We start from the raw sequence: 230,686 nt of genomic DNA, 5'->3' as shown, positions 1-230,686 counted from the left end.
TGCCGGTGTGGACATCAACCGCAAAATGCTGGCCGATCTGGCTGTAAACGACGTGAACGCGTTCAATTCTTTGGCTACTGTAGCTAAAGAAAAAGTGAATGCTTAATTTTATACTGCAGCAAGAACCGTCCGATTGGTTTCGGGCGGTTCTTTTTTTTTGCAGAATTACTTTCGCCCTTTGCAGCGGGAAAGTACTTTTTTTTGGCTGCCCGTGCCCTTATTGTTTTTGCAGGGCGATAAAACAAGCATCCCCCCGCTTATGCGAATATTCTGGTTTTATACTGCTAAGGAGGGAATAATATGCATAAGCCTGTAAGTAAAGCGCAAGTAAAGCAATATATCGGCAAACAAATCGCGGCTTACAAGAAAGACGGAAGCGTCGTAACGGGCAAGCTGGTTCGGATGTCGGGGAACCGTCTCATCCTCGAAGCGAATGCCGGAAAAAAGGTGAAAACCAAAGCGGTGATCCCTCTTGTGCTGTTTGATCTGCTGGCCATTGGAACAGCCCCGTATGCTTACGGCCCGTTTGGAGGGGGATATGGAAGTTACGGCGGTTATTCTGCACCCGGAGCGGGATATGGCGGTTACGGTTATCCGCCCGGCGGATTTTTCTGGTAGGCTCTATCACAAGGATTTTTCCAGCTCGTAACATTGACTTAGCGAAATGACCCGCACCATGCGATACCCGAGCTTTAGATAAAAAGACAGTCCTTTATCGTTTCCCAGATCAACCATCACTTTGGCCCGCTTGCATCCGCGCGACCGGGCGAAGCCCTCGGCTTGCCGCATAAGGGATACCCCCCAGCGTTTTCGCTGAGCATCGGGTGCAACGGCCAACATGTCGATATACAGCAGCTCGCCGTGCATCATAAAATGGACAAAAGCGACCACCCGATCTTCCGTACCGGAGGATGCGACGAACGTGACTCCCCGGCGAAGCCTGACCGGTATTTCCCTGCGGACATTGTCCAGTTCTTTCGGGCTCAAGTGGGATAACGGGACCAGCTGGGATTCAATTAACTGGTAAATTGCCGGGTCGTCGTGTTCGGGACTTCGATAGCGAATCATGCATCTTTGTCCTCCCTTCGCTGCCGTTTTAACATGGTTAGTTTTATCGTATGTAGCAAGGGCTGGAAGGGTGTTTGGAGGGACATCAGGGAGGTTTGGGGTCAGGCGGGGAATGAAAAGCTGACGTACAAAGTAAAATAAATGTGTTGACTTCTGGAATCATTGAATCATATAATGTTTCTAAACATTTTAACGAACATATTCCATCGGCAATGATGAGGACGAAGTTTAAAGGGCTCTTTTGCTCAGAGAGTGGAAGGATCAGCTGCAACCTCCACCAAAATCCCTTTTATACGAGCTCACCTCGGAGCTGTTTTCCTGAAAAACGCTAATCTGACACTTCAATGCATTAATGGGTCAGCGTCTATTAGGGAGAATCGTCTGGTTCTCGTTACGAACCGCAGATATTGAAGTTCAAGCCTTGTTAGAGGCCGTCTTCATACCTGCTGAGGCTTCGCATTGCGAAATGTGAAGCAAACATGGGTGGTACCACGGAAGCTAAACCTTTCGTCCCTCACGCGGAGAGATCCGGCGTGGAGGACGAAAGGTTTTTTTTGTTGCTAACAAAGATGAGAAGCAGCCAATTTTTGAGAGGAGGATGACTGATGAGCGCGCAAACTCCAGAAGTGCGGTCTACAGAACAATTACGAGAGAAATGGATGAAGCCCGAAGTGATTACCGGATCGGAAATTTTGCTTCGGAGCCTACTTTTGGAAGGTGTCGAGTGCGTGTTCGGCTATCCGGGAGGAGCCGTGCTGTACATTTACGATGCCATGTATGGATTTGAAGATTTCAAACATGTATTGACGCGTCACGAGCAGGGTGCGATCCATGCGGCTGACGGATATGCCCGGGCAAGCGGCAAGGTCGGCGTTTGCATTGCAACGTCGGGCCCGGGGGCGACCAACCTGGTAACCGGCATTGCCACCGCTTATATGGACTCGGTTCCCATGGTAGTCATTACCGGCAACGTAGCCACGACCCTGATCGGTACGGATGCGTTCCAGGAAGCCGATATTACCGGCATCACGATGCCGATCACCAAGCACAGTTACCTAGTCCGCGATGTAGAGGATCTGCCGCGGGTCATCCACGAAGCCTTTCACATCGCATCGACCGGCCGCAAAGGTCCCGTCCTGATCGATATTCCGAAAGACGTATCCGCGGCGAAGGCGTTGTTCCAGCCGGGAGAGAGCGTTCACCTTAGAGGATACAATCCCCGGACGGTGCCGAACCGGATGCAGCTTGATAAGCTGTGCCGGGCCATCGAAGATGCCGAGCGTCCGATGATCCTTGCGGGCGGCGGCGTGATCTACTCGGGAGCGCACGAAGCGTTGTACGAATTCGTGAACCGGACGCAAATCCCGATCACAACGACGCTTCTCGGACTCGGCGCATTCCCGAGCGGCCATGATCTGTGGACGGGGATGCCGGGCATGCACGGAACGTATACTTCGAACAACGCCATCCAACAAAGCGACTTGCTGATCAATATCGGCGCCAGATTCGATGACCGGGTAACCGGCAACCTTAACGGTTTTGCGCCGAACGCCAAAATCGTCCACATCGATATCGATCCGGCCGAAATCGGCAAAAACGTTCCAACCGACATTCCGATTGTCGGAGATGTGAAGACGGTGCTGGAAATGATAAACCCGGATGTCCCCGCAGCAGCGAGAGCGGATGCGTGGAGAGATCAGATTCGGAAGTGGAAAGCGGAATATCCGTACAAGTACAACGATTCGAATGAAGTTTTGAAGCCTCAATGGGTCATCGAAATGCTGAACGAAACGACGGAAGGCGAAGCGATCGTAACCACGGACGTCGGTCAGCACCAAATGTGGGCGGCCCAGTATTACAAGTTCAACCAGCCGCGGTCTTGGATCACCTCCGGCGGTCTGGGAACGATGGGTTTCGGATTCCCGTCGGCGATCGGTGCCCAAATGGCGCACCCGGACCGATTAGTTATCTCGATAAACGGCGACGGGGGCATGCAGATGTGCTCGCAGGAGCTTGCGATCTGCGCCATAAACAACATTCCGGTCAAAATCGTTGTCATTAACAACCAGGTGCTTGGCATGGTTCGCCAGTGGCAGGAGCTAATCTATGATAACCGCTACAGCCATATCGACCTGGCGGGAAGCCCGGACTTCGTAAAACTTGCTGAAGCATACGGCGTCAAGGGATTGCGGGCGACAACGAAAGAAGAAGCGCGCCGCGCTTGGGCCGAGGCGCTGGAAACCCCCGGTCCTGTGCTCATCGATTTCGTGGTTGAAAAAGGCGAAAACGTATATCCGATGGTCACTCAAGGATCCACAATCGACCAAATGCTGATGGGAGATGCGTAAGATGACGAGTTTAAAACACAATACCATTGCTGTACTCGTAAACGATCAGCCTGGCGTACTCCAGCGGGTCGCCGGTCTGTTCGGCCGGAGAGGATTTAACATTGAGAGCATCACCGTGGGGCAATCCGAGGAAGCCGGATTGTCCCGGATGGTCATCGTAACGACGGGAGATGACACAACCTTGGAGCAAATCGAGAAGCAGCTTTACAAGCTGATCGATGTCATCAAAGTCATCAACCTGAGCTCCAAGCCGATGGTGGCGAGAGAGCTCGCCCTGATCAAGGTGAAGGCCGAACCTTCGGCCCGCCCGGAAATCCTGGGCGTTGTCGAAACGTTCCGCGCTTCGGTCGTGGACATCGGGGCATCAAGCATGATGGTTCAAGTCGTCGGCGACACGGGGAAAATCGATGCCATGATCGAACTGCTCAAGCCATACGGCATCCAAGAGCTTACCCGAACCGGCGTCACCGCAATGATTCGAGGCAATGCTTAACATTTCATTCTATTCCTAACGACCAAAATGAGACACCTGCTTCCGGATTTCAATGAGCGGGTGTTTCAGGAGACCGGGCGATAACCGGGTCGGTTGAAATACCCGCTCATTCATGAAGGGGCTTAAATTAAAGGAGGATTTTTAAAATGGCAGTTACTACTTACTATGAGCAAGATGCAGAACTTAGCGTACTGAAAGGCAAAACGATCGCCATCATCGGTTACGGCAGCCAGGGACATGCCCAAGCGCAAAACCTGCGCGACAGCGGCCTTCGGGTCGTTATCGGTCTTCGTGAAGGCAGATCCTTCGACAATGCGAAGAACGACGGTTTTGAAGTGTACTCCGTAGCCGAAGCGGTAAAGCAGGCGGACGTGGTGCAAATCCTGATGCCGGACGAAACGCAGGCAGCCGTGTACAAAAACGACATCGAGCCAAACCTGAAAAAAGGCGCAGCGCTGATGTTCTCCCATGGATTTAACGTGCATTTCGGGCAAATCGTTGCTCCAAAAGAAAACGACGTTCTGCTCGTAGCTCCTAAATCCCCGGGCCACATGGTCCGCCGTACGTACGTTGAAGGCTTCGGCGTTCCAGGATTGATCGCCATCGAGAAGGATGCAACCGGACAAGCCAAAGAAATCGGATTGGCTTATGCGAAGGGCATCGGCTGCACGCGTGCGGGCGTTATCGAAACCTCGTTCCGCGAAGAAACCGAAACCGACCTGTTCGGTGAGCAAGCCGTACTTTGCGGCGGCGTATCCGCGTTGATCAAAGCCGGTTTCGAAACCTTGACCGAAGCCGGATATGCTCCGGAAATGGCGTACTTCGAATGTCTGCATGAACTGAAGCTGATCGTTGACATGATTTATGAAGGCGGACTTGCCTCCATGCGCGACTCCATCAGCAACACGGCCGAGTACGGCGACTACGTAACCGGTCCTCGCATCGTTACCGAAGAAACGAAAAAAGCGATGAAGGCCGTTCTCTCCGACATCCAGCAGGGCAAATTCGCCCGCGACTTTATCCTGGAGAACCAATCCAACCGCGCGTTCCTGACGGCTACCCGCCGCAACGAAGCTGAGCATCCGGTAGAAGTCGTCGGTGCGCAACTGCGTGAAATGATGCATTGGATCAAGAAATAATCACGTATAATGGATAAATAACAATCTGCCGGCGGTATGGGACAGATCTGCGGACGCGGTGAACCAGCTGATCGAGAAACGCAAGACATTCGGGCGCCGTGACCGCGTCGGTCTGTAAATACAATAACGGTTTTATAAAAACAGGCCCTGTTAGGAGTTAGGAACAGGCGCCTGTTTTTTGCCTATATTGCCCCCTGGCCCCAAGGCGAGCTTTAGGCGTTCCGGAACATCGGTTTTTTTTTGAACAACCTCTTATAGGTGAAACTTATTAAGTCCATAGATTCTATATCTTGGTCAACTTACCTGATGTATGTTACAACAGTAATTAGGATTATACGGACGACGCACATAAAAAATAAGGAGTGGATAACCATGGCAGAAACTAAGAAAATCGCGGTCATCGCGGGGGGACGGAATCGGACCGGAGGTAGTGGCCGAGGCGGAAAAAAATCATCAAACGGACGGAAGAGGTATTCGGCTATTCCTTTACGACGGAACATGCGCTCTTCGGGGGGATTGCCATAGACGAGAAAGGCACGCCGCTTCCGCAGGAAACGCTGAACGTGTGCAAAAATGCGGATGCCGTCCTGCTTGGTGCGGTAGGCGGCCCGAAGTGGGATAACAATCCCAAGGAGCTTCGGCCGGAAACCGGGCTGCTTGGCATCCGTAAAGAGCTCGGGCTGTTCTCCAACCTTCGTCCGGCCGTCATTTTCGATTGTCTGAAGGATGCTTCCACGTTGAAGCCGGAGGTTCTGGAAGGAACGGATTTGATGGTTGTGCGCGAGCTGACCGGCGGCATTTACTTCGGAGAGAAGTTCAGACGCGAAGGGGCAGGCGGCGAGGAAGCGGTTGACACCTGTGTATACAACACTTCGGAAGTCGAGCGCATCGTGCGCCAAGCCTTCGAAATCGCCCAAAAGCGCCGTAAAAAACTGGCCTCCGTCGACAAAGCCAACGTGCTCGAAACCTCCCGCCTGTGGCGCGAAACGGTAAACCGGATCGCTCCTGAATATCCGGATGTCGAGCTTGAGCATGTGCTTGTGGACAACTGTGCGATGCAGCTGCTTCGCCGCCCGTCAAGCTTTGATGTTATCGTGACGGAAAACATGTTCGGCGATATTTTGAGCGATGAGGCGGCCATGCTGACCGGTTCCATCGGAATGCTTGCCTCGGCGTCGATGGGCGAAGGAAGCTACGGGCTGTACGAGCCGGTTCACGGCTCCGCTCCCGATATTGCGGGACAGGGATTGGCGAATCCGATCGCGACGATCCTGTCCGTCGCTCTGATGTACCGCTTGACGTTCGGCTATGCCGAAGCGGCCGACGCCATTGAACGGGCAGTGGCCGAGGTACTGGATGCCGGCCATCGTACCGCTGACATTGCGGTGGATAAAAGCAAGGCGCTGAACACTTCCCAAATGGGGGATTTGATCGCCAAAGCCATCCGGAAATAGATTCTAGGAACGAGAAAATTCAAATAATCTTCTTATTTAGAATTATTATAATAAAATAACTTATATAATCTTGACTTTGCCAAGCCTCAATGATAACATCATTTTAGAAAATGTTCACCGGAACATTTATTCTGCATTCTATAAGAAAATATTTAAATTTTCTTACATAATGAAGGAGGATATTAATCATGGCAGAACGTTTGGTTGGTAAAGCAGCTCCGGATTTCACGATGGAAATGGTATCCGGCGACGGTAATGATTTCGGCAAAGTCAGCCTGTCCGACTACCGCGGAAAATGGCTTGTATTTTTCTTCTATCCGCTTGATTTCACGTTTGTATGCCCTACCGAAATTACGGCATTAAGCGATGCATATGACCAATTCAAAGCATTGGACACCGAAGTGCTTGGCGTGAGCATCGATTCCGTGCACAGCCACAAAGCTTGGATCAACGCTTCCAAGGAAGCTAACGGACTGGGAACTTTGAATTTCCCGCTGGCTTCCGACATTACGAAAAACGTGGCAAGAGACTACGGCGTACTGATCGAAGAAGAGGGCGTGGCTCTGCGCGGCCTGTTCATTATCGATCCGGAAGGCGAACTGAAATATCAAGTTGTAAACCACAATGACGTTGGTCGCAGCGTGGAAGAAACACTTCGTGTTCTTCAAGCTCTGCAATCCGGCGGATTGTGCCCGATGAACTGGAAACCGGGTGACAAAAACCTGTAAGGTATCCAGGACAATTTAGAGTATTTGAAGTAGCCCCCATTTCCTGTCGCATTCTTCACAGGTGTGGGGGTTTTTTCAAAATACTAGAATAAACTTCCTTGAAACGGGACATGTTGTGAGAGATGCCGTTAGGCATTTTCAGTTTTATCGACGTTTAAGGATGCTTATAGAGGTTGATATATAGCATATAAACGTAGGGCTTAATGACTTTGCTCGGGACGTATGACCCAATTTCCCGAAAACTATTAAAAACTTGAAGGAATCAGGGCCCGTGAAAGCGAATACAATGACAAGAAGCGATGGGAAATCAGGGGAGGGTGAACGATATGAGTTTTTGCTGCGGGGCAAGTATGCTGGGAACAAAAGGTACATTGAAGCATTATCGAACTCAGGTGCATAATGTTCCCCTGTTGTTTTGTCCGGTTTGCCATCGGGTGGAAGTTCATCATCGGGTTGAGAACGAATATGAAATTTTGGCGGAATACGCTCACGGCGACGGTGCATCGCATGTGGATTTTCAGGATTACGTGATGGAAGATGAAGAAACCATCTTTGAAAATGTCGTGAACCGAGAGTCCGAGGACGCGCTGGAGGTCGTTCAGAGCCAGATCGATATGTCGCTCGATCTGTTGGCTGTAGCCAAATGGATGAACGATGAAAAATGGCAGAGCGAATTAAAAAGGAGACTCGCAGTGATGAGTCAGCGTCGACTCCGGCTGCAGCAAAAAGCGTAACATCATGATAAGCCTCCTTACGGGGGCTTTTTATGTAATCAGCTCTATGGGGTATGCTCTACGGATGATGCAACCATTTTCATAAGATGCCATGCTGAACGCGTTTTTTTTGCTGCCTAAAAGTCAACGTTGATTACGCATATGCGAAGATCTGATCTATTTCGACAGTATCTCTGATTGACGTTTCTCTACCAAGCTGACTATCATGGAGAAAACAGTAAATTCTGGAATGGGAGACCACTAAGGACGCGAATCGGTCTGTCTGTTGTCTGCATGAGGCTTGTTTGGCAAGTTCATCTTATGGAGAAAAGGGGGAGCCATCTTGTTGAGTGAAATCCGAGAAACCGAGCTGCAGGAAATGCAGTCGTTTCATTCCAATCAACTTGTAAAAAACAAGTACGAGAATATTTTGGAGAATCTCGACAGCGGGATCATCCTTTTTGATAGTGACGGAGTGTTGGCGTTTGTTAATGTACAGATGGCCAAGCTGTTGGGCGTACCCAGAAAATCGCTTGCAGGCTGTACGTTGACCCAGTTGCTGCGTCATCCCCAGCTCACCCGGTTCAAGAAAAAGAAAATACTGCGCATATTTCGGGAAACGATCTTTCACCGTAAAAGATTCCATGAACTGCTGGACGAATACGGACGTTCATGGTTGGTTACGATGACGTACGGGGATCAAATGGAAGGCGATTTCCTGATCAGCGTGAAAGATGTTTCGGATTTCAAACAAATCGAGCAGACGGCTTATCAGAATGACAAGCTGGCCATGCTGGGCAAAATTTCTGCTTCCATCGCCCATGAAATCCGAAATCCGCTCACTTCCATCCGGGGATTTATCCAGCTTCTCCGGCCGCATCTCATGAGCCTTGGAAAGGATGAGTATGCGCGTATTATTTTGACGGAAATCGACCGGGCGAACGATATCATATATGAGTTTTTGAATTCCTCCAAGCCGTCAGCGCCGCAGACCACGGTGATACCGGTGAATTCCCTGTTGAAGGAAGTTGCGCTTCTGACGGAGAGCGAAGCGTTAATGAAAGGCTGCCAGATTTTGCTGCATGAAGATGAGCGGATGCAGACTTACATTTCAGTGGACGTTAAGCAGATCAAACAGGTTATCCTGAACCTGATCAAAAAACGCGTTGGATGCGATCGATCAAAAACAGGGTGACCAAGGTACGGGGTTGATCGAGATCAGCTCCAAACGCAATGAAAAGCATGTAAGCATTATAATTTCGGATAACGGCGGCGGCATGGACCAGCATACAATGAATCACCTGTTCAATCCGTTTTTTACGACCAAAGAAGGCGGGACGGGTCTGGGTCTGTCGGTCAGCTACCGGATTATCAAAAATCACGGGGGCGTAATTGCGGTGGAGAGCCAGGCAGGGGCCGGGACAGAGTTTATGATAACGCTTCCAATCGTGGATGGATAGTCTTTAACGATGAAAATTCAAGGAAAGGCCGTTCGGGGGGGACCAGGCTTTTCCTTTTTGGTTTGTGATACAATATTTGAAAGCTATGATATGGATACAGCCAAACATTATTCATAACGGATGACAGGATGGAGGATCAGCTATGCAATGGACTTTGAAAAGCGGAATCACGCATGATCAGGCGGACAGCGACGCACATGTAGTGCTCGTGACAAAGCAGCAGATGAAAGAAGGAGGCGCATCTCCGCAGTGGGATGTGTTTTTGAAGGAATTGAATGAAAAAGGTTTGTTCCAGGGTGCCCCGGAGCGTACATATACGCTTCCCGTTCCAACGGACGGTGGCTTCCGGATGCTGATTTTGACTGGACGCACCGAAGGCCCCATGACCTCGGAACAGCTGCGGCTCGCGGCCGCCCATTCGGCAAAAGCGGCTGTCAAAATCGGCGCGAAAAGCGTTTCGCTGGAGGTCCCGGTAACGATGATGCAGTTTACCGTGGAGCAGGATGTTGAAGAAGCGGCTCAGGCGCTGGCCGAAGGCTTTCTTCTTGGAAGCTATCGGGCAAAGCAGTACAAGAGGGAGCAGACGGAAAAGAACGGTCTTCAAGAGGTTCGCTTCTTCGTGGAGGAAGAGCTCAAGGATAACGAATTTAACGAGGCATGGGAGCGCGGTATCGCCCGGGGGCAAGCCGTAGCGGAGGCGACCTGCCTTGCACGAGATCTGACCAATCTGCCGGGGAACTTGCTCGTTCCCGATGACCTGGCCCAAGCGGCTATGTCTGTTGCCGAACGTCACGGCATGGAAGGTTATGTCCTGAATGAGGAACAAATCGCGGAACAGGGAATGGGCGGGCTTCTTGCCGTCGGCAAAGGGAGCGTCAATCCTCCCCGGATGATCGTGATTAAATACCAGGGAACCGACCATTGGGACCATGTAATCGGCTTGGTCGGCAAAGGCATAACGTTTGATACCGGCGGAATATCCTTGAAAAAAGCGGCAGGGATGGAGGAAATGATCAGCGACATGGGCGGTGCCGCCACCGTTCTTGGCGTAATGGAAGCCCTGGGACGGCTTCGTCCCAAATTGAATGTGGTCATGGTCATTCCGGCGGCTGAAAACATGCCGAACGGCAATGCCGTCAAACCCGGCGACGTGATCACGACTTTAAGCGGCCGCACGATTGAAATCCTGAACACCGACGCGGAAGGCCGGGTTGTTTTGGCTGACGGGGTAACTTACGCCAAAGAGCTTGGGGCTTCGCGGATTATTGATGTCGCCACGCTGACGGGAGCGGTATTGGTCGCGCTGGGGAATGTTGCGACGGGAGCCGTGACGAACGACGAAACTTTCCTGCAGGAACTGGTTTCCTCTTCGCGGCGGGCAGGCGAGAAGGTATGGCCTCTTCCTTCGTATCCGGAGTTTTGGGATATGCTGAAAAGCGATGTGGCCGATGTAAAAAACTCCACCGGACGTTTGGGGGGCTCCATCACTGCGGGATTATTCATCGGCACGTTTGCCGACGGCCTGCCATGGGTGCATTTTGATATCGCCGGAACTGCGTTTTTGCCGAAAGAGAGAGGCGTCGATCCCAAAGGAGCGACGGGGGTTATGGTCCGCACCATCGCCGATTGGATTCTGACCCAGGAATAAAACGTTCGAATGATCTGACAAAGTCCGCATTTGCGGACTTTTTTTCTTTACTTTTCGGCAGGTGCTAAAGTATGATGAAGAGAAAAACTTGAGTGAAGGGAGTTTGCTTGGATGAAAAGCAGTCGAACCAAAATCGTGGATTGCACGATCCGCGACGGCGGGTTAGTCAACAATTGGGATTTTAGCGTGGAGTTTGTGCAGAATTTATATGCCGGCCTGAATGAGGCGGGCGTGGACTATATGGAAATCGGCTATAAAAACTCCCCCAAACTGCTGAAAGGGGCAGACCAGGCGGGTCCATGGCGCTTCCTGAACGACGACTTCCTGCGCGAAGTCATTCCGCAAAAAGGAAAAACCAAACTGTCGGCCCTTGTCGATATCGGCCGCGTCGATGAAGAAGACATTTTGCCGCGCGAGGAAAGTTTGTTGGACTTGATCCGCGTTGCCTGCTATATCAAGGATGTAGATAAAGCGTTGGAGCTTGTTCAAACCTTCCATAACCGTGGGTACGAGACGACGATCAATATTATGGCTTTGTCCAACGTGATGGAGCACGAGCTGCTCGAGGCGTTCGAGATGATCAAGGAGAGCGTCGTCGACGTGGTGTATATCGTGGATTCCTACGGAAGTTTGGATCATAAAGACATCCTCTACCTGGTCGATAAATTCAAAACGCACCTACCGAACAAGCGTCTTGGCGTCCATACGCATAACAACATGCAGCTGGCATTTTCGAATACGCTGGTGGCTGCCGAGAATGGCGTAGAACTGCTGGATGCCTCCGTTTACGGGATGGGACGCGCTGCCGGGAACTGTCCGACGGAATTGCTGGTTACCCATTTGAAAGGCACAAAATACGAGCTTCGTCCCGTACTGGACATTATTGAACGTTTTATGATCCCGCTGCGTGAAAAAGAAGAATGGGGCTACCTCATTCCATATATGATCACGGGAACCCTGGATGAGCATCCTCGTTCCGCGATGGCGCTGCGCGCCTCGGAGGATAAGGACAAAGCCGTTGATTTTTATGACAAGCTGACCACGCCGGAAGTATCATTCAATAAGAAATAATCTGCTGATACGTACCAAAAAAGCACTTTTCTTTGGAAGAGAAAAGTGCTTTTTTTTTCGTTTAGGAATTTATATAGGTCCGTCAAAAAACCGATAGTAAGTAAGGGATAAAATAGACAGGGGTAACGTATCAATGCGCACCAGGCAGGGTGAAAAACAATGACAATGTGTCGAAGGATGTCATATAAAAGACATTTTGCGCAAAAATGCAGCAGGAAAATTACTTTTGGCGTGGAATCCAATATTTAGTAGTCATTATGCTGCTTGCAGATATGATGGAGGTACAGCTTACATGCTAAATAACGTAGAAGAGAGAAAGACCGTGAGAACGGGTACCACAGCTGTCTTTGCAGTCCTCCTGATTCATATGTTTCGTGATTCGGCATACCGGTTTCAAGGATGGAACGAATTTGCTTCCCTGTATTTGCTCGCGGGTGTTGCCAGTGCTTCGATCGGCTTTTCGATTTTTACGCAAGGGTGGATTTACTTCTCCAGCCAGCTTTCGCGTCAAAGGCTGTATACAGGCATGCTGTTCTTAAGCATGCTCGTATTCGATCTGCTGCATATGATGGGAGCGGTCGGCTTTCCGCTTTTTTGGAATACCCTGTCACTGAACGAATCTTTATGGTTGCTCGTGCTGTCCAAAATCCTAGCTTCCGGCGGTATTCTGCTGATATTCGGTTTTCGGGACGGGGCGGTGGACAGACGGTTTAAAACCGTTTTGCTGGCTGCAGGAGTGACGATTACCGTTTCCGTCCTGACGCTGTTTTTTTCAGGCGGCCAAGAACTGCCGGTGCTGTCGGATGAAAATGGCCTGACTCCCATGAAGTCGGGAATCGATATCGGGATCATGGCCGTTTTTCTGGTTGCCGCCGCGACAATCCTATATAAAGGAAGAATCGAGAAGCCGCCAGCCTTGCTGATCATCGTACGGGGGCTGCTGTTTTTTGCCGTGGGCCAGTTCCTGTTTGCCGAATCGTCATATGTAACTGACTCGTACCACCTCTTAGGGCTTGCCTTCGGCTGTATCGGGTCTTATTTCGTTCTCCGGGGAAGCTATCGGCTGACGATACAGGATCCTTTGGAAGAACGGCGCCAAGCTGAAGCCCAGATCAGTTATTTAGCCTATCACGATGACTTGACGGGCCTTCCGAATCTAAGGAAACTTGTACAGCGCCTGGAGGACTTGCTTCAATCGGACGGTCCGGAAGCGGAACCGGCTGTTATTGTGCTGAATTTTAACCGCTTTAAGATGATTAATGAATCATTGGGGCGCCATGCGGGCGACCGGATTTTAAAACTTGCGTCCGAGCGGATAACCCGGGAAGCCGCCGATAAAGGAGAAGAGGTATTCAGCATGGGAGGCGACGAGTTCGCGATTATCCTTCCGGACAAACTGGAGCTTGAAGAAATCCGTAGCCGAATCGGCCGCTATATCGATTTATTTCAAGAACCGCTGGCTTTCGGTACGCGGGAATACCATTTGTCTCTGTCGGCGGGATTTGCCGTTTATCCGGAGGATGGATTGACGGCGGATCGGCTTGTCCAAAATGCGGATACTGCGGTGCATGATGCGAAAGGCCAACAGAGCAGCATCCAGCGATACCTGCCATCCATGCAGCAGAAGGCCCAAAATCGGCTTGTTCTGGAGTCCGAAATGCGGCGCGGTCTGGAGCGGAATGAATTTTTTCTCGAATACCAGCCTCTGGTCCATTTGGATAGCGGGCAGACGGTAGGGATGGAAGCGCTCGTGCGCTGGAACCATCCGGAGCGGGGAATCGTTTACCCGGGAGAATTCATTCCGGTTGCCGAAGAGAGCGGCTTTATCGTCCAACTGGGGGAATGGGTGCTGCGTCAGGCCTGCAAGCAGAACAAGCAGTGGCAGAAGGCGGGATACCGGCCCATCTGTGTTTCCGTTAACCTTTCCATGGGCCAGTTTATCCAGACGAATCTGCCGGATCGGGTGGAGGCCGTATTGAATGAGATCGGACTTGAACCGAAATATGTGGAGCTTGAGATTACGGAATCCATGACGTTGGATAAGGAGGCTGCCCTTGGCCAGCTCCACAGCCTGAAACGGCTTGGAGTCAACATCAGCATCGATGATTTTGGGACAGGGTACAGTTCCCTGCATTATTTGAAAAACTTGCCGATCGACAGGCTCAAAATCGACAGAGCGTTCATCAACGAAGTTTTGCAGGATAACAACAATGCGGCAATCGTTTCTACCATTGCCACGATGGCCCATCATCTGAAGCTGAAAGTTACGGCCGAAGGGGTCGAAACGGAAGACCAGTTGAGCTTCCTGCGCAAACAGCAGTGCCATGAAGGGCAAGGATATTATTTCAGCCGGCCCGTTCGGGCACTCGATTTTGAAAGAACGTTTTTGGTCTGCTAGCTGAGGGGCTCCTTGTCCCCTCAGGCGGACTATTGTATGAAAATACCAGTTGCATTTGTCGATGCTCCGTGGTATATTTATTTTTGTCGTTAAGACAGCAAGTTTTTGACGGGACGTAGCTCAGCTTGGTAGAGCACCTGGTTTGGGACCAGGGGGTCGCATGTTCAAATCGTGTCGTCCCGATTGTCAAATTTGCGGGTGTAGTTCAATGGTAGAACTCCAGCCTTCCAAGCTGGTAGCGTGGGTTCGATTCCCATCACCCGCTCCATTAACCACAGTTTAAGGGGAAGCGAACCCCAGGGTTCGACCGTCCGTGCGTACATCGTAGCGATGGAAATCAGGACGCGCGTCAACATTAACCTCCAGACCTGCCGCAGGCAGTTCAGAATAGAGAATGTTGAGTATTCCCATCACCCGCTCCATACATAAGTTAACCGCCGTAAGGCGGTTTTTTTGCGTTTGCTGGACAGAGAAAAAGCCCGTTTCAACGTTTTGATCGAATCGGGCAAGTTTTTTCAGAGCAACCGAACCCAATAGAAAAAAGATAACGATCAGCCGCCATCAGTCTTTTACCTGAGGGAGCCTCTCTTCGCCTTGGTGCATTTTAGACGATACCGTCTTCCGTAAGCTTTGCCGTAGGCCACGATGGTGCGAATGGCCCTTGGATTCGGCAGCAGGGTAAACGGACATGGATCGGGATAAAAGTTGACCTCCAAAATCCATGGTTTGAGCCTCCGGTCCAAGCCGATATCCAAACCGAGCTCGTTCAATTGAGGAAAAGTCCGGCTTAATCTGGCGGCAGTCCAATGGGCGAGTTTATTCATGCCTCGCCGCACAGTCGAAACCTCTCCGGTGGCGGCATGGGGTGCGAGCAGGACGGAAGGCTCGTAGATCGAGCCCCCTTGGCTTCCGTTCGTAACGGCTTTGCGGGGGTGGGCCAGGCGTCCGAACGTACCGGTACACTCCCACTGCCTTTTCGGATTGCGCTGAATCATGACGCGAAAATCGAATGGACGCCCGTTGTACCTGAGCAGATGAACGCCTTTTTGAACCAGATACCGCTTATGGCGAATGTGTCTGCGGAGGGAAGCGTACATCGATCCGAAGTCGGCGAAGGCGGGTACATTCATACCGTGTTGGTAACGGTAGCCTTGTTTTGTTTTCTCTACCCGGATAACGCCCTTTCCCTGAGCGCCTTCATCGGGCTTTACATAGACCATGCCATATTGATTGAGCATGCGAGACAAAAGTTGACGGTTCAACCGTCGGGTGAGAGGAATATGTTCCGTCAGCTTTGGGCTGGCGGCCATGATTTTTGTTTTCAGGATTTTGCTTCTTGGAGGCTTTTTTGCCATGTCTCTCGTCCTTCCTTTCAAGAATGGGCTGGTAGCTTAGCAATCTATTATATGGCCAAAGGAACGGCAGGGTGTGGTTAAGCCGCCTATGCTGTGCGGATCCTTCCGCAATAATAGGCCTGCATTGACGTTTTATCCCGGGCAGCCCTACGTTTTGAAGGTGGGGCCAAGAACATGACCAAGCACGCATTGCATAAAGTGGATTGAAGGAACAGGCACATTAGGTCCAACTGAGAGGAGGCCCGTTTTATGATCTCGTCTGCAATTCTTCAGGAGGTTATTGAACGGATTGGCAAGTACTGTCCCTGGTATGTTCATAGGCTTGGTGCTCTTCAGATAGACGAATCTTATCGATTGGAACAACTGCCGCTGATCACCTCATCCGTTCTGGAGAAGCATTATTATTCAGACGATAATCCGCTTCAAGGCTCAGAAGGACTTTACAAATACCGCACGTCCGGCACCAGCTCGGGCAGACGCAAAATCATATATTATTCCGAGGCCGATGAAGCGGAATATATGCGGATTAAGCTGAATGTTTTCCGTACCGTTTTAGGCACGTCCGGCTATCGAACCGCCTTGGCGGATATGGGAACGGGCCATGCGGAAGCGACGGCCGTCCAGGTGTTCAGGGAACTGGGAATGGAGGTTGAATCGATTCCCTACACGCTGCCGATCGAACAGCATTTGGATCGATTGCAAAGCTTTCGGCCTGAGGTGCTCTACACGATGCCGTCAATTTTGGAGCGTATACTGCTTGCTTCCGAGCATCCCGAGGCATATGGCATCCGCCATGTTATTCTCGTGGGGGAGATGGCCCCTGCCGGTTGGATCCGGCGTGCCGCCGAACGTCTTGGCATTGATGAGGAACGGATTACGGATACGTACGGCTCCATTGAAATGGGTACGATAGCCTATCATTCGCCGCAGCACGGACGTTATTTGCTGGCCGAGGGGTTGAGTGCTGAAGGGGTCGGGGCAGAAGATCTCGGCGAAGGGATAGAACCGCTTCCCGGGAAGGAACAGGTGCTTGTTCTGACTTCGACGGTACGGGAGGCATTTCCTGCGATACGTTATGTAACGTATGACGTGGTTCGAGATTTACGCCCCATTACCGTAGACGGGGTGGAGCGGATGAGTTTTCAGAGCATCGTCAAACGAATCGGGCCGGACCTCAAGCATGGCGAGAAGATTAGCATTTACGATATCGAGGATGTCGTGAACCGGCACCTCTCGCGGGTAAGCGTTCGCGTCCATATGGATAGAGAGGGACTAAAGGTATTTGTATACGGTACCGATAACGATGGGCTGAATCGTGCGGACAACGCCGTGACGCCGGAAATGCTGGAAGCCATCCGGCAGGATTTGGAGGAACGCATACCGGAGATCGGGGCGATGATCCGGTCGGGAATCATCGGCCGTATTCGGGTGGCGGGCGGCAGCTTTCAAGATGAGGAACAGCGCCGGTCGGTAAAGCACAAGAAAATTTACTATGACAAAAATGAGGGATCGTAATGAAGCTCGAGGGAGGTATTGTCGATACCATCGGCGACACGCCGCTTATTCGCCTGTCGCAGCTGTTTCAAGATGCTCCGTTTGATGCTTATGCCAAGCTGGAGGGCATGAATCCCGGAGGAAGCGGGAAGGACCGGCCTGCGCTTTATTTACTGAAGGAAGCAATCCGCCGCGGGGATATTACGGAGCGCAGCGTCGTAGTAGAGTCCAGTTCAGGGAATCTGGCCATCAGTCTGGCCCAGTTGTGCCGCTATCTGGGGCTGCGTTTTATATGCGTGGTTGACCCCCGAACGACCGAGCAGCATAAGAGCATCATCCGCGGCTTTGGAGGAGAAATCGATCTCGTATCCGAGCCTGACGAGGAAACGGGCGAGTTTTTGCCGGCGCGAATACGGCGGGTAAAGGAATTGGTTCGCCAAATTCCGCATGCTTATTGGACGAATCAGTATGGGAACCTGGACAACAGTTTGTCCCACACCGAGATGACGATGAAGGAAATTTGCGATGAGCTGGGGCCCATCGATTATTTGTTCTGCGGCGTCAGCTCCTGCGGCACGATTCGCGGCTGCTCGGACTATATAAGGTCCAAAGGTCAGCATACCAAAATTGTGGCCGTCGACGCTGCCGGAAGCGTGATTTTCGGCGGAAAGAAAAGCTCCCGCCGCTTTCCGGGCCTAGGGGCGGGCATCGTTCCGGGGCTGTATCATCCGGAGGTAGCGGATGAGGTGTTGTATGTGTCCGACCGGGATTGCGTGGAAGGCTGCCGTCTGCTTGTAAGGAGAGAGTCCATTATGGCGGGCGCATCATCGGGCGGCGTCATTTCAGCGATGCTTCGCATGAAAGCACGCATTCCCAAAGGAGCCGTATGCGCAGCGATCCTGCCCGACAGGGGGGAACGGTACATGGATACCGTATATAACGATGATTGGGTGCGGCGGGAGCTTGGTTTCGATCCCCGTTTGCCGTAAGGAGGGGGAGCATGCTTTATCTGAACGATAGCCATATCCAGGAACTGGGAATCGACTGGCAAGTTTTGATCGGTATCATAAAGGATGTTATCCGGGTCGAGGATGCGGGCGACTGCGTGTTTCCGCTTAAGCCCTATTTGAGATTCGGAGACCCCGGGAACCGGATCATTGCGATGCCGGCTTATGTGGGAGGAAGCTTCGACCTGGCCGGAATCAAATGGATTGCCAGCTTTCCGCAAAACCATCTCCACGGACTGCCGCGCGCGCACAACACCGTCATATTAAACGATACGGAGACGGGAGAACCGCTGGCCTTTCTGAACAGCGGAATGCTGAGCGGACTCCGGACGGCGGCGGTCAGCGGCGTGATGCTTCAAGCTTATGTTGAGGCCAGGCAGCCCCCTGGATTGAAAATGGGCATTATCGGCTGGGGGCCGATCGGTCGTCTTCACTTGGATATGTGCGCCGCGGTTCTCGGCGGGAAGCTGGAGCAGGTTATTTTGCATGACCTTCGAGGAATTGATCCCGAAACCGTACCCGCCGAATTGCGGGACATTACGGTTATAACGGATGATTGGCGCACCGCATACCGTCAAGCCGACGTCATCGCTACCTGTACGGTTTCGGCGAATCGGTACATTGACGAGGCCCCGGAGGAGGGAAAGCTGCTGCTGGGTGTTTCCCTTCGCGATTACATTCCCGAAAGCGTTGCCCATATCAATACGATCGTGGTCGACGATTGGAATGAAGTTTGCCGGGAAAATACCGATGTGGAGCAGCTGCATCTCCGGTACGGTTTGCAATCGTCGGACGTCCGTACGCTGGCCGATGTGGTTTGCCGCGGCGCCCTCTTCCGCAGGGAAGCAGCGGGCACGGTCTATTTTAACCCGATGGGTTTGGCTATTTTCGATATTGGGATCGCTGGACATTACTGGCGCAAGGCGGTTAAGCTTGGCAAGGGAGTAAAGCTCCCGTAAGGCGGGAACTAGACGGAGCAGGAATATATTTGTTATAATGTAAACAATTCATTCCAAGAAATGCGAGGTAACGCGATCCGATGAAGTAAGACACCCTTTCTTTTCCGACAACTGCAAGTTTAATGCAGGCGTTTTCTCTACGGCGGTAGGGGGAAAGATTTGGTGTGTCTGAAAACAAGGATACGTTGCCCTTCAATTTATCGGGTAAGCATAAGCTCATGGAATCTCTCTTTGCTGCTTTTGCAAAGAAGGTGCTGGAAGTGGAATGGACAGCCGGGATGGAAGTCCGCGGAGCTTTTATGCGTATACTGAATTCAGATAACTTATTCTTTTCCGGTCATCCGCCGCAGACAATCGTCTGCGGTTTTTTCGTGAGTTTTCACATGGAAAGGATGAAGGAAAATGACAACGATTTTAAAAGCGACAGATCTCAGCATCGAGCTGCAAGGAAATATTTTATTTGAAAATGTTCAATTGGAGATAGCGGAAGGAGAAAGGCTGGCGTTGTTTGGACGCAACGGCTCCGGGAAATCCACTCTCTTGTCCATATTGACGGGCGTAAGGGAGCCTTCGTCCGGCAGGTTGGAAATGATCCTTCCGCGCCACAAATGGGGATGGATGAAGCAGCAGGATCAGCATGATGACGATCTATCGGCTCTTGATGCCGTAAGGCGCGGCAGCAGCGAAAATTTATGGAAGCTAAAGCAAGGGCTTGCCGAAGCCGAACGCCTCATGGAAACGGTTGAGACAGAGCAAAATCCGGAGGTGCTGGAGAAGTACGGCCACATGCTTGGCGAGTATGAGACGCTCGGCGGGTTCCAGTGGGAAACGGAAGTGGAAAAATCCATGACGATGCTGGGCCTTGGAGCCGAGCTGTGGCCGGTTTCCTTTCACCAACTGAGCGGCGGGCAAAAAACGAGGGCCATGCTTTCGTCACTTCTCGTTTCGGAGCCGCAGTTTCTGCTGCTGGATGAACCGACCAACCATCTGGACGGGGAAAGTTTGCGTTGGCTTGAACAGTGGCTCGCTTCCTATAAGGGTACCGTATTATTTGTGTCCCATGACCGGGAGTTTATCGATAGGACGGCGACCGCTGTCTGCGAGCTGACGTCGGAAGGGCTAAAGCGTTATAAGGGAGGCTATTCCGATTACCGGAGGGAGAAGGAGAGGGAACTGCGGGAGCATGAGGCTCTTCACCGGAAGCAGGAGCTCGAACGGAAAGCCCTTGAGGAATCGATCCGCAATTACCAGGAATGGTTTCATCAGGCGCATGATTCCGCCGCCGCACAGAATGAGGTCAAGATCACGGCAAGCTTTTATAAAGCGAAGGCGAAGAAAAATGTTTCCCGCTACCATGCCAAACAGAAGGCGCTGGAACGCCTGAAAGCGGAGGCCGTGGGCAAACCGCGGCAGGATCCGAAACTGCACATGAAGCTCGGGGCGGAGGAATTCGGCGCCCGGACTCTGATCCGCGTCGAAGAAGTTTCCTTCGGATACGGAAGCGGACTTCTGTTTGACAAGCTGCGCTTCCAATTGTCGAGAGGTGACCGTCTGGCTGTCCGGGGGCCGAACGGCAGCGGCAAGACGACGCTGCTGAAGCTGCTGCTGGGAGAACTGGAACCCGTAGAGGGGCGGATCATTCGGCATCCGGCGCTGAAGATCGGCTACTTCTCTCAGGAGTTGGAAGGTCTTAATCTGAGTGCGACCCTGCTTGACAGCCTGCTCGGCCTGCCGGATATGACGCAAAGCAGGGCACGGACGCTGCTGGGCTGCTTTTTGTTCAGCAGGGATGACGTATTCAAAACCATCGGGGATCTCAGCATGGGGGAAAAGTGCAGAGCCGCCTTCCTGAAGCTCTATTTCAGCGGCGCCCATTTGCTCGTTCTGGATGAACCGACCAACTATCTGGACGTGGACACAAGGGAAGTGATCGAAGACGTGCTTCAATCCTACCCGGGAGCGATCGCGCTTGTTTCGCACGACAGGTATCTCGTCCGCAAGATCGCTAACCGGCTGCTTACGCTGAATGGGGACGGGAAGCCGGTCTGGTTCGAAGGAAGCGTACAGGAGGAGGAAGAGCAGGCATCGCGCACCCATGTAATCCGGGGAGACAGCGGGAAGGAGAACCGGCGGATGGAGCTGGAATACCGGATTCAGGAGCTTCTGCTTGGAATATCCGGCGACGCTACGGAAGAAGAGGGACAGATGAGGGAAATCCGGGCGCTGCGCCTGGAACTGGAACAGCTCCGCGACAGCTAACGTTCATGCGTTCAAACACAGGTTCAGCTGTTCATTAAGTTATAAGCTTCTTGAATGCGCGAAGTATTCTGACCGAGGATTAATGATAGGAGATGAAAAAGATGACGGCAGACGAAATCGTGAAGTTCATCAGCAAGGAGCTGGAAGGAGTTCCGGGAATCGCAGGAGTCGTGCTGGGCGGGTCCAGGGCCAGAGGCAATGCCGGGCCCGCCTCGGATATCGATATCGGCATATATTATGACGAGTCAGACGGTTTCAGCGTCGGTGATTTGAGCCGGATCGCTGGCCAGTTTGACGACGAGCACCGGGAAAACCTGGTTTCCCCGCTTGGCGGATGGGGTCCGTGGGTGAATGCGGGCGGCTGGCTGGTGGTCCAAGGCCTGCACGTCGACCTTATACTGCGCGATATTAACCGGGTGTCGCGGGTGATCGACGATTGCTTGTCGGGAAACGTTTCGACGCATTACCATGCCGGACACCCGCATGCGTTTTTGAATGTAATGTACATGGGAGAAGTGTCCGTCTGCAAAGTCTTATCTGATCCTAACGGGAAAATAGCGGCATTAAAAGCCAAGACGAATCCTTATCCTTCCGAGCTGCAAAAGGCCTTGATCGGCTATTTCAGGTTCGAGGCCTCCTTTTCTTCAATCCATGCGGACAGCAGCGCGAGCAGAGACGATATTTCTTTTGTCGCCGGTTGTTGCTTCCGGACGATAGCCTGCATGAATCAAGCCCTGTTCGCCAAGAATAAGGAGTACTGCATCAACGAGAAAAAGGCGGCGGCCTTGGTTAACGGTTTTTCGGTCAAACCCAAGGATTACAAGGAGCGCGTCGACAGGATCTTTACCCTTCTTTCAACGGATGAGACCCAAACAAGAGAAGGCGTTGACCTGCTAAAGGAGCTTGTCCGGGAAACCGATATGCTGCTTGATCAATAGAAGTTTTTTCGACAACCGGCCACAAGAACAAGCATATTAACTTGTCATTCGAGAGATAATTGAATATAATAATGGCTATATATGCTGATATATTGAAATGCGTTGAAGGAGAAGAGTAAGCAGTGCCTCTGTACAGGGAGGAGACACCGGAGATTGAGAGTGTCTCTATGGAAACAGGCTGCCGAAGTTCGCTCCGGAGCAGTTCCCTGAACCCGGCGCTTTGCCGTTCAGTAGGGGATATCGGGTTCCGATCCGTTACGTCGGTCAAAGTGAGTTCGAGGTATTGAAGCACGGAATAACTTGGTTATTTTAGCCTTTAAATCCGGACTAACAAGGGTGGTACCACGGTCTTTTCGTCCCTTTCGGGAGAAAAGGCCTTTTTGTTTTGGTTGACCTGTCTAGACATCTTGAGACCATGAAGGGGGCATGAAAGGCCATGAAGGAAAAATTGTTGGCATTAAAACAGGAGGCTCTCGGCCTGCTGCGGGAGATCGCGGATCCGAACAGCCTGAACGATCTGCGGGTTAAATATTTGGGCAAAAAAGGGGCCTTGACCGAAATTTTGAGAGGAATGGGATCCCTCAGCGCGGAAGAGCGTCCGGTTATCGGCCAGGTGGCCAATGACGTGCGCGGCGCGATTGAAGCAGTGATATCGGGCAAACAGGAGGAATTCCAGCGGAAGGAAACCGAAGAGCGCCTGCGCGCAGAAAAGGTTGACGTTACCCTGCCGGGACGGAAGCTCCCTCAAGGGTCCGTGCATCCTCTTAGCAAAGTGATTCAGGATATCGAAGATATTTTTATCGGAATGGGTTACCGCGTGGCGGAAGGCCCGGAGGTGGAGACGGATTATTTTAACTTTGAAGCCTTGAATCTTCCGAAGAACCACCCGGCCCGCGATATGCAGGATTCCTTCTATTTGACCGAGGATCTGCTGATGCGTACGCAAACCTCGCCGGTGCAGGCCCGGACGATGCTGGAGATGAAAGGGGAAACCCCCGTCAAAATCATTTGTCCCGGCCGCGTGTTCCGTCGGGACGATGATGATGCGACTCACTCCTTCCAATTCCATCAAATCGAGGGGCTGGTGATCGGAAGCGGCATCCGGATGAGCGATTTGAAAGGCACGCTGCTTCAGTTCGTTCGCGAAATGTTCGGGGAGAACACGCAAATCCGGCTTCGTCCGAGCTTTTTCCCGTTCACCGAACCAAGCGCCGAAGTTGACGTATCCTGCGTGAAATGCGGCGGCAGCGGCTGCCGGGTATGCAAGCAGACGGGCTGGCTGGAAATTTTGGGCTGCGGCATGGTGCATCCGAAAGTACTTGAGATGGGCGGATACGATCCGGAGAAGTACAGCGGTTTCGCTTTCGGGATGGGCGTGGAACGGATTGCGATGCTGAAATACGGCGTGGACGACATCCGGCATTTCTATAATAACGATATGTCGTTCCTGAAACAGTTTGCTCGGATCTAACTTAATCAAAAGAAGGAAGTGAACGGACATGAGAGTATCAACGGAATGGTTGTCCCAATATATTTCCCTGGACGGCGTCACGGCTGAAGACCTGGCTGGCCGAATCACCTCGGCGGGGATCGAAATTGATATTATCGAGGACCGGAACCAAGGCATCAACAAGGTTGTCGTGGGATACGTAAAGAGCAAGGAAAAGCACCCCGATGCGGATAAGCTAAACGTCTGTGTCGTTGATGCGGGACAAGGCGAGGACCTTCAGATCGTCTGCGGAGCCAAAAACGTCGACGCCGGCCAGAAAGTGCCGGTCGCGCAGGTCGGCGCGAAGCTCCCGGGCGGCCTCGATATAAAAAAAGCGAAGCTCCGCGGCGTCGTTTCCCAAGGCATGATCTGCTCCGCGAAAGAGCTGGGCATGAACGACAAGCTGCTTCCGAAGGAGCTGCAGGAAGGCATTCTGGTTCTGCCGGAGAGCACGGAAATCGGTACGCCGATCCTAAAAGTGCTCGGACTGGACGATAAGGTTTTGGAGCTGGATCTGACCCCGAACCGGTCGGACTGCCTGAGCATGCTGGGTACGGCTTATGAGGTCAGCGCGATTTTGGGACGCGAGCTGTCGCTTCCGAAGCCCGAAAAGGACCTTGTAGAGGTCAGCGACGCGGCCGAGCGGCATATTTCGGTATCCATCGAAGCCAAGGGAGAGTGCTCCCATTATGCGGCCCGCTATATTACGGGCGTTACGATCGGGTCATCGCCGCTCTGGATGCAGAATCGGCTGATGGCCGCAGGCGTACGCCCTATCAACAATATCGTGGATATTACAAACTACGTCATGCTGGAATACGGTCAGCCGCTGCATGCGTTTGATGCGGACCGTCTGGAGGGCGGATCGGTGCTGGTTCGGATGGCCAGCGCCGGAGAAACGATGGTGACGCTGGACGGCCAAGAGCGTCGTCTGGAGCCTCATATGCTCGTGATTACGGCGGGAGACAAACCGGTGGCACTGGCAGGTGTCATGGGCGGCCTTACTTCCGAAGTGACGGACGGCACGGTCAACATTTTCCTGGAGTCGGCCAAGTTCGACGGAGGAACGGTTCGAAAAAACGTCCCGTCAGCTCGGCCTTCGTTCCGAGGCCAGCTCCCGTTTCGAAAAAGAAGTGGATCCGGCGGCAGTCATCCCGGCTTTGAACCGTGCGGCAGCTCTCATGGCCGAATATGCCGGAGGAACCGTTCATCAGGGGATCGTCGAAGCCGGGGCCGCAGCGGTCGAACCTAAGGTCATCACGCTTTCCCTGGAAAAACTGAACCGTCATCTGGGCACGGACCTGTCCATGCTTGAGGTGAAAACGCTGTTTGCCCGCCTTCATTTCGATTGCGGCGATGCCGGAACGGGCCTGATCGAGGTAGAGGTTCCGACCCGCCGCGGGGATATTTCGCTTGACGTGGATTTGATGGAAGAGGTTGCCCGTCTCTACGGCTACGATAATATCCCGACGACAGCCATCGAAGGAGCGACGACTCCTGGCGGATTGACGAAACCTCAGGCCGTACGCCGTGCCATCCGCCGTCTGCTTACCCATGGCGGATGGCAGGAGGTGCTCGGATATTCCTTCATTCATCCGGAGCAAGCCGAGACGTTTACTTTGCTCGGAAACGGCGGCAAGGCTGTGAAGCTGGCCATGCCAATGAGCGAGGATCGCAGCGTGCTGCGCACAAGCGTGATTCCGCAGCTTCTCGACATCGCTGCGTACAATGCCAATCGGAAGCAGCCGGATCTGGCGCTGTTTGAAATCGGAAACTTGTTTCATACGGAAGAGGAAACGCTGACGAAGCAGCCGCAGGAACGCCCTGCGCTCGGGCTTCTGCTATGCGGCCGTCGCGGGAACAAGCAGTGGAACGTGCAGCCTGAAGCGGTCGATTTCTTCGATCTGAAGGGTGCGCTTGAAACGGTTATCCAATATTTAGGTATTCCATCCGAAGAGGTCGTGTTTGCGGCGGACCGTCCGGCGGATTATCACCCGGGCCGCTCCGCTTCCATTTACGTTCAGGATGGCGAAAGCAGAGTGCTGCTGGGAACGCTCGGCCAGATTCACCCCGAGCTGCAGCAGGCAAAAGATCTTCAAGATACGTACGTCGCGGAAATATTGCTCGAACCGCTCTATGAGCTTGCGAGCAGCGAAATCGTCTACCGCGATCTGCCGCGGTTCCCGGCCATGGAGAGGGATCTTGCCATCGTGGTGGATGAATCGGTCGAAGCCGGTGCCCTGATGAGCACCATCCGCGAACACGCGGGAGAGCTGCTTCAAAACGTGCAGGTATTTGACGTATTCACCGGCAGCAAGCTCGGCGAAGGCAAGAAGAGTGTGGCGATCGCTTTGACCTACCGCCACCAGGAACGGACGCTGACCGACGATGAAGTGACGGGAGCCACCGATAAAGCGATTCAAGCGCTGACGGAAACTTTTGGCGCCGAATTAAGAAAATAGCAGGAATTGGGGGAAGCCGCATCGAATTACACCATTCGATGCGGTTTTTTGAAATATAAGAAGGCATAGGATTTCAATTTCGCTTCGGATTTATATGACTCTCGGAACACATCGCCTTCTTAAAAGGATGAATGGCTTTCGTTTCTACTTGCACCGGATGATAAGCCATGGAGGCGTAACGCTTCCTCACCGATAAATGAATCTGGGAAAATACGGTCTGGCTGACACGAGGTTCGTCTAGAAGAGCTTTCTCATATATAATGTAGAAAGGTGATAGACCGTAAAGACATCTTAGATCAACAGACAATCGAAGGAGGGCACAACTGTGACTACACCTGACCGTACACGCGTTACCGTGGAAATCTACGGAACTTCCTATAAACTTGTGGGCAGCAGCAGCGAATATATGAAACAAGTTGCCAATTATGTGGACGAGCGGATGCGCTCGATTTCCAAGGCACACTCCCGTTTGGATACGCCGAGAATTGCCGTTCTTGCGGCAGTACATATGGCCGAGGAAGCTGTGCAGATGCAGCAGTTTCAGAACGAGGTCAAGTTGCTGACGGCTGAGCGGAGCGAGCTCCGTTCGGAGCTGGCCCGGATCCAGGGCATTCTTCAGGAACAGCAGCAGCATTTCAAGCAGCACACCGAGGATTTGGAACGTCGGCTTAACGAGCAGACAGCCCTTGCGAAAGAACTGGGTACCGCCAAAGATGCTTTGAATGCCGAATCGGAGCGAACCAAAGAGCTGCTGCAGAAGGAATCCCGGCGTGTGTCCGAGCTGCTGAAGGAAAAGCAAAATCTGGAGAATACGCTTTCCCAGCGGACGTCCGAGTGGGAAAAGAAGCATAAGCAGACGATCGACGATTTAAAAAACCAGCATGCGGCGCAGTTGGAGCAGCTGCAGAAAAGCCATAAACAATCGGCGGAGCAGCACGAGTCCAATCATAAGCGCCTGCTTCAGCAGGCAGAACAGAAACATGCGCAGGCCTTGGAGGAGTTGAAGCAAAGCCACAGCCAGACCGTCCAGGGGTTGGAACAAAAATATAAGCAGTCTGCCTCCGAGCAGGAATCCCTGCTCAAATCGTCCATTCAAAATTTGGAGAAAAAACTGGCCGAGCAGCAAAATGCGGGCCGTACGCTGCAAACTCGATTTGAAGGAAGCGAGAAAGAGCTGGCTGCCGTTAAGGGCGAGTCTTCCAAGCTTAAGGAGATGCTGCAGCAAACGCGGAGTCAGCTTGAAATTTCGGCGAAAGAGCTTCAATCGGCCAAGGAGAAAACGGATCAGCTTACTCAGGAGCGGGATGGATTGAAGCAGGAGGCCGTAAAGTCGGAGGAAGAACGCCGCCGTCTTCAAAAGCTTGTGGTGGATGCAAATCAGAACTCGAGAAAGCTGCATGACGATATCCAGCGTTTGAATACCGATGTCGAATCCTGGAAGAAACTTGCCGAGCAGCGCAAAGAGGAGATCGGAGATCTGGAAATGCGCATGGTTGAAGCGCTCGAGGTCACGGAAACCCTGGAAGAGGGCATGAAAAACCTTCAGGAGGAACTGCAGGTTCTTAAGGGCGAGGCTGAGCGCGAGGCTTCGCGCCGTCATACCGCCGAACAGGAGCTGAACGAGCTTCAGCTTCAAATGGAAGAGATGGAAAAAGCAAGCCGTGAGGCAGCGGACAGGGAAGAAGAAACGCGAAAGTTGTACGAAATGCTGGAGGAAGAATACGATTCCGTATCTTCCCAGTTGGAGCATCTTCGTAAATCGGCAGCCGAGCGCGACGGACGCGATCATGAGCTGAGCGCCATGCTTAAATCTGCAGAAGAAGAGCTTCATGTATGGCGTACGAAGTATGAGGGTCTTTCGGAAGAACGCCGGGATTGGGAGAAAACGGAGGAAACGCTCAGACGGGAGCTCGATGCCTGGCAGCAGCAGATCGCGGCCTCTAGCGAGACCTGCGAACAACTGGAAGAGGAGAAGAAAGAGGCGGCCGAGGAGCTGTCCCAGCTCGGTGAAAAATATGAGCTCGTCATGCACCAATACCGACTGCTTCAAGCCGAACGGGAGCTTCAGCTTGAGAATTCCGCCAAGCTGGAGGAGGAGCATCGCAAGCTTCAGGAGAGTATTCCAAACTTCAGGTGGAGTACAACGAATGGATTGAACTGATTGAGCAGGACCAAAGCTGACAAGAATGTACGGAAAGACGGGAATATGCTCCACGTATTCATCATATCGACATAGAAAACCTCCAGATTCGCAAGAGTTCTTGGAATGCTGGAGGTTATTGTTTTTGTCTCCCTGGTTATAGAGGGAAGCTTATTCTGGCCTACTCCTCGATAATCAGTTTGGAGATCATCTTCGTATGTCCGGGTCCGCACATGATGGAGCAGGAGATATCGAACTCGCCTGTTTTGTCCGGAGTAACGACCGCGGAGTCGTTTTTGCTGTCCAACTGCAGATTGAGGGCCGGGATCAACACGCCGTGGTTGCCTTCCTCGTTCTTGAAGGTAATCTTAACGGGCACGCCTTTTTTTAGGGTGTATTCCTGTTTATCGAATTGGTAGTTGGTGGCGCTAATGACCAGCTCGGCTTCCGGGGCTACCCCTGTATCCGTAACGCCGGTTTCGTTCGGCGAAGCTGAGTCTTTATCCCCGCCGCAAGCCGCCAAAACAAACAGCAACATGCAGGAAACTATCAATGCAAGCGTTTTTTTCATAAAATTCTCCCCTAACTTTATATATTGTGTGAAAATTTCTTCTATAATGATAACGTAAAAATTTGGTTTGTGCGCTGAATTGAATATGAATAATTGGTGAACTTCCTTTGGGATTTTTTTCATGAAAAAAAGCAAGTCCCTGCATTTAAACAGGAACTTGCTTTTCCGAACCGGCTTCGGATTTTACTTATTCTCGTTTTTATTCTTGTCGAATGGCGTTGCCAGCGGAATGAACAAATCGATAATTCCGATGACAAGGGCAGCCAGCAGTGCTCCGAGAACGGTCACTCTTACGTCGGCAATGAGGAATTGAGCGACGTAAATGACAAGAGCGCTAACCAGAAATCCGACAATGCCCCGCCCGAACGGGGTAACCCGTGTTCCAAATACGCTTTCGATGATCCATCCCAGAACGGCGATGACCAGAGCAAGCAGCAGGGCGCTTCCGAATCCCCCTACGCTGAACAGCGGAACGATCCAGCCCACAATCATCAGAATAAGCGCAGAAACGATGAAACGTATGACATGCCCGAGAAATTGCATCGAACGGCCTCCTTATTAAGCTGCAAATTTACGCAAACTTATTTTGTTCCGATTTCAAGTGAGTTATGTGTGGAAGGATTTATCGGCCAAAATCCTGAAAATAGCGAAAATGGATGGTCTTCGATATAATAAAGGCAATGATTGAGAGGAGTTGTGAACTTCTTGGACGACAAGATTTTACAGACGTTAGAATACCGAAAAATTTTAAATACGCTGTCTAAATATACCCAAACTTCCATGGGCGGAACGATCGTTGACCAACTGAAGCCTTCGGTGCAGCTTGAGGACGTCAAACAGCTGCTGGCGGCCACGGACCAGGCTTATACCGTAGACCGTTTGAAGGGCAGCCCGTCTTTCGGGGGAATTACGGACATTACCGAACCGCTTAAGCGTGCGCGTATCGGCGGAACGCTGAACCCGCACGAGCTTCTTGCCGTTGCCAACACGATTATGGGTTCGCGCCGGCTCAAGCGCTTCCTTGCCCAGATTCACGAGGACGAGCCCATCGAGATTCTGTACAATCTAAGCGAACTCATTTCAGAGCAAAAACCGCTTGAGGACGCCATAAAAGCCTGCATTGACGAAAGCGCTGAAGTGATGGATTCCGCAAGTCCGGAGCTGGCCCAAATCCGGCGTGAGCTCCGGAACGGAGAGGTGAGGATCCGCGAGAAGCTGGATGGCATGATCCGTTCCCAGTCCGTGGCCAAAATGCTGCAGGACCAACTTATTACGATCCGGGGCGACCGGTTTGTCATTCCGGTAAAAGCGGAATACCGCTCGTATTTTGGCGGGATCGTTCATGACCAGTCCGGCTCGGGCGCAACTTTATTCATTGAACCCGAGTCCATTGTTGCGATGAATAACAAACTTCGGGAAACGCGGCTTAAGGAAGAGCGGGAGATTGAGGTCATTCTGCAGAAATTGACCGCTCTGGTCGGAGACCAGGCGGATCTGCTTGCCATAGATGTGGATCTGACCGGCCAGCTAGATTTTATTTTTGCCAAAGCGCGTCTGGCTCATGTGATGAAAGCCTCGCTTCCCCGAATGAACGACCGAGGTTACCTCAAACTGAAAAAAGGGCGGCACCCGCTTATTCCCCTAGATCAGGTTGTACCGATTGATGTGGATCTTGGCAACTCTTACACGTCCATCATCGTCACGGGGCCGAACACCGGCGGCAAGACGGTGACGCTGAAAACGATTGGCCTCCTGAATTTGATGGCGATGTCGGGTTTGTTCATCCCGGCCGAGGAAGGAAGCCAGATGTGCGTGTTCGATGCCATTTACGCCGATATCGGGGATGAACAGAGCATAGAGCAAAGCTTGAGTACGTTCTCAAGCCATATGACCAATATAATAAGAATTCTGAAAAACATGACGCCGAAAAGTCTTGTGCTTCTTGATGAAGTCGGCGCCGGTACGGACCCCGCGGAAGGCTCGGCTTTGGCCATTGCGATTCTGGAGCACATCCACGCCATGGGCTGCCGAATGATTGCGACCACGCACTATTCCGAGTTGAAGGCTTACGCCTATGAGCGAAACGGCGTGATTAACGCCAGCATGGAGTTCGATATCAATACGCTCAGCCCGACCTATCGTCTTCTTGTCGGGGTACCGGGACGAAGCAACGCATTTGCTATTGCGGAGCGTCTGGGCCTCCCCGGCGCCATTTTGGATTTTGCCCGGGGAGAGGTTAAGGAAGAGGATCAGCGCGTAGAGCACATGATCGCCTCCCTGGAAGAAAACCGGCACGAAGCCGAAGTGGAACGCGGGAAGGCGGAGGCTCTCCGGAAGGAACTGGAGGAGCTGAAGGCACGGCACAGCCGCGAACTGGCCAAACTTGAGGAGCAGCGGGACAAGTATGTGGACAAAGCTCGGCTGGAAGCGAAAAAGCTCGTGGACAAGGCCCGCAGCGAAGCGGAGGAGATTATCGCGGATCTGCGCAAGCTTGCCCAGGAGGAAGGGGCATCCGTCAAGGAGCATAAGCTGATTGCAGCCCGGAAACGGCTGGATGAAGCAGAGCCGGAGCAGAAAAGGAAATCGTCCGTGCAGCGGAACCCCAAGGAGAAACGGAAGATCGAGCCCGGAGACGAGGTTATGGTATACAGCTTGAACCAGAAGGGGCATGTCGTTGAAATGGCCGGAGCGAAGGAAGCTTTGGTTCAGCTTGGCATCATGAAGATGAAGGTGTCCCTGGACGATCTGGAACTGCTGTCGGCGGCGCCGAGCAAGAAGCCGCAGGCTCAGCGGACGGCAACGGTTCTGAAGCGGACGAGGGACGAAAGTACCCGGAGCGAGCTGGATTTGCGGGGCGAGAACCTGGAGGAGGCTTTGATCGAAGTCGATCGGTTCATCGACGAAGCATTCTTGAGCAACTTGGGTCAGGTCTACATTATCCACGGCAAGGGTACGGGAATTTTGCGGACCGGAATTCAGGAATATCTGCGGAAGCATAAGCATGTCAAAAGCTATCGTCTTGGAAACTATGGGGAAGGCGGCACCGGCGTAACGATCGCGGAGCTGAAATAATATGCGCGCCATGGTTTTCGGAACCGAAAGTTCTCTGACTCGTATACAATTAAAAGTATGTGTGAAGACCGGCGGACTGCCGCGCAGCCGCCGATTTTACGGGGAGGAACGCGGGGAAAATGACGGAAAGCATTGATCAGCTGCTGGCTCATCCTGTGGGTGTGATGGTCGGCTATTTCTCGGTTGCGATTCTAGCGCTCATTGTGTACTTATCCTGCTTTGAGCTCGTTACCAAATATAACTGCTGGGACGAAATCCGAAAAGGCAACGTCGCTGCGGCGATGGCTACCGGAGGGAAAATATTCGGCATATGCAATGTGATGCGTTTCAGCATTCAGTTGAATACATCGGTCTATGATATGATTATATGGTCGTTTATCGGGTTCGTATTGCTGCTTGGGGCATATCTCCTGCTCGAGTTTTTGACGCCTGTTTTTTCCGTGGATGAAGAGATCGGTAAAGATAACCGGGCGGTCGGGTTGATCGTATTGATCATCACCGTTTCCTTGTCTTACGTTATAGGCGCAAGCATCATTTAAATGAAGGAGCGAGGGCGATGAAATATTTACCGCGGGTATTATTCGCGGCAGCCTTGATCTTTTTTGTATCCGGTATTGTATTTTTAATGTGGAAATAAATTGAAGATTCAAGGAAAGGGATGAATAAGGGATGGAACCGACTGTGTGTCCTTGGTGCCAGACAGAAATTGTATGGGACGAGGAAATCGGACCGGAAGAGAACTGTCCGCATTGCGACAATGAATTGAAAGGCTATCGTACGCTGAACATCGAGCTTGAGGGTGAGAATGGGGAGCTTGACAATGAAGAACATGCTCCCGAAGAGGATGACGAGTATGAAAGCGGCGATATTTTGAATAAACCCTTCTGGGGAATCGGGGATGGCACGGTTCCGGCGATTCGGGTATTGGATAAATACGGCGATGACCATGATCTAATGGCATATGAGGAATCCGTCGAGAGCGTGCTTGATGATCAGGATGAAACGCCCGAATGCTTCCATTGCCGGGAATATATGATGCTTGCCGGAACGCAGAAGGTGAGCGGTGAAGCTTTTGAGCCTGCCTTGCCGGCTTCGCTTCAGGCGCCCCTGCTGAAGCCTCCGTTCCATCTGAACGTCTATATCTGTTCGGGATGCTTTCAGGTCCAATATACGCTATCGGAAGATGACCGTTTGCGATTGATCAAAGGATTAACGGGAGACCCGGCACAATAAAATAATGAAAAAATGAGCGGCGATGGTGCTGCTCATTTTTTTGTGCGGAAGCCCTTCCCCAAAGCCTGCGCTGAGGTGTCAGCATTTTTGGTTTTTTAAGGTTATGAACTTATTATCCTTGGGGCAACTTAACTTTGGAATACAACTCGGCTGCTGAAGGGGGGCGGTTACGCATGAAGCGGCACAGAGACCGCCAAACGGTGCTGCTGCTGGCGGTAAACGGTTTGTTTGTGCTTGCCGGGGCATTGTCCGGCACTTTTCTGAATGTGTACCTATGGAAGAGCAGGCAGGATTATTTGATGATCGCCTGGTTTACGATGGCGCAGCAGATTGCGCTCGGGCTGACGTTTTGGATTGCGGGCAAATGGGTGAAGCAGGGCAATAAAATGAACGCGCTGCGGCTGGGCATCGCCGTTTCCGGTTTGTTTTATTTGTTTGTCCTGGGAGCCGGAAAGAATGCCATTGATTACATTTGGCCGCTCGGTCTGCTGCTTGGATTGTCGCTTGGTTTATTTTGGCTTGCGTTTAATGTAGTTTATTTTGAAATTACCGATGCGGAGAACCGGGACTGGTTTAACGGATGGGTCGGTCTGCTTGGCTCCATAACCGGCATTGTAGGTCCCTGGGCGTCCGGCTTGATCATCACTTGGCTGCAGGGAGATCGGGGGTACAGGCTGATTTTTACCATTTCGATGGTTATTTTCGGATGTACCGCGGTCCTCAGCTTTTTTTCTGAAAAAAAAGACCTGCCAGCGGTCATTATGAATGGCTTGAAGGGATCCGGCGGCTGAGAGATAAGGACGGGACATGGCGCTCGGCCATAGCCGGCTTAGCCATGCAAGGCATACGGGAAGGGGTTTTTTCCTTCTTGATCGCACTTCTTGTCTATACGGCAACGAATCAGGAATCGCGGCTTGGGCAGTTTTTTGCTAATTACGTCGGCGGTTTCCCTGGTAAGCTACTGGGCGGCCGGGAAGTGGCTGAAGCCGGCATACCGAAGCGCAGGAATGATTGCGGGAGCCGTTATTATGGTCCTTGTGGTCGTTCCGCTTTTGTGGGACGTGAATTACATGACCTTGCTTGTTCTCGGGATAGGAACCTCATTGTTCATGCCGTTGTTCATGCTTCCCGCGGTCTCCGTCAGTTTTGATTTGATGGGGACGAGCCGTAAGAATGCGGAAAAAAAGGTAGAGCTTGTCGTCGTCCGGGAAATCAGCCTGATGACCGGAAGAATCGCAGGCCTGCTTATTTTCATCGCCGTCTTGTCTTTTCGGAAGGACCCGTGGATCTTGACTTTGCTGCTGTTGGTTTTGGGAGCTTCCCCCATCGGAACATGGTTGTTTTTGCGGAAAATCCTGAACATTCGTCAAACGGCAGCATAAATAAAGCCTCCGCCTTAACCGAAGGCGGGAGGCTTTATTGTCTTTAGGCCCTAAATCCGGGTTGCATGTTAAAGGAACGGGTTAAAGAAAACCATGAAAGTTCCTCGGGCTCGCTTCCTGAAACGGCCTGAGCCAGCAAATCCGCTGCGATCATGCTATAAACCGTCCCGCTTCCTCCGTAACCCTCAATAAAATAGCTGTGGGGAAACCGCGGATGCCGGCCGATCAATGGAATTCCGTCCCTGGTAAATCCGAACAGGCCGCTCCAGCTGTATTCCGCTCTCAGGTTGACCAAACCGGGAAAATGATCGCGAATTTCATTGATGAGCCTTTGACTGTAACCGGCCAGCCGGTCCTTCGGACGCCCGTTTTTCGGTACAGGCTCGTCCAGGCCGCCTGCGATAATGCGGTTATCCGGCGTCGTGCGCATGTACAGGTAAGGTCTGTTGCTTTCCCAAACCAAGGCCCTCTCATGCCAGAATGACAAGTCCGCAACCGGCTCGGTCATGATGGCGTAGGTACATTCGAGTGAGGCGGATTTATCCGGCTTCCATTCCTGCGTTTCGTACCCGAGTGCCCAGATCAACGTATCGGCCCTTACGGAGCCGTGCACCGTCTGAACGCTGACTCCCTTTTCCGAATACTTCACCTGTTTCGCGCAGCTGTGTTCAAACACCTTAAGCCCTTTGGCTGCAGCGGAGGATAAGAGTGCCAGAGCCAATTTGTACGGATTAACCTCGGCATCGTTTTTCGTATATAAAGCTGCCGCACGCGAAAAAGGGAACTTGGATTTAATATGGTCGCGGTCCCAATATTCCACCTCGAAACCGTGGCGGATTAGCGTGTCGTATTCATTGCGGATCATTCCCGCATCCTCATCGATCGTCGCGTAGTACAGGCTGCTCCGGCGACGGAAATCCACATCCGAAGGGAGTTCTTCCGCTATGCCGGCCAGCCGGTTGACCGCATTCGCGCACATGCGGTAAAAGCCGGTGCCTTTTCGTTCCCCGAACCTTCCGATGAGTTCGTTCAAACTGTCGTCGTTCATGAATTGAAGCAGCCCCGAATTGGCGGAAGTGCTGCCGCAGCCGACCCGTTTTTTTTCCAAAACGGCAACGTCGGCACCTTGCATGGTCAGCACATAGGCTGCAAGAGCTCCGCTGATGCCGCTTCCGATCACGACAACGTCGCAGCAAATGTCCGCTTCCAATCGGGGGTATTGCGGAATCGTTCCGGCATACAGCGCCTCCCATGGAGTATGGCCTCCGGTCAGCTTCATAAATGAAACCACCTTCCTGTTAAAAAACGTTGCCCAAGCGATGAAAGGCTGCGTTTTATGAAATCGAAATCGGACTCTTTTCAGTATGATCCATCTCACGACATTTATTGCGCCACATACAATTCGTCGATCTAGCCATACTATAAAGGCCGTTCGAAGGCCGAGTTACCCGGCCGCAGATTTTTGAACACCATTTTATGCAGCTAAACCGGAAAGGGGTTGACGAACAATGCCTTCAGATCAGCAAATGAAGCCTTTAACTTCGAAGGAACTGGATTACATCGTCGATTGCGTATCCAACGAAAGCGCGCTTGCCAAGCATTGCGCCGCAGCGGCCGCGTCCATCCAAAATCTGTCCGTACAGCAGGCGCTCCTCGGGTTCATGCAAAAGCATGAGAGCCATATGGACATGCTCGTTCAATCGCTTCAAAGCCATCAAAACATCGCGCCGACGCAATCCCATTAAGCATAAAGGAGGAAGCTTATGATGCCAGCCCAAAACGGGAACACCTTCCTGCCGGAAGAGGATATGCTGAATACGATCCTGAACGAATTAAAACGTACCGTGCGTGAATATACGACAGCGACAACCGAATCCTCCTGCCCGGACGTGCGAAGCATGTTTACGACTCTAACCTCGGAAACTCTGAAAATGCAGGGCGAAATGTATCAGCTGATTGAGCAAAATAAACAATATCCTTCCGCCGTGCCCCATGCCATGAAGAGTGACGTGCAGAAGCAGCTGCAGGAAATACAAAAAAAACAATCAAAAAACCCGTGAATTCACCGGTCAAAAAACAGCGGGACTCGGAGCTTATTCGCACGCCCCAAACGTGCCCGAGCATCGTCCGAATGTTCCCGCACAATAATATTAACCACGGGTGAGCCCGCTCTGAAACGATCAATCCAAAAACCGAAGGCTTTTCCCGCCAAATGCCGCGAAAAGCCTTCGGTTTTTTTCTTTGCACAGAGTGCATGAATTATTGTAATATAGGTATTAATCTCTTTACAGGAACCCGGCTTTGGCCGTCTGCCTGAATTAAGCGCTGGAGGAAAACCCATGGAAGAGCTAAGCGAACTGAAATTGAAAGTGCTTGACCTGTTGAAAGAGGATGCGAGAAGATCTCCGGCTCTTTTGTCTACACTGCTCGGTGTAGAGGAAGCCGAAGTGAAAACCGCGATTTCGGAGCTGGAAAACGACCATGTTATCGTGAAGTATGCAACGGTCGTGAACTGGGGAAAAGTGGAAGAAGACAAGGTTACCGCACTGATCGAGGTGCAGATCACTCCGGAACGGGGAAGAGGATTTGAGGGAATTGCCGAAAGAATCTATCTTTTCCCGCAGGTGAAATCGGTATACCTGATGTCTGGCGCCTATGATCTGCTTGTGGAAGTGGAAGGCCGTACTTTAAGAGAGGTCGCGAATTTCGTGTCGGAGAAGCTGTCCCCGATTGATTCGGTATTGTCAACCAAAACCAACTTTATTTTGAAAAAATATAAACAAGACGGGATTATTTATGAAGAACGCGAAGAAGACAATCGTCTCCTGATCTCGCCGTAAAGGAAGAGTGTGTATGATTGTGAAACAAGAACAACTAACAGAAAACAACAGGAAACCGATGAGTTCCTATCTGGCACCTTTGGTCAGGGATATACAGCCATCCGGAATTCGGAAGTTTTTCGATCTGGTCAGTGCGAATAAAGATATTATTACCTTGGGCGTGGGCGAGCCTGATTTTGTGACTCCTTGGCATATTCGCGAAGCTTGCGTATATTCCCTTGAGCGCGGTTTTACGCGGTACACGTCGAATGCCGGGATGCCGGAGCTGCGGGAAGCCATTGCCCGTTATCTCCATGACAGCTTTCATCTATCCTATGACCCGAAGGATGAAATCATGGTGACCGTAGGAGGCAGCGAAGCGATCGACCTGGCTCTCCGGGCCTTGATCGTTCCGGGGGATGAGATTTTGGTTCCCGAACCGAGTTATATATCCTATACCCCTATCACCTCCATTAGCGGAGGCGTGGCTGTTGGAATCGAGACCACGGCCGAGAATCAATTCAAGCTGACGGCGGAAGCGCTGGAAGCCAGCATCACCCCAAGATCCAAAGTATTGATTCTTTGCTACCCGAGCAATCCGACCGGGGCCATCATGACTTACGAGGACTGGCTTCCGATTGCCAAGGTTGTGGAGAAACACGATCTGATCGTGATTTCCGACGAAATTTACGCTGAATTAACCTATGAAGGAAAGCACGTAAGCTTTGCGTCCGTTCCCGGCATGAAGGACCGCACGATATTGGTAAGCGGCTTTTCCAAAGCTTTTTCGATGACCGGCTGGAGAATGGGATATACGTGTGCCCATCCGGAACTGCTCAGCGCCATGCTTAAGATCCATCAGTACACCGTGATGTGTGCCCCGGCTATGGGTCAGGTCGCCGCGCTTGAGGCGCTCACAAACGGCATGGAGGAGAAAGACCGCATGATGGAGTCGTACAACCAGCGCCGCCGCCTTATCGTACAGGGACTGTGCGATATCGGGCTGGAATGCCATGAACCGCATGGAGCGTTTTACGCCTTTCCAAGCATCAAGCGCACCGGTTTGACTTCGGATGAGTTTGCCCAGCGGCTGCTCACGGAGGCGAAGGTTGCAGCCGTTCCGGGATCGGTATTCGGTCTTGGCGGCGAAGGCTTTATCCGCTGCTCCTACGCCACTTCGATTTCCCAGCTTAATGAAGCTTTGGATCGGATGGGCAATTTTGTTCGGAAATTAACTTAAAAAGAAGATAGTTGATCCATTTCCTTAATTAACAAAAAATTTACTTTTCATTACAAAGAACTGTGTTATAATTTTATTTTGGGAGCATTAATATGTCTAATCCAAGGAGGGATGGCAGTGTTTTGCGATTATGAATTGTCGCCATATCGCGGTGATATTTCAGCTGAAACCGATGATCACGATAAATGGTCTATTAATTCTGCCAGAACCACTCCGGAAGACATTTCCTTGGAAGAGGAAATTCACATGCTCCGTCGCAAGATGGAACAAATATTTTTGCAAGAGCAGTCTTTCACTTCCGAGATCGTCATTGAAATCAGCAGCCTGCTGGATTTAAAGATCAATGAATATATGAAGGCACATCCCAAAAAGAAATTATAACACGTCCATTCAGGAGACCCGGTGCGGGTCTCTTTTTTGTTTCCGGTGCCCGCAGATTAAGAAGTTTCCGTGAATGAGTTCGCATGAAAGCGGGCATGCTGTCCGATGCATCCGGGCAGCGAGTTATGTTATCATGGGACATGATTCATAATAAGTCCGACTCCGGTGTACGGGGGAGGACTGTGAAGTGGAGGAATGGAAATGAAGGTCTATACGAAGACCGGGGATGCCGGGAAAACGTCGATTATCGGGGGCAGGGTGCCCAAAGACGATGACCGTATCGAAGCCTACGGTACGATAGATGAACTGAACAGCTTTACGGGACAGGCTGTTTATTTGGCCGAGCAGAGCGGATTTGACGAACTGGCGGAACAGCTGATTCAGATCCAGCACGAATTGTTCGATTGCGGTTCCGACCTTGCCTATGCAAGACATAAAGAAGATAAGTATAAGACAAGCGCCGAGTTGGTTGAACGGCTTGAGTCATGGATGGATGCCTTTGAAGCGGAGAACCCGCCGCTGGAGCGGTTTATTCTGCCTGGAGGCAGTCCGCTGTCATGCGCCCTCCATGTGTGCCGGACCGTTTGCAGACGCGCCGAACGGCTGACGGTTACGCTTGGACGCGATCGGGAGATCAACTTGGAGGTTCTGCGGTACTTAAACCGGCTTTCGGATTATTTCTTCGTGACGGCAAGAGCGGCTAATGTCCGGACCGGCGTGCCGGATGTGGAATATGTGCGCAGCGGAAAGGTGTTTCGGTAATTCATGACACGGTATTACCCGCCCATTACGTACCGGGTCCAGGAAAATGAGGACGGGATGCTGTTAAAGACCGTTTTGCAAAAAAGGATGGGGATATCCCGGAAGCTCCTGTCCCGGCTCAAGCTGACCGAGCATGGAATTATGCTCAACGGCGAGAGGGTCTACATCAGCGTAAACGTCAAACCCGGGGATTTGATCGAAATCCGCATGGAGCAGGAGCGGTCGGACGATATTTTGCCCCAGCCGATGGCGCTCGATATTTTGTATGAGGATGATACCCTGCTTGTGGTCAATAAACCGGCGGGCATTATCGTGCATCCGACCCATGGGCACTATACGGATACCTTGGCTAACGGGATCGTCCATTATTGGGCACAGCAGGGATGGAGTTACCGGTTCCGGGCGGTGCACCGGCTGGACCAGGAAACGTCGGGCGTGCTTTGCATAGCCAAAAACCCGTATATCCACCAGCACGTGTCCGAGCAAATGATTGCGGGCACGGTGGATAAGCGATATGTCGCTCTGGTGCACGGCATTCCCTTTCCCGCCGAAGGCGATATAGACGAGCCGATCGACCGGGACCCGCAGGAGCCGCACCGCCGGATCGTTACGCCGGAAGGCTACCCGTCGTTGACCCGTTATAAGGTCCGTGTCGCTTATGCCGGAGCATCGCTGGTGGAGCTTAAGCTGGAGACCGGCCGCACCCATCAAATCCGCGTACATATGAGCAGCTTGGGGCATCCCCTGATCGGGGATAAAATGTATGGGCATCCCGCAATCCGGCCGGGCATGGAGGAATCGACGGCTACCCGCTTGGACCGGGAGATAGATCGCCAGGCGCTTCATGCGGAGCGGCTGACGATCGTCCATCCCATGCGGGGGGAACCGATGACCTTTGCGGCCCCCATGCCGGAGGATATGAGGAAGCTGCAAGCGGTATTGCAAGAACAATCAACGTTTACTAATGATTAAAGTTTAGGAGAGTTGAACCATGGCCCGTTTGAAAGTATATCAATATCCCAAATGCGGTACGTGCAGAAATGCGGTGAAATGGCTGCAAAATGAAGGGCATGAACTGGAGCTGCAGCATATTAAAGAGAACCCGCCGACCATCGGGGAGCTTAGAGAACTGCATCGCAACAGCGGACTTGAGCTGAAGAAATTTTTCAACACGAGCGGCGAGGTCTACAAGGAGCTTGGGCTGAAGGACAAGCTTCCCGGCATGCCGGAGGAGGATCAGCTCAAGCTGCTGTCCTCGAACGGGATGCTGATCAAACGTCCGATCGTTACGGACGGAAAGCGCGTGACCGTGGGTTTTAAGGAAGAGACGTACAGCGAAGCGTGGAAGGCATAGAAGCCCGTGAATGCGAAGCGCTGCATCATGGGAAGCGACGGATATCATGATCGCGCCGAAACTTTGCAGAGAACCAAAAAGAGATCCCTTGGGTCGACAGACCTTAGGGATCTCTTTTTTTAAGATATAAGAAGTATAAGTTTCGGAGACGAGGCTTCCTTATATCGCAAGAAAAACTACTTCCAAACGTGGTCTGTCTTCTGTGAAGTACGTCGATAGACGTTTTTCTTAAAATAGGTTGCGGATTTTAGACGATGTTTGCGAATTATAGGATTTAGTACCCTACAGTGTCCTTGCTACAATAAACATGCAAACCAAAACGAACTTTAGCTCAAGGGGGAATAAAAATGAAAAGGCTTACTATGCTGCTGTTGGCTTGTGCGTTAGTTATAGGGGCATTAAGCGGTTGCGGAAACGGCGAATCGGATTCGGATTCATCTAATAAACTCGTCATCTACAGTCCGAACAGCGAAGAGATCATCAAGACGATTATCCCAATGTTCGAAAAGAAAACGGGGATTACCGTCGAGCTTGTAACGGCCGGCACAGGCGAAATTGTTAAGCGCTTACAGTCGGAAAAGGATAATCCTTACGCTGACGTCATGTTCGGCGGTTCCATGGCCGGCTATCGCGAAAATGCGGATCTCTACGAACCTTACGTGTCGCCGGAAGACAAAAACCTGATTGAAGGCCATCGCAATACGACGGGCTTCGCTACGCCCTACATTTCGGACGGAAGCGTGCTGCTCGTGAACAAAAACCTGATCGGCGATATCAAAATCGAAGGCTATGCGGATTTGCTGAATCCGGAGCTGAAAGGAAAAATCGCTTCTGCCGACCCGGCCAGCTCAAGCTCGGCTTTCGCGCAGCTGACCAATATGCTGAAAGCCGTGGGCGGCGACTATGAAAACGAGAAGGGCTGGGACTATGTCGGCAAATTGATCGAGAACCTGGACGGTAAAATTGCAAGCGGTTCCGGGGCCGTTCACAAGAGCGTGGCTGACGGCGAATACGTGGTCGGTTTGACTTACGAAGACCCTGCCAGCACATATGTAAGAAACGGCGCACCCGTGGAAGTCGTGTATCCGAAAGAAGGCGCCGTATTCCTGGATGCCGCATCGGCCGTCGTGAAAGGCGCGCCGCACATGGACAATGCCAAGAAATTCATCGACTTCATTCTTTCGAAAGAAGCCCAGGATGCGTTCGGCACGCAATTAACGAACCGTCCGCTTCGCAAAGACACGAAGCTTGGAGACTACATGAAACCATATGCCGACATCAACATGATCGATGAGGACACGGATTATGTGAGCGAGCATAAATCCGAAATCATCGAACGCTATATCGATTTATTTACAAGCATCAAATAAACGACAAGATTACTGTTCAAAAAGTCCGGTGATCACCGAGTAGCTTTTACCGTGCTTGAGATGAAAAGCGGACTTTTTGCACAACCTCTGCAAAGGTTAGGTGACAACGATGAGCGTGAACATATCCATCAAGGACCTTGTAAAAAAATACGGCGATACCACCGTCATTCCCGAGTTGTCCCTGGAGATCAAGAAGGGGGAATTTTTCACCCTTCTCGGTCCTTCGGGATGCGGCAAAACAACCCTGCTGCGCATGATCGCCGGCTTCAACAGCATCGAGGGCGGGACCATTAACTTTAACGAGCGCGTCATTAATCAAGTCGAGCCGGGCAAGCGGAATATCGGGATGGTATTCCAGAGCTATGCGATTTTTCCCCATTTAACCGTTAAAGGGAATATCGCTTTCGGGCTTGAGAACCGGAAGCTGTCCAAAGCTGAAATCAATTCGAAGGTAGAGGAAATTTTGAAGGTTGTTCAAATCGAGCAATACAAGGACCGCATGCCGAAAAACCTGTCCGGCGGCCAGCAGCAGCGGGTTGCGCTTGCCAGAGCGATCGTCATCCGGCCGGATGTTCTGCTGATGGATGAGCCGCTCTCCAATCTTGATGCCAAGCTTCGAGTCGATATGCGCAACGCGATCAAGGATATTCAAAGAGAAGTAGGGATTACAACCGTCTACGTAACGCATGATCAGGAGGAAGCGATGGCGGTATCCGATCGGATCGCCGTCATGAAGTCTGGGGTGATTCAGCATCTCGGGACGCCGCAAGAAATATATCAACGCCCTGCGAATGTATTCGTGGCCACCTTTATCGGCCGCACCAACATTATCGAGGGGAGATTAACGCAGGAGGCGGGAAGCTATAACCTGAGGATCGGTTCAGGCTACTCGGAACGGCTCTCCAACATTCAAGTTCCTGCATCCGAGACGCAAGCGGATTTCCAAGTCCAAATCTCGGTTCGGCCTGAGGAGTTCATCATGACCGAGGACCACTCGGGGCTGAAGGCAACCATCGTGCACAGCGTATTTTTAGGCCAGAACACCCATTATTTCGTCGATTTGGAATCCGGCCAGCGGATTGAAATTACGCAGGAATCGAAATCGTCACACTTGCTGGAGCCCGGCCAAACCATTCATCTCAAAGTCAAAACGGATAAAATCAATGTTTACGATGAGGCAGGCGAATTGAATTATACAAGGGGCGGTCAGCTATGAAGGGGACGCGCAGAAGATTCGATATCTGGACCAACATCTCGTTCCTGATCTTTGTGTTCTATATTCTTTTCCTGGCGCTTCCTTTATTCACCATGCTGTTCAAAAGCGTATATAACGGGACGACCGGCGATTTTTCCTTCGCCTATTTCATGAAGTTTTTCAGCAAGCCCTATTATATGAACGCCCTGTTCAACAGTATCAAGGTTACCGTCTGCGTGACCCTCCTTGCCGCCATCATCGCAACGCCGCTGGCCTACATGATGGCAACGGTCAAGATTAAAGGAGGGGCGGCCATTCGCGTGATGATTCTGATCTCGTCGATGTCGGCCCCGTTCATTGGAGCATACTCCTGGATACTGCTGCTTGGCAGAAACGGCGTCATTACCAAATTCGTAAGCAACACATTCGGAATCACGATGCCCGATATTTATGGTTTCACGGGGATTTTGGTGGTCTTGACCCTGCAGATGGTGCCCCTCATCTTTATGTATGTATCGGGAGCGCTTAAAAATGTGGACCAGTCCCTGATGGAAGCCGCTGAGAGTTTAGGTTATAAGGGTCTTGGCAAGATGCGCAAGGTACTGCTCCCGCTCATTACGCCAACCTTGCTCGCAGGCGGCCTGCTCGTATTCATGCGCGCACTCGCGGATTTCGGTACGCCCATGTTGATCGGTGAAGGGTTCAAAACGGTTCCTGTTCTGATCTTTAACGAATTCATCAGCGAAGTCGGCGGCGACGACGGCTTTGCCGCAGCGATCAGCGTCATTGTCGTTCTGTTTGCGACAGCGGTCTTCCTGCTTCAAAAGTTCATTTCCAATCGGAAATCATTCACGATGAGCGCGCTGCATCCCATCGAAGCCAAGAAGAAAAAAGGAATCGGCAGCATAACGGCGCATGCCGTGATCTATCTGTACACCGCGCTTGCGCTTTTGCCGCAGCTCTACGTCATCTATACGTCGTTCCTGAAATCGAACGGCCGCGTCTTTGTGGACGGATTCTCGCTCCAAAGCTACCGGAATGCATTCGATAATATCGGGGGCGTCATTACGAACACGTTCATGCTGGCCATCGTATCGCTTGCCGTCATCATTTTGCTGGCCATTCTCATCGCTTACGTAACGGTTCGCAGAAAGAATGCTTTAACGAATACGCTTGATATCTTCACGATGTTCCCTTATATCGTACCCGGCTCCATTCTGGGGATCGCCTTATTGATTACGTTTAACAATAAACCGCTCGCGCTGAGCGGGACGGCGTTCATCATGATCATCTCGTTCGTCATTCGGCGGCTGCCTTATACGATTCGATCGAGTGCCGCCATTCTGCATCAGATCAATGACGGCATTGAAGAAGCGGCAATCAGCCTGGGCGCTTCCCAGATGAAGACGTTTTTCAAGATTACCCTTCCGATGATGCTTGCAGGGGTCGTCTCCGGCGCGATATTGAGCTGGATTACCATCATTACGGAATTGAGCACCTCCATCATCTTGTATACAGGCAAGACGAAGACGGTCACGGTTGCCATTTATACCGAGGTCATCCGCGGAAATTACGGGGTTGCCGCAGCCCTGTCCACGATCCTTACCGTGATCACGGTCGTGTCGCTGCTTGTCTTTCTTAGACTTTCCGGACAAAAGGAAGTATCGCTTTAATTCCATACGAAAACGTAGCATCCAAGCCGGTACCTGCAGCCATGAGGACCGGCTTGGATTTATTTGGATAGGCTCTCGCCCGCAGATCAAGTTCAGCCTTGCGTAAGAGTAAGATATAATGAAAGAGAGGGCGTAATTGTAGGGGGCAGCATGGAACATAAAAAAGCATCGCAACTTCAAGGAATCAACCCGTCACTTATTCCGGCTCTACACGGTTATTCCGTTTGCCATTTTAATCGTATTATTTTTTATTTTCACCATCATTAACGGAAGAATGAATTTAACTCAAAAAAACGACGGAGGCCGCACAATCCATAAGCCAGTCTTTGGCCGAGGTATATCAACAATACTATAAGGAAGTCAACCGGATGGCCGCATCTCCGGCCGTTATGAACTACGTGGCAACGCATTTGGGCAGCGATAAAGTGTACTCCGAATTTTATGATTTCAACAACCATCAGAAGGTCAAAAGCATCTTCCATATCGTCGATACGAACGGCGTCTTCCTGGCCAGCTCCGCACCGGCGGATGGACTATATTCCAACTTTGCCTTCGGGAACCTCATAAACCGGATGGATCAGCGCCCGAATGGCACGCTTACCGAAATGAACAGCTTCCGTTACTCGCATGACCGGGAAACCAGCTACACGTTCGGCAAAGCGCTTGTCAGGAACAATCGGACGGTAGGCTATTTGGTCTATCAGCTGTACGAATCCGATATTCAGAAAATCATTTTTGAGCAAAATAACGAAATTGCCGTAGTCACCGATGAACACAACACGATCATTGCCACGACCAGCAACATGACCAAAGGCGTCCTGAACAAGTTCAGCCCGAAGCTCGATCATCGGGGAAACGTCCTACTGAATCAGGGCAAATACTATAAGGTTGTCAAACGGATACCCGAGGCGCCCATTCAGGTGATCACGCTTAATTCTTACAAATCCGAACGATACAACTACTATACGGTGTCCGTTTTTGTGACTGCAGCCGGCATATTGCTGTGGGTTATGCTTCACTTCCTGGCCGACAAAATGTCAACCCGCAACTCCGAATCCATCGATAAGCTGATTCATGCTTTAGCACAGCTTCGGAAGGGAAATTTCAGCGGGTATGTCAACATACGGACGGACGACGAATTCGAAATTCTGGGCAATGAATACAACGTGATGCTTGACCGGTTGAAGGATTTGATGGATAAAAATAAAGAGCTGTCGGAACTCGGCGCCATTGCCGAGGTGAAGCATCTGCAATCGCAGTTCCATCCGCATTTCATATTCAATGTGCTGGAAACCTTGCGTTACGCGATTAAGATGGACGCCAATCAGGCGCAGGAGATCGTCATGATTCTTTCGCGTCTGCTAAGGTACAGCATTGGCCATGATCGCAGCGTGCTGCTGAAAGACGACATGAATTATGTTAGGGATTATTTAAAACTTCAACAGATTCGTTTCAACGAACGGTTGGAGTATCGAATTTCGGCAGCGGATGAAACGCTGGAGGTATATGTCCCCAAGCTCCTGCTTCAACCAATTATTGAAAACGCTATCAAATATGGTTATCAGAACCAAAGCAGCGTGCTTATTGAAATCGGAATTTACGCTACTGCAGGGAAACTCATATTGGAAGTCCTCGACAACGGTCAAGGCATGGATGAAGAGACGCTGCGGAAGGTACGTGGAATTCTGAAAAGCCGGAACAACACCTCGCAGCATATCGGGCTTTATAACGTGCATCGTCGTTTAGTTCTTTTATACGGTGAGGAATCCGGCATCCATATCGACAGCGTCGAAGGAAAAGGCACCCGCGTAACGTTAACGATTCCTTACGAAAGGAGTGGACATGATGTTTAAGGTTCTTCTTGTCGAAGATGAGGACATGATTCGCAGAGGCATACGCTTCAGCGTGGATTGGCTCCAATATGATTGCGTCGTGATCGAGGAAGCGGTTAACGGAAAAGACGGTTACGAGAAAATCTGCGAGCTTAAGCCGGATATTGTCATTTCCGACATCACCATGCCCATGATGGACGGTATTGCGATGATTAGGGAAGGGTTGCGGAAGCATACCTTCAGCAGCATTATCATCTCCGGTTATAATGAATTTCATCTTGCCAAGCAAGCCCTCCAGCTGGGCGTAACGGAGTTTCTGGTGAAACCGCTGGAGGATGAGCAGTTGATCGAAGCACTGAACTCCGCCAAAGCCAAAGTGGACATGTTGCGAAAATACGAAGTCATCTCCAGCTTTCCACAAGAAAAAGAAGAGGTCATCAGCAGTAAGTTTCTGGAGAAAGAAACGAAGACATCGAAATACGTGTCCCGAATGATCGCCTATGTGCAGGAGCACTATGCCAAGAAGATCAGCATTCATGACCTTGTAGAACAGCTTGGCTTGAGCGCCTACTACCTCAATCAGAAATTCAAAGCGGAAACCAGCTATACGTTCAACGAGTTCCTTAATCGCTATCGCATTCAAAAGGCGATGGATATGCTGAAAACAGGGGACCATAAAGTGTATACGATCGCGCAGGATATCGGATTCAGCGACTATAAGTATTTTATCAGCATCTTCAAAAAGTACGCCCACGTCACGCCAAGCCAGTATCAGGAGTTTTACGGGGACAAGCAGGTTAAACAAAATAATCCGTAATGATTTGTTTTCACGGTCATTGTCCAATTACCGGAATCATAAATAAATATGGAGAGCGGAGGGCATGACGAAAGTAAACAGATGTATATAAAAGTAAGGAATTATCTCTTTTGCATAAGAGGACCGTTCTCTTAACATGGACATTGAATAGGCCTATTCAATGTTTTTTTTTCTTCCCCAAAATTAGAATGAATTGGAGTAAAGGAGGGGTCCAACCTAATTAATTGCCAAATAAGAAAAACGTCTATCGATGTACTTACTCAGAAGACAGACCGCGTTTAGCTGAAGTTTTTCTTGCGAGATAAGGATGGCTAACCTCTGATGTTTATCCTTTCTTATCTCTTAAAAAAGGGCTCTGACCGCCTTTAGTATGGAGGGAATATGAAGAAGATAAAATTGAAAGCGTTTTTATGGATGCTGTGTCTATGGCTTGCCGTAACGACGGTTTTGGGCGCCGCCTTGCCGGCAACGGCGTTGGCCCAGTCCGGTGTGACGGAAGCCGCATCAGAGAAGACGGACGCGCCGGCTAAGGTTGATCCGGAAGCCGGAGCGCTCCCAAGCGTTACGGAAGCCGTCTATGACCAAGACGGCAAGCGTCTCGCGGATCAAGCCGCCGCGTTCAGCGGGACCAACCTGGCTCTGAACAAGCCGGCTTTTTCTTCGGGAAACGAGGTGGATTACTTGACGCCGAATCTGGCCGTGGACGGGAAGGGAAATACAAGATGGTCTTCCGATAAGCATGATGATCAATGGTTTTACGTGGATCTGGGAGAGCCTACGGACATTGATCGCGTGGTGATCCGCTGGCAGACGCCGGCCGATACATACAAAATACTCGTATCGGATGACGGAGAGAATTGGACGAACGTGAAGGAAGACGACGGCATCATTCAATGCAAGGGAGGAACGGAGACCATCGACTTCGCTCCCCTGAAAACCAGGTACGTCAAGTTCCAGGGCATGAAGCGGGCACCCGTCGAAGGCACCCTGTACGGCTACTCCTTCTACGAATTCGAAGTTTATCAATTGAATGACCTGCAATCCATCGTAGACCGCGTTGCGGCGACGCTGACGGTCCAGGCCGGCCAGACGGAGTTGGATTGGTCTGCGGCCGAGGTTCCGGATGGGTACAGCGTCCGCTTGTATGGCAGCGACCGGCTGCCCGTCATCGACCGGGAAGGCCGTATCCGCACCCCGCTGGTCGATGCCAAAGTAAATCTGATCGTCGAGGTCGAGGATGAGAGCGATCCGAACCGGAAGCTGCTGTCTGATAATATCACGGTTACGGTTCCGGGTCAGCATCAGCAGACGCCGGACCGCAATGCCGAGCCGGAGGTCATCCCTTCCTTAAGAGAATGGTACGGCGGATCGGGCGACTATACGTTGACGGCGGATTCGCGGATTGTCGTCCGTCCGGAAGACGAAGGGGTCCTGCGCAAGGCGGCGGAACTGACGCGCGAGGATCTGATCGATCTGACGGGTTTGGAGCTTGAGATCGTTTACGGACAGCCGAAGGCGGGAGATTTATATTTGGCGATCGATCCTTCGCTCGCCTGGCTTGGCAAGGAGGGCAACGTGTTTAAGGTCGACGATTACGTATCGATTGCTTCCGTATCGCCGACCGGAGCTTTCTTCGGCACGAGAACCGCGCTCCAGATCATCAAGCAGCATCCCGACCGTACGATTCCGCGCGGGGAGGCCAGAGATTATCCGAAGTATGAGAAACGGGGACTTATGATCGACGTAGGGCGAAAATTTTATACGATCGATTTTATGAGAAGTTATGTGAAGCTGCTGTCATGGTACAAAATGAACATGTTCCAGGTTCATTTGAACGATGATGTCGGCACGCCGTTCGCGGACGGAACGACGGCCGCCTTCCGGCTGGAGAGCACGACCTATCCGGGATTGGCGAGCCCGAATGGGCATTATACGAAGCAGGAATTTAAGGAACTGCAGCTTTTGGGCATGGATTACGGGGTTAACGTGATTCCGGAAATCGATACGCCGGGTCATTCCCGCGCCTTCACGTCCTATGACCCTTCATTGGGCAACGAACATGCGCTGGATATTTCCAAACCGGAAACCGTCGAATTCGTTAAAAATCTGTTCAACGAATATTTGGACGGCAGCGATCCGACTTTTGTCGGTCCTGACGTGCATATCGGCACCGACGAGTACTGGGGACCGGACGTGGAGCGGTTCCGCTGGTATATGGATACCCTCGTGAAACATATCAACGACAAAGGCAAGCATCCGCATATGTGGGGCGGAATGACGCAGTACAACGGAACGACCCCGGTAAGCAACGAAGCCACGATGGATATATGGTACGAACCGTACGGTCCCCCGCAGCAGGCGGTAGATCTCGGTTACGACATCCTTAACGTTCAGAACGTATTTATGTATATCGTACCTACCTTGTATGGCGATTATTTGAATTCCCAGTTCCTTTACAACGAATGGGAGCCGAATAAATGGGAAATCTCGACCCTGCCGCTGGGGCATCCGCGCATAAAAGGAGGCATGTTCGCATTATGGAACGACGTATCCGATGCCAACGGCTTGTCCATGGACGACTCGCATGACCGGTTGCTGCCCGGCATTCAGGTCGTGTCGGAGAAGATGTGGACCGGAACGAGAGACGACCGATCCTTTGAACGGTTTGAACAACGTACCAAGGCCATCGGCGATGCTCCGAACGCGAATTTGTCCCATAAACTCACGGTAAAGAATGACGAGAATCAGGTGATCCGGTACTTGTTCGAAAAAGGGCTTCAGGATGACTCCGGCAACGACTTTGACGGCAAAGGCGTCCATGTCAACATGACGGAGGGGAAATACGGGAAGGGAGTCCGGTTCAAGGGCGGCTCCAGCTATATCGAGACGCCGGTTGACGCGGTCGGGTTCGGCTGGACGCTCTCCATGTGGGTGAAGCCCGACCCCGATAACCCGGACGATGCCGTTTTAATGGAGTCCCCGGTCGGCAAGATCAAGCTCAAGCAGGGCAAGACCGGCAAGCTGGGATTCTCCAAGGAGCACTACGACAGCACGTTCGATTACGTTGTACCTGAAGGAGAATGGACGCATATTTTGCTGAAGGGAGACAATAAAGGCGTTACGCTGTTCGTCAATATCGACGAGCATGTAGAGCGGCTGGAGGAGCGGTATCCGAAAATGCACACCCTGGTTTTGCCTGCGCTTCGGATCGGCAGCGATTCGAATGCGTTCAAGGGCGTGCTGGATAACGTCATGATCTACAACAAGCCGATCGATCTGCTGAGCGGCGAAAATTTGGCGCTCCATAAAACGGCTGAATCTTCGGAACTGGAATTTCCGTATTACTCGCCGGACATGGCGGTGGATGGAGTCGTATCCATCAATTCGCGATGGTCCAGCGCTTATGTCGACGATGCCTGGTTTACCGTTGATCTTGGCGAATCGAAAGAGATCAACAAGGTCATTATCAAATGGCAGGCAGGAGCCGAGAAATACCAGCTGCTCGTATCCGAAGACAAGCAGAACTGGACGAACGTGTCCGGGGATGAGGGAGTCGTCACATCCAAAGGCAAGCTGGACATTATTACATTCGCTCCGACGAATGCGCGTTATGTCAAGTTCCAGGGCGTGAAGCGCGCAACCGTCTTCGGCAACTCCTTCTATGAGTTCGAGGTGTATGCCCCGGATCAGGTGCAGGAGTACAAACGGCTGATCGGCTTGATGGATGAACTGCTGCCGAAAGCGCACGGGCCTCTGCACAAAATGCTGCTTGAGGTGCTGAACCGATATCCATATGACGTGACGCGCGAGCTGCGTCCAATGCAGGAGCTGCTGAAGCAGCTTCAGTAAATCGAGTTCAATGGACTAAACGATAACATGCAATGAATGCGCCCCGCGAGGTTTTCTCGCGGGGTTCTTCTTGCCGCTGCAAGGGTTCACCGTCCCTGACCGGTACTCCAAACGGTCTATCGGAACAACGAACGATTCCCTGCTTGGAAAATAAGCCTGTTTAACCCTATGAAAATATCAAATATGATATAATGGCAAAGTCATAGCATGGTAAAACATTTTGTTTTTTGAATACAAATAGGAGGAAATTTGAAACGTGAACCCTACCATACAACCATCCCTCATGCTCGTTGACGGCATGGCCCTTTTGTTCCGCGCTTACTATGCGACGGCTTCCAGCGGTTATATCCGCCGGACGAAATCCGGCCTTCCGACCAATGCGGTATACGGATTTCTCCGTTATTTGTGGGATGCCATAGATACGTTTAAACCGACGCACGTAGCCTGCTGCTGGGACATGGCTTCCAAGACGTTCCGCAGCGACCAATTTGCGGCTTATAAGGGCAACCGGCCGGAGGCCCCGGACGATCTCGTGCCCCAGTTCTCCCTGATCCGGGAAGTGACGGAATGCCTGGGCATTCCAAACCTTGGCGTGGAAGGATATGAAGCCGACGACTGCATCGGAACCCTGTCCCGCCGCTTCGGCGAGGACATGAACGTGATGATCCTGTCCGGGGACCATGACCTGCTTCAGCTCGTGAGCGACCGCACATCGGTTATCATTATGAAAAAGGGCCATGGCAACTATATGGTTTATACGCCGGAATCCCTTTATCAGGAAAAAGGTTTGCTTCCGCGCCAGGTCATCGACGTCAAGGGACTCATGGGCGATACGAGCGACAATTATCCCGGAGTCCGCGGAATCGGCGAGAAGACGGCCATGAAGCTGGTCCAGGAGTTTGAGTCGATCGAAGGCATTCTTGAGAACATGGATGCGTTGACCAAAAGCGTTAGAAACAAGATCGAGGCGGATCTGGAAATGTTGCATTTATCCCGGAGACTGGCTGAAATTCATTGCGAGGTTCCGCTGGAATGCGAGCTTGACCTGTGCCTGCTGGAGATTGATCATGAGCGTGCCGCCGCCAAGCTGGATGAGCTCGAAATGAAGAGCCTAAGCCATATGATGGGAGCTGCAATGGTACCGTGAGCGGTTTTTTTTAAACCGAAAATGAAAAAGGGAGTATTGTCCGCACTTTTTTATTTTCATGATCGCTTACGCAACAGCCTGTTCGGGCAGCGGCGGGAAGGCGGCCGACCCGTCCGGCGCGACCATGGAAATCACGGTATCCGCCGCAGCCAGCTTGAAGGGGAGCCTTGAGGAGATCGCGAAGCTGTTCAACGAAGAGTACCCCGATATCAAAATCGCGTACAATTTCGGCGGCTCCGGTTCCCTTCAGCAGCAGATCGAGCAGGGAGCCCCTGTCGATCTGTTTATTTCCGCTGCCATGGAGCCGATGCTCGCCCTGCGGGATAAAGGCTTGGTTGACCCCGGACATAACCGCCCGCTGCTGCTGAACCGGCTGGTCCTGATCACGCCCAAAAACCGGCAAACGGTCACGGCCATGAAGGATTTGAGCCGAATGCACGTAAAGGCGGTTGCGGTGGGCCAGCCCGAAACCGTTCCGGCCGGCGCGTATGCCAAGGAAGCTCTTCGGCATGAGGAATTGTGGGACATGATTGAACCGAAAGCCGTTTATGGAAAGGATGTTTCCCAGGTATTGTCTTACGTTTCGTCCGGAAACGCCGATGCGGGATTCGTTTACGCAAGCGACGCGTCAAAATCGAAGGATGTCCGGATTGCGGAAGAGATACCTCCGTCATTCCATACGCCTATCCATTATCCGGCGGCGGTGATCAGAACCGCGAAGCATCCGGAGGAGGCCGGCCGCTTTCTCGAATTTTTGCGTTCGAAAGAGGCCGGGGCCATTTTCAAAAGGCATGGATTTTTTCTTCCGGAGGAAGCTTTGTGATCGAGAGCCATTTGTTTTGGATGCCGGTGCGGCTTTCCGTAAATAGATCACTGCCATCCAGCGTGATTGCCTTTATACTGGGAACTGCACCCGCCAGGTGGATGCACAGGGCCAACCCATACGAACCCCGACACCGCTGACGGCGATATATATTGCCGAAGGGAACGAAAGAGAGTGATCTCGCCCGGGCCTGGACCGGCATGATTGTTTGTTATCCTGGCTGCTTCTTGACGCGGCGGGAAACGGCGGGAGCCATTGCCGTCAGGACCGGAAAGATTAACATATATAAACCATACTTGCACACCTAGGAGAGGATGAACTACATGAAACTTGGAGCGATTGAAGCAGGCGGCACCAAATTTGTATGCGGGATCGGTACGGAGGACGGTACGGTTATCGAGCGTATCAGCTTTCCGACAACGACGCCGGAGGAAACGATGGCGCAGGTGTTCGATTTTTTTGCGGACAAAGGAGTGGAAGCGATCGGGGCCGGTTTCTTCGGACCGATTGACCCCGTAAAGGGAAGCCCGACGTACGGTTCCATTACAACGACGCCGAAGCCCCACTGGAGCAATTTCAATGTCGTTCATGCGTTGAAGGAACGGTTTGACGTGCCCATCGCTTTCGATACGGACGTAAACGGCGCAGCGCTTGGGGAATATACATGGGGCGCAGCCCAGGGACTGGACAGCTGTCTGTACATCACGATCGGTACCGGCGTCGGAGCGGGTGCCGTGGTGGACGGCAAGCTGATTCACGGCCTGTCCCACCCGGAAATGGGACACATTATCGTTCGCCGCCATCCGGAGGACACATACGAAGGTACCTGCCCGTACCACAAGGATTGCCTTGAGGGCTTGGCGGCAGGCCCATCGCTTGGCAGACGCTGGGGCGTGGCCGGTGCGGAGCTGACGCCTGACCATCCGGCATGGGAGATGGAGGCTTATTACCTTGCGCAGGCGCTGATGAACTACGTGCTGATTCTTTCGCCGCAGCGGATCGTCATGGGCGGAGGCGTGATGAAGCAACTGCAGTTGTTCCCGCTGATCCGCACGAAGCTGCAGGAGCTGCTGAACGGCTACGTATCGCATCCGAGCCTCAATCAGGATATCGACCGGTTCATCGTTCCGCCGCAGCTCGGCGACAATGCGGGACTATGCGGTGCCCTGGCTCTCGCAAAGCTTGCGGCCGGCGAAGCGGCTAACTAAGGAACGCGTGCTTGGAGAAGATCCGCTTCATTGAACTTTACAGGGTTGGAAGAGTGCTTCTTATCTGAAGCAGCTTTTGATCCTTAACGGGGGAACCCTTGTGGTCTATGGACCATGGGGCCCCCTTTTTGTTTAGCAAACACTCCGTGAAAGTGGTATAACAGCAGGGTTTGAACAAACGTTGCGATCATGATAAACTTTTTCAGAAGCTTGGAATTGCAGCTGTAAAGGAAGGAAACAAATGGAGAAATCGATGACGATTCAGGAAGTGGCACGATTGGCCGGTGTGTCCGTAGCTACCGTATCCAGGGTTTTGAACGGAAGTCCGCTGGTCAAAGACGATACCCGCGAAAAAAGTGATGAGCGTTATACGTAAATTCGATTACCAGCCGAATTTGCAGGGCCGGGCTTTAAGAAGATCGGAAACGATGAAAGTGCTTGTGCTGACTCCCCGGATAGACTGGCCTTTCTTTGCCGATGTCGTTCAGGGGCTTGAAGACCGCGCTAAGCAGGATGGTTATTACGTGTTGGTATGTCCGACCTCCAATCATAAAAACCGGGAAGAAGAATTGTTTCAAATGTTGCAAAATAAGCTTGCCGATGGAGTCATTACTTTTAGTTCCACGCTTACCGAGGAAAAATTAAGCGCATTGGGGCAAAAGTACAGCATCGTGCAATGCTGCGAGATTAAAGAGGCCTCCTTCACCTGCGCGGTATCCATAGACGATGAAGCCGCCGCTTATGATGCGGTTCGTCATTTCATTGAAGCCGGGCACAGGGATATTGCTTTGATCGGCGGGCCCTCAAACATTAACTCCACCCACCTGAGGCTGCAAGGATACAGGAGGGCGCTGGCGCAATACGATATTCCGGTTCGAAAGGAATGGATAAAGCTGGGGGATGGCAGGTATGATGACGGCGTGGCCCTGACAAACGAATTGCTGCAGCTATCGGAGAGCCCTTCGGCCATATTTTGCCTGAATGACAGTGTTGCCGTAGGCTGCGTCAATGCCATCAAGATAAACGGCCGCACCGTGCCGGATGAGATCGCCGTCATCGGATTCGACAACACTCGCGAAGCCACGATGTCTTTGCCAGCATTGACGACGGTGCACCAGCCTAAATATGATCTGGGGTATACCGCCATGAATTTGCTCATTCACAATATGACGAGCGAAGACAAGAATTATGAAAGAGTAACGCTGCCGCATCGGCTTGTCGAACGGGAATCAACTTCCCGTGGATGAACCAATAGAATAGAACTCTAACGGAACCGGTTTGAAGAGGCGAAAAGCCCATATCTTCATCCGGTTTTTTTTCGTTTGAAGGGAAACCATGTTCGAAAAGATTTGACGGGGGTCAAATAATGGGGTACAATCCAGATACACAAATGTAATCCATTACATTTATAATAAATACCATAAAACAAAGGTTTATTTTGTTTTAATGTAATCAATTACAAAGATTTATGTCATTTGTAAAAGGTGCATTTGTGTACTTCATAAATTAGGGAGGAGATTGAAAATGGGTCTGGAATTTGGTTTGCAGCTTTATTCGGTCAGAGACGAATTGACAAAAGATTTTAAAGGTACTTTGGAAAAGGTGGCTGCCATCGGATACCGAAACGTCGAGCTGTTTTTCCACGACGCTAACAATATCGGAGGCACGGTTGGGCAACTGAAACCGGCTGAGCTGAGACAGGAGTTGGATCGCCATGGCTTGAAAGCGGTATCGGCCCACATTGACCTTGGATTTTTGGAGCAGGACAACGCGCTGCAGATCGTCGACTATGCGAAAGAAGCCGGTTTTGATTCCGTGGCAATTGCAATCGCTTTCTTTGCCGATAAAGAAGAGGTTATGGCGATGTGCGGGAAATTAGACAAAGCGGGGCGTTTTTTCAAGGAGAACGGAATTCAGCTGTATTACCACAACCATTTTGAGGAATTCCAAAAGTTTGACGGTCAATATGTGCTGGATATCATTTTGGAGAATACGGAGGAAGATCTCCTTAAGGTCGAATTTGATACGTATTGGGCTTTGAGAGGCGGCGTGGATCCGATTGCTTATCTGAACAAGCTTGGAAACCGGTGCGATCTAATACATCAAAAGGATCTGCCAGCCGATGTGAAACCTGTGAACTTATTCGAAGTTATCGGCGACGACGCCCGAATCGATATGGAATTGATGATCAAGCTGCATAAGATCGAGTATTTCACGGAAGCAGGAGAAGGGGTCATGGACATCCCGGCTATATTGAAAGCGTTCAGAAGCAAGCCTGGGGCCAGATATCTGTTCATCGAACAGGACTGGACGACGAAAAATCAGCTGGAAAGCGTCGAGATCAGCTACCACTATATTTCCAAACTATTTCAAGCCTAATGGGCCGGACATTGGAGGAGCGAAAATGAGCAAATTAAAAATAGGCATTATCGGCTGCGGCGGAATCGCCAATGCCAAGCATTTGCCGGCCTTGTCCAAATTGTCGGAGCTGGCGGAAATGACGGCGTTTTGCGATATCATCATCGAACGGGCGGAACTTGCTGCCAAGCAGTACGGAGCCGCAGGCGCCAAAACCTATACGGATTATAGGCAACTTATTCAAGACGGACAGCTTGATGTGGTTCATGTACTCACGCCGAACAGCACGCACTCCGTGATTACCGTCGAAGCGCTTGAGGCAGGCAAGCATGTCATGTGCGAGAAGCCGATGGCCATAAATTCACTGGAAGCGAAAAGCATGCTCGATGCCGCCAAAAGAACGGGCAAAAAGCTGACGATCGGTTATCAGAACCGGTTTAGGGAAGATGCGTTGATGCTGAAGGAAGCCTGCGAAGATGGATTCCTGGGCGATATCTATTTGGCTAAAGCACATGCGGTCCGCCGCCGCGCGGTTCCGACATGGGGGGTGTTTATGGACAAGGAGAAGCAAGGGGGAGGGCCCTTGATCGACATCGGAACCCACGCGCTCGACCTGACGCTCTGGTACATGAACAATTACAAAGTGAAGTCCGTATCCGGAACCGCCTTTCAAAAATTGAAGGATCAAAACCAAGCGAACCTGTTCGGCAAGTGGGATCCAAACGAGTTTGAGGTGGAGGACTCCGCCGTCGGATTCATCAAAATGGAGAACGGTGCAACGATATTCCTGGAGTCATCATGGGCCCTTAACACCCTTGACGTTCGGGAAGCCATGACCTCGCTGTTCGGAACGAGGGGCGGAGCGGAAATGCGCCGCAATCCGGCTGACGGAAACCCTGCTTTGCATCTAAATACCGAATTGTATGGCAAGCTCGTTGAAATCAAGCCGGAGATGAACGCCTCCATTCCGTATTACGGTTCGAAAGTCGAGAATGAGGCGGACCGCGAAGCGAGACAATGGCTTGAGGCCATTCTTGGGGATAAAGCGCTGCTTGTAAATCCTGAAGAGGCGTATGTCGTAACCAGGATCCTCGAGGCCATTTATGAATCTTCCAGAACAGGGCAAGAAATCATTTTAAATTAAATGGACGTGCGCTTCCGTCTACTGCTTTTATGCCTAGTAGGCGGAAGTAAACACGTAAAAATGTAAGGGGTTACAATACCGTTCAGGGGGATATCTCATGGAAAATCAAGTTTCATGGAAAGAACGGATCAGTTACGGTCTCGGCGATACGGCCTCCAATCTCGTTTTTCAGATGATTACGCTGTACTTGATGTTCTTCTATACCGACGTGTTCGGATTGAACGTGGCGGCCGTAGGGACCTTATTCCTGGTTGCCCGGATCATCGATGCCTTCGACAGTCCGATCATCGGCATGCTGATCGACCGCACAAATACGAAATGGGGCAAATCCAGGCCGTATTTTCTCTGGCTGGCGTTACCCTTTTCCGTTATTGCCGTGCTAACGTTTATGACGCCCGATCTAGGGGAAACGGGTAAGCTTGTGTACGCCTATATTACCTACATTACGCTTGGCATATTGTATGCGGGCATTAATTTGCCGCTGACCTCTCTACTTACAAGCATGACGAGTAACCCGCAGGAGCGCACGGTCGTCAACTCCGTGCGGATGATCTTCGGCCAATTGGGCGGCTTGATCGTCAGCATCGCCACACTCCCTCTCGTTTCGCTGTTCGGCAGAGGCAATCAGCAGCAGGGTTTTTTGTGGACCATGGTGTTGTTTGCGGCGTTTGCCGTTCTGCTGTTCTATATAACATTTGCCAATACCCGCGAACGGGTACAGGMTRMMKACATGGAGACCAGCAAAAAGGACGTCTTCGCTGCCGGAGACAGCTGTGCGGTTCGTTACAACCCGACCGGTAAAGCCGTTTACATTCCGCTGGCTACCAACGCGGTCCGCATGGGTACCCTCGTGGCCCGCAATCTGGTGCGGAAAACGACGGAGTATATGGGAACGCAGGGAACGTCGGGCCTCAAAATATACGGCCTTAACATTGCTTCGACCGGCTTGACGGAAGGGGCGGCGCAGGATGAGAAATTGAACGTGGATACCGTAACGATCACGGATCATTACCGTCCGGAGTTTATGCCTACCTCGGAATCCGTTACCCTGAAAGTCGTATTCGATAAGGAAAGCCGCGTGATCGTTGGCGCCCAAATCATATCGGAGGCCGATCTGACCCAGTCGATGAACACCCTGTCGGTATGCATACAAAACCGGATGACCATCGATCAGCTGGCTTTCATCGATTTCTTCTTCCAGCCGCATTATAACAAGCCTTGGAATTTCCTGAACACCGCCGGGTTGGAGGCGCTGCCGGAGATTAAGACCGAGCCGGTTTATGTTTAATCCGGATCACGTTAAGTTCATACGATGACGACAGTCCCCCTGCAAAGGGGGGCTTTTTGTTTTGAAATTGGCAGGAATCTGGAAGTTTATGGCGAATTAAATAGTGTCGGCAGAGAGCGTAAACGGAATAGGAGGAATAAGAGACCATGGAAAAGCGTAAATGGTTGCTTTATACAGCCGTCATTTGCGGGCTGCTGCTTACATCGGCCTGCTCCAACGATAAAGGAAAGGATGATGCCGAAGCCCCGCCCGTTGTTTCGGAATCCGGCGGCAACAGCCAGGAAACGGGCACGAAGCCTCAAGACCAAGAGGAAGGGAATGCCGGTGCCGAGGACAAACAGGAAGTTCCGGAAGACGTCAAAAAGGCATCCGATGAGCCGGCGGCGATCGGCGAGGCCTTGAATTATCACGGCATGATCGTAAAAGTGAACGGAATCCGGGATTCGAACGGAGACGATTATTTGAAGCCTAAAGCCGGGAATACCCTGAAGGTACTCGATATTACGGTGGAGAACCGAAGCGATGCCGAACAGGTGGTATCGTCCGCGAACTCTTTCGATTTGACGGATGAAAGCGACAAGAGCTACATGGAGGCCATTACATCCGACATTAAGCAGAGCCTCGACGGCACATTGGCGCCGGGTCAGAAGCTGCAGGGGGAAATTGCTTACGAGGTGGGCAAGGACGTCAAAGGCTTAAAGCTTTCCTATGGAGATCCGCTTAAGGAAGGCCGGGCTTATTGGGCTTTGAACTGAACGGGTCATGAATGGATTTCACAGCGGAGGGATGCCGGAAGCGGCATCCTTTTTGCTGTAACCCGTGTAATTCGCAAAGTCCGGGAAAGGATAAGCCTGTACGGCATTGACCGGAAAATCAGGGTGGACAAAGAGGACGCGACCCCGCTTTACAAGATGATAATCATCGATTAAAATTAAACCGTACGGTCGGTTTTTTTTAAAAGAAGTCCCGGTTACGTTATCAGTTTCGGGATAAACCCATGGAGGATGATCATGACTACGGATAAAGCGCAGAAAAAAACGCGATCTGATCCTCGACAAAGCGAAAGAGCTGTTTATCCAGCGGGGATATGCCGCTACCTCAATGGATGAGTTGGTTCGGTATATCGGAGTCAGCAAGGGAAGCATATACTACCATTTCAAGAGCAAAGAGGAGCTGTTTATTCAGCTGCTCGCCCGGCAAAACCGGGAGTGGATCAACGCCTGGATGGAGAAATCCAGCGTCTTTTCGAGTTTTGAAGAGAAGGTATACGGCATAGCCGATCATATGGTGGATGATTTTCAGAATCCGCTCGTTAAGGTAGGGGAAGAGTTCTATATCAGCCAGCCGGAGAACCAAGACCTGCTGAACCAGATTTTGCAGATAATGCAAGGGCCGCGGATGCTTTACCGGGACATTTTTGCCGAGGCTGCAAAAGAAGGGCTTCTGCCGGAAGAGGATCTGGATGAGATCGCCGTCATTTTTTCCTCGATGCTGGACGGTCTGTCCACCTCGTATTATGAACGCTCCAGCGACGAGCTTCGCGTGTTATACCGGAGGAGCGTCGGTTATTTTCTATATGGCATACTAGATGCCAATAAAAGCAAGTAGACCTGAATGGGAAAGACCGGGGATATGAGTGAAAGCTTGATCGGTCGGAAGGCCTTATTTTTTGGAGTAAGGCTGCCCTTCCGTCGACACATACTAAACCGACTGGTCGGTTTGAAAAAATGAAGAAAGAATGAGGTACCCTATGAAACATCTGTTCTCAAATCGTTCGTTCGTCCTCCTGATGCTGTCGGATTTGCTCCAAAATGTCGGGATTTGGATTCGCAACATGGCATTGTTGTTTTTTATTATGGAAAAAAGCGGAGGAGACCCGGTCGCGGTCTCCTTGATCACCGTCATTGAATATGCTCCGATTTTTCTGTTTTCCATCGTAGGCGGCGTTTTGGCCGACCGGTGGCGCCCCAAACGGACGATGCTGTGGGGGGATATCCTAAGTTTTCTGTCCGTACTGCTTATCTTTTTTGTCGTCGCTGCAGGTTATTGGCAGGCCGTCTTTGTCGTAACGCTGGTATCGGCGATCGTCTCCCAGTTTTCGCAGCCGTCCTCCATGAAAATCATCAAACGGTGCTTGCCTGACGAACATGTTCCAGCCGCCACGGCTTTGTCGCAAACGATGATGTCGCTCTTTGTGATTGCAGGCCCGATTGCGGGCACCGCGATTTTCCAGTCGTTTGGCCTGGAAGCTTCGCTTCTCAGCCTGTTGGCCGTTTTTGGAGGCTCGGCCCTTCTCGTGGCTTGCATTCCGTCTTCCATCGATAGTTCAGTGGACGGCTCCGCCGAAGAAAAGAGCTCTTTCGTGAAGGAGCTGCGCGAGGGAATGTCTTATGTTGGAGCCAGCCGGATGTTGAAATTCATGCTGATTATTTATGTGATCCTTGCGCTCGGATCGGGACTGATTCAGCCGCTGGATATATTTGTCGTAACGAACCGCCTTCACCTGGACATGACCGGCGTGCAGTGGTTCACGGCGTTGGAGGGCTTCGGCATGCTGGTCGGGGGCGTTACGGCGGCCGTTATTGCCGGACGGCTGAAAGGCTCGGTGCTATTGTTCAGCGGGTTGGCATTTCTGGGGGTGTCTACCTTTGTCGAGGTCCTTTCCGTTTGGCCGCTGCTGACAGGGACCCTGCGGTTCCTTACGGGGTTCCTTCTGGCACTGGCCCAGACGGCCTTGACGGCGGTCATGATCCGGCAGGTCGACGAGAAATTCGTAGGCAGACTGAACGGCCTGATGACTCCGGCATTTACCGCGATGCTTCTGATCGGGTCCGGAAGCACGGGCGTGTTTATGGCCTCCACTTCGATATTCGCGGTGTACTTCACCGCCGGGATCCTTTTCCTGATGGCATCGCTTATCAGCCTCAGGCTTCCTTTCTCGGCCGAGCCGGCTTCTACTGCTTCGCCTGCGGTGAGGGAAATTTGAAAACTTTCGCAGGTGAGGGACACTGATAATAAAAGGGACTGCCTCGTTCAGGCCGGATGATCCGGCTTTGGGAGGAGTCCCTTTTTCGTTGGATTCAAATCCGGATGCGCCTACAGCAGCAAGATCATACCCTGCGATACCGAAATGAGGCAAGAAGAGATTCAAACGTGACATAGTTTACGTTGCAAAAAACGAGGATGCGTTAGAATAAAAAAAAAACGTCTTTATCGACGTACTTTCAACGTCGACAGACCGCATGAGCGGAAGCTCTTTTCGTGCTATCGGAATGAAGGGAACTTTCGACGCTTGACCTTTTGATATTATGAAATAAAAATAGACTATTTTCAGAAAATAACGCCGCCGCTGGGAAATAGAGAAAACAGTAAAAGGGGATGGAGAGATGGCATACTATAAACCGCATCAAATCGCGGAAATTACGGTAGAAAACGGGGTGAAAAAGGCGCATAACCGCCTGCCCGCGGTACTGATTCTCGGCTTTTTGGCAGGGGCGTTTATCGCGCTCGGTTTTCTGCTCGATATCCGGGTTATTGCCGGCATGCCGAAGGAATGGGGCGGGCTGCCCGGATTTATCGGGGCCGCGCTGTTCCCGGTCGGGCTCATACTGGTGCTTCTGGCGGGGGGAGAGCTTCTTACAGGCAACATGATGGCCGTTTCCCTGGCCAAGGCGGCCAAGCGCATCTCCTGGGGCGAGCTGTTCAAAAACCTGGCGCTGATCACGGTCAGCAATTTTATGGGCGCCTTGTTTGTCGCTTACTTTTTCGGCCACGTCGTCGGTTTGACCGGCAGCGGCGTTTATCTCGACAAGCTGGTGGATATGGCGGGACACAAGCTGGATGACGGGTTTTTCCAAGCCTTTATTTCGGGGATCGGCTGCAACTGGCTCGTAGCGCTTGCGGTGTGGCTTTCTTACGGGTCCGAGCAGATGAGCGGCAAAATCCTGGGCATCTGGTTCCCGACGATGGCGTTTGTCGCCATTGGATTTCAGCACGTGGTGGCCAACATGTTTCTGATTCCGGCGGCCATTTTTGAGGGCTATTACAGCTGGGGCGAGTATTTGAAAAACTTTGTTCCGGTATGGCTCGGCAATATGACAGGCGGAGCCGTGTTTGTGGCGTTGGCCTACTGGACGGTTTATTTAAAGGACGCCAAACCGGCGGGCGCAAAAGGCGCAGCTTCACAGCCACCGGCCAAGGCCCAAGCTTACCAAGCGGAAGCGGCAGCCTCCATGACTCAAAAGCACGCTTAGAATCGCATGAAAATACGGCGTTAAGCAGCTTGACTACAGCGGCTTCGCGCCATCATCATAAAAAAAACGCCTATCGACGTACATTTTCAAAGAAGCAAGACCGCATTTAGCGGAAGTTTTTTCTTGCGATACAGTATTCCATATCTATAATAAATTCGCCATGCCGGGTCTCGGGGGAAGAAACGCGGCATGGCGAATTTTTTTGGGAGTGGTCCATGATACGGCATCAAAGAGGAAGGGTCTGGGTTCCTCTTCGCTGCTCTTGTTACGAATTTACCCGGCCTCCGGTGAAGTGAAACACCTTTAAACAATATTTTTTGAGAAAATCAAAATCGCCCCACGTTCCAACGCCCGCGTCCGGTAATCCGGCCTTTAAGCACGTGGTCCTCGGGGGTGATGAGTTCCGCCGCCTTTACGCGAAACGTTCTTCGCTTTAAGATAAAGGGAACGGATATGACCATCATCAAAGGGGAGAAGGCGAAAATGATAGAGGAGTTAAACGGCGTGTTTCCTGCGGTCTGTCCGCTCGACTGCCCGGATACCTGCGGGCTGTTGCTGCATAAGAAGGATGGAAAAATCGTTAAAGTTGCGGGCAATCCCGATCATCCCGTTACGCAGGGCGCGATTTGCAATAAGGTACGGAACATGGCGGAACGGGTATACCATCCGGAGCGGCTTTTGCATCCCCTGCGGCGGACAGGTCCGAAGGGCGAAGGGGCCTTTGAGCGGATCAGCTGGGATGAGGCCATTCAAGAAATTACGGAGCGCTTTAAGGCGCTGTCCGAGGAATATGGACCCGAGAGTATTTTGCCTTACAGTTTTTACGGTAACATGGGTGTACTCAGCGTAGACGGCATGGATCGCCGCTTCTTCAACGCCCTGGGTTCGAGCAAGCTGAAGCAGAGCATCTGCAATTCCGCAGGCACTGCCGGCTGGAAGTCGGTCATGGGCTTTAACGGCGGCACGATCCCGGAGGAAACGGTTCACGCGGATGTCATTATTGTCTGGGGCGGAAACATTGTCAGCACGAACATGCACCAGGTGGTGTTGACGGAGAAGGCGCGAAAGAACGGGGCTCGGGTCGTGGTCATCGATGTGCACCGGAATCAGACCGGGCAGTGGGCGGACTGGTTTATCCCCCTTCACCCCGGAACGGATGCGGCCCTTGCCGTGGGGATCATGCATATTCTGTTCCGGGACGGTCTCGTCAATGAAGAGTTCATGCGGCGGTACACCCTGGGCCACGAGGAACTGCGGACCCATGTGAAGGAATATACGCCGGAATATGTTTCTTCCGTTACAGGCATTCCGGCGGAGGATATTGAAAGGCTGGCCGCCATGTACGGCGGGGCGGAAGCGGCCTATATCCATATCGGAAACGGGCTGCAGCATCATGATAACGGCGGTTTGGCCGTGAGAAGCATCGCCTGCCTGCCGGCCCTCACCGACCATTGGCTGAAGCGCGGCGGCGGGGCGTCGAAATCGAACGGCGGCTATAACAGCATGAACGACGAAGCCCTGGAACGGCCGGATCTGCGGCCGAACCCCGAGGCGCGGACAATTAATATGAACCGGATCGGCGAGGCGCTCGCGATGACGGACAAGCCGATCAAGGCGCTGTTCGTCTACTGCAGCAATCCGCTGGTCGTAGCGCCTGATACCGAACGGGTGCAGAGCGGATTTGCCAGGGAAGACCTGTTTACGGTCGTGCATGACCTGTTTATGACGGATACCGCCAAATATGCGGACATCGTGCTGCCGGCGACGTCATCTTTTGAAAACACCGATGTGTACAGCTCTTATTGGCATCAGTACATTCAACTGCAGGAGCCGGTCATCCCGAAAGTCGGCGAGGGCAAAAGCAATGTGGAGCTGTTTTCCCTGTTGGGACGGGCCATGGGCTTTAACGATGCGGCATTCTCCGAAACCGAGGAGGACATGATCGCGCGTGCGCTGGATCATCCCGCCAATCCCTACCTGAACGGGGTTACCCTGAGCGGTCTGAAGGAGTTTCGTTACGTGAAGCTGGATATGACGCCTTATGCTTCCTATCTGGACAATCTCCCGACGCCGTCGGGACGGATCGAGCTGTATTCCGCCGCCTTGGAAAAAGCCGGGCTGCCGTCGCTCCCGACCTATGTGCCGCTGAAGGAAGGCTATGACGGAATCCGCCGCGGGCGGGGGCGGAAGTATCCGCTGATGTTCATCTCGCCGCCAAACCATAATTTTTTGAATTCAACGTTCGCTAACGTGCCGAAGCATCAAAAGCTTGAAAAAGAGCCGTTTTTGCAAATCCATCCGGAGGATGCGGAGGAGCGCGGCATTCACGACGGCGATGAAGTGACCGTATGCAACGACCGCGGAACGTACGAGGTGCGTGCCAAGGTGACGGCCAAAATGCTGCCCGGCACGGTTGTCAGCCAAGGTCTCTGGTGGGAAAGCGAGGGCCGCAAGCAGCGGGCCAACGCCCTAACCTCGGACAGGCTGGCCGACCTTGGCCAAGGTGCCACCTTCTTTTCTACGGTGGTTGAGGTTAAACGGAAATAGATTGGGTTCGGTCGGAACCGGAGATCGAGCACCCAATCCATCTCCCGGAACATGGCACATATAGCTTTGCAATAATTTAAAACCGTCAGGGGAACGAAGCATTCGATGAATTCCTGACGGTTTTCTTCAAATATGTGCTATTTGCGGCTACGGACTGTCCTGCGGGTTGATAAAACCTCGGGGCAGTTTTTATTTTTTCAGGATGCGTGAACCGCTAAACGTCCTGTAGAAGTATAAAAAATCAGTTTTTTGTTATATAGTTTGAACTATTTTCCAAATGTAGAATGATCTTRGGTCCSGTGCAGCTGAAAGAGGATACTGCCGAAGCGCTGAAGCATTTTGATGAGATCAGGGAGGCCGTTCCGGAAATAACGGGAGCGGATACGTACTTAACAGGCAATACGGCTGTGTTTGCGGATATGAACGAGGCGGTAAAAAAAGATATCTTCCGCGCGGAATTGATCGGCATGCCGCTTGCCTTGATCATCCTGTTGCTTGTCTTCCGCACGGTGACGGCAGCTGTCCTGCCGCTCATTGCGGGCCTGGTCAGCGTATCGGTAACCATGGGCGCCCTTTACTTTGGCGCGGCTCTCGACGGCGCCATCAGCAACTTTTTGCCGAATGTGGTCACCATGCTCGGCCTCGCCGTCGGCATTGACTATGCGCTCTTTGTGGTCAGCCGGTTTAGGGAGGAAATCGCACGGGCCGATGGGCATACGGAACGGGCGGTGGCAGTTTCCTGCGCCACGGCCGGGAAGGCGGTCATATTTTCGGGGGCTGCGGTATGGATCGGCTTTTTGGCGATGGCCATGATCGAACTGCCGATCTTCAAATCCTTCAGCATGGGTGGGATCACGGTGGTGCTCGTGTCCGTTCTTGCCGCGAATACCCTGCTGCCTGCGCTGCTGGGCATGCTGGGACCGCGGATCGATTCCCTGCCGCTTTGGGGCAGAAGCGCGGCAGACCCGGTTTCCGGACAAGCTCGGGGAGCATGGCGCAAAATTTCGGCATTCGTCATGGCCCGCCCCGTGGTTATTTCTGCTGCGGTCATTGCTCTGCTATTGCTTACCATGCTGCCCGTCAAATCGATGAAGGCCGGTATTCCGGCGGCGGAGGTGCTTCCGCCTTCTTATGATTCCAGGTACGGATTCGAGCTGCTGAAGCAGGCTTATGACGAGCGCGAACTGAGTCCCATTATCGTGGCGGCCGAGCTCCCGGATGCGTATGGGACACCGCAAAGCATACAAGCCGTGAAAACTTACATGGATCAGGTGCGCCGTCTGCCCGAGGTTCACCGAGTGGAGAGCTACGTGAGTTTGACCAGGGGAACGGCAGAGGAGTCAGCGGATTACATAACGCGTCCACACATCCGGGAGCAGCTTGAAAAATATCATGTGGTGAGGGACCGAATGGCCGCGATTGCCGTCGTCCCCAAAAATGGCGATGCCGATGATGCAACGCAGGCGCTGGTCGCCGGGCTGCGGAAGATGGAAACTCCGGGCCTCCGGACTTATATAACGGGCAATCCGCCTTATAAACTGGATATTTTGCAGGAGATGAAGAAGGGGATTCCTTCCGTGCTGCTGTTTGTGTTTATTACAACCTATATCATCCTGTTTGCGGCCTTCCGGTCCGTTATTCTTCCGTTGAAGGCGGTGGTGATGAACGTCCTCAGTCTCGGCGCGGGACTCGGCATCGTGGTGCGGGTGTTTCAGGAAGGCGCCGGCGCAGGCTGGCTCGGCGTGTCGCATACGGGCTCGATTTTTGCTTTGCTGCCGATCCTCATATTTTGCGTGGTCTTCGGGATTTCGATGGATTATGAAGTGATCCTGCTGTCCCGGATCAAGGAAAGCTATCAAGCAACCGGCGACAACGAGCTGAGTACGGCGGAAGGGTTGGAAAAAACGGGAGGCATGATCACCAGCGCAGCTTTGATTCTTGCGGTCGTCGTGGGCGCTTTCATCTTCACCGACAACGAGGTGATGAAAGCGATCGGGCTTGGCCTGACCGCAGCCGTGCTGTTGGATGCCACGGTGGTCCGGATTCTGCTGGTTCCGGCGTTCATGAAGCTGCTAGGCAGAGCCAATTGGTGGAGTCCCGCCTGGCTGTTCCCCTCCCGCAAGCGGCGCGACGGAGAATCTTTTCGGGAAGACCCGGTCTGATGAGCAGTTAGGAACAGCGTGACTACAGGAGTCGGCTTTTCGCGTATGGTATAATGGTGAAACGGCGTGCCTGCACCATGTGCAAGCAACATATAGATCGATTGTAATTGGAACATTCGGTTAATAAAAGAAATAAAGGTGGAAAACAATGAGTAATACAGCAAAGTCGAACCAACCCGTCTTAAAGCGGATTTCTCCCAGTTATGATCCTTGGGATCCGATCGTTTCCCTGCGCCAGCATGGGCGGCATGTACTGACCAGCGTAGAGATGACGGTTACCCATCTGTGCAACATGCGCTGCGAGCACTGCGCGGTAGGCGATATGCTGGTGATGAAGGAAGCGCCGATGCTTCCTCTGGATATCATGCTGAAGCGGCTGGACGAAGTGGAACATCTGCAGACGATCAGCATTACGGGCGGGGAGCCTGCTTTCCTGGGAAAAACGGTGGACAACGTTATCGTACCGCTGTTCAAATATGCCAAAGAACGGGGCATCCGCACGCAGATCAACTCCAATCTGACATTGGACATCGCACGATACGAGAAGATGCTGCCATATCTGGATGTGATGCATATCTCGTTCAACTATCTAAACGGGGATGACTTTCACGAGGTCGGTTTTGCCAACAGCGGTCATCCGGTATCTAAAGAAGCGGCCTATCGTCTGTACGACACCATGATGGTCAATGCCGAAAAGCTAAGCCGTGAGGGGATGTTTATCTCGGCCGAATCGATGATCAACTACCGGACCCATGCCAAGCTGGACGGAATCCACGAGCTGATCCGGCAGATGGGCTGCCGGCGGCATGAGGTCCATCCGATGTATGCTTCGAACTTTGCCGCTTCGCTGCCCGTATTGTCTTTGAACGATATGAAGACGGCCATTCATCGGCTGCTGGATGTCCGGGATCCGGACATATGGATGCTGTTCGGCACGCTGCCGTTTTTCTCCTGCAGCAGCGACGGGAGCGATCAGGAGCTGATCCGTCGTCTTCGCTCCGAGCGGAACGTAACGGTTCGCAATGATCCCGACGGACGGAACCGGGTCAACGTCAATCTGTTTTCGGGCGACGTTTACGTGACCGACTTTGCGGATATTCCTCCTTTTGGAAACATCAAAGAGCAGAAGCTGGATGATATATTTACGGCATGGTCGACGGATCATCCGCTGAATCAGACGGTGAACTGCCATTGTGACGCCGCAAACTGCTGCGGTCCGAATCTTCTCGTTGCGGATATGTACTATAAGGGCATTGATTTTAAAACGAGAAGAGCTTTGACAAACTAGAATCCGGAAAGAAGGCGTATGGCAATGGAGGAGTTTGAGGTCGGGAAACTGATTTTGAATTTGCTCTTGGTATTTCTGCTTGTTCTGTTAAACGGCGTGTTCGTAGCCGCGGAATTTTCACTCGTCAAGATGCGCCAGTCCCGGCTTACCCAACTGGTCAGCGAGGGCAACATGCTTGCCGGCGTGGCCCTGAAGGTCAACAGGAAGCTGGATGCCTATTTATCCGCAACACAGCTTGGAATTACGCTGACGTCGCTTGGACTCGGCTGGATCGGGGAACCCGCGATCTCGGAACTCCTGGTGGAGCCTTTGATGCACAAATTGGGAATGACCGATCAGGTATTGATTTCGTCCATTTCGGTAGCGGTCGGCTTCTGCATCATTACGTTTCTGCATATAGTATTGGGAGAGCTTGCCCCGAAGTCACTGGCGATTCAGCGGACGGAAGGAACGGCACTGCTGTTGTCCGCTCCGCTGCTCTGGTTTTACCGCCTGTTCCTTCCGGTCATTTGGCTCCTGAATAAATCCGCCAACGGGATTTTGCGTATGGTTGGCATTCAGCCGGTGAGCGAGGCGGAAGCGGCCCATTCGGAAGAAGAGATTCGCATTCTGATGAACGAGAGCGCCAAGAGCGGCGTCATCGACGAGAATGAAATGAAACTGATGGACAACCTTTTCGATTTTTCCGATCTGCTGGCCAGAGAGATCATGCTGCCGCGGACGGATATGGACGTCTTGTACGCCAATCTTCCGCTGGAAGAGAATCTGAGAATCATGAACGAAACAAAGCACTCCCGTTATCCCGTTGCCGTGGAGGACAAGGACCGGATTATCGGATTTATCCACATAACCGATTTGCTTATGGCCGATCCGGAGCAGCAGAAGAATCTGGCTTCATTGGTCAGGCCCATCATGGACGTGCCGGAATCGATGGAGATCAGCCACGTGCTTCGCCTGATGCAGAAGAGGCATGAGCAGCTTGCGCTGGTCGTCGACGAGTACGGCGGAACGGCGGGGATTCTGACGGCGGAGAAGATCCTTGAGGAAATCGTCGGCGATATATATGACGAGTTCGAGGACGAGCGTCCGGAGGTGGAGATCCGAGGGGACGTCATTTCCGTCGACGGCCGGATGCTCATTGAAGACGTGAACGATCTGACGGGGGTTGTCATTGAAGAGCAGAAGGTGGACTCCATCGGGGGATGGTTGTTTAAAGAGCTGGAAGGAAACCCGGCCAAAGGCAAAAAGATCGTTTTTGACGGCGTGACCTTCGAGGTTGAGGAATCTTCCCGCCTCCGCGTGACCCGGGTCATTATTCATAAAAAGCGCGCAGGAACCCCAACAGGAAATACGGATCAATAGGGTAGGGATTACGATAGGTGAGGAAGTGAGTTATGTCCGGGAAACAGTTGGTTTTTATCGCGCTGGGGCTTTTCTTGATTTATGGAATGTTTACCGTAGGGGCACCGTTTCTGTTGGCGCTGATCCTTGCCATCTCCTTGGAGCCGTTTAACCGTCTATTAATGAAAAGGGCACGGATGAACCGTGCCGCTGCTGTAACGATCACGAACACGCTGTTTCTGTTTCTGCTGATGCTGGTCGTTTACCTGATGGGACTTCAGGCTTTTGCCCAGCTGGTGGAATACTGGAGCAAGGCTCCGCAGTATTTTAAGGGGGCCAACCAGTTTTTGCAGCATACGATCATCCAGGCAGAGGACATGCTGAACGGCATATCGCCGGGTCTTGCGGACAGCCTGACATCTTTCATGTCGAATATTTCCTCTTACCTGGAGTCTTTGGTTAACACATTGTCGTCCACGTTTTTGTCCTTTGCCAAAATGCTGCCCAATCTGTTTGTAACGTCCATCGTATTTTTTGTGGCGCTCTATTTGTTCAGCTTCAGCCTGGACACCATGCGGAACAGCGTCCTGTCTTTTTTTTGACGAATCGTCGCAAAGCCAGGTGGACGAAGTGCTGGGCAGCCTGAAAAAATCGATATTCGGCTTTTTGCGGGCCCAGCTCATCCTCAGCGCGTTTACCTATGTGATTACGTTGACGGGACTTCTCGTGCTGGGAGTCAATTATCCGCTGGCCATCGCGCTTCTGGTTACGATCGTGGACATTTTGCCGATCCTCGGCGTAGGGTCCGTACTCGTGCCGTGGGCCATCTATCTGTTGGTCGTCGGCGATTACTTCACGGGCATTGGCCTGATCCTCCTGTTTATCCTCATCACGGTCATCCGCCGCGTGCTGGAACCGAAAGTGATCGGGGATGCCGTCGGAATCGGCGCGCTCCCCGCCTTGATCAGCATGTACGTCGGGTTTAAGCTGGTCGGGGTGATCGGTTTTTTTTATCGGCCCGTTGGTCATTATCTTGTATTCGGCAATGCGCAAGGCCGGCTTATTCCAGATCAAAATCAAGTTTTAATAACGACGAAAACCCTTTTTTTCCGTGAACCGTGCGGGAAAATGGGTTTTTTTCTGTTTCCGGAGTTCATTTTCCGGGCGGATGACATATGTTAGTTACGAAGAGCGAACGCATTGCCCCTTAACCGAATTCAAAAGAAGGAGGAATCCGATATGAAACCGAACGCCGAGGAACGCGTGTATGTCCCGTACCGCAGTCCGTTTGACCCTTGCCCTCCGCTGCCATACAGATCCTACGTAGTGCCCGTGAACCAGTATATTGTGTTTCAGCCGGCCGGTCTCCCGCAGTTCAGCCCGGCGGAAGCGTTGAAACACGGAACATTGTGGCCTTCTCTCTACAGTCCTTACGAATCCCGAAAACTGAAAGGAGAGTAGATCATGGAAGAAGTAAGACCACAGGCCGGCGACCCCCGGTATTATGAACTTTTAGAGCAGCTTCAGGCTATTGATTTCGTGCTGGTCGAGCTGAATTTGTACCTGAATACCCATCCGGATGACCTAAAAAGCATTGAGCAGTACAACAAACTTGCGCAGGAGCGCATGATGCTCGCCAAACAGTTCGAAGAACTGTACGGACCTCTGATGAATTTCGGGCACGCTTTTTCGAGGCATCCTTTCGAATGGCCCAAGACCCCGTGGCCCTGGCAGGTGTAACGGTGACGCAGGCTGGACGCTTTCGGCCGAAGCGGTCTGCCGGCAGCCGCTAAAACTAGCCCAATATAAGGAGGCGTTGGTATCCCATGTGGGTGTATGAAAAAAAAACTGCAGTATCCCGTAAGAGTCAGCAAGTGCGATCCCATGATGGCGAAGTTTCTGATCGAGCAATACGGCGGAGCGGATGGGGAATTAGCGGCGGCTTTGCGTTATTTGAATCAGCGGTATACGATTCCCGATAAGGTGATCGGCGTGTTGAACGATATCGGGACCGAGGAATTCGCCCACCTGGAAATGATCGCAACCATGGTATATAAGCTCACCAAGGATGCCACCGTGGAGCAGCTCGAGGCCGCCGGCTTGGGTCCTCACTATGCAAACCATGACAAGGCTTTGTTTTACGAAAATGCGGGGGGCGTGCCGTGGACGGCAACCTATATTCAAGCCAAAGGCGATCCGATCGCGGATTTGTACGAGGACATCGCGGCAGAGGAGAAGGCACGCGCTACATACCAATGGCTGATCGACATGACGGACGACGTGGACCTTCAGGACGGCCTGAAATTTTTGCGGGAGCGGGAGATCATCCATGCCATCCGGTTCAGGGAAGCGGTGGAGATCATCAAAGAGGACCGCGATAAGAAAAAGATTTTTTGATGGACTTGTTTGCAAAAGAGATAAATCATATTCCCAAGCATTTGGAAATATGAAGACCATGCTGGCTAAGGGCTGCATGGTCTTTTTTTACTTTTCATTTGCATCTGAAACGATGAACCAAAGGCCAAATAATTCTTCTGACCCCCTAAATGTATATTTAATTCCATTACGTGTAGTCGATTTTCTCAGTTTGGTAACGTCAACACCTTTTGAAAGCAATCCTATATCCCGAAGTACCCCTGCACGTCCCTCTGATGTTAAATCTGGATTCGTGGAAGCGATCAATAATCCGATGGTTAACAACATATCCGTTCCGGATTGCGGGCTGCCGTCTTCAGCGCCGACCATTGCTACCTCCCTCACACTTCCATCCAATTTATTTACACTACCCAGAAGATAAACATAATCACTTATTTTATAAGAAAAAGTATCCTGAAGGGCACCATCTTTAACTTTTATCTTTCCAAGTGTTATGTCTACGTTCAGTCTTTTGGCTGTAGAATTAAATGCCTTGCGGAAACCTTCAACATTCATCCCGATATCGCCTGGTTTTGAGCTTTGTTCAGTTTTCTTTTTTGGGTTTAGCTTTTTTTAGATGCGGGTTCCTTTTTTTAACTCCTCAAAGTCTTTTCCACCAAACGAAATATAAAGTTTTTCTTCTTTGAGGTCATTTTTTTTCAACAGCCTTGACCAATTCGTTGAATTTTTTCTTTATCTGGTCCAGTTATTTTTTTCTATCTGCTGCGATACTGGATCGGCTTGCTGCTTAGGACCATTTGAACATCCTAAGGCACCAGTGAGGAGCACTGCAATCACAGCCACAAACAGCCATTTTTGATAGGTCGGTTTTTTCAACTTGATTCCCCCAATTATGAGATAATATGACAAGCATAGTCTAACAGACCTAGGAAAATATTTCTATACAAGATAAGATAATAAAAGCCGCATCACACAACAGATGAACATATAATATTTGGAAGTAAACGAATGAATGTTATGAACGATAATGGTGCAGAAGAATTCGCCCACCTGGAAATGATCGCAACCATTTCCATCCAGGATCCTTTCATATGCGATGTGCTGATTTCGTCAAATATCCCTCTCTTATCGCTATGGGAGTGAGGTTATGGTTTGCGCGGGGAATCGCCTTGCATTATGATGGGGGGAGAAACGACAAAAATCACCATGGAAATGAAGGGATGGACAAAAGAGATGGAGAGAAACGGGAAGCTGGTCAAACCGGAGGCAATGATTTTTGATATGGACGGAACGTTGTTTCAGACCGAAACGCTGCTCTTGCCTGCCTATCACAAATTATTCGACATCCTGCGGGAGGAGGGACATCACAGCGGAGAAACCCCGAACGAACAGCTGATGCTTGGGAGCCTGGGAATGCTGCTGGAGGATATATGGAAAAGGGTGCTGCCCGAGGGAACGCCTGAAGCGCACAAGCGTGCGGACGAGCTTCTCCTTCAGCTGGAGCTGGAAGGATTGCAAGGCTCGGATGCCGTCTTGTATCCCGAGGTAGTGGAGACGCTGGAGGAGTTGAAGCGGCGCGGCGTCAGATTGTTTGTGGCGTCCAACGGACTGGAGCACTACGTGAAGGGGATCTGCGAGGCCCGGGGCATGAGTTATCTCTTTGAAGGTCTTTATAGTGCCGGTGAGCATGGAACGGCGAGCAAGGTCGATCTCGTAGCACTGCTGCTCAAGAACCACGGCATTGAAAAGGCATGGATGGTCGGCGACCGTTCCTCCGATGTCGAGGCAGGAAAGAAAAACGGACAAACCGTCATCGGCTGCCAGTACGCCGGTTTCGGCAAGGATCAGGAGCTGAAAGGCTCCGATGCCATCATTACGTCGTTCCCGCAGTTATTGGAGCTGCATGCTAACTCCACCGGGTAAACCCGGTAAAAGAAAAAACGTCTATCGACGTATTCTCAAAGCAGATATCTTAAAGAAGAGCCCTTGCTTTTTAGGCAGGGCTCTTTCTTATGGACAAAACCGCAGCGGGGCGACGGTTGAAAGCCGATGTCGAGGAGGGCAAAATGAATCAGGCTTTACGCGTTCTTTGCCTGCTTCTTTTGGCTATAGAGCCACAATGCGTACTCCAGCGGCCGCACAAGCGATTCCCGATATGACGCTTTGTCGCCGATTTGGGAGAAAACCTCCCTGGATGGCTTCGGGTTTACCTCCAACAGAAGGATCCGGCCGTTTTTATCCACGGCGAGGTCCAGGGCAAGCTCGCAAAGCGCACCGTACTTTTCCTCCAGGAAGCGGGCAACGTCCACCCCCAGCTCCGATGCTTCGGCATGAATTTTCTCCTGCTTCTCCCGGTCGGATATCCACTCTTCCAGAAGTTCGTCCATAGCCATGGCTCTTCCGCCGCCGTGCAAATTGGACGTGACGCTATGGAGCGCTCCGACCCGTCCCACGCAGCCCGTGACCTTCCACTCGCCGGAACCGTTTTTCTGGACCAGCATCCGGTAATCATGCACTCTGCCGTTGGGGAGCTCAAGGTGGATGCCTTCCTGGACCAAGTATTTCCCCTTGACGTGCCATTGGGACAGGTAGGACCCGAGCATGGGCGCCGGCAGTTTTCTGGGCGTAATAATATTTCGGTTTGAATTTCGCCCGCGAATATCGTAATGACCTTGGGGACCGGAATTCCGGGTGATGCGCAAAATGCCCCGGCCTCCTGTGCCGTTGATGGGCTTAAGATACACGGTAGGATGCCGTTGCAGCATCCGGTTAACGTCCCCGATGCCGTGTATCAGAACCGTATCCGGAAGGTAGGGCCTAAAGCGTTTGATGGCATGCAGCGCCTGATGAACGGTCCATTTGTTACGCAGCGGCCTGTTCAAGAAAAGGAGATGGCTGTAACGTGAACGGAAGCGAAGGAGCTGCTGAAAGCGTGCGCTTTTTTGAATGCGGCAGCGGTCATAGATCATATGGGGAAACGAACGCCATCGCCTTGACCACCTGCCCGTATCCGGTTTGAACTCCAGTGCATGGATCATTCCCTTGGAGGAATCGACATCCGCCGGAGTGAATACAAATACATCCAACCCCAGTTCACGGCCTTCGGCGATCATTCGTTCATAGACAGGCAACTCCTCAAGCCTTTTCCGGTCATTCAAATATAAGGTCAGAATTCCTAAGACGGGTTGAGACACAGCGGTCACCTTCTTGCTTAAAGTCTGAGTCGTTTAAACAATCCATAACGGATTCATCCGATCGTCCAGCCATCACAAGCGTCGGTTTTCCTGTCGGACCAGCTTCCAGTGCGATCGCCCGCATGCCCGCATGAAAACACATCTGAAGACTGGCTATATTGTCAACAGCGACCTTGCAGCGCAGCCGGCCGAGCCGGGACAGCTGGTAAAGGAGCAGGGATGTCCCGATGCGCCGGCCGCGGTACAGCGGATGTACGGCAACAAGGCAGGCGGTCTGTCCATATCCTGCCGCAAAAGAGAGGCCGATCGGCATCCGCCCCTGCTCCCCGCGTACGGTTACGGCAGTGAGGGCTGTTCCGGGCTGTTTCAGCCGGTCAAGCGCCAGCGTTTTTAAGTGAAAACAGCCTTCGACGGTAAGTCTTTTGCTGCCGAAACGCCGCATAAACTCATAGCATTGCCGGCGGATGTCCGGCCATTCCGCCGGATTTGAGGGAAAGACGGATCCGATCTCCATATAATCCCCTCCTTTAAAAGGTTATTCATAAAGTATCTTTTGATCACGAAGCGAATTCAAGACCAAATCTTGAATTCCGCTATTTGTTCCCGATCAGGTATCCGCAGTAATGGAAAATTCGTTCAAGCGAACGTTTGCGGATAGCCGGCTCATCAAATTTCATCGGCCTGGAGTTGGCCTCGAAAAACCAAAGCTCTCCGGCCGTATCCACGCCTAGATCCATTGACATCTCGCCGAGGGAAAGGCGTGAGCCCTTTTCGATTTGTCTGGCAATATGGGTGGCCGCGCTCCTGACCTTGTTAAGGATCGCTGCGGTCTGCTCGGTACCGAAAATGACGGGCAGCAGCTTTTCCGGATCCTCGATCGTTCCGCCCCGAGGAACGTGCGTGGTGATGCTTTGGGCTCCTGCCATCCGGGCACCTATGCCGGTTATGCTCCAAATGCCATGCTCCGATTTCTGTACGAGTATACGAAGATCAAAAGGGCGGCCATGCTGGGAAGCGAGCTCGATCCCTTGCTGGAGCAGGTAAGACTCGCCTTTGGTTTCCCGGGAAATTCTTTCCCAGAGACGATCAAGGGAAGCCGTTTTATAGGTTACGCTGTCTTTGTTGTTCTGGATCTGGAGGCGGTACGGCAGAGGCTTGTTCTTCTGGCATTTCAACCTCATGATCCCCTGGCCGGCCTTGCCTTCCTCCGGTTTGAGATAAAGATACGGTGAACGCTTCACCATATCGTGCAAGGAAGGGAGACCCTTCAGGCGTTTGGTCATCGGTGCCAATTTTCGGGTCAACCTTGATTTGTTCAGCCATCCGAACAGCTGCCATTTGTTGAAAAAGTAAGGGTTGTAGATATCCAAATTGGGGTGACGCAGGCATGCTTCGATCTTCCGGCGGACCGGCTGCTTCATCTCATCCTCCCGGTAAGGAATCCGGTTGTAGATAACCCGGGGCAGAGGAAACAGCCTCTGCTCCCAGGTATGAGGGTCCGAACCGGGGAGGAATCCCCGAACCGGGGAGGAATCCAGCTTCAAATCGCGCGCGGTGACCACATAAACCAGGTATCCCATTTCCTTGCCTGTTTTGATGATTTCGTAGAAGTTTTGCCGGTTTCCCCTGAACATCCGAATGGAATCGTGCATCGTCAGAATCGCGACGACGGGTTTGGCATCCTCCTCATGGCGGCTGATCACGAGTCATTCCCCCTGTAGAACCCGCTTAAATACAGGCAATGCTCAAAAATATGCTCTACGGAAGATTTTCCTTCCACCCGCAGGGAGGGGTGGCTGAAAATCGATCTTCCGGGCTTGGAGTTGGCTTCAAACATCCAGATTTTTTCATTCTCATCGATTCCGATATCAAAACCGATTTCCGCCAGGACGTTAGACTGGTTTTGTTCGATTGCCTCTGCCAGCGTAACCGCGGTTTTTTTCGCTCGATCCAGAACCTCCTTGGCCTTAGAGCCAAACACGCGGCTCAGTGCTTGCTCGGGTGTCATGAGCGATCCGCCGTTTTTAATGTGGGTCGTAACGCTGCCGCGTCCCGCCTTCTTGGCTCCGATCCCGACCACGACCCAGCGGTTTTTTCCATCTTTATGCATGTGAAAACGGAAGTCGATCGGACATCCGTCAATCTCGATCAGCCGGATGCCCTGCTGGATGACGTAATTTTTCAGACTGGAGCCATGTTTGGATTGAAGCATGCGCATCAGGCTGGCGAATGTCGGAAACTTAAGCAGCGTATTCCCTCCGGAATTGCTGTAACGGGCAAAATAGCCTTTTTTCGGATGATAGGTAAGCCGATATATTCCGTTTCCCAGGCTTCCTCCGGACGGTTTGTAGTAGACGAACCGGTGCCGTTCTATCATATCCTTAATCCGCTCGGGAACTGGGCTGTTATGGGTTTCAGGAACATATCGGCCGGCCTGAACGTCGTTTTCCAGCTGATTGTAAATATCGGACTTGTTGAAGAAAGCCCAGTTGAAAAATGGGATATTCCTGCGTTTAAAACGGTCCCTCAGCTGATTGGTAAAGGGGGAGAAGTCGGTTCGCCTGCTCGGCAACCGGTTATAGACAACATCAGGCAGGGGAACGGTTTTCCGGATAAACTGCCCGTTTGACCCAAGCATGTAAGCATAGACGGTCTCTCGCTGCCAGTTAATGTCGCGCGGTGCAAAGGCATAAACAAACATTTTTTTTATTTCCTTCGCGCAGCAGCTGCCGGATATAACCCGTTCGCGAGGAAAAAGGGCTTGCCGAATCGGCGGAGCCGTCGGATAACACGCCGACGACGGGACCGAGCCGGATTTCCCCTGCCTCGGGGCTGTAAGCATAAACGGGTCCGCTTCTCGGCACATGGATTTGATTGCGGATGCCGGTGCTGAGATAAATATGCCCGCCGGATCGCCCAACCGGTTTGACGAAGGCCGAAACGACGTCGCTGCCAAGGCGAAGCTTGATTTGTTTCCGATTTGCAAGACCCAGGTTTCTCATGAGCGAGCCGGACATATAGACCACTTTTTCGGGCTGCTGCGAAAAATGAACGTTACTGAAAGTCAAACTCATGTATTAACCCTCCTAAGTTGTCGAAGCAATAAATATCGTGCGTACCGGAGGGGGTTCTCCACGGACAGTTTTGCTGCCAGAATGTCCCCGGTTTGCCTGAACGCCCGCCGCCCCGGTTTCGAATTGACCTCCAGCAGCCATACCTTCCCGTCCCGGTCCACTCCGAAGTCGATGCCAAGCTCGCCCAGACGGCCAAATCCGCTCTCCAGGAGCGGGGGAACAAGGCGGCTCAGCCGTTCCAGGCAAGCCAAGATTTCAGCGGATGCCGGGCTTCCGAATTGAGTCGCCAGAAAGGGAAGGACGGGCACCGCCTTGCCCCCGCCGTGAAGGTTGGAGGTCTTTCCTTCGGCAGGTCCTTGGCGCAAAGCCATTCCCGTGGTCATCCATCGGCCCTTGGCGTTTTTCTGGACCAATACCCGCACATCAAAAGGCTTGCCTTCGCGGCTGGTCAGCTGCAGGAAGGGCTGGATCAGAAACCGCCTGCTTCCGGTAAAACGTTCGATCCAGGAGGCCAATTCCCCGACAGGGAGCGTTAATTTGAATATGGAGTTGTCTCGGTCTCTTCCCTGAATCAAGGCTGTTTCGCCGGATACACGCACATACAAGGTATGGCTGCCGTGCGAACCGCCGCTCGGTTTCATGAACAGCTCTCCCCCAAAGCGGGACAATGCCCTCTTCAGGCATTCTCTGCCGGTATATGCCAGCGTATGCGGAAGATGCGGCAAAAGCGACGCTTCCCGCTTCAGAAGCGAATAAACCCTTGCTTTCCCCGGCAGGCCGCGGGACCATAGAAAAGCACGTCTGCCCAGCGATTGCAAAGCCATGCCCGCCGCCGTCTTTTCTTTGGCGTTCCTCAACAGGCAGCGGTCATAAATCATATCCGGGACCGGAAACCGTCCCGTTTCCCATCGACCCTGCCTGTACGTGTAACCGGTAACTTTTCCCCCGGTTGCATCGGGATCGGAAGGCTTCAGTTCGGGGATAAATGCATAAACCGATAGACCCAGCTTGGAAGAGGCCAGGCACAATTCACGAACATACTCTCGTTCCGCAAAAGGCGGTGAACCCGTTCTCCGGCATACCATGACGCCGAGTGTTCCAACATATTCAGAGGGCATAGGACCTCCTTGTTTTTAAAAGCCGGTCAAATATTGGCAGTATTGAACCAGACGAATTGCGGACGGCCGCACCTTATACGCATTGTTCAGCGGTGCGTTGTCGCTCTTCGAAGGTTTGGAGTTGACCTCCAGCAGCCAGATGCGCCCCGAGGTGTCCACGGCTAAATCGATCCCGAGTTCCCCAAAGTGGGCCGGAATCGCGGCTTCCAATCCTTTGGCGATGTCCAGGGCGGCCTGCTCCATCCGCTTGGCAGCGGTTTTCTTGGCGGATAAAGGAATTTTGCTCATGGCAATCGTCTCTTTTACGCCGGAAAGCGTTCCTCCCCGGGCCAGGTTAGAGACAAAATGGTTCCCTCCGGCAATTCGGGCGACGACGGAGGTCACGCTCCATTTTCCTTTTTTGTTTTTGTGAACGAGTGCACGGAAATCGACATTCCGTTTATTAATGGTGATCAAGTTTAGCCCTTGCTGAATCTGGTAACGATTCTTTTGGATTTTGCCGGAAAGGCTATTGAACAGTTTCGACAGCGAAGAATATTGTTTTGACTTGGTGCCTTCGGGCGAGGTTGTCACGGATTGAAAGGTGCCGTCGTCCTGACGGGTTATTCGGATGATGCCCTTGCCGAGACTGCCGCGGACCGGCTTCAGAAATACCGTAGGATAGGAGGCGCACATTCTTTTTAAGACAGGATAGCTTTTCAGCAAATAGGACTCCGGCAAGTATTTTTTTAGCTTCTCGTCCCTGCCTAGCGCTTCGAACACTTCCGTCTTATCCAGAAATTTTTCATTGAAAATAGGGGTGTTGAATCTCGATTTTACTTCTTTCATAAAATGCTGTACGCTAGGACTATTCTCCAATTTACGCGTGGGCAGCCGGTTGTTGATTACATCCGGAACCGGTACGGGGCCTCTTTTCCATCCTTGGTCATACCAAACGCCCTCCAGCGATGACAATTGTTGTCCGATCATGTCGGGGGGAGAAAAAAGAAGACGACAGCACCCAGCTTCCGGCTGGCGTCGATCATTTCCATGCAAAAAGAAGAGATCGATCCAAAGGGCTTATCAGGCGTCCCAGGATCATAACGGCTTATCATGACTCCGATGACGGGGCCGACCCGAAGGTTTTTTTTCGGCGGCGTCGTATTTGACATTCACAACCGATCCGGGAAGAAGTCCGGAGTCTTTCGACAAGGAAGAACTGATGCGGAGTCCAGTCGTTTTTTTTTCCGGGAACGACGCGTATTTCCTGTTTGTACGAGCCGAAGGCAAGGTGTATGGGCTGCTCTGCTGGGATCCGGAGCAGTTTTACCAGTCTCTCGCCAAGCCTGATATCGTTATCCGGCAGCGTGCCTGAGCGGATCAATTGTACCGATATCTTGGATTTGGACATCTCGGATCTCCTTCCGACTACAACTTGATGTCTAATGGACAGACAGGACCTCATCTGAACATTTTGCATGTAATTTATCATATGAGGACATAAATCCCTTGGTGATTGTACGGTTTTGGAAAAAGGGAGGAGATAAGCCATGCAGAATTGGCTCTTTATTTTGGTGAACGTGGCCGTTGCCGCGTTCGTCGGCGGCATTACGAATCACTTTGCCATAAAAATGCTGTTTCATCCGCGCGAGGAAATCCGGATTCGCGGCCGCAGGCTGCCTTTCACGCCGGGACTTATCCCGAAACGAAAGGAAGAAATCGCGGAGTCGCTTGGTCAGGTCGTTTCCGATTATCTCGTGACGAGCGAGGGACTTCAGGAAATGATCCGGAAGCCGCTGTTCCGCTCCAAAGCGGAAGAAACCGTCAGGCGTCAGCTTCATTCCTTGGCGGCCAGCGAGCTAACGCTGGGCGATGTTGCTTTGAGGGTGTGGTCCGCGGAAGAGTGGAGCCGTCTTAAGGAGCGTGCCGCCGATGCCGCCAAAGCTTTTGCCTCGCGCCGCGCAGCGGCTTTATGGTCGGAGTACGGACTTCAGGATAAACCCCTGAAAGAACTGATTCCCGGCTGGTCGGAGGAGAAGCGTGACCGCTTAAGCGATGCGGCTGCCGGAGCCGTGCTGAAGGAGCTGGGAGATACGCTTTTGTCCGCCGAAGGCCAGCGTCTGCTGAAAGAAATGGCCGCGGCCATGCTGGATAAGGCGGGAGGCTTTTTGGGCACGATGGCCGCGATTTTTGTCGACGAGGATAAGCTTGTTCAAAAGCTGACGCCGATGCTGATCGGGCAGCTTGAAGGGGAGCAGGTTCGCAAGACGATTGCTTCCGTTGTATCCGGGAAGCTTGAGCAGTACGGGGAGATGCCCTTTGCCGGTTTAATGGAGGCCGCCGCGGGAGAGCCTGCCTTGGACTTTGTTCTCCGGAAGCTCGAGGAAACGGTTCCGTGGAGTTCCTGGATAGAGCGTTTGGAGGGAGTCACGCTGGCCGAGCTGATCGGTCCCGGGCTGCCGCAGCTGGAAGCCTCGCTTCCGTCATGGGTGGATAAAGGGCTCCGTTTACTTGAAAATGGCGTTCCTGCGGCCATGAAGGCGGTCAACCTTCCGTCCTTGGTTCAGGAACAGGTCCAAAAATTCCCGATTGAACGGTTGGAAGAAGTGATTCTGAGCGTATCCGGCCGGGAATTCCGAGCCATCACATGGCTCGGAGTGCTTTTGGGAGGGGTGATCGGGCTGTTCCAGTCGATGATTACCCTGATGTGGAGATAGGAAAAATCAAATGAACCCGGAAGGCTTCAAGAAAGCTACGGGAAGCGGCAAAGGCCGCTGATGGGGAGGACAAATATGAACATTTACGACAAGGCGCACGATTTGGCGAAAGCGATGAAAGAAAGCCAGGAGGTTCAGGAAATTACATCGGCGATGAAGCTGATTGAAGGAGATGCCGAAAGCAAGCAGATGCTTGACAATTTCCGTCAGCGTCAGATGGAAATCCAGCAGCGGATCATGTCCGGGGATATGCCTTCGCAGGAAGAAATGGAGAAGATGGAGAAACTGTTCGAGGTGTTGAGCCTGAACCTGAACATCCGTCGTTTGTTCGATGCGGAGCGCCGGCTGAGCACCATCATCGAAGACGTAAACAAAATCATCTCCGACAGCCTTCAGGATTTATACGGACCTGCAGAGTCCTGATTCCTGCAAGCCGCGGCCTTGTGCCGCGGTTTTTTTTGTTTCTCCCCATAATCTTGTCTCATAATTTGGACCGGCTTCTCATAGAGTAGAAATATAGATGATATGAAGAAAATAGAGGAGCTGCATACAATGAAAAAAAAAGAAAAGCAAGCTGAAACATTTGGTGTACCTCATCGTCGCACTCGGGATGCTGGTATATGCGCTGCCGAGCATATCGTTCGCCGGGGGTTTTTCGTGGGCTGCGCTGTTCGGAGCCGTATGGGCCGGATTCGCACTGCTTGTTATCGCCTCGCATCTGCATATTCTGATCGGCGTGGATGAAGCGAAGCAGAAGGCACTGGATGAAATCCGGAAAGAGAAAATCAAGCAGTGGCAGCTGAAATGGCCTGAGGAACGGAAGGGTCAGGAGGTATAAATGAAACAGGTGGCAAGGGGGATTCCGGCAGCTCGACAGAGAGCCGGGACCCTCTTTTTATTTGGGCGGGCGAGAAGGTGCAGGAATGCATGACGCAAGCAAATTTGCCGTTCGGAAGTGGCGGGTTTCGTTCTTGCCGTTACGCCATAACCATTTGGAAATAGAAACGAAGATCGTTTCTATTTTATCCGGAGAAGGAAGTTATGTTCTTGGCCGAAGCGTGATATAATGAATACAGTATGGTACAGATTGGATCAGGGGGGTGTAACAGTTGGATGTGAGGGACGAGACCATTACCAAACACGAGCAGTTGGTACAGCACATCGAAAGTTTAAAGGTCGGAACGAAAATTTCGGTGCGCCGGCTGGCCAAAGATCTTGGCGTCAGCGAAGGCACGGCATACCGTGCGGTTAAGGAGGCGGAATCGCTGGGGATCGTCGTTACGAAGGAACGGATCGGAACGGTCCGGGTCGAGCGGAAGCCCCGCAATATTTCCGAGCAGTTGACCTTTTCGGATGTCGTTGACATTGTGGAGGGACACGTACTTGGCGGAGCTGAGGGTTTGGATAAAAGTTTGCATAAATACGTGATCGGCGCCATGAAGGTGGAGGCGATGGTCCGTTACATCGATGCCGGGAGCCTGATGATTGTCGGGAACAGGGAGGACGCGCATGTTCTTGCCCTGGAGCAGGGAGCGGGCGTGCTCGTTACCGGCGGCTTCGGAACGAGCCGCGAGGTGAAGCAGCTCGCCGACAAACTGGGACTTCCGATCATTTCCTCCCGCCATGATACGTTCACGGTGGCTTCGATGATCAACCGAGCCATTTTCGACCGGTTAATCAAGAAAAAAATCATGTTGGTGGAAGACATTGCCGGCTTAAAGCCGAGAATCCACGCCCTGAAAAATTCCGTGACGGTCCAGGAGCTGAAAGCGATGGCCAAGGAAAGCGGAGAGCAGCGGTTTCCGGTCACGGATGAATGGAACCGCGTGATCGGCATCGTTGGGGCAAAGGATGTTGAGGGGCTGGCGGACACCCAGGCCATAGAACGGGCGATAACGAGAAATCCCGTGACCGCCACCCTGAAGACGTCGCTCGCTTCCGCAGCCCAGATTATGATGTGGGAAGGGATCGATTTTTTGCCGATCGTGGACCGGAACCGGAAGCTGGTGGCTACCGTTACGCGGAAGGAAGTGCTGAAGGCGCTCCGCAACGCCAGGAACCAGCCGCAGTTGGGTGAGACGTTTGATCAGCTGATATGGAACGGCTTTGCGGAGGACCGCGACGAGGAAGGCATGCTGTTCTTTCACGGGTTTATCACGCCCCAAATGGCCACGGACCTCGGGACCATTTCGCAAGGGGTTCTGACGACCGTGATGAGCCAGGCTGCGTTTAAAGCGGCTAAGGATATCACTGGCGGCGATTACGTTTTGGACAACCTGTCCACCTATTTTATCCGTCCGGTGCAAATCGAGGATCCGATCGTGGTCATGCCGCGTCTTCTGGAGATGAGTCGGCGGACGTGCAAAATGGAAATCGAAATCAGCCACCACTCCAGCTTGATCGCGAAATCGGTGATGACGCTCCAGGCGATCGACCAGGGATAACCAGGGCAAGAGCGGAATTTGACCTTTACCTTTCAGGGTTGTTCCAAAGCTCTTAGTCGTTTGTATGGGGAAAAGCGGCTTATTCCCGTCAGGGGAAAAAGCCGCTTTTCCGCTTGCAAAGATAGCCTGAAATGAAATAGTTCTTACGGTCTACATGGAGTTTTGTTCGGAATAAAAAAAAGAAAAAATATGAAAATTTATGAAAACAAATGAAAATCAAAGAAAAGTGACGAAAAAAAGGGTGAATAAGTCATTAAAAAACCGTGATATGTAGATGGCTGTCGGAGTTTCATATGTTATATTGTAGGTGATACAGCTTAGATCAGAATTATTCTAATTCAAAATATATTCAAAGTCATTGTGTTTAATAGGTGTTACATGTTTTTTGGGTGTGAAGACCTAATCATCATTCAAGTTCATAAGAACTATAAGGGGTGGGAGAGATGGACGATAAGTGCGTATCGGTAGTTGTCCCTGCTTATAATGAGGAGGAAGTTATCAGGCAGTGCTATCGCGCATTAACGGACGTGATGGTCGACACAGGTTATACATACGAGCTCGTCTTTGTAAACGATGGCAGCAAGGATCGCACGCTGAGCATACTTGATGAGCTTGCCAGGCAGGATGGTCATGTCCGGATCGTGGATTTTGCAAGGAACTTTGGCCATCAGGCAGCGGTAACGGCGGGGATCAATCAATCGAAGGGGGATTGCGTCGTCATTATCGATGCTGATTTGCAGGACCCTCCTAAGGTGATTCCGCGCATGCTGGAAAAGTGGGAGGAAGGACATGACGTCGTGTACGGGAAACGAAAAAAGCGCAAAGGCGAAACGTTGTTTAAGCGTGCTTCGGCTTCGTTGTTCTATCGTTTTCTTCAGCGCATGTCAGACACAAGCATTCCGCGGGACACGGGCGATTTCCGTTTGATCGATCGGAAGGTCGTGCATGTTTTCAATCGAATGACCGAGCAAAATAAATTTATCCGGGGGATCATCAGCTGGATCGGATTTAACCAGACCTTTGTGGAATATGACCGGGATGAACGGGCCGCCGGCGAGACCAAATATCCGCTGCGAAAAATGATATCATTTGCTTCCGATGGAATTTTTTCGTTTTCGTCCAAGCCGTTAAAGCTGATTACCCGGATGGGGTTCTTGACGGTCGTTCTCGCCATCGGCGTGCTAGTTTACTCCTTGTTATCGAAGCTGCTTGACTTGCCCGAGGTGGAGCGGGGCTGGACGTCTCTTATGGCGGCAATTACGCTGTTTAGCGGTGTTCAGATGCTGTCGCTTGGCATCATTGGCGAATATATCGCGCGAATCTATGATGAAAGCAAAAACAGACCTACGTATATTGTCAGGGAGACGGTTCATTATCCACGTGAAGAGTCGAAAATGAAGCAGGCGCTTCAAGGGGAAACCGCCGCGTATGAGCTGGTTTCCAAATCATGAGGAAGAGAGTTGAGTGCAGGCTTGAGCGGGAAAAAGACGGTGAATAGCTTTTGGACACGCGGTATGTGCTGCATTTTGCTGCTGAATGTTCTTGTCTCGTGCGGCAACGTGCCGAACGGGGAGGAAGAACCGGACAAGCCTGTGGTTAAGCATGAGTCGTTCGATCATGATCCGTCGAAATTCAAGGAACACCGGGAGCAGACGGAACGATTCGTAACGCGCAATTTATATGGGCCTTATGGCGTACATACGAATTTCCAGGACAGCGGCCAGGCGGATACGGTTGCAACGGGACATGAGGTGTTAAGCGAGTCGGCAGGTCTGCTGATGCGGTATTATGCGTTAACGAATCAGCGGGATGCCTTCCAAGCGGAATGGGAGCTCGCAAAGCGTGTCTTTGAGCTTCCGTCAGGCTTTAGTTACCGGTACAGTCCCAAGCATGACAAAAAGTATGCGATCAATGCTGCAGTCGACGATCTTCGCATCATCAGAGCTTTGCATGAAGCGGGGAACCATTTTGATCGTCAGGAATATGTCGAAATGGCTGACGCCTACGGAAAACGATTCTTTGACTTTAACGTAAAGGGCGGCAAACTATACGATTTCTATGACGAAACATATCGGGTCACCAACGATTTTGTAACATTATGCTATATTGACCTGTCGACGCTGAAGCAGCTCCCTGTCCCTGCGAAGCAGAAGTCGGCTTTGATCGGCAACATGCAGAAAATCTTGCAAAACGGCTACTTGTCGGACTCATTTCCTTTTTACGAAACGAGATTTCAATATGATACGGATACATACCGTTCAGAGGAGATCCGCACCGTCGAGTCCCTGCTGACGATCCTTGCGTTGTCGGAGGCCGGCCTCGAGCGTACCGAAAGTATCGCTTATTTAAAAGAGCAAGTGCGGAAAGGAACGTTATACGGCCAGTATGACCGGAACGGCACCCCGTTGAATGATGTTCAATCCACGGCCATTTATGCCATTACGGCCATGATCGGTTCGGAGGTCCAGGATGCCGAACTGTATGAGGACAGCATAAAACAGATGGAGAAATTCCGGGTCATGGATGGGAAAAGCCCGCTTGACGGCGGTTTTGGCGATCCGGTGACGAAGACTGCGTTTTCGTTCGATAATTTGATGGCATTGCTTGCTTATGCTCATTAGCGAGGGCAGGGTGAGCGCGAAAGGTGGTGGATTGGACCATGGCAAAGGCACGTTGGATGGTTAAGCTTGAGGACAGGATAACGATGTTTAGCCGTTATGTTTCGCCGTCCCTGCTGGCAGCCTTGATGGTGTCGATCATTACCGTCATCGCGCTGTTCGTGCCGCCGTACATCGGGATGGCTGATAACGGAGACTATTTCCGTATTTTGTACAGCAATGGGCTGTATTTTAATGCCCCTGATTATGACAGCTTGTACCTGGGCTATTTCAACAAGCAGTTCGGCATATTTCAGTACTTCAATGAGAACGGGGCCACTTTGTTTTCCTCCCAGTCGCTGCTTATTCGCCTATGCATCTGGATTAATCAGTGGTTTAACCCGCAGGTGTTTGACATTCGGGTACAAGGGGCGCTTTTGACCCTGTTATATGCGGTAGCCGTCTATCTGATGGTAGAAGCGCTAACGTGGAAAATGGCTCCGAAATATGGTTACATCGTGGCTGTTCTGGCCGTGTTTTTATTTGCAGATTCCGCTTATACGGCCTTCTTCAACTCGTTTTTCAGTGAAAGCATGGTTTGGATTTCGCTCCTCTACATATTTGCCTCCGGATTGCTCTTGTTCCGCAAACGATATTCCGATTATACGATGATGGCGATCTTCCTGGTGAACGGTCTGCTGCTTACGACAAGCAAACAGCAAAATGCGCCCGTCGGCATCATTATGGCAGTCATGGGCATCGTCTTTATTTATGTACGCAAGCAGCGTAGCTATCGAGCCTTGGTTGCGTCATCGCTTGCGCTCCTGCTGCTGGCAGGGGTTGCCACGTATGCACTGATTCCGAAGGAGTTCGTCAACATTAACAAATACCATGCCATGACGCGCGGGGTATTGATGCAATCCGAAAACCCCGAAGCTACACTGAAATCCTTTGGCATCGACAGACAGTACGCCATCCTCAATGAGAGCATCTACTACGAGCCTTACACGACCGTGGACGTGAATTCCCCAATTCTTGAGGACGAGTTTTATAAGCACTATGGTTTCGTGTCGATTCTTGGTTATTACATGTCGAATCCGCAGCAGGCCGTGAAAATGCTGGATTTGGCTGCCAAAAATGCGTTCACCATTCGCCCGCCGGCGATGGGGAACTACGAGAAGTCCGTCGGAAAGCCCTTTGGAGAGCAGACGAAGTTTTTTTCCGGGTACAGCGAGCTGAAGAGAGCATCGGCACCCAAGACTTTTGGGTTTATCGTGATCTGGATGCTGGTCATTACGGGAATCTATGCTCCTCATTTCATCGCTGCTATTAAGGCGAGGCATGTACGAAGCATGGTTCGGCTGCCTTTGATCCTGATGCTGATGTTCATGGGGCTGTCGGGAATCTTCGTTTCCATTATCGGTGCGGGGGATGCGGACTTGTCCAAGCATGAATTTTTATTTACCGCCGCGTTTGACCTGGTTACCTTGACCGCGGTATCGGATGCGATATGCCGGAATTTGTGGCAGAACAAGCCAGGGATTGCCGCTGACTAAATGAAGTAAGAAAAAACCGGAAGAAGGAGGGAGTAACGAGTGAGGCGAAACCGTCGCGGAATCGTTGGACTGCTGGTGCTGCTCATGCTGAGTCTGAACTTCCCGGAACCAGTGCGAGCGGATCGGGAGTTTTCCCCTTCTTCGGTTCTGATCGTGTATGACAGCCTGGGCATCGGGACGATGCAGGAAGGAAATGTGGAGGCTTTGAAACGCCTGCTCGCCGCTTTTCGGGTCCAGGTTACGGCCGAGTCGGTCGATACCTATATGGCAGGCTCGATGAAGAAGTATTCCAAGCTTATCGAAGTCCGTAACCGTTTGGATCTGATGGAGGAGCAAAGCGACTTTACGAGAGACTTGCAAACCTATGAAGGGGACATTCTCTATATTGGCGAAAGGCCGAGAGACAGGCTGGCTCAGACGCTGGGACTTCAGGTGCGGGCCGTGGGGAAGGTAGCGGATTTTTCAATCGGCCCGTTCGTTGAGAAGTCGGTTCGCGTTCCATACATATTCGATTCGATGCAAGCCGAAGCCCGCAAGTACGGTACGTTAAAGGTGCATCAATCGGACGAAAGCTACCCCTATGGGGTACGGAAGGGCACGCATGCTTACGTTCCTTTCATGCAAAAGGACAGGTTAAGCGAAATGGCTCTGTCCTACTTGCTTAAGGACTGGATACAGCCGGAACAGAAGAGCCACTACTATCTTGTGTTCAAAGAGATTTATCCTTTTTCGGACCTGGCATTGCTTGAGCGGATGTCGGACGAGCTGTTTGAAGCCGGCATCCCGTTCATCGCAAGCGTGCACCCGGTATTCAGCAATACGGATTATCCGGCCATGAAGCGTTATATGAACGCCTTGAAATACATGCAGTCCCGCAACGGTACCATCCTTGTCGAGGCGCCTGTCGTGGCATCTACGATCCAGGACCTTGACCGCAGTTTGTACCGTCAGATGGAGCATTTTATCGATGTGCTGGCCGCGGAGGGCATCGTACCGCTCGGAATGGGGACCGAGATGTATTGGTCCTATGACGACCACTACGTCTCGGAAGGGATGGCATTTTTCGACTCCGTCATTCTATTTCCGGACGAACGTCCGATGCCTAAGGCGAAGCGGAACCGGTCCGAAGCGTTCTCATCCTCAATGTACAGCGTAAATCCCGAATTCCTCCAGCGCTACCTTGCCGACGGCCGTTTGATAGACCCGCCTCCCGTGGATACTGCGATCACCTTGAACTTCGTTCAGAAGGAATCGGAGCTTGAGACCATGATCGAAGAGCTCAAGAACAGCTGGATCACCTTTGAAGATTACAAGAATGGAAGTCACACGGTACATACGGGAACCTATGAGCTCAAGTCGCAGCTCGGCTCCCTCCTGCTCAACGGAGAACGCTTGGGGATTCAAGCGGACCGGCAAGAGGCCAGCTCCGACTATGTATACAAAGAGCAGGAACGGAAGAGCTTTGAAACCTGGTTCAATGTTCAAAACATGGTTTTTATCGTCATTATCTTCATTACCCTGGTCGTCTTCTCCGTCTTTCTGATCATTGGAAATCGCATGTATAAACGGAAATATTACAAGTAAGGAGGCAGTCATGACCGTTGTAGACATTTTGATGCTGATTGCCGTCGTTTGTATATGGTCGCTGCTGCTGGTCAACGTGGTCCTGATCATCTCCGGCTATCTGTACTATATAGAAAATGAAAAACGCGAGGTGCCTCCGCTTCCGGATGACGTTCCCTTCGTCACGCTGATGGTTCCCGCCCATAACGAAGGCAAGGTCATTACCCAAACGGTAGAGGCGCTGCTTGCGCTCGATTATCCGCCTGATCGCTATGAAATCATTGTAATAAACGATAATTCCAGCGATAACAGCAGCGAATTGCTTGCCAGGCTGCAGGCCAGATTCCCGACGCGCCAACTGACCATTATAAACACGGATAACGTTACGGGGGGAAAAGGGAAATCGAACGCACTGAACATTGGCTTTAAGCAAAGCAAGGGCGAGTATATCGCCATTTACGATGCTGACAATACACCGGAAAAGACGGCACTCCGTTATCTGGTCGGGGAGATCGCGCATGACCCGACGCTTGGAGCGGTTATCGGCAAATTCCGCACGCGCAACCGCAATGCAAGCCTTTTGACGCGCTTCATCAACATCGAGACCCTGTCTTTTCAGTGGATGGCTCAGGCGGGACGGTGGAAGCTCTTTAAGCTGTGCACGATTCCCGGCACTAATTTTATTATGCGTCGAGAGATCATTGAGGAAATCGGGGGCTGGGACGTCAAGGCGATTGCGGAGGATACGGAGATCAGCTTTCGCATCTATATGATGGGCTACCGCATCAAGTTCCAACCGAAGTCGGTCACGTGGGAGCAGGAGCCGCAGACGCTAAAGGTATGGTTCAAGCAGCGAACCAGGTGGGCGAAGGGGAATATATATGTGATCGTTAAAAATCTCCCGCTGCTTTTTAACCGGTCGGCAAAGCGAATTCATTTTGATCTCCTTTACTTTCTTTCGATCTATTTTCTGCTGCTGACCTCGCTTATCATGTCTGACGCGCTGCTTATACTGCATGCCCTTGGCTACGTGCATACGACGATTGCAGGACTGGGCTCGTTTTTGTGGCTGCTTGCCGTCATTTTATTCGTGACGGGCACCTATGTGACCCTGATTACGGAAAAGGGCGAAATGCGGTTATCGAACCTGTGGATCATTATGCTGATGTATATTTCTTACTGTCAGTTATGGATGGTTGTGGCCGCTTACGGTTTCTACAATTTTATCAAAGATACGATTTTCAAACGGGAAGTAAAATGGTACAAAACCGAACGTTATTGATAGTTGAAGATTGGGGGGGGAGAAACGTGAATACAAGATCAACGATCTCCGGTATTCTTTGCTTTGTTCTATTCATGATTTCATGCGGCCAGGTGTATGCCCTGCCGGATTCGGGCGGCAATCGATCCACCTACGAGGCGCCGTTAACGTCAAACCATGTCTCCCTATCCGGCGTAACCGCGGCGCGCTCGCTTTATATCCAGGTAGAGGATTATTGGAACGTCAGCGATCTGACGCTGCACCTGGATTATCAGGCGACACAATTGGCTAAAGGCGAGATTTCCAGCGCGACGCTCGCAATGAACGGAACGAAGTTTTATTCGTTCAGGCCCGTTACGGACAAGCAGAAGAAGCAGACCTTAACCGTATCGGTTCCGAAGGATTTGCTTGTTCCAGGGAGCAATACGCTGTCGATCGAGGGCTATATCATTACGAATCTGCCTGATCGCATGTGCGTGCCGGTGGAGAAGCGGGACAACTGGCTTGAGTTGTACGAGAGCTCTTATTCCACGATCACTTACACGAAGAAGGACGGAGCAGGGAGCATCCGGACGTTTAATCAGCAATTCGTCGGCCTGGACACGTTAAAAGAAAAAAAAGAGCGCGATCGGCGTTCCGGACAACGGCACTTCTTCGGAGCTGGAGGCAGCAGTATATGCCTTGTCAGGCTTTGCCAAGAGCAATCGCTCGGAAGATCATACGATTCCGATGCTGCCCTTCCAGGATCCCAAGCTTGACCGTCATGAGATGGTCGTTATCGTTGCCTTATACGAGAACCTGCCTGACGGATGGAAGCAGGCACTGGGGCAGGTTAACGTCCGCAACAAAGCCCTCATCCGCATCGTTTCTAAAGACAATCAATCCGCGCTCGTAGTGACATCAGAGGACCCGGCCTTGCTTGAAAAGGCTGGACGTCTGATCGGGAATCAGGCGCTTGTCAACCAATTGGACGGGACGGAAAAATGGGTGGACGCCAATACGAACGTAAAGACGCCGGACATTACCGTCAGCCGCGATGTAACGCTTACCGAGACCGGAGATAAGCTAACCGGAATGATGCATCAGGAGAAGAGCTACTTCGTGACGCTGCCGGCAAACCGATTTATTGCAGAAGCAAGCAAAATCCGCCTTGACTTCCGCTATTCGGATAATCTGGACTTTGACCGTTCCCTCGTCACCATCTTGATCAACGATACGCCGATTGGGAGCAAGAAGCTTACCAAGGAATTGTCCAACCAGGACCAGCTTACGCTGACGATTCCGAAAAACCTGGAAATCTCGGGGAATTTCACGGTGACGGCGGCTTTTGATTTGGAGCTGAAAAGCGCAGGCTGCATCGAGCTTCAGGACCAGATGCCGTGGGCTTACATCACGAAAGATTCTCTTCTTCAGCTCAATACCAAAGATCGTACGGACTTATTGTTCAATAACTACCCCAATCCGTTTCTTAGGGATGCAAGCTTCAATAAGGTTGCGGTATTGATGCCCGATAAGATGGATTCCTATAACTATCTTGCGATCGGAAATCTGTTTCATTTGCTTGGCAAATATGCAGAGGCCAACACCGGCGAGGTGACGTTTTTCCGCGACCGGGAGATGCCGGCAGAATCCGAGCTTAAGCAGTACAATCTCATATCCATCGGCTCTTATAAGGAGCACTCTTGGTTGCAAAAGCACAATGGCAAGCTTTTCTTTAAATACGGCTCGGATGGAGCCGGTTTGGTATCCAACGAGAAGATGAGCATTGAAGAAGACTACGGGAAGCGGATCGGAACGCTGCAGCTGATGGAATCGCCGTATGCGCCGGGTTACGGCTGGCTTGCGGTCACGGGAGCAAGCTCTAAATACAACTACTTGGCATCGAATCTGTTGGCTACGGATAAAGCCAAGTGGAAGGCGCATGGGGATGGCGTTGTCACGGATGCCGATGGAAACGTTGAGGCCTTTCGCTTCAAGAAGCAAGCGGGGCAGGAAGGAAATCGTTTGATCGACCGGATTACCGAGCGCGGAGATGTAATGCGCTACGCGGTTGTGTTGGGACTCGTCTTCATCATGGTGATCGTATCGCTTGTTTTCTTGGTTCGCAAGTACAGAAAGAAGAGAGCGGGTGAAGAATGATGAGGCGAAATCAGAGCAGCTTGTTATCGGATGCAGCCTTTTTGCTGCTGTTTGTGATCTGTTTTATTCATATTGTGTTTACGGCAGGAGACCAGGATCGATACATAATCAATATGATCCTGTTGAACGTTTCGTTTCTGATTGCGATCCTGACCTACTTTACCAGCATTACCGTCGGGCTTATTCTTAATATTGTGTTTATTTTCGGATACGGAACCTATACGCTGTATCAAACCGTCGTGGTCGGAGAGCCGCTTCAGAGCTACCATTACTACTGGTTGATCATGACGCCGATCTTTTCGGTTGTCGTTGCGCTCTTAACCTTTGCCAACCGGCGCCTTCAGGAAGAAGCGGAGAAGCTTGAGCAAAGGAACGCTTCCCTTGCCACCTTGGATGAACGCACGAATTTGAAGAACAGCCGTTCCTTTCAGAGCGACGCAACCATTTTCATGGCGCTTTCCATGCGTTATGAGATCCCGTTAACACTGGTCGTCATGACGGTAAAGCATTGGGATGAACTGAGCCGAATGATTAGCGAAGCCCAAATTACGGAGATGGTCTACGACATTTCGAAGATGAGCGAAACGAGTATCCGCATGAACGACTCTCTTTATATGCTGAACGCGGATCATCCAACCTGGGGGTTGCTGCTGTTTACCGATCAAGACGGCGCAAACGTGGTGGTGAATCGGCTGAAGGAGAAGGTGGAGTCATTTAACATGGTCGAATTCTCCAACAAGTACAAGCTTGAAATGAAGCTGACCATCGGAGCGATTCAATATCACCCGGAAGAGATTCCGACGCCGTTTGATTTCATAACCAAAGCGCGCCAGAAAATGGAGTATGACGTATAACAGGTGAGGTTCCTATGAAGTCTTATGCAAAACGCGAGTCCTTTCGCTCCTTTATTGTCTTTGGTCTTGTAGGAGTGCTGAATACCGGTATAGACGTCGCTGTGTTTTCGCTGTTGACCTGGTGGCAGCTGCCTTGGCTTGCGGCCCAAATCGCCGGATACGGCTGCGGGGTGCTGAACAGCTTCCTCATGAACCGAAAGTGGACGTTTAAGCAGCGGGGGCCGTTTGCCAAAGGACTGCTTCGCTTTCTTTTGCTTATGTGCTCACCCTTGGACTCACGTCCGCTTGCATGCAGTTCATGCATGAGCTGCTTGGAATCTCGCTATGGCTAAGCAAGGGGACCGCTACGGTCTTTGGGGTTTTGCTTAACTTTGCCGGAAGCAAGCGGTGGGTGTTCCGTCAGGAGGCTGAGGCCAAGAGCGAAGCGGGAGCTGCGGGCACCTCAGGAGCCGGGGGCGATATATAAACAGCCGCCCGGGCTTAAAAGATGGAAGCTGTTCGAAAGCGCCAGCAAAGAAGGGTTGTTCCTCCGTCGATTAAAAGACGCGAAAGGATCAACCCTTCTGTTGTGCGCTCAATTCCTAGCGGATTTTTGGCGGCTGTAGTAGGATCTGCTGCGAAGACCCGCAAAAATATTGAACGCCCCCAGCACCATAAACACGGCTTCGACGATGACCGCCGGCGTGGAGCCGCTGAACATCAGCATGGCGATGACCGAAAGGGCGACAAGCATGACGCCCATCCAAATGTTCATGGATGCCTGAAGCATCCCTCGGTCGTGGGGATCGGACTTCCGGCGCGAGTTAACGCTATTCCAAGCGGCAGCGATGCAGGAGATGGCAAGAAGTATAAACAGGGCATATCGGATAACGGAAAGCATGTGATGGACGGCACTCCTTCAAGAAAGACATAGTAACCGTATTGTATCACGAATCGGTTCCCGTTTGAATCTTGGCGCCGATCTCGACCCAGATCTGGAGAACGCCTTCCATGACGAGCATCGTCCGAATTTTGACGCTGTAACTTTTCTCCCTGACCGCATAGATTTTATCGTCCAGCAGAGAGCGGGTCAGCTTGCTGTCCGTGTCGATGTCAAACACGCTCCGCCCGCGCAAAGCGGCCAAATCCTTGGCGAGCATTTGAAGGATTTCCTTGACGGTCAGGCTGTCGAGGGTCTCGTTTTTCTGCTCGGTGCGAATTTTGATTTCGCGGATGACGGTCGGTTGTTTGCTGTATTTTTTCAGGGTTGAAATGTCTTCCTTATACTGCTCGATCTGGAGCTGCATATCGCGGTTGTTCATCCAAAGCTTGTTGTAGCTGGCGTGGTATAAAGAGTTGTACACGACGCTCCCGATGACCATGCCGAGGACGAGAATGGAGGCTGCCTGGTAAAAGGGGCGGTACCGGCGAAGCGGAGGGACTCTCATGGATCAGCTCCTTTCGGAGCAGACCCATTTAACCAGCTCGCTGCCCATGTGCGCTCCCAAAAAAGCAAAAACAAGATACAAAATCTGCTTGATGGCGGGGGACAGGTTGCCTCCGAGCATATTGCTTTCGATCACGCGCATCGGATCGATGGTGCCGCCGACGGCCGCGGCCAGCGCCCATATTTTTTATGCGGTCGGCAACGTCCAGCATCGTCTGCGTGGGGGGCTGCATGGAAAGAACCGCGCCGACGCCGCCGATCATCGCTCCGCCAAGCACGATGCCGAAGGCTATGAAAAAGTCCAGAATCGCTTTGGATAAAAACACGTTCATCTTCATTCTCGACCCCTTTCTGCCGGGCGGCGGGAATAAACCGCCTGTCCAAATGCTTCATGATTCATTGTATGGGCGGTCAGCGCCACATTATGATAAAATATTATTAAGAGACAGCACTATTATTTAGCGGCGAAAGGAAGGCGAACCATGAGCTCTTTCGTGCATTTGCATGTTCATAGCGAATACAGTCTTCTTGACGGAGCGGCACGTATCGAGGATCTTGTGCGGGAAGCGGCAGCGCTCGGAATGAAATCACTGGCGCTGACCGATCACGGGGTCATGTACGGGGCCGTTCCATTTTATAAAATGTGCCGCGAGCACGGCATCAAGCCGATCATCGGCTGCGAGGCTTATATGACTTCCGGCTCCCGCAAGGAACGGGGCAGCCGCAAGGACCAGCCGATCTACCATCTGATTTTGCTGGCGAAGAATGAAACGGGCTACCGCAACCTGATGAAGCTCTGCTCGATCGGCCATTTGGAAGGCTATCATTATAAACCGAGAATCGACATGGAGGCGCTGGCGGCGCTTCACGAGGGGATTGTATGCCTCAGCGCCTGCCTGGGCGGCGAAGTCCCCCAGCATCTGCTGCACGGAAGGCCTGCCGAGGCCAAAGCAGCCGCCCTCCGGTATAAAGAAATATTCGGCAGCGATTATTATCTGGAGCTCCAGGATCACGGCCTGCCGGAGCAGAAACGGGTGAATCCGCAGCTGATCGAGCTAAGCCGGGAAACCGGGATTCCGCTAGTCGTCACGAACGATGTCCACTACCTGACTCCCGCGGATGCGGAGGTTCAGGATGTGCTGATATGCATCGGCACCGGCAAGACCGTTGACGACGAGGATCGGCTTAAAATCCCGACCAGCCAGCTGTATCTGAAAAGCGAAGAAGAGATGGGGCGGCTATTCCCCCATCTTCCCGAGGCGCTTCGAAATACGGCGGACATCGCGGAGAAGTGCAGCCTGGAGTTGGAATTCGGCCGTTCGATTCTGCCGGAATACCGGCCGCTGCCGGAAGGCATGGATGCGCCGTCCTATCTGCGCGATCTGTGTTTGGCCGGTCTGCGGGAGCGTTATGAGGAAAGCGAGCGCTGGACCGACCCCGACAAGCGCGGCGAGTTGGACCGCCGGCTGAATTACGAGCTGAAGGTCATCGAAAGCATGGGCTTCAGCGATTACTTCCTGATCGTATGGGACTTTATCGCCTACGCCCACCGTCAAGGCATTGCCGTCGGTCCGGGGCGGGGCTCTTCCGCCGGCAGTCTCGTGGCGTACACGCTGCGCATCACGAACGTCGACCCGATGAAATACAACCTGCTCTTTGAACGTTTCCTGAATCCGGAGCGCGTGACGATGCCGGATATCGATATCGATTTCAGCGACGAACGGCGCGATGAAGTCATCGATTATGTCGTGAATAAATACGGCCGCGAGCATGTGGCCCAAATCATCACGTTCGGAACGATGGCTGCAAGAGCGGCGGTGAGGGACGTGGGACGCGCGCTGAATGTACCGTTCGGCGAGGTCGACCGGGCTGCGAAGCTGATCCCCAATCACCTGGGCATCAGCATAACGCGCGCCATGAAGGAGAGCCCCGGTCTCAAGGAGCAGTACGATACGAAGCCCAAGGTACGGGAGCTGCTGGACATGGCCATGAAGGTGGAGGGCATGCCCCGCCACGCTTCGACCCACGCCGCCGGGGTCGTCATTTCCCGCGATCCGCTGACGGATGCCGTTCCCCTGCAGGAAGGAAGCGAGAAAACGGCCCTTACGCAGTACTCCATGGAGAACCTGGAGAGCATCGGCCTGCTCAAAATGGATTTTCTCGGCCTTCGGACCCTGTCCATCATTGAACGGACCATGCGCTGGATTGCCGAGAGCGAGGGAGAGGCGCCGGATTTCCTGAAGGTGCCGGACGACGACCCCGAGACGTATTCGATGCTCGGCCGAGGCGAGACGACAGGCGTCTTTCAGCTGGAATCGGCGGGAATGCGCCGCGTGCTGAAAGACCTCAAGCCGTCCGGGTTCGAGGATATCGTATCGGTTAACGCGCTGTACCGGCCGGGACCGATGGAGTTCATCCCGAAATACATTCAGGCCAAACACGGGCTTATCCAGCCTGAATATCCGCATCCGGACCTGATTCCGATTCTCGGGGATACGTACGGCATCATCGTGTACCAGGAGCAGATCATGCAGATCGCCTCGCTTATGGCGGGCTTCTCGCTGGGGGAAGCGGACCTGCTCCGGCGGGCCGTTTCGAAGAAGAAGCGGGAGGTTCTGGACCGGGAGAGGGACCATTTCGTGACCGGCAGTCTGAAGCAGGGGTATACCGAAGAGGAAGCCAACCGGGTGTACGACATGATCGTCCGCTTCGCCGATTACGGCTTCCCGAGGGCGCATGCCGCGGCTTACGGCGTTTTGGCTTTCCAGACCGCTTATTTGAAGGCGCATTATCCGGTCCAATTCATGGCTTCCATGCTCACGGCCGTGATGGGCAGCCACCGCAAGGTGGCGGAGTACGTGCTGGAGTCGCGGAGGATGAATATCGATGTGCTGCCGCCGGACGTCAATGAGAGCGGATCGTTGTTTACGCCCGTCACCGGAAGTCCGGCAAACGGGCAGGCCGGCGAAACCGGCGGCCCCGCTCCCCGGACCGGCAAAATCCGCTTCGGGCTCGCGGCGATTAAAAAACGTCGGGACGCAGGCGGTGGAAAATATCGCCCAAATCCGCAAGGACAAGCCGTTTGAGAGCCTGCTCGATTTTTGCCGCCGGGTAGACCTGCGCGTGTGCAACAAGCGGGTCATCGAATCGCTGATCCAGGCGGGAGCCTTCGATTCGCTTCCGGGGCACCGGTCACAGCTGGTCGCCATGCTGGATGAAACCGTCGAAGCGGCTCTGAAATGGAGGAAAGAGCGCGAGGATCTGCAGATTCAGCTGTTCGATTTTGTCGAAACGACAAATTGGGACATCGAGTATCCGGATATTCCCCCTTACTCCGGCAGCCAGCAGCTTGAACTGGAACGCGAACTGCTCGGCATGTATTTGTCCGGCCATCCGTTGGACGACTACGACGAACTGCTGCAAAAAGCCGGAACGGACCGTCTCATGGATCTGAATGAGACCCCGGACGATACGGTCGTTACGGTTCCGGGCATGGTCGTGTCGATCAAGACGATCACGACCAAGCAGGGGAAAGCGATGGCGTTCATGGAATGGGAGGATCAGATCGAGCGATGCGAAGTGGTCCTGTTTCCGGAGGTTTGGAAACGCAGCGCGCATCTTGTGGAGAAAGGCGCTTTGCTTGCGCTCCGGGCCAAGGTTCAGCAGCAGGATGAGGGATTCAAGCTGTTGGCCGAGGAGCTTGCGCCGCTGGAAGAAGAACGCCTGCTGCAGTTGGTCCGCCGGGGGAAAGCCCGCGGGGCAGCGCCGGGGCAGCGGGAGCCCTTCCGGCCGGACAAGGGGAAGAAGGCTGCGGCACCGGCACAGGCCAAGGCATCGGAGCACCAGGCTCCCCGAGTTTCCTCCGCGGCCGCCCGGGCGTCAGATGCCGTGACGCCATCCGCCGACAGTCCCCCTGCTCGGGAACGTTCCGGTAACGGGGGGCCGCCGAACCGGCCTGAACCCGGTCCTTGATCCTGCCGGCACTTCCGAGCGTGAACAGCGGGTGTTCGTTAAAATTTCGGCCGAGTCCGAGGATCCGCAACTCTTGGCGCGGCTTCAGCAGCTTTTGCAGGAACATCCGGGTTCGGTGGCGACGGTGCTGTTCTATGAACGAAGCCAGAAAGTACTTGCATTGAGTGATGCTTACCGGATCAATCCGTCACCTGTATTGATTTCCACGATGGAGGATATGCTGGGTAAAGATACGGTTAAGCTGAGGTAACTGTGAGATCGTTCTGAAAACGCGTCATCATCCCGAAATCTTTTTAGGGATATTATCTTTTCCGGCGTTAGAAACCAGGCATGGAACCCGCGCATGACACTGCGGTTCATCGCCTTTAATAAATTTCATGAACGTTTCATATCCCTCCCGCATACACTTAGGACACCACGGGACAACAATGGTCCGAGATAAGCCGTAGCGCTTTGCCGTTAGGAAGGCGCTGGCGGCGGGTTTCGGCAATGGCGCGGGAGGGATTTGTCATGTCTATTAAATTGGCTGAGGAGATGCTGGGTGCAAGGGGTGTCAGCGTATCCGCCATCGCGGATATCGTTTTCCAGCTTCAGCATAAATATCATCCGGCTTTAACGCAGCGGCAGTGCGAGGATAGCGTTCGTGCCGTCCTTGGAAAGCGGGAGGTGCAGTACACTCTTTTTACGGGGATCGCATTAGACGAGCTGGCCGAGCGCAAGCTGCTGCCGGAGCCGCTGCAATCCATTCTGGAAAACGATGAGCCGCTATACGGCGTGGACGAGACGATGGCTTTGGGCGTGACGAGCATTTACGGCATGATCGGGCTGACGAGCTTCGGATATTTGGATAAAGAGAAGATTGGCGTTATCGAAACCCTGAATGAGAAGAAGGATGGCATTCACGTGTTCCTCGATGATCTGGTGGCTGGCATCGCCGCGGCCGCTTCCTCGCGAATCGCCCACAACAATCCGGAGGCGGCCCGCTACACCACCGGTACGGATTGACGGGATTCGGGGCGGGACAAGACCGCTTTTCATGCCGTGGCTAAAGGAATATGCGATTTCTCGTCCCCCTCCTCTTTTGTTGAGGTAAAAAGTGAAGTGTGTTATCATTATCCATTATATCGGCTCAGGATATGCCTATGGCACGAGATTAGGGGGATTTGAAAGGCATGTGGACGGTAATCTATATCGCGCCTACCGCCAAGGTGGCGGAAATGATCAAAACCAGGCTTACGGAAGAGGGTTTTTTGGTTCAAAGCCGTCCTGTGAATCTTTCAAAACAACAATTTGAAATCCTGGTTCCCTCCGGAGAGCTTGAAGAAGTACAGGAAGTATTGAATTCTATTTTGCACCCCTAGCTACAGGGATACATAGCAAAGCATAGGTTACGGGAATTGCTAAGTTTGCGGCCATTCAAATTTACGGCTGGAGAGGTGTAGTTGTGTTTAAAGATCTGTTTCAGAAAAAAAAGAAAATATGCAACCATTCCTTCGGAACGATTGGAACGGGCGGGACAGCCTGAAGAAGGCGAACGTCCGAAACGCGAAATTCCGGAGGGGCTGATGAATAAGTGCAGCAAATGCGGAACCATTCAGTACAGCAAAGAGCTGGAGAAAAATCTGAAGGTTTGCCAGGAGTGCGGCCACCATATGCGTTTGAACGCATTGGAGCGCATCGGCATTACGCTGGATGAGACAGGCTTTGAGGAATTCGATGCCGACATGGTTTCGGTGGATCCGCTGCAGTTCCCGGGTTATGCCGTCAAGCTGGAGCAGCAGAAGATGAAGTCGGGGCTTCGCGATGCCGTCATTACGGGAAAGGGCTTTATTGACGGACAACCTGTCGTGGTGGCCGTAATGAGCTTTGATTTTTTTACAGGCAGCATGGGATCGGTCGTGGGTGAGAAAATCACGCGCGCTATTGAGCATGCAACGGAACATGGACTCCCCCTGATTATATTCTCGACCTCGGGCGGGGCACGGATGCAGGAAAGCATCCTCAGCCTGATGCAGATGGCCAAGACCAGCGCCGCGCTTGCCAGGTTCAACGAGAAGGGCGGACTTTACATTTCGGTCATTACGGATCCTACTACGGGCGGCGTTTCCGCGAGTTTTGCCACGCTGGGAGACATTAATATTGCGGAACCCGGGGCGGTATTCGGGTTTGCGGGACGGATCGTGATCGAGCAGACCATCCGGCAGAAGCTTCCGGACGATTTCCAGACCGCCGAATTCAATCTGGCGCACGGCCAGCTGGATCTGGTCGTTCACCGGAAGGATTTGCGGGAAATGCTCGGCAAGCTGATCGAAATGCACGCCGTGAGAGGGGGATTTTAATGCCAGGCGAATTGCCATTTGAAATGCCTCTTGCCGAAATGCGCAAGAAAATCGATGAACTGAAGCAATTCGGGCAGGAAAAAGGGATCGATTTCACGGATGAAATCGCCCGTTTGGAAGAACGCTATAGCCGATTGGAACAAGAAATCTATTCCTCGATTTCCCCGGCTCAGAAGATGCACCTTGCCCGCCACCAGCAGCGTCCCACCTCGCTCGATTTAATTCAGCTGGTGTTCACCGATTTTATCGAGCTCCACGGCGACCGGCTCTATGGGGATGATCTCGCGGTCGTCGGCGGATTGGCGAAGCTGAACGGGGTACCGGTTACGGTAGTCGGCCAGCAGCGGGGCAAGGATACGAAGGATAATATTGCCCGCTTCTTTGGCAGCGCGCATCCCGAAGGCTTCCGCAAAGCTCTGCGGCTTATGCAGCAGGCAGAGAAATTCAAGCGCCCGATCATTACGTTTGTTGATACAAAAGGCGCTTATCCGGGTAATACAGCTGAAGAGAGAGGCCAATCCGAGGCGATCGCCCGCAACCTGCGGGAGATGTCCGCGCTCGGCGTGCCCGTAGTTTGTGTGGTCATCGGCGAAGGAGGCAGCGGCGGTGCTCTTGCGATGGCCGTAGGGAACCGTGTGCTGATGCTGGAGCATGCGATTTATTCCGTTATTTCACCGAACGGGGCGGCCTCCATCCTGTGGAAGGATGCGTCCAAGGCCGAACAGGCTGCGGAAGCGATGAAAATAACCGCTCAGGATCTGCTGGAGATGGAAGTGATCGAGGAGATTATTCCGGAGCCGCAAGGCGGAGCCCACCGGGGGTACGAAGAGACCGCCGAAGCAATCAAGGAAGCCCTTGTTCGTCATCTGAAAGAACTTTCGGTCATGGATGCCTGTGAGCTGAAAGAGGACCGTTACCGGAAATTCCGCAAGATCGGCAGCTTTGATTTTGCGCCGGCGGAACAGGCCGAACCGCTCGCTTAAATGCTTTTATGTGACAAAGTTCCTATACAAATGAGAAGTTTTGTAGTAAATTTAGTTGTTGGAAAAACAGATATAGAGACCCTTGAAAAACGGAGGAAACCCAAATGCGTAAAACTAAAATTGTATGTACTATCGGTCCTTCCAGTGAATCGTTGGAAAACACCAAGAAGCTGATTATGGCCGGCATGAACGTGGCCCGTCTGAACTTCTCCCACGGTGATTTCGAAGAGCACGGCAACCGGATCAAAGCGATTCGCCAGGCGTGCGAGGAATTGAACAAAACCGTTGCGATCCTTTTGGATACGAAAGGACCGGAAATCCGTACCGGCAAATTGGAAGTGGAGCCGATCGAGCTTGTTCAGGATGAATTCGTCACGCTCACGACCGAGGAAATCCTTGGCGACAAGAACCGTATCTCCGTGACCTACAAAGAATTGCCGAGCGACGTTCAAGCGGGATCCACCATTTTGATCGATGACGGTTTGATCGGTCTGACGGTTGTGGAAGTTCAGGGCACCGAAATTAAATGCCGCGTCGTTAACGGCGGAACCATCAAGAGCAAGAAAGGCGTAAACGTGCCGGGAGTAGCCATTTCCCTTCCGGGCATTACGGAAAAAGACGCCAACGATATCGTTTTCGGAATCGAGCAGGGCATCGATTTTATCGCAGCTTCCTTCGTTCGCAAAGCCAGCGACGTGCTGGAAATTCGTGAATTGCTGAAAAAACACAATGCTGAACATATTCAAATCATCTCGAAAATCGAGAACCAGCAAGGCGTGGACAACCTGGATGAAATCCTTGAGGTTTCCGACGGCCTGATGGTAGCCCGCGGCGACCTGGGGGTCGAAATTCCTGCCGAAGAAGTACCTCTCGTGCAAAAGCGCATGATTGAAAAATGCAACATCGCGGGCAAGCCGGTTATTACGGCTACTCAAATGCTGGATTCCATGCAGCGCAACCCGCGTCCAACCCGCGCCGAAGCAAGCGACGTGGCGAACGCGATTTTCGACGGCACCGACGCCATCATGCTGTCCGGCGAAACGGCAGCCGGCAAGTATCCGGTTGAATCCGTGCTGACGATGTCCCGGATTGCGGAAAAAGCGGAATCCGCCCTGAATTACCGCGATCTGTTCCTGAAGCAGCGCATTGCCCAGGAAACCAGCGTTACCGAAGCGATCAGCCAATCGGTTACGATCTCTGCGCTGGATCTGAACGCAAAAGCGATCATTTCCTCTACCGAGTCCGGCCATACGGCGCGCATGGTATCCAAATACCGTCCGAAGGCGCCGATCATCGCCGTTACGACGCAGGACAGAACATTGAGACGTTTGGCTCTGACCTGGGGGGTAACTCCGGTTAAAGGAGAACAGGCTACCTCCACGGACGAAATGTTCGAATACGCGCTGCAAGGCGGACAAAAGTCCGGCATCGTGAAGGAAGGCGACCTCGTCGTGATCACGGCCGGAGTGCCGCTCGGCAAATCCGGTTCCACCAACCTGGTGAAAGTCACTCAAATTCCGTCACAGAAATAAGAACCTTTTGTACAGGAAACCATAAATGAATGAAAAAGCAATGGACGAGCCATCGACCATTGCTTTTTCTATAAATGTCGGGGGGAAGCATGATGTCAAGAACATCCGTAAATCAGCCGAGCCGGTGGTTCACCACGTCCTTTCGGGTACGCTATCAGGAGAGCGACCAGATGGGCGTCGTCTATCACGCCAACTACTTGAACTGGTTCGAAATGGGCAGGACCGAAATGATCCGCGAGTTAGGATTTACCTACAGGGGAATGGAAGAGGAAGGCGTGCTTCTTCCCGTCGTCGATCTGGAGATGAAATACCTTAGCCCTGCGCATTACGACGACCTTGTCAACGTATTTACCCGAATGACCGTTTTTTCGGCTCTGCGCATTCATTATGAGTATGAGGTCCGCAGGCTATCCGAAGGAGAGCGGGACTCCCTGAACCTGTCCCTTTATGGCAGGGATCAGGAACTGCCGGGGGATTTGCTGGTAAGAGGGAAGACCAACCATGTATGGGTCAACCGGGAGTGGAAGCCCGCCCGACTGGATAAATCCGTTCCAAAGCTGTATGATGCATTAAAGAGTTCCCTTTTGGGGGGAGAGGAGTAGATTTATGTGGAAGTGGTTGCTGGCGGCCGTCATTTTTTTTGCCAGCCATTGAAATATTCGGATTTTCACTTGTAGCGGATCGGATCGGCGGCATGAACACGCTGCTTCTTACCCTGCTTACTTCGGCCATCGGCGTGGTGATGATGAGGTTCGAAGGCCGCAAAGCGATGGAGGATGCCAAGCTTCGGACGAATTCGAACATGGTTCCCGGTACATCCATGGTCGACGGATTGTGCATTTTTGGCGGAGGGGTTCTTCTCATCGTTCCCGGCTTTCTTACCGACATCGTCGGGTTTACGATGCTGTTTCCCCTGACCCGTCCCATCTATCGCTTCCTGCTGCTGAAATGGATGAAGAAAAATATAAAAAAACGGCAAAATCACGATCTTCAAGCGTTAAAGCCGGAGTAAGCCGTGATATAATGCCAAAAATCTTGGCTGCCCTCAGAGCGGGGTCTCTCGGAATGGCATGCGGTCCGGATTGTACACGGGGATTGCTTCCAACCGGGAATCGGTGCCGTGAAAATACCTTGTTCATGTCGGATGACGCAGCTTTCCGGAAGAAAAGCGACGGCCTGTCCGGTCCGGACCGCGGTCATCACCGCTTCGAGAGAATTTAACCCGAGCGTGTTCGAAAGCGGCAAGTCATGCTGTTCAGACCACAACTTCATCTGCTCAAGCTGGAGCGGGCAGGTGCGGCTATATACGAATCGATGCTTGTTAAGCTCCTCCGGACTTGCCTCCTTGAGCTTATTCATGGGGTGGAAAGCTCCATGGGCAAGCAAAAACCGGTCCTTTAGGACCGTTTTTTTTTATATAAGGCCCCTTCCACGGGTTCCCTTCCTGATAAACGGCCAGTTCAATATCTCCTTTGACGAGCAGTTCCTCAAGCATTTCCCCGGCATGAACCGACACTTCGAAGACCGCTTCCGGATTCAGGTTGGAATAAGATATAAGGATTTCAGGGAGGATATAGGCCTCCGAGTAATGATCCGCACCTACCCGGATTTTTTCATCATGTCTGGCTGCCCAATCGGCGGCAGTCTTACGAATTTCATCCTCCAATGCGACCATCTGCTGAGCATACGGCAGAATGGCCTTTCCGCCCTCGGTCAGTACCACCCTTCCTTTATGCGAGGCAAAAAGGGGCATATCCATTTCCTGCTCCAAGCTTCTCATGTGAAAAGTCACCGTCGGCTGCTTCATGCGTAAAACGGAGGACACTTCCGTCACCTTGTGCAGCTTGTCGATGAGCGTCAAAATCTTTAATTTGATGATGTTCATTGAACTCTTCCTCCCGGCTTTCGGACTTTCGTTTCTCTAAGTTAAACCTATTATAGAATAAATCTTAAAAATATTATAATTTTTATATCGATATTTTACGTTCTTTTTACATAATCCGAATTTCCGCATAACACTTGAGTCTTAAGATGAAATAGTGCTGATGGTTAAACAAAAAAACAAACCGTCACTTAATAAAGGGAGGACTAAAACAAATGATGAAGAAACTGCCGTTTATTCTGACGCTTTTCGCACTCGTATTTACTCTTGCCGCATGCGGATCGAAAAGCGAAACTACAGGCACAGGGGGCAATGCGAATCAAGCAGCCGGAGGATCCGGAACGGCTAAAGAAGAAACCGGGTTGAGCGGTTCCATCCTTGCGGTAGGCTCCACGGCCATGCAGCCATTGGTAGAACAAGTGGGACAGAAGTTCATGGCAGACGAAAAATATAAGGGCGTTACCGTACAGGTTCAAGGCGGAGGCAGCGGTACCGGCTTGACGCAGGTATCGGAAGGACAATCCGATATCGGAAACTCCGACGTATTTGCTGAAGAAAAGCTGGACGCCGACAAAGCGAAAAGCGTTGTTGATCATCAGGTGGCCGTCGTTGCCATGGCCGGAGTCGTGAACCCTAAGGTTACGGTAGATGACCTGACCAAAGAGCAATTGGTAGACATCTTCACAGGCAAAGTTACGAACTGGAAAGAGCTTGGCGGCGAAGATCAGAAGATCGTCATCGTAAACCGTCCCGCAAGCTCCGGCACGCGTGCCACTTTCGAAAAATTCGCGCTTGGCCAGTCCAAGTTGGCTGACCTTCCGGGCTCCATCCAAGAGGATTCCAGCGGCACGGTTAAAAAAACTGGTCAGCGAAACACCTGGAGCTATCGGCTATCTGGCATTGTCCTACCTGGACGACAGCGTAAAGACGCTCAAGTATAACGGTGTGGAAGCAAAGGTGGAAAACGTGCAGGACGGTAAATATCCGGTATGGGCTTACCAGCACATGTACACCAAAGGCGAGCCTAACGAGACGGTAAAAGCATTCCTTGACTACATGCTGTCCGATGAAGTTCAACAAAAAGATGTTGTCGAGCTTGGATATATTCCGGTATCCGGCATGAAAGTAAAACGCGACGCGGAAGGCAATATTACTCAATAAATCCTGAACTCATGCCAGGTGACATCAAAATGGAAGAAGAGGCGGATACTCCGCCTCTATTTTCCGGTTAGAAGGAAGGTAAGCAATGGGACAGATGGGGAAAAACACAACGCTCAAGCAAAATGACGCGCAGAGCAGCAAGCTGGGAGAAAAGCATTTTTGGGAAGATTGGATCGGGCGCATCTACACCTCGGTATGCGTCGTGCTGCTTCTTGTGGTCATCGTTTCGATCGTATTTTTTGTGTCGTCGAAGGGGCTCGCCACGTTTTTTTGAAAACGGGGTTAGTCTGAAGGATTTTTTCTTGGGTAAAACATGGAGCCCGGATGAGGAATTCGGGGCGCTTCCGTTTATCACGGGTTCGTTTGCCGTTACGCTGCTGGCTGCTTTAATTGCGGGACCGTTAAGCCTGTGCGCGGCCTTGTTCATGACGGAAATATTGCCTGGACGGGGGAAACGGATCCTGCAGCCTGCCGTCGAGCTGTTATCGGGGATTCCTTCGGTCGTGTATGGCTTCATCGGCCTCAGCGTCATCGTTCCGCTGGTGCGATCGGTATTTGGCGGGCAAGGTTTCGGTATTTTGGCGGGCTGCCTTGTCCTCGCGGTCATGATTCTGCCTACCATTACGAGCATCATGGCGGATGCGCTGGCCTCTCTTCCGGGCGGCCTGAGGGAGTCCTCCTATGCGCTAGGGGCCACCCGCTGGCAAACCATTTACCGCGTCGTCATTCCAACGGTTTTACCCGCATTGCTGACAGGAGTGGTCCTGGGCATGGCACGCGCTTTCGGCGAAGCTTGGCTGTACAGATGGTTATCGGCAACGCGCCGCATATCCCGAATTCCCTTATCGAGTCCGCATCCACGCTGACCAGTGCCATCACGTTAAGCATGGGGAATACGGCGATGGGATCGGTTCACAATAACGCTTTGTGGAGCATGGCGCTTGTACTGCTGCTGATGACCTTTGTATTTGTACTGCTCGTGAGGCTGCTTGAAAGGAGAAACCGAATTTGAAAAGAGCAAAAACAGCTGACAAAATCGCTACGATTGTTATCGTTATTTTCGCGCTGCTGATTGTCGCCATACTGATCGGCCTGCTTGGTTACATTATGGTGAGGGGCTGCGCCATATCGACTGGAATTTCCTGACGGGCGTGCCTCAGCTTATAAAAGGCGGAGGGGGAATCGGACCCCAGTTGTTTAACTCCGTGTTTCTTCTTGTCCTTACCTTGATCATTACCGTCCCGCTCGGATGGGGCGGAGGCATCTACATGGCCGAATACGCCAAGCCCGGACGAATCACCAATATCGTGCGTCTGGTTGTCGAGGTATTATCATCTTTTCCTTCGATCGTTATCGGCTTGTTCGGGCTATTGGTTCTGGTTAACACGTTCAACCTTGGATTTTCCCTGCTGTCGGGCGCCATGGCCTTGGCTATATTCAATCTGCCGCTGATGGTCCGCACGACCGAGCAGGCATTCAGGGCCGTGCCGAAAGAGCAAAAGGAAGCCGGCTTCGCACTGGGGCTGTCCAAGTGGAAAATCATCACATCGATTCTCCTTCCCGTTGCGCTGCCGAGCCTGATTACAGGGACGATCCTGGCCTCGGGGCGGATCTTCGGCGAAGCGGCGGCCCTTATGTTTACGGCGGGAATGAGCAGTCCTCCGCTTGATTTCACGGATTGGAATCCGCTTAGTCCAAGATCGCCGATTAATCCGCTTCGGCCTGCCGAAACCCTTGCGGTTCATATCTGGAAGGTGAACAGCGAAGGAATCGCGCCGGACGCTCCGGAAATCGCGGCAGGAGCTTCCGCGGTCCTGGTTATTCTCATTTTAGGATTTAACCTTACGGCGAGATGGATTGGAAGATTGGCATACCGGCGCTTTACTGCAGCCAAACGGATAGATTAGAGGGGGAGGACCAAGATGGCTCAAGCGTTTGGAACCGAAAATTTAAGTGTGTTTTACGGGGAATTTGAAGCGGTCAAGAATATCAGCCTTGATTTTCCGGCCCAAAGTGTCACTGCACTGATCGGCCCCTCCGGCTGCGGCAAATCGACCTTTCTCAGGTCTTTGAACCGGATGAACGACGCGATTTCGCTATCGCGGACAACCGGGCATATATGGATGAACGGCAACGATCTGAACGATCCGCATACCGATGTGATCAAGCTGCGCCAGCAGATCGGCATGGTATGGCAAAAGCCGAATCCGTTTTTTAAGTCGATTTACAACAATATCGCTTTTGGACCGAGGTATCGCGGGATCAAAAAGAAAAAGCAATTGGATGAAATCGTGGAGAACAGTCTGCGCAAAGCTGCATTATGGGATGAAGTAAAGGACCGCCTGAACGATTCGGCCTTATCCTTGTCGGGAGGCCAGCAGCAGCGTCTTTGCATCGCCCGCGCGCTGTCCGTAAATCCGCAGATCCTGCTGCTGGATGAGCCGGCTTCCGCTCTGGACCCGGTCTCTACGGGCAAAATCGAAGAGCTGATCACGCAGCTGAAGGAAGAGCTTCGGATCGTTATCGTTACCCACAATATGCAGCAGGCCGCCAGGGTATCCGATTTTACCGCCTACTTCTATTTGGGCAAAGTGGTTGAGCACGGCAAGACCGAGCTTATTTTCACAAACCCTGAGAACAAGCTGACGCAGGATTATATTTCAGGACGGTTTGGATAATTTCCGGCAAAACTCCGACGTCGTCCGAAACTGAAAGCAGGTCACTCAAGATTCACTTTTGGGCGGCCTGCTTTAATTTTAATTATATTAAGAAAGGACAAGATTTCAGTTAACGGGGGCGTTTATAAACCTCGGTCCGCATTTATGAACATTTTGTGAACGGATGAAAACGCTCTCCGCCGAACAAGTCCGTGGCTCAAAACGCGCGGTGCACGCGCGTCTTTCGGGCCGAGAGGTTTTTTTAAAAAATCGTTTATTGTGTCGATAAAACAATTTGATGTAAGGATTGGTTGAGTCAATGTTCACATATCCGACAAAATACTTTATGATAAGAGAGAGTTTTATTATATTGATTATTTATGACCTTATCAGGGTTCTCTTTTCATCCGGTATCATGAAACGGTTTTCACAGCACAGTCCAACACCGGGGGTATCCCAAATATCAAAGGAGAGATGATGCATGACAGCTACCAAGGGTTTGGAAGGCATTGTAGCTACAACATCCTCGATCAGTTCGATCGTTGACGGCGTTCTTACGTATCGGGGCTATGATATTGATGATCTCGCAGAGCATGCCAGTTTTGAAGAAGTGGCCTATTTGCTATGGTACGGCAAACTTCCCGATGCCCAGGAATTAAAGTCTCTTCAGCAGGATCTGAGCGCTTATGCGGCCATTCCGGATAAACTGATAGAACAGATCAAGCTGTATCCTCAAAACGCGAATACGATGGCAGCTCTCCGCTCGGCCGTATCCGCACTTGCTCTGTATGACGAATCCGCCGATGACATGAGTCAGGAAGCCAATGAAAAGAAAGCGGTTAAACTGCAGGCGCAGCTCCCTACCATCGTTGCAGCCATTTCCCGCGTCCGTCAAGGCAAGGAGCCGGTCGCTCCGAAGGCCGGCGTTTCCATCGCGGAAAACTTCCTGTACATGCTTAGGGGCGAGCAGCCGGATGAAACCTCGATTAAAGCTCTGGACCAGGCTCTCGTGCTTCATGCCGATCACGAGCTGAATGCATCCACATTCGCATCCCGCGTAACCGTGGCCACGCTGTCCGATATTTACTCGGGCGTTACATCCGCGATCGGCGCGCTGAAAGGACCTTTGCATGGAGGAGCCAACGAGGCGGTCATGAAAATGCTGAATGAAGTGGGCACCATCGACAAGGCGGAAGCCTACATTCAGGAAAAACTCAATAACCGCGAAAAAATCATGGGCTTCGGTCACCGCGTATACAAAAACGGCGATCCCCGTGCAAAGCATCTGCAGAAAATGTCCCGCGAGCTCGGTGAAATAAAGGGTGATACGACCCTGTATGATATCTCGGTTCTGATTGAAAAAATCGTAACCTCCCAAAAAGGACTGAAGCCGAACGTCGACTTCTATTCGGCTTCCGTATATACCCAGCTTGGAATCGAACACGAACTGTTCACTCCGATTTTCGCGATCAGCCGCGTATCCGGTTGGACGGCGCATATTTTGGAGCAGTACGACGGCAACCGCATCATCCGCCCGCGTGCGGAATACACGGGTTTAACCAATCAGAAGTACGTGCCTGTTGAGCTTCGCTAATTTGCCGCAATTACGGTACAATAGGGCAGAGGAAACGCTTTTTCCGGATCACCGGTAAAAGCGGCATTCTTTGTGCCCTTTCCCGCTTTTTAAGCGGAGGATAGAGACAACCACCATTTCAAAGGAGGAATTCATACTATGAAACTTGAGAAATTCGCACTACCAACCGAAGGTGAGAAGATTACGATTGATAACGGCAAGCTGCAGGTGCCGGCGAACCCGATCATTCCTTTCATCGAGGGTGACGGAACAGGCCGCGATATCTGGAGAGCTTCCAAGCGCGTGCTTGATGCAGCGGTAGAAAAAGCATACGGCGGCTCCAAGAAAATTGCCTGGTATGAGGTGTTCGCCGGCGAGAAAGCTTTCAATACATACGGCGAATGGCTTCCGAATGATACCCTTGAAGCGATCCGCGAATACATCGTTGCCATCAAGGGTCCTCTGACAACGCCGATCGGCGGCGGAATCCGTTCCCTGAACGTGGCGCTGCGCCAAGAACTCGATCTCTACACCTGCCTGCGTCCGGTTCGTTACTTTAACGGCGTGCCTTCCCCGGTTAAACGCCCTGAATTGGTCGACATGGTCATTTTCCGCGAAAACACGGAAGACATTTATGCAGGCATCGAGTACAAGGAAGGTTCCGAGGAAGTGAAGAAGGTTATCAAATTCCTCCAAGAAGAAATGGGAGTAAACAAAATCCGCTTCCCGGAAACATCCGGCATCGGCGTGAAGCCCGTATCCTCCGAAGGCTCGAAGCGTCTTGTGCGCGCAGCCGTAGAGTATGCCATCAAGCACGGACGCAAGAGCGTTACGCTTGTTCATAAAGGCAACATCATGAAGTTTACGGAAGGGGCATTCAAAAATTGGGGGTACGAAGTGGCTGAGCAGGAGTTCGGCGACAAGGTGTTCACATGGGCCCAGTACGACATCATCAAGGAAAAGGACGGCGTAGATGCAGCGAATGCGGCTCAAAAGGCAGCGGAAGAAGCCGGCAAAATCATCGTGAAGGACGCGATTGCCGACATCGCCCTGCAACAAGTACTGACCCGCCCAACCGATTTTGACGTGATCGCCACGCTGAACCTGAACGGCGACTACCTGTCCGACGCCCTTGCAGCACAAGTCGGCGGTATCGGAATTGCTCCGGGCGCCAACATCAACTACGTGACAGGGCATGCGATTTTTGAAGCGACCCACGGCACGGCTCCAAAGTATGCCGACAAAGACGTCGTGAACCCTGGTTCCGTCATTCTGTCCGGCGTTATGCTTCTTGAGCACCTGGGTTGGCAGGAAGCGGCCGACCTCATTTATAAAGGCATGGAAACATCCATCAACAATAAAACCGTAACCTATGACTTTGCCCGTCTGATGGAAGATGCGACCGAAGTGAAATGCTCCGAGTTCGCGAACGAAATTATTAAAAACATGTAAGGGGGGGAATCATCGTGGCTATTACTCGTAAAAAAAATTACCGTGGTCGGCGCGGGCTTTACCGGTGCAACTACGGCACTTATGCTCGGACAAAAAAGAACTGGGGGATGTCGTACTGCTCGACATTCCTCAGCTTGAAAACCCGACGAAGGGTAAAGCGCTCGATATGTTGGAAGCCAGCCCCGTGCAGGGCTTTGACAGCAAAATTATCGGCACGGCCAATTATGAAGACGCTGCGGACTCCGACATTGTCATCATTACGGCAGGCGTTGCACGCAAACCGGGTATGAGCCGCGATGACCTCGTTAATACGAATGCCGGCATCGTAAAATCGGTATGCGAAAACGTGAAGAAATACGCGCCGAACTCTACCGTCATCATTCTGAGCAACCCGGTGGATGCCATGACTTACGTGGCGTACAACACGCTCGGCTTCCCTAAAAACCGTGTCATCGGCCAGTCCGGCGTCTTGGATACAGCGCGTTACTGCACATTCATCGCCCAAGAGCTGAACGTATCCGTGGAAGACGTACGCGGCTTCGTGCTCGGCGGCCACGGCGACGATATGGTTCCTCTCGTTCGCTACTCCAGCGTTGGCGGCATTCCGATCGAAACGCTGATTCCTGCAGAGCGGATCGAAGAGATCGTGCAGCGTACCCGCGTCGGCGGGGGCGAGATCGTCAACCTGCTCGGCAACGGCAGCGCATACTATGCGCCGGCTGCATCGCTTGTCCAAATGACGGAAGCGATTTTGAAGGACAAGAAACGGATTCTTCCGGTTATCGCTCTTCTGGAAGGCGAATACGGCTACAACAATCTGTTCATGGGCGTTCCTGCCATTCTGGGCGGCGACGGCATCGAGAAAGTATTCGAGCTGGAGCTGACTTCGGACGAGAAGGCAGCGCTTGACAAATCGGCGGAATCCGTACGCAACGTCACTTCCGTGGTGAAGCTGTAAAATACGTCCGGCCCCTATATTTGACGATTGAATGACAAAGCAATCCCGATCCATGATTTAGGAAAGGGATTGCTTTTCTTTCGTCCATTACTTCAGTATAATATGGTTCAGTAAGGCAAAATGTAACAAATATCACACTAATGAAATTTGGAGGCGTCGTTGAATGGAAAGTGTTTCTTTTTTGCTGCATATCATCGGAACCGCAGCACTCGGCTTTTATCTGATCCTTCCGTTTATTGTAGGCGGTACTCAGAAACTATCCCTCGGTGCCCAGGAAGGCGCCGTGAGCACGATTCATGTGGCTAATCGCTTTGCACAATACGGTCTGGTACTTCAGCTTTTGACAGGCGGTTACATGATGTCCAAGGGGAATTATTCCGTAGCTTGGATGATTATCGTTACCGTTCTTTTGCTGGCTATGTTTGCGATCGGCGGCATTATGAGCAAGCCGTTGAAAAACGCGTTGGCCGGTATCCGCGAGAAACGTGAAGTTAAAGCCGAAACGGCGAAGCTGCGTACATTCAGCCTGCTGCTCGCTCTTCTCTTGCTCGTGATGATTTACTTCATGGTCTTCCCTTTGTACAAATAATTTCGTATGGATAAGACCGCTTCCCTGCCGGAAGCGGTCTTTTTTTGCCCGGATCCCGGCAAGTCCTGCTGCTAACCGCTTGCGGAATGATCGGCGGGGAATAGGTTTCACCAAGGGTTAAACTTTCGTTTGAGTTGTCCCTGTTCGTGGTAATTAACATATCGTAGAGGCCGTGAGTAATCCTGCCTGGACTGAGACATCCTACCAAGGGAAGATTAACCTATGAGAATTGTAACCCGAATGACATGAAAGGAGAAATGCCATATGCCGCAAGACGGACAAAAGCAAACATTGCCGCCCCAGCATCAAGATCATCGCCCGGGGAGCGAAACGGAAATGCATCCGGCTCCGGAGTTTGAATCCTATGAATATAAAGCTGCCGGGAAGCTTCAGGGCAAAGCGGCGCTTATTACCGGAGGGGACAGCGGGATCGGACGTGCGGTGGCCGTGACGTACGCCAAAGAAGGCGCTGACGTAGCCATCGTTTACCTGAATGAGCATAAGGACGCGGAAGAGACCAAGCGTCAGGTTGAGCAGGAGGGACGCAAGTGTATCTTGATTCCGGGGGATGTCGGGGACGACGCGTTTTGCCGGGATGCGGTAAAGCAAACGGTCAATCAGCTGGGTAAATTGGACATCCTCGTCAACAACGCGGCCGAACAGCATCCGCAGAAGAGCATAGAGGATATCTCAAAAGAACAATTGGAGCGGACGTTCCGCACCAATATTTTGGGCATGTTCTTTATGACGCAGGCAGCTATGCCGCATCTCGGCAAAGGCAGCGCGATCATCAACACGGCTTCGATTACGGCTTACCGCGGAAGCCCTCAGCTGCTGGATTACTCCTCGACCAAAGGGGCGATCGTGTCCTTTACCCGGTCATTGGCCATGAATGTCGTGGAGAAGGGGATTCGCGTTAACGGGGTAGCACCGGGACCGATCTGGACCCCATTGATCCCGTCCACCTTCCCCGAAGATCAAGTCGCCCAATTCGGTGCAACGCAGCCGATGAAGCGTCCGGGACAACCGGAAGAATTGGCGCCGGCTTATGTGTATCTGGCATGCTCCGATTCCTCATATGTAAGCGGCCAGATGATCCACATTAACGGCGGCGAAGTCATTAACGGTTAAAGGTCGGGTCGTAAATTTTCAAAAGCCCCTTTCTTCCGCTTTAACGGAAGAAAGGGGCTTTTTGTGACTTTTCCGCTGAATTACAATCTTCTGAATCCGTTAGGCAGAATGCCGGTTCTGCGAATTTGGCGGATTTGCGCAAGGGTAAGCCGGAAATTGGCCATGACTAGAGACTCCGGATCTTCTCCTCTGATAATGTCGTCCAAGTCAGCAATGTTTGTATTGCCGCGGAATACTCTGAATTGTCCCCTGAAATTCGGACGGGTGAACAGCACGAGCGTTGCGTTCGGGTTAGGGGAGAAGAAGCGCAGGCTCTCGATATCGTCAAACCGGTTCTCTAAATTGCGGATTCCCAAATTGCCGCGCAGGACAAAACGTTGGCCTCTGAAATTCTCCTCCGTAAACAGACGAAGTCTTGGAAAGACTTGCGAGATGGTTGCTTTGTTCATATATTTCTCACCTCCTCGCTATCAAGTTATGCGGTTTTGGAGTATTTGCTTGGTTGGGAGGCGGGGGTAATCCGTTGGTTTCAAAGAAACAAAAATTTAAAGTAAACCCTTTCACGCCTTTTTGATATAATAGAATGGATGAAAAATGTGTATCCGGAATGCTGTCATCAGCTGCCTGGTCATTAGAGAGAGGGGAAAGTAAACGGATATGAAGCATTTTGAGGAAAGCGTATACCGGCTGATCGTCGAGACCTCCACGAACCTTCCGGGGGATGTCCGCAGAGCGGTTAACCGCGGGCGTGCAGCAGAGGATGCCGCTACCCGTGCAGGCCTTGCCTTGTCGACGATCGCACAAAATATCGAGATGGCGGAACATGAGGTGTCTCCGATCTGCCAGGATACGGGCATGCCGACTTTTGTTGTACATACCCCCCGTCGGCGCGAACCACATGGAGATGAAAAAGGATATTCGCAACGCTGTCGTACGGGCAACGCGTGACGGCAAGCTGCGTCCGAACTCCGTGGATTCCCTGACCGGCAAAAACAGCGGGGACAATCTCGGACCCGGAACGCCGGTGATCCATTTTGAGCAGTGGGAACAGGATACGATCGATATCCGTCTCATTTTGAAAGGCGGCGGCTGCGAGAACAAGAATATCCAGTACAGCCTTCCTGCAGAATTGGAGGGACTGGGCAAAGCCGGACGCGACCTGGACGGTATCCGCAAATGCATCCTGCATGCCGTATACCAGGCGCAGGGACAAGGCTGCAGCGCAGGTTTTATCGGCGTCGGCATCGGCGGGGACCGGACAACCGGTTATGAGTTGGCCAAGCAACAGCTGTTCCGTCATATCGACGACGTGAACCCCAATCCGGAACTGCAGAAACTCGAAGATTACATTTTGGAAAATGCGAACAAGCTGGGCATCGGCACGATGGGTTTTGGCGGCGAGGTAACACTGCTCGGGTGCAAAATCGGTGCCATGAACCGGCTTCCGGCAAGCTTTTTCGTATCGGTCGCTTATAACTGCTGGGCATTCCGCCGGCAAGGGGCATTGATCGATGCGGCTACAGGCGATATTCGGGAATGGCTTTACGAGAGCGGCAAGGGCATATCCATGAATGCGGAATCCCAGGCCGAGACGGCCATCGCATCGAGCGATGACGGCAAGCCGGCTTCCGGCCGGGAAATCGTGCTCCAAACGCCGATCAGCGAAGAACAGATCCGCAGCCTCCGTGTCGGAGACGTTGTGGTCATCCGCGGGGAAATGCACACCGGCCGCGATGCGCTGCATAAATATTTGATGGACCATGATGCCCCGATCGATCTGAACGGTACGGTCATTTACCACTGCGGACCCGTCATGCTGAAAGATGACGAGGGCTGGCATGTCAAGGCGGCCGGACCTACAACAAGCATCCGGGAGGAGCCGTATCAGGGCGATATTTTGAAAAAGTTCGGCATCCGCGCGGTCATCGGCAAGGGCGGCATGGGACCGAAAACCTTGCAGGCTCTGCAGGAGCACGGTGCCGTATATTTGAATGCCATCGGAGGAGCCGCACAGTATTATGCCGAATGCATCAAGAAGGTAAACGGCGTCGATTTTATGGAATTCGGCATTCCGGAAGCCATGTGGCATCTGGATGTGGACGGCTTCGCTGCCATCGTGACGATGGACTCCCACGGCAACAGCCTTCATGCGGATGTAAGCAAGAATTCCGCGGCCAAGCTGGAGATGTTTTAAAGAGCCCGTTTTTGCGTAATCTGTCCATATATATGAAGTATTCATACAAGCATTCCTTGGCCGCTCCCGGTCCGGGGATGCTTTTTTCATATAGGAACGTTGGATTCCATTTCTCCGAGAAACGCCCCTTTTTTCAAAAGGACGGCGAAGCCGTTTTCTTCTTGCCCGGAAGTGGTTGCGGTCAAAGAATTTGAGGTTTATCATGGGAAACAAATGAGAGATATATAAAGCCAGCTGATTTTACGACTATTTTACCGGTAAAGGGAGAGATGGATGAGACCGTTTCGTAACCGCTTGACCCTAATCATGATGACGCTGATCGGCCTGTCGATGCTGGGTGCCGGCTTTGCCATGGCCAATGTGTTCAAAGAATCCCACATCAAGCTGCAGGAAGAGAATATGGTCAGGGAGATCAACCTGATCCAGGCGACGTTGGAGTTCCCGCCTCTTACAGGCAAGGAGGCCGCCGAATATTATACGGACAAGTCCCTGCAGCTCGAAGCCTTGGCGGATGCCAGGGTTACGTTTATTGCAAAAGACGGTACCGTGATCGGGGATTCCGAGAGCGATCCCGGAAAAATGGACAATCACGCCCATCGGGAAGAGATGATTCAAGCGGAAAAGGAAGGAACCGGCCGGACGATCCGTTACAGCAGCACTTTAGGACAGGATATGATCTATGTGGCACGGCCCGTAAAGCAGGGAGCTTTTGACGGATACATCCGCTTATCCATGAGTCTTAATCAGGTGGATGAGGGCGTCCGCCAAGGGTGGATGGTGATGGGTGGCGGTTTGATCATTCTTTTTATGGTGGCTGCACTGGTTAGTTACCGGATCGCCGCAGGCCTCACTTCGCCATTGGAAAAAATAACGAGGGTAGCCCGCCAGATTACCCGGCTCGATTACGACGCCCGCGTACAGATTCACCGGAGGGATGAAATCGGACAGCTGGCCCAAGCCATCAACGGGATGGCGGACAGCCTGCAAACGCAGCTGAAAACGATCCGGGACAATGAGGACATGCTGCAAAGCGTATTGAACAATATGACCGGGGGGATTATCATGCTCAGTCATGACGGCCAGATTGTGCTTGTGAACCGGGCAGCAGAACAGATGCTTGGCGTTAAAGCGGCACAGGTGACGGGAAAATCTTACCGCGAGCTGAGGCAGCATTACGAGCTGACCAAGCTGATGGAGGAAGGGCTTGAGCACCGCACGAATTTTCGCGAGGAACGGAGTTTGTACTTTCCGGTCGAATCGATTATCCGTCTCGATGGAGTGACCATGTCCCAGGATGACGGCTCCTACCGCGGCATGCTGTTCCACCTGCAGGACGTCACGGATATCCGCAGACTTGAGCGGATGCGCAGCGAATTTGTCGCCAACGTTTCGCATGAGCTGAAAACGCCGCTTGCGGCGGTAAAGGGCTTTGCCGAGACCTTGTTAGGCGGCGTGAGCGACGAGAAAACTTCGAAGTCGTTCCTTCAGATTATTTACGATGAATCCGAGCGGTTGAACCGGCTGATCCGGGACATTCTCGAGCTTTCCAAGATCGAGTCCAAGCGGAGCGCCATGGAATATTCGCCGGTGCATCTGGCTTCGTTTTTCGAGTCGCTGTGGAAATTCATGGAGCCGGAGGCCGCCAAGAAAAGAATTTCCCTGGATATGCAGGTCCCCGAGGAGCTCTTCATGGAAGGGGACGAAGACAAATTAAGGCAAATATTTACCAATCTGCTCTCCAACGCCATTAATTACACCCAGGAGGGGGGAAAGGTGCTGTTAACGGCCGGCGATATCCATAAGGAAGGCCATGGGGATGCCATTCGCTTTATTGTCAGGGATTCCGGGATCGGTATCCCCAAAAAAGATCTTCCGCGTATTTTCGAAAGGTTCTACCGGGTGGACAAGGCGCGCTCCAGAAGTTCCGGCGGAACGGGGCTCGGGTTATCGATCGTCAAACATCTCGTGGAACTGCACCACGGCTCCATCAAGGTTGAAAGCGAGCTGGGGATGGGGAGTTCCTTTATTATCGAAATGCCGCTGCTTCAGGAAAATGATTGAAGCAGCAAGGGCGTTAACATTGGGATAACATTCCCTTGATATAATTTAATCAAAAAGCGAACCAAAAATAATCGGTTTTAAGGCGGGGGTAAGATGGCACAACGTTTGCTTGTCATTGAAGACGAACCGACACTTTCTCGGCTATTGTCTTACAATTTGACCCAGGAAGGATTTAACGTAACCGTAGAGGAGCATGGAACTTCGGGGTACGAACGCGCCTCGAAAGAAACCTTTGATCTGATTCTGCTGGATGTCATGCTTCCGGGCATGAACGGGTTTGATATATTGGAGAAGCTGCGTCAGCAGGGGATCAAAACGCCGATCATTATTTTGACGGCCAAAAAATGCCGAAGAAGAAGTCGTTCAGGGCTTGAAAATGGGGGCGGATGACTATATAACGAAGCCGTTCGGCGTATCCGAGCTCCTTGCCCGCGTCTCGGCCGTCATGCGGAGGGTATCCGGGCATTCGGAAGAAGCCGCCGGCGTATCGGTCGATAAGGGGAACGTCATCATTCTCGGACAATTGGAGATATACCCCGATAAATATGAGGTCAAGCTTGGCGGTCAAAACATCAACCTTAGACCCAAGGAGTTTGAAGTGCTTTTGTACCTCGCCAGAAAACCGGGTGTCGTATTGTCCCGGGACGATCTGATGAATGTTGTCTGGGGATTTGATTATATCGGAGGCCAGCGGACGGTGGATGTGCACGTCAGCTCTTTGCGAAAGAAGCTTGAACTCGATCCCGATTCGGTATTTATCGATTCGATCCGGGGAGTCGGTTATAAGCTCGTTGTTAATCCCAAATAAACGACTTTCGACTTACGGTCTCAGGCTTGTTTAGGAATAAAGAATTAGAAAATACGATGCGTTTACACTTGGTTTATATTAAACAAACACAGGCTTTACATTCCTCGTCTAATATGGGTCTTAAGAACCTAAAAAGGGGAGTGGAGCTGCATGACGCTGCTTCAGCTTAAGACGCAATCAGGGGTGGACAAGGTTACGGACATCGATAAAAGAACCGGCTCGAAAACCGTGGAATATGAGGGGGCTGCGGATACCACGCTGGCTTCCTGGAGAAAGGTACCCATCATCGGAAGGTCCAAAACCTGCCGGGAAGTGATGGACTTGTTTATATCGAAAAGGGATGTCCCTTGCATTGTATTATGCCGGGATTCGGAAAAGCCGGGGGGGAATCATCATGCGGGATACGTTTTACCGGCTGATGAGCGGCAGGTTCTCAAGGGAAATCTACGATCACCGCCCTGCTGCCGAAATTGCCGACAAGGAGCCCATGATCGTCGGCAGGTCAGAGCCGCTTTCGCAAATTCTCCAAAAGGCGCTGGAACGCCCGGAATCCCGGTTTTATGATTGTGTTTTGGTTGAGGAGCAGGGGGAACTCTTGGGCGCTCTAACCGTGCGCGACCTGCTTCGGCTGTCCGCCGAACTTCAGGAGCGGGCCGAGCGCAGACGGGAAGAAATGCTGAAAGACACCACACGCCATACCCGCAATATTGAAATGTCGTTAACCAAAGTGGCCGAAGCGGCGGAGTTGACCAAGGCAAAGTGCGAGCAGATAAAGGAATGGGCCGGCTCCGGCAGAGTAAAGCTTGACCGGGTCAACACCTCGTATTTGAACCTGGTTCAAGACATGGAAAAGCGGGCCGAATTTGTTTCGGATCTCCTGAACAATACGAAAGGGATATCGGAAATTACAAGCCAGATCACGGAAATTGCGAACCAAAGCAGCTTGCTCGCCTTGAACGCGTCCATCGAGGCTGCCCATGCGGGCGAACATGGCAAGGGCTTTCAGGTTGTGGCTGCGGAAGTGCAGTCCTTGGCCAAACAAACCAGAACCTTGTCATCGAGCATTTCCGGACTCCTTCAGCATATCCAGCGGATTGTGATGGACACCTCGCAGGTTACGGAAACCAGCCTGCTGGAAATCCGCGGGTGCGGTAAGTTTATCGCAGACGGGAGGCACAACTTCTTGGAGATGGAGGAGGCCGCCCGGGACGTATCGCAGGCCGGAGGCCAAGTGCATGCCTTGACGGGTGAAACAACGTCACGTCTTAAGCAGATCCGGCTCGAACTGTCCGCCATCCATGGTTCCGAATAACTCGACGCTCCTACTAAACTACTACATGTTCAAGCCTCTTTCGATTTTACATTGTGTTTACAATTCCAGCGAATGAATATTACAAAAGATTAATATAATGGATATCTGGTGATAGCTGTTTTGTCCTGAGTGCTTAAATGAAGGAGACATGATCAACGAATGGAATCCATTATTCAAATTGATAAATTGAACCTTTACTACGACACGTTCCATGCTTTGAAGCAGGTTAATCTGGATATACCCGAGAAAACGGTAACGGCTTTTATCGGTCCTTCCGGCTGCGGGAAATCCACGCTGCTTCGCACGCTGAACCGGATGAATGACATGATTTCGGGGACGCGGATTGAGGGCAGCGTGAAAATTCAGGGAAAGGATATTTACAGCGAGGACCTTTATGTGGAAGAGCTGCGCAAGCAGGTAGGCATGGTGTTCCAGCAGCCGAATCCTTTTCCGAAATCGATCTACGACAACATCGCCTACGGCCCGCGGCTGCACGGAGTCCGCAATAAATCCGAGCTGGACGGCATCGTGGAGCAGAGCTTGAAGCAGGCGGCCTTGTGGGAAGAGGTCAAGGATTTTTTGAAGAGATCGGCACTGAGCCTCTCGGGCGGGCAGCAGCAACGTCTTTGCATTGCAAGGGCTTTGGCGGTTCAGCCCGACATTCTTCTCATGGACGAGGCAACCTCGGCGCTTGATCCTATATCTACTTTGAAAATTGAAGAATTAGTTCAGGAATTAAAGAGTAAATATACGATTGTTATGGTTACGCACAACATGCACCAGGCTGCGCGCGTTTCCGGAAAGACCGTCTTTTTCCTTAACGGGGAAGTGATCGAAGCGGCGGATACGGATGTGCTGTTCTCTACCCCTTCCGATGCCCGGACGGAAGATTATATTTCCGGCCGCTTCGGCTGAGTATTGTTTATCATAGCGAATTGGAGGAGCGTTGAATGATCCGGAGAATTGAGTTTGATCAGCAGCTTGATGAGCTGAGAACCCTGCTGAAAGAGATGAGCACGCATATGGAGGACGCCTTGGCGGCAGCCGTGTCGTCGCTTCAGACCATGGATACGGAGAAGGCCCGTCAAGTCGTTGAGCAGGATGCCCGGCTGAATGGGATGGAGGAGCAGATCATGGATATCGGCTCCCGCCTCATCGTGACGCAGCAGCCTGTTGCGAAAGACCTGCGCCGGATTCTGGTAGCCTTCCGGATCGCCAGCGATCTGGAACGGATGGGCGATTTGGCCCGGGACATCGCCAAGGTTACGATCCGTCTTCAGGGACAGGAGCTGATGAAGCCGCTGGTGGACATTCCGCGGATGTCCGATATCGTAAGGGCGATGGTATCGGAGTCCATCGAATCCTACCTGACGGAAAATACGGATTTGGCCTACAAAATGTCCCAAGACGACGATCAGGTCGACCATCTCTACAGCGTTATCCTGCATGATCTGTTCTCCCACCTGACTTCAAATCCGGAAACCGCGAATCAGGCCATGCTGCTTGTTATGGTCGGCCGGTACATCGAGCGTATTGCCGATCATGCAACGAACATTGGAGAAAGCACCGTTTATCTCGTAACGGGACACCGCCCGGACTTGAATCAATAAGACTGTACGGCGCCGGCATAAGCCGGCGTTTTTTTTTTTTGTGCAGAAATAAACTTAGGGCATCTTTGGAATGAAAACCATGCGGAATGGCCGCTGGAGGTTCGGTTTTAGAGGGAACCTATGTTATCATGTGAAAAGGAAAGTTTTAGAGGGGTAGGTGCCTGAATGGACAAGTTGATTGTCATTGATGGAAACAACATTATTTACCGGGCGTTTTTTTGCGATGCCGCCGCTGACGAACGCAAGCGGGCAGCAGACCAATGCCGTATACGGATTTACGACGATGCTTCTCCGTCTTATCGACGAGCATAAGCCTACTCATATGATGGTTGCTTTTGATGCGGGCAAGGAAACGTTCCGCCATGCCGATTTTCAGGAATACAAAGGGAAGCGGGAGAAGACGCCACCGGAGCTTTCCGGCCAGTTTCCGCTGCTGAAGGAGCTGCTTCAAGGGCTGGGGGTCGCCCAGTTCGAAATCGGGGGCTATGAAGCGGATGATATTATCGGCACCATTACGCGCCTGGCGGATGAAGAAGGCCGCAAGGTGATGGTCGTATCCGGGGACAAGGACATGCTTCAGCTGGCGTCCGAACACGTGACGATTGCCATGGTCCGCAAAGGGGTAACGGATATCGAGCCCTACGGGCCTGCCCAAATCCAGGAGCGCTACGGTCTGACGCCGTCCCAAATTATCGATCTGAAAGGATTGATGGGCGATGCTTCGGACAACATACCGGGGATACCCGGCGTAGGGGAGAAGACGGCGCTTAAGCTGCTGCATGAATTCGGGTCGGTCGAGCAGGTGCTTGCCCGCAGCGGCGAGCTTAAGGGGAAGATGAAAGAAAAAATCGAAGAAAACGCGGATTCGGCCATACTCAGCAAAAAGCTCGCAACGATCTTCCGCGAAGTTCCGCTGGAACAGACACCGGACGATATGAAGTTCAACGGATTGAACCAGGAAACGGCAGGGCCCGCTTTGGCGAAGCTGGGATTCAAATCCCTCCTCGAACGGTTGAAGCTGGATGCCGGAGGAGGAGCCCATGCGCAGGAAGCGGCTCAGCCGCAAGCCGAGGTTCGGGTTACCGTCGTGGATGAGCAGCGTTTGTCCGAGGTTGCCGGGGCGCTGGACGAGATCAAAGTCATGCATGTGGAGACCCACGGGGATAATCCGCATCATGCCGACGTGATTGCTCTTGTACTGGCAGGCGATGAACAGCAATATTATATCCCGTTTGAGCTGTTGACATCCGAAGCGGCGGAGCCGATTCGGATTTGGCTGGCGGACAGCGCCATTCCGAAACGGGGATATGACCTTCACCGCATCGACCTTGCCCTTCACTGGCAGGGCATCGCGTTTGCGGGAGCAGCTTTTGACGTTCATCTGGCGGCCTATCTGCTGGACCCGACGGAATCCAACCAGACGTTAAGCGGTCTTGCCGCGAAATACGGCCTGTCTTTCCTGGAGTCCGACGACGATGTGTTCGGCAAGGGGGCCAAATGGAAGGTTCCCGAAACGGAAGTCCTCAGCAATCATCTGGCGAGAAAATGCGAAGCCATTGCAGAGATTCTTCCGCTGCAGGAGCGGGAGCTGACCGACAACGAAATGCTGCCTCTGTTCCATGAGCTGGAAATGCCGCTTTCGCGCATTTTGGCCGATATGGAAAAACAGGGCATCGCGGTAAATGAGGAAGCGCTCAAGGAACTCGGCCGTGAATTCGAAGAGCAGATCGCAAAGCTCGTAACCGAAATTTACGAGATCGCCGGCATGGAATTCAACCTCAACTCGCCGAAGCAGCTTGGCGAAATCCTGTTTGTGAAGCTGCAGCTTCCGGTTATCAAAAAAGACGAAAACCGGCTATTCCACCGATGCGGAAGTACTCGAAAAGCTGGCGCCTTATCACGATATCGTCCGGCTTATCCTTCAATACCGCACGATTGCAAAGCTGCAGTCCACTTATGTCGAAGGGCTGCTCAAGGAAATCTCCCCTCAAACCGGGAAGGTTCATACGTATTACCGCCAGACCATCGCCGCAACCGGACGACTCAGCAGCCAATACCCGAATCTTCAGAACATTCCGATCCGTCTGGAGGAAGGACGAAAGCTTCGCAAGGTGTTTGTCCCTTCCGAGCCCGGCTGGTCCATTCTGGCGGCGGACTATTCGCAGATTGAGCTTCGCGTTTTGGCCCACATTTCGGATGACGACCGTCTCAAGGAAGCCTTCCTGCACGATATGGACATCCATACCAAGACGGCGATGGACGTGTTCGGCGTGAGCGAAGAAGAGGTGGACTCGAACATGCGGCGCTCGGCCAAGGCGGTCAACTTCGGGATCGTGTACGGGATCAGCGATTACGGCTTGTCCCAGAACCTGAACATTACGCGGAAAGAAGCGGCTAAATTCATCGATCAATATTTTGAGGTATTTCAAGGCGTACGCCGGTACATGGATGAAATCGTCAAGCAGGCAAAACGGGACGGCTATGTCAAAACGCTGCTTGAGCGCAGACGCTATCTTCCGGAGATCAATGCCAGCAACTTCAATCTTCGATCCTTTGCGGAGCGGACAGCCATGAATACGCCGATTCAGGGAACGGCGGCCGACATCATCAAGCTGGCCATGGTGAAAATGGATGCCGCGCTTTTCGAGCGGAAGCTGAGAAGCCGCATGCTGCTGCAGGTGCATGACGAATTGGTATTCGAGGTGCCTGAGGACGAGCTGGATATCATGAAGAAACTCGTGCCGGAAGTGATGAGCGATGCGTTTAAGCTGGCCGTTCCGCTGAAATCGGAGGTCAGTTACGGCGAGAATTGGTACGAGGCCAAGTAAAGGCCGGGAATGCCCGGCTTTGGAAGGGGCTTAAGCCGAAATCTCCCCAAAATCGATAGGCCGCTGCGACTTCACATCCGTTATAATAGGATAGAGGTGAAGCCATCATGCCGGAATTGCCGGAAGTAGAAACCGTAAAACGAACGCTTAATCAACTGATTAAGGGAAAGCATATAGATCATGTTACAGTCCATCTGCCGCGGATCATTCAGCGTCCCGACGATATCGAAGCTTTTGCTTTTATGCTCAAGGGACATACCGTAGAAGGCGTTGAACGCCGCGGCAAGTTTTTGCGAATCAAGCTTGACGGGCTTGTGCTTGTCTCCCATCTGAGGATGGAGGGACGCTACGGGTTGTATTCCTCGGGCGATCCCGTGGAGAAGCATACTCACGTCATTTTTCATTTTGATGACGGTACGGAGCTGCGGTACAAGGACGTGCGGCAGTTCGGAACGATGCATTTGTTTGCGCCCGGGGAAGAGTTCAAGCTTCCGCCGCTGTGCAAACTGGGTTATGAGCCTCTGGACGATACCTTTACTTTGGGGGCATTCAAAGAAATCGTCGGGACCAAAAAAACAAAAATCAAGGTTGTCCTGTTAAACCAGGCATACGTGGTCGGCATCGGGAATATTTATGTCGATGAGGCGTTGTTCAAAGCGGGCATTCATCCCGAGCGGATGGCCAATTCGCTGAAGGACAACGAGCTGGAACGCCTGTATGAGGCAATCCGGTCCACGCTTTTGGAAGCGGTCGAGGCCGGCGGATCTTCGATTAAATCTTACGTCAACGGACAGGGCGAGATGGGAATGTTCCAGCATCAGCTCCGCATTTACGGCCGCAAGGACGAGCCCTGCCACAACTGCGGCAGCCCTGTCGTAAAAACCGTGGTCGGCGGCCGGGGGACGCATTACTGTTCCCGCTGCCAGCCGTTAAAACCAAAGGCTAAAAGATAGGCGTGCACCCATCCCTTCTTCCATCCATATACTGCTCTTAGAACTAGCCGAAGACGAAACGTCCCCTTTTTCGGGAATTAGGCGGAACGTTCAGGCCGGAGGAGGGAGATGGGTGCTCGGTCTTATTTCACCCGTACTGCTGGCCATGGCTTTAAGCCTGGACGGCTTCGGAGCAGGGATTACATACGGGCTGCGGAGAACCAAAATACCGTTTCTGTCCGTGGTGATCATCTCGTTGTGCTCCGGTATCGTGCTTTGCATTTCCATGCAGGCCGGGACTTTGCTGCAGCGTATATTCTCCCCGTCAGCAGCTTCCGTGATCGGTGCGGTGATCTTGATGGTAATGGGGGGCTGGTCGTTGATTCAGCAGATCGCGGCCCGGTCAAACAGGGAAGCAGGAGATGAAGCGGTTCGCCGTCCAATAAGGACGGAGACGCGGAAAGAAGCGGCAACGAAAATGGTTTCCTTGGCCAAAAAGGAAATTTTTACGCTTGAGATCCGCAAGTTAGGCCTGGTGATCCAGATTTTAAGGAGTCCGACGCAGGCGGATATGGATGACTCCGGAAGCATTTCTTCCTGGGAAGCCATGTGGCTTGGGGCCGCATTGTCCCTCGATGCCTTTGGAGCCGGTTTGGGAGCGGCCATGCTCGGTTTCTCCCCATGGGTAACCTCCGCGGTTGCGGCCCTTTTCAGCGGGTTGTTCCTTTTGCTCGGCATGAAGGTCGGCTTTCGGGCCGCAGCCAATAACGGAATGCGGTTTATCTCTTATTTGCCGGCGTTTTTATTGTTTTTCATGGGTATAATGAAGTTATTATGAGGTGAAGTCATGAATATCGGTTTAACCGGGGGAATTGCAACAGGAAAAAGCACCGTGTCCTCCATGCTGGTCCGGAAGGGAGCCCTTCTCGTGGATGCCGATGTGATCGCCCGGGAGGTGATGCTCCCGGGTCATCCGGTTTTGGCAGAGGTGGCCGCGCATTTTGGACAAGATATCCTTCAGACGGACGGGCAGTTGGACAGAAAAAAGCTGGGTGAGATCGTGTTTAACGATCCGAAGGAACGGCTTGCGCTAAACGGGATTACCCATCCTGCCATACGCCGGGAAATTCGAAGACAGATGGAAGCTTACGAGAAGTCCAATCCGGAACAACTCGTCGTGGTTGATATTCCGCTGCTGTACGAATCGGAGCTTCAATCCCTTTTTCACAAGGTGATGGTCGTATACGTGCCGAGGAAAACGCAGCTTCAGCGGCTGATGGAACGCGATCGATTGACGGAAGAGCAGGCCAAGGCCCGGCTTGACAGCCAGATGGATATCGAGCAGAAGAAGAGAATGGCGGATTACGTGATTGATAACAGCGGCAGCATGGCGGAAACCGAACGTCAATTGGACGAGCTGTGGCCCAGGATAACACGCCCATGAGATGGCTAAGAAAAAAACGAGTTCTGCTGCTTCTGCTGGTGTCTTTTATCGCGGTTCTCTTTCTGAACAGCAACTGGATGACGTGGTTGTACCCGATTTATTATAAAGATCAGATAAGAAAGCATGCGGTTCATTACGAGGTTGACCCTTTTCTCGTCGCCTCCATCATTCGCGTGGAAACGAATTATAAGCCCGGCAAAGAGTCCAAGAGAGGCGCGCTCGGGATCATGCAGCTGATGCCGGATACGGCAAACTGGGCCATGGAAATGGCCAAGCTCCCGTCGGTGACGCTGGACAGCGTAAAACATGAAGCGGACGCCAATATCCAGCTGGGTACCTGGTATATCAAAAAGCTTCACGAGGAAATGGACGGGAACCCGATTGCGGCCATTGCCGCTTATAATGCCGGTCCCGGCAACGTAAGAAGCTGGATTAAAAAAGGACTGTGGGACGGAACCTACGAAAACGTAAAAAATAATCCCAGTCGGCGAAACCCGGCACTATGTACAAAGAGTCATTTATTATTATAATCAATATACCGATGTGTACGATCATTTCTAGTCGGAATTAGCAAAAAAGAGCGCCGGACAGGCTTGTGGCAAGCCTGTCTAACACTCTTTGGATGAAGAATTAATTATTGACCGGAAAATTGACCAGCCAATTGCTGCTCGGCCAGGGTTACCAGACGCTTGGTAATGTATCCCCCGATCGAACCGTTCTCGTAGGAAGTCATGTTACCTTGGTATCCGTCTTGTGGAATGCTGATGCCCAGTTCTTGAGCAACCTCGAATTTCATTTGCTCAAGCGCACCTGTAGCACGAGGTACTACGAGGTTGTTGCTGTTTCTGTTACCGCCTTGTCCCATATCTGTTCACCTCCTTGAGTTGGTAAAAGTATTATGTCTCGGAACCGCAATCTTCATAACCTATTTTATCGTACATTTTCTGGAAATTAGTTGAGCCTGATCGGCGAATCCAAAATAAAGGAAGTGATGTTTGTTTATGAAATGCCCATACTGCGGTTACGCCGGAACGAAGGTGCTCGATTCCCGTCCTGCCAACGAAAACAAGTCTATCCGCCGCCGCCGCGAATGCGAGCAGTGCAGTCGCCGCTTTACGACATTCGAGATGGTGGAGGAGACTCCGCTCATGGTCATCAAGAAAGACGGGAGCCGGGAGGAATTCAGCCGGGAGAAGGTGCTGCGCGGCTTGATCCGGGCCTGCGAGAAACGGCCGGTATCCGTGGACCAGCTGGACATGATCGTCTCCGAGGTAGAGAAATCTCTTCGCAATACGGCTGCAGCCGAGGTGGAAAGCCGGGAGATCGGCGAGCTTCTCATGGAGCAGCTCTATCCAGTCGACGAGGTGGCCTACGTTCGATTCGCCTCGGTGTACCGTCAGTTTAAAGACATCAACATGTTCATGAAGGAACTGAAAAGCCTGTTGTCCAAAGATCCGCTGTCGGATACGGGCAATGAACGCGCATAACAGATTTTGAAGGAAGCCCTCAAGGAATTGAGGGCTTTTTCGCGTCTTTTAAAAGTTCTGAATATCCCGGCCGGCTGAATAATATGCATAAATAAGGTTTGCCGGTAAACGCATTCATTCCATGATTCAGGCTGTTTAAGGCAGAAGGCTCAGCATAAAGGAGGGAAAAAAGTGAGGCCGGGCAAAAGAAAATATGTTCTGATTGTTACGACGGTTCTGTGCGTTACTTTATTATTCGGCTGCAGCGGCAAATCGAAACCGGTTGATACCGGAAATCCCGGGAAGGGAGAGGAGCAGCAGTCGCCAAAGACGACCATCACCGTAACCTTTAGAGATGACGGGATCGGAGAGAACGGGACTCTTTATAAATGGATCAAGGAGCTCTCGGCAAGTTACCCCGACAAAAATGTAGAAATCAAACCGGCACCGATTCAGGCATCGGAAGGAGACTATTTTGCCAAGGTCGCTTTGGCGTTGAAATCGAAAGATACGGCACCGGATATCGTGACGGAGGATACGTTTATTTTGAATTCGGATGCCAGCGCAGGTTACCTTGAGCCTCTCGACGACAAATTAAAGGACTGGGAGGATTGGAGCAACGGATCCTTCATCGAGGCGATGAAAAAGGGCGTTACCGCAAGCGACGGCAAAGTTTACGGCGTTCCGTACAACACCGACTCCCGGGGACTATGGTACAACAAGGAAATTTTCAAGCAGGCGGGCCTTCCGGAGGATTGGCAGCCGAAAACCTGGGAAGACGTGCTGAATGCGGCGAGAACCATCAAGAATAAACAGCCCGATATCGTGCCGATCTGGATGAACATGGGCAAGGCTACCGGGGAAGCGACTTCCATGCAGACTTATGAAATGCTGCTCTACGGCACAGGGGAGCGGCTGTATGATAACGAAGGCGGGAAATGGATCGTTAAAAGCCAGGGGATTCTGGATGCCCTGACTTTCATCGAAACGGTCAACAAGGAAAAGCTGGGACCGCCGTTATCCAAAGTTTTGAACGGCCAGGCCGGAAATACCGCGACGCGCGAATATTTGCCGAAAGGGAAACTCGCCATTTCCCTGGACGGATCCTGGATTACGGGCAATTATTTTGAAGGCGGGGCGGCACCTTGGCCTGAGTATAAAGACGTGCTTGGTTTTGCCCCCATGCCGACAAGCCAAGGGCAGGAACCGGGGTCGATCACGCTGGCGGGAGGCTGGGCGCTTTCGATTCCAAGCCATGCCAAACACAAGGAAGAGGCTTGGAATTTCATTAAATATGCGCTGAATAAAGAAAATTCCCAAAAGCTGATTACGGCTTCAGGCAATATCACGGTCCGTACGGACGTGGCCAAGGATCCCGAATACACCAAGATGCCGTTTAACGAAACGGCGACGGAATATTTGCAAAATGCCGAATTCAGGCCTGCGCAGGAAAAATACCCGGAAGTATCCACCCAAATCCAAACCATGGTGGAATCCGTGGCTACGGGCACTTCTCCCGCCGATGCCATGAATAAGTATGCCCAGGACGTGACAAGAATCGTCGGCGCGGATCATGTAGCGGAAAAATAAAACGGAAAGCTTGCTCGAGCCGCCCTCCTTCTTGGGATGCATGCTTGAGCAAGCGCTTTTTGGTTCTTCTGCAGGCGAGGAGGAGAGAAGGATGAGCAGTTTGGCCGTATACCAAAGTTACAAGAGAAGAAAAACAACCACGTGGCTCTATTTTTTGCTTCCTTCCGTTGCAATCATGCTGGTGTTTTTCATATATCCGATCCTGTTGACTTTTTATTATTCCTTCACGAATCTTGCTTTAACGGGAGAGGCCGCCAAGGAACTGAAGTTTATCGGCTTTGACAACTATGTCCGCATGTTTGAAGACCCGACGGTTAGGGTTAGCATATGGAACACCTTAATATTCTTGATCGGATCGGCGGTGGTCGGTCAGCAGGTGCTGGGATTTCTGATCGCCCTCTTGATGAAGCACAAAAACAAGATGTTCAGGCGGGTCATCGGCACGATCGTATTGGCAGGCTGGGTCACTCCTGAAATTGTATGCGCCCTTTGCCTGTACAGCTTTTTCGGGGATGAGGGGACGCTTAACGCAATCATCGCTTTTTTCGGTTTTTCCGAGGTAACCTGGTTGTTTACCGTTCCCATGCTTACGATTATTCTGGCCAACATTTGGCATGGCACGGCTTTTTCCATGCTGGTATTCCAGGCCGCGCTGGATGACGTACCGACTGAGATCGAAGAGGCCGCGGTGGTGGATGGAGCCTCCAAATGGAAGATCTTCACGAGAATTATCGTGCCTTACATCAAAGGTTCCATTACGACGAACATGATGCTGGTTACCTTGCAGACGCTCGGCGTATTCGGCCTGATTTATGCCATGACCGGCGGGGGACCGGGTACCTTAACGACAACGCTGCCTATTTTTATGTACAATCAGGCTTTCGTAAATTACCAGCTTGGCTATGGAACTGCGATATCTTTGCTGCTGCTGCTCATCGGCATCGTTTTGAGCCTGCTTTATATCCGGTCCATGAAAGAGTAAATGAGGGTTGAGGGGAAAAGGATATGAATGCGAAACAACGCAAAGTGGTTTATCGGGTGCTGCCGTATGCGATACTTACATTCATCGGCATCTGTTTCGTTCTTCCGCTCCTGTGGGTTCTGGTCGCTTCGGTTGACGCCAATGCGATGCAATCGCTGAAGCTTCCTTCCCGAATCACGGGGGCCAATTACGCCGAAGTCATAACCAGCCCCGAGAACCAACGGGCGTTTATGATCGGCCTGTTCATGTCGCTCGGCCAAGCCGTTCTGGTGGTATTGTTGGCTTTGCTGGCAGCCTATCCGTTATCGCGCTACCAGATGAAATACAAGAAGCCGTTCATGCTCACCATCCTGTTTATGACATCGCTGCCGATTACGGCGGTCATGGTCCCGGTATATCAATTGTTTCTCGGCTTAAAGCTGTACGACAACATTTTCGGCGTCATCCTGTTCTATGTGGCTTCGTCCATGCCTTATGGAATATGGATGATGAAAAATTTCATGGACTCCGTGCCGAATGATCTGGAAGAGGCCGCCTGGGTCGACGGAGCCTCGGTCTTCACGGGAATTCGAAAGGTGGTGGCGCCTTTAATGGTTCCCGGGATTTGCACGGTTGCCATATTCACGTTTTCGGGAAGCTGGGGCAATTTCTTCGTCCCGTACATTCTGCTCCAGTCGCCGGAGAATTTCCCGGCCTCCTTGAAACTGTATCAATTTTTCGGGCAGTACGGCATGGTGGATTACGGCAGTCTGGCCGCATTTTCCGTGCTTTACGCGATTCCGGCCATTGTGATGTACATTCTGTCCCAGCAGTTTATGTCCAAAGGATTTGGTTTGCAGGGCGGAACGAAGGGGTAGTTACTCTTTAATGTTTTGGAAGAGCACGCCGGTTCCGGCGTGTTTTTTTTTGTTTTTTTTTCAACCAAATGTGACCAAACGCCGTCCATAATTGTGTTAAGGGTAAAAGGAGGTCACGCCACATGTTGAGTGATTCGCTCCGGCCGGGCGGAGATATTACGGAAGTCTATCAATTATACGGAAGCATGCTTTTCAAAATCGCAATGGTTCATTTGGGCAACAAACAGGACGTGGAGGAAGCCCTTCAGGAAACATTCATCAAGCTGATGTATAAATCGCCCCCATTTACCGACCGGGAACACCAAAAAGCCTGGCTGATCCGCGTCGTCACGAACCAATGCAAAAACATGCAGGGCAGCCTATGGCGCAGGCGGGTCATCCGGATGGAGGATATGGATGAATACTTCGAACAGTCTTCCGACCGTTCCCTCATGGATCATGTCATAAAACTGCCGTTCAAATATAAGGCGGTCATCCACCTGTTTTATTATGAAGATTATTCGGTCCGGCAGATCGCCGGCATTCTGCAAATCAGCGAATCGGCCGTCAAGATGCGCCTTGCGCGCGGCAGGCAGCTGTTAAAAATGGATTTGGAAAGCGAGGTTGAATCATGAACCCGAAGGAATATAAAACGCTACTGGATCGGATGGAGCCGGATGAGGGACTGGAGCAGCGGCTTGCAAAGCATGTTCGGGAACACAAGCAAGAACCGATCCGCGTAAAAAGAAACCGCCCGGCGTTTATCGCGGCAGGCCTAACGGCCGTCATGGGCCTCGGGGTCGTTCTATCCCTTACTTGGAACGAAACGAACAGGCCGGTCGTGACATCCGCGGTACGGCCGCAGGCTGACGGCCCTGCACCTGCGGTTAAGGAAGACCCGAATGCCGTCACCATACCCGAAATGAAGCTTCCCGAGACATCCGGCGCTCAAGCGGACATGATCGGATTAATCGTATACCAGGGGAAGATCTATACGCAGACGGGCACGAAAATCACGCCTGAAACCGCAAAGCAGCTGCTTGGAGAAAAACTGGGCCGCTCCACGGCCGGCATTGACGAATGGAGCGAAGCGTCCGATTATAAGGAGCTCGCATCAACCATCGGGGAAATGGACGTGTATTCGGTAAAAGGGTACGACAAGGAGTTTCGCATCATGTCTTATCTGGAGCTGGACGGGCAGATTTACGCCGAAGTATATGAACATTTGAACGGGATTACGGTTGCCAAGGGGGAGGATCTGGTCGGCAAGCTGAATTTGAAAGGCCGGGTCGTTTCCGCGAAGTGGCAGGATTTTGACGCTTGGAATATGGGAGGGGACAAGTTTCATTCCTTGGGGCCGGATTCGGTGTTGGAGCAGTTTATAAATGCTTTATATGAAGCCAAGCCCGTGGAGGAGGGGGGACTGTATGAAGCGGGAATCTATCAGTCCGAAGGCAGCAATCAGAAATTTTTGCATCTGACGCTGGAAGACGGGACCGAGGTGGAACTCCGACTTTTTAAAGAAGGAAACTACGTCATATACGGTTTCGCCCCCGTGTTTCTTCAACTGGAACCCGAAGCGTTCTCTGCCTTATGGGAGCGTATGTAACATCCCCTTAGAATCCCTTGCGCTGCAAGGGATTATTTTTTTATTCACAATCATGTCGAAATTCAGCCCATAATTAAACAATTATGACCGATAATTTCCTTACTTTTTTTATAGTGACTGTGATAAAATGTATAAAATTACAGTTTACTTAAGGAGAGTCTTAACATGAACGGAACAGCGAACTCATTCACCGAGCTTTTAAAATCAAGAAGATCCGCCATGAAATTCATTCCGGACGTGAAGATCGGCCGGCAGGAGCTGGAGGAGATGTTCAATCTGGTCAAGTACGCGCCTTCCGCCTTTAATTTGCAGCATGCCCATTATGCGGTCGTGACGGATTCCGGACTAAAAGAGAAGGTATACGAGGCGGCATATAGGCAGTATAAAGTTCTGACCAGCTCGGCGGTGATCGTGGTTTTGGGGGATCTGGAAGCTTATCATGACATCGGGCCTATCAATGAAGGTTTGCTGAGCCTCGGCATTATCGATCAGTTTGAATTCGATAAGACCGTTCGGGAAGTACATGACATGTACGAATCCAGGGGAGACGGCTTCAAGCGGGATGAAGCGATCCGTAACGCAAGCCTGTCCGCGATGCAGTTCATGCTGATCGCCAAGGAGCGGGGCTGGGATACCTGCCCGATGATCGGTTTCGATCCCGAAGCGGTCCGGGTAGCCCTTCAAATCGATGAACGGTATGTGCCGGTCATGCTGATCACGCTTGGAAAAGAGGACACCGGCAAGCAAAGACCCCGCGGCTATCGCAAACCGAATGGAGAGTTCGTGACTTATTACGGCGAATAAAATTCCAAAAAGACTGGTCTGTATCGATATTAACTGTCAACTCCGCGAAAGGTGCGGGACGACGCGGACATGATGAAAGATCAGGCCAAAGATTCAGGGTTGCATACTGCACGATGAAGTAAGGTGAACGCAGCTAAGCCCGCCCCGTTGTTGCCGGGGCGGGCTTATGTTTGTTGCCGTGAAACGCAAATCGCAACTGTCCATTTGGCAGATGGCCAGAGTCTTTGCTATCTGGAACAAGCCGCTTAGATCAGTTTCAAATACTCCACGATCGTGAGCAGTCCTTTGTCGAAGTTCTCCAGGTTGAAATGCTCGTTCGGCGCATGCAGGTTTTCGTCGGGCAAGCCGAAGCCCATCATGACGGCAGGCGCATTCAGCGTACTGGACAGCTTCTCGACGATCGGTATGGAACCGCCGTCTTTCGTGAACAGCGCGCGCGTACCGTATACATGCTCGAACGCATCCGCGGCTTTTTGCAGCATCGGATGGGACGGGTCGATGTTGAACGCGAAGGCTTTTTCCTTCGGCGAGAACGTAAGCTTGGCCCCGACCGGCGTATGGGCGTGAAGATGAGCCTCGATGGCGTCGAGTACGGCCTGCGGGTCCTGGTCCGCGACCAGACGGCAGGTGATTTTGGCATGGGCCTCTTTCGGAATGACGGTCTTGCTGCCTTCGCCCTGGAACCCGCCGTAAACGCCGTTCAGTTCCAGCGTAGGCCGTGCGCCGACGCGCTCCACGAAGCTGTAGCCTTCCTCGCCGAACAGGGCGTCAAGGTTCAGGTCCTTTTTCAACCGCTCTTCGTCGAATTGCTGCTTGGCAAATTCCTCGCGCATTTCGGGAGAAAGTTCCTGCACGCCGTCATAGAAGCCTTTCACGCTAACGCGGCCTTTCTCGTCATGAAGCGAGGCGAGCAAGGAGACCATCGCATGCAGCGCGTTCGGAACGCCGCCGCCGAAAGAACCGGAGTGCAGGTCGGTATTGGCCGTTTCCAAGGTGAGTTCCAGCGAACAGAGTCCGCGCAGTCCCGTGGAAATGGCAGGCTTGCCGGGGGCGAGCAGGGAAGTGTCGGAGATCAGGATCGCGTCCGCAGCCAGCTTGTCCGTGTTATTTTCCAGGTAGATCGGCAGGTTCGGGCTGGAGACCTCTTCTTCGCCTTCGATGCAGAACTTGATGTTGACCGGCAAATCTTTTTCCTGCTTTAGCATAGCTTCGACGGCTTTGACATGGAGGAACAGCTGTCCCTTATCGTCGGTGGCGCCGCGCGCATACAGCTTGCCGTTCCGGATGTCCGGCTCGAACGGCGGGGTTTCCCACAGATGAAGCGGATCTACCGGCTGCACGTCGTAATGGCCGTAGATCAGCACGGTCGGTTTGCCTTCGGCATGCAGATAATCCGCGGTAATGATGGGGTGACCTTCGGTCTGGTGAATTTCCACATGCTCCAGGCCTGCTTCCTTCAGCTTGCCGGCCAGCCATTCCGCCGCTTTGGCGACATCGCCCTTGTGCTCGGACAGGGCGGAGATGCTTGGAATCGACAACCATTCCTTCAATTCGTTCAAATGGGTTTCGCGGTGTTCAGCAAAATACGCTTTATAATCAACGCTCATATTGGGTGGATCCTCCTTTGGCTTACATTGGCATATCCCATGCCATACTTTACTATTTTACTCCTTTTTCCGAAAATACGAAATAAAGAGCTGACGACTCCTGCACTTCGCAGGCTGCAGGTTAGCCGTGCAAGAGATGGATGGAGGGCCTAATGCAAGGTTCATCCCGATTTAAGCCAATTTTGAGCCGAGCCGCTTCGCTTTGTCCAGCCATTTGGTCCGCTGCTCAGCGGATGACTTGTTTATGGGACTGAATTCGGTTACCCGAACAGGCGTAATGCCGCAGAACTGCAAAATGTTCCGTTTCATCACCCCGTACCCCGCACGTTTGTAAACCAATCGGTTGTACCAGGAAGGAGTGTCCGCCGTGACGATCAGATGGGCGGATTTTCCGGTTAAAAGCTTATCCCACATCGAAGAATTGTCCCGGTATTTGTAAGCGAAGCCGGGCAGAAAGATGCGGTCGATAAATCCCTTCAGGATCGCGGGCATCGCGCCCCACCATGTCGGATAGACGAAGACCAGATGATCGGCCCGGCGTATAAGTTCCTGGGCTTCGATCAGATCGCTCTCCAGTTCCGTGCGCCGGCGGTAACCGAACTTCAGGTTGGGTTCGAATTGCATTTTCCCTAGATCCAGTCTTTGAATTTGGACAGGATGCTGCATGGCGCCTTCCATATAAGCTGCGGACAAGGCCGAGCAGAGACTTTCGGGGTCTGGATGTCCGTTGATGATGAGAATGTTGGATTTCTTGGATTTCATGTTTGGGTTCCTCCCTTTAAACAACCGAATATCAAGCATGGATCCTCCGTGCTGCTGCGATATGGTATATTGGTGTGGTAAAGCTGAAGTCCTCTGGACTACAATCAGCATAGACGGATTTAATCGATGAATGAATGATCATCGGCGCAAATCGGACTGCGATTTCGCGCAAAGGAGGAGCAAGGCTTGAACGATCAAGGAGTTGCCGTTTCCATGGTATTCCCGATCCTGAAAACCATCGTCAGGAAGGGGTATGATACAGCATCGTTTTGCAAGGAAACCGCGTTTGACGAGCGCTTGCTGGAGGATGCGGAGAACCGAATAACCGTGGAGGAACTGGAGCGGCTCATGAAAGCGGCAGCCCGTTACACGGAGGACGATTATTTCGGATTACATCAGGGACAGATGACGGAGATCGCGGACCTGGGCATCCTTGGGTATGTCATGATGCATTCGGGCACCATCGCCGATGCGCTGGCCGCGTACCAACGGTATAACGTTATTCTGTGCAGCGGCTTTATTCTGGCGTGGGACGTCCGGGGAGAGGATGTACGGATCCGGCTATCCCTTCAGGGTCCAGGCCGGATGTCCAGGCATTGCGCGGAAGACATGGCGAGCTCTTTGGTTCAGATCATCGGGAAGCTGAGCAACCGGCGAATCCCGTTAAAAGAGGTGTTTTTCGAGCATGAAGCCCCGCCTGACAACCTTCCTTACTTGCGGGTGTTCGAAAGCGCGCCGCATTTTGGCGGAGAACAGCATCTGCTGGTCATGAGCAAGGAGGTGCTGAGCTACCCGGTGCTATATTCGGACGCCAGGTTGCTCGGGGTTTTTGAGAACATGGCGCAGGAAACCAGGGACATGATGGCAAGGAATCCCATGTTTTCGGAGCAAATCGTGTTGTGGATGAAAAAGTGTTTGCCTTCCTTTATGCCGACGCTGCAGCAAACGGCGGATCATTTTGGCGTGAGCACGAGAACGATCCAGCATAAATTGAAGGATGAGGATACCACATACCAACATCTGTCCATTCGGGTTCGCAAAGAGTTGGCGACGGACTTTTTAAGAAAAGAGGATTATTCGGTCGGCGAAATCGCGTATGCGCTCCATTATTCGGAGCCAAGCGCGTTCCAGAACGCGTTCAAGAAATGGACCGGGCTCACGCCGGGGCAGTATCGGGAGCAATTAAGGGAAGAGGGGAGCCGGGTGTGAAAAGGGTGAGAGGTCTCTGCCGATTATCCTGTTTCCTGTAAGGGATGTTTAGCTTAGGGAACCAACCGTAGGCAGCCCTTCCCGGTAGAGCCGGGAGGGGCTGTTTTACCCTTCTTTCCTGATTGGATTTCGGTTGATGGGAGGTGGTGCGGTGAAAATAATTGTATAAAATTTCAGTTTATTTTATTGTTGCAAGATTAAAAAGGCTGTGCTATATTATTAAAGTACTCTTTAAAAGCAACCTACCTATCACGGGGCCTTAGCTCAGCTGGGAGAGCGCATCGCTGGCAGCGATGAGGTCAGGGGTTCGATCCCCCTAGGCTCCATAGAATAAAAAGACCACATTACTGTGGTCTTTTTTTTATAGATAAGAAAGTATAAACTACAGAGATTTGCCATCCTTATCTCGCAAGAAAAACTTCCGCTATATGCGGTCTGTCTTCTGATAAAGTACGTCGATAGACGTTTTTTTTATGTCCAAGGGTTAGGAGAGAACCCCAAAGGTTCAGACCGACGGACCGGAGCGAAGCAGAGGGAGAACGCGACTCAATTTCACCATAGCGATCTGCTGCTTCGAAGTTGCCTCATCGAAAAGTTAGATCAGGAATTGGATATCCCCTTATGCTCCACAGAAAAATCCCTTGTAACCAAGGGATTTTTTTTATAGATGTGTTTTGCGATTCAACACAAATTTCGAGTTGGGGACGAAATTTTCATCATATTTGGTCCATAAGGCTGTATTCATGTATGATTGTAATTGAAGTAAAAATGATAGTATTTGAGACAATTCTCTGGCTTTGGCAACAAGGTGGAATTAAATGTATTTGCAGCAAGCTGATCTGCTGATTGAAGGGCATGCCCATAAATAATCATTGTTGTCCTAATGTCTGCAAATGAAAGTTCTAATTAAGAAGGAGTGAAAAAAATGAAAATCCGTACTGTAGGAATATTTCTTTTTGACGATGTAGAAGTTCTGGATTTTGCCGGGCCATTTGAGGTGTTTGCGGTGACGGTCATCAACCGGTTCGCTCCGGATGAATTTGCGCCGTTTGATGTAACTACCGTATCTGAACATGGTGGTATGATCACAGCTCGCAATGGTTTAAAGGTCATGACGGATCACAGCTTTCAGACAGCGCCGGATTACGATATTCTGGTTATCCCAGGGGGGATGGGAACCCGTAGGGAAGTGCATAATTTAAACGTCATTAAGTGGATTCAGGAGCGCATGGAGCAGGTAGAATTGATGACATCGGTTTGTACGGGATCCTTTTTGCTAGCAGAAGCCGCGCTTCTAGACGGAAAGTCGGCAACTACCCACTGGGCGAGTATCAATCGAATGAGAGAGACCTATCCATCTGTTGCGGTCCAAGAGAACATTAAGTTTGTAGATGCCGGCAGCATTATCAGCTCCGCTGGTATTTCTGCCGGCATTCATATGGCGTTTCATGTTGTGCACAGACTTCTTGGCCAAGAAGTGGCGCAAGGAACCGCCAAAGACATGGAGTATGATATTACTTTCGATTAAAGCTAATCCAAATCGGATTATGTGAAGGCTGATGAAAACATTTTTTAAAATACCAATTGTCAACGACTTCAAATGGGTAAAGTTATTGTGAATTTTGTACCTTGCTGCAGTTCACTCTCTGCTGTGACCACGCCTTCATGCGCTTCAATTAAATTTTTCACAATCGCCATCCCTAAGCCTGTTCCTTCAGATTTTTGTTCGGTCGTAGTGCTCGGTAATGTCGTTGGAAGCATGTAATTAAGTACCTTTTTACTTCTGTATCTCTCCATGACGAATGGCGAGGATGGTGTTATAATAGTATTTTATTAAATTACTAGAGATAAAATTAGTATACCACCCAGAGAAACAAATGATGCAATAAGGCAGGCCGCAGTGAAGCTCTTAAACATATCCGGTAACGATAATCCTAAATATTCTTTTACAAACCAAAAACTCGAATCGTTGACATGGCACCAGCCAATCGCTCCGGAACCAATGGCGAGAACGATAATTTCCGGACTCACACCAGGATAAGCAGCCAGCATAGGTGCCACCATGCCTGCAGTACTAATCATGGCCACCGTGGCGGAACCGATAGCAAGGTGCATGAGCCAAGCTATTAGCCAAGCGAGAATAATGATGTTCATATTTAGTGACATCAAAACCTTGGACAATTCATTACCTAACCCACTGTCAACTAATATCTGATTAAATGCTCCACCTCCACCAATAATCAGCAAGATGCCGGCAATCGGTCCAAAACATTGTTCTGTAAGCGTTAACAGGTTTTTCATTTTTAAACCACGAGAAAGACCTAACGTATAATAAGCAACAAATACCGAAATGAGAAGTGCGATAATTGGATTGCCTAAGAAATTAACAATAGGCAATAACGCAGAATCTTTTGCAAGAAACAATGCACTAACCGTTTTTCCTACCATAATGATTAGAGGCAATAGGATCGTAAATAGGGTAATGCCGAAGCCTGGAAGATTCTCAGATGGTGTTGCAGCACTCGGCTCTGATTCTTTTAATACCCCAGTCTTGCACTTCTTACTGATAAACTTGGCCCAAATTGGACCAGCTAAAATGGCCGTAGGAGTTCCTACAAGAAGAGCATACAGAATGACCTTACCTACATCAGCCCCCAAACTTGTAGTAATTGCAAACGCTGCCGGATGTGGAGGCACCATCGAGTGAACGACCATTAGCGATACTGCCAAAGGAATTCCTACACGGAGTAACGACATCTTAGCTTGTTTGGCGACGATGAAAACCAAAGGAAAAAGTAAAACAAATCCTACTTCAAAAAATACAGGGATTCCGGCAATTAAGCCGACAATTGTCATCGCCCAGGGAGCTCTTTTTTCCCCCATTGTTTCTAGTAATGTTCGTGCAAGGCGCTCCGCGCCGCCGGATACTTCCAACATTTTGCCTAAAATCGTACCAAAACCGATAACAGTGGCCAGAAAACCTAACGTTCCAGCCATTCCGTTTTCAATGGAAGTAGCAATCTTAGGAAGAGGCATACCTGTAGCAACTCCCACAAATATACACACTAATATTAAGGATAGAAAAGGATGTATTTTAACTTTAAGAATGAGAAAGATGAGAATTGCTATAGATGCGACCAATACTAACATCATCATTGTTGCAGTGTCCATTGTCTTAACCTCTCCCTAAACTATAGAGTAATTTAGCTCACTGCACCTTTAAGGTAGAAATCATCCATAACATCTTTCGGAACCATGCCCCCACCAGTAGCCCAAAGAATGTGAGTGGCATTTTGCATCTTCTGTTCCAGGTGATTATTGTTCAAATAATCTTGTCCCATGGAAGAAACGTACAGTTGAACGGGGCCGATAAATCCTGCAACTGCCGATGGTTCTAGGAATATTCCTTCTGAATCGGCTAGCTCTCTAAGGATTCGATAGAGACAGTCGTCTTGAACAGTGAAGACACCACTAATATCTTTCTCTAGTGCTTTGCCCACAAAGCCTGATGGTCTCCCTACCGCAAGCCCGTCTGCATCAGTAATATTATCAATGCCAAATTCCTGAGCGGATACCTCGCTATGCTTACATGTCATTAAACCTAGCAACATTGCCGGTGAATGGGTTGGCTCTGCATAGAAGCAATGAACATTGTCTCCAAATACTGTCCGCAATCCGAAAGTAATTCCGCCAGGAGCGCCGCCTACACCGCAAGGTAGATAGACGAAAAGCGGATGATCCTGATCGACTGGAATCTTCATGTCATTGAGTTGCTTTTGAAGCCGTTTAGCTGCTACGGCATAACCAAGGAATAACGTTGTAGAATTTTCATCATCAACGAAGTGGCTATTGGGATCTTTCTGAGACTCTTGTCTACCTGCTTCTACTGCTTTCCCATAGTCGCTATTGTGTTCAACGACGATTGCGCCTTTTTGCCGTAATAAATCTTTTTTCCATTCTTTAGCGTCAGTAGACATATGCACAACAACTTTGAAACCTAATTGGGCACTCATAATACCAATACTAAGACCTAGATTACCGGTTGATCCGACCACGATCGAATAATTCGAAAATAGCGTCCGGAATTTTTCATCTGCCAGAATGGAGTAGTCATCGGTTAGTGACAGCATGCCGTGTTTAAAAGCGATCTCTTCGGCCACTTTTAATATTTCGTAAATTCCTCCACGAGCCTTTACAGAACCGGAGATGGGCAGGTGACTGTCACATTTAAGATATAAGTTTCCCGCTATTTCCTGATTAAACATTTCTGATAACTGCTGATGCATTTTAGGGATGTTGACTAATTCAGACTCGATGATTCCGTTTTTTTCCTTCGTCTCCGGGAATACTGTTGCTAAATAGGGAGCGAAGCGAAGCAGCCGTTGTTCCGCATCTTCGATATCAGCGATCCCTATTTCCGTGTTAATCATTCGGTTGTTGCAGCTCTCAAGCTGCGGGTTTACCCAGAAAACTTCTTCAGTATCAATGATTTTCTGCAGTCCCGGTAGTTCATTTTTCCATTCTTCGATCGTTTTTCCAGCAATTAAGTTAGTCATGGCTACCTCCGTGATAAAATAGATATATTTTAAATCCAAAAGGTGATTTGGTGATTTTAGATTTATTTTTCTGCGATAAATTCGATTTCTACTTTGGCTCCCATAGGAAGACCTGCAACCTGGAAGCAGGAACGTGCGGGTTTGCTAGACTTGAAATAAGAGCCATAGATTTCATTCAGACAAGTAAAGTTGGAAAGATCGGTCACAAAAATAGTCGTTTTTACAATGTCTTCGAATCCGTATCCTGCTTCGTTCAAAATTGCGGAGATGTTCTCCATCACCTGTTTTGCTTGTATTGCAAAGTCATCATTCATTTCACCTGTCTGCGGATGAATTCCAAGTTGCCCAGATGCATACAGACGTGAAGCGCTTACAATCGCTTGCGAATAAGGTCCAATTGCAGCGGGAGCGTTATTAGTCATGATAGTTTTTTTCATAAAATTTTCATCTCCTTGTTTTGAGGTAACATTCCCATTAATATCTAATTGCAGTTCTAATTGCAGTATATTAATTTATGGGCACCTCCATGGTTCATGATATTTGCATTGGAAGTCTAAAAAAATTAAATCAGATTTAATAAATTAAGTACAGATAAATATTAGCACTATACTTTTATGAATTCAAGCGTAATATTTATCGATTTTTTTGTAAAAAAAAACCGCCTCCGTATTTACTAGTGTGAAATACACTTGCAAATACAGAAACGGTTTGTGATTAGAAATTTGTTTTCTAAAATGTCGGAGGAGTAATAGCAAAAATAACGCTTGCTTCTTGATCCGATTTATTTTCCCACTTATGTTCCATTCCAGGTGGTATTTTTACACTATCCCCTTGATATAAAGTCTCTACATCGTCCCCAATAAATAATACTACCTCACCCGCCATGACATACGCGACTTCTTCGCCAATGTGCCTCATAGGTTTTTCGGCAGACTGGGATTCAGGCGGTAATTTCATTAAAACCATCTCAATGGAGCCGCTTAAATCCGGAGACAATAATGAATATTCCCAATTGTTCGATGATGGGAATATGATTTTTTTTTCTGGAATTTGCTCTGGTAATTAAATCTTTGGTTGGCACAAATTCAGTAAACAAACTAAATAAAGGAACATCCAACGCATCGGCAATCACGCGCAAAGTATTCAGTGACGGACTGGAAAGTCCCCTTTCAATTTGGCTTAACATGGATGAAGTTACATTCGTTATTTCTGATAACTGTTTAATCGTATAATTCTTGTTTTTGCGTAATTTTGCGATTGTTTGACCTAATTCTAGATTATCCATCATTCATCATACCTCATAAAAAATACTTCAAAATTAATTAATATGCCGTTCCTGAGCTTAATAGCCTATAAATATAAAGATATCATAAATCTTAGATATTTTAAATATAAAATTATAGAAAGTCCAGTGACTCAGAATATGAGTTATTCGACCCCTATATTAGTAAATTAATGAAGGTTCGATAAAAGATAGCAGATACGTACATTTCCGGTAATGCTTTTTTTCTTTCATGTGTGGCCCGGCACGTCGTAACTCGCGATAATGTATGTAAAATCCTATATTTTCATAGAGATGTTCAACCATATTATCAATAGTATCACGCTTGCGAAGTTCATGTTCCAAAATTTCATATAGTTGAGGGAATTCATAATGGAAAATTCCTTACTCTGGATTTTCATACTTAACGAACCCCTTGTCTCCATAGCAAAAGAGCCATGGCGAAGTTTTTCAAAATGAATATCTTCGGCGATGGTATAATGATTTATTGTTTTCAGTTCTTCTTCAATTGGAATGTAAGTGTCTTTCTTTTTTCTCTAAAGCTGCCTTTTGCTGTGTATTGTAAGTGTTTACTCGAAAGGTTACAAATACAGTAATCAGCCCTCCAAGAATTGTACTAATAAAAAAGACCGAGAACAACAACGAGTAGTAAAATCAAATTTCGAAGTGAAGTTAAACAAGCACTCTCCTATCAATCAAATACGTTAAGTTTGTATTTCGACAGGACATCGTAAACTCCTTCCAACCGCATTCGTACTAACACTCAGAGTGCCAAGAACCCTGCCTATATCTAGAATTACATAATAGGCACTCTTTAACAGCCCATTACAGTTAAGGACTGTTATATGTCTTTTTCCTTGATGTGCAGAAACCCTATCACTCCACTGGCAGCGATGAGGCCAGGGGGCGATCCCTGTTTTACGGGTTTGATTCGGAGCATCGCGTAGAGCGTATCGTTATCGAAGGGATGCATGCGTGCGGGAAAAAATGACCGATGCGCCGAGGCTTTGTTCCATATCAATGAGCATGTCTGTGATATCGAGCTGCACAAGAGACGCACATGTTGGAAGCTTTTGTCCCAATGGGGGAGTGTTTATTTAAAAATTTAGATAAAATTAACCCTATTTTATATAAAAATGAAACATTCAATCAGCCAGATAGAGTAAAATATTTGGTGTATCTCATATTCTTTAAAAATCAATGAATCGGGACATATATATTATAGCAGGCAGCATCCTAATCATCTTAAAATATTGTGTTGGAAGCGATATCATGGTGACATGTCGGGATATTTCTTGCCTACAGCCCATTTCTCATCCTGTTCCATTAGCAGGGCACCGATGAGGCGAATCACGGAGTCCCGGTTTGGGAAAATGCGAACAATTCCGTCATTCAAATATTTATTTGTGTTCTAATGAGTAGAGCAAAATGGATCAAAAAGACAAGGAGCGGGTCATGTATAATAGGAGAAAACGCAACCGATTTTTGGTAAGGAGTTGGATTCTATGAAATGGAATATGAATACCTCTGGTCGACGCCGATTCTCCTGCTTGCTGCTCACTTTGACCATGGTTACTGCCACGCTGGCATCTACCGATATTCAGGCAAGGACGGCGTATGGGGAAGCAGCGGCGGGAACTTCATCCCAATCCGTTAACGGGACCACAGTACATGAACAGCAAGGCAGAACAGCAAGATCGTATCAGGCCGCTTTATCCGATTGGAAGCGTTGGGCCGCGGATCATGCGTATGCCTTGAATACGATTCAACCGGAAGCATGGTCTTCGAACGGGGGAGATATAACGCAGGATAAATTTAGCGACCTCGATATGCTAATTCCCTTGCTTGCCGACAAGCGAATCGTATATTTGGGAGAAAATTCGCATGGAGTAGCCGAATTCAATCTGGTCAAAACGCGCCTCATTCAATATTTGCACCAAACGCTAGGGTATAACATTGTTGCTTTTGAGAGCGGATTGGGCGATGCTGCGCTTGCGCAGGGGCGGATGAAAAAGACCGCGGCCCAGGAGACCATGAAACGCTCCATATTCGGCGTATGGTGGACGGAAGAGACGAAGCCGCTATTCGAGTATATGAAGGAAACGCAGGAAAGCGAATCCCCATTACGCCTGGCGGGCTTCGATATTCAGGTGCAATCCCCGCTATTTCAGGACGCGAATTGGATTCCAAGCAAAGCGCTGAAGGCCAGGGCGCTGAAGGCTGAGCAAGAGGTTCACAAGTGGAGAATGAGCAAGGATCTCAGCGGATACCGCAAGGCCAAGCCTGAGCTGGTTAAGGTGTACAAAGAGTTATTGCAGGCCGTGACGAAAAATGAAAAAGCACTGAAGCGGGACTATCCCGATGAGCCGCATATCGTCAAGTTGATGAAGCGATCGCTGGAGGATCGTATCCGGGTCATTCAGGAGTTCAATGAGCTGTGCATCCAATCCAATCTATCATCGGAACAAGGGGATTATAGCGGCAATCTGTCCATGATGGAATGGCGCGATCGGGCGATGGCCGGCAACCTTGCATGGCTGGCGACGGAAATTTATCCCGATGAGAGAATTATCGTATGGGGACACAACGGCCATATAAGCAAAGCACAGTCCCTGATTTCCAACATGCCGAAGAGCATGGGAGAGCTCATGCCTAAGGAACTGCAGCGGGAAAGCTATGTCATGGGCCTATTTACGGGCGAAGGACAAGCAGCCGAGAATACGAGGGAACCGCTTCAGCTGAATCCGATGATCCCGGGGTCCATGGAAGATATTTTGGCGGGTGCAGGACAGCCGCATACCTTCATGGATTTACGCTATCGGGAAAATGAGCGGGGAAATTCGTGGATGTTCGAACGGACGATAGCCTCTTATCAGGTAATGATGCCGATGCCGTTAGAGCTGAGACGGCATTTCGACGGCGTTCTGCTGATCAAACAAGTGAAGATGCCGACCTATTTGCCGCATAAAAAAATAGGCAGCGGATATGCCGTCCGATTGTATGCGGCTCAACGGTGTTGTTTTCGATTGAGCTATTAATTGTTCAGCAGCGTTTAAACAACCCAGAAGCCGTAAGTTATCCGGTGGCTATAGACAGCGAATATCTAGAGCGCGCGCCTAAATTTTCGAGTCGTTACGATAGCCCATATTGGTTTATTCTGTACAAATGGCGTTGTGGCGACTTCCATTTATACAAAAAAAACAATATGGGCTTAGTTTTTACGATCCTCGCCTCATCCCCATAGATTATCATCTACAAAAATGCATCCAACTTATTCCTTTCACGGAACTCTGACGGATAGCATCCGAAATAATCTGTGAACAGCTTCGTGAAATGGCGCGGGCTGTAATAACCAACGGCTTCGGCAACCTCCTGCACTTTGAGATGGGGCTCCTTTAGCAGGAGTTCCTTCGCTTTCAGCATTCTCGTTTCGGTTACGTATTTAAGAAAGGTACTGCCGTGCTTTTTATGGAACAAAGAGCTTAAATAGTTGGGCGTCACATGGAACATATCCGCGATTTGCTTGATTCCGATGTCGTGCATATACTGCTGCTCCACATAAGCGATCACTTGCTGCACGATATTTTTGGACGAATAGTCGTGTCGCGAAGCCTGAGATAACATGCGATCGCCATGATTTTTTAAAAGAGCAAACCAGCTTGCCTGATCCCCGCACGTCCCCGGCTCTAACGTGAAGCCGAGTGCACGTGAAATATATTCATGAATACGGCGCCATAGGCATTGATCTGCCGAGAGTGCGCCGCTCCATACTTTCTCCAAAGAATCGACAGCTTTCAGGTATCCAAGATAGTCTTCTTGGCGGAACAGTCGGCGTAGATTGTCTACATGAATGCTTATAGGAAGACACTCGGCTCGTTCTGTCATTTCGTTTAGCTCGCTTAGCGGATAGTTTCCTCCAATCGGGAGCAGAACGCGAAGGGAAGAGACGCGCTGCAGTTCTTCGACCTGCCCCGCCATCGCTTGCATATTCGAACACTCCTCTAATTGTATCGTCGTAATTGCATAGGAGGCGGCAAGCTGATCCTGGAGCAAATGCTTCACGGTTCTCTCCATCTTCTGCTGCAGCTCTAGCGCTTGATAACGGTGCAAAGCCGGCCATGACCACAATATCGCAGGTTGGCCGCCCGGAAGCGACAATGCCAAGGAATAAAGGCTGTTAGTAAGAGATTGGTTATGGATAAGGCTCCGCAAGGCTTCGATGAATCGTTGTTGTCGTTCATGTTCTTCATGATCGCATAGGAAATCATCGAAATAGAACACGCTTGCTTTGCAATGCAGTGTTTCAAGCAAATGATCGCCTTGGCTGACCCCACTTCTGCCCTGAATACTCGAAACAATCGCATGCTCTATCTGACGGTTGCGTTCCATGATGTGCGTTTCATGCAGCTTTTGTGCGTGGGTCAAGCTGTCGTGGACTTCTTCCAGACTGATCGGCTTTAGCAAATAGTTGCACGCCCCAAGGCGTATCGCCTCTTGCGCATATTGGAACTCCGAATAGCCGCTTAAAATAATCCATTTGGTATGAGGGGACGCTGCTCTGCCATGAGCCATTACTTCCAAGCCGTTCATCTTCGGCATCCGAATATCAACGAATACAAGATCGGGTTGCCGCTCGGTTACGAAACGAATCGCTTCTTCACCGTTACGGGCTTCTCCAATGACGTGGACAGGCATGTCCAGTTCGTCCAGCATGCTTCTCAGGCTGGCTCTGATCAAGCTTTCATCGTCTGCAACTAAAATATTCATGATGCATTCTCCTCCTTAGGGATTTTGATTGCCACGCATGTGCCGATTCCGAGCTCGCTGTTCACGGTTAATGTTGCTTTCGGGAAGACTTGCTGCAATCTTGCCCTTACGTTGGCGAGGCCGACATGCGATTGGGAATGTGACGCGTTCGGATCGAAGCCGACGCCGTCGTCACGTACTTCGATGCATATCTGCGCATTGCCGTCCTCGCTTGCTATCCATGCGGATACGTGAATGGCATGCTCTTGATCATCGGGTTCGACTCCGTGGATAATCGCGTTCTCCAATAGGGGTTGAATCAGCAATTTCGGAATTCGGAACTCGGCAGTCTCCTTGTCATGATGAATCTGGATCGTCAGCCTATCCTGGAAGCGAAGCTGCTGCAGCAGAGCATATTTTGTTAAAAAATTGAATTCCTGTTCGATCGTCGTCCATTGATTCTCCTCCAGGATGTAACGAAGCATGCCGCTAAGCGAAATAATCGCGGTCTCCAGCTTCTTCTTGTCTCCAATGCGGTTCAATCCGATAAAGCCGGACAGCACGTTGTACAGAAAATGGGGCTGAATTTGCGATTGCAAGGCTCGATATTCTGCGTTTCGCTGTGCCAGCACCGCTTTATATTCCCGGTTTATTAAATCGTCCAACTGCATGACCATCTTGTTTAGTGACTGTCCGAGATAGGAAAGTTCGTCCGATCCCTCCCCTTCATAGCGTGCTTGCATATTCCCATTGCGTACTTTGGTCATGACGGCCTTCATTTGAGCGATCGGCTTGACGATCCATTGCGAAGAGTAAAGAAAAACGAAGAAAGTGACGATGAGTCCTCCAATCGATATCAAAACCGCCGTGATGTAGATCCAGCGTACTTTCTGTTGTATCTCCTCATTGGATAAAAACACGGTAATTTCCCAATCTGCCGGTTTGATGGTTTGAGAAACGGTAACGTATCCGGTTTCTTGTGCGCTGGGGTTTCCTCCCGCTCGAAGCTGCTTGATCATTTCATCGGTCAGCGGCTTGTTCGCATAGATCACATTTTTCATTTCATCTACGATCGCGACGACTGAACTGACGTTAAATTGAATATCTTTGGTGATTTTCTCGAGTACATTCGTATCCGCATCGGCCGATATGACGGCGAGCGGTTGTCCGGAATCCGGATTTTTGATTAAACGGGATACGGAAAACACTTGGATGTCTGAGGGGTTGGTCAAGTAAGTTTGCGGATGGGAACTGATGAACGCGACTTTCCCGTTTTTCTTAACCGCTTGTCGATACCATGATTCTTCCTGGAATGGAAAGTCCGGCATGAGGTCGATGCTATCGTTTTTAGTCGTTAAAAAAGGCTTTCCGTTCATCGTAATCATGAGCGTACTGAGAATATCTTTGCGAGTGTTAATTAAATAGTTGGGCAGCGTTCCTTTCAGAGCGCGATCCGTCTGCAGTTTCGTGTATGCGCTTGCAGAATCGTATGCATTGTCGGCAATGATTTTAAGCGACTGAATGACATTATCGTTCAAATAGGGAGAGGCCGTCAGCCGCTCCAAATCATCCAAATAGGTTTCAATATTACCGGCTACGGCATGGAGCGTTCCTTCGGTTAGCTTCTCCGTATCTTTGGTGAGCACGTGCTGGGCGTAGAAGGGGAGCGCAAAAGCCAAGACGGCAAATGGAGTGACAATGGTCAGAGCATACACCAGCGTGAGCTTGGAGCGCAGCGACTTGATCGTGACCATAACGGATCAACCTCCTTCATTCATGTATAAAGGATAGGTACACCCGGCAGGTAAGTCAATACGAAAATCGATAGTGTAGAAATGAGCGGTGCAATCGTAGGTTTGCAGCATATGAAAGCGTAATCATTAATGATATCGTTAGGACTGAAATGATGGAATAACATACAACTTTATAGCAAGGGGGATACGGATGAGACAGATGAATGGGTTCAAAATGCTTACGGTTCTGGTTATCGCTGCATTTCTGCTCGCAGCTTGCGGTACATCGAGTACGGGGGGCGAAGCGGCGGGAGGAAAGACATCCAATAGCGATTCGGGTCAAACAACGGGGAATGATGGAAATGCCAAGGTCAATCTAACCGTCATGACCAACGTTGTTGGTGAACCCGCAAAAGTGCTGCAGGATATTGCAAACAAATTCATGCAGGAGAATCCGGAAATTAAAGTGGATTTCAGCGCGCCGGGTGCCGAGTACGAGAACATTATGAAGATGAAAATGGCGTCCAACGAGCTGCCGGATGTGTTCGCTACGCACGGCTGGGCCAAGGTTCGCTACGGTGCGTATTTAGCCGATCTGAAAGACGAGGAATGGGCTAGCAAGTTGAGCGCCACAATCAAGCCGTCCGTGACCGACGAGCAGGGGAAAGTGTTTGTGCTGCCGATGGACGAGGACAAGGGAGGTCCCGTGTACAATGCTGCCGTGCTGGAGAAGTATGGCGTACAGGTTCCAATGACGTGGGACGAATTGATGAAGGCTGCGGAAGAAATCAAAACGAAAAGTAACGGTGAAGTGGTCCCTATTCATATCGGAGGAGCGGATTCATGGCCGATCGGGCAATTTTTCGATTTCTATGCGACATCGGTCTTTATAAGCCCGGAGAAGAATGATGCTGCGCAGCTTCTGGACGGTACATTCGATTGGAACCGCTTCGACGCCCTGCCGCAAATGTTCTTATCCTTGCAGGAGAAGGGGTACTTAAACAAGGATGTGCTGACAGCCAAGTATAGCGATTCCGCGAAGGCTTTTGCCGAAGGAAAGGCGGCATTTGGCATCTATGGCCCGTTCCTTATTGAAGAAGCGAAGAAGTTCAACCCTGATTTGAAAGCAGGCTTGATGCCGATCCATTCCGTCGTGGCGGGCGATGCTCCAACCTTGGTTGGAGGGGAGAAGACGACATGGGGAGTCTGGAAGGATTCCCCGCACGGCGAAGCGGCCCGGAAATTCGTCGCTTACTACGCCAAACCGGATAACATCGCTTTAGTTTCGGCCTCGAATGCGCTTCCTCCCGGAATTGACGGCGTATCGATCGCTGCAGGCGACTTGACGGCCGACTTTGAAAAGTATAAAGATTTGCGAGTGTTCCCGTACTTTGATCGAGTGTACTTGCCGAACGGGATGTGGGATGTCATGTGCAAAAATGGCCAGGACTTGCTGGCAGGAGGCATTACGCCTCGCGAATTTTCGGAAAACATGAAAAAGGAATACGAAAGATTGCGGACTGCTCAATAGAGCAGAATGATAAGGAAATGGCCTGCAGGTTGCTTGCCTTCCTGCGGGCTAATTCAACACCTAGGAGGGAGCGTATGGCTAGAAGTCCGTCAGGGGTTGATTCCTCGCGAGGAGGAATTGCGCAATCGCAATCCAACTTTGCAGTCAGATGGATTTATTCTGCCGGAATACTCAATTTGATGTACGTCCCGGCATTGCTGTTATTTGCGGTTTTCATTTTCTACCCGCTTATTCAAGGAATTAAAATTTCCTTCACCAACTGGGATGGTTACTCCCAGAGTTACGCTTGGGTAGGATTGGAAAAGTACCGGCTTATGTTTTCGGACCAAAAGATTCTGCAGACGATTCGGAACACGTTCATTTACGGATTCGGCAGCACTCTATTTCAAAATGTGATGGGCCTGGCTTACGCCTTGTTCCTGGATCAGAAAATAAGAGGGAAAGGCCTTGTCCGAATGATCGTGTATCTCCCCGTCATTATCAGCCCTTTAATTATGGGGTATATCAGCTACTTCTTCTTCCAATATGACGGCGGCGCATTGAATGATGCAATGGGGCTGTTCGGCGGGGAGGCCGTCGATTGGCTGGCGAACGGATCACGTGCCGTATGGATGATCACCTTGGTCAACACCTATCAGTACATGGGAATCGCGATGATTATTTTTTTTAGCAGGGCTGCAATCCATATCAAGGGAGTATTACGAAGCGGCCAATATCGATGGGGCCGGCTGGTGGAGCCGATTCAGGGGGATTACCCTTCCGCTGCTGATGCCGGCGATTACGATCAATATCGTGCTCAACCTCATCGGAGGCTTGAAACTATTCGATGTCATTGTGGCCATGACGAACGGCGGGCCGGGTTATGCGACGCAGTCTTTGTCCACGATGATGTACAATTTGTACTTCGCCCGTCAGGATGCAGGATATGCGGCAGCGCTTGGGAACTTCATGTTCATCATCATCGCCGTTATCAGCATAACGGCTCTCGTGCTGCTGCGTCGAAAGGAAGTGGATGCATGAAGGCTTTTAAATATATCGCTGCCTTGATCATCCTGATCATCCACAGCATTCCTTTTTACATTTTAGTCAATCTGTCCTTTAAGCCGATCGAGGATACGAGCAGCAAATGGATGCCTTCGTCGTCTCTTCGTTTCGAGAATTTCATTGATGCATGGAAGGATGCCCAGCTGGGTCGAGCCGTATTGAACAATGGGATCGTTACGCTGCTTGCAGTCATTCTCGTCGTGCTTATCGGAGCGTGTGCTTCCTATCCGCTTGCCCGCCATGCAACGAGATGGAACCGGTTCGTTTATACGCTTTGCATCTCATGTTTGATCGTACCGGCGCTGACGATTCTCGTACCTTTGTACAAATTTATCGTAGACGTCGGCGGGATCAATACATACTGGGCAATCATACTGACGCAGGTCACGTTTTCGCTTCCGATGACGATTTTCTTGTTTACCGGCTTTGTGAGCACTGTTCCTAGGGAGCTGGATGAAGCGGGGCTGATCGATGGCTGCAGCCGGTACGGCATTTTTTTTGAGGATTATATTTCCTTTGCTGAAGCCGATAACGGCTACTGTCGTCATTTTGATCGGGGTTCAGGTATGGAACGACTATCAGTTTTCCGTATTCTTCCTGCAGAAAAAAGAGATGATGACGATCCCGGTTGCTTTGTCGGGGTTCGTCTCGCAATTCCACAGCAACATTAGCTGGGTCGCCGCAGGATGCTTCATCGGGATGCTGCCGCTTACCGTCGTTTATCTGTTTCTGCAAAAGTATTTCGTGAAAGGAATGGTAGAGGGAGCCATTAAGGGATAGAGGGAAAAATCAATCAAAATGAAGATCGAAAAGGGAGGGGTAGCATGTTCAAGATAAAATCGGGTTCGGCGTTCATGTCATTATGTCTTGTTATTTCAATGACGTTTGGGGTGTTTGCAACTGGCGGGGGAGTTCAAGCGCAAGCTGCAAATGGGGATGACAATCCGCTCGTGTCCGTTCGGCTGACGGCTGCCGAAACGAATGTACCGTTGGACGGCGTGACGCACTTACAGGTGATTGGCAAGTTGAAAGACGGCAGCGAGATTGATTTGAGGAATGATTCGAAGGCAACGATCGAATACAGCGCTCCTGCTGAAATGTTCACGATTGAAAAAAGATGGTACAGCAAGGGCGGGAACGTATGATGTAGGCGATGTCAAGGTAGGGGTGAAGGTATCGAGAGAAGGCGGTACCTTTACGGATAAGCTGACGATGACCATCAGGCCCGAACCAGCAAGGCCGTTTTTACGGGATTATGCAAGGACCTTAACGATGAAGCTTTACCTGGGGGACAACGGCAATATTGAACTGACCTTGGATGAAGCGCTTGATGCAATTAAGAAGATGGATCAGTTGACGCGCGGCATGCCGAAAATTATTTATTTGGTCGGCTGGCAGCACGACGGTCACGACTCGAAATATCCGGACTGGAATGTCGTGAACACCAAGTTAAAACGAGCCGGGGATGAAACGGCGCTGGACAGCATGAAATGGTTCATGGATGAGGCCGAGAAGTATAATACGACGATCAGCTTTCACATTAATATGACGGATGCATACATGGACAGTCCGCAGTGGAAGGAATTCGTCGACAAGGATTTGATCCGCAAAGAAGAGAACGGGGATTTAATAAAAGGCGGCCACTGGGTGAGCGGCCAAAGCTATCGCATTAATCTGACCCGTGCGTGGGAGGCAGGCGTGCTTCAACGCAACATCGATGATTTGCTTGCTGGAATTCCGCAGCTGCTGCGCGGCAGAACGATCCACATCGATGCATTCATAACGAGCCTGACGGAGGTGCCGGTATCGGATGGGTATGCGGACCCTTATCATAAGACTACGCATCGTCAGGAGACGGAGACGCAGAAGGAGATTTTGCGATATTGGCGCGATAAAGGCATGGACGTTACGAGCGAATATTTCCATGCCTACCGCGTCAATCCGCTTTTTGGTCTGCAGCCGATGGCTTGGTGGGCCGATTGGCGTTCGATCGACAGCCAGTTGAAGCTGCCGGCCGCTTTAGCCGTAGGCGGTAAAGGCGGGGATGAGTTGTTCGGCACGAGCATGCATGGCGAAGATATTGTGCGAAAAGACAAGGTGAGGCTGACTGGATTTTTGCGGGAATTCAGTACGACGACATTGCTATGGCAATATCTTAATCAGTTCGATCGCCTCTCTTATGATAGCAGCACAAACACCGTGCATTTTTCAAATCATGTGACGAGCTCTAAGCAGGAGGGCAAACGGATCGTAAAACAAGGCGATGTCCTTATAGCAGACGGAACGAATATGTTCGTGCCTGCATTATGGCGCAATGATGAACCGGAAATCATGGCATACAGTCAGGACGGATACACGGACAGAAGCTGGAAGCTGCCGGCGGATTGGGCTGGCGTGCAGGCCGTCGACGTATACGAAATCGGGCCGGGACTGCCCAGATTGATGTCAAGAGGAATGACCGTAGTCGACGGGACGGTTACATTATCGTTGCCACCCGACACGGGGGTATATATTGCACCAGCATCTGCCGACCCACTGGATCCCATACAGGACATCGCTACGGGAATCAAGACGGTTCCTACCCCTGCGAAGGATGCGATCCGATTAACGCTCCCTGCGGTTCCCGAAGGCTATGAAATTCAGCTGCTCGAATCCAAACGCCCGAACATCATTGATCATACCGGAAAAATAACGCCGACGACGCAAGAGGAAGAAGTCCTCCTCGTATTCCAAGTGAAGCGTACGGCAGATGGCGTTTTTACTCATACGGCTGCGATACCGGTCATCGTGCCGTCGGGAAGCGCAAACAATATAAAAGATGTATACGATCCGAAGGATGCGATTTTAACGGGGAATACGCTGTTGAGAAGCAGTGACCGTTTTATGACGGGAAGCGCACTCGGATTTGTTGGCGGTGAAGCCGGAAACAACAATACCGCAGCGTTTCAAAATATTATAGTGCCCGGCGATGGTGTTTATGATTTGCAGATCGAATATGCAACCGCAGAACCCCGTTCCGTGTTCGTCCGCGCGAATGAGGAAGAAGGCATTGAAGTGCCGCTGACGGGAACGGATTGGAATACGGCATTGCATAAAACGATCCGGATTGAGCTTAGGAAAGGTCTGAATACGATCACCCTGTATAATCCCGCAAAATATGCACCGGATATGGGAGCTCTTACGGTGATGTCCATTAGTCCGCACACGATTGCCGAAACGATCGCCGCTATTCAACCTCCGGCGAAGAACGACAAAATGTTAACGCTTCCTTCTGTACCGCCAGGATTCAGCATCGCGATCAAGTCGACGGATAACGAAGCGATCATACATTCAGATGGAACCATAAAATCGCCAGCTGCAGAGGAAACGGTGCATCTTATTTTGGAAGTGACGAGGAGCTATGACGGCGCGACAGCTGAGACTGTGCTCATTCCCGTGCTTGTGCCGGGCAAGTCTCTCATTACAAGTCTGTCTCCGGTAAGGGTGAGTACGGTTGTCGGTACGCCGCCGATTATGCCTTCAGTCGTGACGGCCACGTATTCTGATCTAACGACAACAGAAGTACCTGTTGTATGGGACGCAATAGAGGCAGACCAGTATGCAAAGGCGGGGACATTTACGGTAAGCGGGACGGTTGCAGACACCGAACTTCAAGCAGTGGCTGCCGTTACCGTAACGAACGAACCGGCAGAAACGCCTTATATTACGAAGCTTGCGCCGATATTTGTGAATACCGTCGTCGGTACGCCACCGGTCATGCCATCGGTCGTAACGGCCACGTATTCCGATTTGGCGACAGCAGAAGTTCCTGTCGTATGGGATTCGATAGATTCAAGCCAGTATAGCAAGGTTGGTGCCTTTAAAGTGAAGGGAACCGTGGAAGGTACAACCATACCTGGAGAAGCCCACGTTACCGTCAAGTCCAAAGAAGAACCGGGAAGCGGGTATAACAATGGAAATCCTGGCGGTAGCAATAATGGTTCAGGAAGCAGCAGCAATTCTGGCGCGAGTACCTTTACTCCTTTGCCTATTAAGGAACCCGACAAACCTAAACCGGAAGGACAACGCGATTCTGAACCTAAAATCATGGAGTTGCCGTATGAGCTGACTGCCGATCAACTCAAAAAACCGGGCGTTGTATCCGTTGTACGGGTGAATAAGGACGGCACCACAACGCCAATCATATTCAGTTTCTATGACCCGGCTGCGAAGAGAGTGAAATTCATAGGTTCTCCCGAAGAAAAATATGAAGTTGTGCATACGGCGAAAAAGTTCACGGATTTGGTTAAGCATTCATGGGCAGAGGAAGCCATTGAAACGCTTGCCTCACGCGGTGTGCTGCATGGCGTGTCACTGAATCGATTTGCCCCGGAACTGGAACTGACTCGTGCCGAGCTGGTGGTCATGCTTGTGCGTATGTTCAACTTCGCTGTTGAAACAGACTCTAACTTCGATGATGTAAGCCGATCGGCAACCTATTATAAAGAAATCGCGATAGCGAAGAAGTTGGGCCTTGTTCACGGCGTTACGGATACGGAGTTTCATCCCGAAGCGAAGGTAACCCGCGAGCAATTGATAACGATCGTTGAACGAATCTTGCGTCAAGAGAAGCTTATCGCAATATCGGCAAACGTGAACGAGTTGACTGGCTTTGCAGATCGCGAGCAAATCGCGGATTTCGCGCAGCATAGTGCAACAATGCTTGTGAAGCTGAAATTGGTAGTAGGCGCTAACAAGCAATTGTTCCCGAAAAAGACGACGAGTCGCGCCGAGGCTGCAGTAGTGCTGTATCGTATCATCCCATTAGTCTTGCAAGACAAAGAATAGAATACGCGAAAACAGCCTTCTCCTCGAAATTGGGGGAAGGCTGTTTGTCATTCATATGATTTTTCTACGAAAACCTGAATAGTACGATTAGGTATATGGGGGCCGTTGTTTCTTCTGAAATGAAGGCCTAGTCAGAATGGCTTCATGCCAAGCGTATTGATTTTTTCTCCCGTAATATCCACGCCCATTCGGTTCGTAATGTCGCGATAGTGACCCGCGCGGCGCTTGATGGCGCCATTGGACTCGTCCAGATCCGCTTCCAGACCGTTGAGGACCATGATGCTGACGCCGAATCCGGCAGGTGCCAATCCTTTGGCCTTCTCTTCATTTGAAGGCTTCCATCTGCCGATCATGACGTCATGGGCGGAAGGCTTCGGCGCTTGCGGCGTCATCCAGAATAAGATGGCGGTTGCAAAACCAAGCTTGCCGTCGGCCGCAATTGACTCCGGATTTTTCAACAGGACGTTCTTGTCTCCGTATATGATGGCGCTCATTAATCCATATTTGAAATTCCAACTCAACATGATGGGACCGCGGCCGTAATATTTCTTGCCGGGAACGCCCGGATATTCTTTGCTGCTGGCAGGATCTACGAAGTCGGACTTATTCTGGCCCGTCTTGCCCGCAATATTTTCGTTCCAATAGAGTCCCCAGCGCAGCATGCCTCCTGGCGCTTCATCCCAACCGCCGCCCGTCTCATGGGATAAATTCGCGAGAAGGGCAGCGAGATCACGCTTGCGATCCTTCTCCAGCCCTTCGTTTAAGAAGGCGCCGTAATCCACAATTTGCGTGGCAATGGGCTTGCTTTTATTTTCGGGCGAGTTGAAATCTGCAGAACGTACGATAAGCGTCTCCGTTTTGCCTTTCTTCTCTAATCGGTAAATTTCTTGCGCGGAATAGTTTCCTTCCCGGTAGGACACTTTGTATTTGATATTCGCGGTGAGTCTAACGGCGTTGATGAGATTTTGATAGGAATAATAGTCGACCTGATGGGGATTATAGTCTTTTTTACCTTTGTTGAATTCGTGCCATTCCGGCGATCCGAGCCGCATCGGGAATAAAGCCTCGTATTCTTTCTCGGGAAGAGCGGAGCGGACGGCTTCAACGGCCTTGTCTGCCGAATAGTCCGGATCGATCCCATCCCACAGTTCCTCAATCTGCTGCCTGCTCAGAATGCGGCTCTCCCCGACGGACAAGTTGGTGTCAAGCAGGTACTCCGCTTGGATTTTTAATTCAATGGCGTCAGCTTCAACGCTTGAAGCCGGAGACGCTCCGACAGGAATGACGAGCAGCGAGGAAGCCAGGGTCAGGATCATGGCGCACCGAATCCATTTCTTTGAAAGTGGATACGTGACATTGGACATAAACACATCCCCTTTTTGTTCAAATGGGCGTAATCCTTACCGCTTTTTATTTATATCGCTTTAGTTTTTGATTATGACAAGTTACTGCGCTAATCCTGGAAAGGGAAATCCATGAATGATGAACAGGTGCGATCAAGGGATCATGGTTTAATCGTCGGAATGAGGCCAAATGTTTACGAAAGCCGATACGGATGCATGTTTTGTCCTTGATGTTGAATAGGATAAAATCAGAACAATCTCGCAATTTATTATAAACGGGGTACCGTGAGGGGGAATTAAAAATTAGAAAAGAAACGGTAAGAAAAGAAATCGAAACGAATTTGAGCCAAAAGGTGGCATCCGATCCCAAACTCCATAATGTGTACCTGCTGGTCCATTCGGATAAGCTGGATATCCACTGGCCCATGGCTGCGGGAGACACGGATGGATTTCCTGCCGATCCTCGCCAGGCTTATCATACGGCTAGCATAGGCAAGGCCTTTACTTCGGTTATACTTGCCAAATTAGTAGAGCAGGGGTTTGTCCGGTTTGAAGACCCCATCGCAAATTACCTGCCTCCGTCCATCCTGAAAGACCTTCATACGCATAAAGGAAAAAATTATGTGCCGGAGATTCAAATTAAACATTTGGTGAGCAATACATCCGGTCTCCCCGATTATTACGAGGACAAACCGAGGGGAGGCCAAGCCGGGTTCATGGATGAAGCTCTCGCGAATCCTTCCCGTTTCTGGACGGCGGAAGAAACCATAGCGTGGTCGACAGAACATCTGCAACCCCGGTTTCCTCCGGGAAAAGGGCTTCATTATTCGGATACGGGATTCAATCTGTTGGGGCTCATCATTGAAAGAGTCACCTCCAAGGCTTATCACGAGGTGCTGCATGATTATATTTTTACTCCCCTAGAGATGAACCACTCCTATCTATCGCACTATTCCAATCCTGCCGTCGACAACGGCCTGCCCGTGGCAAACCTTCATTTGAATGATTTAAAAAATAAAGCTGGAAGACTACCGCTGTTTCAGCAGTTTTTTATGCCGGAGGTCAAACCGTTTCGACATCAGAGGATCTGCTCACCTTCTTGAAAGCTCTCGTAAACTATCGGATTGTCCGGAAAGAAACCTTGGACACCATGTTGCAATGGAACAAAATGTGGTTGGGCATGGACTACGGCTATGGGCTCATGAGGCTGCATTTCATTCCGTTTACCCGAAAATACATCGGCTGGGGGCATCTTGGCGCGAGCGGCGCGGCCATGCTGTATTTCCCCAACTATGATGTGTATATCATGGGAAGCTTCAACCAAACCGCCTATCGGTCCAAAGGCATGAACTATATATTTTTTAACGTTCTGCGTAAATTAGAAAAACATGTTCGCAGTTAGAACATTCAAATTAACCCATGCGGGTGGCTTAGTGAGTGGGGGGCCGCTCCCCTTGGCTCCGTCGAACGCAAAAATGGAACATGCCTAATTGGGCATGTTTTTTTGTTTTTTTTTAATATTGTCCTCGCAAGCGTGGGCCGTCATTAAACAAATACTTTGGTTTCTACAAGTCCGTCCATGCTGTATTGTTTTTTTTATACTACAGAGTTTTTTGATGCGAACTGACGAATCTTTTTCGTCTTTTGTTGGAATATATACCCACAGTTACCAAATGTTTGACAAAACAATGTAAATATTATATACAGTAAGTAATAAGTAATAAGTAATAAGTAACACCAGAATTATTCCATATACAAAGTAAACATCAGCCGGCATGAATAAAATCATGAATAGGGGTGGTTTGCTATGACAGATCTAAAATTAGCACAAAGTTTTTCAATGATTGCGCTAAATGTACAAAGTAGTCTTTATATGACTACGGTGAAGAAAGCGGCTGTTCGTTGTATGGCAGCAGCAGTCATTTTAGAGGTTTACTTAGACAGCGCGTTTACACAAACAGAGAATAAATTCATATTGAAAAGTGATGTACTTGACCAATCTCATACCATGCTTTACCGGGAAACTGTTTTCAAACCATTACTCAACAAAAAAATCATCGGTAACGGGTGATCTGAAATGGTGGCTGAAAGGGGCTTCAACGCTTCCTCAGAAAAAATTACTAAAGTTTGAGCACGCAATATCCGATTCTCTTAAGGCAATAGATTTGCTTGAGGAAATCCCGAATCTGTTGGGGTGCGACTTATATTATGATTCCGCAGGCGTTGCAATCAAAGAATATCGAAGCGATATTGAGACATACTCAAGGACTACCGAGAATATTCGAGCAGAAATTCTGGAAGACGGTTCGGTAACAGAGGAGATCATTTGTATGATTTGGCTTCTTCGTGAAAGTGGATGCATGCATGATTTTTTCTCGAGGAACGAGCTAGAAAAGGTGAACACCAGAATGAATGAATTATATCAAAGTGTTTTACTGGCAAAAGTATTGTTTCCAATTCAAATCCATCACGGGATTGAAATAGCAATCAAACAATTCTTGCATATGAAGAAAAGGTTTGTGAAGACAGCTGTGGGCAGCACCATCAACTTTTTTTTCCCCATGCTTGAGCGCTCGCAAGCTGTATTTATTGAAACCGAAGCTTGGTTCTCCAATTCCAATAAAAGATTGAACGATGTAATTTCACGGTTAGAGTCCTATGGCCATAAGGTTAAAGTGTTAGAGAAAGGACCGATATCGACCATAAAAATAGATAATTTGGTTTACGAAGCGGTCCCGCATGTTGTTTACATGAGGGTGCCAATTCAAGGTGTGCGTTTACTTCCGAAACGCCCAATTTAAAGGAGTTGGGTAATCATGTCCAGACAACGTTCCATGGAGACCATATTGACCTCTGAGTTCGTATCCATAGGAGAATTAGTGCGGCTTACGAATGCTCGCTACAGTACGCTGAAATTTTACACGGAAGAAGGCATGCTGCCTTTTGAACAGGCTGAAGAGAATCTGACACGCAGATACAAAAGAGAGGAAACCGTAGCACGCATTCTTTTGATTAAAGAACTGAAAACAAGTGGATTAACGATCCAGCAAATTAAAGATGCTCTAAACAGACTGACCCCGTAGCGTGAGACAAATCAAAACACCTTCAAGAGAATTCAACCATGTCGTAAGATATGGAGATAACCTTGGAGGTGTTTTTTGCGGCAACTAGAGTCAGTTATCCGGTAGAAACGATAATGAAGGCTGCAAAGGAACTAACGGACACCGCATTGAAATTTGGCGCAGCGATTTTCTTTGGACGGTTTCGACGCTTGATCGAGTTCACTTAGCTTACGTTAAAATAGGTCCGCCTCCCACATGCAGAACGGTTCCGGTCACGAAACCATTCTGAAGCAGGTAGAGCACGCTTTGATTACTTTAAAGGAATATTTTTTGGTTCTATAATGGTATCTTTTTTCGGCATGAGGTCACCATTTATATCTTTAAAAAATAAAGGTAGGCCTTCTGCTAAGACAGGATGTATAACTTTAGTTGGATCTTGTCTTTGATGATGAATATGTAAATGAGGTTCTGAGGTTGAACCGCTATTTCCAACTCTTCCTATGACATCTCCTTGCTTTACATGATCTCCCACTTCAACAGTGACACTATCTTTTTTTAAATGGTTAAGTAAAAGGTAAGTGCCTGTTTCTTTTTATTTTTATATACACATGATTTCCTTCCATTGAAATAAAGTTTTCTGATCCTGGCGTAATGTCAGCTTCATTATCAGAAACAGCAATTACTATTCCTGAAACCGGTGAATGAATTTCTTTATCCCATATTCCGTAGTCTTCATTACTATCACTATTAATATTATGCGGCTCCATTACTAAATCATATGCCCATCTCTCAGATGACCATGTTGCATGAGGTAAATTATCTTTAACACTATCACCTCCCCAACCAACAACGGTTTTTTCAGCTAAAGGCCAACTTACCGTTATAGATGGTTGAGCACGTGTAATAGTGTTTGGATAAGCATAAGGAATAATATTCATAGTCATTAATATTGGAAAGATTAATGCTATGTTTAACATTACATTAGTAAACAACTTTAAACTTCTTTTCTTTTTAACAATTAAAATGATAAACATGACCAAATTAATTAATAATCCCAGTACTCCTATGATAGGTAAAACTAATTTGAGGATTGCCCATGAATACGCACCAAATATACCACCAATAAAAAAAACACTTATCCACAATAATAAAGTGAACCCTATTAACACACAATTTGGATAACCAATTTTTCGCAATAATTTATTAAAAATAAACTCCTCCTCCTCATTCTTAAATCAATCCGTTCATTTATTGCAAAACAATAAGAACCACCTTCATTAATTTTAACAATCTCAGGATAAAATTTCCGCACTACTTCAGGTGTAGATTCAGAACGTTCTATCTAAAGGTAAAAAGGGAATCAGCGTTAAACAAAAAAACAACGTCACTACGTTATCGTTGTGACGTTGTTTTTTAGTCTGTTAATCCCCATCAGCAAAGCGGCAGAGAAGCTTTATCGATATTTTACGCCTTCATGGCTCATCATACAGCCGCTCCAGCAACCCCAGCTCGTAGGCTTTGGCTACCGCGCCGACCCTCGTCTTCACGTCGAGCTTCCGGTTAATGGCCGCCATGTGGTATTCAACCGTCCGCTGGCTGATCGCGAGCTCCGCTGCAATTTCCTTGTTCGTCTGCTCCAGCGCGATTCGTTTCAACACTTCCCGCTCCGTCGGGGTCAGTTGGTCGGCTCTTAACGAGGCATTCATCCGTTCCGACACGAGCCGGTGACCGAGCATGCTCTGCCGTATGGCATTCATGATTTGCGGGTAGGTCGCCTGTTTGGACAGATAGGCATGCACGCCGATCTCGTAGGCTTTATGTACATATTCGTCATAGACATATCCCGAGAGCACGATCAGCTTGACCGCCGTACCGTAAGTCCGCTTTAATTCCGTTAACACCTCGAACCCGTTCATGCCCGGCATGGACACGTCGATAACGGCGACGTCCGGCTTGAGCAGGCCGATTTGCGATAGCAGCTCCCGGGGATCGCTGAACGTCCCGGCTACAACAATGTCGGACTCCCGATCAAGCCGACTCTTCAATCCTTCCATGACCAGCGGATGATCATCCAGCAACAGGACCTTGATGGGCTGCTTCATGCTTCTTTCAACCTCCTTGCTTCGGCAGCCGAATGCGGACGGTCGTTCCGCGTCCCGGTGCCGAGTCAATGTCGATGCTCCCCCCGAATTGGGCAATCTGACTGCCTATCGTGGCGAGACCGAATCCACGTCCGCCAGCGGCGGCCGGGTCTATTCCGATGCCGTCATCCTGAATATGCCCGTGGATCTCGTCAAACGTTTCCCATAACCGGATCGTTAATTTATCCGCCTTGGCGTGCTTGGCCGCATTCGTTGCCAGTTCCCGCACGATTCGAAACAATGCGATTTTGTACAGCGGGGAAAGCGTCTCCGGCAGTTCGTTTGCAAGTTCGGCGGCCGGCCCGCCATTTTCTTTCAGCGTACGAATCAGCCAACGCAGGGCGTCGGCCAGTCCCGCTTGATCGACGATGTGCGGGTATAGGTCATCGCACAGCAGACGGATGTCGCGCTGCGTGTCGTACAGGCATTTCAACCAGACCGCGGTCAGCCGCTTGTCGCTATGCCCCGTATCATGCAATTCTTCCAGATCACGGGTAAGGAAAATAAGATTCTGCAATATATGATCGTGCAGATAGTAGGACGTGCGAACTTGCTCCGCTTGATGGGCTTCCATCAGCCGGTATTCGGATTCCTTGCCGGGAAACGTCTCGCGCGTTTTGCGCAGCTCATCGAGCAGGGAGGCATTCGTCAGCAGGCGAACGGTTTCCTGTCTCACTTTGATGATCAGGCCCAGCTCCTCCGGGGTGAACTCGGTTTGATTGATTTTGGGACCCAAGCCCAAATACCCGATGATCGGCTGTCCCGGCTCCATGGCAAGATCCAGCACCTGCACGAAGTCGGGCCGTCCGGACAAAACTTCGCGCGGGATCGGCTTGCCGGTATCGACCCAATCCGCGATCCCGGCGAATTGCCCGGTTCCGTATACGACGGCATCCGCCTCGCGATTCCAGACGAAGCACAGTCCCTCGATTTCCGTTACGCTATGGACGAGATCCGCAGGCATCCGCAGCAGATCCCGGCTATTGCGGTGTTCCGCAACCCGGATGGACATTTCCAGGCGCTGCCGGTCGAAGCGATTTTCCCGCTGTTCCCGTTGGCGCTTTAAGCTGTCGATGCTGAACCGATGCAACAGCACAAGAGCGGCGAAAGCGCCGCACAATATAAGCGTTGTCATGGAAGCGCCGCTTCGGACGAGAGCTGCGCCGAGAACGGTCGCCGATCCGGCATACAAGCTGTGGATGATAAGCCGGGGAAGATAGAATCGCATGTCGACCATCTTCTGTCGTACCCATAATACCAGCACGGAAGCCGGAAAGACGATGAGGCCGGCCAACGTTATTTCCGGAGGGGCCATGTATTCTCCCCACAGCAGATCGGGCAGCGCGCACAGGAACAGAAAGGGCAGCAGGCCGAAGGTCAGCGAGGAGACGAACACGAGCAGCTTGTTTTTCTCGGCCCGGTTCATCGCTCTCCAATTGACGGCCGCTATAACGATAATGGCGACCAGCGTCCCAACCAGAGCGGCATGGATTGCGCTTCGGGTCCATCCCGGAATGGCGGCCAACGAAAAGGCGATCAGAGCAAACGTGGCAAACAATGCGGCTAATAGCCGGTAAAGAGCCATGGCCCAACTGATCGAGCGGGGGACCGATCGGAACACGAAGGCGACAAAGAAGGCAAATAGAAGATAAGGCATCCAGCTTACGAGCAGGGGCAAGATCAGCCCGGTTAACGCCGTTTCCGTCGAATGGACGGTGAGCAGCATCGCGGCAATGAACAGGTTTACCGCATAAAACCGTCGGATCATATGGGATTCCGGCTTTTTGCGGTAAGCAGCCAAACCGATGACGAGCAGCGCCAGCTCCGCGCAGACGATGAATAATCCCCTGTACAAATCGGAGGCATCCGCTTCATTCCGTACCTCGAACAAGCCGCGGCCGGAGCGATTCAACAGAAGCGTTCCCGATTGCTTGAGATAAGCCTGATCGCCGAGCTTGATCATATGGTCCGGAGGCTTGCCGTCCACCGACACGAGCCGGTCGCCGACGCGCACGTCCCATTTTGCCGCAAGACCCGTGGGATTGATCGACGATACGGTCCATGCGCCCGATTCGCCGCGGAACAGTAAACCCGTATATGGATTTTGAAACGTAGCGACGTGAATATACGCCGCCACTACTAGGTAAACAAGGGCCGATCCGTATACGGCCCAGTTATATTTTCGCGTAATAGCGGACAAACTGTATCCCCCCGCTCCCAATGTACCATTTTTTTTAGCCGCAACTGAACGTCTTTTCGAGGGAAATAAACGAAAAAGAATATGATAACATCAATTTTCAATTTTTTTTGCGATTTGTCCCTTCGTTTTCATTTCAAACGAGCGAGCGAATCGGACATATCCGGGTCAGACAAATTGAAGAATGGACGCATTTCCGGTAAAAAGTCGACACAAAAAACTATCGCTCAGCTTTAGAATCTGCTCCTCATTATAGCTGGAATGGGGGGAGGGCGAATCCGTGTTCCACGGCGAATTTGAGGCGTGATCGCGCATGTTTTTTTGCGTGATCGCGCAGAAGTTCCGGATTAAATCAAAGGGGGAGAAGCGAGCGACTTTAATCAAAAAGACAATAAAACGCCAATGACAGACTGCGAAATCCTGAAAAGACACGGAAATTTTGCGGAAGCAAACTCTAACTCTCCGTGGATCGGCGCGAGGAGATGCTTATTCCCTCTGACTGCCGGTTTCTTTTGTTTATCGCAGAAAACCTATGTTTAGTAATCCATTGCCAGTATACTTATGTAGTGGCTGCTAGTTATTTCTAATATTTAAGCGGCCTGAAAGGAGGTGAAAATCCATGGGCACAATTCACATGCTGGCCGGCATTCCGGGCAGCGGCAAGAGCCATTACGCCAAAGAATTATGCAAGCGGGAAAGAGCCGTCCTTGTGGCTACGGACTCCATCCGGGAACGGTTATTTGGAAGCGAAGCCAAGCAGAAAAACACGTATCTGGTATTCGATGAAGCTTTTGCGGAAATAGGGCATGCTTTGCAATCCGGGAGGAACGTCGTATTTGACGCCACGAATGTCGGCCGGGACCGGCGCTTGCAGTTTTTGAAAAGATTTAGCGATGTCCCGGTGGAGTGCCATGCTTGCATTACTCCCTATGAAACGGCAAGGGAACGGATCCAAGCGAGAAAACGCAGGATCGATGACAAGGTGCTGACGAAATATGCCAAAAATTTCGAGTTTCCCGTTCTGGGTGAAGGCTTTGACGCCTTGCATATCGTGCACACGCCTACGGAGACGAGACTGGAAAGAGCCGGGCTGGAGCGGCTTCTTGCCGGCAAACCGGATCATGATGAGCTTTTTGGTCATTTGTCCGAATCCCCTTATTTCCAAGTGATGCTGGGTTACGATCAGGAGAATCCCTATCATTCCAAAACTTTGTCCGAGCATACCCATGCCGTTCTGGAATACATCCAAACGTTTTATGAAGGGGAGCATCTGCTGGAGATGCAGCTGGCGGCTTTGTTTCATGATGCGGGCAAACCGTTCTGCAAGGTATGGAAGCCGAGCCGGGGGCATTATTCGTATTACGGGCACGAGCATGTATCTGCGAACATAGCCTGCCATGTTCTTAAAGAAATGGAATACGGCGATGATTTTGTTCTGCATGTCGTCGATATGGTGAGCTTCCATATGGAGATTTTGCACGGAGGGGACGCGGGAGCGTCCAAAATCTATCATTTGCTGGGCGAGCATCGGCTTGCCGAACTGTATTTCTTCGCGGAAGCGGATACTTTCGCAAAATAAAGAGGTGACACCATGAAAATAAAATATCCGAAAACGATGCACCTGCCTTGGTCCAGAAGTTACACGGACGATGATAAAATTTTGCGGAACACGGATCATTTCGCAGGGCAGGAGGTCGTCATTACCGAGAAAATGGACGGGGAGAACACGACGATGTATCGCGAGTTTATTCACGCAAGGTCGCTTGACAGCAAGGACCATTCCTCGCGTCATTACGTCAAAACGCTCCATGGCGGGATCAGGCATCTCATTCCGGAAGGGTACCGGCTGTGCGGGGAAAACGTGTATGCCAAACATTCGCTCTTCTATTCGTCCCTGCCGAGCTATTTCATGCTTTTCTCCATATGGAACGACCAGAATGTTTGCCTTTCTTGGGAGGAAACGGAGGAGTGGGCGGCCCGATTGAACCTTGCTCTCGTTCCCGTGTTATATCGCGGAATTTGGAGCGAGGAAGCCGCAAGGCAATGTTACACGAAGCAGTCCCGCTGCGGGGGCGAGCAGGAAGGTTATGTCGTCCGGCTGGTTTCGGCTTTTCCCTATGAGGATTTCAAGCGCTCCGTCGCCAAATTCGTCCGGAAGAACCACGTGCAAACCGATGAGCATTGGCTGAGCAAACCGGTCGAGCCCAATGGCTTAGCGCGCGCCGATTGAAAGATTAAAGGAGTTAAATATTTTTTTTCATCAGGATGAGAATAACCAAAAGATGAGGAGGGGTTATCATGTGATATGCGAAAGTTTTTCCGCTGATTCTGTTTCATTTGATCTGTAGGGGGGAAATCGTGAATAGTGACAATAGACTAGCCTGTTTAGGCCAAAAGAATCGTTTCGCAGGCTCCGGCTCAACTAAAATTGATAATACATACGGCAAGGCTTTATACTGTCAATGTAATCAGGCTATGGAATCCCTTCCTTCTATTCATCTACTAATGGACAATAGGGAATCCGATTTCCTGATTTTTTTGTTTCTAACATAATCCATGTACGTTTTCTTGCAAAATGATGAATGGGAGAATGTTGCCTTAAGGCGATGTCTGACCAGAAAAATGAACGTTGAATTTGGAGGGAACGATCGATGAGCGAAGAAGTAAACACAACCGGCTGGGATGCGATTGAACAGGAAATGTCGAAAATATACGGCGATCAGGAACCGAAGCACTACGGAACGCTTCTTCCTTATATGCTGGGCGGTGAGGATCCGCTCGATGGAATCAGCGCTTACAAGGCGGAAAAGCCCTATCCCCACTGGCATTTCATCACTTTTGGATTTTCGGAGCTGTACGATAAGGAATCGGAAGATCCCGACTACAGCGGATACGGGTTTGAGCTGACTTTTCGGCTAACACGCACCGAAGGCGAGGAGGAGCCACCGGCTTGGGCGCTGAACCTGCTCCAAAATATGGGGAGATATATTTTTAACAGCGGAAATATTTTCAGGTCGGGCGACTATTTGGACGCCAACGGTCCGATATGCCTGGCTTCCGATACGCAGCTGACCGCGCTGGCCTTTGTGGAGGATCCGGAGCTTTCGGCTGTCGATACGCCGAATGGGCAGGTTCAGTTTTTGCAAATGGTCGGCATTACCGGCGAAGAACTTGAATCCATGCAGACGTGGAATACGCTGGGGATGCTGAAGGCTTGCCTGGAACATATGCCCCATTACATAACCGATTTGTCGCGGGACTCCCTTGTGCGGGTTCCTGCCGTATCCGAAGCCGTGCAAAGAGGGATGGAACAGGACGGTTCCAACACCGGTTTTTTATATGTGGATCAACTGGCTTGGGAGCCGGGCAAGAACCGATTGCTGGGCAAAGCCCCGGCAACGCTCAGACTGGGGGCCAAGCAGGCCGGGATTATTGGAAAGCTGCTTCAAGGCCGCATTCTGAAAGGGAAGGACCTTAATCTGGTAAGTTCCGACATCCGGGTAGTTCTGGAGCCGGGGGCGAAGGCAGACTTTGAAACCGGCGAGGACGGTATCCGAATGAAACTTGATGAGGCAACAGCGGCTGAACTTTCCCGGAAATTGCAGCCGAAGGAAGGTTTGATCGAGCTTTCCGCATTCAAAGGAATCTCCATTCAAATCGTAAAAACCCATATTAAGGACCAGGAAGGAAATGTGGTATCGACGATCGGATAGCGGATGATTTTATTAAAAACGGGGCAACAGCAACGGACGGCAGAATCATCAGCTTTTCGCAGTGATGGCGTTTAGAATGATTTCTTGAATAGGAGGACGACGCATTGAATCAGGCTGCGGAAGCATTTCTGAATGACATATGGAGCCATGTCAATTCCATTTACGACAAGGAAAGCCGGAGGGTTCGCGAGATCAAAAACCAAAGCCGGCTTCAAGCGGGTATGTTTGACTACCTTGGAGTGGCCTGGAGAAAAGGAAAATTCAACTGGGTACAGGGAAACATCCATATCGACGTTTATGAACCGTTCTCTTGGAGCGACAGTTCTTATACATTCGAAGCGGGTGCTTACATCGAAGAATTGACGGATGATATCCTAGCTCAGGATTTTTTTCCCGCTCTGCGGGACCGGGTAGATGCACTGTTCCGGTCGGACGATTACGGTCCCCGCTTTTTTGATTACCGATTGGAGCTCGTATTCGAATTTGAGCGGGAGCAATCGGTGCTGCGCTACTCCCAAGCTTTGTTAAACGAAGAGAAGCTCCGGGGTCTCAAGCAAACGTTTGACAACTTTATCGACACCAAAATCATGCTGGAGCTTCCGGTTCTTCCCAAAGAAAATGACGAGTTTTTCTTCGCGCGTCATCTGATGAATCCCGATTTGATGGAACAGCGGCAGGAAGTGATCGAACCGCTGATCCGCCGCCTCAGCGACAAGCTGCGCACCCGTAAAGAACGAAGCGATAGCTGGGCTTACCAGTATACTGCGGCTTTCAAAGACTGGTCTGAGGAGCGGTTTTTAAATCGATTTTTTGACCGGTCCGGAAATTACGGGTTGGATTGGGTCCTCAAAGAAGAGCCGGAGTGCAGCAAACCCAATGCTCAAGAACTTGAATTTTTCATGTTTGCCGCCCTGAAGATCGGTCCCCGGGAACCGGATACCCGGGAGAAATACCTGAAGCTGGCCGTCCAGCTGGGCTCGAAGAGGGCGGAGGATTATTTGAAACAGGGGAGCGGCCGTTTCGAAAGCGTGTATAAGAGCAGTCTGATCCAAGCCACGGCCAATGACATTACGCAAACCATTGAAATTCATATCGGCTCCGAAGAAGAAGCCGCCTACGGCGAAGCGTTGAACTTTATCGGCAATCTGCTAGATCAAGGCTTTCCGAAGGGATACAAGCTTATGCTGAAGAGCAAAGAAAAGAATTTCTTGCCGTTAAAAAAGCTGGCGAGGTCCGGACAACATCAGTTTTTTGCCAACGCGGCGCGTTACCCGGCGTTATTCCCCCGGCTTGCGGCTTATGCCGAGCTGGCCATGGAGGAATTCGCCTGGTACGAGGATGTGAAGCCGGGCGAGAAATCCGTCATGCCCGGAACCTATGCGGTATTCGGACTTGGATTGTACAGCAATGTATATTTTCCGTTGGTTCGCCGTTATATGGAATTGGTGGATACCGAGCATCAGTCTGCGCAGGACGGATATGCGGAAGCCTTTATCGAAGCTCACGGCGTTACGGCAGAGCATATGCCGACCATCGTCTCGATTTTGCTGGGGGGCAGCGAATCGGCTAAACCTGTCAAGAACATAGCCATAGATACGCCCGATCTTGCTGATGCACTGATCCGGGAGCTTGAGTCCAAGGAAGATTATAAGCGTGAAGCCGTCATATACCGCATTTTCGGCAGCAGCCAAAAGCTGGCCCAGGCAGCGAAAAGGGAGTCTTCCCCTTTAAAGGAACGTCTAGAGAGACTGCTGGAGCTGTTAGGGTAAAGGCAATCCCCTAAAGGGGGACTATCATGTGGACGATACGCTTTGAACATGAATTTGCAAAATGGGAAGGCGCGACGCGGGAAGAAATTATGCAGTTTCTGAAGGCGTGGAACCAAAATCTGTCGGAGCAGGAGATCCAAGAAATCAAGCAGCGGCAGGCGAATCCTTTTCCCAAATCGTCTCCGTACCACGATATGTACAAACCGATTGATCCATCCGGCTGGAAGCTGCCTCAAAGAGCATTTCCCGACAGCTATATCGATTTTCTGAAATATTCCAACGGCGGAGAATTCCAAAACGGAGACCGTTATTTTCAATTCTTCGGCACGGAGGATTTTAGGGAAATGAATTTTGCTTATGAGCTGCCGGAGTATATGCCATTTGCCGTTTCGTTTGGAATGGATGGCAGCGGGAACCATTATTTATTCGATATGAGAGAGGAACCGAAAAACAACGAGTATCCCATTCTCGTCTCTCATTCCGGCAATTTGGGATATGATGACTGTCAGTATGCAGCGGATTCCTTCATCGAGTTGTGCACGAAGAAATGCGAGCTGCTGTAAGCCGGCGGTCCGGCATCTTACAGATCGACTTGATTTGATGGCGCGTAAACCTTATATTTCTCGGGAGAAACGCTATAGTCCATAAGAAGGACGATAGCGTTTTTTGCTTGTTTTGGCAGCATCTCAGTCTCGAGACCGATGGAAAACCATTCCCGGGATGGTTTAACGGCTGACCAGGATTCCTTACAATGCAATAAGATGTAAAGAGCGAGTCGATGAGTCGCGGAGAATAGAGGTTGACCCGAGACTCTAGGCATCTCTATTCGCAAGGAGGAGCTGGAATGAATCATAAACAAAGGAAGACCGTGCCAGGCAACGGGGAATGGGCCATCGAGGCTTGCGGACTGGTTAAAACATTCGGCGGCAATCATGCCGTGGATGGCGTGGATTTGAACGTCCGTACGGGTACGATCTACGGCGTGCTTGGTCCGAATGGAGCAGGCAAGACCACGACCATTCGAATGCTGGCAACTTTGCTGCGGCCGAATGCGGGTACGGCTCGTATCTTCGGGTACGATGTGGTCAAAGAGTCCGCGATCGTGCGTCAGTTGATTGGAGTAACCGGTCAGTATGCATCGGTCGACGAGTCGCTCAGCGCAATCGAGAATCTGGTCATTTTCTCCAGATTGTTAGGGTTGGGGCGTAAAGAGGCACGGCAGAAGGCGGAAGAGCTGCTGGAGGAATTCGGTTTAACTGAAGCGGCGAAGCGGCCGCTGAAGCAATTCTCCGGAGGGATGCGTCGGCGGCTGGATTTGGCGGCAAGTCTCATTGCACAGCCGCCGCTCATCTTCCTGGATGAACCGACGACCGGGTTGGATCCGCGTACGCGTTCGCAAATGTGGGATACGATCCGCCGTTTGGTGAATACGGGGTCAACGGTCCTGTTAACGACGCAATACCTCGATGAAGCGGATCAACTGGCTGACCGAATCGCGGTCATCGATCGCGGACGAGTCGTTGCCGAGGGTACTACAGATGAACTGAAAGCTTCTGTCGGGACCTCGTCGCTGCATTTGAGAGTCCAAAATCCGCAGGACATCCACGGCGCCCGCCAGATCGTCGAACAGGTGCTTAAGGTCCGCTCGAATGTATCGGCGGAAGCCGGAACGATCACTGCACCGATGGCGGAAGCCGATCTTGTTACCGACCTGCTGATCGTCCTCCGGGCCGAAGGATTCCAACTGGCCGAGATCAGCGTGCAGAAGCCGACTCTCGACGAAGTATTTCTGACGATAACCGGACAGGATGTCCATGAAAACGTGCCGCTGGAGGCTGAAAAATCGAGTGTTGTAGAGGAGGCGAGAGCATGAGAAGCACGTTAGCGAAGCCGAATGCGGATCATCAATATAAAAATTACACCGGTTTAGGCCAGACGGTTCGCAACTCGCTCACAATGGCCTATCGGGGGTTGCTTAAAATTAAACGTACGCCCGAGCAGCTGTTCGACGTTACGTTCCAGCCCATACTTTTCACCCTTATGTTTACGTATATCTTTGGCGGCGCCATCTCCGGAAACGTTCAAAATTATTTGCCGGTTATTATCCCCGGTATCCTCGTGCAGACCGTGATTACCACCTCCATCGTCACCGGCGTCCAGCTGCGCGAAGACATGGATAAAGGAGTGTTCGACCGATTCAAGTCATTGCCCATCGCTCGAATAGCACCTTTGGCAGGGGCCTTGCTTGCGGATACGATCCGATATACGATTGCGACCGTGCTAACCTTCATCATGGGGTATATTATGGGCTATCGGCCCGAGGGAGGCCTTTTGTACGTCGCCATCTCCGGGGTTCTTGTCATTGCGTGTTCGTGGGCCATCAGCTGGATTTTCGCCTTTTTTTGGCGTGATTGCACGTAATGCTTCAAGCGTACAGGGGATTTCCATCATTGTACTGTTTCCGCTCACCTTTCTCTCCAACGCTTTCGTACCGGTCAATACGATGCCTGATTGGCTTCAATGGGTAGTGAACGTTAACCCGATCTCGCATCTGGTCACCGCCGTTCGAGATCTTACGAACGCCGGAACGGTTGGCGGGGATCTTGCCTTCTCCCTCATTGGCGCCGGCGTCATTGTAGCGATCTTCGCACCGCTAACGGTACGTGCCTATATGCGGCGGACGTAGACGAAATCCAAAGTTCACCGTGTTAGATGACTCCGATCTGAACCTTTTTATCGTTTCCTTCGCCTATAAATGGTAAGAAACAAAATGCATCGGCCCGGTCCGGATTTTTTAACGGGACCCCCATGTGCCTGTTTCATCAATGAAGGAGGAAATGATCATGAAGAAAACAACCATCGCGGTATTAAGCGCAGCGTTATTGCTGGGAGGAACCTTGTCGTCGCCGGCCGTTCAGGCGGCTTCCCGATTGGAAGCCGGGCCCAGCGCCGTGAGCTCCGAACTCAATCTGAATCCGGCGATAAAAAAGGAATACGGGGGAGCCGTATTTGAACTGGAATCTTTAACGGCCACTAAACAATCGATGGAATATGTCATTTCGCGGAACGTCCCTGAAAATATGGATCCGGAGATGGACCGCAATATTATGGCCATGAACTATGTCGTCATGGACAGCAACGGATGGATTTACGACCGCATCCAGGCGGAAGATAAAATGCGCGAAAAGCCGGACGGCACGTTTGACCGATATTATAAAGAAAAGCTGGGGGCCTTAAAGGGCAAACCGAAGGAACTTATCATCAAGCCCTATTTAGGGGGTACAAACATAAAGTCGGCGGGAAAGGCCGACGTGACGGCCAAGCTGACGAATAAATACCCGGTGACCCTGGATCAGGGCAAGATCGGAACCATGACCGTAACGGGCGCGAAATTTGAGAAGAAACGGACCGTTCTTACGTTGTCGATCCAAGGGGAGACGGCTTCGATTCAAAACGCCGCAACATGGCTTGTAGAAAATGGGAAGGCTCTGGATTACAGCCGCAAGGAATTGATCAGCGTGAACAACGACGTTTACCGATACGAGCTTGAGTTCCCGGCGGTTGACCGCAAAGCGACGCTTCAGGTGATGACGAAGCGTATGACGCCCGTTGCGTTTTTGAACGAGCTGGAGATGAGGGTGAAGCTCCCGCAATAACGTCCTTTAGAAATGTTGGAAGAAGCAGAAACGGTCATGGGCCGTTTCTTTTTTTTGCATAAAAATGAACCGAGCCTCCGTTTTTTCCTCGACGAACCTCTCCGGATCTGAACCTACTTTCCCTTTCATTCGCCTATATAGTGTAAGAATCAAACGCATCTTGTTCGGGCCCGTCCGCTCCTTAGCGGCAACGAGATGCATATTTCGTTTCATCGGATGAAGGAGGAAATGATCATGAAAAGAACAACCATTGCGGTATTAAGCGCAGCGTTATTGCTGGGAGGAACCTTGTCGTCGCCGGCCGTTCAGGCGGCATCCCCATCGGAAGCCGGGCAAAGCGCCGTAAGTTCCGATTTCAAGCTGAATCCGGCGATAAAAAAGGAGTACGGTGGAGCCGTATTTGAACTGGAATCTTTAACGGCCACTCCGCAGTCGACGGAATATCTCATTTCACGGAACATTCCCCAGACTCTGGATCCGGAAATGGACCGTAATATGATGGCCATGAACTATTTCGTCATGGACAGCAACGGATGGATTTACGATCGCATCCAGGCGGAAGACAAAGGGAGAGAAAAGCCGGACGGCACGTTTGACCGTTATTATAAAGAGAAGCTGGGTGCTTTAAAAGGCAAACCGAAGGAACTTATCATCAAGCCCTATATAGGAGGCAATTATGATGATAAAAGTACAAAGTTTGCGGAAAAAGCCAGCGTAACGGCGAAGCTGTCGGATAAATATCCGGTCAAGCTGGATCAGGGCAAGATCGGTACCGTGAACGTAACGGGCGTGGAATTCGAAAAGGACCGGACCGTTCTTACGTTGGCGATCGAAGGGGAGACGGCTTCGATTCAAAACGTCGGAACATGGCTTGTAGAAAACGGGAAGACCCTGGATCACACCCGCAAGGAATTGATCAGCGTGAAAGACGGCGTCTACCGCTACGAGCTTGAGTTTCCGGCGGTTGACCGCAAAGCGCCGCTTCAGGTGAAGACCAAACGAATGACGCCCGTTACGTTTTTGAAGGAGCTGGAAATGAGGGTCAAGCTGCCACAGTAGCCAACCATCGCCATGGGGCAGGGAGCGGAAACGGCCGTACAGGCCGTTTCTATTTTTTTGCCTAAAAAATGAACCGAACCTCCATTTTGTTCGCCTATATAGTATAGTGCTATTGGGAGTTGACAGGATGGAAAGCGAAGAACGATTGTTTGATTTGTGCCGGAACGGCGATAAAGATGCCTTTTTCAAGCTGGTGGAGCCTTTGCTGGGCCGCGTGTACAGCACGTCTACGGCTATTTTGCGCTCGACGCATTTGGCTGAAGATGCCGTACAGAACACGCTGATCGAAGCTTATCAAGCCATTATCAAAGGGAAGAAAATAAGGAATTTCAATGCCTGGTTCAAGCAATTGGCGGCCTGCCGGGCAATGGATCTGGCCAGACAAAGGTCCCGGCACGCCAATGTTTCCGGAAATATCGACGAGCTGGAGCTTCCGGACGAACATGAAACACCGCTGGAAGCCGTATTGAAAAAAGAAAGGGGAGCCGAGCTGTTGGAATGCGTCATGTCGCTGGACATTCACCATCGGTCCGTCATTGCACTGTATTATTACCAGGAACTGTCCATCGATGAGATCGCCGACGTTTTGGGCATTAAGGCGGGGACGGTCAAATCGCGGCTTCATGCCGCCAGATCGAAGCTGAGTCAGGCGGCAACCCGACAAAAAAATGGAGCAGGTGATCGAATGTTAAACCGGGATGAACGGCAGCTGAAGAAAAATATACAGCAATCGTTAGATGAAATTCCGCTTCCCGATTCTTTAATTCAATTTGCCAAGGAGGTACCGCTTCGCTGTCAGCAGCCGGAAGAGGACATGGCGGTTACGAAGCCCCGGCGCCGAAGCGGCAGAAGAAGGTATAGAATAGCCGCAGCCTGCGCGGTTTTGGCCTTATCTCTGGGATTCGCCGTGCAGAAGTCGCCGGCTTTTGCGGCTATGGTCAAAGGGATTCCCGGTTTCTCGATCGTTTCGGATTGGCTGGACACGTTGCGTGGAAATGACGGCGTCGAGAACGCCCAATCCCATGGTTACAGTCCGTTTGAACCGTTCGTGAAGCAGTTTGACGGGGTGAAAGTCAGCATCAGCGATGTGTATTTGACGAGCGATAAGTTGTCATATAAAGTGTTTATCCAATCCGACCGTTTGAAGCAGCATGTTTTTAAAAGATCGGACGGCAGTTTGGGCCTGAACAGGGAAGCACCGGTCTTTTTCGTAAATATACCTGAAATTTCTGATGGGGGCAGCAGCGCCGGCGTCGTGATCGAATCGGGCGATGACGCAAAGGACCCGGTACTGGTTATTAGCCGGATCGGTGAAGTAAAGCCGGAGGAAGTTAAAACGTTTTTAAGCCATAACCCTACGGAACTTCAGTTTGAAATCGGCATCAGCCATGATCAAGAAGACGGCAAGCCCATAACAGATACGCTCAAGATGAGCGTTCCGTTCCATCATATGGACTGGCTGGAGGATCGGATCATACCGCTTCATCAGACCGTTAAGGTGGCGGGGGATCCGGATTTGAGGGAAATGACGCTGGACCAAATCAAGATTACGCCGACCAATACCTATCTCGATATCAAAATCGCGGATGACGCGAATTATTATCTGTTATTCGGCCAGTCCGGGACAGTCCCGTATTTAACGGATGATAAGGGGAAAACGTACCGATTGCATACGGACGACCCGCAGAACATGGTGGACTATCCCGGCGTGAGGCGGATGAACGGAAACAAGCTTACGTTTACCGCATCCCCTTACTTCGACGAATCGGTGAAGTCTCTTACGCTGCACCTGGATCAAGTGATGCTGACGGAAAAGAGTCCGGGCGGAACGTTCACCCTTTCGCTAGACGAACCTTTTCCTAAGAAAGTCCGCTTTAAAGATAATGAGTTAACGATCATCGGGGCGAGTTACGAGAAAGATTATTTGCGGCTGAGAATAAAAAGGGATCGAATGGAAGACAAACGTTTGGGCATCCTGTTTGCAGTCCCGCCGGAAGCCAAGGAAAGTTTATATCCCGAATTGCAGCAGCGTTTCGATAAAGGCATCGGGATAGATTCGGGGGCAGCACGGGTGAGAAACGATCAGGACGATTATTATGAAGCATGGATTTTCGCGCCTGAACTGAAAACCTATGAAATTGAAATGTATCGGGAGGCCGCCCCAGTCCGGATAGACCAAGACATTACGATTCCTGTCAGTAAGTAGATCAGAGATTAGCTCAGCACCGGCCGGGAATAAAATGGGGATCAAGGGTTCGATCTTCATTCGTTTTCAGGTTTAGCTTCCGCTCCTTCCAGTTTTACGGCTTATAGTACAATGTAAATAGACTAAAAACGAGTGGTAGAGGAAAGGGCTGCTGAAAACGATGCCTAAAGCGGACAATATGCTGGCTATTCTATGGCTCCTTAAATCACGAAGAAGAATGACGGCCAAGCAACTGGCAGAGGAGTTGGAAATTCATATCCGGACGGTTTACCGGTGCATCGATGCTCTATGCATTTCCGGCGTCCCGATCGTTTCGGAAACCGGTCGCGACGGAGGTTACTTTATTCCTGAACATATCAAGCTGGAGCCCTTGTTTTTTGATGCCGAAGAACAAAAAGCCCTCCTACAGGCGGCGGCATTCGCACGGGAAGCGGGTTATCCGTCAAAAGCGGCGCTTAGCCGGGCGGTTTCCAAAATCAAGCGGTATGCCAATTCGGAGCAGCTCGAGCGCATGGAGCGTCACGAGATCAGTCTTGAAGTCATACAGCCTCCTTCTGCCGCTTCTCTGATCTCCATGCTCACAGAGATCGAAAAATGCATGGATTTGCAATCAAGCCTCGAACTATGCTACAAGACAGGATATGACGGTTCCATCAATAAGCGCATCGTTGATCCCTATGGGCTCGTCCATTGGAAAAGCAAATGGTATGCCGTTGGTTACTGCCGTTTGCGCGGGGAAATACGCAGCTTCCGCGTCGACCGTATGAGCGATTTGATATGCACCGATCACCAATTTGAACGTCCGCCCGATTTTTCCGCCCGGTCGTTTTTTATTGGACAGCTTGCGTTCGGATGACGGGGGTGAAGATAGCGCTCATTTGATTTCGGTTCACATCCAAGGCAGCCCTCAGGCTTTGGACGATTTGTGCGGACATTGGCTGCTTGGTCACGCACTCGTGGAGCGAACGGCGGAGTATGCCCATTTCAAGTTGGACGAGCTGAAAATTTATACGCAGCTTCCTTATTACTTGCTGTCTTATGGCGGAAAGATACGCATCTTGGAGCCGGAGGGACTGAAATCCTGCATGATCGACATCACGGCCTCCCTGTTGGACCATTATCAATCCTAGTTATAAACACTGACCTTCGTTGTCAGTGTTTTCGTTATATAATGAAACCCAAAACCCAAAAGGATGCGACAGGAGGAAAAAAGGTGGCAGGCTCTATTTTTAAACGGGACGTGAAGACGGCAACGGGCAGCTCATGGGAAGAATGGATAATGAAACTTGGCCGGGAAGTGGACCCGCTATGGTCCCATGAACAAATCAAAAATCATATCCGCGAGGCGCATCAAGTTTCGGGAGATTGGAGCGAATGGATCGCCGTCATGTACGAACAAATCATGGGCCGGACACCGGTTGGAACAACCAAAGACGCGGGTGTGCAAATAGGCATCAGAAAGACGTTTGCCGCAACCAAGGAGAAAGCCTGGAATTTTCTCACCTCTTCTGAGGGCTTATCGTTATGGATCGGAGAAGTTCCTTCCTTTAAAATCCAGAAGGGACATGAATACGAATCCAAGGAAGGCGTGTCCGGGAAAATTACGGTGGTCGTACCGTACCAAAAGCTGCGCATGACCTGGAAACGTCCGGAGTGGGACAGCCCGTCCCGGCTTCAAATTTATTTGTTGTCAGCAAGCTCCGGTAAAACCACCATCTCCATTCACCAGGAAATGCTGGAAGACGTCTATATGAGGGAAATGATGCGGCGTTATTGGGAAGAGACGTTGAATAGAATCAAAAATCTGTTGGAGGCGCGGGATGAATAAATACAGCCATATCGACTTACGGGTAAATTCCTGGGAAAATTTCCGATCAGCCCGACCTATTACGCGGTTTATTTCGAAGACCCGTGCGGCAACAAGTATGAGATGGTTCACAGATTGAATTAGAACAGAAGAACCACGTCGTGAGGGACGTGGTTTTCTTCTGGTATGGCGGCCCCGCATGACTTGATTCAAGCGTTCAAAGGAAATGCTTTCGTTTTCCGACAGAACGATTCTTCTTCGAAATAAAGCACTTAGTTCACTCATGAAGCCGCCCCTTTATATCATGGCGTATTCGCCGTCTTCGGTGATTGTTGGCTCCGGGCTCCCAGGGCATTCGCGCCGATGACTCCCGCTATGATCAGCACCGAGCCGATGACGTGATAAAGCTTGATTTCCTCGTGAAGAAACATGGCCCCGGCAGCAATCGAGACGACGGTTGACAGGTTGCTGAACACGCTCGTTTTCGAGGCGCTGATTTTGGACAGGGTGTAATTGGCCGTCAGAGAAGTAACGAGGGAAGACAGTATCCCCAGATAAAGGATGGACCAGATAAAGGTGCCGCTGGATAAAGGCTCGAAGAAGCGATCCAGCGTTCCGGAGCCGATATGAGACGTTAACGAGACGAGTAAAAAGGCGGCGCAGCCGATGCCAAGCATCATGTATGTGATTTCCAAGGGACTGAATGTTTTCAATAGCGACCGGGCCAACACGCTGTAACCGGCGAAAGCCAGACAGGATAAAAACAGCAGGAGAATCCCCGTGATGCTGGACAGATCGAAGCTGCTTCCCTTCATCATAAAGATGTATACGACACCAAGGACCGAAAGGAAAATAGACAGCTTTTGAAGCAAAGTGGTCACTTCCTTTAGAAATACGAAGGCCAGAAGCATTGTCAAAATGGGCGTTACCGCATACAGAATGCCGCCCTCCGAGGAGGTGGCGTGAAGGAGCCCGAATGTTTGAAGCGCAAAGAATCCAAGCGGATACATCGTTGCCAGGATTTTTTGGACAGGGAGAAATTTCTGAAGATCAGCATTTTAAGGGCGCAGCCGGAGCAGATCGAGGAGGGCGTCAAAGCGATCGTGGAGGAGGTAAAGAGGGGGAGCGGGCAGGCTTTTTAACGATCGATCTGCCGTAACCATTAGCCTTAGGGAAGGTTATTGACAGGCAGGAAAAGCTTGTTTTTCTGTACTTAGGAGAAGGAATGCTTCCCTCAAATCTCGAAAAAGGTATACCAACACAAAACAAACGAGAAAGGAGGTGAACTCCCCATCCGCATGATGAAAATAAATCCCTGTTTATCCGGCAGATCCCGCATCCAATGGATCCGAATCATGAAAAGCGGGTTGCTTCTTATATATTTTTTTTATTCATCGTTTTATCCTGACGATTACCGACTGCAGACGAGCTCCGCTATACGATTTGATTTTTTATGACAAATTCCTGCTCTTGATCCCCAGGCAAGTTTTGATGGATGGTCCCAATAGACTTGTCATTTCCAATCACGTCATCCAATGTTATGCAATCCTTTGCTTGGAAAGCGAACGGATCCTTATTCGATTTCAAACCTACAAGGAACCGAGCCTGAAACCTCCTTTTACATGGAATTCTTTCAACCCTGTTTCGTTCGACTAAAGGAGGTTCTCATGAGTTCGGGAAAAGAAAATATTTTCAATAAAATGAATACGATTTACAATCGGCACCGGCTTAAGCCGTATTATGACAAGCTCAAGGTTATCAAGGGAGTTCAATTCAATGATTGGAGCGATTCAAAGCTCGCAGATTTTGCCCGGGAGCTCAAACTGAAGGCACAGTCCGGCGTTCCGCTCAGCGGCCTGGTGGCCGAGGCGGCGGCTGTGGTTGACGAAGTCATATGGCGCTTCCTGCAAATCCGGTTGTATGACACGCAATATATCGCGGGTTTAGCCCTTCATGACGGATATATGGTGGAAATGCAAACCGGCGAAGGCAAGACGCTTGCTGCGGTTCTTCCGGCGTATCTTCATGCTTTGGAAGGAAAAGGGGTGCACGTTTTTACCTTCAATGATTATTTGGCAAGCCGAGATGCCGAGTGGGTAAGGCCGATTTATGAATTTTTAGGCCTGACCGTCGGGTGTATCATAGAGCAGACCGGGTTGCCTGAACGGAAGCGGGCCTATGCCGCGGATGTTACTTATATGACGGCCAAGCAGGCTTGTTTTGACTATCTGAAGGATTCGCTCGTTTATGACATAAAGAATAGAGTTCAACGCTCTCACCATTATGTATTGGTTGACGAAGCGGATTCGATATTAATCGATGAAGCGAGGATTCCGCTGGTTATAGCTGGCGATATCGGCGAAAATCGAAATGCTTACAGCAGAATGGCCGATATTGTGAAGCAGCTCAAACCTGGCGTTGATTATGACACGGATGACCATGAGCGAAACGTATTCTTAACCGAGGCGGGAGCGGAACAGGCAGAGGAACTGCTTGATTGCGGCAATTTGTACGATATGGAGAACAGCCAAACGTTAACGGAACTGAATTGTGCGCTGCATGCCGAAGTTTTGTTAAAGAGAGATGTCCACTATATCGTTCGGGATGGAGCCGTACAGCTCATTGATGAGTTTACGGGAAGGATCGCGGATAAAAGGCATTGGCCTGACGGTTTGCAGGCTGCAGTCGAAGTAAAGGAAGGACTTAAAGTTCAAGCGGGCGGAAAAATCATGGGCTCCATGACGCTGCAGCATTTTCTGAGCTGTATAAAAAAACTTTGCGGAATGACGGCAACCGCCCAATCCTCGGCTGATGAATTCAGGGACGTCTATGCTTTGGATGTGGTAGTTATACCGCCTAACAAACCTTCCCGGAGAACGGACCTCCCCCATTTCATATTTTCGGATAAAGAATCAAAAAGAAGGGCCATCATTCGCGAGATCGTCTCCGTTCATGAGACGGGCCGACCGATTCTGGTAGGTACCTCAAGCGTTGAAGGGTCGAACCAACTGGCGGCAGACCTTGCGGGCAAGGGGGTGTCATGCCATGTGCTTAATGCGCAGCATGATCAACAGGAAGCAGAGATTATTTCCAGAGCCGGGATGCTTGGCGCTGTAACCGTGTCCACCAATATGGCCGGCCGGGGAGTGGATATCATTCTAGGCGGCGGGGATCCCGAGGAATACCGGAAGGTGGCGGCTTTGGGGGGATTATACGTCATCGGTACGAATCTTCATGAGAGCGTTCGCGTGGACATGCAGTTAAAAGGGCGGGCAGGCCGACAGGGAGATCCGGGATCGTCGCGATTCATCATTAGTTTGGAAGACGATATTTTGATTAGATATGGGATTAAGGAGGAACTTCCCGCAAAATATCAAGGTCTAAAATCGGACGCTCCGATTGAAGACTCCAAAATCCGGCATATTCTGAACCATATTCAGCTCGTTATCGAAGGGCAGAACTACGAGATCAAAAAAGACGTTGAACAAATACGCCGATATCGTTGAACAGCAGCGAAGGATTTTATATGAAAGACGGACGGATGTGCTTTTTAATAGAGTCAAGCCCAATGTGTTGGCAACAAGTGAACCCGAGTTATACGAAAATCTGTGTGCAGCCTATGGACAGGTTAAGGTGGAGGAGACCGAAAAATACGTTTTGCTGATCCAGATGGATGCATGCTGGTCAGACTTTTTGGATTATGCATCTTACATTAAGGAAGGCATACATTTGGAAAGCTTGAGCAATAAAAATCCTCTGGATCAGTATAATCGGCTTCTCATTGAAGCTTACGGGCGAATGGACAAAGAGATTGAAACCCGTACATTAAACGTCTTCCTCAAGACGGAGTTTAAGGAGGAAATGACGGTCCCTCTTGATATGAGCGAGTTGAGAATTCCTTCGGCAACATGGACCTATGTCATCAACGACAGCTTTTTTCAGAATAGAGTCCAGTTATTCTAGGGGGAGATGGGGTGAAAAGATAAAAGTCAACCCAACTTATTTCATTACGGTAACGCGACATCGCTTTAAACAATAAGCTTGCATGACAATCCCGATTGTAATACAATGCTTTTAAATTTACGGTTCCAGAATAGGATACAAGCGATGAAGGAAAGAGTAAGCGAAGAACATTCCTGACAGGGACGGCATGCCACCGACTGAAAGCTGCCGAGCGAAGGTTCCCGCCGAAGTTCATTCCCGAGCCGGTTTTCTGATAGCTTCCGTTTTAAGCATGATGCGGCAAGCGGTAGGAAGGCCCGTAACCCTTGCGTTAAAAGGTTCAAGTGAGATGTGCGGCTATTTCTCGTAAAAACGCCATCGTTCTTTTCGAAGGACGACGGAATCGTTTTTTGCGCTGCATATCTAATAAGGGTGGTACCACGACTCCTCGTCCCTTTGCGGACAGGAGTCTTTTTGTTTTTATATATAAATCAAAGGAGAGATTCTGTATGAGTCAAGGACGTTTGGAGCAATTGCGGTCAGAACTGGATTCGGTCAATCTTCAGCTGCTGGAGCTGTTGTCGCGGCGGGCGCGTTTAGCCCAGGAGATCGGAGAGGAGAAACAAAAGCAGGGCGTGCCCGATTTCGATCCGGTGCGGGAAAAACAAATGCTGCAGGCCATCACCGAGCATAACGACGGGCCATTCGATAACGAAACGATCCGGCATTTATTCAAGCAAATATTCCAGGCCTCGTTGAAACTGCAGCAGGTAGACAGCAAGAAGCTTTTGCTAGTCAGCCGTAAAAAGAAGCAGGAGGACACGATCATACAACTTGGCGATACCGTAATCGGCGGCGGCAAACCGGTCATGATTGCCGGCCCGTGTTCCGTGGAAAGTTACGAACAGGTACGCCAAGTGGCGGCAGCCCTTAAGGAAGCCGGCATAACCGTCATGAGAGGCGGGGCGTTCAAACCGAGAACCTCGCCGTATGATTTTCAGGGGTTGGGCGTGGAAGGTTTGAAAATTTTAAAAGAGGTTGCGTCCGAGTTCGGCCTCAAAACGATCAGCGAAATTGTCGATCCCGCCCATATTGAACTGGCATGCGATTACATCGACGTGATTCAAATCGGCGCCAGAAACATGCAGAATTTCGAGCTGTTGAAAGCGGCGGGCGAGGTGCGGACGCCGGTTCTGCTCAAACGCGGCTTGGCTGCCACGATTGACGAATTCGTTCATGCGGCGGAGTACATCGTGTCCCGGGGAAATACGCAGGTGATGCTGATCGAGCGCGGAATCCGGACTTATGAGAAAGCGACAAGAAATACCTTGGACATCTCGGCAGTTCCAATTTTGAAACAGGAAACCCATCTACCGGTACTGGTCGATGTCACCCATTCGACGGGCCGCAAAGACATTCTCGCGCCTTGCGCCAGAGCCGCTTTGGCTGCAGGGGCGGACGGCGTCATGGTCGAGGTTCACCCGGATCCCGCTACGGCCTTGTCCGACGCGGCGCAGCAGCTGAACATCCCGGAATTCTATGATTTCTATGAGAATGTGAAGCAATCCGGTTTACTATAGTCCCGCAAAGGCACGCTGAAGAGGCGTGCCTTTTTTGCGTTTAAACGCTTACTGCACGCTTGCCGTCATTTTTGGTAGAGGAATGCGGATATACATGGTACAATTTTCTAATAGGCTTGCCAGATTATCAACGTAGTTCAAGAGAGGAGAAAGATTCATGAACGTTAAAAAACATTGGCATAAACTGAGCCGCTGGGCAACCGCAGGTGCGCTGAGCTTGACGATGGTGGCAGGAAGCGTTCTTCCCGCTAACGCCGCATCGCCAGCCCCGGAAGCCCCGGTCCCCACGCTCAGCCCCTGGTCCGTAAAGACCCTGCATGAGGGCGAGAAATACGGGATTTACCCGCTGAACTGGTATTACGGCGGAAGTTTTCAAAAGCCGATAACAGCCGATAATTTTAAATCTTTAATGAATGCAACGGCGAAAAAGCTGGATATGCTCGGGTTTAAGAAAAAAGAGGTTTCCCTTTCTTTCCCGGCTGGCCAAACCATCACGAGAGAAACCGTAATCACTTCCTTACATAAGCTTTTATCGAATTACGAACTGCCGGAAACGTATGGACTGGCTTCGGATTCACCGGTAGACTTCATGAAGAATAACGGTGTCGTTCAAGGCACGAAGGCCGGACTTCAACTGGATCAGCCTTGTACGGCCGAGCAGGCAGCCGTAATGGCGAGCAGACTGGTTGAATTCGCATACGATACGGCAGGTAAAGGGGCCGAAGGTCTCATGTGGAAAGTAACCAACGGCAATAACACGTTGTATTTGCTGGGCTCCATTCATTTGGGGAATACCGACATGTACCCGATGCATAAGAGCATCCGTGAAGCCTTTGAAGCGTCGGAAGACCTGTGGGTCGAAGTGGACATCGTAAACGGAGATATGAGTTATTTTACGGAGAAAATGGCTTACAGCGACGGAACAAAGGTGAAAGATCATGTATCCGCGGGTACGTACGAAAAGCTGCAAAAGGTGCTTAAAAAGCTGCAATTGCCGGCCGAAACCTTTGACGGCTATAAGCCGTTTGCCATCTCCAGCACGCTGTCGACGTTCAGCGTTCTCGACAATCCGGCGGAAACCGAGCTTGCGTCCGTTACCGGCATCGACCGTTACTTCCTCGGTAAAGCCCTGCTGTCGGGTAAGCCGATCCATGAGCTGGAAGGCATTAAGCTGCAGGCGGATCTGTTTGCGAACGTGCCTGCGGAGGAACAGGAGAAGGAATTAAACGTAATGCTTGATAGCTTGCTGTCCGATCAAGGGCAGGGCGATGCCGCAGAGCAGCTGAAGGCAATGCAGCAGGCCTGGGTTAAAGGCGATGCGGAAGGCTTGACCCAAAGCTTGACGGACTCCGAATTGACGCAAAGCGAAGCCAACCGGCGCTTGTTCGGGGAGCGGGACAAAAACATGGCCAAGAAGTTGGTTGAATTGCTGGAGCGGAAAGGGGAGCACACCTCTTTTGTTGTGGTAGGCGCGGGTCACTACGTGATCAAAGGCATGGTTGTCGACCTGCTGAAAGAAAAAAGGCTACAACGTAGCATTTATGCAATAAGTTTACGCGATTTAACAATGAAATCCCGGAAAGCCCAACCTCTCGGCAGGTTGGGCTTTTTCTTTGCCCGTTTCCATATCATGATGAAAACCCATGATAACCATAAAGTATATGTAATTGATGCGTTTTTGGGGGACTTCTATATTCAATCATGAATTAATTATCGCTTTTCACCGTAGCATTATAAGGTAAATCATAAGAAACAACTAATGTTTAGGCATCTTTGAATCCGTAAATCGAAAAATAAGTGCAATTTTCTACGAATGTCGTTTTGAAAAGGAAAAACGCTGGTATTGTCGAATAAACAAGGGGGTTGAAAAATATTCCAAAAGAGTAGAGAGGGGTTATGAGGGTTGAGAAAGACGTTGTATATCGTCTTGATCGGTTTCCTGCTCGGTTTCGGATCGGCCGGACTGACAGCGGGGCAGGCTTCCGCCGCGGATGCTGCGCCGCAGATTAAGGACATTCTCGGAGAGAAAACATTATTAATGGAAGACGGTTCCATGTGGTCGATGATTAACGGCAACCGGGTCATTCGAACTCCGGGAAATGTAGAGGCGGTCAACGGTACGGAGCTCGAAGGCATGGGCGTGACTCAAGATGGAAAGCTGATTCAATGGGACATAGCCAATGCTCCGCACGTGGTGAAGGACCAGACCGGAGTCAAGCAAGCCGCAGGCGAATATTGGCTTAAGATGGACGGAACGGTATGGAGCATTGGAGGAAAAGTCAAGAAGCTTGAAGGCATCAAGCTAATCGGTTACGGGGACCGGGATTTTGCGGCTTTAAGCCATAACGGCGATGTGCTGATCCGGGATTCTTACGCGCAGGAAACCTATAAAAAGCTTGGCACCATTCCGGATGCGGCCTCCGTAAAGGACATATCCGTATTCGACAGCCGTGTCGCGCTGTTGTATGACAGCGGAAAGGTGGTTATCTACGAAACGTTCAATTTCGATGATAACGGCAAAATCATTCCGGTTGCGGTCGCAGAGGATGCCGTTCATATCGCTTATGGCACGGGAGACCCGACGCCTCGATTGCTGGTCACCCGCAAGGACGGGACGGTCTGGACGACAGGCAACTACCAGGATCGCTTTAAGCTGGCCAAGCAGGTGCCGGGACTGAGCGATATCGTGAGAACAGCGGTCAAAGAGGAGAGCCATGATCAATTTTATGCCCAAAAAAGCAGCGGCAGCTGGGTCATGTTCGACGATGGGGATATCAAGCCTGTCGATGTGCCAGCCATAAAAAAAATTGGACGTTTCGTTATCCGACGCGAAGCCGTTCGTGGGTGACCAGCTGAAAATCGATATCCAGGAAACCTACACGAACGGAGCGAAAATCAAAGTTCCGGCAAGCGAGGCAAGCATTGAGATTCAAAAGCCGCATTTGCTTCAATTGCAATCGAAGGGAACGGTTAAAGTTCTCGGCGTAGGCGAGACCAAAGTTACCGTAACCTCGGGCGGCATATCAAAAGACTTGACGGTATCCGCAAGCCTGCGTCATAACCTGAAATACTCGAAACAGGCTCAAGGCATCGTGTTCGTCCCTGCCAAACCGGTATTTCAAGCATTGGGCGGCACCGTTTCCCCGTCAGGCGGGGGATTGGACGTAAAGCTCGGCGACACGTCGCTGTGGTTCAAAGCGGGCACGGCCCAAGCCACCCTGAACGGAAATAAAATCCGTTTAAAAGCGGTCCCCATGAACGATAAAGAGGGGACTCTCATACCGGTCTCGCTGCTGTCCGACGCGCTGGGGGCGCAAGCCCGATGGGACGGCAAGTGGAAGCAGGCCGAAATTTCTTTCGGTGAGGCACGTTTGACCGTTGTATCCGCCGAGACGGCATCGCTAATCAAGAAGGCAGCCCAGGGCAGTTTGGCCAAATTTATCGGCAGAACGTATTGGATCAACGATTTCCAAGGATGGGAACGCTTCTCGAAAGTAACGGTGACCGACATTCTGCCGGATGATACGGGATCTTTTGTCATCGTATTCAGATCGGCAGCAGGCAAAACGCTGAAGAGCTATTCCATGTCTTCTTCCAACGTATCGCAGCTGTTTGCAGACGAGTCCTCCTTCTATAAGTTCGATCCGTACAAGAAATATAAGTGGTCCTCATCCACATGGAAGAAGATCAAAGCCGGACAAGTATCTCTCGGCATGACGAAGGCACAAGTCCAAATGTCATGGGGATCTCCGGGAAGCAAGAGCCTTACCGCCGTCAACGGCCACACGATTGAAACCTGGGTATACGGAAACTTTGACACGATCTCTTTCGTCAACGGCAAGGTGTTTCTGATCTATGCCTAATCAGCTTCTGCATGGAAAAGAGGATGCGCCTGCCTTTTATGGCAAGGGGCATCCCTTTTCGTTAACCTGGCCGATTCATGTTTCCTTTAAAGTATTTGCGGTACAGCGCAGGCGTGATTTCCTCGAATTTCTTGAAGGTTTTTATGAAATAACCGGGTTCGTTGAAGCCGAGCTCGTCGCTGATCTGGGAAACCGGCATGTCGGTAACCTCCAACAGCTGTTTGGCCCAGGTAATCTTGAGGCGCGCCAGATAGGCGGAGAAAGTCTCACCCGTCTCCTTGGCAAACAGCCTGCTGAAATAGCTGGGGCTGATATGGCATAGTTCAGCCATATGCTTGAGCGACATATTCTCGCTTTTGTTCCGGTAAATGTAGTCGAAGGCGGGTTTTAGCACCGAGTTGGAACAAATGTCCGGATCGTACGGAGTATTTTTCAAATAGGCGTCGGCAATCGCATTGGTCATTTCCTTTTTGATCGTTTCTATGTTTTTTATGGAATACCCCGGCAGAATGGTAGAGATGTTCAGGGCTTCTTGATTGCCGGAAGCCTTCTCGAACATTTCGACAAGCAGATTTTTATTAAGGGCCTCCTCGACGATGTAGTTGCACAGGAGAAACAGCATATTGGATATTTTGACGACTTCTTCATAAGTCATCGTGGGGATCTCGTCGTAATATTGATTCAATTTGTCCCGCTTCCGATGATGCAGCGATTCGTTCTTCGATGCTAAAATTTGCTCCAGGTCGCCCGCATTTTCGGGGTCCGCGAGCTTGACCTGTCCGGCCATGACGGCCCCGATGTATTTATCGTCGATGGTGATGGGAATGGCAATGTCAACGATGTTAAAATGGCAAAGATATACGTAAGGCGCATTTAAGCGGACGGCTTCCAGGCCGCCGCGGGAATCGCATTTCTGGCAGTAAGGGAGCAGTTCCGGATCCTTGCGCACATTCTGGCAAAAGGCCTGGCAGCTGCTGTGGGTGGTTACGGGGTTTCCCTTGTAATCGACCGTCAGGATCGCCAGCTTGGTAACGGCGGCCAAGGAATCTTGAAGACGTTTCCACTTCTTTAGGTCCAGGATTTTATTTATTCGCAAGTATTCTTGTATCAATTTGATCACCCCAATGACAATATGATACCATTCGGAAAGAAAAGTGCAAATAATTACGATTGGCAATTATAGTTTTTAGCTATGATATTCCACTAACAAGACTTAAAGCCTTCGGTATAATCTAGTTGATTAAGTATTTAAAACTTTTGATAAAACGGAGGAGATAATGATGAGAAAGGCATTTATCAGTCCGACCAAATACGTGCAAGGCGAAGACGAATTGCTGAATTTGGGCTATTTTGTCAAGTCCTTTGGTTCATCCGCGCTGTTGATCGCCCATCCGGACGATGTGAACCGAGTGAAGCATAAGCTGGATGCGACCGCAGAAAAGTTCGGAATCACTTTTGTTGAAAGCGGTTTTAAGGGAGAATGCTCCCGGGCGGAGGTAGCCCGTTTACAGGAAATCGCCAGAGAAAAAAAAATGCGTCTGCACCATCGGCCTCGGCGGAGGCAAAGCGATTGACGCGGCAAAATGCGTCGCGGAGGGAGAGGCGCTCATCATCTGTCCGACCATTGCGGCCACGGATGCGCCGACAAGCCACTCCGCCGTGCTGTATACGCCGGACGGTTCCTTTGATGATTATGCCTATTTCAAGCAGAGCCCGAGCGTGGTGCTGGTGGACACGACGGTGATTGCCCAAGCGCCCGTTCGCTTCCTCGTCGCGGGGATGGGGGACGCCTTATCCACTTACTTTGAAGCCAGAGCGACGGCCAAGTCCTATTCCCGGGTCAATGCCAGTCTTCCGATGGGATCAAGAGAAGGCTTCTGCGCTCCTGCGGTCGGAACCCATGCGGCGCTGGCCATGGCAACCTTATGCTATGAAATGCTGCTGAAAGACGGTGCCAAAGCGAAAGCGTCCTGCGAGTGCAACATGGTGACCCAGGCGCTGGAAAATATCGTGGAAACGAATATTTTATTATCCGGACTCGGCTTTGAAAGCGCGGGCTTGGGCGGGGCGCATGCCATCCACGACGGTTTAACGATCCTGGAAGGAACCCATCATTATTACCATGGGGAAAAAGTCGCCTTCGGCACCATTGCCCAATTGGTGCTTGAGAATGCCCCTACGGAGGAATTGAACCAGGTTCTTGATTTTTGCCTGGAGGTCGGGTTGCCGGTATGTTTGGCAGATATCGGAGTGGACACAATAAGCCATGAAGAGCTGATCAAGGTGGCCGAAAAAGCATGTATCCCGGAAGAATCGATTCATTCCATGCCGTTCCCGATTTCAGTAACGGAGGTGGCGGGCGCCATTGCGACGGCGGACAAAATCGGCAGAGATTACAAGGCGAGCCGGGAGGGAAGGTAAATGAAAAAAATCATGAACCGGACGGAGAACATGGTCCTCGAAATGTGCAACGGCATCGCGATGGCCCATCCGGAGCTGGAATTTGTGAGGAAGTATAAAATCATCAAGAAAAAACATATCAACGAGAACAAGGTCAGCCTCATCAGCGGCGGAGGCAGCGGCCATGAGCCTGCCCATGCGGGATATGTCGGCAAAGGCATGCTGGATGCGGCCGTATGCGGGGATATTTTCGCATCCCCTTCCCAAATCCAGGTGTATCAGGCGCTTAAAGCGACGGCCTCCCGTAAAGGCACCTTGATGATCATCAAGAACTACAGCGGAGATATGATGAATTTCAAGAATGCGGCCTTCCTGGCGGAAGAGGATGGCTTGGAAGTGGATTATGTCCGTGTCGAGGACGACATTGCGGTTCAGGACAGCTTGTACACCGTTGGACGTCGGGGAGTTGCCGGAACGGTGCTGGTCCATAAAATCGCCGGGGCCGCGGCCGAAGAGGGACGCAGTTTGCAAGAGGTGAAAAAAGCCGCGGAAAAAGCGGCGGCGAGCGTACGAAGCATTGGCTTTGCGTTAACCTCATGTACGGTCCCGGCGAAGGGAACGCCGACCTTCGGGCTCGCCGAGGACGAGATGGAGTACGGCGTCGGCATTCACGGGGAGCCCGGAATCCAGCGGGAGAAAGTGGTATCCGCCGATATTTTGGCACGGCGCATGGTGGAGGCGCTTTTGAAGGATTTGAAGATGGACGAAAGCGCTCCGGCAGAGATTGCATTGTTGATTAACGGCTTCGGGGCCACGCCGCTGCAGGAGCTGTATCTTTTGAACAACGCGGTAACCCGGGAACTGGCTAAGCGGACTCACATCAAGCTTTGCAAAATTTTTGTCGGGAACTTCATGACCAGCATCGATATGGCCGGCGCTTCCGTTTCTATCATGAAATTGGACGAGGAACTGAAGACGCTCTTGTTCAAGGACAGCGACACGCCCGCCTTCAAGGTTTCAGGGCCGGAAGAAAGCGTGGCTTATGTTGATGTGTCCGAAGAGGATGTCCCTGATGCCCAGGTTTCCTATGAAGCGGAAACCCCTGAGCAATATGCCGTCATTCGCGACAACCGGCTCTCGCTGGATAATATCGTGTATCTGGTAGACAAGATGAGCGAGGTTATTATCAAGAATGAGGTTCCGTTCTGCGAGTTGGATGCCCATGCCGGCGACGGCGATTTCGGCATGAGCGTGGCCAAAGGGTTCAGGCAGCTGAAGCGGGAATGGAGCCATATCATGGCCGATCATAAGAGCGATATCGGTTCGTTTTTGGACGCCTGTTCCCTGGTGATTATGGAGCACTGCGGCGGTGCGTCCGGCCCGATCTGGGGCTCGGCGTTCCGGGCAGCGGCTAAGGAAGCGGGCGCGATTACGGAAGCAAGCGTATCGCAATTTGCGGGCATGATGCAGGCCGCGGTCAAGGGGATACAGGCAACCGGCGAACGTTCCTTCGGACGGGGCGCCGTCGTCGGGGACAAAACTTTGATTGACGCGCTTGTGCCTTGCGCGGATTCGTGGTCGGAAAGCGCCCGGACAGGGGACGATTTCAAAACCGCGTTTGCCAAAGGCGCGGATGCCGCCACTGAGGGAGCAAGAAAGACGGAGCATATCGTGGCGCGGATGGGCCGCGCAGGAACCGTCGGCGACCGAAGCTTGGGGTATCCGGATGCCGGAGCCTACGCTTTGGGCGTCATTTTCAAGGAGCTTTCGGATCAAATGAAGTAACGTTCGTGCGCGCGAACCCTGGTTCGCTGTGCTTAGACTTGAATAGAGGCTGTCCGTCAGCTTAAGCCGGCGGACAGCCTCTATTTTTTCAAACATTGAATCCACTGAAGTTAATGGTTTCGCTCCATGTCCTCCACATAATTCTTCGCTTCCAGCAGGGTGATGTTCCTGGCTACCCTGAGTTCCTTAATGGCCTTGACCTTCTGGCCCGATGCAAGCAGCATGCGAAGCCGCTCTTCAAGTTCGGCGTCCAGACGGTCCACGGGCGGATCGGGCGATGGATCAACGGCAGGCGGTTTACCGGATGTATAGGTAGGGGAGCTTTCGGGCCGTTGACGCATCCATTCCAGATCGGATTCCAGATCCCGGATTCTCCGCTGGAGACCGAAGATTTTCGTCCATAAGAGCAGGGATAGAAGGAGTGCGGCTGACGCTATCATTTCCATGGTTTCCATTTCAGATTCACCTCCCCGGTCGGGTACGAAGCTGTAAACATTAACCATGATTATAACATATCCTGTAAGCGATGCCCTAAAAGGGAGCTCCCTATCTTACTTATGTCAAAGCGAAAAATGCGGAATGAAATTATTTTTTGCTCTTTACGGTAAAAGAATCTCCTGCTGGACCAGGCTGTAACGGAACGGAAACCACCCGGTTGTCCTGAACCATAATGATTCCCTGATCTCGAGTCAGCTTGGGGTTTTTGCAGTTAACGCGGCAGCGGGAAAAATGCACGGGGGTCAAGCGGGTTAACCGGGTAGTGGCTCCTCCGACTTCCGGAGCTTCCACGATCCATTCCACGGAAGACTGGGGACCGTTGTAACGCTGAACGGTTTGAAAACACCAATTCCGGGTCAGGTTTTTAAGGCAGATCAACCATTTGCAGCGGGTGCGTTTGACAATGACAGCGCTCATCCGATCACCCGGATGAACAGAGTGAGGGAGGATGGTCGCCACGGCGGGAAGTATTTCCCACCAGGCATAATAGTAAGGCGAGCCGTCCCTGAAATCGTGGCCGGTTCCCGTTTGAATGAGGCAGTCGTTCTGATAGCCGTCGATTCCAATCCAGATGGAAGAGTAAGCCGAATAGGAAGCAGGGCGGACATAGGGAACAGTCCATTCGCCCGATATCCGATGATAGGCTCCTTTTCTGCCGGGAATGGCGTATCCGCTCCAGTTGCTGGAGGCCGATCTGTGGCGCTGCTTTTTGCCGGACTTTTTGAACAAACAAGGCTGTTGAAGAATCATAGATTGATAGACTGTCATTTTTTTCACCGCCTTTTTTGGAAAGGGATAATATATTTAATGCGGCATAAAAAGACGGTGCTTGGGTATTCCGATAGAAATATATCAATCTATTCGCACAGCATTGAAAGATTTATCTTATTAGGACTGACCGGTAAACGCAAAAAAACCAGGTCCTTCGCGAAACGAAAGGCCTGGTTTTGTCTATTATTTTTCCAAAATTCGTATCGGGTTTTTTGGACCCACGATAAAAATATAATACTACAGCCGAAAGAATAAGTCTATATTTTTTTTTGGTTTTTCCCTATACTTAAACCTATTCTTATGGGAGAGTGAGGGAATTAAGATGATAAACGCAATCGAAGCGGCCGAACGGAAATACCTTGAAGAGGTGATGAAGAAACTTCATCAAGCCTCTAAAGAACTTGAGGAGAAGCTGACCTCCTCGTACCGGGAGATCATCGACGCGAAAAAATACCTTTGGGTCAATTTGGCGGAGCTTGATCCCGCCGAAAGAGCGGCCAACCGGATGGATATCTCGATGTCCATCGACAGCGGCGAGCAGGCTGCAGCCCGGCATCGGAAGATCCGAAAGTTAATCGAATCGGCCTACTTCGGCAGAGTCGATTTTCATGGCAAGGATCATGATCGCGCAGAGACATTTTATATTGGGGTTCATTCTTTTTCGGAAGACGGTAGCAGGAACCTGCTGATTTATGATTGGCGTTCCCCCGTTGCCAGCCTGTTCTATGATTTTAATGCCGGACCTGCATATTATGATGCTCCCATGGGCCGAGTGGAGGGAGATATCCGGACGAAGAGACAGTATAAAATCAGGGACGGTTTAATGGATTACATGATTGAAAGCTCGATGAATATACATGACGACGTGCTGCAGAAAGAACTCAGCAGCACGTCCGATGAGAAGATGAAAAAATATCGTGGCTACCATTCAAAAAGAACAAAATGCCATTATACGGAACGAGACTTCGAACGAGCTTATTATCCAGGGGGGAGCCGGTTCCGGGAAGACATCCGTGGCCCTGCACAGAGTCGCTTACCTGTTGTATCGGCATAAGGACACCCTGAAATCCAGAAATGTATTGATCCTGTCGCCCAATAAGGTGTTCTCCGACTATATTTCGAACGTTCTTCCGGAGCTGGGGGAAGAGAAGATCATGGAGGTAAACGCCGAGGAACTGGGTGCCAAAGAACTGGCCGGGATATGCGGCTTCCAGACGTTTCATGAGCAGGTAAGGGAGCTTGCGGAGGTAGAAGACCCGGATAACATCGAGCGGATCCGCTTCAAAGCCGGGGTTGATTTTGTCGAAGCGATGGATTCTTACATGAAACATGTGGACGGGCATTATTTCGTGCCGGAAGATATCCGCGTTGACGGGATTTGCATTCCAAAGGATGACGTGCTCCGCGCTTATCGGGCTTCGATCAGGCTGCCCGTCAAACAACGGTTGGAGAAAGCGGCCTTAAGCCTCATCGGGAGCTTTAGAACGGATGATGGCGAGCGGCTGACTCCGGCTTCGTCCAGAACGATCAAGGCCGTTATCCGAAAAATGTTCAAGTTCCAAAATGTAATGGGATTATATAAAGATTTTTATACCCATATCGGAAAGCCCCGCCTGTTTAAACTCCACCGCAAAAACACGCTCGAATACGCCGATGTATATCCGTTGATATATCTTAAAATGTTTTATCTCGGGCCATCGGTCTACGAATCCGTCAAGCATCTGCTGATCGATGAGATGCAGGATTACACGCCTATCCAATATGCGGTGATATCCAAATGGTTTCCTTGCAAAAAAACGATTTTGGGCGATAGCAGCCAATCGGTCAACCCTTATTCCTCCACTTCGCTTCAGGAAATAAAACGGATGTTCCCGGAAGCGGAAACGATCGAGCTGTTAAAGAGCTATCGTTCAACCTTGGAAATTATGAATTTTGCCAAAGCGTTGAACCCCGGCAGCAGACTGGTACCCGTGGAAAGACACGGAGAGCAGCCACAGCTGATTGAATGCACCGATGTGCAGGAGGAATGGAATCAAATCCGGGAGCTTTGCCTCGAATTTTTCCAATCGGATCATCACTCGCTAGGCATCGTGTGCAAAACGCGAAAACAGGCGGAAACGGTCTATCAAGCGATTCAAGATGTGCAAGCTCCCGTTTGTTTGCTGGATTTCCACAGTGAGCAATTTCACGAGGGCATTACGGTTACTTTCTCCCATATGGCCAAGGGACTGGAGTTTGACCGGGTGATTATTCCGTTTGCGAATGCCGACAACTATTCTACCGATCTGGATAAAAGCCTGTTGTATATCGCATGCACAAGGGCGATGCATTCACTCTATTTGACCTGGACGGGCGAGAGAGCAGCCTTTTTACGGAAATGAGTTTTTTACGTCATAACGAGAGAGAAAAAAGCAAACACATCCCCTGAGGGAACGTGTTTGCTTTACTTGCGTCAATTAAGCTTTGCTTTTTCTTCTCATAAGGAACCAGCCGGCGAACAGGGCGATGAATCCGGCAAGCCCCAGGTTATAGAAGTTTGCGGAGGTATCGGGCAATTGGTTCAGGTTCTGCTGCTCCGGTGTCTTTATTACTGGCGTTCCGTCTCCGTTCTTGGCCGGAGGAGTCGGGTTTTCGGTGTTTGCCGGCGGTTTGCCGGATCCTGCCGTACCTTTGCCGGAACCCTTGACGTCAACCGTTACGGTAATGGTGACCTCGCCGCCGCGGCCGTCGTTGACGGTTACCGTAAAGCTGTCCTTGCCTACATAGCCGCGTTCCGGTACATACGTCCATTTGCCGTTCGGTTTGACCGTCACTTTGCCGTGCTTCGGATCGCTGGCTTTGGCATACGTCAGCGGATCGCCGTCCGGGTCCGTTCCTTTGAGGTTTCCGGTCACCGGCGTATTTTTCGGCGTCTTCACGCTTAGATCGCTGGAGAACGGCGGTTTGTTCGGTGATCCTTGATCCGTGTCCGTTCCCGGTTCGGTACCGGTTCCCGGGTTGGTTGTGCCCGGAGTCGTGCCGGTACCGGTTCCCGTCACGTTCACCGTCACGATCGAGGTCGTGGTGCCTCCTCGTCCGTCGCTGACGGTTACCGTAAAGCTGTCCGTACCGGTAAAATCGCGATTCGGGACATACGTCCAGGTTCCGTCAGGGTTTACCGTCACGGTACCGTGCTTCGGATCGCTTCCTTTGCTGTACGTCAGCGAATCGCCATCCGAGTCCGTGCCGCTAACTTTTCCGGTCACCGGCGTGTTTTGCGGCGTTTCTGTCGCGTAGGAAGGGACGGTCGGTGTTTGGTTCGGTTTTACCGGATCCGTGCCCGTTCCGGGATTGGTTCCGGGATCGGTTCCCGGGTTCGTGCCAGGATCGGTTCCCGGATTCGGGTTCGTTCCGGAACCTGTCACGTTGACCGTCACGGTCGATGTGGTGACACCGCCGCGTCCATCGCTGATCGTGACCGTAAAACTGTCCGTGCCGACATAATCGGGATCCGGGGTATAGGTCCACGTTCCGTCCGGGTTCACGGTCACCTTGCCGTGCTTCGGATCAGTGCCTTTGGTGAACGTCAACGGATCGCCGTCCGGATCGGTGCCGTACACGCTGCCCGGTCACCGACGTGTTTTTCGATGTCGATGCGCTGTCGTCGCGCGATACTGGCGGCTGGTTCGGCTTGTCCGTCACGTTGACCTTGATGGTCGAAGTGGTAATGCCGCCTTTACCGTCGCTTACCGTAACCGTAAAGATATCCGGGCCGACATAGCCGGGATTCGGGATATACTCCCAGGTTCCGTTCGGATTCACGATCACCTTGCCGTGCTCCGGATTGCTTTCGCTGACGTAGGTTAGCGTGTCTCCATCCGGATCCGTGCCATAGACGCTGCCGGTTACGGACGTGTCCTTCTGCGTCGTTACGTTATAATTGTCGCTTACCGGAGGTTCGTTGGGCGGATCAATTACGTTCACCTTCACCGTGGAGGTGGAGGTGCCGCCTTTGCCGTCACTGACCGTAACCGTGAAGCTATCCTCCCCGGTAAAGCCTGGCTCTGGGGTATACTCCCAAGTTCCGTCCGGGTTGACGATAACTTTACCGTGTCCAGGATCGGTGCCTTTCGTGAAGATCAGCGGATCTCCGTTAGAGTCCACGCCATACACGCTTCCGGTTACGGATGTATCCTTCCACGTTGATTCTTCAAAGTCCGGCGAAATCGGCGGACGGTTTACGTCGACGTCGGTGCCGTTGGATTCGCGAACTTCCTTTTCGCCTGTCAGCAAATTATCGTACTGTACAGTCGCTTGGTTGGTTATTGAGTTTTTCGCATAATTCGGAAGAACCTTTACTTTGAATTGAACCGTCGTTCCTTCAGGCAGGATGCCGGTATTCGGTATTCTGCCGGCTACTGTTGCGTTGGCTCCGTTTCCTAAACGAACGATAACCTGGCGGTCAGGGGCAAGATACTCCCCTTGGTCATCTCCTTTGAGATCGGTCAATTTCCCGCTGTTCGGTCCGGAGATGATTTCGAGAGACCCCGGTATGTATTCGGTTCCGGCCGGAATGCTGTCCTTGAAAACCGTGTTACCTGCAACGTCGCCGCCTTCATTTTTAAAATTAACCGTATACGTCAGCGTATCTCCTTCTTGGGCACCATTCATCGGGGATACGGACTTGGTTGCAATCCCGCTCGGCGCGGTTCCAAGAAAGATGTCATCCAGGAAATTGCCGCTGGATGCTCCGCCGCCATAACTGGAAACGGCCTCAAAACCGAATCTGGTTTTGGTTTGACCCGCCGGAACGACATAACTTCCCGAATAATATTTCCATCCATCCGTGCTGCTCGTCATCTGTTTAACGGTTGGAAGGCTGGCAGGTGCGGTGTTTGCTGAACCGATCTTTAAAGCCATCGTGTCCGGACCTAACCGTCCCCTGTGTGCAAGGCGCCAATAAATCGTTTGACCCGGCGTGGTGTCGACGTCTTGATATAATTGTGCGGCTTGTCGGCTGTTCAGCTCGGCAAATTGCTGCCCGTGAGCCGGAGGGACCTTTAAATTACTGTATGGACTGCCGGGTGTAATTTCATCTCCCAAGGTTTTATTCATGATTTCGAATAATCCTGATGAGTCCGTTGTTTTCCAGCCGGGGACAACGCTTTGGGGAGCATCAAACCATCCAGTGTGTTTGGTTAGATTGGAGTTGCTGCTTGAATAGGGCGGCTCCTCAAAGCTGCCGTTAATCAGCACTACCCGTTGCGCGGGCGGATTTGAGCTCGATTCTGCATACACGGTCTGCGTACTGCCCATATTGAATGAAGAAGTGAGGGGCAATAGGTTAGTTGCGACTAAAGCTGTTGCTGCTGCGATAGCAGCTCGTTTCATGGACCACTTTTTCATTTCCGTCCTCCCGTTTGCCAAAATGCGTACCCTGTTTCGGGTCCGAAAAATCTCTTGCTGTTGCTCGGCCTCGTATCGCTTCAACCACCCCTCCTTTATTTGCCAATGTTTTGCAAAATTCAACATGGTTTGCAGATTTCCTTTGAAGCCCATTCAAAATAATGAAAAGGAACTAAAAACATATGACCTTTATTCTAAACTTCATATAACACAAGGTAGATATAAGGAACTAAAAATTTAAAATTTGAATTATATCGAGCCGGCGCTTCAATAAATTCATAGTCTATTTGCATTCCCAAGTACCGTATCTACTCATGGCAAGGAACGGGGGAGAAGAGGGAGGGGAGAAAGACGAAAGGCAGCCCGCCTTATTCAAGCGGGCTGCCTTTCTCGTCTTAGAAGTTTTTATTGTCCTCTACCGGATATGCGTATAGGATATAACGTTCAGGAGCGTCTCCTACATATCTGAAGGGATAGCAGGTCGAAACGACCAGCGCCTCGGTTCCCATGGAGCGAATGACCGACGTGTCGTTTTTATCCACGATATCCGTGCTCTTGATTTCGTATTCGAAGGTACCGTACGGCAGCTTGACGACAAAACGATCCCCTAAAGCCAGCTTGTCGAAATTGCGAAAAACGGTTTCCCGGTGCCCGGACAGCAGAATCTGCTCGTTGTCCATAGGAAACGCCGTGGTACTGTAATGACCGACTCCTTTTTTGAGCATTTCTTCGTCCGTACCCTCAATAATCGGAAGTTCAGCCTTCAGTTTCGGGATTTGCAGCATACCGATGATATCGTTCGGCTTCGGTTTAAATGCTTTTCGGTCGGCAAGACGGTCGGAAAGGGAGGAGGCCTTCCCTCGTTGAGAGGCAGATACTTTGTCGGCGGTGCCCTCTCTATCAGATTGGCGAATCAAAGCGTCTGCTTCTGCCAAAGCTTTTTTTATGTTCATCTGATGCTCGGCATACTGCATAATGGCGAAAATCAAAACGGCTGCCCCTGCTATGGTCAGGAAAATGCCCAGTTTTCTTCGCATCTAATCTCCTCCATCTCACTCCGGTTTGAAACTAGCATATCATAAGAGGTTGACATCCGACAGGGATTAGAAGAGAGCAAACACATTCCCCGGAGTGAAACGTGTGTGCTTTTCTTGCGTCGATCAAGCTTTGCTTTTTGTGCCAACGATTTGCAAAATTCAACACCGTCCGCGGAATTCCTCTGGAGCTCATGCAAAATAAACAAAAGGAACTAAAAACATACGACCTTTATTCCAATCCGAAAATGCCAAAGTTAGACATAAGGAACTAAAAATTTGTATATTCAAAAATGAAGGAATATGAAACTGAATTAATGCGGTTTGTGGTATTTTTCGTGAAATTTTCATAAAAGAGCATGAAACAGCCTCCTAAAACGGGCATTAAGCCCGTTTTTTTTGTATACCATCAGACCTGTTGTGTTCCGTAACCTACCTTTACTATACTTTTATAAGAGATCTCTTTGCCGCCAAAGGAGGGTTACGGATGATTTACATCAAGGCGAAAGGCCTTGAAGACAATGAATTATACTACTTTGAGGTGGATCAAAACCGTGCGGCCCATCGTCAAATTACCGTTGCGGACGAAAGATGTGTGGTATCCGCTTTTCCCGATTTTCAGTTATGCGAAACGGAAGTGGAACTATTCGAAGGGGACACGGAAATTACGAAAGAAGAATTTGACCGGATATGGTTCTCCGCCATGGAGTCGTATAGGGAGAGATGGGAGTCCATCAAAGCAAAGTACGTCCCGGGAGTTCGCGTAACGGGGGAAATTGCGATGTTTTACCCGCAAGGGGTGATCATCCGGATCGAGAAGGACGTTTACGCCATCGCGGCTTTTGAGGAAATCGCCTCCGTATCGAAGCCGGAGTTTCGTTATCCCGGTTACCGGGTTGACGGTTTGGCGGCTGGTTATGATGAGGCGAATTGCTGGCTTCGGCTCGAAGGTTGTTATATGACAGGGGAGAAGTTATCACGCTCCGTTCGAAGGATCGTTTGATGCTTCGCCTTTCGGTCGACAGATGCGGATCAATCAATCGCTTGGCATTCACAGCTGCAGGAGTATATAGACATAAGTTGCAGGAGGAGCAAATATGGATTGGTTAAACAGAGAAACAGCTTCGGCTTGGCGTTCGGAAGGAAGACGATATGCCCGGGAGATCAACGATTATGTCCGGACCGGTATGGAATGCGGCTGGAAAAAAAGAACTGAAGGAACCGGAGGATGATTCCCGTCGCGAACTGGCGCCAGAAGCGTGGAACATGATCCGGGCAGCCAACCGGGCGGGAGAGGTGAACAGGCTTCGGCAAGAGCTTCCGGCAGCGACATGGCCGTTGGTTGAAAGCTTCAGGGAGGATACTCAGGCGATCAAGTCCATTTCATTTATTGGAGATTCGCTCATTTTCCGGGCGGGAACCGCCTGGGAAGAGGGTATCGTTTATATTGCAGGACGGCAGGGGATTGTCAAAATCCCGGAGTTGACGTTAATTGGACGCTCCGCCGCAGGCTCCGTTTATGCATTGGTCGGGCAGGCAGACATCCGGTTGGTCCGTAATCCGGACGGACAGCTGCAGGGCGAGGTGCTCGCCGTCTTTCCATGGACCGAGATCAAGCGGAAGCTGAAGGAACAAATGCCGAACCTGAACACCCTCGCGGATTGCGAGCAGCCGGAGAAGTGCGTGGAGGAAGTTATCCCTTTTTCCGATGGGAGCGGTTTGATGCTGGTTAGCAGCATGGGCATTTACCTGATCGGCAAGGATCGGGCGGAACTGTTTCATCCAAACGTCAGTGACCTTGAGGAATACGAAATGGACGATAGCTCCATTGATATGGCGCACGGAAGCGTATCGCCCGACGAGCGGTGGCTGGCTTATGGCAGCCAATCCAGCAATCATCTGCTGTTTGACCGGAACTCCGGTGAGGTCTACAGCGTTTATCCGGAATCAAGTTATCCGCATTTCAGCCTGTTTACCCGGGACGGGCGGCAGGCATGGTTTAATTCCTGCCATTTTTATAACGGATCCACGATCAGAGCTATGATCGACGAAGTGTTGGCTGATGGATCAGCCGATCGGGAAGAATGGCCGCTTGGGCAGGACGGAGCGAGGGTTTATGCTGCGGCGGCCCTCACGGGCGGCGTGGTGCTGGGGGATGCCTATGGTTATCTGTGGATGATGGATGGCGAAGGAACGGAGCTATGGCGCCATTTCGTGGGCAGCACGATATCCGGGATGGCCGTATCCGACGATGAGGGCTTGCTAGCCGTCGGGACTTACGGCGGAATGCTCCATTTGCTCGACCTCCGGTCGGGGGCGATGGATGAATACAGCATAGGAACAGGCACGATCCGCGAGCGGGAGCGTATTATCGTTTGGAAGAGCGAGGACGAGCCTCTTCGGTGGTAACGGGTAACCGGATAGAGTGCTTCAAGCGATGACAGAGGAGAGTAAACATGAAGAGAAACCCGGTTTTCAAGTTGATTGCAGCCATTATAATCATTATGCTTCTAATCCCGGCTTTTTTTTATTGCCCGTTCATACGGCGTTTTCCAAAAAGAAGTAGTGCTCACTAAATACAAACTCGCGATCGAGTCAAACGGCAAATTATATGATGCTTTGCCTCTCATGGGGAGTTTTGCGGCTGTGGACAAGAAGGGGGAAGACAAAAAATTTTTACTACCGGATCGAGCGCGGCGGACTCCAGGAACTTTTTCAACTGGCATACGGCCGGTATGAAATCGATCCTTCAACGGACAATCCTTTTTTGGCAGGTACCGTCCGGTATGAAATGCAAGAATTCGAGTTCGTGAACAGCGAGAAGGAATACGCGAATGCCAACGACTATGAGGAAATGTATGTTTTTTATAATGAGTTGAAGGAACCGGTTTACCGCTATAATCCGGAAAAGAAAGCGGACAAGGACTACGTCAAATCGATCATAACCGCAGGCATGACTCGGAACAGGGGCGGCGCGGTTATCGATCCTTATCTGAACATCACCCGGCTGTTCAAGGATAAATTGGGGATCGAGGTCAAAATTACGGTGGATAAGGAGAAAAAGCTGGCCGTTCTTTCGATGGGATCATCGAAGTAATGTAATCGTGTCAATCAAGATAATCCCGAATGGATAAATTTCCTGCCGAAAACGGCATCGTCTTATACAAAGGACGATGCCGTTTTTTTTGTAAATATAAGTTTTCTTCTATACTTGGCTGAAATTCTCGCAGAAGCATTATCGTCCATAAGAAGGACGACAAATCCGTTTTTTATCGTTCCCCCCGGGAGGGCGCAAGCATTCTTCCCAACGTCAGACTGGCCCACACTGCCAACAGGGTAAGGGGAAGGGCAATCACTAATCCGATCGCGATGGTACTGCCATGGATCATTCCGTGATCGAAAAAACGGTATAACGCATAACCTGCAAAGGGGATCTCCACGAATGCGGCGGTTATGACGCCGGGAGTATACGTTTTGAGCATAAAGTACAAGCCGACATGCTTGATGCCATCCAGCAAAAATACGGCAAGAAGTCCGCAGTACAGCGTGTTCATCGTCCCGTTGACCCGGTAGTTGCCGGCGGCAAAATAGGTGACGCAGCTAATGATGGAGCCCAGCAGGAGAACGGCAACCGCGAACTGGACGGTCATGTTTTTGTTCAGGTTCAGCAGGGGACGCACGGAGGCGATGCGAGGATGGTCCTTATGCTTTCGAACCCACCTCTCCACCGTGGCTATTTCTTCGCCGTCATGGATAAAAAATGCGATGGGCAGCAGCCAGATCAGGGCTTCAAGGGGGACGCCCTCTTGTAAAAAGGATGGCAAACGTATCACTCCTTCGAAATAACAATTGAGCAATCACTCAAAATAGAGGTGAAAAAAAAGCTGGCGCAGTCAAAGGTCTTTCCAACGGGCTGCGTCCAGCCTTAATCTAATTTAATTTTCCAAGGAAACTCCATTTAATCCATGCAGCAGCAGCCGGACAAGCTGGCGAATATAGGATTCTTCATCCAGCCCCAAAGCATGTTCCCCAAACCGCGAATGGATCATAAAGTAGACGAGGATGGAGGAGGTGAGCGTCATCACGGCGACTTGGGATATGCTTTCGTCAAGCGGCTCCGTATTCGTATTGCCCGCATCTCGTTTCAGCAAGGTGCTGCCGAGGGAGCCGATTTTTCCGATGAATTGAAACACTTCCGTGGAGACGGCCTCATCCTGAATCATTTCCGGGGACCAGACGAGTTTGATGTAATCGGCATTTTGTTTCAGAAACCGGTGATATTTTAGGCCATACCGAACAAGTCTTTCTTCCAAAGATTGCAACGTCAAGTGTTCGATATCGTTTTGAATCGCAACGGCGAAGGAGAAGTTTTGAATGAGATGCAGAAGGAGCGTCCGCTTATCCCCGAAGTAGTAAAAAATGAGCCCTTCCGCTACGCCGGACTCGGCGGCTATTTCTTTGGTCGTCGTGGCATGAAAGCCTTTCAGCGAAAAAAGTTTCAGTGCCGCTTCAAGTATGCGTTCTTTTTTTGGAAGTTTTGTTGTCTTTTCGGGCCAAGGCTATTCGTCCTTTTCATTTGAGTGATTACTCAAATTATAATCAGGGAATATTTTACTGTCAATGGCTGCTTCGGGGAAATTCCTTTCATTACGCACTAAAAAGAGGGGGCGTTCCAAAAGCTTGACCCGGGAGGACGAAAAAAAAGGAGCGTTCCCGCAGTAGAAAAAAACTACTTTGGGACAGCCCCTATTAGATGTATGAAGCAGTTAAACTTCGTTCCAAATGCGGTTTACGTTATCAAACGCAATTTTCGTTCCTTTGGTGCATTCTTCCATGCCTTCATATTCGATGGACAGATAACCGTCATAACCGGATTGTTTCACGATTCGTAAAATTTCATACAAATCGATGTCTCCGTGTCCGGCGATGGCACCGCGGAGGTAATTGCCGCCCGCGCTGGTAAACCAGCCCTCACCCGGATTGCGGTAAGACGGGCGGACATAGAAGTCCTTGATATGAACCATGGAAGCATACGGCAGGTTCTTTTTCACGGCGGTCACCGGATTTTCATCCACGCACAGGAAGTTGCCGACATCCAGCGTCGTTTTGAAATTTGGACGGTCAACCGCATGAATGACGGATTGAACGCGGTCGCTGGCCTGAACATAGTAGCCATGGTTTTCCAGACTTGTCGTAATATCGTACTGCTTGGCATGGTCGGCGATCCGGCGGCATGCGGCAGCTACCTTTTCCAAATCCTCGTTGAAGCGGGCGATGGACGTATCCGGACGGGAAGCCACGTCGTGACGCATCAGCTTTGCGCCCAGCCGGTGAACGCGGTCCACCTCGCTCATGACACGGGCGATTTCCGCTTCGTACTGTTCTTCCGTATCCGTAACGAAGTTGGCTCCGATGGCGTAATTGGAAATATCGATGCCTGCGGACTTCGCTTTTTCGACAATTTGATTCTCGAGTTCAGGGTTGGCGTTAAAATCAAAGCCGAGCCCGGGGACGATCTCTATATGCCGGCCGCCGATTTCGGCAACCCAATCGATAGCATCCAGGATGGTCATCCGGCCTGCATGCATGGCTTGAAACAAGCTGTATGAGCTGATTCCCAGTTTCATGTTGATTTCTCCCTTCTGGTCAGGGACGTTATCCCCGGAAAGATTTAATGAACGAAACGGCTTTGCGGATATCTTCCTCCGGATTGCTGCCGACTTCCCTTTCAATCGTCAGGTAGCCGTTATATCCGATCTCCTGCAGTGCCGCGAAGTAAGCAGGGAAGTCGACCTTGCCCTCACCCAGCGGAACTTCTTCAAAGGCCGCGCCGGATGATGCCATTTCGGCGATTTTCTCATGGTCCATCGCACCGTAACCAAGAAAGCCGTACACGTCTCTCGGATCGACCGGACGGAGGCGCTTGCCGTCTTTGACATGAGTATGCACCAGGTAATCTTTCAACAGCTTGACGCCTTCTACCGGATCATCCCCGGTAACCATAACCATGTTTGCAGGGTCGAAATTGACCGAGACGCCGTTCGTGCTCAGCGTATCCAGGAAACTTTTCAAATGCGCTGCCGGCTCGGGACCGGTCTCGATCGCGAAATAGGCATTCATGCTTTTGGCGTAAACGCCAAGCTCATCGCACGCCCGCTGCATCGCGTCGTAAATGCGCCCGTTTTTGTTATCCGGAACAATGCCGATATGAGTGGTGACCACGTTGCTGCCAAGCTCAACCGCCAGATCGAGAATGCGTTTGGATTTTTCCACTTTCTCCGGGTTGGCTTCGGCATCCTGAAACCCGTGTCCGGCCAAATCGCCGCAGAGCGCGGAGATTTCAAGACCCAAATCCTCGATGTAACTGCGGAGTTCTTTGCGCTTGGTTCCGGTGAGCACCGCGGGATCCATCTCGCCGGATACGGCATAGATTTGCACGCCGTCCGCACCGACTTCCTTTGCTTTTTTAAGTCCTTCCTTCACGCCTACGCCGAAGCTGTCCACAATGACGCCAATTTTGTTGTTCAATTTCATCTTGGTTTTAGCCTCCTTTATTTTAAAATGAGTCCATCACCCGATCCGGGGTGGCCTTAAAATTGAATTTCGCGTCCTTCCGCAGCGGATTGGTAAACCGCGTTAAGGATTTTGATCATCTCCACGCCATCCTCTACAGGGCTGTTCGTTTCATTCAACCCGAGGCAGCAGTCGACAAAATGGCTGGTCTCATTGTAAAAGGCTCCCTGGAAGTCAAAGCCCGGCGAAGTGATCTGCGGATCGATATTAATAATCGTATTGTGGCGCTCCGTAGCGATGGAAAGCTTGGGCTCGATTTCGGCGCCGCCTTTGTCCCCGTAAATGTTGATCACGGTCGATTCGTTCTTGGCATGAAGCGAGAAGCTGACATCCACCATAATCGAAGCACCGTTTTCAAAACGGATAAGCGCATTCGCCATATCTTCAACCGTATTGAGGGAAGCATCGTAGTCGGCCGCTTTGTAGAAATCATAGTGCTCGATATGCGAACGGTTCCCCAGCTTGTTGTATGTATTGCCGCTGACGGATTTTACTTTCGGTCTGCCCATCAGGTACCAGCAAAGGTCGATCACATGGACCCCGATGTCGATCAGCGGACCGCCGCCGGAACGTTCTTTATCGGCGAACCATCCGCCCGGATTGCCCAGACGGCGAATGAGGCTGGCTTTGGCAAAATAAATGTCGCCCAGGTCGCCTGCATCGATGAATTTCTTCAGAACGGCAATGTTTGAAGCGTGACGGCGAACATATCCGACTTGAAGGAACTTGCCGGTTTCTTTGACGGCCTGCTCCACTTTGAGGGCTTCGTCCACGGTTTTGCACAGCGGTTTTTCGGACAGAACGTTTTTGCCCGCCCGGAGCGCCGCGATGCTGATCTCCGCGTGGGAATTGTTCCATGTGCAGACGCTGACGGCGTCAACGTCTTTATTGGCAAGAAGCTCTTTATAATCGGTATAGACGTTCGGTATGTTGTAACGCTCCGCTTTGTCGCGCGCTCTTTCTTCATTCAGGTCGCATACGGCAACCAGCTCTACTTTTGGATTGGCTTTGTAGGCAATCAAATGGGATTCGGAAATGGATCCGGCGCCGATCAGGCCTATTTTGACTTTATTCATGGGTACGCTTACATCCTTTCGTTTTCCGCGCTTAAACCTGCTGTCCGCAGATGGGCGTTTTCACGCGGATATGTTATATTTGTTCAAGTAAGTTTAATTTAGCACAGTTATTTTTAAGGGAGAATGTGCAGGATGACAAAATACATGGATTATATGATCAGTTCTTTTCCGATCCGGGTCTTTAATTCGACGATGGATCCCGGCAAGCAGAAGATCAAATCCCTTACCATCTTGAATGCAGGCCATTTGCCGGGGCGAACGCTGCAAAGAAGCGATGCTGTATTCCCTCATTGGGCTTTTGTCATGATCACGGCCGGAAGCGGTTATTATCAGGTGGGCGAAGGAGAACGCCAGAAGGTGGATGCGGGAAGCTGGTTTTGCCTGTTTCCGGAGGTTACTTTCAATTACGGGCCTTGTACGGACGGGAACTGGGACGAATACTATTTCACCGTGGATGGGGACAGGGTTCAGGAGTGGCTGGACTGCTGGCTTCTGCATCCGGAGTCGGTCAAGAAGGCGGTATATGACGATTCCCTTATTCACAGGATGGAAATGATGTTCAAGCTGATCGACAGCGGCATACCGAGCAATATGGACCGCGCCGCTCTGATCCTTGAAGGATTCCTTTACGATCTGGTGTCCCAGTCCGACCGGAGCGAGGCGAGCAACCGGGAAAGCTTTGCGCTGAAGGTAATCGAGGATATATCGCAATCGCTTCATATGCAGCAGGAACCGGCGGATATGGCCGCACGTCATCACATCTCCGTATCCACGCTGCGGAGGATCGTTCACGAATTCACGGGCTATCCGCTGAACGAGTTTTTGCACCGGCTCCGGGTTGCGGAAGCGAGGAACATCCTGCTGAACACCGAGCTTACGGTCAAAGAGGTGGGGGAGGCCCTGGGCTATAAAGATACTTTTTTATTTTTCAAGGGTATTCAAGAGAATCACCGGCGTGTCGCCGAGGAGCTATCGCAACCGGGTAGGACAGTAACCCACGAAAAACAACCCCTTCTAGCGGGCGGCGTCTCCTGATAGACTTCCGTCCGCGCTCAAAGGGGCTGTTCATACTATTCAATTAGTCTAAAATAGGAATCGCCGAATATACTAGACTACGGAACCAGCAGCCAGAGAGCTGGCGCATTGGCCGGTTCCCATCCGGGCAAGGATGTGTGGTTCTGGCGGCATTCGTAGACCGATCCGTTATAGCTTACTTTAGTCCCGACGGTATACGACGTGTTGGGAGCCCAGGCCTGAACGGCAGGTGGAGCTGCCGTTGTGGCGCTGACCGCATTGCTGGCGGCGGATTCGTTCCCGGCAGCGTCGACCGCACGGACGGTAAACGTATAGGATGTGCTAGGGCTTAAGCCCGTGACGGAATACTCGGTTGTCGTGCCGGATACGGTGGCGGCCAGCGTCGATCCCTGGTAAACTTTGTACGCGCTTACACCAACGTTGTCAGTGGAAGCATTCCACATGAGGTGGACGCTGGTGGACGTCGGCGTGCCCATCACGTGCAGGTTGCCCGGAACGGTTGGCGCTTCGGTATCGACGACGACCGGGTCGGTTGTCGCACTGACCGCATTGCTTGCGGAAGAAAGATTCCCCGCGGCATCCGCGGCTTTTACGGTAAATGTATAGGCTGTGTTTGCCGTTAAGCCCGTTACGTTATAATTCAATGTAGAGCCCGAGACGGTAGCGACAAGCGTGTTTCCGTTATAAATTTTGTAACCGGTAACTCCGACGTTGTCCGTGGCGGCGTTCCAGCTCAAGGAAACGGAAGTGGAGGTCTTGCCGGTTACCGCAAGGGAGGCCGGAGCCGTCGGCGCCTGGGAATCTCCAGGATTGCTGCCTCCGAAATTGACGTCGATGACGTTATAGAACGCGTTTGCCGTATCGGCGATTTCCCATACGGCCAGAATGACGTGATATCCGGTGCGTTCAGGTACGTTGCACGTGTCGGAATAGGTGAACGGAGGGCGTACGCCGCCGTAATCTACGGAGCAGAATGGCGTCAGGTCGAACGAGTTGCGCGTCAGAGGAGCGTTAGGATCCCAATTCGGTTTTGTAATATAGTATTTCCAGCTCGTCGTGGCATGAGCGGCGGTCAGCTTCCAGTTGAACGTATTTTGGCCCGGAGAGATGTTGACTTTGGTCCAACGCGTGGCCGATTGTTCGTCCAGCTTCGGAAATGCTCCGTTTGCGCTGGCAATTTTGCCGTCGGCCGGTCCTGCTGCAGGGAACCCTTTCGGAGCTTCCAGGCTTTGAGGCTCGTAAATGATTGCGCCGCAGTCGCTGTTCTGTCCGTTTTTGCACAAAATAGCCCTGCTGCCCGGGCTGTCGACATAACCGTGGGCGGAGACCGTTTCCGCCGTCAGGAACATCATCACGGCCGCCACGGCCAGAACGCCGCACAGGGCAAGAAATTTAAGCTTCATAGAATGGGAAATACGGATTAAAGTCAATTTCGCCAGCCTCCTTAAATTTAAAAATACGAATTTTGCAAGGAACCGTCCTTCGCCAACGGCGAAGAATGAACGCAATGGATTCTGCCTGGTTGCATTCTTGGCTTGTAAAGCTCCGTAAATTCAGCGCCTCCTTCCTGATCGAGTGTGAATAACGGCAAGCATGACTGACGAGGGCGAACGTTCTTCAGCGCGCCTCCTTTCAAGACATATTTATATAAACCCTTTACGGGCTTATATACGAAAAAATAACGGAATCATAGAGATTGCTGCAGACGGCATAACGGGAGGAGATCATTCGGAATTAGGGTGCGGGCGATGGTACGTAATTGAGAAGGAGCCTTGGCAGATGTTTCGAAATCAGAGGGGAGAGCCGTTCGAAAATGAAGCGGATCGTCCGGCTTTCTGGCCCAATTATAAAGCAAAAAATGTAGATTGTGTGAATTATTTTTTCTATTAATTGGAAAATATAAAATTACGTTGATAATTATAAATATCACAATGAAAGTATAAAATCGATAATTCGGCACCCGGTTCTAAACGCAAATGAATGCGCATACAAATTAAGTATGGACTTATAAAATGGTTCAGCATATAATCATTTGTAATGTAACTAAGCATGAAGCGGCGGAGATGACAGAGACCCCTTTTGCTGAGTACGTACCTTCTTTCGGTATGTATTCTTGGCTAGGGGTTTTTTTTCTGTACCCTAATCCGCCCGGGGACGGATCAAGGAGGTAAGGGAATGGGTTACGGATTCTCGGGACTGGATCGGACGGCATGGTTAGAGGAAATGTCAGACCACAAATTGGACCTGCTCGTGATCGGCGGAGGCATTGCAGGAGCCGGCATTGCATGGGATGCGAGCTGCCGCGGCATGGCAACCGGGCTTCTTGCGACGGATGATTTTGCTTCGGGTACGAGCGGCGGAGCTGCCAAACTGATACACGGCGGACTCCGTTATTTAAAGCAGGGGGGATTCCGGGCGGTACGGGAAGCGGGCTTCGAGCGCGAGCTTCTCAGCCGAAGCGCCCCCCATTTGGTGGAACCGATCCCGATGCTTCTGCCGATATATAAAAAAAGGAACATTCGGTTATTGGGCAAGCTCGGTCGGTCTTTATATCCATGATTGGCTGGCGGGAGTTAAACGGAGCGAACGCCGGGAAATGTACCGCCGCGGCGATACGATCCAGCTTGAGCCGCTGTTCAGAACGGACGGACTGATCGGTTCGGGTTCCTTCTATGAATACCGGCTGGACGACGCCCGGCTGACGATAGAAGTGATGAAAAGCGCTCATGCCTGCGGGGCCATGCTGGCCAACTACGCCGAAGCGACGGAATTGATCTACCGGGGAGGCCGAGCGGCCGGGGTTAAAGCGGTGGACCGGATCAGCGGGGAAACGTATGTCATCATGGCCAAAAAAAATCGTCAATGCCGACGGGCCTTGGGCTGATGAACTGCGGTATAAAGACAACACGTTAAATCGGGAATCGTCCCTTTTGAGCAAAGAGGTGCATTTGGTGGTTGATCACCGCAAACTGCCGATCCGGCAGGCTGCTTATGCCGCCGTGCCCGGCGGGAGAATGATCTTTGCCGTTCCGAGAGGCCGAAAAACGTACATTGGAACCATCGATACGGTATATGGAAAGGATTTGGAACGGCCCGATCTCATGAAGGCTGACCGCAAGGATCTGCTTGATGCCGTCAATTACGCTTTCCCTCAAGCCGGGCTTTGCCTTTCGGATATCGAAGCAGGCTGGTCGGAGCTCCATCCCTTGGTAAGGGGGGAAAGAAAAAGCACCTCGCAAATATCGCGCAGGGATGAGCTGACCGTATCCGATTCGGGACTTATCACAATTGTCGGAGGCAAGCTGACGGGCTTCCGGAAGTTGGCCGAAAAGACCGTGGATCTTGCCGCCAGACAGCTTCAGGATGAAGAGGGTAGGATCTATCCGCCGTGCACGACGGACCGCAGGACGATCAGCGGGGGGTTGCCGGAGAGCGGGGCGTTTACCGATTATCATGTTTTAAAAAAAGTCGCTGGTCAAAAAGGGACGTTCTCTCGGAATTGATGTGGACGGCACCTTTGATCTTATGTCCCGGTACGGATCGGGTACGGCGGAGGTGTTCCGTTATTACTCGGAAACGGAGCGGGACAAAGTGACAGGGAACCGGCGGCTTCTGTACGCGGAGCTTCAATACTGCATCCATCATGAGATGACGGTAACCGCGGCGGATTTTTTGCTTGGAAGAACAGGCTGGATGTTGTATGACCGGGAAAAGGCGGAGCGGTTAATGCACGAGACGCTGTCGCTTATGGGAATGTTTCTTGAATGGGACCGCGAGGAGTTCGGCCGGCAGCGGAGTCTGCTTGAAAAACTGGCAACGCAGGTATGGGAAGAATCCTATCGAATCCCGGATGAGAGTAACGGCTCGGGGAAGAAAAGGCAGGAGGAACGCCGGAAAGCAGGGGAAGCCCGTATTTATGCCTGAAGGCGCCGGTAAAATCGATAAATTTACGGGAATTTTACAAAATTCGCGAATGTCAATGATATTTCATGTCATATAAGGCTCGATTCAAAAATAATCTTGTCAAAGCTGTGAACAGATTGTAGTATACAAATATAAGTTTTAGAGCCGGGTAGAGATAATGAGAAGCCCTTTGCATAACTAAAACGCTTTCTTTGTCATGGAAGTCGTTTTTTGGGTGCGGAGCGCTTCTTATTTTTTTTTAGATATAGAATTTAAAAGTTATCAGCGGAGCTGATGGAATTCTATATCGCAAGAAAAAACTTCCGCTAAATGCGGTCTGTCTTCTGTGAAGTAACAGTCGATAGACGTTTTTTCTTTTAGATATAGAATTTATAAGTTATCAGCAGAGCTGATGGAATTCTATATCGCAAGAAAAAACTTCCGCTAAATGCGGTCTGTCTTCTGTGAAGTAACAGTCGATAGACGTTTTTCTTATACCCGGCCGATCAAAAAGGGGGATTCCAGTGAAAAGATTCGGGTTTCTGTTCATCGCTTTAGCGCTTGTGCTTTCAGCCTGCGGCAGCGGAGGGTCCGGCAAGGGCGAAGCCCAAGGCAAGTCCGAAGGCGGGGGAAAAGACGGAAAGGTGGAGCTGCAGTTCTATTTTCCGGTAGCGGTAGGCGGACCGATCACGAAACTGATCGACCAGTTGGCGAGCGATTTCGAGAAGGAAAACAAGGACATCGACATTACCCCGATTTACGGGGGGAGCTATCAGGATACGATGACCAAGGTGGCAACCGCCGTTCAGGGGAACAATTCCCCCGACATCGCCGTTTTGCTGTCGACAGACCTGTACACGCTGCTCTCGATGAATGCGATTGAGGATCTGACGCCGCGGTTCCCGAAGGAATATTTCGGTGATTTCTATGAAGCGTTCCTGGGCAACACGAAGTCCGGCGACACGGTATGGAGCGTGCCTTTCCAACGCAGCACCATCGTGCTGTATTATAACAAGGACAAATTCAAAGAGGCGGGCCTGGATCCCGAGAAAGCGCCGGCGAATTGGAACGAGCTGCGCGATTATGCCAAAAGGCTGACAAAAGCCGACGGCTCCCAGTGGGGCATCGAAATTCCGAGCACGGGCTATCAGTATTGGATGCTGCAGGCACTGGCCCTGCAATCCGGCGAAAACATCATGTCGAACGACGGAACGAAAGCCTTTTTCAATCAGCCGCATGTCGAAGAATCCCTTCAATTCTATATGGACCTCGGGCAAAAGGACAAGGTCATGCCGCAAGGCACGATTGAATGGGCCACGGTTCCTTCCGACTTTATCAGCGGGAAGACCGCGATGATGTTTCATACGACGGGCAATCTGACCAAGGTGAAAAACGAGGCTTCGTTCGATTTCGGAGTGGCGTTCCTGCCGGCCAACAAACAGTATGGATCTCCGACGGGGGGCGGCAACCTGTACGTATTCAAAAACATTCCCGAAGAGAACAAAAAGGCTGCCGTGAAATTCATCGAGTTCCTGACACAGCCTGAACGCGTGGCGCAATGGTCTATCGATACCGGCTATGTCGGAACGACCAAATCCGCCTATGAAACCGAATTGCTTAAGAAATACATAACCGACTTCCCTGCTGCGGCTGTCGCCAGAGATCAGCTGGAGCATGCGGACAGCGAATTGTCGACGTACCAAAACGGTCAGGTGACCAAAATTTTCAACGATAATATTCAAGCCGCGCTGTTAGGAAACATAACGGCGAAAGAAGCGCTGGAAAAATCGCAGCAGCAGGCCGACGGCATTTTGAAACAGTTTCAAAAGTAGCGTGGCGCCCTTTCGCACAGCAATGGTTACGAAATGACTTAATTCAGGAAGCGGGAATCTGCGTCACCACGGAACGAAGAAAAAATAAAAGCGCAATCAAAATCGTGGTCCGCAGCTTCCCTATGCTTTCCAAGGCGGGAACGGGGGATTGAATTTGGCACAACCAGCTGCATACCGGCGCGCGAGGCGGATCATCAACTGGAGGGAAAACGCGTTTGCTTACGCTCTGCTCTTTCCCTCCCTGATTTTCCTAGGCATGTTTACGTTTTATCCGACCTTTAAATCCATTTATTTAAGTTTTTTCAACTCGACGCTCGGCACGGAAACATTTGTCGGATTCGACCAATACTCCAGGGTGCTGCAGGACGAAGTGTTCCATAAGGTGATCAAGAACAATCTCATATTGGCCTTCGGCACCGTGCCGATCAGTATTTTGCTTTCGATTTACCTGGCCGTGTGGGTGAACAACAAAATGAGGGGAAACGGCATTTTGAGAGCGGCCTTCTTCTATCCGACGATCATCCCCATGATTGCCATCGCCAACATCTGGCTGTTCATTTACACGCCCGATTACGGGCTGCTCGACAAATTCCTTTCTTTTTTTGGCATCGAGGGGGCCAACTGGCTCGGGGAGCCGGGATGGGTCATGTACGCCATGATCGGCATGATTATATGGAAGGAAGCCGGTTTTTTCATGCTGTTTTATTTGGCGGGATTGCAAAATCTCCCCGGCGAAGTGTACGAGGCGGCCAGATTGGAGGGAGCGCGTCCGCTGCAGGTATTCCGCAAAATCACGTTCCCGCTGCTGATGCCCACGACGCTGTTCTGTCTCGTGATTGCGACGACCAATTCGTTCAAACTGGTCGACCATCTGTACATCATGACCAAAGGCGGACCGGATAATGCGAGCAACCTGCTTCTGTTCTACATTTACGAAACGGCGTTCAGCTTCTGGGACATGGGTGCCGCCTCGGTGCTTACCGTGATCCTGCTCGTTATTCTGCTCGGCATTTCCGTCTTCAATTATGCTTATCTGGATAAGCGAATCCATTACTAGGAAGGAGAAATGACCCGTGTACCGCATTTTTAACCGTCTTGTCGTCATGATTCTGGCGATCATTTTTCTCGTTCCGCTCGTATGGACCGTGATTACCTCGTTCACGCCTTCCTCGGAGGTCATCACTCGCGCGAATCCGTTCATGATCAACCAACCGACGTTTGCGAACTATGTTTCGGCCTGGGAGACGATTCCGTTTCTTCAATACTATTGGAACACGCTGGTCATCGTTCTCGGCATCCTGGCCGTGCAGATGGTTACCGTGACGCTTGCGGCCTACGCGTTTGCGAGGCTGAATTTTATCGGTCAGGGCTTTATTTTCATCGTCTTTCTCGTACAGATCATGATTCCGCCGGACATTCTTATTTTTCCGAACTATGCGATCATGAAAGAGCTCGGCTTGATCGATTCGAAGCTGGCGATTATGCTGCCTTACTGGGCGTCCTCGTTCGGCGTGTTTTTGCTTCGCCAAACGTTCAAGCAAATTCCGCTTGAGCTGGATGAGGCGACGCGGGTGGACGGTTGCCGGTGGTACCAGACGCTTTGGTACGTTTATCTTCCGTCCGCGAGGCCGACCTATGTGGCCTTCGGTCTCATTTCGGTCAGCACGCATTGGAGCAATTTCATGTGGCCGCTGATCGTGACGAACACGGTTGAATCCCGTCCGCTGACGGTAGGCATCGCGATTTTTGCGCAGTCGTTCGAAACCGGTGCCCAATGGGGAACGGTCACGGCGGCTACGATTTTAGTCATACTTCCGCTTCTTGCCGCATTCTTTGTATTTCAGCGGCAATTTGTGGAGAGCTTTATGCACTCCGGCCTGAAATAAAGCCGGGTAAACAAACTTAACGGAATATTACATGCAGAGGAGAAGCAGGATGGATCATTTTTCTGGATACATTTTCGACTTGGACGGGACGATTTATCTCGGAAACGAACCGATCGATGGAGCGGTTGAAACGATTCGGTATTTGCAATCGCTCGACAAAAAGCTGCTGTTTTTAACGAACAAAACGATCGACTCCCGGGATAATTATTTGAAGAAGCTTAACGGGTTCGGCCTTGAAATCGGGCTCGGCCATATCCTGAATCCGGCTCTTGTAACGATCCATTATTTGCAGAACCACCATCCCGGCGGGAAAGCTTATGTGATCGGAGAGGAAATATTGAAAAGCGAGTTCCGCGACAGCGGCATCGAATTTGCCGATAGCCCTGAGGAAACCGACGTGGTCGTCGTCTCCTGGGACCGTGAGTTTCACTACAACCACCTTGATTTTGCGTACCAGGCCATCAAGCAGGGCGCGCATGTGATCGCAACCCATCCCGACCGAACATGTCCGATGCCGGGAGGAGAAGTGCCCGACTGCGGAGGCATGATTGGCGCGATTGAAGGAACGACCGGGCTTGAGGTCAATATCATTATGGGGAAGCCTTCGGTTTATACGGCGCTGACCGCACTGGATATGCTTAAGCTAGACGCGAAGGACTGCCTTATGTCGGGAGACCGGCTCGAGACGGATATCCTGATGGGCAACAACGCCGGCATGAATACGGCTCTTGTGCTGACGGGGGTTACGACGAGCGAGGATGCGGCCGCTTCCGACGTAAAGCCGACCTTTATCCTGAATTCTGTGCATGACATTTACCGCAGCAGCAGGCTGCCGTCCTAGCCTATTCTTTTAAGGGATTGCTTGGAATCCAAAATTCACATCACGTCAGGCTCTTCGAAACCATTAGAAATACCGTTAAAAATATGTTGTTACAACGGGAGATCCGGAGAAGTTGTTTCAACAAAGAGGTGAGACATATGAAGACGAACGTAAAAGCAAGCGTAGGCGGTGCACAGCGTATCGCGTACTGCCTAAAGCGCAAACCGATTATCACATCCTTGATGAACGTGGATGAACTGCCATCCGTTCTGGAGACGGACTCGAATATCGTATTTATATTGAAAACGGATATTTTTGTCATTGAGTCGGTCGTGGAGCAGATCCGGGAGGCCGGCAAGCTGTCATTCGTCCACTTCGACCTTATCGAGGGCATCGGGAAAGACAAAACCGGGGTCGCCTATCTGGCCGAGAAGGTCGGCATTGACGGGATCGTCACGACAAAAAAACACGGCCATCGTGGAGGCGAAAAAGCTGGGCTTGCTGACGGTGCAGCGGTTGTTCGTATTCGATTCGGTATCGCTGGACAATGGCATTAAAATGACGAAGGCTTCCGATCCGGACGCCATCGAGGTTCTTCCCGGCATGGTTTGCAGACGGATTATGGACCGGATTCGCGCCGAGGTGGATGTTCCCGTCATTGCCGGGGGTCTGATGATTGACTTGGAGGATTTCGATACGGCGCTGAAGAGCGGGGTGATCGGAATATCCACTTCAAGCAAGGAGCTTTGGCGCTGGCAGGACGAGAACATGCCGTAAACTTGCGACTGCAGCATGAGAGGGGGAGTCAAAAAGGTGGAAGTTTTACATCTGGATACGGAAATTATGCTGATGCGCCTGCTGCTGGCAGCGCTGTTAGGCGGATTGATCGGCTGGGAGAGGGAGCGGCGGAACAAACAAGCCGGGCTGAAAACCCACCTTCTTGTGGCTGTCGGCTCTACATTGATCATGTTGACGTCCATTTACGGCTTTGACAGTTCCCTGGTCAATCATCCCAATGCAAGGTTTGACCCTGCACGGCTTGCAGCCCAGGTCGTAAGCGGGATCGGTTTTCTGGGAGCCGGCGCGATTCTCCGCCGCTCCAACCACATCATTTCGGGACTGACCACAGCGGCGACTTTGTGGGTGGCGGCGGCAATTGGCCTTAGCGTCGGGTCGGGATTTTACTGGCCGGCGGTGATTACTACGGCCATCGTGTTAAGCAGCACGCTTATCCTGAACCGGTTGGAATCGAAATTTTTGTTCATTAAAAAATCGGGCAGCCTGCGCATTATCATCGAAGCGGAGGACCGTCCGGTTGAAGTCAGCGCCATCACCGCTCTGCTCCAAAAAGCCAATATGTCGGTCGAGCAGATGATCGTGCATGATGACGGCCACGAGGAGGATTCCACCAAGGTGACGATGGAATTCCGGGTATATTCTTTTAACGGCAAAGGCATCGATACGCTGTTTGAACGGCTGTGGCAGGTGGAGGGAATCAAACAGGTTCGCATGAATTGGAGGGATCGGGACTAAGCGTGCGATTATAACCAAACAGCCGAGGTCATGGCAGGAGGCTGCCGTGAGCCAGGGGCTGCGAAGACGTTTGCGACAAAGGAGGGGATTAATGGATGAAATCAAAAGGATTGAAAAAATGGATGCTCTGCTTCTTCACCTTGACTTTGGCGTTGGGAAATATGGTTTTGCTGGCAGCGGAGGATGGAGCGTCCGACCTGAAGGAAAAGGACGGGATTCTTGCAGGCATAGAGGAAGCCGGGAGCGCAGACTCACCGAATCTGTTAATTACGGAGCTTACACCGGACACCTCCAATTATGCCGGCTACGATGCTTTTGAATTCGTGGAAATTTTTAATGCGGGTCAAACGCCTGTGGATTTGACGGGCTACCGTCTTCAATCGGGCAATTGGAACAAAAGTTTCGAACCTTCTTTCGTGCTCGGCGCCCGTGAGGCCGCCGTTTTCTGGACCCGCCGCGGAGAAATCGGGCCGCTGACCTGGGAAGCTTTCAACAGTTATTATTTTTCATCGTATTTGAGCAAGCATTTGCCCTCGGAGCGGGCGGTTATGATCGGCGATGTCGGCGGCCTCGTCAACAGCGGGACCCAAACGGTCACCCTGATTGATGCTTCCGGTGCGGAACTCGTTAGTGCCGGGTATACGGGAGCTGATGCGGCTGAGAGGAAATCCGTTACCTTTATGTACCCGGAAGCAGGAAGCCATCGGATGAGACCCTTGGCCTCCAAGCAAACGCCGACCCCCGGCTGGATTGTCGAAGGTCAGGCGGAACCGAGGAGAAATGAGGGAGGACAGCGCCCGGCCTCTCCTGCGGAAGTCAAAGCCGTACCCGGGCCCGGGATGGTGGCTCTGTCATGGGAAGGGACGGACGAGCCGGATGTTGAAAGCTATAACATTTACAAAAACGGTATGCTGGAGTTTTCCGTTTCCTCGGCAGAACAGCGGTTCCAGGTTTATGGTTTAACCGGCAACGTCAATTACCGTTTTGAGATCGCGGCCGTGAACCGGTTTGATCAGGAATCGGCGAAGTCCGATGCGGTTGCGGCCGTACCCTCGCACCAAACCGTAACCCAGGTCGAACGCGCCGTGAATCCTTATGACAACAAATATCAAATGCTGTGGGACATCAGCCAGGAAGGACCGGTCATCCCGGGGCTTGCTCAGGACCTGGTGCCTCAGGGCTTGGCTTATTATAAAGAAAAGAACTGGCTCCTTGCCGTCTATTACATGGACGATGGAAGGCCGGGGACCTTATCGGTCATTGACAGAGCCAGCGGAAAGCTCGTGAAATCCGTTGTGCTGATGAATGAAGACGGAACTCCGTATACCGGTCACGCCGGCGGCGTGGCCGTCAGCCCCCGCTATGTATGGATCGCATCGGAAGAATATCTGTTCCAGATCGAAAAGGAGGATCTTGTCCGAGCGGAAAACAATAAAGAAATCCGGTTCCGCTCCAAAATCCCCGTGCCGGTTCACGCGTCATTCAACTATTATGCGGACGGCGTATTATGGGTCGGCGAGTTCTACGAAAAGAGCAGCTACCCTACGGATCCGGGTCATCATATGACCAATCGGAACGGCGAGACGCAGCATGCCTGGATGGTTGGATACGAGCTGGATCGGTCAACCGGCAGCATCTCGGCAGAGGATTGGATGCCTGGCTCCGCTTCGCCAGCCATTCCCGGCAGCATCTTATCCATTCCCGGCAAGGTGCAGGGGGCCGTGGTAAGACATGACGGAATCATACTGAGCACATCTTACGGTAGAGGCAATGACAGCATGTTGTACTGGTATTATAACCCTCTCAAACAGAATGCTCACGCTACGGCATCTATCCAGGGACGGGAGATACCGGTATGGTTCCTTGACGGGACCATGGAGAAAAAGTACAACGCCCGGCTGGGCATCGTCCCGATGTCCGAGGGGATCGTAGATGCGGGCAGCGATCTCTATGTTCAGCTCGAGTCGGGTGCCACGAAATACAGATATACCACGACTTACGTTATGGACCGGATGATTCATATCGACCTGAAACGCTGGGCTCGGTACGGTCTTGAAGAAGAGTCCCTGCAGCAGGATTCGCCTGACATGGATTTCTGATCAGGGAATCCCCTTTTGTCCAAGGGGAGGTCCGGTGAATTTCCTTCAAGAGGTTACATGATTGCAACGAAAGATGAACCGTTTGTAACAACAATCCCCAAACGAACGTTGTATACTGAACCCAAGCAGGTTCGGCAATGCCCATGCGGAATGCGGGCGGGAACGGACATATAATGAAGGTAATGGCAACGAAGAAGGAGGTTGTTTGGTTTGTCGTTGAAGAATAAATGGGTTGGGGCGGTTTTGGCGGGAGCACTGGGACTGGGAGCTGCCGCTTTCGGGCAGCCTGTCGAACCGGTGCATGCCGCCGTCTCCAATCATGTAGCGATCAAGGTGAACGGTGCCGTGCTCGTATCGGACGATTCCGCTTTTGTTGAGCGGAACAGAGTCATGGTTCCGCTTCGCGCGGTATCGGAAGCCATGGGCGCGAAGGTGAAGTGGGATTCCGTCCGAAAGACCGTCCGGGTGACGGGCGATACTCATTCCTTTGAGCTTGCGGCAGGACAGAAGAAGGCGATAAAGGACGGGGCATCCATTGAATTGGATGCAGCTCCCGTGATGAAGGAGGGGCGGCTGTTCATCCCTTTGCGTTTTTCGGCCGAAGGTTTGGGAGGAACGGTTCGCTGGAATGCGGCGAAGCGTGAAGCAAACATTTATCCGGGGCTGACCCCTGAGCAAGCCAAGTCGGCGGTTAAGGAAAGCGCGGACCGGGTCATTCGGGCGCTTCGGGATCAGGATTTCAAACAGCTTGCCGAAATGTCGCACAGCAAGGGAGTGACCTTCTCGCCTTATGCTTACGTGGAGCGAACGAAAAACGTCACCTTAAGTAGAGAGAAGATGGCAGAGGGATTTGCAAACGACGCGAAATATTCCTGGGGCGAATATGACGGAAGCGGCGAACCGATCAAGCTGAAATTTAAGGACTATTATAAACAATTTGTATACAGCAGTGATTTCGCAAGAGCGCCTTGGACCGGCTTCAATGATTCGAAGAGCTACGGCAATTCGCTGAACAATGCCAGTCAGGCGTATCCGGGTGCGGTTATCGTCGAGTATCATTTTGACGGCTTTAACCCCGAATACGGAGGCATGGATTGGGAAAGCCTGCGGCTTGTGTTCCAGAAGGAAGGCAACCGTTGGGTGCTGTCCGGCATCGTTCATGATGAATGGACCATCTGATGTTTAAAACGACAAAGGGGGGGGCCTGGAAGGTATTCAGGTCCCTTAAATTTTTTTTAAAAAACTCTTGCATTTATTTCGAGGACAGGATATACTCTTAATTACGGTGATTGAAACGAATTCTACTGAAACAGAAATTGTTCCTAGCCGGCACCTTAGATCTTCATCATGTTCATGAGGAAGATACATATTTGCGGTCGTGGCGGAATTGGCAGACGCGCACGGTTCAGGTCCGTGTGGGCTTACCCCCGTGGAGGTTCGAGTCCTCTCGACCGCATCATCAATGAAAGGTTTCTGATCTGCTTTTTCTGGCAGAGCGGAAACCTTTTTGTTATTTAATTTCCGTTAAGAACCATATTGGAATGGACTGCGGAACCCTTTTTCTCAAGAGCACCTTTTGGTCAAATAAAGGATGTAAAATAACGGGATAAAAAAGCGACTTGATTCACGATTCAGTCCGTCAATGGATAAATTGGCGGTTTTTTTGAAGATATTAGAAAGTATACACTCCCTGAATAAGCTTCCTAATATCGCAAGAAAAAACTTCCGCTAAACGCGGTCTGGCTTTTTTTCTTATTCAGAGGATCTAATCAAAACGGATTTGACTAGCAGCAAAATTCAAGATAAGATGAAACCGTCGTTTAGTAAATTAGTAAATAAGTAAATGGAATGAGGGAATGAAGATGAAAATACCTACAACGTTAAAACATAAACCTGTTGTCGTGTCGGAAAATTATGAGAAGATTGATGGACGAATGGCCGGGAACACGGACGCGAAAGGCCTTTCCCTGGGATTGGCCCAGTGGAACGATAGAGGCAAGGTCGATATTTCGGCCAAGGTATGGAGATACACGGGTGAAAAATGGTCAAGACAATCGGAGGAACTGCCTCTCCATCGCGTTCTTGATTTGTCCATACTGATTTGTCGGTCGCTGGAACATTTTCGCGAAGCCTATCGTTACAAGGATTTATATGACCAGCAAAAGCCCGTTATCGACCGGGTTGGTTTGCAAGGGGATGCCATGACCGTAGCCATATGCACGGACAATGAGAGAATTAATGAAGATATTAGGCTGTTCAGCCAAGCGCTGAGCGACGATGATGAAATGATCGGCGAGCGTTTGCGCACGTTATCCAAAATATTAAAGGATATGGGGTATTAAAATGTTATCCAATATCCGTGAATGTAAAAAAACATCCAACCTTCACCGTGAAATAGCTGTTATCCGCCAGCCTTCCACATCAAAGGGGGATGTTTTTTTTTGTGGTTGATTTAGATTACTTAGGTTTACATCGCTTTCAAGACAGCAGATCCATCGGGTCTCAACTGATAAATGCGGAAACCACACGTTGAGGGTACGCCAGCTGGACGGCTACTGATCCCAAATTACGACTTCATCTGTAACGATGGTTTTGCCGTCGGTTGGACCTGCTTGGTTCGCCCGCTTGCTAGCAAGCTCAGCAAAACCAATGCAAGATTAAATGCCATTGCGACCGTAATGCCGGCTTCCATTGACATTCCCGCCGTTTGATTTATCGCGATGATCGCGCCGCCGATTCCGACCGCTACGCCGGGCGTAAACGAGTCGGCAAATTGCAGGCTCCCGGAAACTTGTCCGGATTCCCCTTCTTTGGAAAGGGAAAAAGCAACGGTACCGCTAGTGGTATGCGCCAAACCGATGCCGATCCCTGCAACGATTTCGCCGAGTATCGCTGTCGCAACATTAAGCGCAGGAACCCAAGCCATGATGGCGATACCGACCAACATCAGCAGTATGCCGGCGATGATCCGTTTATTTCGCCCTCGTCCTTGGTCTGCCGCATCCCATCGAGCCTGCAAAATGGCTACGATACACCAGCTAAGCGCAGCACTGGCCAAGATAAGCCCGGCTCTGTCGGCCGCCAATCCTTTCGTATCCGTCAAGGCAAGCACCAGAAAATTCTGCGTGCACACATAAGCGGCGAAAAATAATCCGCGCGAAGCGATGAGGGACGATAAACCTGGACGAAATGACAACGTCCCTGCCGGAAGCAGCTTGCGAAGGGGCTGTGCCATAAGAGCCGCGCCGACAATCAGAAGCGCAATTCCCCATATTTTGGTGACCATGCCAAGACCGCTCAAGAAAAGCCCCGTACCGATCGCGAGAAGCACGGACAATCCGATGACGCCGCCTCCTTCCTTTTTCTCCTGAACGTTCGGCAGTTTCAATTTTCGGAAGACGGGCAGACTGAGGAGCACCGCCAGAAGCAAGAAAGGAAGAACCCCCCAAAAAAACGAACCGCCATGACAGCTGTTGGGCAATAACGCCGGCCACGTAAGGACCGAGCATCGAAGGCAACACGTATGCCGTGCCGAGAGCGCCCAATATTTTGGCTCGAAGCTCATCGGGGTAACTTAAAGATATGGCTGTGTAAATGCAAGTATACATGGCGCCTGCGCCAAATCCTTGCAAAGCGCGGGAGCCGATCAAAACATACATGTTATTTGCAACGGCGGCCACGATTAA

General features: G+C 51.0%; 191 protein-coding genes, 4 tRNA genes, 27 pseudogenes and 1 other annotated feature (2 of these 223 only partly in view). Of the genes and pseudogenes, 169 read left to right on the top strand and 53 right to left on the bottom strand.

What is annotated here, in order from left to right:
- Nucleotides 1-106, top strand: a pseudogene (gene rplT, locus XI25_RS17375) (50S ribosomal protein L20); it begins 255 nt to the left of the window's first position.
- A 194-nt stretch (nt 107-300) separates the two neighbouring features.
- Nucleotides 301-618, top strand: coding sequence for a hypothetical protein (locus XI25_RS17370; RefSeq protein WP_046678641.1), 318 nt, complete (start codon nt 301-303; stop codon nt 616-618).
- A gap of 6 nt (nt 619-624) precedes the next feature.
- Here the strand turns inward: XI25_RS17370 and XI25_RS17365 are convergent, their stop codons facing one another.
- Complete coding sequence (locus tag XI25_RS17365) at nt 625-1,068, bottom strand: GNAT family N-acetyltransferase (RefSeq protein WP_046678642.1); 444 nt, start codon at nt 1,066-1,068, stop codon at nt 625-627.
- Between the two features lie 605 nt (nt 1,069-1,673).
- On the opposite strand from XI25_RS17365, the gene ilvB reads away from it, so the two are divergent.
- From ilvB to XI25_RS17305, 12 genes and pseudogenes are all read left to right on the top strand, one after another.
- The gene (ilvB, locus tag XI25_RS17360) at nt 1,674-3,416 is read left to right on the top strand and encodes a biosynthetic-type acetolactate synthase large subunit (RefSeq protein WP_046678643.1); all 1,743 of its coding nucleotides are present in this window, start codon (nt 1,674-1,676) and stop codon (nt 3,414-3,416) included.
- A gap of 1 nt (nt 3,417) precedes the next feature.
- Nucleotides 3,418-3,909: an acetolactate synthase small subunit gene (gene ilvN, locus XI25_RS17355; protein ID WP_046678644.1), complete on the top strand. Its 492-nt coding sequence runs from the start codon at nt 3,418-3,420 to the stop codon at nt 3,907-3,909.
- 146 nt (nt 3,910-4,055) lie between these two features.
- Nucleotides 4,056-5,048, top strand: a complete 993-nt coding sequence (ilvC, locus tag XI25_RS17350; protein ID WP_046678645.1) for a ketol-acid reductoisomerase — start codon at nt 4,056-4,058, stop codon at nt 5,046-5,048.
- Nucleotides 5,049-5,420: 372 nt separating this feature from the next.
- Nucleotides 5,421-6,502 (top strand): annotated as a pseudogene (gene leuB / locus XI25_RS17345) (3-isopropylmalate dehydrogenase).
- A gap of 188 nt (nt 6,503-6,690) precedes the next feature.
- A complete protein-coding gene (locus XI25_RS17340; protein WP_046678647.1) occupies nt 6,691-7,230 on the top strand; it encodes a peroxiredoxin in 540 nt (179 codons plus the stop codon).
- A 326-nt stretch (nt 7,231-7,556) separates the two neighbouring features.
- Nucleotides 7,557-7,964 (top strand): hypothetical protein, encoded by a 408-nt coding sequence (locus tag XI25_RS17335; protein ID WP_046678648.1) that lies wholly within the window; start codon nt 7,557-7,559, stop codon nt 7,962-7,964.
- Nucleotides 7,965-8,286: 322 nt separating this feature from the next.
- Nucleotides 8,287-9,403, top strand: a pseudogene (locus tag XI25_RS17330) (ATP-binding protein).
- Nucleotides 9,404-9,545: 142 nt separating this feature from the next.
- On the top strand, nt 9,546-11,051 hold the full coding sequence (locus XI25_RS17325) for a leucyl aminopeptidase (RefSeq protein ID WP_046678650.1): 1,506 nt from the start codon (nt 9,546-9,548) through the stop codon (nt 11,049-11,051).
- Between the two features lie 111 nt (nt 11,052-11,162).
- Nucleotides 11,163-12,122: an aldolase catalytic domain-containing protein gene (locus XI25_RS17320; protein ID WP_046679536.1), complete on the top strand. Its 960-nt coding sequence runs from the start codon at nt 11,163-11,165 to the stop codon at nt 12,120-12,122.
- A gap of 292 nt (nt 12,123-12,414) precedes the next feature.
- On the top strand, nt 12,415-14,520 hold the full coding sequence (locus XI25_RS17315) for a putative bifunctional diguanylate cyclase/phosphodiesterase (protein WP_046678651.1): 2,106 nt from the start codon (nt 12,415-12,417) through the stop codon (nt 14,518-14,520).
- Between the two features lie 109 nt (nt 14,521-14,629).
- Nucleotides 14,630-14,703: transfer RNA gene (locus tag XI25_RS17310), tRNA-Pro, on the top strand.
- 11 nt (nt 14,704-14,714) lie between these two features.
- Nucleotides 14,715-14,788: transfer RNA gene (locus tag XI25_RS17305), tRNA-Gly, on the top strand.
- A gap of 301 nt (nt 14,789-15,089) precedes the next feature.
- Here the strand turns inward: XI25_RS17305 and XI25_RS17300 are convergent.
- Nucleotides 15,090-15,875 carry a YheC/YheD family protein gene (locus tag XI25_RS17300; protein ID WP_046678652.1) on the bottom strand — a complete coding sequence of 262 codons (786 nt, stop codon included), beginning with the start codon at nt 15,873-15,875 and terminating at the stop codon, nt 15,090-15,092.
- 249 nt (nt 15,876-16,124) lie between these two features.
- Here XI25_RS17300 and XI25_RS17295 point away from each other — a divergent pair, with 249 nt between their 5' ends.
- The 9 genes and pseudogenes from XI25_RS17295 to zapA all read left to right on the top strand — a co-directional run bounded on the left by XI25_RS17295 (nt 16,125) and on the right by zapA (nt 28,644).
- Nucleotides 16,125-17,390 carry an AMP-binding protein gene (locus XI25_RS17295; protein ID WP_046678653.1) on the top strand — a complete coding sequence of 422 codons (1,266 nt, stop codon included), beginning with the start codon at nt 16,125-16,127 and terminating at the stop codon, nt 17,388-17,390.
- Nucleotides 17,390-18,358, top strand: a complete 969-nt coding sequence (sbnA, locus tag XI25_RS17290; RefSeq protein WP_046678654.1) for a 2,3-diaminopropionate biosynthesis protein SbnA — start codon at nt 17,390-17,392, stop codon at nt 18,356-18,358. The genes XI25_RS17295 and sbnA overlap by 1 nt, the downstream gene beginning before the upstream one ends.
- An 11-nt stretch (nt 18,359-18,369) precedes the next feature.
- Nucleotides 18,370-19,335, top strand: a complete 966-nt coding sequence (locus XI25_RS17285) for an ornithine cyclodeaminase (protein ID WP_046678655.1) — start codon at nt 18,370-18,372, stop codon at nt 19,333-19,335.
- A 164-nt stretch (nt 19,336-19,499) separates the two neighbouring features.
- The gene (locus XI25_RS17280; RefSeq protein ID WP_046678656.1) at nt 19,500-19,799 is read left to right on the top strand and encodes a hypothetical protein; all 300 of its coding nucleotides are present in this window, start codon (nt 19,500-19,502) and stop codon (nt 19,797-19,799) included.
- On the top strand, nt 19,738-21,594 hold the full coding sequence (gene abc-f, locus XI25_RS17275; protein WP_046678657.1) for a ribosomal protection-like ABC-F family protein: 1,857 nt from the start codon (nt 19,738-19,740) through the stop codon (nt 21,592-21,594). Before XI25_RS17280 ends, abc-f begins: the two co-directional genes overlap by 62 nt.
- Nucleotides 21,595-21,695: 101 nt before the next feature.
- Nucleotides 21,696-22,532: a nucleotidyltransferase domain-containing protein gene (locus XI25_RS17270; RefSeq protein WP_046678658.1), complete on the top strand. Its 837-nt coding sequence runs from the start codon at nt 21,696-21,698 to the stop codon at nt 22,530-22,532.
- Nucleotides 22,533-22,625: 93 nt separating this feature from the next.
- Nucleotides 22,626-22,896, top strand: a binding site (T-box leader).
- 72 nt (nt 22,897-22,968) lie between these two features.
- On the top strand, nt 22,969-24,003 hold the full coding sequence (pheS, locus tag XI25_RS17265; RefSeq protein WP_046678659.1) for a phenylalanine--tRNA ligase subunit alpha: 1,035 nt from the start codon (nt 22,969-22,971) through the stop codon (nt 24,001-24,003).
- Nucleotides 24,004-24,031: 28 nt separating this feature from the next.
- A pseudogene (gene pheT / locus XI25_RS17260) lies at nt 24,032-26,483 on the top strand (phenylalanine--tRNA ligase subunit beta).
- A gap of 325 nt (nt 26,484-26,808) precedes the next feature.
- Complete coding sequence (gene zapA / locus XI25_RS17255) at nt 26,809-28,644, top strand: cell division protein ZapA (RefSeq protein ID WP_235439826.1); 1,836 nt, start codon at nt 26,809-26,811, stop codon at nt 28,642-28,644.
- A 160-nt stretch (nt 28,645-28,804) separates the two neighbouring features.
- Here zapA and XI25_RS17250 read toward each other — a convergent pair whose 3' ends face one another.
- Both XI25_RS17250 and XI25_RS17245 read right to left on the bottom strand, forming a co-directional pair.
- Complete coding sequence (locus XI25_RS17250; RefSeq protein WP_046678895.1) at nt 28,805-29,194, bottom strand: cytochrome c oxidase subunit II; 390 nt, start codon at nt 29,192-29,194, stop codon at nt 28,805-28,807.
- Between the two features lie 183 nt (nt 29,195-29,377).
- Nucleotides 29,378-29,737: a phage holin family protein gene (locus tag XI25_RS17245; RefSeq protein ID WP_046678661.1), complete on the bottom strand. Its 360-nt coding sequence runs from the start codon at nt 29,735-29,737 to the stop codon at nt 29,378-29,380.
- 162 nt (nt 29,738-29,899) lie between these two features.
- Here XI25_RS17245 and XI25_RS17240 point away from each other — a divergent pair, with 162 nt between their 5' ends.
- From XI25_RS17240 to XI25_RS17225, 4 genes and pseudogenes are all read left to right on the top strand, one after another.
- Nucleotides 29,900-32,266: an endonuclease MutS2 gene (locus tag XI25_RS17240; protein ID WP_046678662.1), complete on the top strand. Its 2,367-nt coding sequence runs from the start codon at nt 29,900-29,902 to the stop codon at nt 32,264-32,266.
- Nucleotides 32,267-32,385: 119 nt separating this feature from the next.
- Nucleotides 32,386-32,805 (top strand): DUF350 domain-containing protein, encoded by a 420-nt coding sequence (locus tag XI25_RS17235; RefSeq protein ID WP_046678663.1) that lies wholly within the window; start codon nt 32,386-32,388, stop codon nt 32,803-32,805.
- 130 nt (nt 32,806-32,935) lie between these two features.
- A complete protein-coding gene (locus tag XI25_RS17230) occupies nt 32,936-33,499 on the top strand; it encodes a hypothetical protein (RefSeq protein ID WP_046678664.1) in 564 nt (187 codons plus the stop codon).
- A 173-nt stretch (nt 33,500-33,672) separates the two neighbouring features.
- Nucleotides 33,673-34,881, top strand: a pseudogene (locus tag XI25_RS17225) (MFS transporter).
- Between the two features lie 43 nt (nt 34,882-34,924).
- Here XI25_RS17225 and XI25_RS17220 read toward each other — a convergent pair.
- Nucleotides 34,925-36,160: an NAD(P)/FAD-dependent oxidoreductase gene (locus XI25_RS17220; protein ID WP_046678666.1), complete on the bottom strand. Its 1,236-nt coding sequence runs from the start codon at nt 36,158-36,160 to the stop codon at nt 34,925-34,927.
- Nucleotides 36,161-36,389: 229 nt separating this feature from the next.
- Between XI25_RS17220 and XI25_RS17215 the strand changes: the two genes are divergently transcribed.
- From XI25_RS17215 to XI25_RS17050, 35 genes and pseudogenes are all read left to right on the top strand, one after another.
- Complete coding sequence (locus XI25_RS17215; RefSeq protein ID WP_046678667.1) at nt 36,390-36,626, top strand: hypothetical protein; 237 nt, start codon at nt 36,390-36,392, stop codon at nt 36,624-36,626.
- An 18-nt stretch (nt 36,627-36,644) separates the two neighbouring features.
- Nucleotides 36,645-36,941: a spore coat protein gene (locus tag XI25_RS17210; RefSeq protein ID WP_235439947.1), complete on the top strand. Its 297-nt coding sequence runs from the start codon at nt 36,645-36,647 to the stop codon at nt 36,939-36,941.
- A gap of 279 nt (nt 36,942-37,220) precedes the next feature.
- Nucleotides 37,221-37,721, top strand: a complete 501-nt coding sequence (locus XI25_RS17205) for an Lrp/AsnC family transcriptional regulator (RefSeq protein ID WP_046678668.1) — start codon at nt 37,221-37,223, stop codon at nt 37,719-37,721.
- Between the two features lie 13 nt (nt 37,722-37,734).
- Nucleotides 37,735-38,940 (top strand): aminotransferase class I/II-fold pyridoxal phosphate-dependent enzyme, encoded by a 1,206-nt coding sequence (locus XI25_RS17200; RefSeq protein WP_046678669.1) that lies wholly within the window; start codon nt 37,735-37,737, stop codon nt 38,938-38,940.
- Nucleotides 38,941-39,057: 117 nt separating this feature from the next.
- A complete protein-coding gene (locus XI25_RS17195) occupies nt 39,058-39,321 on the top strand; it encodes an aspartyl-phosphate phosphatase Spo0E family protein (RefSeq protein ID WP_046678670.1) in 264 nt (87 codons plus the stop codon).
- Between the two features lie 201 nt (nt 39,322-39,522).
- Nucleotides 39,523-40,083, top strand: coding sequence for a cob(I)yrinic acid a,c-diamide adenosyltransferase (locus tag XI25_RS17190; RefSeq protein ID WP_046678671.1), 561 nt, complete (start codon nt 39,523-39,525; stop codon nt 40,081-40,083).
- A gap of 3 nt (nt 40,084-40,086) precedes the next feature.
- Nucleotides 40,087-41,055 (top strand): RluA family pseudouridine synthase, encoded by a 969-nt coding sequence (locus tag XI25_RS17185; protein WP_046678672.1) that lies wholly within the window; start codon nt 40,087-40,089, stop codon nt 41,053-41,055.
- 19 nt (nt 41,056-41,074) lie between these two features.
- Nucleotides 41,075-41,437 carry an arsenate reductase family protein gene (locus tag XI25_RS17180; protein ID WP_046678673.1) on the top strand — a complete coding sequence of 121 codons (363 nt, stop codon included), beginning with the start codon at nt 41,075-41,077 and terminating at the stop codon, nt 41,435-41,437.
- Nucleotides 41,438-41,784: 347 nt separating this feature from the next.
- Complete coding sequence (locus tag XI25_RS17175; protein ID WP_046678674.1) at nt 41,785-42,807, top strand: ABC transporter substrate-binding protein; 1,023 nt, start codon at nt 41,785-41,787, stop codon at nt 42,805-42,807.
- A gap of 109 nt (nt 42,808-42,916) precedes the next feature.
- On the top strand, nt 42,917-44,023 hold the full coding sequence (locus XI25_RS17170) for an ABC transporter ATP-binding protein (RefSeq protein ID WP_046678675.1): 1,107 nt from the start codon (nt 42,917-42,919) through the stop codon (nt 44,021-44,023).
- Nucleotides 44,020-45,675, top strand: a complete 1,656-nt coding sequence (locus XI25_RS17165; RefSeq protein ID WP_046678676.1) for an ABC transporter permease — start codon at nt 44,020-44,022, stop codon at nt 45,673-45,675. Before XI25_RS17170 ends, XI25_RS17165 begins: the two co-directional genes overlap by 4 nt.
- Nucleotides 45,676-46,043: 368 nt before the next feature.
- Nucleotides 46,044-47,528 carry a sensor histidine kinase gene (locus XI25_RS17160; RefSeq protein WP_235439946.1) on the top strand — a complete coding sequence of 495 codons (1,485 nt, stop codon included), beginning with the start codon at nt 46,044-46,046 and terminating at the stop codon, nt 47,526-47,528.
- The gene (locus XI25_RS17155) at nt 47,521-48,324 is read left to right on the top strand and encodes a response regulator transcription factor (RefSeq protein ID WP_046678678.1); all 804 of its coding nucleotides are present in this window, start codon (nt 47,521-47,523) and stop codon (nt 48,322-48,324) included. The genes XI25_RS17160 and XI25_RS17155 overlap by 8 nt, the downstream gene beginning before the upstream one ends.
- Nucleotides 48,325-48,705: 381 nt before the next feature.
- Nucleotides 48,706-52,173 (top strand): discoidin domain-containing protein, encoded by a 3,468-nt coding sequence (locus XI25_RS17150; RefSeq protein ID WP_046678679.1) that lies wholly within the window; start codon nt 48,706-48,708, stop codon nt 52,171-52,173.
- A 283-nt stretch (nt 52,174-52,456) separates the two neighbouring features.
- On the top strand, nt 52,457-53,320 hold the full coding sequence (locus XI25_RS17145; protein ID WP_200901414.1) for a 5'-3' exonuclease: 864 nt from the start codon (nt 52,457-52,459) through the stop codon (nt 53,318-53,320).
- A gap of 58 nt (nt 53,321-53,378) precedes the next feature.
- Entirely contained in the window at nt 53,379-54,143 is a 765-nt protein-coding gene (gene modA, locus XI25_RS17140; RefSeq protein WP_046679535.1) for a molybdate ABC transporter substrate-binding protein, read from the top strand.
- 314 nt (nt 54,144-54,457) lie between these two features.
- Nucleotides 54,458-55,351 carry an ROK family protein gene (locus XI25_RS17135; RefSeq protein ID WP_442950379.1) on the top strand — a complete coding sequence of 298 codons (894 nt, stop codon included), beginning with the start codon at nt 54,458-54,460 and terminating at the stop codon, nt 55,349-55,351.
- 241 nt (nt 55,352-55,592) lie between these two features.
- Entirely contained in the window at nt 55,593-55,727 is a 135-nt protein-coding gene (locus tag XI25_RS34890; protein WP_235439945.1) for a LacI family DNA-binding transcriptional regulator, read from the top strand.
- Nucleotides 55,711-56,598 (top strand): LacI family DNA-binding transcriptional regulator, encoded by an 888-nt coding sequence (locus XI25_RS17130; protein WP_235439944.1) that lies wholly within the window; start codon nt 55,711-55,713, stop codon nt 56,596-56,598. The genes XI25_RS34890 and XI25_RS17130 overlap by 17 nt, the downstream gene beginning before the upstream one ends.
- 277 nt (nt 56,599-56,875) lie before the next feature.
- Entirely contained in the window at nt 56,876-57,730 is an 855-nt protein-coding gene (locus XI25_RS17125; protein WP_046678682.1) for a sugar phosphate isomerase/epimerase family protein, read from the top strand.
- A gap of 25 nt (nt 57,731-57,755) precedes the next feature.
- A complete protein-coding gene (locus tag XI25_RS17120) occupies nt 57,756-58,853 on the top strand; it encodes a Gfo/Idh/MocA family protein (RefSeq protein WP_046678683.1) in 1,098 nt (365 codons plus the stop codon).
- A 97-nt stretch (nt 58,854-58,950) separates the two neighbouring features.
- Nucleotides 58,951-60,141: a glycoside-pentoside-hexuronide (GPH):cation symporter gene (locus tag XI25_RS32275; RefSeq protein ID WP_046679534.1), complete on the top strand. Its 1,191-nt coding sequence runs from the start codon at nt 58,951-58,953 to the stop codon at nt 60,139-60,141.
- A 146-nt stretch (nt 60,142-60,287) separates the two neighbouring features.
- Nucleotides 60,288-60,896 (top strand): DUF4352 domain-containing protein, encoded by a 609-nt coding sequence (locus tag XI25_RS17110; protein ID WP_046677683.1) that lies wholly within the window; start codon nt 60,288-60,290, stop codon nt 60,894-60,896.
- Nucleotides 60,897-61,242: 346 nt separating this feature from the next.
- Nucleotides 61,243-61,749 carry a TetR/AcrR family transcriptional regulator gene (locus XI25_RS17100; RefSeq protein WP_235439943.1) on the top strand — a complete coding sequence of 169 codons (507 nt, stop codon included), beginning with the start codon at nt 61,243-61,245 and terminating at the stop codon, nt 61,747-61,749.
- 142 nt (nt 61,750-61,891) lie between these two features.
- Nucleotides 61,892-63,127: an MFS transporter gene (locus XI25_RS17095; protein WP_046677685.1), complete on the top strand. Its 1,236-nt coding sequence runs from the start codon at nt 61,892-61,894 to the stop codon at nt 63,125-63,127.
- A gap of 400 nt (nt 63,128-63,527) precedes the next feature.
- Nucleotides 63,528-64,394 (top strand): formate/nitrite transporter family protein, encoded by an 867-nt coding sequence (locus tag XI25_RS17090; RefSeq protein WP_046677686.1) that lies wholly within the window; start codon nt 63,528-63,530, stop codon nt 64,392-64,394.
- Nucleotides 64,395-64,877: 483 nt separating this feature from the next.
- Entirely contained in the window at nt 64,878-66,941 is a 2,064-nt protein-coding gene (locus XI25_RS17085) for a molybdopterin-containing oxidoreductase family protein (RefSeq protein WP_082112413.1), read from the top strand.
- Nucleotides 66,942-67,240: 299 nt separating this feature from the next.
- Nucleotides 67,241-69,103: an MMPL family transporter gene (locus XI25_RS17080; RefSeq protein WP_052759654.1), complete on the top strand. Its 1,863-nt coding sequence runs from the start codon at nt 67,241-67,243 to the stop codon at nt 69,101-69,103.
- Between the two features lie 148 nt (nt 69,104-69,251).
- Nucleotides 69,252-70,391 carry a radical SAM/CxCxxxxC motif protein YfkAB gene (yfkAB, locus tag XI25_RS17075; RefSeq protein ID WP_046678794.1) on the top strand — a complete coding sequence of 380 codons (1,140 nt, stop codon included), beginning with the start codon at nt 69,252-69,254 and terminating at the stop codon, nt 70,389-70,391.
- 24 nt (nt 70,392-70,415) lie between these two features.
- Nucleotides 70,416-71,753, top strand: a complete 1,338-nt coding sequence (locus XI25_RS17070) for a hemolysin family protein (protein ID WP_046678795.1) — start codon at nt 70,416-70,418, stop codon at nt 71,751-71,753.
- 32 nt (nt 71,754-71,785) lie between these two features.
- Complete coding sequence (locus tag XI25_RS34885) at nt 71,786-72,334, top strand: AI-2E family transporter (RefSeq protein ID WP_235439942.1); 549 nt, start codon at nt 71,786-71,788, stop codon at nt 72,332-72,334.
- 28 nt (nt 72,335-72,362) lie between these two features.
- Nucleotides 72,363-72,914 carry an AI-2E family transporter gene (locus tag XI25_RS34880; protein ID WP_235439941.1) on the top strand — a complete coding sequence of 184 codons (552 nt, stop codon included), beginning with the start codon at nt 72,363-72,365 and terminating at the stop codon, nt 72,912-72,914.
- A gap of 57 nt (nt 72,915-72,971) precedes the next feature.
- Nucleotides 72,972-73,193: a spore coat associated protein CotJA gene (locus XI25_RS17060; protein WP_046678797.1), complete on the top strand. Its 222-nt coding sequence runs from the start codon at nt 72,972-72,974 to the stop codon at nt 73,191-73,193.
- Nucleotides 73,194-73,196: 3 nt separating this feature from the next.
- The gene (locus XI25_RS17055; RefSeq protein WP_046678798.1) at nt 73,197-73,472 is read left to right on the top strand and encodes a spore coat protein CotJB; all 276 of its coding nucleotides are present in this window, start codon (nt 73,197-73,199) and stop codon (nt 73,470-73,472) included.
- A gap of 86 nt (nt 73,473-73,558) precedes the next feature.
- Nucleotides 73,559-74,129: pseudogene (locus XI25_RS17050) on the top strand (manganese catalase family protein).
- Nucleotides 74,130-74,216: 87 nt separating this feature from the next.
- Here the strand turns inward: XI25_RS17050 and XI25_RS17045 are convergent.
- Both XI25_RS17045 and XI25_RS33410 read right to left on the bottom strand, forming a co-directional pair.
- The gene (locus XI25_RS17045) at nt 74,217-74,663 is read right to left on the bottom strand and encodes a hypothetical protein (protein ID WP_046679530.1); all 447 of its coding nucleotides are present in this window, start codon (nt 74,661-74,663) and stop codon (nt 74,217-74,219) included.
- A gap of 177 nt (nt 74,664-74,840) precedes the next feature.
- On the bottom strand, nt 74,841-74,984 hold the full coding sequence (locus XI25_RS33410; protein ID WP_160308929.1) for a hypothetical protein: 144 nt from the start codon (nt 74,982-74,984) through the stop codon (nt 74,841-74,843).
- A 132-nt stretch (nt 74,985-75,116) separates the two neighbouring features.
- Between XI25_RS33410 and XI25_RS34875 the strand changes: the two genes are divergently transcribed.
- Nucleotides 75,117-75,251 carry a manganese catalase family protein gene (locus XI25_RS34875; RefSeq protein ID WP_235439836.1) on the top strand — a complete coding sequence of 45 codons (135 nt, stop codon included), beginning with the start codon at nt 75,117-75,119 and terminating at the stop codon, nt 75,249-75,251.
- Nucleotides 75,252-75,341: 90 nt separating this feature from the next.
- A complete protein-coding gene (locus XI25_RS17040) occupies nt 75,342-76,031 on the top strand; it encodes an HAD family hydrolase (RefSeq protein WP_046678921.1) in 690 nt (229 codons plus the stop codon).
- A 155-nt stretch (nt 76,032-76,186) separates the two neighbouring features.
- Here the strand turns inward: XI25_RS17040 and XI25_RS17035 are convergent, their stop codons facing one another.
- The 6 genes and pseudogenes from XI25_RS17035 to XI25_RS17010 all read right to left on the bottom strand — a co-directional run bounded on the left by XI25_RS17035 (nt 76,187) and on the right by XI25_RS17010 (nt 82,884).
- Nucleotides 76,187-77,302 (bottom strand): YheC/YheD family endospore coat-associated protein, encoded by a 1,116-nt coding sequence (locus XI25_RS17035; RefSeq protein WP_046678801.1) that lies wholly within the window; start codon nt 77,300-77,302, stop codon nt 76,187-76,189.
- Entirely contained in the window at nt 77,259-77,816 is a 558-nt protein-coding gene (locus tag XI25_RS17030) for an N-acetyltransferase (RefSeq protein ID WP_235439837.1), read from the bottom strand. The genes XI25_RS17035 and XI25_RS17030 overlap by 44 nt, the downstream gene beginning before the upstream one ends.
- A gap of 79 nt (nt 77,817-77,895) precedes the next feature.
- Complete coding sequence (locus XI25_RS17025; RefSeq protein WP_235439838.1) at nt 77,896-79,005, bottom strand: YheC/YheD family endospore coat-associated protein; 1,110 nt, start codon at nt 79,003-79,005, stop codon at nt 77,896-77,898.
- Nucleotides 79,002-80,376: pseudogene (locus XI25_RS17020) on the bottom strand (YheC/YheD family endospore coat-associated protein). Before XI25_RS17020 ends, XI25_RS17025 begins: the two are co-directional and overlap by 4 nt.
- On the bottom strand, nt 80,373-81,494 hold the full coding sequence (locus tag XI25_RS17015; protein WP_046679529.1) for a YheC/YheD family endospore coat-associated protein: 1,122 nt from the start codon (nt 81,492-81,494) through the stop codon (nt 80,373-80,375). Before XI25_RS17015 ends, XI25_RS17020 begins: the two are co-directional and overlap by 4 nt.
- Before the next feature lie 15 nt (nt 81,495-81,509).
- Nucleotides 81,510-82,884, bottom strand: a pseudogene (locus tag XI25_RS17010) (YheC/YheD family endospore coat-associated protein).
- A 139-nt stretch (nt 82,885-83,023) separates the two neighbouring features.
- On the opposite strand from XI25_RS17010, the gene XI25_RS17005 reads away from it, so the two are divergent.
- The 13 genes and pseudogenes from XI25_RS17005 (at nt 83,024) to XI25_RS16950 (ending at nt 97,070) form a co-directional block, all read left to right on the top strand.
- Nucleotides 83,024-84,190 carry a DUF445 domain-containing protein gene (locus XI25_RS17005; RefSeq protein ID WP_046679528.1) on the top strand — a complete coding sequence of 389 codons (1,167 nt, stop codon included), beginning with the start codon at nt 83,024-83,026 and terminating at the stop codon, nt 84,188-84,190.
- 75 nt (nt 84,191-84,265) lie between these two features.
- Complete coding sequence (locus tag XI25_RS17000; RefSeq protein ID WP_046678803.1) at nt 84,266-84,613, top strand: YlbF family regulator; 348 nt, start codon at nt 84,266-84,268, stop codon at nt 84,611-84,613.
- A 163-nt stretch (nt 84,614-84,776) separates the two neighbouring features.
- Nucleotides 84,777-85,028, top strand: coding sequence for a hypothetical protein (locus tag XI25_RS16995; RefSeq protein WP_442950411.1), 252 nt, complete (start codon nt 84,777-84,779; stop codon nt 85,026-85,028).
- 271 nt (nt 85,029-85,299) lie between these two features.
- Nucleotides 85,300-86,634, top strand: a complete 1,335-nt coding sequence (locus XI25_RS16990; RefSeq protein ID WP_046678805.1) for a DRTGG domain-containing protein — start codon at nt 85,300-85,302, stop codon at nt 86,632-86,634.
- A gap of 443 nt (nt 86,635-87,077) precedes the next feature.
- Nucleotides 87,078-88,085: a glycosyltransferase family 2 protein gene (locus XI25_RS16985; protein WP_046678806.1), complete on the top strand. Its 1,008-nt coding sequence runs from the start codon at nt 87,078-87,080 to the stop codon at nt 88,083-88,085.
- Nucleotides 88,086-88,124: 39 nt separating this feature from the next.
- Nucleotides 88,125-89,255: a glycosyl hydrolase family 8 gene (locus XI25_RS16980; RefSeq protein WP_152669122.1), complete on the top strand. Its 1,131-nt coding sequence runs from the start codon at nt 88,125-88,127 to the stop codon at nt 89,253-89,255.
- Nucleotides 89,256-89,293: 38 nt separating this feature from the next.
- Entirely contained in the window at nt 89,294-90,787 is a 1,494-nt protein-coding gene (gene wsfD / locus XI25_RS16975) for a glycan biosynthesis hexose transferase WsfD (protein ID WP_046678807.1), read from the top strand.
- A 39-nt stretch (nt 90,788-90,826) separates the two neighbouring features.
- Nucleotides 90,827-92,371 (top strand): hypothetical protein, encoded by a 1,545-nt coding sequence (locus XI25_RS16970; RefSeq protein WP_046679527.1) that lies wholly within the window; start codon nt 90,827-90,829, stop codon nt 92,369-92,371.
- Between the two features lie 10 nt (nt 92,372-92,381).
- Complete coding sequence (locus XI25_RS16965) at nt 92,382-93,632, top strand: glycosyltransferase (protein ID WP_046678809.1); 1,251 nt, start codon at nt 92,382-92,384, stop codon at nt 93,630-93,632.
- A gap of 26 nt (nt 93,633-93,658) precedes the next feature.
- Nucleotides 93,659-94,369 (top strand): cellulose biosynthesis cyclic di-GMP-binding regulatory protein BcsB, encoded by a 711-nt coding sequence (locus XI25_RS35845; protein ID WP_052759653.1) that lies wholly within the window; start codon nt 93,659-93,661, stop codon nt 94,367-94,369.
- Nucleotides 94,293-95,750, top strand: a complete 1,458-nt coding sequence (locus XI25_RS16960) for a cellulose biosynthesis cyclic di-GMP-binding regulatory protein BcsB (RefSeq protein ID WP_200901440.1) — start codon at nt 94,293-94,295, stop codon at nt 95,748-95,750. The genes XI25_RS35845 and XI25_RS16960 overlap by 77 nt, the downstream gene beginning before the upstream one ends.
- Nucleotides 95,747-96,604, top strand: a complete 858-nt coding sequence (locus XI25_RS16955) for a GGDEF domain-containing protein (RefSeq protein WP_235439843.1) — start codon at nt 95,747-95,749, stop codon at nt 96,602-96,604. Before XI25_RS16960 ends, XI25_RS16955 begins: the two co-directional genes overlap by 4 nt.
- 14 nt (nt 96,605-96,618) lie before the next feature.
- Nucleotides 96,619-97,070 (top strand): annotated as a pseudogene (locus XI25_RS16950) (GtrA family protein).
- A 108-nt stretch (nt 97,071-97,178) separates the two neighbouring features.
- On the opposite strand, the gene XI25_RS16945 reads toward XI25_RS16950, so the two are convergent.
- From XI25_RS16945 to XI25_RS32265, 3 genes and pseudogenes are all read right to left on the bottom strand, one after another.
- Entirely contained in the window at nt 97,179-97,484 is a 306-nt protein-coding gene (locus XI25_RS16945) for a YtpI family protein (RefSeq protein ID WP_046678810.1), read from the bottom strand.
- A gap of 46 nt (nt 97,485-97,530) precedes the next feature.
- Nucleotides 97,531-98,031: a hypothetical protein gene (locus XI25_RS16940; RefSeq protein WP_046678811.1), complete on the bottom strand. Its 501-nt coding sequence runs from the start codon at nt 98,029-98,031 to the stop codon at nt 97,531-97,533.
- A gap of 3 nt (nt 98,032-98,034) precedes the next feature.
- Nucleotides 98,035-98,362: pseudogene (locus XI25_RS32265) on the bottom strand (YtrH family sporulation protein).
- Nucleotides 98,363-98,512: 150 nt separating this feature from the next.
- Here XI25_RS32265 and XI25_RS16930 point away from each other — a divergent pair.
- The 8 genes and pseudogenes from XI25_RS16930 to XI25_RS16895 all read left to right on the top strand — a co-directional run bounded on the left by XI25_RS16930 (nt 98,513) and on the right by XI25_RS16895 (nt 107,868).
- A pseudogene (locus tag XI25_RS16930) lies at nt 98,513-102,252 on the top strand (DNA polymerase III subunit alpha).
- A gap of 260 nt (nt 102,253-102,512) precedes the next feature.
- On the top strand, nt 102,513-103,007 hold the full coding sequence (locus tag XI25_RS16925; RefSeq protein WP_046678813.1) for a phosphatidylglycerophosphatase A family protein: 495 nt from the start codon (nt 102,513-102,515) through the stop codon (nt 103,005-103,007).
- 167 nt (nt 103,008-103,174) lie between these two features.
- Nucleotides 103,175-103,363: a hypothetical protein gene (locus tag XI25_RS16920; protein WP_006212044.1), complete on the top strand. Its 189-nt coding sequence runs from the start codon at nt 103,175-103,177 to the stop codon at nt 103,361-103,363.
- Nucleotides 103,364-103,446: 83 nt separating this feature from the next.
- Nucleotides 103,447-104,341 (top strand): annotated as a pseudogene (accD, locus tag XI25_RS16915) (acetyl-CoA carboxylase, carboxyltransferase subunit beta).
- The gene (locus XI25_RS16910; RefSeq protein WP_046678815.1) at nt 104,341-105,324 is read left to right on the top strand and encodes an acetyl-CoA carboxylase carboxyltransferase subunit alpha; all 984 of its coding nucleotides are present in this window, start codon (nt 104,341-104,343) and stop codon (nt 105,322-105,324) included. The pseudogene accD and the gene XI25_RS16910 overlap by 1 nt, the downstream one beginning before the upstream one ends.
- A gap of 104 nt (nt 105,325-105,428) precedes the next feature.
- Nucleotides 105,429-106,856: a pyruvate kinase gene (gene pyk, locus XI25_RS16905; protein WP_046678816.1), complete on the top strand. Its 1,428-nt coding sequence runs from the start codon at nt 105,429-105,431 to the stop codon at nt 106,854-106,856.
- A gap of 92 nt (nt 106,857-106,948) precedes the next feature.
- Nucleotides 106,949-107,458, top strand: coding sequence for an acyl-CoA thioesterase (locus tag XI25_RS16900; protein WP_046678817.1), 510 nt, complete (start codon nt 106,949-106,951; stop codon nt 107,456-107,458).
- A gap of 38 nt (nt 107,459-107,496) precedes the next feature.
- Nucleotides 107,497-107,868 carry an FxsA family protein gene (locus XI25_RS16895; RefSeq protein WP_235439939.1) on the top strand — a complete coding sequence of 124 codons (372 nt, stop codon included), beginning with the start codon at nt 107,497-107,499 and terminating at the stop codon, nt 107,866-107,868.
- Here XI25_RS16895 and XI25_RS16890 read toward each other — a convergent pair.
- Both XI25_RS16890 and XI25_RS16885 read right to left on the bottom strand, forming a co-directional pair.
- Nucleotides 107,847-108,215 carry a LysR substrate-binding domain-containing protein gene (locus tag XI25_RS16890; RefSeq protein WP_046679525.1) on the bottom strand — a complete coding sequence of 123 codons (369 nt, stop codon included), beginning with the start codon at nt 108,213-108,215 and terminating at the stop codon, nt 107,847-107,849. The two genes, XI25_RS16895 and XI25_RS16890, sit on opposite strands and share 22 nt — an antisense overlap.
- The gene (locus XI25_RS16885; RefSeq protein WP_052759648.1) at nt 108,208-108,741 is read right to left on the bottom strand and encodes a LysR family transcriptional regulator; all 534 of its coding nucleotides are present in this window, start codon (nt 108,739-108,741) and stop codon (nt 108,208-108,210) included. The genes XI25_RS16890 and XI25_RS16885 overlap by 8 nt, the downstream gene beginning before the upstream one ends.
- A gap of 212 nt (nt 108,742-108,953) precedes the next feature.
- On the opposite strand from XI25_RS16885, the pseudogene XI25_RS16880 reads away from it, so the two are divergent.
- The 9 genes and pseudogenes from XI25_RS16880 to XI25_RS16840 all read left to right on the top strand — a co-directional run bounded on the left by XI25_RS16880 (nt 108,954) and on the right by XI25_RS16840 (nt 118,259).
- Nucleotides 108,954-109,899 (top strand): annotated as a pseudogene (locus XI25_RS16880) (phosphate ABC transporter substrate-binding protein PstS family protein).
- Between the two features lie 94 nt (nt 109,900-109,993).
- Nucleotides 109,994-110,911: pseudogene (pstC, locus tag XI25_RS16875) on the top strand (phosphate ABC transporter permease subunit PstC).
- Nucleotides 110,908-111,806, top strand: a pseudogene (pstA, locus tag XI25_RS16870) (phosphate ABC transporter permease PstA). The pseudogenes pstC and pstA overlap by 4 nt, the downstream one beginning before the upstream one ends.
- A gap of 15 nt (nt 111,807-111,821) precedes the next feature.
- Nucleotides 111,822-112,577 carry a phosphate ABC transporter ATP-binding protein PstB gene (gene pstB, locus XI25_RS16865; RefSeq protein ID WP_046678821.1) on the top strand — a complete coding sequence of 252 codons (756 nt, stop codon included), beginning with the start codon at nt 111,822-111,824 and terminating at the stop codon, nt 112,575-112,577.
- A gap of 460 nt (nt 112,578-113,037) precedes the next feature.
- Nucleotides 113,038-114,150, top strand: a complete 1,113-nt coding sequence (gene citZ / locus XI25_RS16860) for a citrate synthase (protein ID WP_046678822.1) — start codon at nt 113,038-113,040, stop codon at nt 114,148-114,150.
- 138 nt (nt 114,151-114,288) lie between these two features.
- Complete coding sequence (icd, locus tag XI25_RS16855; protein ID WP_046678823.1) at nt 114,289-115,581, top strand: NADP-dependent isocitrate dehydrogenase; 1,293 nt, start codon at nt 114,289-114,291, stop codon at nt 115,579-115,581.
- A gap of 81 nt (nt 115,582-115,662) precedes the next feature.
- Nucleotides 115,663-116,539: pseudogene (mdh, locus tag XI25_RS16850) on the top strand (malate dehydrogenase).
- Between the two features lie 163 nt (nt 116,540-116,702).
- Nucleotides 116,703-117,128: a hypothetical protein gene (locus XI25_RS16845; protein WP_046678825.1), complete on the top strand. Its 426-nt coding sequence runs from the start codon at nt 116,703-116,705 to the stop codon at nt 117,126-117,128.
- Nucleotides 117,129-117,392: 264 nt separating this feature from the next.
- Nucleotides 117,393-118,259, top strand: a complete 867-nt coding sequence (locus XI25_RS16840; RefSeq protein ID WP_046678826.1) for an SDR family oxidoreductase — start codon at nt 117,393-117,395, stop codon at nt 118,257-118,259.
- Between the two features lie 80 nt (nt 118,260-118,339).
- Here XI25_RS16840 and XI25_RS16835 read toward each other — a convergent pair whose 3' ends face one another.
- Nucleotides 118,340-118,708: a hypothetical protein gene (locus tag XI25_RS16835; RefSeq protein ID WP_046678827.1), complete on the bottom strand. Its 369-nt coding sequence runs from the start codon at nt 118,706-118,708 to the stop codon at nt 118,340-118,342.
- A 208-nt stretch (nt 118,709-118,916) separates the two neighbouring features.
- Between XI25_RS16835 and XI25_RS34865 the strand changes: the two are divergent.
- From XI25_RS34865 to XI25_RS16780, 12 genes and pseudogenes are all read left to right on the top strand, one after another.
- A pseudogene (locus tag XI25_RS34865) lies at nt 118,917-119,700 on the top strand (fumarate hydratase); the annotation flags it as partial.
- Nucleotides 119,692-120,453, top strand: coding sequence for a fumarate hydratase C-terminal domain-containing protein (locus tag XI25_RS34860; protein ID WP_327204804.1), 762 nt, complete (start codon nt 119,692-119,694; stop codon nt 120,451-120,453). The pseudogene XI25_RS34865 and the gene XI25_RS34860, both read left to right, overlap by 9 nt.
- Before the next feature lie 273 nt (nt 120,454-120,726).
- Nucleotides 120,727-122,514, top strand: coding sequence for a two-component system histidine kinase PnpS (pnpS, locus tag XI25_RS16825; RefSeq protein ID WP_046678829.1), 1,788 nt, complete (start codon nt 120,727-120,729; stop codon nt 122,512-122,514).
- 93 nt (nt 122,515-122,607) lie between these two features.
- Nucleotides 122,608-123,322, top strand: a pseudogene (locus XI25_RS16820) (response regulator transcription factor).
- Nucleotides 123,323-123,716: 394 nt separating this feature from the next.
- Nucleotides 123,717-124,634, top strand: a complete 918-nt coding sequence (locus tag XI25_RS16815) for a methyl-accepting chemotaxis protein (protein ID WP_160308927.1) — start codon at nt 123,717-123,719, stop codon at nt 124,632-124,634.
- 159 nt (nt 124,635-124,793) lie between these two features.
- The gene (gene pstB / locus XI25_RS16810; protein ID WP_046678831.1) at nt 124,794-125,549 is read left to right on the top strand and encodes a phosphate ABC transporter ATP-binding protein PstB; all 756 of its coding nucleotides are present in this window, start codon (nt 124,794-124,796) and stop codon (nt 125,547-125,549) included.
- A 35-nt stretch (nt 125,550-125,584) separates the two neighbouring features.
- Entirely contained in the window at nt 125,585-126,244 is a 660-nt protein-coding gene (phoU, locus tag XI25_RS16805) for a phosphate signaling complex protein PhoU (protein ID WP_046678832.1), read from the top strand.
- Between the two features lie 165 nt (nt 126,245-126,409).
- Nucleotides 126,410-129,072 (top strand): annotated as a pseudogene (gene polA / locus XI25_RS16800) (DNA polymerase I).
- Nucleotides 129,073-129,179: 107 nt separating this feature from the next.
- On the top strand, nt 129,180-130,025 hold the full coding sequence (gene mutM / locus XI25_RS16795) for a DNA-formamidopyrimidine glycosylase (protein WP_046678834.1): 846 nt from the start codon (nt 129,180-129,182) through the stop codon (nt 130,023-130,025).
- 145 nt (nt 130,026-130,170) lie between these two features.
- Nucleotides 130,171-130,842 (top strand): sporulation membrane protein YtaF, encoded by a 672-nt coding sequence (gene ytaF / locus XI25_RS16790; protein ID WP_052759583.1) that lies wholly within the window; start codon nt 130,171-130,173, stop codon nt 130,840-130,842.
- 9 nt (nt 130,843-130,851) lie between these two features.
- On the top strand, nt 130,852-131,448 hold the full coding sequence (gene coaE, locus XI25_RS16785) for a dephospho-CoA kinase (protein WP_046678836.1): 597 nt from the start codon (nt 130,852-130,854) through the stop codon (nt 131,446-131,448).
- Nucleotides 131,445-132,009 (top strand): annotated as a pseudogene (locus tag XI25_RS16780) (lytic transglycosylase domain-containing protein). The gene coaE and the pseudogene XI25_RS16780 overlap by 4 nt, the downstream one beginning before the upstream one ends.
- 73 nt (nt 132,010-132,082) lie before the next feature.
- Here the strand turns inward: XI25_RS16780 and XI25_RS16775 are convergent.
- Nucleotides 132,083-132,313: an alpha/beta-type small acid-soluble spore protein gene (locus XI25_RS16775; protein ID WP_046678838.1), complete on the bottom strand. Its 231-nt coding sequence runs from the start codon at nt 132,311-132,313 to the stop codon at nt 132,083-132,085.
- Between the two features lie 136 nt (nt 132,314-132,449).
- Here XI25_RS16775 and nrdR point away from each other — a divergent pair, with 136 nt between their 5' ends.
- The 7 genes from nrdR (at nt 132,450) to XI25_RS16740 (ending at nt 138,735) form a co-directional block, all read left to right on the top strand.
- Nucleotides 132,450-132,935, top strand: a complete 486-nt coding sequence (gene nrdR, locus XI25_RS16770; RefSeq protein ID WP_046678839.1) for a transcriptional regulator NrdR — start codon at nt 132,450-132,452, stop codon at nt 132,933-132,935.
- A 171-nt stretch (nt 132,936-133,106) separates the two neighbouring features.
- A complete protein-coding gene (locus XI25_RS16765) occupies nt 133,107-134,504 on the top strand; it encodes an ABC transporter substrate-binding protein (protein WP_046678840.1) in 1,398 nt (465 codons plus the stop codon).
- A gap of 91 nt (nt 134,505-134,595) precedes the next feature.
- The gene (locus XI25_RS16760; RefSeq protein WP_046678841.1) at nt 134,596-135,486 is read left to right on the top strand and encodes a carbohydrate ABC transporter permease; all 891 of its coding nucleotides are present in this window, start codon (nt 134,596-134,598) and stop codon (nt 135,484-135,486) included.
- Nucleotides 135,487-135,509: 23 nt separating this feature from the next.
- The gene (locus XI25_RS16755; RefSeq protein WP_046678842.1) at nt 135,510-136,343 is read left to right on the top strand and encodes a carbohydrate ABC transporter permease; all 834 of its coding nucleotides are present in this window, start codon (nt 135,510-135,512) and stop codon (nt 136,341-136,343) included.
- 122 nt (nt 136,344-136,465) lie between these two features.
- Complete coding sequence (locus tag XI25_RS16750) at nt 136,466-136,957, top strand: RNA polymerase sigma factor (protein WP_046678843.1); 492 nt, start codon at nt 136,466-136,468, stop codon at nt 136,955-136,957.
- Complete coding sequence (locus XI25_RS16745) at nt 136,954-137,931, top strand: hypothetical protein (protein ID WP_046679524.1); 978 nt, start codon at nt 136,954-136,956, stop codon at nt 137,929-137,931. The genes XI25_RS16750 and XI25_RS16745 overlap by 4 nt, the downstream gene beginning before the upstream one ends.
- Nucleotides 137,932-138,096: 165 nt before the next feature.
- On the top strand, nt 138,097-138,735 hold the full coding sequence (locus XI25_RS16740) for a nitroreductase family protein (RefSeq protein ID WP_046678844.1): 639 nt from the start codon (nt 138,097-138,099) through the stop codon (nt 138,733-138,735).
- A 245-nt stretch (nt 138,736-138,980) separates the two neighbouring features.
- On the opposite strand, the gene XI25_RS16735 is transcribed toward XI25_RS16740, so the two are convergent.
- Together XI25_RS16735 and XI25_RS16730 are read right to left on the bottom strand one after the other, a co-directional pair.
- A complete protein-coding gene (locus XI25_RS16735) occupies nt 138,981-140,342 on the bottom strand; it encodes a dipeptidase (RefSeq protein WP_046678845.1) in 1,362 nt (453 codons plus the stop codon).
- A 171-nt stretch (nt 140,343-140,513) separates the two neighbouring features.
- Nucleotides 140,514-141,104, bottom strand: coding sequence for an NAD(P)H-dependent oxidoreductase (locus XI25_RS16730; RefSeq protein ID WP_046678846.1), 591 nt, complete (start codon nt 141,102-141,104; stop codon nt 140,514-140,516).
- Between the two features lie 186 nt (nt 141,105-141,290).
- Here XI25_RS16730 and XI25_RS16725 point away from each other — a divergent pair, with 186 nt between their 5' ends.
- From XI25_RS16725 to XI25_RS16715, 3 genes are all read left to right on the top strand, one after another.
- A complete protein-coding gene (locus XI25_RS16725) occupies nt 141,291-142,313 on the top strand; it encodes an AraC family transcriptional regulator (RefSeq protein ID WP_046678847.1) in 1,023 nt (340 codons plus the stop codon).
- Between the two features lie 253 nt (nt 142,314-142,566).
- Nucleotides 142,567-142,639 (top strand) — tRNA-Ala (locus tag XI25_RS16720).
- Nucleotides 142,640-143,238: 599 nt separating this feature from the next.
- Entirely contained in the window at nt 143,239-143,841 is a 603-nt protein-coding gene (locus tag XI25_RS16715) for a DJ-1/PfpI family protein (RefSeq protein ID WP_046678848.1), read from the top strand.
- 68 nt (nt 143,842-143,909) lie between these two features.
- On the opposite strand, the gene XI25_RS34855 is transcribed toward XI25_RS16715, so the two are convergent.
- The 7 genes and pseudogenes from XI25_RS34855 to XI25_RS32965 form a co-directional block, all read right to left on the bottom strand.
- On the bottom strand, nt 143,910-144,074 hold the full coding sequence (locus XI25_RS34855; protein WP_327204774.1) for an ATP-binding protein: 165 nt from the start codon (nt 144,072-144,074) through the stop codon (nt 143,910-143,912).
- 72 nt (nt 144,075-144,146) lie between these two features.
- Nucleotides 144,147-145,484 carry a GntT/GntP/DsdX family permease gene (locus XI25_RS16710; protein WP_046678849.1) on the bottom strand — a complete coding sequence of 446 codons (1,338 nt, stop codon included), beginning with the start codon at nt 145,482-145,484 and terminating at the stop codon, nt 144,147-144,149.
- A gap of 32 nt (nt 145,485-145,516) precedes the next feature.
- A complete protein-coding gene (locus tag XI25_RS16705; RefSeq protein ID WP_046678850.1) occupies nt 145,517-146,869 on the bottom strand; it encodes a D-serine ammonia-lyase in 1,353 nt (450 codons plus the stop codon).
- 62 nt (nt 146,870-146,931) lie between these two features.
- Nucleotides 146,932-147,306 (bottom strand): RidA family protein, encoded by a 375-nt coding sequence (locus tag XI25_RS16700; protein ID WP_046678851.1) that lies wholly within the window; start codon nt 147,304-147,306, stop codon nt 146,932-146,934.
- A gap of 292 nt (nt 147,307-147,598) precedes the next feature.
- Nucleotides 147,599-147,835: a cupin domain-containing protein gene (locus tag XI25_RS34850; protein WP_235439938.1), complete on the bottom strand. Its 237-nt coding sequence runs from the start codon at nt 147,833-147,835 to the stop codon at nt 147,599-147,601.
- A gap of 1 nt (nt 147,836) precedes the next feature.
- Nucleotides 147,837-148,157 carry a helix-turn-helix domain-containing protein gene (locus XI25_RS34845; protein WP_235439937.1) on the bottom strand — a complete coding sequence of 107 codons (321 nt, stop codon included), beginning with the start codon at nt 148,155-148,157 and terminating at the stop codon, nt 147,837-147,839.
- A 1,264-nt stretch (nt 148,158-149,421) separates the two neighbouring features.
- Nucleotides 149,422-149,535: pseudogene (locus XI25_RS32965) on the bottom strand (transposase); the annotation flags it as partial.
- A 121-nt stretch (nt 149,536-149,656) separates the two neighbouring features.
- Here XI25_RS32965 and XI25_RS16690 point away from each other — a divergent pair.
- A complete protein-coding gene (locus XI25_RS16690; RefSeq protein WP_052759644.1) occupies nt 149,657-151,189 on the top strand; it encodes an erythromycin esterase family protein in 1,533 nt (510 codons plus the stop codon).
- A gap of 214 nt (nt 151,190-151,403) precedes the next feature.
- On the opposite strand, the gene XI25_RS16685 is transcribed toward XI25_RS16690, so the two are convergent.
- Entirely contained in the window at nt 151,404-152,918 is a 1,515-nt protein-coding gene (locus XI25_RS16685) for a response regulator (protein WP_046678853.1), read from the bottom strand.
- Nucleotides 152,915-154,651: a sensor histidine kinase gene (locus tag XI25_RS16680; RefSeq protein ID WP_046678854.1), complete on the bottom strand. Its 1,737-nt coding sequence runs from the start codon at nt 154,649-154,651 to the stop codon at nt 152,915-152,917. Before XI25_RS16680 ends, XI25_RS16685 begins: the two co-directional genes overlap by 4 nt.
- Before the next feature lie 190 nt (nt 154,652-154,841).
- On the opposite strand from XI25_RS16680, the gene XI25_RS16675 reads away from it, so the two are divergent.
- From XI25_RS16675 to XI25_RS31410, 5 genes and pseudogenes are all read left to right on the top strand, one after another.
- Nucleotides 154,842-156,161, top strand: a complete 1,320-nt coding sequence (locus XI25_RS16675; protein ID WP_082112331.1) for an ABC transporter substrate-binding protein — start codon at nt 154,842-154,844, stop codon at nt 156,159-156,161.
- 179 nt (nt 156,162-156,340) lie between these two features.
- Nucleotides 156,341-157,181 (top strand): annotated as a pseudogene (locus XI25_RS16670) (carbohydrate ABC transporter permease).
- Complete coding sequence (locus tag XI25_RS16665) at nt 157,178-157,876, top strand: carbohydrate ABC transporter permease (protein WP_327204794.1); 699 nt, start codon at nt 157,178-157,180, stop codon at nt 157,874-157,876. Before XI25_RS16670 ends, XI25_RS16665 begins: the two are co-directional and overlap by 4 nt.
- 153 nt (nt 157,877-158,029) lie before the next feature.
- On the top strand, nt 158,030-158,350 hold the full coding sequence (locus XI25_RS16660) for a hypothetical protein (RefSeq protein WP_046679523.1): 321 nt from the start codon (nt 158,030-158,032) through the stop codon (nt 158,348-158,350).
- 22 nt (nt 158,351-158,372) lie between these two features.
- Nucleotides 158,373-162,032 carry an Ig-like domain-containing protein gene (locus tag XI25_RS31410; RefSeq protein ID WP_052759641.1) on the top strand — a complete coding sequence of 1,220 codons (3,660 nt, stop codon included), beginning with the start codon at nt 158,373-158,375 and terminating at the stop codon, nt 162,030-162,032.
- Nucleotides 162,033-162,163: 131 nt separating this feature from the next.
- Here XI25_RS31410 and XI25_RS16650 read toward each other — a convergent pair whose 3' ends face one another.
- Nucleotides 162,164-163,396 carry a chitinase gene (locus XI25_RS16650; protein ID WP_046678857.1) on the bottom strand — a complete coding sequence of 411 codons (1,233 nt, stop codon included), beginning with the start codon at nt 163,394-163,396 and terminating at the stop codon, nt 162,164-162,166.
- A gap of 320 nt (nt 163,397-163,716) precedes the next feature.
- Here XI25_RS16650 and XI25_RS16645 point away from each other — a divergent pair, with 320 nt between their 5' ends.
- From XI25_RS16645 to XI25_RS16635, 5 genes are all read left to right on the top strand, one after another.
- Nucleotides 163,717-164,478 carry a serine hydrolase domain-containing protein gene (locus tag XI25_RS16645; protein WP_235439936.1) on the top strand — a complete coding sequence of 254 codons (762 nt, stop codon included), beginning with the start codon at nt 163,717-163,719 and terminating at the stop codon, nt 164,476-164,478.
- On the top strand, nt 164,475-164,777 hold the full coding sequence (locus XI25_RS34840) for a hypothetical protein (protein WP_235439935.1): 303 nt from the start codon (nt 164,475-164,477) through the stop codon (nt 164,775-164,777). Before XI25_RS16645 ends, XI25_RS34840 begins: the two co-directional genes overlap by 4 nt.
- A 405-nt stretch (nt 164,778-165,182) precedes the next feature.
- A complete protein-coding gene (locus XI25_RS31405; RefSeq protein WP_052759639.1) occupies nt 165,183-165,446 on the top strand; it encodes a hypothetical protein in 264 nt (87 codons plus the stop codon).
- 94 nt (nt 165,447-165,540) lie between these two features.
- The gene (locus tag XI25_RS16640; RefSeq protein WP_152669156.1) at nt 165,541-166,176 is read left to right on the top strand and encodes a hypothetical protein; all 636 of its coding nucleotides are present in this window, start codon (nt 165,541-165,543) and stop codon (nt 166,174-166,176) included.
- A 15-nt stretch (nt 166,177-166,191) separates the two neighbouring features.
- Nucleotides 166,192-166,458 carry a helix-turn-helix domain-containing protein gene (locus tag XI25_RS16635; RefSeq protein ID WP_046678860.1) on the top strand — a complete coding sequence of 89 codons (267 nt, stop codon included), beginning with the start codon at nt 166,192-166,194 and terminating at the stop codon, nt 166,456-166,458.
- A gap of 207 nt (nt 166,459-166,665) precedes the next feature.
- Here the strand turns inward: XI25_RS16635 and XI25_RS36330 are convergent.
- The 5 genes and pseudogenes from XI25_RS36330 to XI25_RS16620 form a co-directional block, all read right to left on the bottom strand.
- Nucleotides 166,666-166,746: pseudogene (locus XI25_RS36330) on the bottom strand (SDR family oxidoreductase); the annotation flags it as partial.
- A gap of 1 nt (nt 166,747) precedes the next feature.
- Nucleotides 166,748-166,969, bottom strand: coding sequence for a M23 family metallopeptidase (locus XI25_RS34835; RefSeq protein ID WP_235439934.1), 222 nt, complete (start codon nt 166,967-166,969; stop codon nt 166,748-166,750).
- A 31-nt stretch (nt 166,970-167,000) separates the two neighbouring features.
- The gene (locus XI25_RS34830) at nt 167,001-167,582 is read right to left on the bottom strand and encodes a hypothetical protein (protein WP_235439933.1); all 582 of its coding nucleotides are present in this window, start codon (nt 167,580-167,582) and stop codon (nt 167,001-167,003) included.
- 327 nt (nt 167,583-167,909) lie between these two features.
- On the bottom strand, nt 167,910-168,539 hold the full coding sequence (locus XI25_RS16625; protein ID WP_052759576.1) for a response regulator transcription factor: 630 nt from the start codon (nt 168,537-168,539) through the stop codon (nt 167,910-167,912).
- 7 nt (nt 168,540-168,546) lie between these two features.
- Nucleotides 168,547-170,778 carry a sensor histidine kinase gene (locus XI25_RS16620; RefSeq protein ID WP_046678861.1) on the bottom strand — a complete coding sequence of 744 codons (2,232 nt, stop codon included), beginning with the start codon at nt 170,776-170,778 and terminating at the stop codon, nt 168,547-168,549.
- Nucleotides 170,779-171,394: 616 nt separating this feature from the next.
- On the opposite strand from XI25_RS16620, the gene XI25_RS16615 reads away from it, so the two are divergent.
- The 12 genes and pseudogenes from XI25_RS16615 to XI25_RS16560 all read left to right on the top strand — a co-directional run bounded on the left by XI25_RS16615 (nt 171,395) and on the right by XI25_RS16560 (nt 185,006).
- Nucleotides 171,395-172,354: an AAA family ATPase gene (locus XI25_RS16615; RefSeq protein ID WP_046678862.1), complete on the top strand. Its 960-nt coding sequence runs from the start codon at nt 171,395-171,397 to the stop codon at nt 172,352-172,354.
- Nucleotides 172,355-172,366: 12 nt separating this feature from the next.
- On the top strand, nt 172,367-173,005 hold the full coding sequence (locus XI25_RS16610; RefSeq protein WP_046678863.1) for an RNA ligase family protein: 639 nt from the start codon (nt 172,367-172,369) through the stop codon (nt 173,003-173,005).
- Nucleotides 173,006-173,426: 421 nt separating this feature from the next.
- Nucleotides 173,427-174,488, top strand: coding sequence for a suppressor of fused domain protein (locus XI25_RS16605; RefSeq protein ID WP_046678864.1), 1,062 nt, complete (start codon nt 173,427-173,429; stop codon nt 174,486-174,488).
- Nucleotides 174,489-174,592: 104 nt separating this feature from the next.
- Nucleotides 174,593-176,257, top strand: a complete 1,665-nt coding sequence (locus XI25_RS16600; protein ID WP_046678865.1) for a DUF6138 family protein — start codon at nt 174,593-174,595, stop codon at nt 176,255-176,257.
- A gap of 26 nt (nt 176,258-176,283) precedes the next feature.
- Nucleotides 176,284-176,820: an SMI1/KNR4 family protein gene (locus XI25_RS16595; RefSeq protein WP_046678866.1), complete on the top strand. Its 537-nt coding sequence runs from the start codon at nt 176,284-176,286 to the stop codon at nt 176,818-176,820.
- Between the two features lie 281 nt (nt 176,821-177,101).
- Entirely contained in the window at nt 177,102-178,130 is a 1,029-nt protein-coding gene (locus tag XI25_RS16590) for an ATP-binding cassette domain-containing protein (RefSeq protein ID WP_046678867.1), read from the top strand.
- Nucleotides 178,127-178,943 (top strand): annotated as a pseudogene (locus tag XI25_RS16585) (ABC transporter permease). The gene XI25_RS16590 and the pseudogene XI25_RS16585 overlap by 4 nt, the downstream one beginning before the upstream one ends.
- 157 nt (nt 178,944-179,100) lie before the next feature.
- On the top strand, nt 179,101-179,913 hold the full coding sequence (locus XI25_RS16580; protein ID WP_046678869.1) for a DUF5643 domain-containing protein: 813 nt from the start codon (nt 179,101-179,103) through the stop codon (nt 179,911-179,913).
- 234 nt (nt 179,914-180,147) lie between these two features.
- Nucleotides 180,148-180,972 carry a DUF5643 domain-containing protein gene (locus XI25_RS16575; protein ID WP_046678870.1) on the top strand — a complete coding sequence of 275 codons (825 nt, stop codon included), beginning with the start codon at nt 180,148-180,150 and terminating at the stop codon, nt 180,970-180,972.
- 127 nt (nt 180,973-181,099) lie between these two features.
- The gene (locus tag XI25_RS32250) at nt 181,100-183,178 is read left to right on the top strand and encodes an RNA polymerase sigma factor (protein WP_082112401.1); all 2,079 of its coding nucleotides are present in this window, start codon (nt 181,100-181,102) and stop codon (nt 183,176-183,178) included.
- A gap of 160 nt (nt 183,179-183,338) precedes the next feature.
- Nucleotides 183,339-184,308 (top strand): annotated as a pseudogene (locus tag XI25_RS16565) (helix-turn-helix transcriptional regulator).
- A gap of 83 nt (nt 184,309-184,391) precedes the next feature.
- The gene (locus tag XI25_RS16560; RefSeq protein WP_046678875.1) at nt 184,392-185,006 is read left to right on the top strand and encodes an SRPBCC family protein; all 615 of its coding nucleotides are present in this window, start codon (nt 184,392-184,394) and stop codon (nt 185,004-185,006) included.
- A gap of 281 nt (nt 185,007-185,287) precedes the next feature.
- Here the strand turns inward: XI25_RS16560 and XI25_RS16555 are convergent, their stop codons facing one another.
- A complete protein-coding gene (locus XI25_RS16555) occupies nt 185,288-185,995 on the bottom strand; it encodes a DMT family transporter (RefSeq protein ID WP_082112332.1) in 708 nt (235 codons plus the stop codon).
- On the opposite strand from XI25_RS16555, the gene XI25_RS33405 reads away from it, so the two are divergent.
- From XI25_RS33405 to XI25_RS34820, 7 genes are all read left to right on the top strand, one after another.
- Complete coding sequence (locus tag XI25_RS33405; protein ID WP_160308905.1) at nt 185,966-186,127, top strand: hypothetical protein; 162 nt, start codon at nt 185,966-185,968, stop codon at nt 186,125-186,127. The genes XI25_RS16555 and XI25_RS33405 overlap by 30 nt on opposite strands.
- Before the next feature lie 525 nt (nt 186,128-186,652).
- Nucleotides 186,653-188,491, top strand: coding sequence for a preprotein translocase subunit SecA (locus tag XI25_RS16550; RefSeq protein ID WP_052759637.1), 1,839 nt, complete (start codon nt 186,653-186,655; stop codon nt 188,489-188,491).
- Nucleotides 188,466-188,948, top strand: coding sequence for a preprotein translocase subunit SecA (locus XI25_RS31400; protein WP_052759636.1), 483 nt, complete (start codon nt 188,466-188,468; stop codon nt 188,946-188,948). The genes XI25_RS16550 and XI25_RS31400 overlap by 26 nt, the downstream gene beginning before the upstream one ends.
- Nucleotides 188,949-189,436: 488 nt before the next feature.
- On the top strand, nt 189,437-190,507 hold the full coding sequence (locus XI25_RS16545; protein WP_046678877.1) for a bifunctional 3-deoxy-7-phosphoheptulonate synthase/chorismate mutase: 1,071 nt from the start codon (nt 189,437-189,439) through the stop codon (nt 190,505-190,507).
- A 157-nt stretch (nt 190,508-190,664) separates the two neighbouring features.
- A complete protein-coding gene (locus XI25_RS16540; protein WP_082112399.1) occupies nt 190,665-192,212 on the top strand; it encodes a TraB/GumN family protein in 1,548 nt (515 codons plus the stop codon).
- A 198-nt stretch (nt 192,213-192,410) separates the two neighbouring features.
- Nucleotides 192,411-193,355 (top strand): hypothetical protein, encoded by a 945-nt coding sequence (locus XI25_RS34825; RefSeq protein WP_235439932.1) that lies wholly within the window; start codon nt 192,411-192,413, stop codon nt 193,353-193,355.
- Nucleotides 193,348-194,370 carry a copper amine oxidase N-terminal domain-containing protein gene (locus XI25_RS34820; protein ID WP_235439931.1) on the top strand — a complete coding sequence of 341 codons (1,023 nt, stop codon included), beginning with the start codon at nt 193,348-193,350 and terminating at the stop codon, nt 194,368-194,370. Before XI25_RS34825 ends, XI25_RS34820 begins: the two co-directional genes overlap by 8 nt.
- A 61-nt stretch (nt 194,371-194,431) precedes the next feature.
- Here the strand turns inward: XI25_RS34820 and XI25_RS16530 are convergent, their stop codons facing one another.
- Nucleotides 194,432-195,481: a PocR ligand-binding domain-containing protein gene (locus tag XI25_RS16530; protein WP_046678880.1), complete on the bottom strand. Its 1,050-nt coding sequence runs from the start codon at nt 195,479-195,481 to the stop codon at nt 194,432-194,434.
- A 169-nt stretch (nt 195,482-195,650) separates the two neighbouring features.
- Here XI25_RS16530 and XI25_RS16525 point away from each other — a divergent pair.
- Together XI25_RS16525 and dhaK are read left to right on the top strand one after the other, a co-directional pair.
- Nucleotides 195,651-196,791, top strand: a pseudogene (locus XI25_RS16525) (glycerol dehydrogenase).
- Nucleotides 196,792-198,555 (top strand): dihydroxyacetone kinase subunit DhaK, encoded by a 1,764-nt coding sequence (dhaK, locus tag XI25_RS32245; RefSeq protein ID WP_046678881.1) that lies wholly within the window; start codon nt 196,792-196,794, stop codon nt 198,553-198,555. It abuts the pseudogene before it with no gap.
- 110 nt (nt 198,556-198,665) lie between these two features.
- On the opposite strand, the gene XI25_RS16515 is transcribed toward dhaK, so the two are convergent.
- Both XI25_RS16515 and XI25_RS16510 read right to left on the bottom strand, forming a co-directional pair.
- On the bottom strand, nt 198,666-199,010 hold the full coding sequence (locus tag XI25_RS16515) for a hypothetical protein (RefSeq protein WP_046678882.1): 345 nt from the start codon (nt 199,008-199,010) through the stop codon (nt 198,666-198,668).
- A gap of 130 nt (nt 199,011-199,140) precedes the next feature.
- Complete coding sequence (locus XI25_RS16510) at nt 199,141-199,821, bottom strand: G1 family glutamic endopeptidase (protein WP_046678883.1); 681 nt, start codon at nt 199,819-199,821, stop codon at nt 199,141-199,143.
- Between the two features lie 325 nt (nt 199,822-200,146).
- On the opposite strand from XI25_RS16510, the gene XI25_RS36325 reads away from it, so the two are divergent.
- Together XI25_RS36325 and XI25_RS16505 are read left to right on the top strand one after the other, a co-directional pair.
- A complete protein-coding gene (locus tag XI25_RS36325; protein WP_327204793.1) occupies nt 200,147-200,878 on the top strand; it encodes a hypothetical protein in 732 nt (243 codons plus the stop codon).
- The gene (locus tag XI25_RS16505) at nt 200,772-202,205 is read left to right on the top strand and encodes a HelD family protein (protein WP_327204803.1); all 1,434 of its coding nucleotides are present in this window, start codon (nt 200,772-200,774) and stop codon (nt 202,203-202,205) included. Before XI25_RS36325 ends, XI25_RS16505 begins: the two co-directional genes overlap by 107 nt.
- Before the next feature lie 75 nt (nt 202,206-202,280).
- Here XI25_RS16505 and XI25_RS16500 read toward each other — a convergent pair whose 3' ends face one another.
- The 3 genes from XI25_RS16500 to XI25_RS16490 form a co-directional block, all read right to left on the bottom strand.
- A complete protein-coding gene (locus XI25_RS16500) occupies nt 202,281-203,423 on the bottom strand; it encodes an Ig-like domain-containing protein (RefSeq protein WP_046679522.1) in 1,143 nt (380 codons plus the stop codon).
- On the bottom strand, nt 203,371-205,209 hold the full coding sequence (locus tag XI25_RS31390; protein ID WP_160308926.1) for an Ig-like domain-containing protein: 1,839 nt from the start codon (nt 205,207-205,209) through the stop codon (nt 203,371-203,373). Before XI25_RS31390 ends, XI25_RS16500 begins: the two co-directional genes overlap by 53 nt.
- A gap of 395 nt (nt 205,210-205,604) precedes the next feature.
- Nucleotides 205,605-206,246: a class D sortase gene (locus XI25_RS16490; RefSeq protein WP_046679521.1), complete on the bottom strand. Its 642-nt coding sequence runs from the start codon at nt 206,244-206,246 to the stop codon at nt 205,605-205,607.
- Between the two features lie 484 nt (nt 206,247-206,730).
- Between XI25_RS16490 and XI25_RS16485 the strand changes: the two genes are divergently transcribed.
- From XI25_RS16485 to XI25_RS16475, 3 genes are all read left to right on the top strand, one after another.
- Nucleotides 206,731-207,246 (top strand): hypothetical protein, encoded by a 516-nt coding sequence (locus XI25_RS16485; protein WP_046679520.1) that lies wholly within the window; start codon nt 206,731-206,733, stop codon nt 207,244-207,246.
- 170 nt (nt 207,247-207,416) lie between these two features.
- Nucleotides 207,417-208,652, top strand: coding sequence for a PQQ-binding-like beta-propeller repeat protein (locus XI25_RS16480; protein ID WP_235439930.1), 1,236 nt, complete (start codon nt 207,417-207,419; stop codon nt 208,650-208,652).
- A gap of 229 nt (nt 208,653-208,881) precedes the next feature.
- Complete coding sequence (locus XI25_RS16475; protein WP_327204792.1) at nt 208,882-209,340, top strand: hypothetical protein; 459 nt, start codon at nt 208,882-208,884, stop codon at nt 209,338-209,340.
- Between the two features lie 172 nt (nt 209,341-209,512).
- On the opposite strand, the gene XI25_RS16470 is transcribed toward XI25_RS16475, so the two are convergent.
- The 6 genes and pseudogenes from XI25_RS16470 to XI25_RS16450 all read right to left on the bottom strand — a co-directional run bounded on the left by XI25_RS16470 (nt 209,513) and on the right by XI25_RS16450 (nt 213,892).
- Nucleotides 209,513-210,067, bottom strand: coding sequence for an HXXEE domain-containing protein (locus XI25_RS16470; protein ID WP_052759634.1), 555 nt, complete (start codon nt 210,065-210,067; stop codon nt 209,513-209,515).
- Between the two features lie 111 nt (nt 210,068-210,178).
- On the bottom strand, nt 210,179-210,571 hold the full coding sequence (locus XI25_RS16465; RefSeq protein ID WP_235439929.1) for a hypothetical protein: 393 nt from the start codon (nt 210,569-210,571) through the stop codon (nt 210,179-210,181).
- Nucleotides 210,572-210,682: 111 nt separating this feature from the next.
- Nucleotides 210,683-210,730, bottom strand: a pseudogene (locus XI25_RS34815) (hypothetical protein); the annotation flags it as partial.
- Nucleotides 210,731-211,009: 279 nt separating this feature from the next.
- Nucleotides 211,010-211,870 carry a sugar phosphate isomerase/epimerase family protein gene (locus tag XI25_RS16460; RefSeq protein ID WP_046679518.1) on the bottom strand — a complete coding sequence of 287 codons (861 nt, stop codon included), beginning with the start codon at nt 211,868-211,870 and terminating at the stop codon, nt 211,010-211,012.
- Between the two features lie 28 nt (nt 211,871-211,898).
- A complete protein-coding gene (locus tag XI25_RS16455; protein ID WP_046679517.1) occupies nt 211,899-212,777 on the bottom strand; it encodes a sugar phosphate isomerase/epimerase family protein in 879 nt (292 codons plus the stop codon).
- A 56-nt stretch (nt 212,778-212,833) separates the two neighbouring features.
- Nucleotides 212,834-213,892, bottom strand: a complete 1,059-nt coding sequence (locus XI25_RS16450; RefSeq protein WP_046679516.1) for a Gfo/Idh/MocA family protein — start codon at nt 213,890-213,892, stop codon at nt 212,834-212,836.
- A 132-nt stretch (nt 213,893-214,024) separates the two neighbouring features.
- Here XI25_RS16450 and XI25_RS16445 point away from each other — a divergent pair, with 132 nt between their 5' ends.
- Nucleotides 214,025-214,927: an AraC family transcriptional regulator gene (locus tag XI25_RS16445; protein WP_442950407.1), complete on the top strand. Its 903-nt coding sequence runs from the start codon at nt 214,025-214,027 to the stop codon at nt 214,925-214,927.
- 77 nt (nt 214,928-215,004) lie between these two features.
- On the opposite strand, the gene XI25_RS16440 is transcribed toward XI25_RS16445, so the two are convergent.
- Nucleotides 215,005-216,357 carry a lytic polysaccharide monooxygenase gene (locus tag XI25_RS16440; protein ID WP_046679515.1) on the bottom strand — a complete coding sequence of 451 codons (1,353 nt, stop codon included), beginning with the start codon at nt 216,355-216,357 and terminating at the stop codon, nt 215,005-215,007.
- 745 nt (nt 216,358-217,102) lie between these two features.
- On the opposite strand from XI25_RS16440, the gene XI25_RS34805 reads away from it, so the two are divergent.
- The 15 genes from XI25_RS34805 to XI25_RS16385 all read left to right on the top strand — a co-directional run bounded on the left by XI25_RS34805 (nt 217,103) and on the right by XI25_RS16385 (nt 229,342).
- Nucleotides 217,103-217,486 carry an FAD-dependent oxidoreductase gene (locus tag XI25_RS34805; RefSeq protein WP_052759633.1) on the top strand — a complete coding sequence of 128 codons (384 nt, stop codon included), beginning with the start codon at nt 217,103-217,105 and terminating at the stop codon, nt 217,484-217,486.
- 37 nt (nt 217,487-217,523) lie between these two features.
- A complete protein-coding gene (locus tag XI25_RS34800; RefSeq protein WP_052759632.1) occupies nt 217,524-217,811 on the top strand; it encodes a hypothetical protein in 288 nt (95 codons plus the stop codon).
- A complete protein-coding gene (locus XI25_RS34795) occupies nt 217,762-218,430 on the top strand; it encodes an FAD-dependent oxidoreductase (protein ID WP_235439928.1) in 669 nt (222 codons plus the stop codon). Before XI25_RS34800 ends, XI25_RS34795 begins: the two co-directional genes overlap by 50 nt.
- 22 nt (nt 218,431-218,452) lie before the next feature.
- On the top strand, nt 218,453-218,851 hold the full coding sequence (locus XI25_RS34790) for a glycerol-3-phosphate dehydrogenase C-terminal domain-containing protein (protein WP_235439927.1): 399 nt from the start codon (nt 218,453-218,455) through the stop codon (nt 218,849-218,851).
- 503 nt (nt 218,852-219,354) lie between these two features.
- Nucleotides 219,355-220,662, top strand: coding sequence for an ABC transporter substrate-binding protein (locus XI25_RS16430; RefSeq protein WP_200901439.1), 1,308 nt, complete (start codon nt 219,355-219,357; stop codon nt 220,660-220,662).
- A gap of 154 nt (nt 220,663-220,816) precedes the next feature.
- Nucleotides 220,817-221,719: a carbohydrate ABC transporter permease gene (locus tag XI25_RS16425; RefSeq protein ID WP_046679554.1), complete on the top strand. Its 903-nt coding sequence runs from the start codon at nt 220,817-220,819 to the stop codon at nt 221,717-221,719.
- Nucleotides 221,720-221,765: 46 nt separating this feature from the next.
- Nucleotides 221,766-222,548 (top strand): carbohydrate ABC transporter permease, encoded by a 783-nt coding sequence (locus tag XI25_RS16420; protein WP_046679553.1) that lies wholly within the window; start codon nt 221,766-221,768, stop codon nt 222,546-222,548.
- Nucleotides 222,549-222,597: 49 nt separating this feature from the next.
- Entirely contained in the window at nt 222,598-223,389 is a 792-nt protein-coding gene (locus XI25_RS16415; protein ID WP_046679513.1) for an HAD-IIA family hydrolase, read from the top strand.
- A gap of 137 nt (nt 223,390-223,526) precedes the next feature.
- Entirely contained in the window at nt 223,527-223,925 is a 399-nt protein-coding gene (locus XI25_RS34785; RefSeq protein WP_235439926.1) for a glycerol-3-phosphate responsive antiterminator, read from the top strand.
- The gene (locus XI25_RS34780) at nt 223,876-224,145 is read left to right on the top strand and encodes a glycerol-3-phosphate responsive antiterminator (protein ID WP_235439952.1); all 270 of its coding nucleotides are present in this window, start codon (nt 223,876-223,878) and stop codon (nt 224,143-224,145) included. The genes XI25_RS34785 and XI25_RS34780 overlap by 50 nt, the downstream gene beginning before the upstream one ends.
- A gap of 36 nt (nt 224,146-224,181) precedes the next feature.
- Nucleotides 224,182-224,901, top strand: a complete 720-nt coding sequence (locus XI25_RS16405) for an MgtC/SapB family protein (RefSeq protein ID WP_046679512.1) — start codon at nt 224,182-224,184, stop codon at nt 224,899-224,901.
- Nucleotides 224,902-224,996: 95 nt separating this feature from the next.
- Nucleotides 224,997-227,000: a lamin tail domain-containing protein gene (locus XI25_RS16400; protein ID WP_046679511.1), complete on the top strand. Its 2,004-nt coding sequence runs from the start codon at nt 224,997-224,999 to the stop codon at nt 226,998-227,000.
- 210 nt (nt 227,001-227,210) lie between these two features.
- A complete protein-coding gene (locus XI25_RS16395; RefSeq protein WP_152669155.1) occupies nt 227,211-228,179 on the top strand; it encodes a copper amine oxidase N-terminal domain-containing protein in 969 nt (322 codons plus the stop codon).
- 193 nt (nt 228,180-228,372) lie between these two features.
- A tRNA-Leu gene (locus XI25_RS16390) sits at nt 228,373-228,456 on the top strand.
- Nucleotides 228,457-228,862: 406 nt separating this feature from the next.
- Nucleotides 228,863-229,342, top strand: a complete 480-nt coding sequence (locus XI25_RS16385; RefSeq protein ID WP_046679509.1) for a DUF6530 family protein — start codon at nt 228,863-228,865, stop codon at nt 229,340-229,342.
- Between the two features lie 224 nt (nt 229,343-229,566).
- Here the strand turns inward: XI25_RS16385 and XI25_RS36935 are convergent, their stop codons facing one another.
- Both XI25_RS36935 and XI25_RS36930 read right to left on the bottom strand, forming a co-directional pair.
- Entirely contained in the window at nt 229,567-230,058 is a 492-nt protein-coding gene (locus XI25_RS36935) for an MFS transporter (RefSeq protein ID WP_442950406.1), read from the bottom strand.
- Nucleotides 230,039-230,686: the 3' portion of an MFS transporter gene (locus tag XI25_RS36930; RefSeq protein WP_442950410.1), read on the bottom strand. 204 nt of this gene lie beyond the right edge of the window; 648 of the gene's 852 nt are visible here — the last part of the coding sequence; its start codon lies off the right edge, out of view; the stop codon is at nt 230,039-230,041. Before XI25_RS36930 ends, XI25_RS36935 begins: the two co-directional genes overlap by 20 nt.

The sequence above is a fragment of the Paenibacillus sp. DMB20 genome, assembly GCF_000987955.1.
Lineage (GTDB): Bacteria > Bacillota > Bacilli > Paenibacillales > Paenibacillaceae > Paenibacillus_AQ.
The sequence above is the reverse complement of the archived record's forward strand: the minus strand, read 5'-3'. Positions and strand labels throughout refer to the sequence as shown.

Bases quoted from the DNA above. Each gene is read 5' to 3' on its own strand.
- XI25_RS17370 (WP_046678641.1), top strand. From the start codon at position 301: ATGCATAAGCCTGTAAGTAAAGCGCAAGTAAAGCAATATATCGGCAAA.
- XI25_RS17365 (WP_046678642.1), bottom strand. From the start codon at position 1,068: ATGATTCGCTATCGAAGTCCCGAACACGACGACCCGGCAATTTACCAG.
- ilvB (WP_046678643.1), top strand. From the start codon at position 1,674: ATGAGCGCGCAAACTCCAGAAGTGCGGTCTACAGAACAATTACGAGAG.
- ilvN (WP_046678644.1), top strand. From the start codon at position 3,418: ATGACGAGTTTAAAACACAATACCATTGCTGTACTCGTAAACGATCAG.
- ilvC (WP_046678645.1), top strand. From the start codon at position 4,056: ATGGCAGTTACTACTTACTATGAGCAAGATGCAGAACTTAGCGTACTG.
- XI25_RS17340 (WP_046678647.1), top strand. From the start codon at position 6,691: ATGGCAGAACGTTTGGTTGGTAAAGCAGCTCCGGATTTCACGATGGAA.
- XI25_RS17335 (WP_046678648.1), top strand. From the start codon at position 7,557: ATGAGTTTTTGCTGCGGGGCAAGTATGCTGGGAACAAAAGGTACATTG.
- XI25_RS17325 (WP_046678650.1), top strand. From the start codon at position 9,546: ATGCAATGGACTTTGAAAAGCGGAATCACGCATGATCAGGCGGACAGC.
- XI25_RS17320 (WP_046679536.1), top strand. From the start codon at position 11,163: ATGAAAAGCAGTCGAACCAAAATCGTGGATTGCACGATCCGCGACGGC.
- XI25_RS17315 (WP_046678651.1), top strand. From the start codon at position 12,415: ATGCTAAATAACGTAGAAGAGAGAAAGACCGTGAGAACGGGTACCACA.
- XI25_RS17300 (WP_046678652.1), bottom strand. From the start codon at position 15,875: ATGGCAAAAAAGCCTCCAAGAAGCAAAATCCTGAAAACAAAAATCATG.
- XI25_RS17295 (WP_046678653.1), top strand. From the start codon at position 16,125: ATGATCTCGTCTGCAATTCTTCAGGAGGTTATTGAACGGATTGGCAAG.
- sbnA (WP_046678654.1), top strand. From the start codon at position 17,390: ATGAAGCTCGAGGGAGGTATTGTCGATACCATCGGCGACACGCCGCTT.
- XI25_RS17285 (WP_046678655.1), top strand. From the start codon at position 18,370: ATGCTTTATCTGAACGATAGCCATATCCAGGAACTGGGAATCGACTGG.
- abc-f (WP_046678657.1), top strand. From the start codon at position 19,738: ATGACAACGATTTTAAAAGCGACAGATCTCAGCATCGAGCTGCAAGGA.
- XI25_RS17270 (WP_046678658.1), top strand. From the start codon at position 21,696: ATGACGGCAGACGAAATCGTGAAGTTCATCAGCAAGGAGCTGGAAGGA.
- pheS (WP_046678659.1), top strand. From the start codon at position 22,969: ATGAAGGAAAAATTGTTGGCATTAAAACAGGAGGCTCTCGGCCTGCTG.
- XI25_RS17250 (WP_046678895.1), bottom strand. From the start codon at position 29,194: ATGAAAAAAACGCTTGCATTGATAGTTTCCTGCATGTTGCTGTTTGTT.
- XI25_RS17245 (WP_046678661.1), bottom strand. From the start codon at position 29,737: ATGCAATTTCTCGGGCATGTCATACGTTTCATCGTTTCTGCGCTTATT.
- XI25_RS17235 (WP_046678663.1), top strand. From the start codon at position 32,386: ATGACGGAAAGCATTGATCAGCTGCTGGCTCATCCTGTGGGTGTGATG.
- XI25_RS17230 (WP_046678664.1), top strand. From the start codon at position 32,936: ATGGAACCGACTGTGTGTCCTTGGTGCCAGACAGAAATTGTATGGGAC.
- XI25_RS17220 (WP_046678666.1), bottom strand. From the start codon at position 36,160: ATGAAGCTGACCGGAGGCCATACTCCATGGGAGGCGCTGTATGCCGGA.
- XI25_RS17215 (WP_046678667.1), top strand. From the start codon at position 36,390: ATGCCTTCAGATCAGCAAATGAAGCCTTTAACTTCGAAGGAACTGGAT.
- XI25_RS17210 (WP_235439947.1), top strand. From the start codon at position 36,645: ATGATGCCAGCCCAAAACGGGAACACCTTCCTGCCGGAAGAGGATATG.
- XI25_RS17205 (WP_046678668.1), top strand. From the start codon at position 37,221: ATGGAAGAGCTAAGCGAACTGAAATTGAAAGTGCTTGACCTGTTGAAA.
- XI25_RS17200 (WP_046678669.1), top strand. From the start codon at position 37,735: ATGATTGTGAAACAAGAACAACTAACAGAAAACAACAGGAAACCGATG.
- XI25_RS17190 (WP_046678671.1), top strand. From the start codon at position 39,523: ATGAAGGTCTATACGAAGACCGGGGATGCCGGGAAAACGTCGATTATC.
- XI25_RS17185 (WP_046678672.1), top strand. From the start codon at position 40,087: ATGACACGGTATTACCCGCCCATTACGTACCGGGTCCAGGAAAATGAG.
- XI25_RS17180 (WP_046678673.1), top strand. From the start codon at position 41,075: ATGGCCCGTTTGAAAGTATATCAATATCCCAAATGCGGTACGTGCAGA.
- XI25_RS17175 (WP_046678674.1), top strand. From the start codon at position 41,785: ATGAAAAGGCTTACTATGCTGCTGTTGGCTTGTGCGTTAGTTATAGGG.
- XI25_RS17170 (WP_046678675.1), top strand. From the start codon at position 42,917: ATGAGCGTGAACATATCCATCAAGGACCTTGTAAAAAAATACGGCGAT.
- XI25_RS17165 (WP_046678676.1), top strand. From the start codon at position 44,020: ATGAAGGGGACGCGCAGAAGATTCGATATCTGGACCAACATCTCGTTC.
- XI25_RS17160 (WP_235439946.1), top strand. From the start codon at position 46,044: ATGGCCGCATCTCCGGCCGTTATGAACTACGTGGCAACGCATTTGGGC.
- XI25_RS17155 (WP_046678678.1), top strand. From the start codon at position 47,521: ATGTTTAAGGTTCTTCTTGTCGAAGATGAGGACATGATTCGCAGAGGC.
- XI25_RS17150 (WP_046678679.1), top strand. From the start codon at position 48,706: ATGAAGAAGATAAAATTGAAAGCGTTTTTATGGATGCTGTGTCTATGG.
- XI25_RS17145 (WP_200901414.1), top strand. From the start codon at position 52,457: ATGCTCGTTGACGGCATGGCCCTTTTGTTCCGCGCTTACTATGCGACG.
- modA (WP_046679535.1), top strand. From the start codon at position 53,379: ATGATCGCTTACGCAACAGCCTGTTCGGGCAGCGGCGGGAAGGCGGCC.
- XI25_RS17135 (WP_442950379.1), top strand. From the start codon at position 54,458: ATGAACTACATGAAACTTGGAGCGATTGAAGCAGGCGGCACCAAATTT.
- XI25_RS34890 (WP_235439945.1), top strand. From the start codon at position 55,593: ATGGAGAAATCGATGACGATTCAGGAAGTGGCACGATTGGCCGGTGTG.
- XI25_RS17130 (WP_235439944.1), top strand. From the start codon at position 55,711: ATGAGCGTTATACGTAAATTCGATTACCAGCCGAATTTGCAGGGCCGG.
- XI25_RS17125 (WP_046678682.1), top strand. From the start codon at position 56,876: ATGGGTCTGGAATTTGGTTTGCAGCTTTATTCGGTCAGAGACGAATTG.
- XI25_RS17120 (WP_046678683.1), top strand. From the start codon at position 57,756: ATGAGCAAATTAAAAATAGGCATTATCGGCTGCGGCGGAATCGCCAAT.
- XI25_RS17110 (WP_046677683.1), top strand. From the start codon at position 60,288: ATGGAAAAGCGTAAATGGTTGCTTTATACAGCCGTCATTTGCGGGCTG.
- XI25_RS17100 (WP_235439943.1), top strand. From the start codon at position 61,243: ATGGATGAGTTGGTTCGGTATATCGGAGTCAGCAAGGGAAGCATATAC.
- XI25_RS17095 (WP_046677685.1), top strand. From the start codon at position 61,892: ATGAAACATCTGTTCTCAAATCGTTCGTTCGTCCTCCTGATGCTGTCG.
- XI25_RS17090 (WP_046677686.1), top strand. From the start codon at position 63,528: ATGGCATACTATAAACCGCATCAAATCGCGGAAATTACGGTAGAAAAC.
- XI25_RS17085 (WP_082112413.1), top strand. From the start codon at position 64,878: ATGATAGAGGAGTTAAACGGCGTGTTTCCTGCGGTCTGTCCGCTCGAC.
- yfkAB (WP_046678794.1), top strand. From the start codon at position 69,252: ATGAGTAATACAGCAAAGTCGAACCAACCCGTCTTAAAGCGGATTTCT.
- XI25_RS17070 (WP_046678795.1), top strand. From the start codon at position 70,416: ATGGAGGAGTTTGAGGTCGGGAAACTGATTTTGAATTTGCTCTTGGTA.
- XI25_RS34885 (WP_235439942.1), top strand. From the start codon at position 71,786: ATGTCCGGGAAACAGTTGGTTTTTATCGCGCTGGGGCTTTTCTTGATT.
- XI25_RS17060 (WP_046678797.1), top strand. From the start codon at position 72,972: ATGAAACCGAACGCCGAGGAACGCGTGTATGTCCCGTACCGCAGTCCG.
- XI25_RS17055 (WP_046678798.1), top strand. From the start codon at position 73,197: ATGGAAGAAGTAAGACCACAGGCCGGCGACCCCCGGTATTATGAACTT.
- XI25_RS17045 (WP_046679530.1), bottom strand. From the start codon at position 74,663: ATGAATGTTGAAGGTTTCCGCAAGGCATTTAATTCTACAGCCAAAAGA.
- XI25_RS34875 (WP_235439836.1), top strand. From the start codon at position 75,117: ATGAATGTTATGAACGATAATGGTGCAGAAGAATTCGCCCACCTGGAA.
- XI25_RS17040 (WP_046678921.1), top strand. From the start codon at position 75,342: ATGGAGAGAAACGGGAAGCTGGTCAAACCGGAGGCAATGATTTTTGAT.
- XI25_RS17030 (WP_235439837.1), bottom strand. From the start codon at position 77,816: ATGGAGATCGGATCCGTCTTTCCCTCAAATCCGGCGGAATGGCCGGAC.
- XI25_RS17015 (WP_046679529.1), bottom strand. From the start codon at position 81,494: ATGCCCTCTGAATATGTTGGAACACTCGGCGTCATGGTATGCCGGAGA.
- XI25_RS17005 (WP_046679528.1), top strand. From the start codon at position 83,024: ATGCAGAATTGGCTCTTTATTTTGGTGAACGTGGCCGTTGCCGCGTTC.
- XI25_RS17000 (WP_046678803.1), top strand. From the start codon at position 84,266: ATGAACATTTACGACAAGGCGCACGATTTGGCGAAAGCGATGAAAGAA.
- XI25_RS16985 (WP_046678806.1), top strand. From the start codon at position 87,078: ATGGACGATAAGTGCGTATCGGTAGTTGTCCCTGCTTATAATGAGGAG.
- wsfD (WP_046678807.1), top strand. From the start codon at position 89,294: ATGGCAAAGGCACGTTGGATGGTTAAGCTTGAGGACAGGATAACGATG.
- XI25_RS16965 (WP_046678809.1), top strand. From the start codon at position 92,382: ATGACCGTTGTAGACATTTTGATGCTGATTGCCGTCGTTTGTATATGG.
- XI25_RS16955 (WP_235439843.1), top strand. From the start codon at position 95,747: ATGATGAGGCGAAATCAGAGCAGCTTGTTATCGGATGCAGCCTTTTTG.
- XI25_RS16945 (WP_046678810.1), bottom strand. From the start codon at position 97,484: ATGCTTTCCGTTATCCGATATGCCCTGTTTATACTTCTTGCCATCTCC.
- XI25_RS16940 (WP_046678811.1), bottom strand. From the start codon at position 98,031: ATGAGAGTCCCTCCGCTTCGCCGGTACCGCCCCTTTTACCAGGCAGCC.
- XI25_RS16925 (WP_046678813.1), top strand. From the start codon at position 102,513: ATGTCTATTAAATTGGCTGAGGAGATGCTGGGTGCAAGGGGTGTCAGC.
- XI25_RS16920 (WP_006212044.1), top strand. From the start codon at position 103,175: ATGTGGACGGTAATCTATATCGCGCCTACCGCCAAGGTGGCGGAAATG.
- XI25_RS16910 (WP_046678815.1), top strand. From the start codon at position 104,341: ATGCCAGGCGAATTGCCATTTGAAATGCCTCTTGCCGAAATGCGCAAG.
- pyk (WP_046678816.1), top strand. From the start codon at position 105,429: ATGCGTAAAACTAAAATTGTATGTACTATCGGTCCTTCCAGTGAATCG.
- XI25_RS16900 (WP_046678817.1), top strand. From the start codon at position 106,949: ATGTCAAGAACATCCGTAAATCAGCCGAGCCGGTGGTTCACCACGTCC.
- XI25_RS16890 (WP_046679525.1), bottom strand. From the start codon at position 108,215: ATGAATAAGCTCAAGGAGGCAAGTCCGGAGGAGCTTAACAAGCATCGA.
- XI25_RS16885 (WP_052759648.1), bottom strand. From the start codon at position 108,741: ATGAACATCATCAAATTAAAGATTTTGACGCTCATCGACAAGCTGCAC.
- pstB (WP_046678821.1), top strand. From the start codon at position 111,822: ATGGCTCAAGCGTTTGGAACCGAAAATTTAAGTGTGTTTTACGGGGAA.
- citZ (WP_046678822.1), top strand. From the start codon at position 113,038: ATGACAGCTACCAAGGGTTTGGAAGGCATTGTAGCTACAACATCCTCG.
- icd (WP_046678823.1), top strand. From the start codon at position 114,289: ATGAAACTTGAGAAATTCGCACTACCAACCGAAGGTGAGAAGATTACG.
- XI25_RS16845 (WP_046678825.1), top strand. From the start codon at position 116,703: ATGGAAAGTGTTTCTTTTTTGCTGCATATCATCGGAACCGCAGCACTC.
- XI25_RS16840 (WP_046678826.1), top strand. From the start codon at position 117,393: ATGCCGCAAGACGGACAAAAGCAAACATTGCCGCCCCAGCATCAAGAT.
- XI25_RS16835 (WP_046678827.1), bottom strand. From the start codon at position 118,708: ATGAACAAAGCAACCATCTCGCAAGTCTTTCCAAGACTTCGTCTGTTT.
- XI25_RS34860 (WP_327204804.1), top strand. From the start codon at position 119,692: ATGAACCGGCTTCCGGCAAGCTTTTTCGTATCGGTCGCTTATAACTGC.
- pnpS (WP_046678829.1), top strand. From the start codon at position 120,727: ATGAGACCGTTTCGTAACCGCTTGACCCTAATCATGATGACGCTGATC.
- XI25_RS16815 (WP_160308927.1), top strand. From the start codon at position 123,717: ATGCGGGATACGTTTTACCGGCTGATGAGCGGCAGGTTCTCAAGGGAA.
- pstB (WP_046678831.1), top strand. From the start codon at position 124,794: ATGGAATCCATTATTCAAATTGATAAATTGAACCTTTACTACGACACG.
- phoU (WP_046678832.1), top strand. From the start codon at position 125,585: ATGATCCGGAGAATTGAGTTTGATCAGCAGCTTGATGAGCTGAGAACC.
- mutM (WP_046678834.1), top strand. From the start codon at position 129,180: ATGCCGGAATTGCCGGAAGTAGAAACCGTAAAACGAACGCTTAATCAA.
- ytaF (WP_052759583.1), top strand. From the start codon at position 130,171: ATGGCTTTAAGCCTGGACGGCTTCGGAGCAGGGATTACATACGGGCTG.
- coaE (WP_046678836.1), top strand. From the start codon at position 130,852: ATGAATATCGGTTTAACCGGGGGAATTGCAACAGGAAAAAGCACCGTG.
- XI25_RS16775 (WP_046678838.1), bottom strand. From the start codon at position 132,313: ATGGGACAAGGCGGTAACAGAAACAGCAACAACCTCGTAGTACCTCGT.
- nrdR (WP_046678839.1), top strand. From the start codon at position 132,450: ATGAAATGCCCATACTGCGGTTACGCCGGAACGAAGGTGCTCGATTCC.
- XI25_RS16760 (WP_046678841.1), top strand. From the start codon at position 134,596: ATGAGCAGTTTGGCCGTATACCAAAGTTACAAGAGAAGAAAAACAACC.
- XI25_RS16755 (WP_046678842.1), top strand. From the start codon at position 135,510: ATGAATGCGAAACAACGCAAAGTGGTTTATCGGGTGCTGCCGTATGCG.
- XI25_RS16750 (WP_046678843.1), top strand. From the start codon at position 136,466: ATGTTGAGTGATTCGCTCCGGCCGGGCGGAGATATTACGGAAGTCTAT.
- XI25_RS16745 (WP_046679524.1), top strand. From the start codon at position 136,954: ATGAACCCGAAGGAATATAAAACGCTACTGGATCGGATGGAGCCGGAT.
- XI25_RS16740 (WP_046678844.1), top strand. From the start codon at position 138,097: ATGAACGGAACAGCGAACTCATTCACCGAGCTTTTAAAATCAAGAAGA.
- XI25_RS16735 (WP_046678845.1), bottom strand. From the start codon at position 140,342: ATGAGCGTTGATTATAAAGCGTATTTTGCTGAACACCGCGAAACCCAT.
- XI25_RS16730 (WP_046678846.1), bottom strand. From the start codon at position 141,104: ATGAAATCCAAGAAATCCAACATTCTCATCATCAACGGACATCCAGAC.
- XI25_RS16715 (WP_046678848.1), top strand. From the start codon at position 143,239: ATGAAAATCCGTACTGTAGGAATATTTCTTTTTGACGATGTAGAAGTT.
- XI25_RS34855 (WP_327204774.1), bottom strand. From the start codon at position 144,074: ATGCTTCCAACGACATTACCGAGCACTACGACCGAACAAAAATCTGAA.
- XI25_RS16710 (WP_046678849.1), bottom strand. From the start codon at position 145,484: ATGGACACTGCAACAATGATGATGTTAGTATTGGTCGCATCTATAGCA.
- XI25_RS16705 (WP_046678850.1), bottom strand. From the start codon at position 146,869: ATGACTAACTTAATTGCTGGAAAAACGATCGAAGAATGGAAAAATGAA.
- XI25_RS16700 (WP_046678851.1), bottom strand. From the start codon at position 147,306: ATGAAAAAAACTATCATGACTAATAACGCTCCCGCTGCAATTGGACCT.
- XI25_RS34850 (WP_235439938.1), bottom strand. From the start codon at position 147,835: ATGGTTTTAATGAAATTACCGCCTGAATCCCAGTCTGCCGAAAAACCT.
- XI25_RS34845 (WP_235439937.1), bottom strand. From the start codon at position 148,157: ATGATGGATAATCTAGAATTAGGTCAAACAATCGCAAAATTACGCAAA.
- XI25_RS16690 (WP_052759644.1), top strand. From the start codon at position 149,657: ATGAAATGGAATATGAATACCTCTGGTCGACGCCGATTCTCCTGCTTG.
- XI25_RS16685 (WP_046678853.1), bottom strand. From the start codon at position 152,918: ATGAATATTTTAGTTGCAGACGATGAAAGCTTGATCAGAGCCAGCCTG.
- XI25_RS16680 (WP_046678854.1), bottom strand. From the start codon at position 154,651: ATGGTCACGATCAAGTCGCTGCGCTCCAAGCTCACGCTGGTGTATGCT.
- XI25_RS16675 (WP_082112331.1), top strand. From the start codon at position 154,842: ATGAGACAGATGAATGGGTTCAAAATGCTTACGGTTCTGGTTATCGCT.
- XI25_RS16665 (WP_327204794.1), top strand. From the start codon at position 157,178: ATGAAGGCTTTTAAATATATCGCTGCCTTGATCATCCTGATCATCCAC.
- XI25_RS16660 (WP_046679523.1), top strand. From the start codon at position 158,030: ATGTTCAAGATAAAATCGGGTTCGGCGTTCATGTCATTATGTCTTGTT.
- XI25_RS16650 (WP_046678857.1), bottom strand. From the start codon at position 163,396: ATGTCCAATGTCACGTATCCACTTTCAAAGAAATGGATTCGGTGCGCC.
- XI25_RS31405 (WP_052759639.1), top strand. From the start codon at position 165,183: ATGACAGATCTAAAATTAGCACAAAGTTTTTCAATGATTGCGCTAAAT.
- XI25_RS16635 (WP_046678860.1), top strand. From the start codon at position 166,192: ATGTCCAGACAACGTTCCATGGAGACCATATTGACCTCTGAGTTCGTA.
- XI25_RS16625 (WP_052759576.1), bottom strand. From the start codon at position 168,539: ATGAAGCAGCCCATCAAGGTCCTGTTGCTGGATGATCATCCGCTGGTC.
- XI25_RS16615 (WP_046678862.1), top strand. From the start codon at position 171,395: ATGGGCACAATTCACATGCTGGCCGGCATTCCGGGCAGCGGCAAGAGC.
- XI25_RS16610 (WP_046678863.1), top strand. From the start codon at position 172,367: ATGAAAATAAAATATCCGAAAACGATGCACCTGCCTTGGTCCAGAAGT.
- XI25_RS16605 (WP_046678864.1), top strand. From the start codon at position 173,427: ATGAGCGAAGAAGTAAACACAACCGGCTGGGATGCGATTGAACAGGAA.
- XI25_RS16595 (WP_046678866.1), top strand. From the start codon at position 176,284: ATGTGGACGATACGCTTTGAACATGAATTTGCAAAATGGGAAGGCGCG.
- XI25_RS16590 (WP_046678867.1), top strand. From the start codon at position 177,102: ATGAATCATAAACAAAGGAAGACCGTGCCAGGCAACGGGGAATGGGCC.
- XI25_RS16580 (WP_046678869.1), top strand. From the start codon at position 179,101: ATGAAGAAAACAACCATCGCGGTATTAAGCGCAGCGTTATTGCTGGGA.
- XI25_RS16575 (WP_046678870.1), top strand. From the start codon at position 180,148: ATGAAAAGAACAACCATTGCGGTATTAAGCGCAGCGTTATTGCTGGGA.
- XI25_RS32250 (WP_082112401.1), top strand. From the start codon at position 181,100: ATGGAAAGCGAAGAACGATTGTTTGATTTGTGCCGGAACGGCGATAAA.
- XI25_RS16555 (WP_082112332.1), bottom strand. From the start codon at position 185,995: ATGTATCCGCTTGGATTCTTTGCGCTTCAAACATTCGGGCTCCTTCAC.
- XI25_RS16550 (WP_052759637.1), top strand. From the start codon at position 186,653: ATGAGTTCGGGAAAAGAAAATATTTTCAATAAAATGAATACGATTTAC.
- XI25_RS16545 (WP_046678877.1), top strand. From the start codon at position 189,437: ATGAGTCAAGGACGTTTGGAGCAATTGCGGTCAGAACTGGATTCGGTC.
- XI25_RS16540 (WP_082112399.1), top strand. From the start codon at position 190,665: ATGAACGTTAAAAAACATTGGCATAAACTGAGCCGCTGGGCAACCGCA.
- dhaK (WP_046678881.1), top strand. From the start codon at position 196,792: ATGAAAAAAATCATGAACCGGACGGAGAACATGGTCCTCGAAATGTGC.
- XI25_RS16515 (WP_046678882.1), bottom strand. From the start codon at position 199,010: ATGGAAACCATGGAAATGATAGCGTCAGCCGCACTCCTTCTATCCCTG.
- XI25_RS16510 (WP_046678883.1), bottom strand. From the start codon at position 199,821: ATGACAGTCTATCAATCTATGATTCTTCAACAGCCTTGTTTGTTCAAA.
- XI25_RS36325 (WP_327204793.1), top strand. From the start codon at position 200,147: ATGATAAACGCAATCGAAGCGGCCGAACGGAAATACCTTGAAGAGGTG.
- XI25_RS31390 (WP_160308926.1), bottom strand. From the start codon at position 205,209: ATGAAAAAGTGGTCCATGAAACGAGCTGCTATCGCAGCAGCAACAGCT.
- XI25_RS16490 (WP_046679521.1), bottom strand. From the start codon at position 206,246: ATGCGAAGAAAACTGGGCATTTTCCTGACCATAGCAGGGGCAGCCGTT.
- XI25_RS16485 (WP_046679520.1), top strand. From the start codon at position 206,731: ATGATTTACATCAAGGCGAAAGGCCTTGAAGACAATGAATTATACTAC.
- XI25_RS16480 (WP_235439930.1), top strand. From the start codon at position 207,417: ATGTCCGGACCGGTATGGAATGCGGCTGGAAAAAAAGAACTGAAGGAA.
- XI25_RS16460 (WP_046679518.1), bottom strand. From the start codon at position 211,870: ATGAAACTGGGAATCAGCTCATACAGCTTGTTTCAAGCCATGCATGCA.
- XI25_RS16455 (WP_046679517.1), bottom strand. From the start codon at position 212,777: ATGAAATTGAACAACAAAATTGGCGTCATTGTGGACAGCTTCGGCGTA.
- XI25_RS16450 (WP_046679516.1), bottom strand. From the start codon at position 213,892: ATGAATAAAGTCAAAATAGGCCTGATCGGCGCCGGATCCATTTCCGAA.
- XI25_RS16445 (WP_442950407.1), top strand. From the start codon at position 214,025: ATGACAAAATACATGGATTATATGATCAGTTCTTTTCCGATCCGGGTC.
- XI25_RS34805 (WP_052759633.1), top strand. From the start codon at position 217,103: ATGGGTTACGGATTCTCGGGACTGGATCGGACGGCATGGTTAGAGGAA.
- XI25_RS34800 (WP_052759632.1), top strand. From the start codon at position 217,524: ATGTACCGCCGCGGCGATACGATCCAGCTTGAGCCGCTGTTCAGAACG.
- XI25_RS34795 (WP_235439928.1), top strand. From the start codon at position 217,762: ATGTCATCATGGCCAAAAAAAATCGTCAATGCCGACGGGCCTTGGGCT.
- XI25_RS34790 (WP_235439927.1), top strand. From the start codon at position 218,453: ATGTCCCGGTACGGATCGGGTACGGCGGAGGTGTTCCGTTATTACTCG.
- XI25_RS16420 (WP_046679553.1), top strand. From the start codon at position 221,766: ATGATTCTGGCGATCATTTTTCTCGTTCCGCTCGTATGGACCGTGATT.
- XI25_RS16415 (WP_046679513.1), top strand. From the start codon at position 222,598: ATGGATCATTTTTCTGGATACATTTTCGACTTGGACGGGACGATTTAT.
- XI25_RS34785 (WP_235439926.1), top strand. From the start codon at position 223,527: ATGAAGACGAACGTAAAAGCAAGCGTAGGCGGTGCACAGCGTATCGCG.
- XI25_RS16400 (WP_046679511.1), top strand. From the start codon at position 224,997: ATGAAATCAAAAGGATTGAAAAAATGGATGCTCTGCTTCTTCACCTTG.
- XI25_RS16385 (WP_046679509.1), top strand. From the start codon at position 228,863: ATGAAAATACCTACAACGTTAAAACATAAACCTGTTGTCGTGTCGGAA.